The organism is Candidatus Williamhamiltonella endosymbiont of Tuberolachnus salignus (genome assembly GCF_964019775.1).
GTDB lineage: Bacteria > Pseudomonadota > Gammaproteobacteria > Enterobacterales > Enterobacteriaceae > Hamiltonella > Hamiltonella defendens.
On record NZ_OZ026471.1, the window covers coordinates 1,787,816 to 2,018,501 of the forward strand.

General features: G+C 40.1%; 219 protein-coding genes, 5 tRNA genes and 29 pseudogenes (2 of these 253 cut by a window edge). 112 read left to right on the forward strand and 141 right to left on the reverse strand.

The genetic code is table 11. From position 1 onward, the window contains the following. The 4 genes from recG to gmk form a co-directional block, all read right to left on the reverse strand. Positions 1-586 carry the start of an ATP-dependent DNA helicase RecG gene (recG, locus tag AACL23_RS08810; protein WP_193432627.1) on the reverse strand. 1,496 nt of this gene lie to the left of the window's left edge, so 586 of the gene's 2,082 nt are visible here — the first part of the coding sequence; the start codon lies at positions 584-586; its stop codon lies off the left edge, out of view. Positions 587-698: 112 nt separating this feature from the next. Further along, complete coding sequence (gene spoT / locus AACL23_RS08815; RefSeq protein WP_015873188.1) at positions 699-2,801, reverse strand: bifunctional GTP diphosphokinase/guanosine-3',5'-bis pyrophosphate 3'-pyrophosphohydrolase; 2,103 nt, start codon at positions 2,799-2,801, stop codon at positions 699-701. A gap of 8 nt (positions 2,802-2,809) precedes the next feature. Then, complete coding sequence (gene rpoZ, locus AACL23_RS08820; RefSeq protein ID WP_015873187.1) at positions 2,810-3,082, reverse strand: DNA-directed RNA polymerase subunit omega; 273 nt, start codon at positions 3,080-3,082, stop codon at positions 2,810-2,812. A gap of 86 nt (positions 3,083-3,168) precedes the next feature. Then, complete coding sequence (gmk, locus tag AACL23_RS08825; RefSeq protein WP_095034203.1) at positions 3,169-3,804, reverse strand: guanylate kinase; 636 nt, start codon at positions 3,802-3,804, stop codon at positions 3,169-3,171. A gap of 204 nt (positions 3,805-4,008) precedes the next feature. Here gmk and AACL23_RS08830 point away from each other — a divergent pair, with 204 nt between their 5' ends. Beyond that, on the forward strand, positions 4,009-4,677 hold the full coding sequence (locus AACL23_RS08830; RefSeq protein ID WP_015873185.1) for a riboflavin synthase: 669 nt from the start codon (positions 4,009-4,011) through the stop codon (positions 4,675-4,677). 26 nt (positions 4,678-4,703) lie between these two features. Here the strand turns inward: AACL23_RS08830 and AACL23_RS08835 are convergent, their stop codons facing one another. Next, the gene (locus AACL23_RS08835) at positions 4,704-10,598 is read right to left on the reverse strand and encodes a hypothetical protein (protein ID WP_339051246.1); all 5,895 of its coding nucleotides are present in this window, start codon (positions 10,596-10,598) and stop codon (positions 4,704-4,706) included. A gap of 515 nt (positions 10,599-11,113) precedes the next feature. On the opposite strand from AACL23_RS08835, the gene AACL23_RS08840 reads away from it, so the two are divergent. From AACL23_RS08840 to AACL23_RS08875, 8 genes are all read left to right on the forward strand, one after another. Continuing rightward, entirely contained in the window at positions 11,114-12,322 is a 1,209-nt protein-coding gene (locus AACL23_RS08840; protein WP_100096349.1) for a PrgH/EprH family type III secretion inner membrane ring protein, read from the forward strand. Between the two features lie 35 nt (positions 12,323-12,357). Continuing rightward, a complete protein-coding gene (locus tag AACL23_RS08845; RefSeq protein ID WP_158530923.1) occupies positions 12,358-12,693 on the forward strand; it encodes an EscF/YscF/HrpA family type III secretion system needle major subunit in 336 nt (111 codons plus the stop codon). A gap of 61 nt (positions 12,694-12,754) precedes the next feature. After that, positions 12,755-13,054, forward strand: coding sequence for a type III secretion system inner rod subunit SctI (gene sctI / locus AACL23_RS08850; protein WP_100096351.1), 300 nt, complete (start codon positions 12,755-12,757; stop codon positions 13,052-13,054). Beyond that, positions 13,051-13,803 carry an EscJ/YscJ/HrcJ family type III secretion inner membrane ring protein gene (locus AACL23_RS08855; protein WP_407079227.1) on the forward strand — a complete coding sequence of 251 codons (753 nt, stop codon included), beginning with the start codon at positions 13,051-13,053 and terminating at the stop codon, positions 13,801-13,803. Before sctI ends, AACL23_RS08855 begins: the two co-directional genes overlap by 4 nt. After that, positions 13,804-14,382, forward strand: a complete 579-nt coding sequence (locus tag AACL23_RS08860) for a type III secretion apparatus protein OrgA/MxiK (RefSeq protein ID WP_015873668.1) — start codon at positions 13,804-13,806, stop codon at positions 14,380-14,382. It abuts the gene before it with no gap. After that, on the forward strand, positions 14,339-15,052 hold the full coding sequence (locus AACL23_RS08865; protein WP_158530197.1) for an HrpE/YscL family type III secretion apparatus protein: 714 nt from the start codon (positions 14,339-14,341) through the stop codon (positions 15,050-15,052). Before AACL23_RS08860 ends, AACL23_RS08865 begins: the two co-directional genes overlap by 44 nt. Next, positions 15,049-15,516: a hypothetical protein gene (locus tag AACL23_RS08870; protein WP_100096353.1), complete on the forward strand. Its 468-nt coding sequence runs from the start codon at positions 15,049-15,051 to the stop codon at positions 15,514-15,516. The genes AACL23_RS08865 and AACL23_RS08870 overlap by 4 nt, the downstream gene beginning before the upstream one ends. Beyond that, on the forward strand, positions 15,509-15,802 hold the full coding sequence (locus AACL23_RS08875) for an acyl carrier protein (protein WP_015873664.1): 294 nt from the start codon (positions 15,509-15,511) through the stop codon (positions 15,800-15,802). Before AACL23_RS08870 ends, AACL23_RS08875 begins: the two co-directional genes overlap by 8 nt. Before the next feature lie 62 nt (positions 15,803-15,864). Here AACL23_RS08875 and putP read toward each other — a convergent pair whose 3' ends face one another. Then, positions 15,865-17,352, reverse strand: coding sequence for a sodium/proline symporter PutP (gene putP / locus AACL23_RS08880; protein WP_015873663.1), 1,488 nt, complete (start codon positions 17,350-17,352; stop codon positions 15,865-15,867). 215 nt (positions 17,353-17,567) lie between these two features. Between putP and putA the strand changes: the two genes are divergently transcribed. The 7 genes from putA (at position 17,568) to bioD (ending at position 29,659) form a co-directional block, all read left to right on the forward strand. Beyond that, on the forward strand, positions 17,568-21,392 hold the full coding sequence (putA, locus tag AACL23_RS08885) for a trifunctional transcriptional regulator/proline dehydrogenase/L-glutamate gamma-semialdehyde dehydrogenase (protein ID WP_339051253.1): 3,825 nt from the start codon (positions 17,568-17,570) through the stop codon (positions 21,390-21,392). 278 nt (positions 21,393-21,670) lie between these two features. Further along, positions 21,671-24,076, forward strand: a complete 2,406-nt coding sequence (locus AACL23_RS08890; RefSeq protein ID WP_339051254.1) for a ComEC family protein — start codon at positions 21,671-21,673, stop codon at positions 24,074-24,076. Between the two features lie 15 nt (positions 24,077-24,091). Then, on the forward strand, positions 24,092-25,846 hold the full coding sequence (gene msbA / locus AACL23_RS08895; protein WP_171967169.1) for a lipid A ABC transporter ATP-binding protein/permease MsbA: 1,755 nt from the start codon (positions 24,092-24,094) through the stop codon (positions 25,844-25,846). Positions 25,847-25,969: 123 nt separating this feature from the next. After that, positions 25,970-27,046, forward strand: a complete 1,077-nt coding sequence (gene bioB / locus AACL23_RS08900) for a biotin synthase BioB (protein WP_015873656.1) — start codon at positions 25,970-25,972, stop codon at positions 27,044-27,046. Beyond that, a complete protein-coding gene (locus AACL23_RS08905) occupies positions 27,047-28,201 on the forward strand; it encodes an 8-amino-7-oxononanoate synthase (RefSeq protein WP_100096356.1) in 1,155 nt (384 codons plus the stop codon). Next, positions 28,198-28,974, forward strand: a complete 777-nt coding sequence (gene bioC / locus AACL23_RS08910) for a malonyl-ACP O-methyltransferase BioC (RefSeq protein ID WP_100096357.1) — start codon at positions 28,198-28,200, stop codon at positions 28,972-28,974. The genes AACL23_RS08905 and bioC overlap by 4 nt, the downstream gene beginning before the upstream one ends. Further along, positions 28,952-29,659, forward strand: a complete 708-nt coding sequence (gene bioD / locus AACL23_RS08915) for a dethiobiotin synthase (protein ID WP_015873653.1) — start codon at positions 28,952-28,954, stop codon at positions 29,657-29,659. Before bioC ends, bioD begins: the two co-directional genes overlap by 23 nt. A 606-nt stretch (positions 29,660-30,265) precedes the next feature. Here bioD and yfbR read toward each other — a convergent pair. The 3 genes from yfbR to AACL23_RS08930 all read right to left on the reverse strand — a co-directional run bounded on the left by yfbR (position 30,266) and on the right by AACL23_RS08930 (position 32,109). Beyond that, the gene (gene yfbR, locus AACL23_RS08920) at positions 30,266-30,859 is read right to left on the reverse strand and encodes a 5'-deoxynucleotidase (protein ID WP_015873649.1); all 594 of its coding nucleotides are present in this window, start codon (positions 30,857-30,859) and stop codon (positions 30,266-30,268) included. Positions 30,860-31,153: 294 nt separating this feature from the next. Next, entirely contained in the window at positions 31,154-31,417 is a 264-nt protein-coding gene (locus AACL23_RS08925) for a hypothetical protein (RefSeq protein WP_234817481.1), read from the reverse strand. A 14-nt stretch (positions 31,418-31,431) separates the two neighbouring features. Beyond that, positions 31,432-32,109: a hypothetical protein gene (locus AACL23_RS08930; RefSeq protein WP_339051262.1), complete on the reverse strand. Its 678-nt coding sequence runs from the start codon at positions 32,107-32,109 to the stop codon at positions 31,432-31,434. A gap of 301 nt (positions 32,110-32,410) precedes the next feature. Between AACL23_RS08930 and AACL23_RS08935 the strand changes: the two genes are divergently transcribed. Both AACL23_RS08935 and AACL23_RS08940 read left to right on the forward strand, forming a co-directional pair. Continuing rightward, the gene (locus AACL23_RS08935) at positions 32,411-32,641 is read left to right on the forward strand and encodes a hypothetical protein (protein WP_015873643.1); all 231 of its coding nucleotides are present in this window, start codon (positions 32,411-32,413) and stop codon (positions 32,639-32,641) included. Further along, a complete protein-coding gene (locus tag AACL23_RS08940; RefSeq protein WP_100096358.1) occupies positions 32,616-32,981 on the forward strand; it encodes a hypothetical protein in 366 nt (121 codons plus the stop codon). The genes AACL23_RS08935 and AACL23_RS08940 overlap by 26 nt, the downstream gene beginning before the upstream one ends. A gap of 112 nt (positions 32,982-33,093) precedes the next feature. On the opposite strand, the gene AACL23_RS08945 is transcribed toward AACL23_RS08940, so the two are convergent. Both AACL23_RS08945 and AACL23_RS08950 read right to left on the reverse strand, forming a co-directional pair. After that, positions 33,094-33,285, reverse strand: coding sequence for a response regulator transcription factor (locus AACL23_RS08945; RefSeq protein ID WP_100096359.1), 192 nt, complete (start codon positions 33,283-33,285; stop codon positions 33,094-33,096). 70 nt (positions 33,286-33,355) lie between these two features. Continuing rightward, positions 33,356-33,559 carry a hypothetical protein gene (locus AACL23_RS08950; RefSeq protein ID WP_015873640.1) on the reverse strand — a complete coding sequence of 68 codons (204 nt, stop codon included), beginning with the start codon at positions 33,557-33,559 and terminating at the stop codon, positions 33,356-33,358. A 197-nt stretch (positions 33,560-33,756) separates the two neighbouring features. Between AACL23_RS08950 and AACL23_RS08955 the strand changes: the two genes are divergently transcribed. The 3 genes from AACL23_RS08955 to AACL23_RS08965 all read left to right on the forward strand — a co-directional run bounded on the left by AACL23_RS08955 (position 33,757) and on the right by AACL23_RS08965 (position 43,157). Continuing rightward, positions 33,757-39,636, forward strand: a complete 5,880-nt coding sequence (locus tag AACL23_RS08955; protein ID WP_339051266.1) for a YopT-type cysteine protease domain-containing protein — start codon at positions 33,757-33,759, stop codon at positions 39,634-39,636. A gap of 1,574 nt (positions 39,637-41,210) precedes the next feature. After that, positions 41,211-42,707 (forward strand): hypothetical protein, encoded by a 1,497-nt coding sequence (locus tag AACL23_RS08960; protein WP_339051268.1) that lies wholly within the window; start codon positions 41,211-41,213, stop codon positions 42,705-42,707. Between the two features lie 72 nt (positions 42,708-42,779). Beyond that, a complete protein-coding gene (locus AACL23_RS08965) occupies positions 42,780-43,157 on the forward strand; it encodes a hypothetical protein (protein WP_234817483.1) in 378 nt (125 codons plus the stop codon). Here AACL23_RS08965 and AACL23_RS08970 read toward each other — a convergent pair. Next, positions 43,152-43,358 (reverse strand): annotated as a pseudogene (locus AACL23_RS08970) (IS5/IS1182 family transposase); the annotation flags it as partial. The gene AACL23_RS08965 and the pseudogene AACL23_RS08970 overlap by 6 nt on opposite strands. Before the next feature lie 32 nt (positions 43,359-43,390). Here AACL23_RS08970 and AACL23_RS08975 point away from each other — a divergent pair. The 3 genes and pseudogenes from AACL23_RS08975 (at position 43,391) to AACL23_RS08985 (ending at position 44,862) form a co-directional block, all read left to right on the forward strand. After that, a pseudogene (locus tag AACL23_RS08975) lies at positions 43,391-43,667 on the forward strand (DNA-binding protein). Positions 43,668-44,233: 566 nt separating this feature from the next. Then, positions 44,234-44,476, forward strand: coding sequence for a type II toxin-antitoxin system Phd/YefM family antitoxin (locus tag AACL23_RS08980; RefSeq protein ID WP_015873635.1), 243 nt, complete (start codon positions 44,234-44,236; stop codon positions 44,474-44,476). Further along, complete coding sequence (locus AACL23_RS08985) at positions 44,476-44,862, forward strand: type II toxin-antitoxin system VapC family toxin (protein WP_339051270.1); 387 nt, start codon at positions 44,476-44,478, stop codon at positions 44,860-44,862. The genes AACL23_RS08980 and AACL23_RS08985 overlap by 1 nt, the downstream gene beginning before the upstream one ends. Before the next feature lie 229 nt (positions 44,863-45,091). Here AACL23_RS08985 and AACL23_RS08990 read toward each other — a convergent pair whose 3' ends face one another. The 6 genes and pseudogenes from AACL23_RS08990 to AACL23_RS09015 all read right to left on the reverse strand — a co-directional run bounded on the left by AACL23_RS08990 (position 45,092) and on the right by AACL23_RS09015 (position 47,913). Continuing rightward, complete coding sequence (locus tag AACL23_RS08990; protein ID WP_407078885.1) at positions 45,092-45,331, reverse strand: helix-turn-helix transcriptional regulator; 240 nt, start codon at positions 45,329-45,331, stop codon at positions 45,092-45,094. After that, on the reverse strand, positions 45,288-45,653 hold the full coding sequence (locus AACL23_RS08995) for a hypothetical protein (protein WP_100096365.1): 366 nt from the start codon (positions 45,651-45,653) through the stop codon (positions 45,288-45,290). Before AACL23_RS08995 ends, AACL23_RS08990 begins: the two co-directional genes overlap by 44 nt. 96 nt (positions 45,654-45,749) lie before the next feature. After that, positions 45,750-45,965: a hypothetical protein gene (locus AACL23_RS09000; RefSeq protein WP_339051273.1), complete on the reverse strand. Its 216-nt coding sequence runs from the start codon at positions 45,963-45,965 to the stop codon at positions 45,750-45,752. A gap of 33 nt (positions 45,966-45,998) precedes the next feature. After that, positions 45,999-46,430 carry a hypothetical protein gene (locus AACL23_RS09005; RefSeq protein ID WP_339051275.1) on the reverse strand — a complete coding sequence of 144 codons (432 nt, stop codon included), beginning with the start codon at positions 46,428-46,430 and terminating at the stop codon, positions 45,999-46,001. A gap of 646 nt (positions 46,431-47,076) precedes the next feature. Continuing rightward, positions 47,077-47,491, reverse strand: a pseudogene (locus AACL23_RS09010) (DDE-type integrase/transposase/recombinase); the annotation flags it as partial. Between the two features lie 179 nt (positions 47,492-47,670). Continuing rightward, complete coding sequence (locus AACL23_RS09015; protein WP_015873628.1) at positions 47,671-47,913, reverse strand: transposase; 243 nt, start codon at positions 47,911-47,913, stop codon at positions 47,671-47,673. Between the two features lie 408 nt (positions 47,914-48,321). Between AACL23_RS09015 and AACL23_RS09020 the strand changes: the two genes are divergently transcribed. From AACL23_RS09020 to AACL23_RS09040, 5 genes and pseudogenes are all read left to right on the forward strand, one after another. After that, positions 48,322-49,020: a helix-turn-helix transcriptional regulator gene (locus tag AACL23_RS09020; RefSeq protein WP_100096370.1), complete on the forward strand. Its 699-nt coding sequence runs from the start codon at positions 48,322-48,324 to the stop codon at positions 49,018-49,020. Between the two features lie 259 nt (positions 49,021-49,279). Continuing rightward, positions 49,280-49,386: pseudogene (locus AACL23_RS09025) on the forward strand (transposase); the annotation flags it as partial. Positions 49,387-49,792: 406 nt separating this feature from the next. Beyond that, entirely contained in the window at positions 49,793-50,050 is a 258-nt protein-coding gene (locus tag AACL23_RS09030; RefSeq protein ID WP_100096371.1) for a hypothetical protein, read from the forward strand. 238 nt (positions 50,051-50,288) lie between these two features. Continuing rightward, positions 50,289-53,654, forward strand: a complete 3,366-nt coding sequence (locus AACL23_RS09035) for a hypothetical protein (protein WP_339051279.1) — start codon at positions 50,289-50,291, stop codon at positions 53,652-53,654. Between the two features lie 66 nt (positions 53,655-53,720). Then, positions 53,721-60,497 carry a C80 family cysteine peptidase gene (locus AACL23_RS09040; protein WP_339051280.1) on the forward strand — a complete coding sequence of 2,259 codons (6,777 nt, stop codon included), beginning with the start codon at positions 53,721-53,723 and terminating at the stop codon, positions 60,495-60,497. Here the strand turns inward: AACL23_RS09040 and AACL23_RS10315 are convergent. Beyond that, on the reverse strand, positions 60,476-60,562 hold the full coding sequence (locus AACL23_RS10315; RefSeq protein WP_100097098.1) for a hypothetical protein: 87 nt from the start codon (positions 60,560-60,562) through the stop codon (positions 60,476-60,478). The two genes, AACL23_RS09040 and AACL23_RS10315, sit on opposite strands and share 22 nt — an antisense overlap. A 38-nt stretch (positions 60,563-60,600) precedes the next feature. On the opposite strand from AACL23_RS10315, the pseudogene AACL23_RS09045 reads away from it, so the two are divergent. Beyond that, positions 60,601-60,782 (forward strand): annotated as a pseudogene (locus AACL23_RS09045) (IS6 family transposase); the annotation flags it as partial. Positions 60,783-61,178: 396 nt separating this feature from the next. On the opposite strand, the gene AACL23_RS09050 reads toward AACL23_RS09045, so the two are convergent. Together AACL23_RS09050 and AACL23_RS09055 are read right to left on the reverse strand one after the other, a co-directional pair. After that, positions 61,179-61,892 carry a helix-turn-helix transcriptional regulator gene (locus AACL23_RS09050; RefSeq protein ID WP_100096373.1) on the reverse strand — a complete coding sequence of 238 codons (714 nt, stop codon included), beginning with the start codon at positions 61,890-61,892 and terminating at the stop codon, positions 61,179-61,181. 414 nt (positions 61,893-62,306) lie between these two features. After that, a complete protein-coding gene (locus AACL23_RS09055) occupies positions 62,307-63,596 on the reverse strand; it encodes a cytosine permease (RefSeq protein ID WP_100096374.1) in 1,290 nt (429 codons plus the stop codon). An 897-nt stretch (positions 63,597-64,493) separates the two neighbouring features. Here AACL23_RS09055 and AACL23_RS09060 point away from each other — a divergent pair. Continuing rightward, positions 64,494-70,385, forward strand: a complete 5,892-nt coding sequence (locus tag AACL23_RS09060) for a YopT-type cysteine protease domain-containing protein (RefSeq protein ID WP_339051284.1) — start codon at positions 64,494-64,496, stop codon at positions 70,383-70,385. A 164-nt stretch (positions 70,386-70,549) separates the two neighbouring features. On the opposite strand, the gene AACL23_RS09065 is transcribed toward AACL23_RS09060, so the two are convergent. Next, the gene (locus AACL23_RS09065; RefSeq protein WP_339051285.1) at positions 70,550-71,668 is read right to left on the reverse strand and encodes a JmjC domain-containing protein; all 1,119 of its coding nucleotides are present in this window, start codon (positions 71,666-71,668) and stop codon (positions 70,550-70,552) included. A 296-nt stretch (positions 71,669-71,964) separates the two neighbouring features. Then, positions 71,965-72,081, reverse strand: a complete 117-nt coding sequence (locus tag AACL23_RS09070; protein WP_234813614.1) for a helix-turn-helix transcriptional regulator — start codon at positions 72,079-72,081, stop codon at positions 71,965-71,967. A 112-nt stretch (positions 72,082-72,193) separates the two neighbouring features. Between AACL23_RS09070 and AACL23_RS09075 the strand changes: the two are divergent. The 3 genes and pseudogenes from AACL23_RS09075 to AACL23_RS09085 all read left to right on the forward strand — a co-directional run. Continuing rightward, positions 72,194-72,331 (forward strand): annotated as a pseudogene (locus AACL23_RS09075) (recombinase family protein); the annotation flags it as partial. A 2-nt stretch (positions 72,332-72,333) separates the two neighbouring features. Continuing rightward, positions 72,334-72,710, forward strand: a pseudogene (locus tag AACL23_RS09080) (helix-turn-helix transcriptional regulator); the annotation flags it as partial. Between the two features lie 479 nt (positions 72,711-73,189). Then, positions 73,190-73,765, forward strand: a complete 576-nt coding sequence (locus AACL23_RS09085; RefSeq protein ID WP_339051288.1) for a hypothetical protein — start codon at positions 73,190-73,192, stop codon at positions 73,763-73,765. Positions 73,766-74,325: 560 nt separating this feature from the next. Here AACL23_RS09085 and AACL23_RS09090 read toward each other — a convergent pair. The 3 genes from AACL23_RS09090 to dcm are packed head-to-tail and all read right to left on the reverse strand — an operon-like array spanning position 74,326 to position 77,299. Beyond that, complete coding sequence (locus AACL23_RS09090; protein ID WP_339051290.1) at positions 74,326-75,561, reverse strand: type II restriction endonuclease; 1,236 nt, start codon at positions 75,559-75,561, stop codon at positions 74,326-74,328. Continuing rightward, positions 75,558-76,004 carry a very short patch repair endonuclease gene (locus AACL23_RS09095; RefSeq protein WP_095033918.1) on the reverse strand — a complete coding sequence of 149 codons (447 nt, stop codon included), beginning with the start codon at positions 76,002-76,004 and terminating at the stop codon, positions 75,558-75,560. The genes AACL23_RS09090 and AACL23_RS09095 overlap by 4 nt, the downstream gene beginning before the upstream one ends. Next, on the reverse strand, positions 76,004-77,299 hold the full coding sequence (dcm, locus tag AACL23_RS09100) for a DNA (cytosine-5-)-methyltransferase (RefSeq protein WP_422389635.1): 1,296 nt from the start codon (positions 77,297-77,299) through the stop codon (positions 76,004-76,006). The genes AACL23_RS09095 and dcm overlap by 1 nt, the downstream gene beginning before the upstream one ends. Before the next feature lie 811 nt (positions 77,300-78,110). On the opposite strand from dcm, the gene AACL23_RS09105 reads away from it, so the two are divergent. Further along, positions 78,111-78,308 carry an Rpn family recombination-promoting nuclease/putative transposase gene (locus tag AACL23_RS09105; protein ID WP_339051294.1) on the forward strand — a complete coding sequence of 66 codons (198 nt, stop codon included), beginning with the start codon at positions 78,111-78,113 and terminating at the stop codon, positions 78,306-78,308. Beyond that, positions 78,295-78,447 (forward strand): hypothetical protein, encoded by a 153-nt coding sequence (locus tag AACL23_RS09110; protein ID WP_234817488.1) that lies wholly within the window; start codon positions 78,295-78,297, stop codon positions 78,445-78,447. Before AACL23_RS09105 ends, AACL23_RS09110 begins: the two co-directional genes overlap by 14 nt. Before the next feature lie 163 nt (positions 78,448-78,610). Here AACL23_RS09110 and AACL23_RS09115 read toward each other — a convergent pair. After that, positions 78,611-78,832: pseudogene (locus AACL23_RS09115) on the reverse strand (HU family DNA-binding protein); the annotation flags it as partial. On the opposite strand from AACL23_RS09115, the gene AACL23_RS09120 reads away from it, so the two are divergent. Beyond that, the gene (locus AACL23_RS09120; RefSeq protein ID WP_339051297.1) at positions 78,831-79,049 is read left to right on the forward strand and encodes a hypothetical protein; all 219 of its coding nucleotides are present in this window, start codon (positions 78,831-78,833) and stop codon (positions 79,047-79,049) included. The pseudogene AACL23_RS09115 and the gene AACL23_RS09120 sit on opposite strands and share 2 nt — an antisense overlap. A gap of 509 nt (positions 79,050-79,558) precedes the next feature. Beyond that, positions 79,559-80,164, forward strand: coding sequence for a nitroreductase family protein (locus AACL23_RS09130; protein ID WP_339051299.1), 606 nt, complete (start codon positions 79,559-79,561; stop codon positions 80,162-80,164). A 292-nt stretch (positions 80,165-80,456) separates the two neighbouring features. Here AACL23_RS09130 and AACL23_RS09135 read toward each other — a convergent pair whose 3' ends face one another. Further along, positions 80,457-87,614, reverse strand: a complete 7,158-nt coding sequence (locus tag AACL23_RS09135; protein ID WP_339051301.1) for a C80 family cysteine peptidase — start codon at positions 87,612-87,614, stop codon at positions 80,457-80,459. A 539-nt stretch (positions 87,615-88,153) separates the two neighbouring features. Between AACL23_RS09135 and AACL23_RS09140 the strand changes: the two are divergent. Further along, positions 88,154-88,781, forward strand: a pseudogene (locus AACL23_RS09140) (phage baseplate assembly protein); the annotation flags it as partial. Continuing rightward, positions 88,782-89,027 (forward strand): annotated as a pseudogene (locus tag AACL23_RS10320) (phage baseplate assembly protein domain-containing protein); the annotation flags it as partial. It lies immediately after the preceding pseudogene. 201 nt (positions 89,028-89,228) lie between these two features. On the opposite strand, the gene AACL23_RS09155 reads toward AACL23_RS10320, so the two are convergent. The 9 genes and pseudogenes from AACL23_RS09155 to mobA form a co-directional block, all read right to left on the reverse strand. After that, positions 89,229-89,672: a DDE-type integrase/transposase/recombinase gene (locus AACL23_RS09155; RefSeq protein WP_339051304.1), complete on the reverse strand. Its 444-nt coding sequence runs from the start codon at positions 89,670-89,672 to the stop codon at positions 89,229-89,231. 216 nt (positions 89,673-89,888) lie between these two features. After that, the gene (locus AACL23_RS09160; protein ID WP_339051306.1) at positions 89,889-90,188 is read right to left on the reverse strand and encodes a hypothetical protein; all 300 of its coding nucleotides are present in this window, start codon (positions 90,186-90,188) and stop codon (positions 89,889-89,891) included. A gap of 62 nt (positions 90,189-90,250) precedes the next feature. Further along, positions 90,251-90,587: pseudogene (locus AACL23_RS09165) on the reverse strand (IS982 family transposase); the annotation flags it as partial. Between the two features lie 244 nt (positions 90,588-90,831). Beyond that, positions 90,832-91,056 carry an Rpn family recombination-promoting nuclease/putative transposase gene (locus AACL23_RS09170; protein WP_234817492.1) on the reverse strand — a complete coding sequence of 75 codons (225 nt, stop codon included), beginning with the start codon at positions 91,054-91,056 and terminating at the stop codon, positions 90,832-90,834. Between the two features lie 4 nt (positions 91,057-91,060). Beyond that, positions 91,061-91,417 (reverse strand): HU family DNA-binding protein, encoded by a 357-nt coding sequence (locus AACL23_RS09175; RefSeq protein ID WP_339051309.1) that lies wholly within the window; start codon positions 91,415-91,417, stop codon positions 91,061-91,063. 130 nt (positions 91,418-91,547) lie between these two features. Next, positions 91,548-92,159, reverse strand: coding sequence for an LPD7 domain-containing protein (locus AACL23_RS09180; protein ID WP_339050533.1), 612 nt, complete (start codon positions 92,157-92,159; stop codon positions 91,548-91,550). After that, positions 92,149-93,135: a TraI/MobA(P) family conjugative relaxase gene (gene traI / locus AACL23_RS09185; protein ID WP_339051311.1), complete on the reverse strand. Its 987-nt coding sequence runs from the start codon at positions 93,133-93,135 to the stop codon at positions 92,149-92,151. Before traI ends, AACL23_RS09180 begins: the two co-directional genes overlap by 11 nt. 3 nt (positions 93,136-93,138) lie before the next feature. Then, positions 93,139-93,447, reverse strand: coding sequence for a hypothetical protein (locus AACL23_RS09190; RefSeq protein WP_048901552.1), 309 nt, complete (start codon positions 93,445-93,447; stop codon positions 93,139-93,141). After that, a complete protein-coding gene (gene mobA / locus AACL23_RS09195) occupies positions 93,448-93,756 on the reverse strand; it encodes a plasmid mobilization protein MobA (RefSeq protein ID WP_100096388.1) in 309 nt (102 codons plus the stop codon). It lies immediately after the preceding gene. A gap of 427 nt (positions 93,757-94,183) precedes the next feature. Between mobA and AACL23_RS09200 the strand changes: the two genes are divergently transcribed. After that, on the forward strand, positions 94,184-94,459 hold the full coding sequence (locus AACL23_RS09200; RefSeq protein ID WP_044612506.1) for a hypothetical protein: 276 nt from the start codon (positions 94,184-94,186) through the stop codon (positions 94,457-94,459). A 649-nt stretch (positions 94,460-95,108) separates the two neighbouring features. After that, complete coding sequence (locus AACL23_RS09205; protein WP_086934988.1) at positions 95,109-95,312, forward strand: AAA family ATPase; 204 nt, start codon at positions 95,109-95,111, stop codon at positions 95,310-95,312. Positions 95,313-95,360: 48 nt separating this feature from the next. Here AACL23_RS09205 and AACL23_RS09210 read toward each other — a convergent pair. The 3 genes and pseudogenes from AACL23_RS09210 to AACL23_RS09220 form a co-directional block, all read right to left on the reverse strand. Next, positions 95,361-95,531: pseudogene (locus AACL23_RS09210) on the reverse strand (ATP-binding protein); the annotation flags it as partial. A gap of 17 nt (positions 95,532-95,548) precedes the next feature. Further along, positions 95,549-95,959, reverse strand: a complete 411-nt coding sequence (locus AACL23_RS09215) for a helix-turn-helix domain-containing protein (RefSeq protein ID WP_015873528.1) — start codon at positions 95,957-95,959, stop codon at positions 95,549-95,551. Further along, positions 95,956-96,267 (reverse strand): type II toxin-antitoxin system HigB family toxin, encoded by a 312-nt coding sequence (locus tag AACL23_RS09220; RefSeq protein ID WP_100096389.1) that lies wholly within the window; start codon positions 96,265-96,267, stop codon positions 95,956-95,958. The genes AACL23_RS09215 and AACL23_RS09220 overlap by 4 nt, the downstream gene beginning before the upstream one ends. A gap of 229 nt (positions 96,268-96,496) precedes the next feature. Here AACL23_RS09220 and AACL23_RS09225 point away from each other — a divergent pair, with 229 nt between their 5' ends. Together AACL23_RS09225 and AACL23_RS09230 are read left to right on the forward strand one after the other, a co-directional pair. Beyond that, positions 96,497-97,132, forward strand: a complete 636-nt coding sequence (locus AACL23_RS09225; RefSeq protein ID WP_100103179.1) for an AAA family ATPase — start codon at positions 96,497-96,499, stop codon at positions 97,130-97,132. Next, the gene (locus AACL23_RS09230) at positions 97,126-97,383 is read left to right on the forward strand and encodes a hypothetical protein (protein WP_100096391.1); all 258 of its coding nucleotides are present in this window, start codon (positions 97,126-97,128) and stop codon (positions 97,381-97,383) included. Before AACL23_RS09225 ends, AACL23_RS09230 begins: the two co-directional genes overlap by 7 nt. Before the next feature lie 684 nt (positions 97,384-98,067). Here AACL23_RS09230 and AACL23_RS09235 read toward each other — a convergent pair. After that, entirely contained in the window at positions 98,068-98,688 is a 621-nt protein-coding gene (locus tag AACL23_RS09235; RefSeq protein WP_339051319.1) for a helix-turn-helix domain-containing protein, read from the reverse strand. Positions 98,689-99,248: 560 nt separating this feature from the next. Between AACL23_RS09235 and AACL23_RS09240 the strand changes: the two genes are divergently transcribed. The 3 genes from AACL23_RS09240 to queF (AACL23_RS09250) are packed head-to-tail and all read left to right on the forward strand — an operon-like array spanning position 99,249 to position 101,576. After that, entirely contained in the window at positions 99,249-99,872 is a 624-nt protein-coding gene (locus tag AACL23_RS09240; RefSeq protein WP_100096392.1) for a helix-turn-helix domain-containing protein, read from the forward strand. Continuing rightward, positions 99,862-100,731 carry a queuosine precursor transporter gene (locus tag AACL23_RS09245; RefSeq protein ID WP_100096393.1) on the forward strand — a complete coding sequence of 290 codons (870 nt, stop codon included), beginning with the start codon at positions 99,862-99,864 and terminating at the stop codon, positions 100,729-100,731. The genes AACL23_RS09240 and AACL23_RS09245 overlap by 11 nt, the downstream gene beginning before the upstream one ends. Positions 100,732-100,733: 2 nt before the next feature. Then, a complete protein-coding gene (gene queF, locus AACL23_RS09250; RefSeq protein ID WP_100096394.1) occupies positions 100,734-101,576 on the forward strand; it encodes an NADPH-dependent 7-cyano-7-deazaguanine reductase QueF in 843 nt (280 codons plus the stop codon). A gap of 25 nt (positions 101,577-101,601) precedes the next feature. Here queF (AACL23_RS09250) and AACL23_RS09255 read toward each other — a convergent pair. The 5 genes and pseudogenes from AACL23_RS09255 to AACL23_RS09280 all read right to left on the reverse strand — a co-directional run. Further along, positions 101,602-101,953: pseudogene (locus tag AACL23_RS09255) on the reverse strand (IS6 family transposase); the annotation flags it as partial. Positions 101,954-102,017: 64 nt separating this feature from the next. Next, complete coding sequence (locus AACL23_RS09260; RefSeq protein WP_100096395.1) at positions 102,018-102,575, reverse strand: recombinase family protein; 558 nt, start codon at positions 102,573-102,575, stop codon at positions 102,018-102,020. Between the two features lies 1 nt (position 102,576). After that, positions 102,577-102,951: a DUF5615 family PIN-like protein gene (locus AACL23_RS09265; RefSeq protein ID WP_100096396.1), complete on the reverse strand. Its 375-nt coding sequence runs from the start codon at positions 102,949-102,951 to the stop codon at positions 102,577-102,579. Then, positions 102,948-103,178 (reverse strand): DUF433 domain-containing protein, encoded by a 231-nt coding sequence (locus AACL23_RS09270; RefSeq protein WP_044612295.1) that lies wholly within the window; start codon positions 103,176-103,178, stop codon positions 102,948-102,950. Before AACL23_RS09270 ends, AACL23_RS09265 begins: the two co-directional genes overlap by 4 nt. 646 nt (positions 103,179-103,824) lie before the next feature. Further along, positions 103,825-104,581 (reverse strand): annotated as a pseudogene (locus tag AACL23_RS09280) (IS110 family transposase); the annotation flags it as partial. On the opposite strand from AACL23_RS09280, the pseudogene AACL23_RS09285 reads away from it, so the two are divergent. Next, positions 104,563-105,480 (forward strand): annotated as a pseudogene (locus tag AACL23_RS09285) (Tn3 family transposase); the annotation flags it as partial. The pseudogenes AACL23_RS09280 and AACL23_RS09285 overlap by 19 nt on opposite strands. A 352-nt stretch (positions 105,481-105,832) precedes the next feature. Here the strand turns inward: AACL23_RS09285 and AACL23_RS09290 are convergent. Beyond that, positions 105,833-106,003, reverse strand: coding sequence for a hypothetical protein (locus tag AACL23_RS09290; RefSeq protein WP_158530929.1), 171 nt, complete (start codon positions 106,001-106,003; stop codon positions 105,833-105,835). 75 nt (positions 106,004-106,078) lie between these two features. Here AACL23_RS09290 and AACL23_RS09295 point away from each other — a divergent pair, with 75 nt between their 5' ends. Then, a complete protein-coding gene (locus AACL23_RS09295) occupies positions 106,079-106,279 on the forward strand; it encodes a hypothetical protein (protein ID WP_044612297.1) in 201 nt (66 codons plus the stop codon). 27 nt (positions 106,280-106,306) lie between these two features. On the opposite strand, the gene AACL23_RS09300 is transcribed toward AACL23_RS09295, so the two are convergent. Then, entirely contained in the window at positions 106,307-106,582 is a 276-nt protein-coding gene (locus AACL23_RS09300; protein ID WP_100096397.1) for a hypothetical protein, read from the reverse strand. Between the two features lie 719 nt (positions 106,583-107,301). Here AACL23_RS09300 and AACL23_RS09305 point away from each other — a divergent pair. From AACL23_RS09305 to AACL23_RS09325, 6 genes and pseudogenes are all read left to right on the forward strand, one after another. Beyond that, complete coding sequence (locus tag AACL23_RS09305) at positions 107,302-107,601, forward strand: plasmid mobilization protein (RefSeq protein WP_095034147.1); 300 nt, start codon at positions 107,302-107,304, stop codon at positions 107,599-107,601. Positions 107,602-107,696: 95 nt separating this feature from the next. Continuing rightward, positions 107,697-108,035: pseudogene (locus tag AACL23_RS10325) on the forward strand (relaxase/mobilization nuclease domain-containing protein); the annotation flags it as partial. Positions 108,036-108,780: 745 nt separating this feature from the next. Then, positions 108,781-108,993 carry an MbeD/MobD family mobilization/exclusion protein gene (locus tag AACL23_RS10330; RefSeq protein WP_015873549.1) on the forward strand — a complete coding sequence of 71 codons (213 nt, stop codon included), beginning with the start codon at positions 108,781-108,783 and terminating at the stop codon, positions 108,991-108,993. A 115-nt stretch (positions 108,994-109,108) separates the two neighbouring features. Beyond that, on the forward strand, positions 109,109-109,540 hold the full coding sequence (locus tag AACL23_RS09315; RefSeq protein WP_015873550.1) for a DUF29 domain-containing protein: 432 nt from the start codon (positions 109,109-109,111) through the stop codon (positions 109,538-109,540). 49 nt (positions 109,541-109,589) lie between these two features. Then, positions 109,590-109,800, forward strand: a pseudogene (locus tag AACL23_RS09320) (DUF4160 domain-containing protein). Next, complete coding sequence (locus AACL23_RS09325) at positions 109,784-110,032, forward strand: DUF2442 domain-containing protein (RefSeq protein WP_100096401.1); 249 nt, start codon at positions 109,784-109,786, stop codon at positions 110,030-110,032. The pseudogene AACL23_RS09320 and the gene AACL23_RS09325 overlap by 17 nt, the downstream one beginning before the upstream one ends. Before the next feature lie 45 nt (positions 110,033-110,077). On the opposite strand, the gene AACL23_RS09330 is transcribed toward AACL23_RS09325, so the two are convergent. Together AACL23_RS09330 and AACL23_RS09335 are read right to left on the reverse strand one after the other, a co-directional pair. Next, positions 110,078-110,770, reverse strand: coding sequence for a helix-turn-helix transcriptional regulator (locus AACL23_RS09330; protein WP_100096402.1), 693 nt, complete (start codon positions 110,768-110,770; stop codon positions 110,078-110,080). A gap of 179 nt (positions 110,771-110,949) precedes the next feature. Continuing rightward, the gene (locus AACL23_RS09335) at positions 110,950-111,225 is read right to left on the reverse strand and encodes a helix-turn-helix transcriptional regulator (RefSeq protein WP_015873553.1); all 276 of its coding nucleotides are present in this window, start codon (positions 111,223-111,225) and stop codon (positions 110,950-110,952) included. A gap of 527 nt (positions 111,226-111,752) precedes the next feature. Here AACL23_RS09335 and relB point away from each other — a divergent pair. The 8 genes from relB to AACL23_RS09375 all read left to right on the forward strand — a co-directional run bounded on the left by relB (position 111,753) and on the right by AACL23_RS09375 (position 116,786). Then, on the forward strand, positions 111,753-111,977 hold the full coding sequence (gene relB / locus AACL23_RS09340) for a type II toxin-antitoxin system RelB family antitoxin (protein ID WP_015873554.1): 225 nt from the start codon (positions 111,753-111,755) through the stop codon (positions 111,975-111,977). Then, positions 111,961-112,227 (forward strand): type II toxin-antitoxin system RelE family toxin, encoded by a 267-nt coding sequence (locus tag AACL23_RS09345; RefSeq protein ID WP_095034143.1) that lies wholly within the window; start codon positions 111,961-111,963, stop codon positions 112,225-112,227. Before relB ends, AACL23_RS09345 begins: the two co-directional genes overlap by 17 nt. A gap of 139 nt (positions 112,228-112,366) precedes the next feature. Then, on the forward strand, positions 112,367-112,552 hold the full coding sequence (locus AACL23_RS09350) for a replication initiation protein (protein WP_095034142.1): 186 nt from the start codon (positions 112,367-112,369) through the stop codon (positions 112,550-112,552). A gap of 8 nt (positions 112,553-112,560) precedes the next feature. Beyond that, positions 112,561-112,962 (forward strand): primase C-terminal domain-containing protein, encoded by a 402-nt coding sequence (locus AACL23_RS09355; protein WP_100096403.1) that lies wholly within the window; start codon positions 112,561-112,563, stop codon positions 112,960-112,962. Between the two features lie 64 nt (positions 112,963-113,026). Continuing rightward, positions 113,027-113,194 carry a hypothetical protein gene (locus AACL23_RS09360; protein WP_320410312.1) on the forward strand — a complete coding sequence of 56 codons (168 nt, stop codon included), beginning with the start codon at positions 113,027-113,029 and terminating at the stop codon, positions 113,192-113,194. A 119-nt stretch (positions 113,195-113,313) separates the two neighbouring features. Then, entirely contained in the window at positions 113,314-113,565 is a 252-nt protein-coding gene (locus AACL23_RS09365) for a hypothetical protein (protein WP_339051334.1), read from the forward strand. Between the two features lie 48 nt (positions 113,566-113,613). Next, positions 113,614-115,653 carry an HsdM family class I SAM-dependent methyltransferase gene (locus AACL23_RS09370; protein WP_100096404.1) on the forward strand — a complete coding sequence of 680 codons (2,040 nt, stop codon included), beginning with the start codon at positions 113,614-113,616 and terminating at the stop codon, positions 115,651-115,653. Further along, a complete protein-coding gene (locus AACL23_RS09375) occupies positions 115,650-116,786 on the forward strand; it encodes a restriction endonuclease subunit S (protein WP_339051662.1) in 1,137 nt (378 codons plus the stop codon). Before AACL23_RS09370 ends, AACL23_RS09375 begins: the two co-directional genes overlap by 4 nt. 24 nt (positions 116,787-116,810) lie before the next feature. On the opposite strand, the gene AACL23_RS09380 is transcribed toward AACL23_RS09375, so the two are convergent. The 8 genes from AACL23_RS09380 to AACL23_RS09415 form a co-directional block, all read right to left on the reverse strand. Continuing rightward, on the reverse strand, positions 116,811-117,065 hold the full coding sequence (locus tag AACL23_RS09380) for a Txe/YoeB family addiction module toxin (protein WP_015873558.1): 255 nt from the start codon (positions 117,063-117,065) through the stop codon (positions 116,811-116,813). Continuing rightward, the gene (gene yefM / locus AACL23_RS09385; protein ID WP_015873559.1) at positions 117,062-117,313 is read right to left on the reverse strand and encodes a YoeB-YefM toxin-antitoxin system antitoxin YefM; all 252 of its coding nucleotides are present in this window, start codon (positions 117,311-117,313) and stop codon (positions 117,062-117,064) included. Before yefM ends, AACL23_RS09380 begins: the two co-directional genes overlap by 4 nt. A gap of 104 nt (positions 117,314-117,417) precedes the next feature. Then, positions 117,418-117,867 (reverse strand): helix-turn-helix domain-containing protein, encoded by a 450-nt coding sequence (locus tag AACL23_RS09390; protein WP_123875440.1) that lies wholly within the window; start codon positions 117,865-117,867, stop codon positions 117,418-117,420. A 7-nt stretch (positions 117,868-117,874) separates the two neighbouring features. Further along, positions 117,875-118,432 (reverse strand): PAS domain-containing protein, encoded by a 558-nt coding sequence (locus AACL23_RS09395; protein ID WP_339051338.1) that lies wholly within the window; start codon positions 118,430-118,432, stop codon positions 117,875-117,877. A 179-nt stretch (positions 118,433-118,611) separates the two neighbouring features. Beyond that, positions 118,612-118,887 carry a helix-turn-helix transcriptional regulator gene (locus tag AACL23_RS09400; protein ID WP_015873553.1) on the reverse strand — a complete coding sequence of 92 codons (276 nt, stop codon included), beginning with the start codon at positions 118,885-118,887 and terminating at the stop codon, positions 118,612-118,614. Between the two features lie 624 nt (positions 118,888-119,511). Next, positions 119,512-119,652, reverse strand: a complete 141-nt coding sequence (locus AACL23_RS09405) for a hypothetical protein (RefSeq protein WP_158530930.1) — start codon at positions 119,650-119,652, stop codon at positions 119,512-119,514. A gap of 531 nt (positions 119,653-120,183) precedes the next feature. Next, on the reverse strand, positions 120,184-120,423 hold the full coding sequence (locus AACL23_RS09410; RefSeq protein ID WP_015873568.1) for a plasmid partition protein ParG: 240 nt from the start codon (positions 120,421-120,423) through the stop codon (positions 120,184-120,186). Further along, on the reverse strand, positions 120,420-120,713 hold the full coding sequence (locus AACL23_RS09415) for a hypothetical protein (protein ID WP_339051341.1): 294 nt from the start codon (positions 120,711-120,713) through the stop codon (positions 120,420-120,422). Before AACL23_RS09415 ends, AACL23_RS09410 begins: the two co-directional genes overlap by 4 nt. A gap of 374 nt (positions 120,714-121,087) precedes the next feature. Between AACL23_RS09415 and AACL23_RS09420 the strand changes: the two are divergent. Beyond that, a pseudogene (locus AACL23_RS09420) lies at positions 121,088-121,222 on the forward strand (hypothetical protein); the annotation flags it as partial. Positions 121,223-121,600: 378 nt separating this feature from the next. On the opposite strand, the gene AACL23_RS09425 reads toward AACL23_RS09420, so the two are convergent. The 7 genes and pseudogenes from AACL23_RS09425 to AACL23_RS09455 form a co-directional block, all read right to left on the reverse strand. Next, positions 121,601-122,350 carry a YopT-type cysteine protease domain-containing protein gene (locus tag AACL23_RS09425; protein ID WP_339051343.1) on the reverse strand — a complete coding sequence of 250 codons (750 nt, stop codon included), beginning with the start codon at positions 122,348-122,350 and terminating at the stop codon, positions 121,601-121,603. Then, complete coding sequence (locus AACL23_RS09430; RefSeq protein WP_339051345.1) at positions 122,316-122,633, reverse strand: hypothetical protein; 318 nt, start codon at positions 122,631-122,633, stop codon at positions 122,316-122,318. The genes AACL23_RS09425 and AACL23_RS09430 overlap by 35 nt, the downstream gene beginning before the upstream one ends. A 416-nt stretch (positions 122,634-123,049) precedes the next feature. Then, positions 123,050-124,042 (reverse strand): annotated as a pseudogene (locus AACL23_RS09435) (IS3 family transposase). Positions 124,043-124,163: 121 nt separating this feature from the next. Beyond that, positions 124,164-124,304 carry a hypothetical protein gene (locus tag AACL23_RS09440; RefSeq protein WP_339051666.1) on the reverse strand — a complete coding sequence of 47 codons (141 nt, stop codon included), beginning with the start codon at positions 124,302-124,304 and terminating at the stop codon, positions 124,164-124,166. Then, the gene (locus AACL23_RS09445) at positions 124,304-124,600 is read right to left on the reverse strand and encodes a phage terminase small subunit P27 family (RefSeq protein WP_268802497.1); all 297 of its coding nucleotides are present in this window, start codon (positions 124,598-124,600) and stop codon (positions 124,304-124,306) included. The genes AACL23_RS09440 and AACL23_RS09445 overlap by 1 nt, the downstream gene beginning before the upstream one ends. Before the next feature lie 317 nt (positions 124,601-124,917). Beyond that, positions 124,918-125,277: an HNH endonuclease gene (locus AACL23_RS09450; protein WP_015873580.1), complete on the reverse strand. Its 360-nt coding sequence runs from the start codon at positions 125,275-125,277 to the stop codon at positions 124,918-124,920. Between the two features lie 11 nt (positions 125,278-125,288). Beyond that, entirely contained in the window at positions 125,289-125,405 is a 117-nt protein-coding gene (locus AACL23_RS09455) for a lysis system i-spanin subunit Rz (RefSeq protein WP_422389636.1), read from the reverse strand. A gap of 219 nt (positions 125,406-125,624) precedes the next feature. Here AACL23_RS09455 and AACL23_RS10335 point away from each other — a divergent pair, with 219 nt between their 5' ends. Together AACL23_RS10335 and AACL23_RS09460 are read left to right on the forward strand one after the other, a co-directional pair. Continuing rightward, positions 125,625-125,795, forward strand: coding sequence for a transposase (locus AACL23_RS10335; protein ID WP_422389637.1), 171 nt, complete (start codon positions 125,625-125,627; stop codon positions 125,793-125,795). A gap of 29 nt (positions 125,796-125,824) precedes the next feature. Further along, positions 125,825-126,525 (forward strand): annotated as a pseudogene (locus AACL23_RS09460) (IS3 family transposase); the annotation flags it as partial. A gap of 440 nt (positions 126,526-126,965) precedes the next feature. On the opposite strand, the gene AACL23_RS09465 reads toward AACL23_RS09460, so the two are convergent. The 3 genes from AACL23_RS09465 to AACL23_RS09475 are packed head-to-tail and all read right to left on the reverse strand — an operon-like array spanning position 126,966 to position 127,821. Continuing rightward, positions 126,966-127,148 (reverse strand): hypothetical protein, encoded by a 183-nt coding sequence (locus AACL23_RS09465; RefSeq protein WP_171770473.1) that lies wholly within the window; start codon positions 127,146-127,148, stop codon positions 126,966-126,968. Between the two features lie 60 nt (positions 127,149-127,208). Next, a complete protein-coding gene (locus AACL23_RS09470) occupies positions 127,209-127,595 on the reverse strand; it encodes a hypothetical protein (protein WP_339051348.1) in 387 nt (128 codons plus the stop codon). Then, the gene (locus AACL23_RS09475) at positions 127,588-127,821 is read right to left on the reverse strand and encodes a hypothetical protein (RefSeq protein ID WP_339051667.1); all 234 of its coding nucleotides are present in this window, start codon (positions 127,819-127,821) and stop codon (positions 127,588-127,590) included. Before AACL23_RS09475 ends, AACL23_RS09470 begins: the two co-directional genes overlap by 8 nt. On the opposite strand from AACL23_RS09475, the pseudogene AACL23_RS09480 reads away from it, so the two are divergent. The 3 genes and pseudogenes from AACL23_RS09480 to AACL23_RS09490 all read left to right on the forward strand — a co-directional run. Continuing rightward, positions 127,765-128,050, forward strand: a pseudogene (locus AACL23_RS09480) (IS481 family transposase); the annotation flags it as partial. The gene AACL23_RS09475 and the pseudogene AACL23_RS09480 sit on opposite strands and share 57 nt — an antisense overlap. A 398-nt stretch (positions 128,051-128,448) precedes the next feature. Further along, complete coding sequence (locus AACL23_RS09485) at positions 128,449-132,111, forward strand: hypothetical protein (RefSeq protein ID WP_339051350.1); 3,663 nt, start codon at positions 128,449-128,451, stop codon at positions 132,109-132,111. 194 nt (positions 132,112-132,305) lie between these two features. After that, entirely contained in the window at positions 132,306-132,503 is a 198-nt protein-coding gene (locus AACL23_RS09490) for a hypothetical protein (protein WP_339051352.1), read from the forward strand. Positions 132,504-132,613: 110 nt separating this feature from the next. Here the strand turns inward: AACL23_RS09490 and AACL23_RS09495 are convergent, their stop codons facing one another. Next, the gene (locus tag AACL23_RS09495; RefSeq protein ID WP_100096415.1) at positions 132,614-132,910 is read right to left on the reverse strand and encodes a type II toxin-antitoxin system RelE/ParE family toxin; all 297 of its coding nucleotides are present in this window, start codon (positions 132,908-132,910) and stop codon (positions 132,614-132,616) included. Between the two features lie 234 nt (positions 132,911-133,144). Here AACL23_RS09495 and AACL23_RS09500 point away from each other — a divergent pair, with 234 nt between their 5' ends. The 5 genes from AACL23_RS09500 to AACL23_RS09520 all read left to right on the forward strand — a co-directional run bounded on the left by AACL23_RS09500 (position 133,145) and on the right by AACL23_RS09520 (position 139,353). Then, positions 133,145-133,657, forward strand: a complete 513-nt coding sequence (locus AACL23_RS09500; protein WP_171967133.1) for a DNA-3-methyladenine glycosylase — start codon at positions 133,145-133,147, stop codon at positions 133,655-133,657. A gap of 395 nt (positions 133,658-134,052) precedes the next feature. Then, positions 134,053-135,159 carry a winged helix domain-containing protein gene (locus tag AACL23_RS09505; protein ID WP_339051356.1) on the forward strand — a complete coding sequence of 369 codons (1,107 nt, stop codon included), beginning with the start codon at positions 134,053-134,055 and terminating at the stop codon, positions 135,157-135,159. Between the two features lie 369 nt (positions 135,160-135,528). After that, the gene (locus tag AACL23_RS09510) at positions 135,529-136,239 is read left to right on the forward strand and encodes a helix-turn-helix transcriptional regulator (protein ID WP_339051358.1); all 711 of its coding nucleotides are present in this window, start codon (positions 135,529-135,531) and stop codon (positions 136,237-136,239) included. Between the two features lie 276 nt (positions 136,240-136,515). After that, the gene (locus tag AACL23_RS09515) at positions 136,516-136,812 is read left to right on the forward strand and encodes a type II toxin-antitoxin system RelB/DinJ family antitoxin (RefSeq protein ID WP_015873591.1); all 297 of its coding nucleotides are present in this window, start codon (positions 136,516-136,518) and stop codon (positions 136,810-136,812) included. A gap of 618 nt (positions 136,813-137,430) precedes the next feature. Next, positions 137,431-139,353 carry a hypothetical protein gene (locus AACL23_RS09520; RefSeq protein WP_339051360.1) on the forward strand — a complete coding sequence of 641 codons (1,923 nt, stop codon included), beginning with the start codon at positions 137,431-137,433 and terminating at the stop codon, positions 139,351-139,353. A gap of 401 nt (positions 139,354-139,754) precedes the next feature. Here the strand turns inward: AACL23_RS09520 and AACL23_RS09525 are convergent, their stop codons facing one another. Next, on the reverse strand, positions 139,755-140,000 hold the full coding sequence (locus tag AACL23_RS09525) for a hypothetical protein (RefSeq protein WP_171967136.1): 246 nt from the start codon (positions 139,998-140,000) through the stop codon (positions 139,755-139,757). Between the two features lie 458 nt (positions 140,001-140,458). Here AACL23_RS09525 and AACL23_RS09530 point away from each other — a divergent pair, with 458 nt between their 5' ends. Beyond that, positions 140,459-140,668, forward strand: a complete 210-nt coding sequence (locus AACL23_RS09530; protein ID WP_267892420.1) for a cupin domain-containing protein — start codon at positions 140,459-140,461, stop codon at positions 140,666-140,668. A gap of 8 nt (positions 140,669-140,676) precedes the next feature. Then, a complete protein-coding gene (locus tag AACL23_RS09535; RefSeq protein WP_339051369.1) occupies positions 140,677-141,054 on the forward strand; it encodes a JmjC domain-containing protein in 378 nt (125 codons plus the stop codon). Here AACL23_RS09535 and AACL23_RS09540 read toward each other — a convergent pair. The 10 genes and pseudogenes from AACL23_RS09540 to AACL23_RS09585 all read right to left on the reverse strand — a co-directional run. Further along, on the reverse strand, positions 141,039-141,212 hold the full coding sequence (locus tag AACL23_RS09540) for a hypothetical protein (protein ID WP_234817496.1): 174 nt from the start codon (positions 141,210-141,212) through the stop codon (positions 141,039-141,041). The genes AACL23_RS09535 and AACL23_RS09540 overlap by 16 nt on opposite strands. A 100-nt stretch (positions 141,213-141,312) precedes the next feature. Further along, positions 141,313-141,714 (reverse strand): hypothetical protein, encoded by a 402-nt coding sequence (locus AACL23_RS09545; RefSeq protein WP_234817497.1) that lies wholly within the window; start codon positions 141,712-141,714, stop codon positions 141,313-141,315. Positions 141,715-141,958: 244 nt separating this feature from the next. Further along, the gene (locus AACL23_RS09550) at positions 141,959-142,156 is read right to left on the reverse strand and encodes a transcriptional regulator (RefSeq protein ID WP_320409940.1); all 198 of its coding nucleotides are present in this window, start codon (positions 142,154-142,156) and stop codon (positions 141,959-141,961) included. Next, positions 142,153-142,578, reverse strand: a complete 426-nt coding sequence (locus AACL23_RS09555; protein ID WP_339051374.1) for a hypothetical protein — start codon at positions 142,576-142,578, stop codon at positions 142,153-142,155. Before AACL23_RS09555 ends, AACL23_RS09550 begins: the two co-directional genes overlap by 4 nt. 331 nt (positions 142,579-142,909) lie before the next feature. Beyond that, positions 142,910-143,059 carry a hypothetical protein gene (locus AACL23_RS09560; protein ID WP_320410225.1) on the reverse strand — a complete coding sequence of 50 codons (150 nt, stop codon included), beginning with the start codon at positions 143,057-143,059 and terminating at the stop codon, positions 142,910-142,912. Positions 143,060-143,061: 2 nt separating this feature from the next. Continuing rightward, positions 143,062-143,424, reverse strand: coding sequence for a hypothetical protein (locus tag AACL23_RS09565; protein WP_234817499.1), 363 nt, complete (start codon positions 143,422-143,424; stop codon positions 143,062-143,064). A gap of 106 nt (positions 143,425-143,530) precedes the next feature. Further along, positions 143,531-143,815: a NadS family protein gene (gene nadS, locus AACL23_RS09570; protein ID WP_015873599.1), complete on the reverse strand. Its 285-nt coding sequence runs from the start codon at positions 143,813-143,815 to the stop codon at positions 143,531-143,533. Between the two features lies 1 nt (position 143,816). Continuing rightward, positions 143,817-144,149 (reverse strand): type II toxin-antitoxin system RelE/ParE family toxin, encoded by a 333-nt coding sequence (locus AACL23_RS09575; protein ID WP_015873600.1) that lies wholly within the window; start codon positions 144,147-144,149, stop codon positions 143,817-143,819. A 147-nt stretch (positions 144,150-144,296) separates the two neighbouring features. Then, positions 144,297-144,428 (reverse strand): MbeD/MobD family mobilization/exclusion protein, encoded by a 132-nt coding sequence (locus AACL23_RS09580; RefSeq protein WP_148121474.1) that lies wholly within the window; start codon positions 144,426-144,428, stop codon positions 144,297-144,299. 94 nt (positions 144,429-144,522) lie between these two features. After that, positions 144,523-144,713, reverse strand: a pseudogene (locus AACL23_RS09585) (recombinase family protein); the annotation flags it as partial. A gap of 260 nt (positions 144,714-144,973) precedes the next feature. On the opposite strand from AACL23_RS09585, the gene AACL23_RS09590 reads away from it, so the two are divergent. Further along, complete coding sequence (locus AACL23_RS09590) at positions 144,974-145,393, forward strand: cupin domain-containing protein (RefSeq protein ID WP_234817500.1); 420 nt, start codon at positions 144,974-144,976, stop codon at positions 145,391-145,393. Here AACL23_RS09590 and trfA read toward each other — a convergent pair. The 3 genes and pseudogenes from trfA to AACL23_RS09605 form a co-directional block, all read right to left on the reverse strand. Continuing rightward, the gene (gene trfA, locus AACL23_RS09595; protein WP_339051383.1) at positions 145,313-146,098 is read right to left on the reverse strand and encodes a replication initiator protein A; all 786 of its coding nucleotides are present in this window, start codon (positions 146,096-146,098) and stop codon (positions 145,313-145,315) included. The genes AACL23_RS09590 and trfA overlap by 81 nt on opposite strands. A gap of 180 nt (positions 146,099-146,278) precedes the next feature. Next, positions 146,279-147,420 (reverse strand): annotated as a pseudogene (locus AACL23_RS09600) (Tn3 family transposase); the annotation flags it as partial. Between the two features lie 156 nt (positions 147,421-147,576). After that, positions 147,577-147,963, reverse strand: a pseudogene (locus AACL23_RS09605) (recombinase family protein); the annotation flags it as partial. Between the two features lie 881 nt (positions 147,964-148,844). Here AACL23_RS09605 and AACL23_RS09610 point away from each other — a divergent pair. After that, complete coding sequence (locus AACL23_RS09610) at positions 148,845-150,158, forward strand: anthrax toxin-like adenylyl cyclase domain-containing protein (RefSeq protein ID WP_339051385.1); 1,314 nt, start codon at positions 148,845-148,847, stop codon at positions 150,156-150,158. Positions 150,159-150,425: 267 nt separating this feature from the next. Here AACL23_RS09610 and AACL23_RS09615 read toward each other — a convergent pair whose 3' ends face one another. From AACL23_RS09615 to AACL23_RS09635, 5 genes are all read right to left on the reverse strand, one after another. Further along, positions 150,426-150,686, reverse strand: coding sequence for a hypothetical protein (locus AACL23_RS09615; protein ID WP_171967139.1), 261 nt, complete (start codon positions 150,684-150,686; stop codon positions 150,426-150,428). Further along, entirely contained in the window at positions 150,680-151,090 is a 411-nt protein-coding gene (locus AACL23_RS09620; protein WP_235661141.1) for a phosphonate ABC transporter ATPase, read from the reverse strand. Before AACL23_RS09620 ends, AACL23_RS09615 begins: the two co-directional genes overlap by 7 nt. 426 nt (positions 151,091-151,516) lie before the next feature. Further along, entirely contained in the window at positions 151,517-151,726 is a 210-nt protein-coding gene (locus AACL23_RS09625) for a hypothetical protein (protein ID WP_339051388.1), read from the reverse strand. Positions 151,727-151,755: 29 nt separating this feature from the next. Beyond that, positions 151,756-151,845 (reverse strand): hypothetical protein, encoded by a 90-nt coding sequence (locus tag AACL23_RS10340; protein ID WP_422389638.1) that lies wholly within the window; start codon positions 151,843-151,845, stop codon positions 151,756-151,758. A 143-nt stretch (positions 151,846-151,988) separates the two neighbouring features. Beyond that, positions 151,989-152,477, reverse strand: coding sequence for a transposase (locus AACL23_RS09635; RefSeq protein WP_339051392.1), 489 nt, complete (start codon positions 152,475-152,477; stop codon positions 151,989-151,991). Between the two features lie 211 nt (positions 152,478-152,688). Between AACL23_RS09635 and AACL23_RS09640 the strand changes: the two genes are divergently transcribed. The 6 genes from AACL23_RS09640 (at position 152,689) to repA (ending at position 157,875) form a co-directional block, all read left to right on the forward strand. Beyond that, positions 152,689-152,988 carry a hypothetical protein gene (locus AACL23_RS09640; protein ID WP_234817503.1) on the forward strand — a complete coding sequence of 100 codons (300 nt, stop codon included), beginning with the start codon at positions 152,689-152,691 and terminating at the stop codon, positions 152,986-152,988. A 216-nt stretch (positions 152,989-153,204) separates the two neighbouring features. Continuing rightward, on the forward strand, positions 153,205-153,633 hold the full coding sequence (locus AACL23_RS09645; protein ID WP_339051395.1) for a DDE-type integrase/transposase/recombinase: 429 nt from the start codon (positions 153,205-153,207) through the stop codon (positions 153,631-153,633). 467 nt (positions 153,634-154,100) lie between these two features. Beyond that, the gene (locus tag AACL23_RS09650; RefSeq protein WP_234817504.1) at positions 154,101-154,901 is read left to right on the forward strand and encodes an ABC transporter permease; all 801 of its coding nucleotides are present in this window, start codon (positions 154,101-154,103) and stop codon (positions 154,899-154,901) included. A gap of 68 nt (positions 154,902-154,969) precedes the next feature. Beyond that, a complete protein-coding gene (locus AACL23_RS09655) occupies positions 154,970-155,650 on the forward strand; it encodes an ABC transporter ATP-binding protein (protein ID WP_234817505.1) in 681 nt (226 codons plus the stop codon). Further along, positions 155,650-155,817, forward strand: a complete 168-nt coding sequence (locus tag AACL23_RS09660; protein ID WP_158530938.1) for a hypothetical protein — start codon at positions 155,650-155,652, stop codon at positions 155,815-155,817. Before AACL23_RS09655 ends, AACL23_RS09660 begins: the two co-directional genes overlap by 1 nt. 1,218 nt (positions 155,818-157,035) lie before the next feature. After that, positions 157,036-157,875 (forward strand): plasmid replication initiator RepA, encoded by an 840-nt coding sequence (repA, locus tag AACL23_RS09665; RefSeq protein WP_339051399.1) that lies wholly within the window; start codon positions 157,036-157,038, stop codon positions 157,873-157,875. A gap of 167 nt (positions 157,876-158,042) precedes the next feature. Here the strand turns inward: repA and AACL23_RS09670 are convergent, their stop codons facing one another. Together AACL23_RS09670 and AACL23_RS09675 are read right to left on the reverse strand one after the other, a co-directional pair. Further along, entirely contained in the window at positions 158,043-158,291 is a 249-nt protein-coding gene (locus AACL23_RS09670) for a hypothetical protein (protein ID WP_234811068.1), read from the reverse strand. A 27-nt stretch (positions 158,292-158,318) separates the two neighbouring features. After that, entirely contained in the window at positions 158,319-158,441 is a 123-nt protein-coding gene (locus AACL23_RS09675) for a hypothetical protein (RefSeq protein WP_267892421.1), read from the reverse strand. A gap of 469 nt (positions 158,442-158,910) precedes the next feature. On the opposite strand from AACL23_RS09675, the gene AACL23_RS09680 reads away from it, so the two are divergent. The 4 genes from AACL23_RS09680 (at position 158,911) to AACL23_RS09695 (ending at position 161,077) form a co-directional block, all read left to right on the forward strand. Next, a complete protein-coding gene (locus tag AACL23_RS09680) occupies positions 158,911-159,690 on the forward strand; it encodes a pentapeptide repeat-containing protein (protein ID WP_339051403.1) in 780 nt (259 codons plus the stop codon). 49 nt (positions 159,691-159,739) lie between these two features. Then, entirely contained in the window at positions 159,740-160,156 is a 417-nt protein-coding gene (locus AACL23_RS09685) for a hypothetical protein (RefSeq protein WP_339051405.1), read from the forward strand. A 408-nt stretch (positions 160,157-160,564) separates the two neighbouring features. After that, entirely contained in the window at positions 160,565-160,702 is a 138-nt protein-coding gene (locus AACL23_RS09690; RefSeq protein ID WP_158530939.1) for a hypothetical protein, read from the forward strand. A 102-nt stretch (positions 160,703-160,804) separates the two neighbouring features. Further along, positions 160,805-161,077: a hypothetical protein gene (locus tag AACL23_RS09695; RefSeq protein ID WP_339051408.1), complete on the forward strand. Its 273-nt coding sequence runs from the start codon at positions 160,805-160,807 to the stop codon at positions 161,075-161,077. Positions 161,078-161,101: 24 nt separating this feature from the next. Here AACL23_RS09695 and AACL23_RS09700 read toward each other — a convergent pair whose 3' ends face one another. Both AACL23_RS09700 and AACL23_RS09705 read right to left on the reverse strand, forming a co-directional pair. Continuing rightward, positions 161,102-161,287 carry a hypothetical protein gene (locus tag AACL23_RS09700; protein WP_339051410.1) on the reverse strand — a complete coding sequence of 62 codons (186 nt, stop codon included), beginning with the start codon at positions 161,285-161,287 and terminating at the stop codon, positions 161,102-161,104. A 183-nt stretch (positions 161,288-161,470) separates the two neighbouring features. Continuing rightward, the gene (locus AACL23_RS09705; protein ID WP_015873522.1) at positions 161,471-161,797 is read right to left on the reverse strand and encodes a heavy metal-binding domain-containing protein; all 327 of its coding nucleotides are present in this window, start codon (positions 161,795-161,797) and stop codon (positions 161,471-161,473) included. Between the two features lie 1,269 nt (positions 161,798-163,066). Here AACL23_RS09705 and bla point away from each other — a divergent pair. The 3 genes from bla (at position 163,067) to AACL23_RS09715 (ending at position 165,622) form a co-directional block, all read left to right on the forward strand. Further along, the gene (bla, locus tag AACL23_RS09710; protein WP_339051412.1) at positions 163,067-163,927 is read left to right on the forward strand and encodes a class A beta-lactamase; all 861 of its coding nucleotides are present in this window, start codon (positions 163,067-163,069) and stop codon (positions 163,925-163,927) included. A gap of 229 nt (positions 163,928-164,156) precedes the next feature. Beyond that, positions 164,157-164,438 (forward strand): IS630 transposase-related protein, encoded by a 282-nt coding sequence (locus AACL23_RS10345; RefSeq protein ID WP_100096431.1) that lies wholly within the window; start codon positions 164,157-164,159, stop codon positions 164,436-164,438. Positions 164,439-164,932: 494 nt separating this feature from the next. Next, positions 164,933-165,622, forward strand: a complete 690-nt coding sequence (locus AACL23_RS09715) for a VOC family protein (protein ID WP_100097106.1) — start codon at positions 164,933-164,935, stop codon at positions 165,620-165,622. A 202-nt stretch (positions 165,623-165,824) separates the two neighbouring features. Here the strand turns inward: AACL23_RS09715 and AACL23_RS09720 are convergent, their stop codons facing one another. Further along, a complete protein-coding gene (locus AACL23_RS09720; protein WP_234817508.1) occupies positions 165,825-166,166 on the reverse strand; it encodes a hypothetical protein in 342 nt (113 codons plus the stop codon). A 289-nt stretch (positions 166,167-166,455) separates the two neighbouring features. Continuing rightward, positions 166,456-166,662 carry a hypothetical protein gene (locus AACL23_RS09725; protein WP_044612386.1) on the reverse strand — a complete coding sequence of 69 codons (207 nt, stop codon included), beginning with the start codon at positions 166,660-166,662 and terminating at the stop codon, positions 166,456-166,458. A 215-nt stretch (positions 166,663-166,877) separates the two neighbouring features. Between AACL23_RS09725 and AACL23_RS09730 the strand changes: the two genes are divergently transcribed. Beyond that, positions 166,878-167,057: a hypothetical protein gene (locus AACL23_RS09730; protein WP_339051416.1), complete on the forward strand. Its 180-nt coding sequence runs from the start codon at positions 166,878-166,880 to the stop codon at positions 167,055-167,057. Beyond that, complete coding sequence (locus AACL23_RS09735; protein ID WP_339051418.1) at positions 167,054-167,764, forward strand: helix-turn-helix transcriptional regulator; 711 nt, start codon at positions 167,054-167,056, stop codon at positions 167,762-167,764. The genes AACL23_RS09730 and AACL23_RS09735 overlap by 4 nt, the downstream gene beginning before the upstream one ends. A 25-nt stretch (positions 167,765-167,789) precedes the next feature. Here the strand turns inward: AACL23_RS09735 and AACL23_RS09740 are convergent, their stop codons facing one another. Further along, positions 167,790-168,014, reverse strand: a complete 225-nt coding sequence (locus AACL23_RS09740; RefSeq protein ID WP_235661131.1) for a DUF378 domain-containing protein — start codon at positions 168,012-168,014, stop codon at positions 167,790-167,792. 391 nt (positions 168,015-168,405) lie between these two features. Between AACL23_RS09740 and AACL23_RS09745 the strand changes: the two genes are divergently transcribed. Then, a complete protein-coding gene (locus AACL23_RS09745; protein WP_234817510.1) occupies positions 168,406-169,434 on the forward strand; it encodes a 2-hydroxyacid dehydrogenase in 1,029 nt (342 codons plus the stop codon). Positions 169,435-169,842: 408 nt separating this feature from the next. Here AACL23_RS09745 and AACL23_RS09750 read toward each other — a convergent pair whose 3' ends face one another. Further along, positions 169,843-170,517 carry an SDR family NAD(P)-dependent oxidoreductase gene (locus tag AACL23_RS09750; RefSeq protein ID WP_100096432.1) on the reverse strand — a complete coding sequence of 225 codons (675 nt, stop codon included), beginning with the start codon at positions 170,515-170,517 and terminating at the stop codon, positions 169,843-169,845. 166 nt (positions 170,518-170,683) lie between these two features. On the opposite strand from AACL23_RS09750, the gene AACL23_RS09755 reads away from it, so the two are divergent. The 4 genes from AACL23_RS09755 to AACL23_RS09770 all read left to right on the forward strand — a co-directional run bounded on the left by AACL23_RS09755 (position 170,684) and on the right by AACL23_RS09770 (position 174,206). Next, a complete protein-coding gene (locus AACL23_RS09755) occupies positions 170,684-170,845 on the forward strand; it encodes a hypothetical protein (protein ID WP_158530940.1) in 162 nt (53 codons plus the stop codon). 251 nt (positions 170,846-171,096) lie between these two features. Then, positions 171,097-173,088 (forward strand): cytochrome o ubiquinol oxidase subunit I, encoded by a 1,992-nt coding sequence (gene cyoB / locus AACL23_RS09760; protein ID WP_100096433.1) that lies wholly within the window; start codon positions 171,097-171,099, stop codon positions 173,086-173,088. A gap of 381 nt (positions 173,089-173,469) precedes the next feature. After that, the gene (locus AACL23_RS09765; RefSeq protein WP_100096434.1) at positions 173,470-173,748 is read left to right on the forward strand and encodes a hypothetical protein; all 279 of its coding nucleotides are present in this window, start codon (positions 173,470-173,472) and stop codon (positions 173,746-173,748) included. 59 nt (positions 173,749-173,807) lie between these two features. Continuing rightward, complete coding sequence (locus tag AACL23_RS09770) at positions 173,808-174,206, forward strand: hypothetical protein (protein WP_193432638.1); 399 nt, start codon at positions 173,808-173,810, stop codon at positions 174,204-174,206. 496 nt (positions 174,207-174,702) lie between these two features. Here the strand turns inward: AACL23_RS09770 and tnpA are convergent. The 3 genes and pseudogenes from tnpA to AACL23_RS09785 form a co-directional block, all read right to left on the reverse strand. After that, a pseudogene (gene tnpA / locus AACL23_RS09775) lies at positions 174,703-174,979 on the reverse strand (IS200/IS605 family transposase); the annotation flags it as partial. 338 nt (positions 174,980-175,317) lie between these two features. Beyond that, a complete protein-coding gene (locus AACL23_RS09780; protein WP_339051426.1) occupies positions 175,318-175,554 on the reverse strand; it encodes a hypothetical protein in 237 nt (78 codons plus the stop codon). 68 nt (positions 175,555-175,622) lie between these two features. Continuing rightward, on the reverse strand, positions 175,623-175,937 hold the full coding sequence (locus AACL23_RS09785; RefSeq protein ID WP_339051428.1) for an HNH endonuclease signature motif containing protein: 315 nt from the start codon (positions 175,935-175,937) through the stop codon (positions 175,623-175,625). A gap of 819 nt (positions 175,938-176,756) precedes the next feature. Here AACL23_RS09785 and AACL23_RS09790 point away from each other — a divergent pair. After that, the gene (locus AACL23_RS09790) at positions 176,757-176,903 is read left to right on the forward strand and encodes a hypothetical protein (RefSeq protein WP_015873936.1); all 147 of its coding nucleotides are present in this window, start codon (positions 176,757-176,759) and stop codon (positions 176,901-176,903) included. Between the two features lie 130 nt (positions 176,904-177,033). On the opposite strand, the gene AACL23_RS09795 is transcribed toward AACL23_RS09790, so the two are convergent. Next, on the reverse strand, positions 177,034-177,702 hold the full coding sequence (locus AACL23_RS09795; protein ID WP_100096435.1) for a hypothetical protein: 669 nt from the start codon (positions 177,700-177,702) through the stop codon (positions 177,034-177,036). Positions 177,703-178,599: 897 nt separating this feature from the next. Between AACL23_RS09795 and AACL23_RS09800 the strand changes: the two are divergent. Then, positions 178,600-178,743: pseudogene (locus AACL23_RS09800) on the forward strand (glycosyltransferase); the annotation flags it as partial. 78 nt (positions 178,744-178,821) lie between these two features. After that, positions 178,822-180,240: a hypothetical protein gene (locus AACL23_RS09805; RefSeq protein WP_234817512.1), complete on the forward strand. Its 1,419-nt coding sequence runs from the start codon at positions 178,822-178,824 to the stop codon at positions 180,238-180,240. A 294-nt stretch (positions 180,241-180,534) separates the two neighbouring features. Here the strand turns inward: AACL23_RS09805 and dsbA are convergent, their stop codons facing one another. After that, a complete protein-coding gene (gene dsbA, locus AACL23_RS09810; RefSeq protein ID WP_100096438.1) occupies positions 180,535-181,158 on the reverse strand; it encodes a thiol:disulfide interchange protein DsbA in 624 nt (207 codons plus the stop codon). A gap of 38 nt (positions 181,159-181,196) precedes the next feature. Continuing rightward, entirely contained in the window at positions 181,197-181,964 is a 768-nt protein-coding gene (locus AACL23_RS09815; protein WP_339051432.1) for a UDP-2,3-diacylglucosamine diphosphatase, read from the reverse strand. 109 nt (positions 181,965-182,073) lie between these two features. Between AACL23_RS09815 and cysS the strand changes: the two genes are divergently transcribed. Further along, positions 182,074-183,459, forward strand: coding sequence for a cysteine--tRNA ligase (gene cysS / locus AACL23_RS09820; RefSeq protein ID WP_100096440.1), 1,386 nt, complete (start codon positions 182,074-182,076; stop codon positions 183,457-183,459). A gap of 21 nt (positions 183,460-183,480) precedes the next feature. Here cysS and sixA read toward each other — a convergent pair whose 3' ends face one another. Further along, positions 183,481-183,954, reverse strand: a complete 474-nt coding sequence (sixA, locus tag AACL23_RS09825) for a phosphohistidine phosphatase SixA (protein ID WP_100097109.1) — start codon at positions 183,952-183,954, stop codon at positions 183,481-183,483. A gap of 316 nt (positions 183,955-184,270) precedes the next feature. Between sixA and AACL23_RS09830 the strand changes: the two genes are divergently transcribed. The 5 genes from AACL23_RS09830 to AACL23_RS09850 all read left to right on the forward strand — a co-directional run bounded on the left by AACL23_RS09830 (position 184,271) and on the right by AACL23_RS09850 (position 188,923). Continuing rightward, positions 184,271-185,476 (forward strand): phosphoglycerate kinase, encoded by a 1,206-nt coding sequence (locus AACL23_RS09830; RefSeq protein ID WP_044612354.1) that lies wholly within the window; start codon positions 184,271-184,273, stop codon positions 185,474-185,476. Positions 185,477-185,538: 62 nt separating this feature from the next. Continuing rightward, positions 185,539-186,630, forward strand: coding sequence for a class II fructose-bisphosphate aldolase (gene fbaA, locus AACL23_RS09835; protein ID WP_100096441.1), 1,092 nt, complete (start codon positions 185,539-185,541; stop codon positions 186,628-186,630). After that, positions 186,631-187,848 carry a multifunctional CCA addition/repair protein gene (locus AACL23_RS09840; RefSeq protein ID WP_100096442.1) on the forward strand — a complete coding sequence of 406 codons (1,218 nt, stop codon included), beginning with the start codon at positions 186,631-186,633 and terminating at the stop codon, positions 187,846-187,848. 283 nt (positions 187,849-188,131) lie between these two features. Further along, complete coding sequence (gene ssb, locus AACL23_RS09845) at positions 188,132-188,677, forward strand: single-stranded DNA-binding protein (RefSeq protein ID WP_171967101.1); 546 nt, start codon at positions 188,132-188,134, stop codon at positions 188,675-188,677. A 93-nt stretch (positions 188,678-188,770) separates the two neighbouring features. Next, positions 188,771-188,923, forward strand: a complete 153-nt coding sequence (locus AACL23_RS09850; RefSeq protein WP_015873922.1) for a hypothetical protein — start codon at positions 188,771-188,773, stop codon at positions 188,921-188,923. Between the two features lie 292 nt (positions 188,924-189,215). Here AACL23_RS09850 and AACL23_RS09855 read toward each other — a convergent pair. From AACL23_RS09855 to dsbB, 14 genes and pseudogenes are all read right to left on the reverse strand, one after another. Next, positions 189,216-189,301, reverse strand: a tRNA-Leu gene (locus tag AACL23_RS09855). A gap of 9 nt (positions 189,302-189,310) precedes the next feature. Next, positions 189,311-189,384 (reverse strand) — tRNA-Cys (locus AACL23_RS09860). Between the two features lie 38 nt (positions 189,385-189,422). Continuing rightward, positions 189,423-189,498 (reverse strand) — tRNA-Gly (locus AACL23_RS09865). A 118-nt stretch (positions 189,499-189,616) separates the two neighbouring features. After that, the gene (gene pgsA, locus AACL23_RS09870) at positions 189,617-190,165 is read right to left on the reverse strand and encodes a CDP-diacylglycerol--glycerol-3-phosphate 3-phosphatidyltransferase (RefSeq protein WP_015873920.1); all 549 of its coding nucleotides are present in this window, start codon (positions 190,163-190,165) and stop codon (positions 189,617-189,619) included. 232 nt (positions 190,166-190,397) lie between these two features. Beyond that, entirely contained in the window at positions 190,398-192,221 is a 1,824-nt protein-coding gene (uvrC, locus tag AACL23_RS09875; RefSeq protein WP_100096443.1) for an excinuclease ABC subunit UvrC, read from the reverse strand. Continuing rightward, positions 192,222-192,878 (reverse strand): UvrY/SirA/GacA family response regulator transcription factor, encoded by a 657-nt coding sequence (gene uvrY, locus AACL23_RS09880; protein ID WP_015873918.1) that lies wholly within the window; start codon positions 192,876-192,878, stop codon positions 192,222-192,224. Between the two features lie 168 nt (positions 192,879-193,046). Next, positions 193,047-193,119, reverse strand: a tRNA-Lys gene (locus AACL23_RS09885). A gap of 63 nt (positions 193,120-193,182) precedes the next feature. Then, a complete protein-coding gene (locus tag AACL23_RS09890) occupies positions 193,183-193,353 on the reverse strand; it encodes a hypothetical protein (protein WP_157791422.1) in 171 nt (56 codons plus the stop codon). Positions 193,354-193,451: 98 nt separating this feature from the next. Beyond that, entirely contained in the window at positions 193,452-194,585 is a 1,134-nt protein-coding gene (locus AACL23_RS09895) for a hypothetical protein (protein WP_339051442.1), read from the reverse strand. 208 nt (positions 194,586-194,793) lie between these two features. Further along, positions 194,794-196,803 (reverse strand): transketolase, encoded by a 2,010-nt coding sequence (gene tkt / locus AACL23_RS09900; protein WP_339051444.1) that lies wholly within the window; start codon positions 196,801-196,803, stop codon positions 194,794-194,796. A 57-nt stretch (positions 196,804-196,860) separates the two neighbouring features. Beyond that, positions 196,861-198,588 (reverse strand): annotated as a pseudogene (gene speA, locus AACL23_RS09905) (biosynthetic arginine decarboxylase); the annotation flags it as partial. A gap of 12 nt (positions 198,589-198,600) precedes the next feature. Then, positions 198,601-199,365 (reverse strand): annotated as a pseudogene (gene queF / locus AACL23_RS09910) (NADPH-dependent 7-cyano-7-deazaguanine reductase QueF); the annotation flags it as partial. A gap of 195 nt (positions 199,366-199,560) precedes the next feature. Then, complete coding sequence (locus tag AACL23_RS10350) at positions 199,561-199,995, reverse strand: HU family DNA-binding protein (RefSeq protein WP_407079228.1); 435 nt, start codon at positions 199,993-199,995, stop codon at positions 199,561-199,563. A gap of 190 nt (positions 199,996-200,185) precedes the next feature. Beyond that, the gene (gene dsbB, locus AACL23_RS09920; RefSeq protein ID WP_100096447.1) at positions 200,186-200,710 is read right to left on the reverse strand and encodes a disulfide bond formation protein DsbB; all 525 of its coding nucleotides are present in this window, start codon (positions 200,708-200,710) and stop codon (positions 200,186-200,188) included. Between the two features lie 137 nt (positions 200,711-200,847). On the opposite strand from dsbB, the gene AACL23_RS09925 reads away from it, so the two are divergent. After that, positions 200,848-202,629 (forward strand): ATP-binding protein, encoded by a 1,782-nt coding sequence (locus AACL23_RS09925; protein WP_422389651.1) that lies wholly within the window; start codon positions 200,848-200,850, stop codon positions 202,627-202,629. Next, positions 202,626-203,756 carry a dTDP-4-amino-4,6-dideoxygalactose transaminase gene (rffA, locus tag AACL23_RS09930; protein WP_339051448.1) on the forward strand — a complete coding sequence of 377 codons (1,131 nt, stop codon included), beginning with the start codon at positions 202,626-202,628 and terminating at the stop codon, positions 203,754-203,756. The genes AACL23_RS09925 and rffA overlap by 4 nt, the downstream gene beginning before the upstream one ends. Positions 203,757-203,787: 31 nt before the next feature. On the opposite strand, the gene ubiG is transcribed toward rffA, so the two are convergent. After that, positions 203,788-204,519: a bifunctional 2-polyprenyl-6-hydroxyphenol methylase/3-demethylubiquinol 3-O-methyltransferase UbiG gene (gene ubiG / locus AACL23_RS09935; RefSeq protein ID WP_100096450.1), complete on the reverse strand. Its 732-nt coding sequence runs from the start codon at positions 204,517-204,519 to the stop codon at positions 203,788-203,790. A 130-nt stretch (positions 204,520-204,649) separates the two neighbouring features. Here ubiG and gyrA point away from each other — a divergent pair. Beyond that, positions 204,650-207,178: pseudogene (gene gyrA, locus AACL23_RS09940) on the forward strand (DNA topoisomerase (ATP-hydrolyzing) subunit A); the annotation flags it as partial. 2 nt (positions 207,179-207,180) lie between these two features. Here gyrA and AACL23_RS09945 read toward each other — a convergent pair. The 21 genes from AACL23_RS09945 to AACL23_RS10045 form a co-directional block, all read right to left on the reverse strand. Continuing rightward, entirely contained in the window at positions 207,181-207,393 is a 213-nt protein-coding gene (locus tag AACL23_RS09945) for a hypothetical protein (RefSeq protein WP_100096452.1), read from the reverse strand. Between the two features lie 166 nt (positions 207,394-207,559). Next, positions 207,560-207,636, reverse strand: a tRNA-Val gene (locus tag AACL23_RS09950). Positions 207,637-207,845: 209 nt separating this feature from the next. Further along, positions 207,846-209,012, reverse strand: a complete 1,167-nt coding sequence (locus tag AACL23_RS09955) for a hypothetical protein (protein WP_339051452.1) — start codon at positions 209,010-209,012, stop codon at positions 207,846-207,848. Positions 209,013-209,017: 5 nt separating this feature from the next. After that, positions 209,018-210,787 carry a hypothetical protein gene (locus tag AACL23_RS09960; protein WP_339051454.1) on the reverse strand — a complete coding sequence of 590 codons (1,770 nt, stop codon included), beginning with the start codon at positions 210,785-210,787 and terminating at the stop codon, positions 209,018-209,020. A gap of 85 nt (positions 210,788-210,872) precedes the next feature. After that, positions 210,873-212,147: a hypothetical protein gene (locus tag AACL23_RS09965; protein WP_339051456.1), complete on the reverse strand. Its 1,275-nt coding sequence runs from the start codon at positions 212,145-212,147 to the stop codon at positions 210,873-210,875. Positions 212,148-212,177: 30 nt separating this feature from the next. Then, positions 212,178-213,788, reverse strand: a complete 1,611-nt coding sequence (sctE, locus tag AACL23_RS09970; RefSeq protein WP_339051458.1) for a type III secretion system translocon subunit SctE — start codon at positions 213,786-213,788, stop codon at positions 212,178-212,180. A 1-nt stretch (position 213,789) separates the two neighbouring features. Then, the gene (gene sicA, locus AACL23_RS09975) at positions 213,790-214,308 is read right to left on the reverse strand and encodes a type III secretion system translocator chaperone SicA (protein WP_015873902.1); all 519 of its coding nucleotides are present in this window, start codon (positions 214,306-214,308) and stop codon (positions 213,790-213,792) included. Positions 214,309-214,412: 104 nt separating this feature from the next. Beyond that, the gene (locus AACL23_RS09980; RefSeq protein ID WP_100096456.1) at positions 214,413-215,462 is read right to left on the reverse strand and encodes an EscU/YscU/HrcU family type III secretion system export apparatus switch protein; all 1,050 of its coding nucleotides are present in this window, start codon (positions 215,460-215,462) and stop codon (positions 214,413-214,415) included. Positions 215,463-215,660: 198 nt separating this feature from the next. Beyond that, on the reverse strand, positions 215,661-216,425 hold the full coding sequence (gene sctT / locus AACL23_RS09985; RefSeq protein WP_015873900.1) for a type III secretion system export apparatus subunit SctT: 765 nt from the start codon (positions 216,423-216,425) through the stop codon (positions 215,661-215,663). 2 nt (positions 216,426-216,427) lie between these two features. Continuing rightward, entirely contained in the window at positions 216,428-216,688 is a 261-nt protein-coding gene (locus AACL23_RS09990) for an EscS/YscS/HrcS family type III secretion system export apparatus protein (protein WP_015873899.1), read from the reverse strand. A 16-nt stretch (positions 216,689-216,704) separates the two neighbouring features. Continuing rightward, positions 216,705-217,370: an EscR/YscR/HrcR family type III secretion system export apparatus protein gene (locus AACL23_RS09995; protein WP_100096457.1), complete on the reverse strand. Its 666-nt coding sequence runs from the start codon at positions 217,368-217,370 to the stop codon at positions 216,705-216,707. An 11-nt stretch (positions 217,371-217,381) separates the two neighbouring features. Next, positions 217,382-218,434, reverse strand: a complete 1,053-nt coding sequence (locus tag AACL23_RS10000) for a FliM/FliN family flagellar motor switch protein (RefSeq protein ID WP_171967090.1) — start codon at positions 218,432-218,434, stop codon at positions 217,382-217,384. Then, positions 218,431-219,519, reverse strand: a complete 1,089-nt coding sequence (locus tag AACL23_RS10005) for a type III secretion system needle length determinant, SpaN/EivJ family (RefSeq protein WP_339051465.1) — start codon at positions 219,517-219,519, stop codon at positions 218,431-218,433. Before AACL23_RS10005 ends, AACL23_RS10000 begins: the two co-directional genes overlap by 4 nt. Continuing rightward, complete coding sequence (locus AACL23_RS10010) at positions 219,504-219,959, reverse strand: type III needle complex assembly protein (protein WP_339051467.1); 456 nt, start codon at positions 219,957-219,959, stop codon at positions 219,504-219,506. Before AACL23_RS10010 ends, AACL23_RS10005 begins: the two co-directional genes overlap by 16 nt. Beyond that, on the reverse strand, positions 219,943-221,238 hold the full coding sequence (sctN, locus tag AACL23_RS10015) for a type III secretion system ATPase SctN (protein WP_095034095.1): 1,296 nt from the start codon (positions 221,236-221,238) through the stop codon (positions 219,943-219,945). Before sctN ends, AACL23_RS10010 begins: the two co-directional genes overlap by 17 nt. Then, positions 221,238-221,663, reverse strand: a complete 426-nt coding sequence (locus tag AACL23_RS10020) for a type III secretion chaperone (RefSeq protein ID WP_339051471.1) — start codon at positions 221,661-221,663, stop codon at positions 221,238-221,240. The genes sctN and AACL23_RS10020 overlap by 1 nt, the downstream gene beginning before the upstream one ends. Positions 221,664-221,685: 22 nt before the next feature. Further along, positions 221,686-223,740: an EscV/YscV/HrcV family type III secretion system export apparatus protein gene (locus tag AACL23_RS10025; RefSeq protein WP_339051473.1), complete on the reverse strand. Its 2,055-nt coding sequence runs from the start codon at positions 223,738-223,740 to the stop codon at positions 221,686-221,688. A gap of 17 nt (positions 223,741-223,757) precedes the next feature. Further along, on the reverse strand, positions 223,758-224,972 hold the full coding sequence (locus AACL23_RS10030; RefSeq protein ID WP_015873890.1) for a YopN/LcrE/InvE/MxiC type III secretion system gatekeeper: 1,215 nt from the start codon (positions 224,970-224,972) through the stop codon (positions 223,758-223,760). Beyond that, on the reverse strand, positions 224,969-226,630 hold the full coding sequence (gene sctC, locus AACL23_RS10035; protein ID WP_339051476.1) for a type III secretion system outer membrane ring subunit SctC: 1,662 nt from the start codon (positions 226,628-226,630) through the stop codon (positions 224,969-224,971). Before sctC ends, AACL23_RS10030 begins: the two co-directional genes overlap by 4 nt. Positions 226,631-226,648: 18 nt before the next feature. Further along, a complete protein-coding gene (locus tag AACL23_RS10040) occupies positions 226,649-227,419 on the reverse strand; it encodes a helix-turn-helix domain-containing protein (protein ID WP_015873888.1) in 771 nt (256 codons plus the stop codon). A 210-nt stretch (positions 227,420-227,629) separates the two neighbouring features. Continuing rightward, the gene (locus tag AACL23_RS10045) at positions 227,630-228,169 is read right to left on the reverse strand and encodes a hypothetical protein (protein ID WP_100096463.1); all 540 of its coding nucleotides are present in this window, start codon (positions 228,167-228,169) and stop codon (positions 227,630-227,632) included. A 347-nt stretch (positions 228,170-228,516) separates the two neighbouring features. Here AACL23_RS10045 and AACL23_RS10050 point away from each other — a divergent pair, with 347 nt between their 5' ends. Together AACL23_RS10050 and rnt are read left to right on the forward strand one after the other, a co-directional pair. After that, positions 228,517-229,344, forward strand: coding sequence for a winged helix-turn-helix domain-containing protein (locus AACL23_RS10050; RefSeq protein WP_100096465.1), 828 nt, complete (start codon positions 228,517-228,519; stop codon positions 229,342-229,344). A 216-nt stretch (positions 229,345-229,560) separates the two neighbouring features. Then, positions 229,561-230,226 carry a ribonuclease T gene (rnt, locus tag AACL23_RS10055; RefSeq protein ID WP_015873884.1) on the forward strand — a complete coding sequence of 222 codons (666 nt, stop codon included), beginning with the start codon at positions 229,561-229,563 and terminating at the stop codon, positions 230,224-230,226. 5 nt (positions 230,227-230,231) lie between these two features. Here rnt and grxD read toward each other — a convergent pair whose 3' ends face one another. Then, positions 230,232-230,585, reverse strand: coding sequence for a Grx4 family monothiol glutaredoxin (gene grxD / locus AACL23_RS10060; protein WP_095034099.1), 354 nt, complete (start codon positions 230,583-230,585; stop codon positions 230,232-230,234). Between the two features lie 64 nt (positions 230,586-230,649). Then, on the reverse strand, positions 230,650-230,686 hold the 3' portion of the coding sequence (gene mtnN, locus AACL23_RS10065; protein WP_095034100.1) for a 5'-methylthioadenosine/S-adenosylhomocysteine nucleosidase. The gene runs 677 nt beyond the window's last position; the window shows 37 of its 714 coding nt (coding positions 678-714); its start codon lies beyond the right edge, outside the window; its stop codon occupies positions 230,650-230,652.

Sequence of the window (230,686 nt, forward strand, 5' to 3'; positions counted from 1 at the left end):
CTGGCAAGCTGATTAATGAAGTCATCAATTGAGAAGGTAAAATCTCAGCAATAGGCGTGGCTTCAAGCAAGGCAAGCGCCTGACCCACTAATTTATTTAAAGTGCTTTGAGAAAGACCTTCTGTTGTGGAATAAATCGGCGTCAGTACAGTGCTCAGAAGCGTTTCATTATTCTTTCCTTGTATTTTGAATTTTGGATGAATCATTTCCAGTCCATAATACCCTTCTTTCACTTCTCCGTAGACCATCACATCTTTACCCACAGATAGCGCATTTTGGATGCCTTTATTAAAATGGAAAAAGCGCAGAATTAAGGCGCCTGTGCCATCCTCAATTTGACAAGTGAGTATCCGGCGCCGGCTTGAGTTCATCTCGGCCTGAATTATTCTTCCCTGAACAGCACCAAAAAGGCCATGCTCTAAATTTTCTATGGAATAGAGATGAGTACGATCTTCATAACGTAAAGGCAGGTGCAACAACAAGTCCTGTACATTGTATAAATTTATTCTGGAAAGCTTTGCCAGATGGTTACCACTAACACCAGAAAGGTCACTGAGGGGGATATGATGAAGCAGATCACCTTTCATTGAAGACTCCATTTTTTAATAGACCTATTCCAAAACCTAAGGACGGACTATGACTTCTTTCGTGCGTCTTGAATTTACACCTTCACTATCGCGTTTTATAAAAAGCCCAATATTAATTTCGGTTACGAATGACTTTAATCACATGTGGGATAATACGAATTTTACGCATAATACTGGCAAGGTGGCCGCGATCACGAGTCGTTAAACGAATAAAAGCACTGTAGATACGGCCATCTTTTTCTTCTGTATTTAAACTTTGAATATTAGATTTTGCAGCATTAATCGCCGCCGTTACATTGGCTAATAATCCTTGTTGATTAAACATCTCAACTCTAATCTCTACAATGAACTCTTGCACAATATTGAGATCCCACTCCACAGCCATAAATTTTTCGGGTTCTTTTTGATGACATCTAATATTGCGACAGGACTCATAATGAATCACAAATCCTTTGCCTGGGCTTATATGAGCGATGATGGGATCACCGGGAATAGGGCGACAACATTTTGCAAAGATGATCAATATTCCTTCTGCCCCTTTAATAGGGAGTTTGCGGCCGTGACTGACCGTTAAATTTGTGGGATTCCCTTCCAGATTTTTAGCAACCACCACACTCATGATATTGCCCACACCAATTTCCGCCAAGAGGCTTTCCACTGAAGTGAGTTTCATTCGTTCAAGCTCACGTTGAATATTTTTCTCTGGAATGTCAGACAATGTTTTTTCATTACTGAAAGAATGATTCAGTAAACGGCGACCGAAATTCACAGATTCATCTCTTTTGAAATTTTTCAAAAGCTGCCGAATTTTGGCTCGTGCCTTCGAGCTGACCACAAAATTAATCCAGGCGGCATTAGGTCTGGCACCAGGCGCAGTGATAATTTCAACCGTTTGACCATTCACAAGAGGCTGAGACAGTGGATAAGGAATGCGATCAACTCGCGCTCCAACACAGGCATGACCAATATCGGTGTGAACTTCATAAGCAAAATCAATCGAGGTTGCGCCTGCAGGCAGTTCTACAATACGCCCTTTGGGCGTGAAAACATAAATTTCGTCAGGGAATAAATCAGATTTCACACTCTCTATGAATTCAAACGAATTAGCAGCACTTTGCTGTAATTCCAGCAAGCTTTGCATCCAGCGTTGAGCACGAATTTGCGTTGTAGTGCCCAACTCACCTTGTTGTTTATAACTCCAATGTGCTGCTACCCCCATTTCAGCCATTTGATCCATATCTTCCGTACGAATCTGGATTTCTACAGGCACACCATGAGGGCCAATTAATGAAGTATGTAAAGACTGATAACCGTTTGCTTTTGGTATGGCGATGTAATCCTTTACTCTGGAGGGGCGAGGTTTGTAGAGGCAATGAATTTGACCTAATACCCTATAACAGGTATCTACTTCTTTCACTATGACGCGGAAGGCATAAATATCCATGATGGAATCAAATTGCTGCTCTTTGCGGCGCATTTTACAATATATGGAATAAAGGTGTTTTTCTCGGCCACTGACTTTGCAGGAAATACGGGCTTCACGGAGCCTGCCTTTAATTTCAGAGAAGATTTTTTGGATCATTTCCTTGCGATTACCGCGGGCCGTTTTGATAACCTCTTTAATCACACGATAACGGTTAGGATAAAGTACCTGAAACCCCAATTCTTCTAATTCTATTTTTAAATGATGGATCCCTAAACGATGAGCCAGTGGGCTATAAATTTCAAGGGTTTCAAGAGCAATTCGCCGACGTTTGGCAGGATGTAACGACCCTAAAGTACGCATGTTATGGGTGCGGTCAGCCAATTTAATCAAAATAACGCGAATATCGTCGACCATCGCCATGATCATTTTCCGAAAATTTTCGGCTTGAGCTTCTTTTTTATCGCGAAAGTTAAGTTTATCGAGTTTTGAAAGCCCTTCGACTAATTCAGCAACCGTCTTCCCGAATAACAGCTCCATATCTTCATAAGTGGCCGGCGTATCTTCAAGGACATCATGTAATAACGCTGCTATTAAAGTTTCATAATCTAATCGCATTTTTGCCAAAATACAGGAAACAGCGACCGGATGAGTAATATATGGCTCACCGCTGGATCGTACCTGACCGTCGTGAGCATCACGAGCAACAAGATAAGCTTGTCTAAGACGCTTGATCTGCTCCTCTGGCAAGTACTCTTTAATTAACAGGTAAAGGTTATCAAATAAATGCAAAATAGAGATTAATCAAAGTCTTGAGTTGAAGAAATGGTTTTCATTTGTACTTTTTTTTGTATCTGATCTTCGTGCTGATTATTTTCTTTTAGAATACTTTCTGTAATTAGACCCTGCTCAATCTCACGAAGGGCAATGACAGTGACTTTATCGTTTTCTTCAGGAACCAATGAATTTTCACGTCCCGATTGCAGCAGACGAGCTCGATGTACTGCCACTAAAATTAACTTAAAGCGATTACCCACTTTTTCTACTGCTGCTTGAACTGTGACACGTGCCATAATATTGCGCCTCATCAATGAAAAGGAATGAAAAAACATCATAAAACAATCATATTGAAACTGAAGTTAAGTCTAAAAATCATTTGCTAGACTTTATGGGGATGTTCTAAAAGAAGCTTGCTGATTAAATTATGATGGCGTTCTTGCTGTTTTTTGAGATGTAACCGTTCACCGTAAATGATATTTTTGATATCCAGCAAAGCCTGTTCAAAATCATCATTTACTATCAAATAATCATATTCTATAAAATGCGCCATTTCCATCACTGCTTGTGCCATACGCTGATCAATGAACTGTTGTGCATCTTGCTGGCGGCTTTGCAAACGATGCATCAATGCCTCTTTTGAAGGTGGCAAAATAAAAATACTGCGCGCTTTTGGCATTTTAGCTCTGATCTGTCGTGCTCCCTGCCAATCAATATCTAAAAAAACGTCACGTCCGTTTGATAAAATCGCTTCGATAAATGAACGAGATGTTCCATAGTAATACCCAAAAACTTGTGCGTATTCTAAAAAGGCATCTTCTTTAATGAGTTGGCGAAATTCTTTATCAGAAACAAAAAAATAATGCTCCCCATGTTTTTCAGTTGAGCGTTTAGCACGAGTGGTATATGAAATAGAAACCTTTATCTCGCACGAAGGTGATGTTTTTAAAAAAGCCTGAATAAGGCTCGATTTTCCAGCCCCACTCGGGGCAGAAATAATATAAAGAGTGCCTTCCATATCAATAAAGAGTTCATTAATTAAAATAGATGGTGATGCAAATTTTCAGAATCATTCAAAATGCGCATCAAAAATCAATGATGAGAATCTTTCAAAATAGTAGGTTGTGAAAAGGTCTCACCAAATATCAAGGATAATCATACATCAACTCAACCAGGGATGCAGTAAAATGCGCTTCTGTATTTTTGTAAAAAGGGGGTATTTATGTTTACTGGGATTATTCAAGACAAAGCGACCGTGGTCGATATCCAGGAGGGGCAAAATTTTCGGACTATCACGCTGACATATTCAGAAAAACTCTTGTATCAGCTGAAACCAGGAGCTTCTGTGGCACATGACGGATGTTGTTTAACCGTCACAAAAATAGATGGGGATCAGGTGAGCTTTGACCTCATGCAAGAAACCTTGCGTGTGACTACACTCAATCAGCTTAAAATAGGTTCGAATGTTAATGTGGAGAAAGCGGCACGATTAGGCGATGAAATAGGCGGGCATTTAATGTCAGGACATATTATTTGCACTGCCTGTATTGACGAAATCTGTGTGGCTGAAAACAATCGTCAAATATGGTTTCGAATCACAGATCCGGAGATCATGAAATATATTTTTTATAAAGGATTTATTGGTGTTGATGGTATCAGCCTCACAGTAGGGGAGATGCAAAAAAATCGCTTTTGTAACTATTTAATTCCAGAAACGTTAGCTCGTACCACCTTAGGGCTGAAAAAATCAGGCGATAGAGTAAATATTGAAATTGATCCACAGACTCAAGCAGTAGTAGATACGCTAACGAAAACCTTAGAAAAAATCGCCGTAGACACCCGAAGCATAGGCACGGGTATGCACGTTTCAGAAAATGTCATTTTCGTTTAGAATGAGGTTAATAAATTACCAGTCGACTAACGAGAGGCCAGAGTTTCAGATATTAATTGATTCCGAGATTGAGCGACGCCTTGTGTTAACGGAATGCTCTCGCTTTCATTAAAACCAGACATCAGCATGGTCATTAAATCAGTCGTCATATTTTTATCGTTCGGCGTTTGAATTCTTTCTGATGCTTGTTGCGTCAATTCTTTTTGCTGATCAGCTGAGGTTGTTTGTTTTAATTTTAAATCTGAACGTGTTTGTATTTTTTCTATTTTTTGAGCCGTATTGAGTTTTGCGCCTTTTTTGAGGGTGACAGAAAATGCCTGTTCAAATCCAGGCTTTGACGTTTTCAGTATTCTATCTTCCCCTTCTTCTATTGTATAAACTTCGTCAGTCAGAATGTCATATAAAACCAAAGTATCGTTACCTCCGTTGTCTTCAATCACGGTATGACCATCTTTATAGCTGATTAAATAAATATCATCGCCCAGCCCACCTGAAAGGAAATCATTTCCAATGCCACCGACAATAAAGTTATTGCCTTCATAAACAAATATTTTATCGTTTCCTGAATCGCCATAGAGCACTTTATTGCCTGTACCCGTTGCAATAATGCGGTCATTTCCCTGACCTCCATGAAGAGTATTGTGATGATGGCTATGGTCTATGATTACATCATCACCTGCCCCCGCATCGAATTTTTTTTCAATAAAAACATCGGCGCCTGTTAAAACAAGGAGATCGTCTTTTTCTGTTGCAACTAACCGAGTCTCATCTTGACCTAAATAAATTTTTCCTGCCTCATCGACCTTTAAATGATAGAATTGCTGTCGGCTATCCATAATATTGATATGTCGATAAGATTGACTTTTCATAAATCCCTTAAAACGTATTTTTAATGGTGAAGTCTGATCTGACGATGTGGGGCCTAATATGAGGTCATCCTCTAACTGAGTGAGGATGTTTATTTGTTCAATCGCGACAGGCAAGATAAGCAGATCATCCTCAGGCTCGGCGGTGTGGTCATAATTATTAATCGATATGATACGTTCATGCTCATAGGGGAGTTCGATGTGATAAATGTCTTTTCCTAGTCCTCCTTCTAATTCATCATCGCCTCTGCGGCTGACGAATAAATTATGTTCAGCATTCCCGATTAATTGATCATTTAAAGGGGTGTCTATCATCATCAATTTAACGGTTTCAGGGAGAATGACTTTTTTGTCACCCACAACAAGGTAATCTTGTTGAGTATTTTTTTGAAATGAGACCTGCGTTTTTTCTTTTGAAAAAGAGGGGATATCAGAGTGATGTTCAATATCATTGAATATATTATATCGTGCATTAAACTCGGGAGAAAAAGGAAAAACCCCCTCAGCATTTTTTTCTATGATCTTGGGCCAATTAGGGAGTAATAAAAAGCCATCTAAAGTAGAAAACAGATATTCGTTATTTAATACTAAATATTTTTTTTCAATATCTCCGTCTTCAAACGAATAAATATCATGTATGACGAATGTGGTTTCTGTCTGATTTTGATTACGAAGCGTTATTTTTAGGGAATAAATCTGATTTTCTTGTTCTAAAATAACGGAGGTGATGTCATTGACTTGATGATGTAAACTGACCAATGAAAAATCATCTTTGGTATCATAAATATGGGCGACAACATTGTTATCGGTGGAATTTTGTAAAAGAATATAATGATCGTTTCCTTCACCGCCATGAATATGGCCTTGTTCAAAAGTGAGCACGTCATTGCCTGAATAGCCCCAAATGTGATCGTTTCCGCCTCTGCCATTAAGATAATTGTTGGCGTCATTGCCTTTGATTTCATCATCGGTGCTAGCATTGCCATAGGCATGTTCAATGTTATTAATATTGGCCCCTAATTTTTTATTTTCTATGGATCCATAGTGAATTTTTCCCTGCATTAAATCAATAAAATAACCGGTTTTGCCGGGCAAAACAGATTCAGCAATGATGATATCGTCCCCCCCTAAACCATTAAAATAACTTGCTTGTGCCAATAAATCGGGCTTTGATAAATAAAAAATATCGGCTTTATCGCCGCCTGTATATTGTTTAGAACCGGCGCTGATTTTAAAAATATTTCTTTTTTGAAGATACCCCACCGCAATATCATCTCCCTCACCGAGATCAAATAAAGCCATCGACTCCTCTTGAGCAATGTCTGAGTCATCCGAAGAGATTTTTTTAACCGTGACATTATTGTCATCATCCTCATTCACGTTAATATGATCATTTACTGCTTTTAAATGAGAGGGCTCAGGATAACGATATTCACTGTCTTTCATCTCTATTTGTTTAAACTGCTGAGCATGATCAGCAATAAATTTTTCTGCTTCTTTAGGCTCCAGTTTATCTTTTTCTATATCTACTAGAGAAAACGTACGGCCAAACATAGGATTGACCCATTTTTTATAAGATAACAATTTATAAGGTTTCATTTCTATCTTAAAATCTTGTTGACTATAAAAATAAACATTAATTTTTTGAGGGGATAAATGTTTTAATGTTTTTTGAGCGTTGTCTTTTAATATTTGATTAAATTGTTGACGAGCCGCATGTTCACTTTTTTGTTTTAACTCTTTATTTTGTAATGCAATAGTGGGTCCTAACCCTACAAATAGACGCGCATAATTTTTCCAAAATTCTTCTGTATTGAGTTCGACATGATTTTGAATTTCTTCTAACCGACGGAAGGCAGAATATAATTGCGAGGTGGCCAGAATAGCGATTCCGCCTATGACCCCTGTCATGCCGCTCATCATAACGAGTTTTGCCGCGGTGGCGCCGCCTAAAAGCGCACTTTTGTATCCAATGATAGCGCTTGCACTGGTCCCCACACCCAGCCCGCCACTGAATAGTGATAGAGAAGCATTGACCATCAAGTCTTGTCGAACTTTTGGATCAGCAGTGTCAGATATTTTTTGAAAATTAAAATAAGCCTGATAAAAATCATAAAAAGAAATCGACAAACCTAAGCCCATGTTGATAAAAGGAAGAAACTGGATCCCCTTGTTGAGACCTATTTGTATAGAAGGAGAATAAAGTTGTAATTGATGCTTGGGTATTCCTGTCAAATTCATGTGTAGTTTATAAAAACCATATTGACTCAGATCTAAGTTGGCACTAAAAAAAAGAGAGGAATAAAGGGCTTTTTGTTGTATTTCTATTATTTTTCTTTCTTGATTAGTTAATGATTTATTTTTTAAAAGATTTTTAATCTTAATGATTTCATATATACCATGAAAGTAATTAGAGATTTGCATAAAAGTATCGATACGATTCATTTTTTTATAAATATTCAAAAAATTTTTTTTTAAATGAGAAGAAGACACCGGTTTGTCAGGAATAGATTGAATGAGATCGGTGGTCATTTTTTTATCTTCTTTTTCTCCTTCTAAAATAGCACTGATAGAAGGGGTTATTTTGATTTTTTCTTTTAAAAGTGTAATGGCTATTTCTACTTCATGCGCTTGGGTATTTTGATTTAACAAATAATCTTTTAATTTTCTTGCGTTAAAACGAAGACGTGATAATAATTTTTCTGGGGAAGAAAAATTCTCTACAGAAAGTCCTTGTTCACCAAACATGCCCCCCATTTTATAAATTAATGAAGGAGAGAAAGTCAGTTTATTTAAAATAATGTTGGGTAATTCAAAGATGCGTTCTTTATCAGAACGAAAATCAGAGATAAATGTCTCTATATTATTTAATTGATTAAAATCAGTTAACGCATCTTGATGTAATGTGGTGATATTAAAATAATAATGCCCGCGAAATTTTTCAAACCCATATAATTGACCTCGGGTTTGATGATTCAGCACTTTGGAATCAAGATAATCATTAAGAAATTGATCGAATTCGGTATTCTTTTCATCAGATGTCTTGATTTTGATATCTCCAATAATCGGGTCATACAATGTAATTGTATGACCTTGATCGTTTTGAGTGATATCTAAAACCAGGATATGTCCACGATTCGATTGAGTAGCACTTAAAAAATAACGCTTGGGTTTTTTAGGTAAAACGGAATAATGTGATGTGGTTATAAAAATGTTTTTCTGTTTTTGCTTTATGTTTTCTTTTAAAGATTCAAATAGATTCTGAAATTCTTTTAGTTTTTTATGATCAGAATGACTGATGGGGGAATCAGCTTGATCAATATTGATCATAAAATGCGTTGTTAAGAATTTTAAAAAATTGTTATAAGATTCTTTTCCTTTTGTTTTTAAATTTACCCAAATAATGCCTAGTGTGAGGCTGTTATAAGCCTGATTTTCAATATTTGGAATATAAAGGGATTGTGGATAAATATTGGTACGAATTCCGGCGGATTTGTATTTTTTTTTAGAGGAGAGCACGATTAAATCTTTTAAATTTTTTTCTTGTATTACCCGTAAATAATACGCCTTTTCTAAGGCTTCTTGATCGCTGAGTGTATTTAATTCATTTTCAATATTTCCCATAATTAATAATTGGTTGGCTTTTAACATCCAGTTTTTTCTTTTCAACGGATCAAAACAAATTTTGACAAACTCTTTATAATTAAAAACGTGATTTTTATCTTCAAAAAACCCTTTTAATAAAGTCAACATCCCTTTATCTTTCTCAATAAATTCATAATCCAGTTTTTTACTGGCAACATCATTAATAATTTTGATAACTTGTTTGACCCGCCCAATTCTATGCTGCGCAGGTTCTAAATTATCTAAAGGATTTTTTGAATATTCATTGATAATAAGATGTCCTTTTTTATCAATTCTGCGTAAGACAGATTCACGTATTTGATTAAAAGAATCATAAGGTAAGGTCACCAACAATTCATTGTTTTTATGATGAACTATTTTAATGGTGATTTGAGTTATTTTATTATCAGCATTTAAAGTGTAAGACACCAATTGACCTTTCACTTTTGGATGAAAATTCACTTGAATTTTTTTTTCAACTAAAGATTTGATAAAATAGCTTTCTTCCTGTGATTGTGCTTCTTTCCAAACTCCATCGTAACTTGAATTATCGTTTGGCACTAAACGCGTATATTGTATTTTAGTTTTCTCTCCTGCTTCTGGATCTTGAAATTGATATAATTTCTCCCCATTTGAGCGAGTCGTATTAAGAAGACAATTCGTAGTAAATTCACGCCAGGCGGTATATTGATTAAAAGAGTAAGCGCCAAGATTAGCGTCGAAAAAGGTCCAATATCTTTGACCATTTTGATGAATGACGGTGACAGCCATCGCATGGTTTTCTGTATAAAATAAAAAATATTGATTTTGAGAAGGGTTTTTTAAAAGATCAAAAAAACTCATCAATCTGGTTTCAGAGCTTGATTGAAAAGGCATGATATATCCAGAATTATTTTTTGTATCTACTTTTAAACTATTTCTTTCGATGGTCTCTGAGTATTCTTCATTAGCGGATGTAAATAAAGAAGAGACTATTGATTTTATCTGTTGAGAATGAGATTTTTTATAAAATAATAAATTTTCACCTGCAATTTCAGTGTTTTGACTACTATCTAATCTGAACATTTTTTCAAGTTCAGTTGAAAGGTATTGATGACGAAGTTGATTTTTTAAAATTTTTTCAATTTGATAGGCATCTTCATTTCCTTTTATTTTTAAATAATTTTTATCATCACTTTCTGTTAAGCTTTTTAACCAAAGCATATAACCTTTACCGCCTCCTGCAGAATGATGCTCTTCAATAATATAACGAACAGACAAAGCAAAACATAATCCGTCTTTATCATAATATGTCGACAAATGATTAATATTATTTATTCGATTTTTTGCTTTTATAAAAATATGGTGATGCTGGCTAAAATCAAATGAATATTCTGGAACGAAGTGAGTGCTGAAATCTGAATGAGGTGATGAGAATGAGTGGTTTGGCATATATTGAATCCTTTTAATATATTTTTATTAACTTGTTGATGTGAAAGTGAATTTCAGTTTTAAAAATGAATCATCAAATTTTTTTGAGATAATTTTGTCAGAATAATTTGTCCCATAAAGCAATATCAATAGATACTGCTTTGCCTATCATGATTCAATTGGTATTTTTGCATCGAAAGGAATCCTTGATTTTAAATAATAATACTTCGCGTGAGATCAACGTTTCATCGCCGCACATGCCTGTTTTTCCTTTTAATTTCTCTCGATATTTCATTTTTGATTACTTTATTGCCTTTATTTTTTTGTAAAGTTACTTAAAGTTATTTCATTTTTATGATGGATGAATATCGTTAAAAATTCTTAATAATATGTTTTTACTAATGTATTTTTTTATTATTTTGAATACTGATGAAAATAAAATAATTCATCATATTTTAATCATGATGGCCAATAAAAATATTGTTAATCTTTATCCGTAATATTGATTCTGAAAATTTAAACAGGCTTTTATAAAAATGATAGAGACACAGAATAATCAAGAAATCCAAGAGCCTCAAATGATTATCCGCCTTCTAAACGGAGTTCTAAAAGGATATGAATTTGAATTAGGCAAGGGTAAAACATTATTTGTGGTAGGTAAAGAAGAAGCCATTCTTAAAAAAGAAAATGAGGCGAAATTACCTGAAAATACGATTTTTATTCCTTTTGATGTAGAAGAATTTCAATTCGAAATAGAAGTTGATTCAAGCAATAAGATTTTATTACGAGAATTTATTCATCATGCAAGTAAAGAAAAAACGATTGATTTTAATCACATTGTTTCTGTAGAAACATTAAATTTTGCGATTAAAGCCATCAATACAGAATGGGACGAAGCCATTCTAACGGGTAAGAAAAAAGAAATGGCTGTATCGAAACAGTCTAAAAAATCATTCGTGAGACTTTTAATGACATTGTTGATATCCGGATTCGTCGTTGGGCTGATTTTTTTCATGCTGTCTCATTTCAAAACGACAGACGAAGAAAAAAAAGAAAAAGAGAAAACCAAAGAAATCAGTCAAATTTCTTATGTGCTTGGCGATTATCAAGGGAAATATGAAATATTGGGGGCTCATGATCATTGGATGTATGTTTTTGCAAAAAATGAAAAAGAAGCGACCTGGGCCAAACAATCTTTAACACGGGCGGATATTAAAAACCCCATTCGGGTGATCAATTTACAGGATGAAGAAAAACGAGTGGCCGCCTGGTTATCAGAAAATTGGTCTTGGGTGAAATATCACAGGGTAAAAATAGAAACACCTTTAGTGCCGGTGTTATTGATCAGTCAGGAACGCACCGTTTTAGATGCTCAAAAAAGTTTGAATTTAATGCAAAGTTTAAAAGAACAAATGCCTTATGCAAAAGAGATCAAAATCATTGATATCAGTGATCAAGAAGTGGCGTCTCAAGCAGAGGCAGGTATTCAAAAAATCTCGGTCCCTTATATCAGACAAGATCACGGTAACAGCGTCACCTTTGTGATTAAAGGGGCTTTAGAAGATGGCCATATACAACAGCTTCGCCGTTTTGTCATCAATTACAACAAAGCCTGGGGCCAACAATATGTGCAATTTTCTATTGAGTTAAAAGACGATTGGCTGAAAGGCAAATCATTGAAATATGGTCATCAGGGGAGTTATGTCAAGGTGTCTCCTGGTTACTGGTACTTCCCTAAACCTTGATAACCAAACAATAAATGAATAGTAAGGAAAATAATATGTCAGGCAATACAGTCACAATCGATTTAAGCAGAAACAGTGAAGATTTGAGGAACGATCCGGAAGTAATAAAGACTCTGAGTGCAATGACTGCAGACACACAAGGAGACACATATATAAAAGCACACACAGATGCCTTTGCTCAAAAAATTATAACTTCGGAAGCTCAATATAAAAAACACTTAGATGACTTGGAGAAAGCCCCTTCTAATCCCGTGGCTTTATCAAACGTGCAAAGAAGCCTGAGTGCGCTTCAAATGATGATCAATGCACAAACCAACGCCATCAAAAAATTCACTGACAATGCGATGGCGATTATTAATAACTTCCGTTAGTCAATAAACAATATTTTATTTAGATACTCCCTTTTTTATTTTAAATAAAGAGAAATGATGCATGCAAAATATAGCCCATATTAGAAAAATAGCGTCAGAGGCGCTGAGTGTCACAGAAAGCACACCAAGCGTGGTCTCTCTGGAAGATAGGCTCATCCACAACTATGCTGAATCGATGGTCGAATTGGCTGATCAAAAAATGGACCTCAAGAGCCGTTTAACGGATTTAAATAGATTGATGGATCCCAAACTGTCGATCAGAGATCAAGAAGATTTATCAAAACATAATATCGAGCTGAGTGCATTATCGACGCTGGTTAGAAAGGCAACCAGTGCGATTGAGACGGTGTTAAGAGCATGATGAAGAGAATACGTTTCGTGATTTGTTTTTGCTTTATAGGGCTTTTAGTCGGCTGTAAAGAGCAGAATTTGCTCAAAGGGCTAGATCAACAACAAGCCAATGAGGTTTCTGCATTATTATTGCGTCATAATATTCCCGCTCAAAAAACAGACCAACTCAAAGAGGGGTATAGCATCAGTGTGAACCCTGAGGATTTTGTCGCTGCGGTAGGTTTAATTAAAACCTATAATTTACCTTCTAAACCGAGAGTCGAAATTTCTCAAATGTTTCCTGGCGATTCTTTGATTTCCTCTCCTCGACAAGAGAAAGCCCGTTTATACTCGGGCATAGAACAGCGGCTTGAACAATCATTACAAAGCATGAGGGGCATTGTGACAGCCAGGGTTCATGTGAGCTATGACCTTGATTCAGGAGAAGGGGGTCGCAAAACGCCGGCCATACATCTATCTTCATTAGTGAATCACGATCAAGGGATGGATACCAGCTTGTTAATTGGGGATGTCAAACGTTTTTTGAAAAACAGTTTCAATGATTTGGATTATGAAAACATTTCAGTGATTCTGTCAGAACAAGCCCCAATGCAGCACCAGGCGCCCGTTCAAAAAGCAGCTCAAGTTAATTACAGCTTGATTTATATGATGATGGCGTTGCTTTTTTTGATAAGCAGTTTTTTATTATTTACAAAATTCTCCTTCTTAAGAGAAAAGATAGAAAATTTTGTCTCTAAAAGTAAGGGAAATAAAAAATAGATGTTGAAGATCACTGCATTGGATAAAGTGTTATTTGATCCGGTATCCTATTTTCATCACACCTGGTTTCATTTGCCTGCGAGATTTAATAGGCCTTCATCCAAATCGATATGGAATGATTTATTAATCGAACAATATGAATTAGAGGTGAAACGCCCGGTGATTAAAAATACCAGTGTGGCAGAAAAATGGTTAACTCATTGGTTCTACCTGCCTCAAATTGCTTTTATTATGGCTTGCCAGAGGCATCGCACTATTTTACTGAAAAAAGGCATGTTATTGCGTTTACCATTATGGGTTCAGCAATTTGCAAAACTTGAAATGGTCGAGGCATTGCCTTATCAATTTAACCAGAAGATGAATTTTTTGCAGTTATTGGCTTACGGTGCGAAAGAATTAAGTTTATGGGAGAAGGAATTGCCTGGAGCAATATCACAAAGAATGCCTTTTTTATTCCCTTTTTCTATGAACGCTGTTTTGGATTTTGATCGAAAAATATCCCCTAACTTATTATTTATCAATTTGGCCATTCAACATGTCAAAAAAAATCCCCAATCTCTCGCCTTTATCGGCGCGTGAAGGCGTATTACTGACTTATGCTCAGATCCAGCAGCATAAGCGCGCCAAAAATATTTTGAATGAAGCATATCGAAATGCAAAAAAAATCATTCGACAGGCAGAAGAAGATGCAGAAAAAATACAGAAACAAGCTTATATGGACGGCTATCAGCAAGGGGTTATGAGCGCTATTAAGCATATAGTAGGGTATATGAATAATACTAAAAATTTAATGCATCAATTAAATCTTGATTTAGAAGATCATGCTCGACAAATTTTCTCTACCGCTCTGGATCATCCTGATATTTTAATCGTTTTACTGGATGAATGGTTAAATACATTGCCTTCACAAAACGAAGGCTCCCAGTCTGTCTTGCATTTGATTTTTCCAGAAAAATCGAAAAAAAAACATGCGGATTTATTACATTTTTTGAATGAAAAATGGAATCATCCCATCAAAATTGAATATCACCCTGCTTCCCGATTCGTCATTAAATATCAAGATCAGATTGCGGAATTCATTCCTGAAGAATTTATGGAGCTGGCCGTCAAACGGTTATTGTTAACTCAGGATACGATGAAAGCGTGCCGTCAACTTTCGCAGGGCAGTTTGGAACAACTTTTTGACTATTTTAAAACCCACTTGCCTGAGCAAGGCACACAAAATGAGGCTGATGAGCTAAAACCATGACCACTCCCATAACCGGAAATTCAAGTCATCCCAAAGTGGATGTCTCTGATAAAGAAGAAAAACCTTATGTCATTTTGGATAACATGGTCAGAGAACTCAGAGAAGAGTTATCAAAGAATGTGACACCTGGAGAGACGCACTCAGCAAGGTATGGCGAATTTCTGCATATCTTTAAAAAATATGAAAAACGTCAGGCTAAGATTCATGAAACAAACAACATTAAGACAACCACAGATGAAAGAATCAATATGCTGGCAGAAAAATTTGAAAAAAATGTGGTTCCCGATGACACAATTGAAACAAGAAAAAAAGCCGCAGAAAGAGCATTGAAGTATGACGAAAATTTAGAAAAATTGATTATGAATACTTTTATTATGCCTTGGCAGCAACAGATGTTTAATGTAGGCAGCTCGGCGACTTTTGACAACGAAGAATGGGGCATCGGTGACAATCAATATGAATAGTTCGTTTCCTGATGGTGATACATTAAACAAAGAGCAAAACACGACTCATCAAATGAGGCGAGAAGCGAGGATTCGTGACATATTAATCGATTGCCTGGGTTGCAATGAGGAAGATATTACACCTGAAAAACACCTGGTGGATGATTTGTATGCGGATTCTGTGGCGCTCATCGATATGGTCATTATGATCAGTGAAAAATTTAAAATTGAAATGACAGAAAAAGACTTTATGCACATTAACACAGTCAAAGATCTTTATCGTTGGACTGAAAATCATTTCCAATAAATCGTCGGAGGAGTCAAATACCCCGAAACGCGATGAGAACATTTGCTGTGTCAATGGAATCATTACTCTGTCACTTTAAATTGTGTTTCTGATTTTTCAAAGCGATCCAGGATTTTTTGATGCGGTTTTTTGCCGTATAAACTGACGAAGTAGATCGTGATAGAAGAAAATAAAAAACCTGGAATAATTTCATATAAACCAAACCATGCGCCTTGCTTCCAGATGATAACGGTGGCCGCGCCCACCAGCATCCCTGTTAACGCCCCATTGCGTGTCATATTCTTCCAAAAGACAGAAATGAGTATTACCGGCCCAAACGCGGCTCCAAAACCAGCCCAGGCATAGCTGACTAAACTGAGAACGCGGTTGTCAGGATCAGATGCAAGGCTGACGGCCACTAAGGCAACCAGCAACACCATAGAACGCCCTACCCATATCAGTTCTTTTTGGCTGGCATTTTGACGGAAAAAAGGTTTATACAAATCTTCAGTTATCGCACTGGAGCACACTAATAATTGGCAGCTCAGGCTGCTCATGACGGCAGAAAGGACCGCGGATAATAAAATACCCGCTATCCAGGGATTAAAGAGTAATTTCGTTAATTCAATAAATACACGCTCTGAATTTTGTGATACGCCTATGGCATTTTCTGGATGCTGTGAAAAGTAAGCAATCCCAAACAAGCCCACTCCGATGGCACCCGTCAAACACAAGATCATCCACGTGATACTAATACGACGCGCTCTGTGAATCGTGTGATGGGAATCGGCGGCCATAAAGCGAGCCAGGATATGAGGTTGGCCAAAATATCCCAAGCCCCAACCAAGAAAAGAAATAATCCCAATACCATTGAGCCCCTCAAACATGTTCAAATTCGCGGCATTTTTCGCTTTTATCATGGCGATGGAAGCATCAAAGCCTCCAACTGATAACATCACCATGATGGGCGTCAAAATTAAAGCAAAAATCATTAACGTCGCCTGAACGCTATCCGTCCAACTGATGGCCAAAAAACCACCAATAAAAGTATAGGCAATCGTCGCGGCAGCACCTAACCACAGCGCAGTTGAATACGGCATCTCAAAGGTGGTTTCCAGAAGACGAGCACTGGCCACTATTCCTGATGCACAATAAATAGTAAAAAAAACCAAAATAACAAACGCGGATATCACTCGTAGAAGCTTGCTTTGATCATTAAATCGATTAGAAAAATAATTAGGTAGGGTGAGAGAATCTTTGTTGACCTCTGTGTGTACACGTAAACGTCCCGCTACGAATAACCAATTAAGATAAGCGCCAATAATTAAACCCACAGCAATCCAGCTACTTGAAATACCATAAAGAAAAATAGCCCCTGGCAAGCCCATTAATAACCAACCGCTCATGTCTGAAGCGCCTGCTGATAAAGCCGTCACCAAGCTTCCTAAACGACGCCCCCCTAAAATATAGTCATTAAAGCTATGAGTGGCTTTATATGCGATGAATCCAATAAAAATCATCCCAAAAATGTAAATCAAAAAAATGACTAGCATTGGCGTGCTTATTGTCATACAAAATCTCCATAATGTAATAAATAGTCCAGAGTGACATCTGGATGTCGTTGAGGCGGGTAGGTATGTTTGTAGGAATGCCTTTATATCATCCATTCTTACGATCAAGCCAGATGAATGACTTGGCAAGACGAAATAATATATATATATAAAATGTTTAAGATAGGATCTATATCATCGTTATTTCTTCAAAAAAATAAAAATGGGAATCACAAATGCATAAAAATATCAGCGATATCGAATCTACAGAGCCTATTCACGCGCCTTTTTCTTATTTTTACGATCCGCTTTACACACCATCCGATTTACAAACAGCCATGAATCTGGCTTATCGTCGTCCAGAATCTGACGCAATTCGTGAGTGGCTTGAAGATGCGCGATTGACGCCTGATTTGGCTCAAGCAACCCAAAATTTGGCCTATAGGCTTTGTAAAAATTTACGTGAAAACAAAAATGACCGTCTTTTTTCAGGCATCGTCCAAAATTTATTACAGGAATTTTCTTTATCGTCTCGAGAAGGCATCGCACTGATGTGTTTGGCAGAGGCCCTATTGCGGATCCCTGATAAAAAAACTCGCGATCTGCTGATCAGAGATAAAATCACTCAAGGGGAGTGGGAAGATCATTTGGGTCGTAGCCGTTCTATTTTTGTGAATGCAAGTGCTTGGGGTTTATTACTGAGCCGTCGTTTCGTCAGACAATATTCTGTCTCATCAGAGCTCACCCTTAAAAATGCGCTCAGTCGTGTGATTAAAAAAAGCGGGGAGCCTGTGATTCGTAAAGCATTAAATGTGTCCATCCGTTTGATGGGAGAACAGTTTGTCACGGGTGAAACCATCGAAAAAGCGCTGAAAAAATCCAAAAAATATGAAAATAAAGGATTTCTCTATTCGTATGACATGTTGGGGGAAGCCGCGCTCACAGAAGAAGATGCTAAGGCTTATTGGATGACCTATCACAACGCCATTGATGTCATAGGCGCCGCTTCTAAGCACAGGGGAGTTTATGAAAGTCCTGGAATATCTATAAAATTATCCGCTTTGCATCCTCGTTATACTCGTTCGCAATATAAGGTGCTGGTGGAGGAGCTTTATCCCCGTTTATTATCATTAGCACAAAAAGCACGGCGTTATAACATCGGTATTAATATTGATGCAGAAGAAACAGAACGATTGCCCATCTCGCTGAGTTTTTTGGAAAAATTATGTTTTGAGCCAGATTTAAAAGGTTGGAGTGGCATTGGTTTCGTGATCCAATCCTATCAAAAGCGTTGCCCCTTTGTGATTGATGCTCTGATTGATTTGGCAAAACGCAGCGAACATCGTTTGATGATTCGCTTGGTCAAAGGGGCATATTGGGATAGAGAAATAAAACATGCTCAGGTCGAGGGGCTAAGCGATTATCCTGTTTATACACGAAAACCTCATACCGATATTTCATATTTAGCCTGTGCTCGTAAGTTATTGGCTTTCCCTGAGCTTATTTACCCTCAGTTTGCCACTCATAATGCCTATACTTTGGCCTCCATTTATTATTTAGCTGGAGGGGAAAACTATGCGCCTGAACAATATGAATTTCAGTGTTTAAATGGCATGGGAGAACCCCTTTATCAACACGTGGTTGGGGCTGTGTCAGAAGGTGGACTCAATCGGCCTTGTCGTATTTATGCCCCAGTGGGGAGTCACAAAACATTATTGGCGTACCTGGTCCGCCGCTTATTGGAAAATGGTGCCAATACTTCTTTTGTGAATCGTATTGCGGATTTAAACATACCTTTAGAGCAGCTGATACAAGATCCCGTTGAATGGGTAGAAAAAAAAGCGGCTTCGGAAGGAACGTTAGGGTTGATGAACCCAATGATCCCTCTTCCTCGAGATCTATATCATGACACTTTTTGTGATAAAAAACGTGCCAATGCTTGTGGCGTCGATTTATCTGATGAACAGGTATTAGCCTCTATTTCTGAAGGATTATTCGCCAGTGCCAAAAAGGTGAAAAGCGCTTATCCGATAATAGGGTTAGAGCCAGGAAAAGGAGGGGTTGAAAAAAAAATCTTTAATCCAGCCAATACAGAGGATCTTGTCGGTTATGTCAGAGAAGCCACGTCAAGTGAAGCCATTCGGGCTTTACATTTTGCTTGTACTACACAAGCAGAATGGGCTGAAACTCCGCCTGCTGAACGAGCAGGCTTTTTGTTAAAAGCCGCAGATGCTATGGAAAGCGAAAAAGACAGCTTGCTTGAGTTGTTAATACGCGAAACGGGTAAAACCCTTGAAAACGCCATCAACGAAATTCGTGAAGCCGTTGATTTTTTACGTTATTACGCTGTGATTGTCGAGCAACATTTTTCCAATAAAACGGAAATCCCTTTGGGGCCTGTTGTCTGTATTAGCCCTTGGAATTTTCCGCTGGCCATTTTTACAGGGCAGGTAGCCGCCGCCCTGGCTTCAGGTAATTGTGTGTTAGCAAAGCCCGCAGAGCAAACGCCTCTGATCGCCACTGAAGTCGTTCGTATTCTTTTTGAAGCTGGGGTTCCTCGAAAAGCATTGCAATTATTACCAGGGGCGGGCGAATCTATCGGGAGCTTATTGGTGAAGGATCCGCGTGTGGCGGGCGTGATGTTCACAGGCTCGACCTCAGTGGCTCGTTTGATACAAAACCATCTTTCAGAACGTTTGAATAAAAAGAACCATCCCATTCCTTTTATTGCTGAAACAGGTGGATTAAATGCCATGATCGTGGATTCTTCGGCCTTAACGGAACAGGTGGTCACGGATGTGATGAAATCGGCTTTTGATAGTGCCGGTCAACGTTGTTCCGGCTTGCGTATTCTTTGCCTTCAAGAGGACATTGCTCATAAAACGTTACATATGTTGCGGGGAGCGATGGCCGCGTATCGTGTGGGAAACCCTGAGCATTTTTCCACCGATATAGGGCCTGTGATAGATGCCCAGGCAAAAGAGATGATTGAAGGTCATATTCAAGCGATGAAAGAAAAAGGGCGAACCGTTTATCAGGCCGCTCATTTGAATAAGTTAGATAAAAACACGGATTCGAAGGGGTATTTCATCAAGCCAACTTTAATTGAACTCGACACGTTTGACGAATTACAAAAAGAAATTTTTGGGCCTGTGCTCCACGTGGTTCGTTTTAAACGCACGGATCTCATTACTATGGTGGATAAAATCAATGCCACAGGTTATGGCTTAACATTAGGCATCCAAAGTCGTATTGATGAAACCATTTCTGAAATAACGGCCCGTGCAAAAGTAGGAAATATTTACGTGAATAGAAATATGGTCGGCGCTGTGGTAGGGGTACAACCTTTTGGGGGCGAAGGCCTTTCTGGGACGGGGCCTAAGGCTGGGGGCCCACTTTATCTATATCGGTTGTTGGCGTCTCGTTCCAATAAAGCCTTAAATCAGACTCTGCTTCAACAAACAAAGGAGCAAATATCGGATGTGGATCAAGATAAAACAAGGCTAAACGCTCAAGAGGCTTTTAAAGAATGGTTGCGAGAACAAGACAAATCAGAATTATTAGAGCTCGCTCAAGAGTATATGAAATATACAGTATCGGGTCAGGCTTTTCTTTTGTCTGGTCCTACTGGGGAATCTAACACTTATCAACTCTGTCCTCGTGAAAAAGTACTCTGTTTAGCAGATGACGAAAAAGATGCTTACATTCAGCTCACTGCTGTTTTAGTCGTTGGAAGCCAAGTGATCTGGCCGAAAAAAAATCTCCAAACTCAATTGTTTGCGAGGCTGCCGCCCTTGGTCCAACAGCGTATCAGCTTTGCTGACAATAACGACTGGTCCTCTGATAGCCTGTTTTTTGATGCGGTTATCTATCATGGAGATCACGAGACACTGACTGTTTTGTGTCAACAGTTGGCCAAAAGATCAGGCCCTATCGTTTCTGTTCAAGGCTTATATCAAGGAGACCCACAGATTCAATTAGAAAGGCTTGTCATTGAGCGTTCTTTGAGTATTAACACCACTGCAGCAGGAGGTAATACTTATTTAATGACGATGAGTTAAAAATTAAAAATAATAAAAAAAGAGAGCCCAAAAAAATCTGCTTATATGTAAACAACCTCATTCAAATTGCGATTTTTGCGATCAACATACCCATTTTTTTTATTTTTTGTAAAATTAAAAAATAAAATTCGATCTCGATCTCAATATTTTAATCATTAAGTAGAAATTATTTTTTAATCAGTAGATAGTCTTTTTGTTATAAAAAATTCTGTCATTAGAGCGGGGTTTTATTGAGTCTGATTAAAAAAATTTTATTAAAATTTAAATAAAACATATGGATGAATATTTATTTCATTAATCAAAATCAATGGAAGCCGCTCCAGGTTTTTGGATATACCATCATTAAAAAAGCGAGAGAGATTATTAATTTATCCATAGATAAAGCGGCCTTTGCCATTATTTTAGGTATTTGTCCTCTTATTTTTTTACCAAAATTACCTGAACAAAAATTATTGTTTTATTTTTTAATATTGTTTTTATTGCTGAATATAACAAAAAATTTAACCTGTCATTTTTTGGCTCTCGTGAGCATCAGTTTTTTGTGGGGATGTTTGCATGCCAAAACGTTATTAACACAGGTGGATTTTCTCACTCAAGGTCAGAAAAATATCGTTGCAATAGTTAAAAGCGTGCAATTGCAAAAACACCATCAAAAAAATGAAAAGCCAAGAGTTTTATTACGTATTCACAAATTAGAAGGGAAGTATTTATTTCCTCCGATTTTTGTATCTGTCATTTGGAATGACCACTTGCCGTCGTTTTGCTCAGGCCAAAAATGGCAACTTAAAGTTCGAATGCGCGCAATACACAGCACTCTTAATGAAGGGGGGTTCGATAGTCAACGTTGGGCTGTGGCCAATAAACAACCTTTATCCGGAAAATTAATCTCTGCTAAACCTATTGATCTGCAATGTGATATGCGACAAAAAATGATCAGCGGTGTGAAAAACAGTATCAATATTTATGATTACGTCCGTATTCTGATCGCATTGGCTTTTGGTGAGCGAAAATTACTGAATAAAAATGATTGGGAACAATTGAAAAAAACTGGCACCGCGCATCTTATCGCTATTTCGGGTATGCATATTGCCATGGCGGCTCTTTTTGGTGCTTTATTTGCACGAGCCTTACAGTTTTTCTTCCCTATAACCTGGATACGGCAAGGCTTCCCACTCATGATGTCATGGTGTTCAGCCTTATTTTATATGTGGCTCGCCGGGGCCAGTGCCCCCACATTAAGGGCGATGCTGGCATTAACATTGTGGCTACTGTTACGCGTCTTTAGAAAAAAATGTACGGCATGGCAAGTCTGGTTATGGACTGTGAGTTTGATTTTGATCATTGATCCTTTGGCCATTTTGTCAGATAGCTTTTGGTTATCTTGTTTTGCAGTAGCCGCTCTGATTTTTTGGTATCAGTGGGTCCCTTTAAGATTGTCTGAAAATCGTACCTGGTACCAATGGCTGCGGCAATTATTAATGAAATGGCTTCATTTACAATTAGGTATGATGTTACTGCTCCTGCCTATTCAAGTGGCATTATTTCACGGCATCAGCCTGTCTTCTTTGATAGCGAATTTATGGGCTGTCCCTATCATTTCGTTTATCACGATCCCTGCCATCTTATTAGCATTTTTAACTACCTTTATCCCTTTTATTGCTTCAATTTTTTGGTTTTTAGCGGATTTTTCTATCGGCCTTGTTTTTTCTCCTTTATTATTTTTATCTAAGGGCTGGTTATCCATCAGCAAAGCAGGGCAACTCATCAGTTACAGTGGTTGGTTGGCTGTCATTATTTGGCGTTTTCAATTTTGGAGGAGTCACCACATCATATCAGTTGTTATATTTTGTATTCTTTTATGGATATTTACTGAACGCTCTGAATATAAAAGATACAAATGGCGGGTAGATATGCTGGATGTTGGCCATGGTTTAGCGGTGGTGATTGAGCGTGGAGGAAAAGCCACCATATTTGATACTGGAGTGCGTTGGAAGACAGGCAGTATGGCATCTTCAGTGATATTGCCTTATTTTAACTGGCGTGGACTGGAACTTGAACATATTATTCTCAGTCACGATCATAATGACCATATAGGCGGCTTATATGAACTGTTAAAATTTTTCCCAAAAGCAAAGGTCACCGCCCCTTTTAATCCCTTAAAAAAATCAGATTTGATCACTTTTTCAGTTTGTAGCGAGGGCAATCAATGGGAATGGCAAGAGCTCAATTTTGAAGTATTTTGGCCTAAAAAACGCGAAAAAAACGCTAAGAATAACGATTCCTGTGTCATTCGGATTGACGATGGTCGACATAGTTTATTGCTCAGCGGTGATTTAGAAGCTAAGGGTGAATATCAACTCATTCAACAAGCGGGCCATAAATTGGCCTCTACTTTTTTACAAGTACCTCATCATGGTAGTAAAACGTCATCCACCTCACCTTTTTTAAGGGCAGTGAAGCCTACTTTCGCTTTCGCTTCGGTCTCTCGTTATAATCAGTGGCATTTACCAGCACAAAAAATAATCAAACGTTATCAAAAAAATCATATTTTATGGCGAGACACTTCTGTTTTTGGGCAATTGACCGTGTTTTTTTTTGATAAAACGTGGAAAATTCGGGGTTATCGCGAAGAATTCATGCCTCGTTGGTATCATCAACCACTTGGTGTTTTCAAACATCAATAAGCTTTGGATATTTTAATGATAACTGATCAAGATCTCTCTACGTGGCAAACCTTTCGTCGCCTTTGGCCAACCATAAATCCTTTTAAAATGGGTTTAATCGTTGCCGTTGTCGCATTAATTGTTAATGCGGGCTGTGATACTTTTATGTTGTCATTGCTAAAGCCTTTATTAGATGATGGGTTTGGTAAAACGAATAGTACAATAATGACTTGGATGCCATTGATGATTATTGCTTTAATGTTTATGCGTGGCACGACAAGCTTTATTTCAAATTATTGTATTTCCTGGGTATCAGGAAAAGTCGTCATGAATATCAGGCGCCGTTTATTTAGCCATATGATGGCCATGCCAGTCACATTTTTTGATCAGCAGTCTATTGGCACTTTATTGTCTAGGATTACTTATGATTCAGAACAGGTCGCCTCTTCTGCTTCCAGTGCTTTAATTACCCTGGTGAGAGAAGGGGCCTCTATTACTGGTCTATTTGTCATGATGTTTTATTACAGCTGGCAATTATCAGTGATCCTTATTGTTATTGCCCCTATTGTTTCAATCATCATACGAATAGTATCTAAACGTTTTAGAAACATCAGCAAAGATATGCAAAATACGATGGGTCAAGTCACTGCTACTGCAGAACAAATGCTTAAGGGGCACAAAGAAGTGTTGATCTTCGGTGGCCAAAAAACGGAAAGAGAGCGATTTAATCAGGTTAGCAATGATATGAGACAACAAGGCATGAAAATGGTTTCAGCTTCATCCATCTCTGATCCTATCATTCAGTTAATTGCTTCTTTTGCGTTGGCGTTCGTCTTATATGCAGCGAGTTTTCCTTCAATAATGGAAACCTTAACAGCGGGTACCATTACCGTGGTTTTTTCCTCCATGATAGCTTTAATGCGTCCTCTGAAATCTTTAACGAATGTGAATGCTCAATTCCAGAAAGGCATGGCCGCCTGTCAAACTCTATTTTCCATTTTGGATATGCAACAAGAGCAAGATTCAGGAACATTAGAAATCAAACGATCAAAAGGTGAAATTGAATTTCGTAATGTCACTTTTTATTATCCGGGGAAAAATACCCCGACCCTTATTGACATCAATCTACATCTTGAATCCGGGAAAATGGTGGCTTTAGTAGGTCGCTCTGGTTCAGGTAAATCCACTATTGCTAACCTATTAACTCGTTTTTACGATGTCAGTTCTGGTCATATTTTAGTAGACGGTTGTGATTTGCGTGATTATAAGCTGAGGTCTTTACGTAATCAGATTGCATTAGTGTCTCAAAATATTCATCTTTTTAATGATACGGTAGCAAATAATATTACTTACCCTTTTAATGAACACTACAGTGATGAAGAAATAGAAAAAGCTGCACGTGTATCTCATGCTATTGATTTTATTAAAAAAATGGATCGAGGACTCCATACTCTTATTGGAGAAAACGGGGTTATGTTGTCAGGAGGAGAGCGTCAGCGCATCGCGATCGCACGAGCGGTATTACGTGATTGCCCCATCTTGATTCTTGATGAAGCCACTTCAGCGCTAGATACAGAGTCAGAAGGAATTATTCAAGAAGCCTTGGAACAATTAAAAAAAAATCGGACTTCGTTAGTGATTGCTCATCGGTTATCAACGATTGAGAAGGCAGATGAAATTTTGGTGATAGAAAATGGTTGTATTATTGAACGAGGGCGACATTTTGAATTGCTGGCTCAAAAAGGCGCTTATGCTCAACTTAATCGCCTCCAGTTTGGGAATATTTCATGATCGAGTTGTTTTTTCTTTAACCAATCCTTTTTATTTTACAGGAGCCCACTTTCACGTCGCAAACTGGTCAGATGTCAATTAAACTGCTCAGACTTTTTCTATTATTTCTTTTGGAGAAGCCAGATGCCAAAACAGGTAACATGGACCTTGCAAAAAGCTCAGGCGTTTTTTGAGCAACCCCTGCTTGAGCTTTTATTCACTGCCCAGCAGATTCATCGTCAACATTTTGATCCCCAGCAGGTACAAATTAGCACTTTATTATCTATAAAAACCGGTGCCTGCCCTGAAGATTGTAAATATTGTCCGCAAAGTGCGCGTTATCGCACGGGTCTTAAAAGCGAAAAATTAATGCAGGTGGAACAGGTTCTGGCTTCAGCGCGTCAAGCTAAAGCCGCAGGGGCGACTCGTTTTTGTATGGGTGCGGCCTGGAAAAATCCTCATCCCAGGGATATGCCCTATCTAGAACAGATGGTGAAAGGGGTGAAAGCCATGGGGATGGAAACCTGTATGACACTTGGAACCTTGGACAAAACCCAGGCAGATCGCCTCGCGAACGCCGGTTTGGATTACTACAATCATAATTTAGATACTTCTCCTGAATTTTATTCGAGTGTGATCACAACCCGTACCTATCAAGAGCGTCTCGATACCTTGGATGAAGTCCGTCAAGCAGGGATTAAAGTGTGTTCTGGAGGGATTATTGGGATGGGAGAAAGCCCCAAAGACCGCGCCGGTTTGTTGGTACAGCTCGCAAATTTATCGCCTCCGCCTGAAAGTATCCCTATTAATATGCTGGTCAAGGTGAAGGGAACCCCTTTTGAGCATAAAGAAGATTTGGATGTGTTTGATTTTATACGGACCATCGCGGTTGCGCGTATTATGATGCCTGCTTCTTATGTTCGTCTCTCTGCAGGCAGAGAAAAAATGAACGAACAAACACAAGCCCTGTGTTTTATGGCCGGCGCCAATTCGATTTTTTATGGCAGTAAATTGCTGACCACGTCAAATCCATCGGAAGACAAGGATGTACAGTTGTTTCGTCAACTAGGATTAAATCCACAATGGACTCAAGTAAAAACCGCTCCGCCTGAAAAAATTTTCGTCAACACCCTCTCAGAAAACTCGTCTCTTTTTGCACAAAACCAGGAAGTTGAGCAAAAAGAAGATGCCTCTTCTTTTTTTTATAATGCAGCCATTTAAATGAGCTGGCTGAAAAAAATAGATCAGGCCTTACAAAAAAGGCGGTATCAGGGGCTTTATCGCACTCGGTTCGTTAATCAAACCGGTACAGGTCGGTGGTTACAGATCAACGATCGGCGCTATCTCAATTTTTCAAGCAATGATTATTTGGGGCTCAGCCAGAATAAAGAAGTGATCAAAGCTTGGCAAAAAGGAGCAGAACAGTATGGCGTCGGCAGTGGCGGATCGGGGCATATTACAGGATATACAAAGCCTCATGCTGTGTTTGAAGAAACTCTCTCAGACTGGCTGGGTTACCCGCGCGCACTGTTGTTTACTTCTGGCTATAGTGCCAATCAAGCTTTATTGGCTGCGCTGTTGGAGCCAGGCGATCGGGTTTTGGCGGATCGTTTGAGCCATGCTTCTTTACTGGAAGGAATGCTCTATTCCGCTACTCGATTTTTTCGCTTTGAGCATAATCAAATCGATTCATTACAAAAACACTTAAAAAAGCCTTGCTCTGGAGAGACCTTAGTGATCACCGAGGGTCTGTTTAGTATGGACGGAGATTCAGCGTCTCTGGGCCTCTTACATCAACACAGTAGCGCGGCGGGTGCCCTATTATTAGTAGACGATGCGCATGGTATAGGCGTAAAAGGCGTAGAAGGGAGAGGGAGTTGCTGGCAAGAGGGAGTCAAACCGGAACTGCTGGTGGTCACTTTTGGAAAAGCCTTTGGTTTAAGTGGTGCTGCGATTTTGTGCTCAGAAGATCTTGCACAGTACTTCTTACAATTTTCACGACATTTAATCTACAGTACGGCGATGCCGCCAGCTCAGGCTTACGCGTTGTCGGTGGCGTTAAAATGCGTGCGAGAAGGGAATCATTTGCGTCAACAGCTTCAAGCAAATATTGTGCGATTTCGCCAGGGAATGCAGGGTTTCAGGAATCTATTGAGCACTTGTAGCGATTCTGCCATTCAACCCATTTTTTTTAAACATCGACCATCAATACAAGAAGTGGCACTGAAATTACGTGATTATGGGCTATGGGTGCCTGCAATACGCCCTCCTACAGTGCCGAAGGGGACAGAAAGACTGCGTATTACGATCACTGCAGCACAGGAATTTGATGATATTGATCGGTTATTGGAAGGAGTTCACTTGGTTTTATTATGATCTCAAAAAATTTTTTCATTGAATCGGTTAATAAAACCGCTATTGCTTCAGCCTTCAGCCGAGCTGCTCATAGCTATGAGCAAGCCGCTTCATTGCAAAAAGAGGTGGGCTTTCGTTTGTTACAGATGACCGGAGATATTAAAAAGTCTTGGGTGCTTGATGCGGGTTGCGGTACAGGATATTTCAGTCAATTTTGGCGCCAAAAGGGAAACAGGGTATTGTCACTGGATTTGTCTCTTGAGATGTTGAAAAAAGCGAAGAAAAAATCAGCGGCACAGGCTTATTTATTAGCAGATATTGAACATCTGCCTATTTTAGATCAAAAAATAGATCTGTGTTTTAGTAATATGGCGATTCAATGGTGTGATGATTTAAAAGTAGTTTTAGCAGAATTTCATCGAGTGACTCGATCTGGGGGCGTGATTTTATTTTCAACTCTGGCCATGGGTTCCCTTAAAGAACTTGCTCAAGCCTGGCAAAAGGTGGATGAGGAACCACATATTAATCGTTTTTTATCCTTCGAGGAAATCCAGCAGATCTGTACTCCTTATCACTCTGAATTAAAAATGTGCTTATCTAAAGTGTGTTTTCCTGATCTGAGATCACTCATACAGTCTTTAAGAGGTGTTGGGGCGACTCATTTACATCGAGGGCGTAAAGTGGGCTTAAGCAGTCGTGCACGCATCCAAAAACTGAAAAACGCTTATCCTGTCAAGTTCGGAGAGTATCCGCTCAGTTATCAATTAGTGTATGGGATTATTTATCGTGATTAAGTCTTGGTTTATAACCGGGACAGATACACATGTGGGTAAAACCTTTGCCAGCTGCGCATTATTGCAAGCCGCGGCTCAACAAGGCCATCTTACCGCGGGATATAAACCAGTCGCTTCAGGAAGCCAAATGACGCCAGAGGGACTCAGAAATCAAGACGCGATATTTTTGCAAGCCTATAGCACTCAAAAATTTACGTATGAACAGGTCAACCCCATCACCTTTTTAGAGGCTACAGCTCCTCATATTGCCAGCCGATCAGAAAGAAAAAAAATCACCCTCTCTGACTTATCTCAGGGATTGAGGCAATTAGAACGTTCAGCCGATTGGATATGCATTGAAGGAGCGGGCGGTTGGTTCACGCCTCTATCGGACAGCATCACCTTTGCAGACTGGGTTCAAAAAGAAAAGTTAAAAGTGATCATGGTGGTGGCGTTAAAACTGGGCTGCCTTAATCACGCGCTCCTTACAGATCAGGCCATTCGTCAAGCGAATCTTCCATTAGCGGGCTGGATAGCCAACACACTTTCCCCCGCTATGGATCGCCAGGAAGAATATCTCTCAAGCTTGGAAAAAAGATTAGCATCGCCATTATTAGGTGTGATCCCTTACCTTCCTATTGATTTGAAGGATACAAAAAAAAATCATCTTGCTGATTATCTCAATATTTGTTTATTAAATGAATAATATTAAAACGTGATTTTAATGAATAAACCGGGTAGTCTTTATTAATCTAATAAGCAAGACAGTTAATATCACAAATATGAATAAAAAAATTCAAATTAATATGAAAAAATTTTAAAAAATAAAAAAATTTTTGTAAAAAAAATTAAGTATTTTTATCAGTTTTAATCACAGATAGAGGGAATAGAGTTATCCACCATTCCTGTGGATAACCTTGTGTATTATCCATAAATAAATGCTCAAAAGCCAAGCTAGAAAGGGTTTCTTTTTAGATTGATGTTATTCTGTCCTTATTAAAAAATATTTTTAATAACAATAAATTAATAAAAATCAAGCGATAATCTTTTTGAAAAAAAGTTTTACAAAATTATTTTCTTTTTTATAAAAATGTAGCGTTCAGGACAGTTTCTGATTTGTGTTAAAAGATCATAATCAGTGAGATTCAAGTTTCTCAATTTAAAAGAGGCAAATGATGGCGATCGAACCGCTCCTTGGCTATCAATCCTTAGCTGATCTTATAAAATGCATTTTTAAAAAACTCGATAAAACTTTTTTGGGTGATTTATAAATCAGATTTTTTAGAAGAGGTCAGTAGGTTTTCTAAGCAGTTTATTCAGAATTTTGCTCACTGATTTGATCCAGAGATAACGAAAAACTAGGAAGAAAGTGGTTCATAAAATAATCCATTTCAGGACTATTTATCATTTTGAGTTTTTTTTCTAGTCGTTTTTTTGCTTGAATAAACTCGTTGTTACCTGCTGATAATTCCTCTAAACATTTGATATAAGCGCATAAAGAATCGGCCTGTTTTATTAACATTTTTTCTTCTTCAGTTTGGTAGCTGTCATCTAATAAACTGTGAAAATCTTCTTGTAACTCAACGGGTAACATGTTGATCAATTGTTGTTGTGCGATTTTTTCTATTTTTTTATACGCATCAGAAATATCATCATTATAATATTTGATGGGTGTAGGAAGGTCACCCGTGATCACTTCACTGGCATCATGGTAGATCGCTAATAATGCAATACGTTCAACATTGAGATGGCCTTTGAATTGACGATTTTTGATGATAGCGATGGCATGAGCGACAAAAGCAACTTGTAAACTGTGTTCAGAAACATTTTCAGTACGTACATTACGCATTAATGGCCAACGATTAATGAGCTTTAACCTGGATAAATGTGCAAAAAAATGACTCATAGAAAATCTTTTCCATTTTATTCATGTTTTAATTGATAGGGAAACGCTGAAGAACTGAGAAATAAATTTGATATTAGGCGCGAACAGTGTGATTTCTAAAAATAATCTGATAATGAAGACTGAGTTTAGACAGAATTTTTCCCCTAATGGTAATCACATTCACCTGGGTTAAAAAGTCAGCGCGTCTTGTCCATTTCGTTTTCACTTCACTATTCACCTAAAAAATGATGGAGCATAGCATAGACTACTTTTGTCGGTTCTTCAGCGTTTTTATATTTAAAAATACGATTTCAATCACAATTGAGAGAACCAATCACTGGTTTCAATGATATTCGAATCGTTGCCAGAATTTTCGATAATTTTATTGACATTTGCTAATAAATTAACCTTCACTTGCTCAAATGTATTTTGATTAGGATATGTAACGTTTATCACTGTGTTTATCTTGTTGCCCTTTTTATCATTAATTTCAAATGTGACTGATTGAATTTTATCTTTATCGTCTGCTCTGAGAACATAATCAATCACCTTTGCTGTTACTGTTTTAAACGCAAACAAAGTCTGCTGTTCTTTTAGTGTTCGGAAAATGTTTCACCATCAGTTGCATAGTCTTTCAATTGATTGATTGCTTGATCAAAATTCGTTATACCCGGAAAGGTAATCGAGGTTTGTTTATTCTCCTTATCAGTAAGCTGAAATGTCACTGACTGGATTTGTTCAAACCCATTATCATCCTTGGTTAAAGTATAATCAGTGACCTTTCCAGTCATCTCTTTTTCTAATTTAAAGGAGATGTTTTGTTCTTTCAAGGCACGGAATAAGTAGCTTGATTCATTATGCCAAGCCACTTTCCAGCTATTGGCATCAATAATTTCTTTTTCGTCAAAGTCTCCTGCAAAAAAAACCTGAAACTTAACGAACTTAACGGGAGAGTCTCGGTTACATTGTTCAAACGTATATCCAAACATCGGCCAAACTTCATGTAAGTTATCCATAAAATCTCGAAAATCCTTGTAGGTGTTCACTGCCTTAGCACCTATGTCAGGATCATAGAATGACCAGATGCCGGGATCTTCTTTGTTTTTTTTATGGATGCTAATAACCATAGCGTGATTCGGTGACCCGAAATGAATAAAAGTGTTTTTATTGATTTGGCGTAGTCTATCCATAAAGGATTGATAGCTATCAATGCAAAAATCTTTTGTGGAATGGTTAATCTTGTGATTTGAAAAAAGCCCACTTTTATTCAACTGATCAATGTAGGCTTTTTTTGCCGCATCGCCTTCATCTCATCGACCCCTCGAAGGGGAAATAAAGTGGCCTTAAGCATCAGGGGGATTAAAGTAAGCACCGGCATCTGGCACCCCGGCGGATTTTCTTTTTTAGGGTTCTGAAAACTATCCCTTCTTTAATTTTACCTTCAAAACAATTCCATTCTCGTGTTTTTAATCTCGTCACAACAATATTTAAGTTATTTACTGATATTTTTATGATTTATTTTTTTGATTAAATGTAAAGATAGAACAAGCCACTCGCCTAATAGATGTCCGCTTGCTTTCTTGTAGTGGCGCTGATAGAGAAACAGAGACTTCTTTTGATAAAAAAGCATTATTAGCCAACTCAAAAACTTTAGATGGAAAAAGTCCACTTGGACAAAATATGGCAAATGTTTTTGCTCGAGAAGGCGTTAGTAATGTCAGGGTGCAGGCGTATCATGGTGTAGGGATTATGCGTTGTTCAAGGACACAATGCTTTGATGGCAGAATTTCAAAAGTCAATTGAAAGTAGTAAGCAACGTATTGAATCTTATAAAAGAAAAAGCGTTTTTAAATTTGAAATTCAAAACAATTTGAAGGCAAAAAACGACAATGATCAGCTTTTAAAAGAAAAAGCAGAAAGAAAAAGAGAGTCCTTAAAATTCAACTTAGATATGGAGCAACTGAAAGAGAAAAATAAGGCAGCAATAGCAAAATTAGAGAAACCAAAAAATAATATTCTTAAAAATCAGCGTATTGATGAAAAAATGATGCTGTACAAATTCGATGCCTGTCGCTATGGCTCAATATTTCATGACGACACTATGCAGGAACTGGCGTTTATGAAGAGAGTCTTATGTGGATAAAAAAATCGGGTTTACACTTCTCCCTAATTCCATTTTTATCTTCAACGAAGTTTTTATTAGAATGTGATTAACACGGCTGATTTTATATACATCCACAGAGAAACCCTCCGCATTACCAAAAAAATTGTACCCCTTGTCTCAACAAATTTTTCGGAACATAGTGATTGAGTCCATTTGTGTGACAATATTCTATCAATCCAGAGAGCGAAGTGATCCCTGTTTTTTCATAAATTCTTTGTAATCTATTCTCGATAGTTCTATGAGATAAGCACAACTTTGTCGCGATCTCTTTATTGGAGTTCAAGTCCCCTTATCGCTCAAGTCAGTCGTGATTTTTTGTTGACAGGGTTCAATTTTCGGCTGAAGGGATTGATCTACCCTTCAAAACGGTACCAGTTGTTGAATAAGTCCATTTTATCCTCCTCAATGAGATGTTCAATGGCGGCCATTAATGTTTCTTCTGTCGCAAAGCCTTGGCCAGTGGTGGAATTAAACCCCGCTATCTCAACGAAATCTCTTAATGCCTGATGCTGTTTCACTAGGTACATTCGTTGAGAGGGGCGCACGCCTTCAGACATTTCTTTTTCATCCCATTGACGAGCTTTTTCTGGGCTCAGATGAAACAGCTTAAATAAGCGAACGATGATGCGAAGTATAACGTCGATGAAGAACAGGGAGATTGATAGGTTTACATCATAAAATTAACCATTAATATTGCTTAAAGCGACATTCATTGATTTTTATTGACATTCACACATCACAAGGAAGTGACTTTATGCCTCAGAAGTATTCAACGACTTTCATTCCACCCTCTCATTTTTTTACATTTAATCAATACGATTATTTTGGCATCAAAACCAGAGACAGAATTGATCTGATCAAACAATTATCGCCCTATTATGAAAACAAGGGGTTATGTCTGGCCTTATCGATTCGCTATCTGATTGAAGAACGCCATCATCCTATGAGGGGCGGTAAAAATTATCTGTTTTGGTTAAAAAATCTGGTGAACAGTGAAACTGATACCGCCCTCACCACAAAAGACGTGGAAGATATTGATGCTGTTCAGAAAAAAATCCTCAATCACTATCGTCGTCAACATTTATCCACGGAACTTGAAAAGCTGGTCGCCCTCAACAGCAGCCAGGAGATGGAAATCGCCGCCAGAGAATTAAAAAAGGAGTTAAAAAGCCCTACAGATGCTACATCGTCTCAACGTAACAAAGATTTGAGAAATTATACTCAAGATTTGTTTATTCAAGCTCGTCAAGAGTACGCAGACAGTGTCGAGGCCAGTGGCTTAAAATTTGATATTCAGCAGACTAACATGATCACGCATTTGAGTTCACGTATCCACATTTCCTATTTACATTTTCTTCATCAACTCAAAGATCTGAATGAAAATAAATATTATTTACTCTGTATTGGCCAGCATGCCATGGCCGTCAGTTTTATTAAAAAGAACAATAAACATTACTGGACATTCTTTGATCCGAATATCGGCGCCTTCTCTTTTGAACATTATGAACAATGGCATTATTTTATGAGTCACACTCTTTTTTATAGTGTGATCCCAGGGACTGAAAAAAGAAGATATGATTTTTCTGATTTAAAGAATATCAAAAATGCAACTATTGTTTACACCCCGTTCGTTTCCAGAAACAATGATAATGATATTGACAAGACGCCCTGGAGAAAAATATTTGATGATGAAGAGCATTATTTAATACTTTCCCTGTTCAATTTATACAAACAGAATAAAAAATTCCGCTTGAGTGAGGGAATCGAAGCGCAGATTACAGGCTACATACAGGATAGAAAAAGAAAAAAAATCCATCAAATTGAACTCAGGATTTTTTATCAAAATACAGAAAAAAAGCTCATACTACCCTTTCATTCATGGAATGAAATACGTCAGTTGATGAATAAACGAATCGACAGCCGCGGTCAATTGATACTCAATGATGAGCTCATTCAGGGCCCCTTCACGGATGTGCAGATGATCAGTGATTTAACCCCTGCTGACACGCTGTCTGGCAGGGTCAGACAGGCCATCACCCTCATCAGTAAAATTGCTGAGGGGAGTTTGGCGTATGATTTTATTGCGCAGGATGAAGGGATATATCAATTATTCAAAGGATTTTTTCAAAATGACCAGAATGGTTTGGATAAATACGCTTTGATGTCAGTGATTTTTAATATTAAAGAAAATCAGCAATGGATGTCTCAAGCGAAAAAATTATTAATGATGGAGAGCCTTCACGGTAAATTCACGCAGGTCACCGATCAGCAGGCACTGGAAATCTGTTCTCAAGCCAACATCCTTAAAAACAAACACACCCTGGATTTGATTTCTTTATTGTTCAAGGAAAATCATCCCGATTTTTCTTTACGTGCCATTGCTCAAACGGTGTATATTTTTAATGGCTATCAAGATTCACATCGGGATGCCCATACCCTGGGCCTTTTATGGATGAAAAATCAAATGAGGGCTCAGGGAGAGGCCGACTTTTTTTCAAATGCCATCAGCACCCATACTTTCCTGAATCATCAAAAATCAGATATCCCGCTCAATCAGGAAGATGAGCATCGATTAAGCGCCTTCAACGAAAAATTTTCCTCCTTAAGACAGAAGATAGAAAAAAATGATCCCCATTTTTTTCAAACCAATGACGCTTTGACGGTCGAATTACCTCAAAAAAAGGGGTTTTACTGGATACTGTCTGATAAACACCTCCTGGGATTCACCATTAAAGAGGAGAAGCTCACGCTGTATGATCCGAATTTTGGGGAAATCATTCAACAAAAAAAAACCAGCCCTCATCGATTGACCCGGTTTCTGAAAGCGTATCTGGATTGTAAGGTCGATGGTCATCAAACCCGGGGAGAGCTGTATGGTTTTAGACAGTTCGAAGGGCATTACCGCTTCACCATCAAGGAAGCCCATCTCGATCGTCTGACCCCCTCAACAAAGACAGAGCTGGACCACTTCAATACCTTTATGGCCGGTTATACCGCTGAAAAAAAGTGGATTGAAAAATTGCCTGAAGTCACGATGGAAGGACTGTCTTTTGCGCCTGCCCTGATGGATAAAATGGGGGGAATGAAAAAAAACAGAACCCTGTCATCCCGTGATTTTAAACAGACGGAATTTTCTTTCTCTGAGCTTCAGTTTCATGCTCAAAAGCTCAAATCTTATTTCTCTGAAACAGAGATTTCCGATCCCCATTTTAAAACCGCGATAGACATATTGAGAAAAAAATCACAGCAGGCTTCTCAAGGGAATTTCTTAATGGGTGGGAATATGGAAGACAAAATGGACGCCACTGCTTTAAAAGCATTACTCGCAAGAGAGTCCTTTCAGTCTTCTTCCGACGGCGTCAAAAAGACGACCCTCCTGAAAACGTTATCCTCCCCTCATCATGCAAAAATCATGACCCGTCTCCATCATTCAATGCAATTTTATGCGTACTGGCTGGCGTTTCGTGAATGGATCACAGTCAGTGAACTTCTGCACAATCCCCATTTAACCGAAGAACAAAGAACCCATTTCAATGAACAACTGACCCTGCTCAAAGCCGCTTTAAGTGCGAATATATTCACGGATTTGGCCGGGCTGGGGTTACATCAATGGGGAACGCATTTAAATAAAATGAGTCAGCATCTGATGTCGTACTCTGCTATCAAAAAAATACAGTTTGACCTGGGGCGTCTCTTAACCCGATATGGCGCCCCTGTGTTACAAATGTTTAATGCCGGATTTGATATTTATGATGGGGTGAATGCATTGAAGGCGTTATCTGGCACGGCGGATCATGCTAGAAGACAGGATTTGATTGTGCAAGCCACGCTGTCTGGGGCGGGGGCACTGCTCTCTATTTCTGTGGGGATGATTTATATGATCGCCGTCGCGACGGCTTCCGCCAACGCGGCGACCCTGGCCGCCTTCGCCGGCCCTGTCGGCCTGGGGGCGGGGGTCGTTTTGCTGGCTGCCAGTCAGCTCTATAAGGGATTTCGTCAGCTGGAAGATCTTCAAAAACACATTGAATTGACCACCACAGAAAAGTGGCACAACCTGGGGCGGGCGCTTTTGGGACTGGATATCAGTGCCCCCATCAAGGAGAGATATGACCAGACCCTCATCCGCAGCCGGGTTCGTGCAGACTATGACGGGAAATTACGCAAACAGGCAGAGGCCCTGTTTGAGCAACCTGCCTGGTCCGATATCGCAGAGTTTTACTACAGTTCAGGGGACTTTACACTCACAAAACGCTTTTTTAAAAAAATTATTCGCGTCAAAAATCGTTTGCATGTCCCTATTCACAATCTGGGTTCATATGATGTCGTGACAACATTAGAAGAATATATTTATCCTGATGATGTAGAAAGTAGATTAAACGCATATTCTTCTGTTCAGAATATCCCCAAAAATGAACTTGAGAGTGTTGACAGTGAACATTATTATTTTGAAGCCTCTCCTCTACATGGGATAAACGACCTCATTGAGGCGACTTCTCACTCAGACAAGCCCGAGCCACCCTTACAAAACGCCTCACTTTTTAAGATTGAGCGAGAATGGAGTCAGGGGCCTCTGACCGCCTTGTTTCATTTGGGGGATGGCAATGACAGGGCCAGAGGGAGACTAGAGAGAAAAAATATTTTTAAAGGGGGCCAAGGGTCGAAGCATTATACGGGAGGTAATCAAGCCGACGTCTTTTATTTATTCACAGCCGCCCTACCTGGAAAACCGAGCTATTTTGACGGAAATGGCGGAGAAGATCTGATCATCGCGGAGCATGGCTTAAAAGACAGCGGTTATCTAGGATATGCGATTAATTTACGACAAAACGAAGTGCGGTATATCAACCTCAAAGAGAAAGAGCAGGGTCCCTTATTAGCCAACTTAAAAAGTATAGAGCATATCCATGGTCATAGAGAGACATCAGATTATTTAGTGGGGAATGAAAAAAACAATATTCTGAACGGATTGGGGGGCAGAGATGAAATCTGGGGGCATGGAGGAAACGACACCTTAATCCTGGAACAGGGCATCGCCTACGGAGGCGGTGGAATTGATCACACCATTATCTTAAAAAACACCCAACCTCATCCGGTGACAGTCAGGATTGACGACGAGGGAGAAGAGGCCCTCTCTTTGATCACTTTTCAGTACAGATATGAGGAAATCAAAGACGTTACACTTCATCTCAATGATGATGGACAATATGATCTGCAAATTCTTTTAAAAGCAAAAGATAAGGCAGAAACGACTGCCATCATAAAGAATGCGTATCAATGCGAGGGGGCAGAGAAAAACCAGTGGTTGTCAAGCAGTGCCTATATTTTCAATACATCGGATGGCATCTCCTTATTTGCCCAATTTCCTGAGTTGATTCAAAAAAATGCTCAAGGAGAGTTGCCCTTTATTCCCCGGTTCCAGGCCCAGTACACGACCCTGCTCGATGCCCCCCATCAAGACTATTTTAAAATGCAAGAGCCAGACAACATCAGGCTGAGCCTCAACAAAAGCCCTGACGGGGATTTTGTGAGTGTGGGTAAAGACACCCTTCGACTGAGCCTCAATACGCAGTTGGTCCTCAACGATACGCCTTTTGATGACATTTTAAATGGCGACAGGCAGGATAATGTGCTGATCAGCAGCAGAGGCAACGACAAGTTAAGGGGAGGAAAGGGGCAGGATATTTATCAGATTCAAATGAAAGACAGCGCTCAGACAGAGCGCACCGTCTCTATCGACAATAAGGATGATCAGGCGGAGCCTGAGGTCGATCTGCTGATGTTACCGTTCAAGATAGAGGACCTTAAGATCGAAACCAGCGGTCAGCATGTGATATTAAGCCCATCGAATGAGCCTCAAACAAACCTCAGGATAAAGCTGCTCGACTTTATTCGCGACAGGGCTTATCGACACCTCATGCTGATGGATGTTGAGCAGCAGTTATTTGACATCTCTCTGAATCAGGAGAAAACCCCGTATTTTTCTCATCCACAGAGCCAGGTGAATGCGACAGAAAACGCGGATTTTTTGCGGATTTATGGAGGAGATGTTCTGGCCGATAACACCCTGGATGCCAAGGGAGGCAATGACAGTATTTTCGACAACAGTGATCGTTTACATACCCTCAGAGGAGGGGAAGGTGACGACACCATTATTGCCCCGAAAGGCAATAAAAAGCTCTTTGGGGATGCTGGTCATGACCAGTTATTTTCAGGACAAGGGGATGATGAACTCAGCGGCGGAAAAGGAAACGATCATCTCTCCGGAGGGAAAGGAGATGACATTTATTTCATTCACCGTCACGACGATCGTACCTATATCGAAGACAATGGGGGAACCGATGAGATCGTCTTGATGGGGATGGCCCTGAAAGATCTCAGAGTGGTCAAAAAGGATGAAGATATGTATTTATTTTCAGCGCAAGAGGACGCCCGAACCCCTTTTTCTATCAAAATAAAAAAAGGGGCCAGTGCTTCTGAACACAAGATAGAACATTTATTTGTAAACGGACAAGTCGCTTTAATAGAAGAAATCGCTTCGTGGGATGCCAATGAAAAACAGGCATTAATCGATCAGCATAATCACGCTTTCCTGTTTCAAGGTGGGCCTTTCAGTGGATTAGGAGGCGTTTTTTAATCTCTACTTACTCAGAAAATAAAAAAATCCCTCTGAAAGAGGGCCTTTCAAAAATCATCGATAATCGGAATGGGTGCATATGCAGAGATGTCTTAAACGGTATCATCTCGCTATCATCAACGGTGCTGAATGAGCGTTGATGAACGATCATTTAAAGCATCACTTAAAGCTGAGTAGGTCTATATTTTTTATAAACAAGAGTGTAGCTATATGAACGTGAAACTGACTTTAACGGCTATTTTGTTTGCCTTGGCAAGCCAGGTTTGAGCGAGTCCTTCTAAAAATACAATCAATGCCTGTGAAAATTTGGAGACATTTGTTAATAAGCCGAATAATTTAAAAAACCTGAGATCCTCTAAAAAAATGGTCGATTTTTCGCTACATCAGAACTCCTTAGTGAGATGAAAAAGCGTCCAAATTGTCCAGTTGCATTTAAAGACATTGGCCTGATTGACTCGCTTTTTAACTTCAGTAATCGCCAGCTTTGCTACTTCTAATGTAATAGATATTGGTTAGTTGCTTTTGAGCGACCCTGCTGTTGATAGTCCACACCATGCAATTATCCACATGAGAAGACGTTCTTTTCTAGATCAGCCACTTCGATAACGCTCTTCAGTCGCTGTTTAAATATTTCGGGCACAGTAGCTAATCAGCAGAACCGGATTAGTGAAAATATTGGCATAGACGGTTAATCCGATTCTTAGTCATGACTAGCGCGCTCGGCTGACGTCAACAGCCATTGTTCTGCCGCATTTCCACCTGTTATGCCACTACTCTTTTAGTAGATGCGATTGTGTAGTGGTCAACTAAAATTGGCCATCCTACCTGAGTGTTCATGGAACAGCCGCTCTGATTCATTTGGCGTTAACCCACCGTTATACCAGTGGGGTCTTACATCGTAATGGGTAATGGAGCCTTAGGCCGACACCAATAGCGGATGAAACGGACATCAAGATCAAAGGTCAGTGTAAATATCTTTATCGGGCTGTTGACTCCTACTATTCGGGTTTTAAAAAAATTGAAATCATTTAAAAATAAACACTGTATTAATTGAAGTCTTATATTTTAAATTTTTAGATAAAATATACATCGCTTATATTAATTATTCTTAATAAGGTGTTTTGTTTATTTCAAAATTTTAAATTCATCCAAAAAAACAAAAGTGCTACACCTCTATTAATAAATAGTGACGATGACTTGTTCTTTTAAATTAATTTTGAATAAATTTTTTTATTAAAAGGCTAAACAACCTATCATAAATTTTACATTTGACGTTAATACGCCCGACTAAAAATCATGTGAATAAGCAAAAGAGTTCAATATATTTTTTCAACATAAAGACAGCAGAAAAATCGGTTTTTTAACGAAAAGAGATTTATCACAACACTGTAAAAAAAGTAATGTAACTAACTAAAATAAAACAACAAAAATTTTTTATTAAAAAATTTGAAGTTTATCATTTTATATAAAAACTTTTGAAAAGTTTTTTTTAATAAAAATTATTAATTAATATTAAAATTATTATCATAAAATTGATTGATTTCAATAAATACATTATTAATAAGGACTTCTTAATGAAAGAATGGGAGTTCTTATTAATGTTGAATAATATTATGAAATCGAATACTAACCAGTTTGAACTCAGCGAAAAAATTAACAGTGAGTTGTTTAATTCAGATCCTTTGTCTTATTTAAATTTTAATAAGATAATAGATGAGATTGCTATAAATAATATTAAGGATATTATTTATAGTAACGATATTCTTGATCAAGAAATTATAAAATCTGATGGGCAAGGAAGACCCTTAAAAATAAATATTAAATCGAATTCAATTATCGCTGAATCATTTAATCAAGAATCAATCATTAATATCAAAATAAATAAAAATGATGATTTATCATATAATAGTAAAATTAAAATTTTTGATAAAAAAGAACAGTTAAAAGAAATAATAAAAATTACAGAAAATTCAAAAAATTCATTTAAAATATATCATGAAACCTTTAACTCAAAAGGAATATTAATCAATAAAAAAGAAATTAAAAAAAATCATGATAACAGATTAGAAGAACGTAATCATATTTTTGAATATTCAGAAGAAAAATTAATTAAAAAAATTGTTACAGAAACATCTTATAATTCATCTAAACAAAAAATATCTTTTTTTAAAAAAACTAAAAATTTAAAGTCTGGACAGGCTGAAGAAATTAAAGAATATTACGATAATGATTTTTTATTAAAAAAATCCAAAATAAAATTTTTTGGTAATAAAAAAATTAAAGAAACTGAATTGGATTGTAACTTGACAAGCAATTCTTTAAAAGAGCCCCAAAAAACAGAAAAAAAATTTGATGACTTGGGTAGAATAATTAAAGAAGTGATAAGTTTTTACGATTCATCAACAGATAAGATGACGTCTCAAAAAACCATAAAAATAAAGTTTGATGATTTAGGAAGAGTCACTGAAGAAACTACAAAAATGGATAAAGTATTAGAAAATAAAATTAAAATTAAAACACAATGGGATTACGTGAATAGAGTAATAGAGATTAAAAAGGTTTACCGTCAATCAAAAGATATTACAAATATAAAAACAACGAAAAAATATTATGATAGAAGAGGTTTGTTAATCAGAGAAGAAGAGAAAGAAATCATTAAGGATCACCGTGATATAGAATCAAAAAAACTGATCAATGATTTAATTAAAGAATATGATCATGATTCATCAGTAACAAGACCAACTATAGCACAAGAAGACAACATTAAAAATGTTGAATCAACGCTAGTCAATGAAAATATTGAGCCTGCCGTAAACAGTTTTATAGATCGTTCCTCGGTATTAGGGTCATTCGTATTAAGTTCATTATGTAAAGAAATTAAAAATTTCTTTACTGCTCCCGCAGAACATGCTCAAGCGAATAGGATACCTCAAGCTCATGTTTTTGAAAAAGTGGATATGCTCCCGCAAAATATTGCGGGGTTTTCGCATGCTGAAAAAGTGACGCAGAGTTTAGAAAATAAAAAGGCAATCATGCCAATGGTAAATGATTTTACGTCTCCTGTTAATTAACCATAGGCATTTTTTTTGATGAAAATATTTTAGTGATTAAATATCGATCATTGGTTCTGTTGAATTAAGCGATTGCATACGGCGTTACAAACGCTGTATGACTATCCTATTCAAGGATTAGATGGAATTGAAAACAAAGAGTATTCATTTGATTTCAACCAAGGTTATGCCTTACTTCATAAGCTTAAGGATATCATCCCAGAAATAGCTGAAGTATTAATGACTAATAGTGATAAGGAAAACGCAAAAAATTTATTTAAAGGCCTCTGTTTTGGTTTATCTACACGTTATCTCATGGAAGAACGGATTCATGGACCAGGCGGTGGGAGGGATTATATGCCCATGCTTGAGTATATTGTGGATCAATATTCCAAAATAAATTTGATGATTTTTAACGCTTTCTGGCTAACTTGCGTGCAGTATCCCGGGGTCTACATAGTGTCGTCATGAAGTTTTGAGCCATAGAGCCAGGCATCGTATTTGCACGGCAGCGAGAAAAGAGGAGGTATTCTTTGCATCATAAAGAGTGGCAATCCCGCGCCCGCGCTTGAGGTGTAGAAAGGCATTCTCCATGAGGTGCCGATGTTTGTGCTTTATCATAGTGACGTTGAATTTGACGATTTTTTTAGGCGGGATGACGATTTTCATGCCAGTTCAGAAATGACGATGAGGCAATAGTTGAGATGTTGATAAAGGACATTAAATTTGCCAATGCCTATATTCATCAGCTTTTTTTTGTTTGAACTTGATGAAGAAGGAAGGCAATAAGCTTTTCTGATGGCTTTGTGTCATATTGTCGAAGCCCGTGGAGGTATGACCGTCATTGCAGATAAAGCAGACGTATATAGAAGAAAAACATTCTACAGAACGCTATTCGAAAGAGGAAACCTGATATTAAAAACAATGCGGCAGGTCCTACATGCCGCAGGATTCCATTTTTCAAACATGATTTCCTGTTAATTTCATTTTAAATAACTCTGATGTTCTTGAACACTGTATAGCACATACCGAAAAAAAATCTTTGCGGGTTAAAAAAATTCTCTTGGGAAAGCCAGCAAAAGAAACCGTCATTTTTTAATCATTCACAATTTACCAAGAAGGATCATTGTTCTTCCTGTTTTTCATAGCATCTTATCCCCCCTGTGCTCCAATTCTCCGAAAACCTATCCTAATACCCCTCAGCGAAAATCAATCCCTTGAATTAATGCTTGTTAAGGCTCCTTGGAATACAGGCCAAGAATGAATAACCTATTTTTATCCCCACAACCCCTTACCGAGACACATAAACTCAATGGGTTTAGTTGTGATGAACCTTCATTAGCCGATTGGCTGATGCTCGTATTAAAAAATTACTTTAAAAACAGAGTAAACGAGTTGTTCTTAATTTAATAACGAACCCTAAAAATGTCTAAAAAACATTTTTTTAACTCTATATGGCACTTTGATAATTATGCAAAAGATTGCTTGTTCTATTAGGGGGAGTGATATAGACTTAGTTTATTAAACTTGACTCATATAAGGCAGCCATGCAAACCTATAATATCCATGACGCTAAAACGCAGCTTTCCAGACTGGTCGAGATGGCCTCTAGAGGCGAGTCGTTCGTGATCGCTAAGGCAGGTAAGCCAATGGTGAAGGTGATCGCACTCGACACACCGGAACCGTCTCAAATGAAACGATTTGGTTTTATGGCTGGTCAGATCAAGGTGCCAGACGACTTTAACACGATGGGCGCGGACGAAATTCAAAACCTGTTCGAGAGCCAGTAGTGAAGCTGCTGCTGGATACCCATTTGCTGATTTGGGCGGCAGAGAGCATTGAGCGCTTACCGACAGGTGCTCGTCACCTGATGGCCAATCCGGAAAATGAATTGATTTTCAGCGTAGCAAGTATATGGGAAGTTGCCATCAAGTCCGGGCTGAACCGGCCCGATTTTCAGGTCGATGCGCGCATGCTGCGTCGTGGCCTGATCGACAACGGATACTGCGAACTGCCGATACTCAGCCAGCATGCGATTGCAATCGATGCCTTGCCTATGATTCACAAAGACCCGTTCGACAGACTTCTGATTGCTCAAGCAAGGGTCGAGGGAATTACATTGTTAACCGATGATGCCACCTTGGCAAAGTATCAAGGTTCGGCAAGGCTGGCTTGATGATCAGCTGGGGAGAATCAACCATTGAAGGTTAATGATTAATATATCAGGTTTCAGTTTGTAGCATTCCTGAATAGACTGCCATGGCGTTTTGTTACTCAATGCCGATTGAGGCAATTGTGGGTTCTAAAGACAGACATAAACGTCAATTTACGTTCAAATTCCCTTTTGTATGAAAAAACCACAGAGACCCAATCCAGATTTTACCAAAAAAATGCCACTCCTTGTCTCAGCAAATTTTTCGGAACATGGTTATATAGTTATTAAGTGCATTTGTGTGACAGTATTCTATCAATCCAGCCAGTGAATTGACCTTCATTTTTTCATACATCCTTTGCAATCTATTTTCGACAGTTCTATGGGAGAGAGATAACTTTGTCGCGATGTCTTTGGAGGACAGCTTCTGAAGGGCGTAAAATATGACATCAAGCTCTTTTTCTGTAAAAAGTGTCTGAGGAGCTTTGGCCAATAGCCATGAGGGCTATCGTTTTCGCGTACTTCAGGCGCTCCTTTAAATGTGTGTCATCTTTTTTCTCTGTTTTTTCGTACACTGAAGATATTTTTTCCGAAATTTTGTTTGAAATTTCATTCTTTTCTCTCGCGTCTTCTTTGTACATTGAATGTATCTTTTTATAATCTGAATCAGATATTGCTCCATAAGATTTAAGAGCAGCATCTGATGTTTGTCTGAAATCATTCGACTTGAATTTGTGAATTATTGCTGCGTTCTGTTCTTCTTCAGTCTTTTCGGGGTCTTTAGATATGTCAAGCGCTGAGTCAAGAATCTTCACAAATGTTAACGCTGGGTCTTTTGCTGATAGGTTTTTTGCCCTCTTATTTTTAAAGTGATCTGATAAAGGATTTTTATTAAGCTGTTCTCTCGCTGATTATACAGGCAGTTGATTTAACTGAGAATCTTTTTTTTGTTCAGTTAACTGATTTTTGTCAGGCTCTGTTATCTCTGGCTGTGCAGGCGTCTGACCTAATTGATCATGCTTTTTTTGTTCTTGTTCCAACTCATTTCTTTTAGCTTTGTTGTCCATTGTTATCCTGTTTTTACGAGCGGCATTATCAATCATCGTTATGCTCGCGTCAGCTTTCATTTGCCGGTCTTTATTGTTATCTGATATTTTATTCTACATAGCTCTTTGATTTTGAAACTCATGATATTTTTGGCTTTTCCTGCTATTACTCCATGTAGCTATTGCTTCATTATTCCATCCAATTTCGGTTAGAGCGGCTTTATCCGCTTTTCTTTCGGCCTTTTTGTCTTGCTCAACTTGCGACGGGCCTGATGCGCCTACCGTTTGCCCGAGGTCTTGATAATGTTCAATCAGTTTTTCACCAGACTTGACGTCTTCTTCAATGGCTGACTTTACATCAGAAAGCATGTTCTCTATACGTACTGTGATGCGCTGGTCATTGGAGACACCCCTTCTAAATGAGGCCAGAAGTTCATTCGCTTTTTTAATTTCTTTCTTGTTTTTGATGAAGAACCACCGACTCTTCTCGAAGGATTTCAAAAAATGCTTTGAAAAACTCTCATAGTTGTCGAATCCCAATTTCAATGACTGGAAAGGCGCATTGGCCGCTATGGTAAGAAATGAGAAAGTCTCAAAGTCCTTGTTGCCCATGTTTTGCTGAATCAGCGCTGTCGGAGATGTATCATATTTCTCAGCCTGCTCAATCCAGGCTTCATAACCTTGACTGGGAAGCTCGCCAGATTGAGCAAGTTGCGAAACAGTATAACAAGCCCTGTTAAATGGCGTGTAATAATCTCTGATGCAAAGTTTTTTAAAGTTCTTATTTTAAACATAATTGTTTTTTCGCTCTGGTAATTAAATAGAATCAATCTTTAATCGAATAAAGAGAATAACTTGATGGTATTTTTATATTAAAAAAATATAGGCCATGAAAAGATCAGGGAATAACCTGAATAGATTTTTTTAATGGGTAACATAAGGGACCGGAAAGTTGGGGTTGTCTCATAATTCGGAATTAAAGTACGTTAAGCGTAAGTAGAGGCAGGCACCCAGCGGTAGAGTGTTGGAATGGTCAACTTGAGTTTTTTAGCAACATTCTTGGCAGGAGTCCTACAGGGCTGTCCCATTAAAAATTTTGGTGCAAATAGTAAACAAAGTTGAATTTCCCTAGCCTACTTGGTTGTGTCGCATTAATGGGAAAAGATAAACCGAAAGGGGTGTGGCTTATTTTTTAGGCAGTCAGAAAATAAAATTGTTCTGCAGGGGATAATTTTTCCCCTTGTGGATGGATTAATTGTCCTTTACGTATCATCTCTTATCAGTTCAATCCCTGCGAACCCTGTCTGAGCTCGCCTAAAGGAAGAATCGCAGCATGGGTCGTGTTCGGCGTTTCATATTACGCTTCACTTGCTCAATTAAATTGTTTAGATATTTGCTTTGTCTGATTTTGATGGCTTCCTCTTGACTTTTCCCTTTGTTGATTTCCGTCAAAGTAGCAGTATTAGCCCCACTTTTATCAGTAGTGATGACTTTCGGATTACCCTGGCTTCGAAAAAAGCCTGTCGAAAAAAACGCAGAGCTGCTGCTTTATCCCTGTTAGCCGGCAGAAAGTCGATAGTCTGACCTGAGGAGTCAACAGCACGATGTTGACACAAGCGATCTCCGTTTTTATCGCCCGCCTTTTGAAAAGCCGCTTTCGGTTTGACCGCATATGCTTTTATGACCTACTCGTTAACCAAATTTATGTAACCTACTCTATCTGTCGAGACTTTGGGTCTTCATATTTCATCTGATATGGCACTGTTAACAAAGTAAATTAAAGACTTTAAAAAGCCATAGCGAAGAAATAAAAGAAGGTGATATCGAGTTTATTGAAGCGTAAAGCAAGCCTTTTGTGCTCTTTGATTTTGCCAAAAAAACGTTCAATAGCAGAGCGGGCAATCATCGACTCTTTTCCATTTTCACGAATTAGGTTTCTCACTTCACTCAAGTCATACCCCCTGTCTGCTATCACTTCTTTCACCTTTTCCCAGTTTCCTGCTGCCCATAGCTGAGGAAATGTCCTCATATCTGTCCTTTGGCCTTCGATAAACAAGCACTTCTAAGTAGCGTGCCTGAAAGGCCGACATCAATTTTAGGGCTCACGCCTTTTCATAGACCCCCAACGCAGTATTCACCGGCTCAATCAGCCCGGATACGGGACTCATCATCGTGGGTTGACTCGCGCTGCTGGACAACACGCACAGAAAAAGCACGACGCTTGTATTTTCATGTGCATATTCTTTGATAAATAAAATGAGGAGATGAAGATGTCCTTTCCGGCAGATAATTGAGGGTTTCTGGTTTGCATGTCTGACATGCATGAGGTAATGTGTTTGTCTGTGAATGATTCTTTATAATTGATTGTTAGTGTGTATGTTATACTCAGACTGTAAGCTGAGTAAATCTGATTTTAATTAACTTATGGAATCTGATAATGAATGATATTAAATCAAAAAACATTTCCTCTGTTAATAAAATCCCCCTGATTTCGTTAATGGAAAGGGCGAGTATCCCTTGGGGTATCAAGGACAAAGAATCTAGATTTGTCTATTTAAATCAAGCCGCGGTGGATTTTTGTAACATACCCAAAGGATTTGATTTTGAAGGTCGATTAGATAGTGAGCTTCCCGTGCCTTGGTATGAATTGGCACCTGAGTTACAAGCCCATGATAGAAAAGCCGAGCAAAGTAAAGAAGGCGCTGAAGTAATCGAGACTTCTTATTTTGGTAGAAATGCGGTTTTAGAACCTTGGCTCTGTTCAAAATTCCCTTTTTATAATGATGAGGGCGAAGTTTCTGGTACTATATTTTATGCTAAAAAATTTAGTTTTATTTCCATATCTGATTTCTTCAATCATCTAAAACCCTCTGTCGTGACGCTCACTCCTCCCGTAGATACTTTTACAGAAAAAGAACTGGATATCATATTTTACGCTTTTCAAAGGCTGTCCTCTAAAGAGATTGCGACAAAGTTGTCTCTCTCCCATAGAACTGTCGAGAACAGATTACAAAAAATTTATGAAAAAACAGGAGTCACTTCACCGACTGGATTGCTAGAATATTGTCATACAACTGGACTCAACAACTATATTCCCAAAAAGCGGCTAAGAGAAGGAGTGGAATTTTTTTGGTAAAATCTGGATTGAAATAATGCCCCTTTAGTAATTTTTGGGCAAATCATATATCTTCGGCAATCCCTGAAAGTTTTTGGCTCTCCTCCTGCTCATTGTGGGGAAAAGAGAATGAAATGCCAATTTCAAGTTTAGGGGAAGAAGCCAGGCACAGACCAGACTTAAAAAGAAGAAAAAAACAGGCACATTCCGTAAGTTAGTAAGGTATATTTTTGAAAATCAAAATATGCAACCCATTAAGCAATTTGAATTTGATCTAGCCTTATTGCACAAACGCTCATTGATGTTGAAATCATTTTTGATCAACTCAAAAATCTTTGTCAAATAGAACATTCTCGTCATCGTAAAATCCCTGATTTTATTGTCAATTGACTCTGCGGCAGAGTGGTTTATTGGTTAAAACCTTAGCCCTTGTGAGACCATGAACGCAGGTTATTCTCCATATCCTCTCTGTGCCAGAGTGCGTTAGGAACTCAGTTGTAAACTTGTCTCCTTCCTCAGTCATTAACGGGAGGGCGCGTAAATTCATTCTAGCTACTAGATCTCCTCCCTGGTCAAGAATATGTTTTGTTCCAGCTCGGTAGGTGAATCCTCTGTCAGCCATGATGATGGCACTTTTCTTTACATTAAACCTTCATCTCAAACTAACACATTCACGAACCTGAGCCCGCCAGCCCTCAAGTAAAAACAGTGTTATCTTTTTCCAGTACTTAAACGCTAAATCTTGAGTAGGTCTCATTTTTATCTGATAATCTCCGTTCACTTATGAGCAGGGATGATACATCAGTTTTGGTTAGCGATTATGGGAGAAATCTGCAAGCAGTTGAATGAACAAATTTTATTCATTCTAATTTTATTATTGATAATTCATATTCAATCACAGGCGAAGGACATGTTGAGCACATTGCCTTACCCTCAATTAAATCACTATAAGATGATGTCAAAATCATTGAAATATACGAAATTTTTAATGACCAATTTCATTGGTACTGCCGGAAGTGGAAGTTCCCTCCCTGTTAGACCTTCTGAGTAATCGCAAAATACAGCGTTATCTTAGAGACTAAATCAAAACATAATGGGGTCGTAGAAAGGTAAAAATCGTTAACGCGACCGAACCGTAAAAAAAACGCCCATATTAATCCTCAGTTTTATATAAATTATGAATCATGTAAATAATGTTAAATTTAGATAATAAATCCATTGAAGAAATAAATGAATATTTTAAAAAAATAATAAGTAAACCTAATCCCCCCTTAAAAGACCTAAGTTACTTGGTAACATTTTTTTCGCGTAACTCTAGAAATCAAACTTGTGAAAAAGCCGCTATAAGTATTGCGAATTATGTAAAGCAGGTCGATCTAGAAAAAATCCGACCCCCTGTGGTGGTGCTATGCGCCTTAGCCAATGCTTTTAGCAAATGGCCGCGTAAAAAACCTATGGAAGACGCAGTCCGAAAGATTGCCAAACAGATTCAGAACATTGCCAGGATTCAGGATAAAAACAGGAATTTATCTCAATTCAGGCCGCAAGAATTATCCAACCTGGCCAATGCTTTTGCCAAATGGCCTGACGAAGATATGAAACCCGCAGCTCTCGAGATTGCCAAAGAGATTCAGGATAAAGACAAGAATTTATCTCAATTCACACCGCAAGGATTGGGCAACCTGGCCAATGCTTTTAGCAAATGGGCTGGCGACGAAATGAAACCCGCAATCCTCGAGATTGCCAAACAGATTCAGACTATTGCCAAAATTCAGGATAAAAACAGGAATTTATCTCAATTCAAGCCGCAAGAATTAGCTAATTTAGCCAATGCTTTTGCCAAATGGCCTGACGAAAATATGAAACCCGCCACTCTCGAAATTGCCAAACAGATTCAGAATAAAAACAAGAATTTATCTGAATTCAATGAGCAAGATTTAGCCAACTTAGCCAATGCTTTTAGCAAATGGGCTGGCGACGAAATGAAACCCGCAGTCCTCGAGATTGCCAAACAGATTCAGAATCTTGCCAAGATTGAGGATAAAAATAAGACTTTATCTGAATTCACGCCGCAAGCATTAGCCAACCTGGCCAATGCTTTTGCCAAATGGCCTGACAAATATATGAAGCCCGCCGCGCTTAAGATTGCCGAACAGATTCAGAATAGCAAGAGTTTACCTCAATTGAGGCCGCAAGAATTATCCAACTTAGCCCATGCTTTTGCCAAATGGCCTGACGAAGATATGAAACCCGCAGTGCTCGAGATTGCCAAACAGATTCAGAATAGAGAGAGTTTATCTGAATTCACGCCGCAAGCATTAGCCAACTTGGCCAATGCTTTTGCAAAATGGGTTAGCGACGAAATGAAACCCGCAGTGCTTAAGATTGCCGAACAGATTCAGAATAAAAACAAGAATTTATCTAAATTCAATGAGCAAGAATTAGCCAGCTTAGCCCATGCTTTTGCCAAATGGCCTGATGAAAATATGAAACCCGCCGCCCTCAAGATTGCCAAACAGATTCAGAATAAAAACAAGAATTTATCTGAATTTAATGAGCAAAGCTTAGCCAACCTGGCTCATGCTTTTGCCAGATGGCCTGAGGAAGAATCTATGAAAATCTCAGTCCTCGAGATTGCCACAAAAATTCAAACGAGCGATTTATCCAAATTCACGCCCCAAAATTTAGCCAACTTAGCCAATGCCTTCAATAAATTTTTTCTGGAAACCAGTGCGGATCCGTTCTATGAGGGGTTAAACCGTATACAGCAATTTATCGTGAAATCGCTGCAATCCTGGTTAAATGAAATGGACTTTCTCTCGGCCACGATGTTGCTAAAAGCTTACTCAAACCATTCAGATTTATATGATCAGATTGCGGACCCACTGTTAAAAAGAATTGAAATTCTTATCAATGGGGATGATTCCAAAAAAAGGATAAAAGGCATCAATCTGGAAACTTTGGGTAACCTGTCGATGGGGTTATGGCCTCTTATCAAGCCCAGTTCTTCCCCCCTTAAAGACAGGGCATTAACAGTCCTCGAAAAGTTATTTCCTGACATTCAACGTAAACTGGGTTTTATGAGTAACCCACAACAGCAGTTTAATCAAGAAGAAGCCACTCAGAGTCGCTTCATGGCATTGACCTGTTATCAATTGCTCAAAGTGTATGATCAAGTAAAAGAAAAGACTTTGAAACCACAGCTCAAAGCGTCTATACAAAGCTGGCTTAAAAATGTATTGACTCAGCAGGCAGACAACATATTGATCCAGGATCTTTCAGCCTATAGCTGGAACTTGATAGCTGACCTGGAAAACAGATCCTTCTCAGGAAGCACTGACTCAACCCTGGATACATTTACGCAACGTCACGAACAAACCTTGAATACCAGGGAGCCGGCGCAATGGCAACAGCCGTATTCCCGGCTTTTTGAGGGTTTCGAGCATCCTCCAAGGGTCTCTGATGATAGAGGAAAATTGACTTTGATTAGCACGAATATTAAGGGGACAGAACAGGGACGTCGTGAGCTGCCCTATTCTCTTCTAGGCCGGTTTATCAATCAGCAGCAGGCTCAGGCTGAAATGATCGAAGTCGCCTTACCAGGAAATCTCAGTGGATATTTGTTGGACAAACTGATTTATCTTAAAAAGAAACCTTATCGCATTGATCTGTTCGGCGGTAATCGTATGAAACGCCCCTCCGATAAACTCGAAGATATTTTAAGCGGAAAAACTTCTGATCATTATGGCACGATCATCGGTGTTCCGGTGAGTGAAACCAGTACTGAAGCCACTTTTACCCAATTTATATCAAAGCTCTTCCCCAACAAAGAAAGCTTCTGGTATTTTCAAAGAATGTTAATGGCACAGCCTAAGAACGGTGATCAGGGCAATGCTCTGGAAGGAAGATTTAAGATTCAGGTCTTTGGAAACCGTGAGGCAGATACAGAACATCCCTTTGTATTAAAAAATTCAGACAATGCAGAGATAAAGCTACGTCTTCATGATGGTACGGGGTTTATTAAACAAAGTCTCGCGGAGAAGATGACCGGTCTCAAAGCAATAAAATACGCCCAAAAGACTAGTAACACAGGGGCAGAAGAACAGCACCAGGGCAAAGTTGTTCCGCCGACCGAGCTTAATTACCTGCCGACTCAAGCCCTGCAACATTATACGATGACGTTACCAGAAGAGGTCAAAGCAGAGATAATCACAAAATTAAGGGAAAAAATAAATTTTCTCGATAATCACAGTGGAGATCCCAATGAGACAGCTTTTAAGCTCTTATTGTATCGCTTACTGACCAGTGCGGGGATCAGCGGCCGTAGCCTCATCGCTATCCCTTCTTCCGACGACCAGGTCCATTCGACACGATTAAAAACACGGACGGATGGCACAATCATGGGGCGGGCTCCTTATGACCAGGCTAACCTGGTACCTGTTTCCCAGGAAAAGATCAGCGCAAAAAGCAACACGGCCCAGTTTTTGGATAAGAGCCAAATCATACAATACACACTTGTCGTTGAAAATAAGACACAAAGCACCTCAACAAGGACTTCCGCTCCTCCTATGTCTTTTGCTAAAGGGTTACTCGTGGTGGTTCCTGATGAGTTTTGGCCTGACGCATATAGTCAAAGTGATATCGCGATATCTTAGGCTGATATTAAGACTCACAGCAGCTGGAAAAGTAAAAAAGGAGACGAGTTCAGCCAGGACGGTCCGTTGAACGCCCGAGGCGCCTTAGTGGCATTAGATATCTTTGACGGACGCGATGCTGTGGCCATCCCTATCAAAGACCAGGAGTATATGAGTGGGGATTTTGACGGTGACCGAATATTTGTGATGGATGAAGGCTATCGCAAATTACGGGAAGCTATTCAAGAAAAATATGATCGGCATAAAAAAGATCCCACTCGTGCTGAAAAGCCCGCCAAAACGTACAACTCTGCCTTTGATGAAAACGGTCGCTATTTATTTGGGCGCTCAAAACAGATAGGAGCCACTAAAAAAAAGGTACTGGAACATTTTTCTGGACTACAAAACGCTTTTTTAGCACTGTCTGAAGACAAAAAACAGACTGTTGCAAAGGCCACATGGGATGCACTGAAGCAAAAACATCCCAAAGCCCTCTGTTTATCCCCAAAAAATCTTACCCCAAAAAAAGAGTGGCTATTACATTTTTTCAGTTTTGCTATCAAAGCGGGAACGGATGCTTATAAAACTTTAACAGATATCGATTTTTTTGCTGACTGTCTACCGGTTTTACAACGAACATTTTCCAAAAATAAAGTGTCGATGGCGGTGCCCTATACTAAATGGCTGGCACGTTTAATAGCGAAAAACTCTCTTGATGTCCAATCAATAAAACAAAGCTTAATCGACAATCCCACCCTTGCAGGGGAACTGATGAAGATTTCGCTTGAGGCGCTTAAACCCCGTATTGAGTCATATAAGAATAAAATCGCCGTCGATAGGCAAGTCGATCGCCTCTCCCACCACAGTAATCGCCAGAAGGCCAAGACACATTTATACGCCCCTGAAGTGCCTCTAAGAAGAAGGCTCGTTAAGCAATGGTCTCAACCGAATTTCCAACCCCATAGCCACAAAAATAGTGCGCCCTCTTCTCTTCGCCCAGATAACCCCAAAACCGCCATCCGTATGATTGTGCAACTCGAAGATGATGAGGTTGTTCGCGACTCTGCAAAAAATCTTTTCCTTAAACATTCCTCTCAATCTGTCTTATTTCAGAGGGACCAGGCGGGTACTCTTCGTTTGGTTCAGGGCGATACGAATGTGTTCAAAAGTGCCAGACAATACGGCTCACTGAAATTCTTTTATGTCGGGTATGGACGTTCTGTCCAAGGAGATTCACTGAACTCTCAGAGCTTAGCCGGGTGCTCTGCCTCTGAATTAGCGCAAATTCATCACAATATGTACCTGTACGTGAAGGAAAAAGCCCAGGTACCGTCCTCCTTTGAGCCCATTCCGGTTGAAGAAGTTGCCTTGATTGGCTGCCACTTGGCCAATACCGATGGCAGCGGCTATTTATACGATTTTGCCTCAAAACTCACTGTCATACCCTCAGCCGTTTTGCCTCAAAAAATCGTGGGATACAAGGACAAAATTCACATCACCGATCAGGAAGACCCGCAAGGGGTTGGGCATCGAGAACCTTTCTCAGCTGAGCAGGATAAAAGCTCTACGAGATTGGGTTTAACCCTAAATGACTCAAAGACAGACTATCTTCAGCCGTTGCAAACCAGAGTGACCACCCTATTGGCTCTCACCGACAATTTAGCTCATGGTAAAGTCTCGCTCTCTTCATTAACGCCAGACAACCTCACCCAAATAAACGCCTGTTTTCTGCGAGAAGGACAGACTTCTACACACCTGGTGCAAGAGGCTGTCGATGTCTTATCCAATCCCAAGACTTACCAACAGTGGCGCTCAAGATTAGCCGTATTGCAAGCGGAGCCAATTCCAGAGTCATTTGAAGCGCTGCCTATCCCTGATGTGGAGGCACGTTTTCAGGCACAGCACCCCGAAAAATTGTCTGAGTACCTCACTCAAATCGCAAAAGACTATCCCAAGGTGAAGATCCAGATCCGGACGAATGATTTCTCTGGCCAGACACGTCTCCCTCTTCATGGAGAGGCCGGCTTGAGAGGCGCTCTAGGCCTCAATCTTGCTTTTCTCACTGCCCATGACAAGAGCCCTCAATTGGGAAGAGATTTTATCGATGTCGTCGAGCTTCGTTACTTGATAGAGGAGCACCGAGCCGGCATACTCTCGCCCTCAGATCAACAGAGGTTACAGGAATTTCAGCGATTTTTTGCCATGGACTCCCTGGATCCCCTCAACCCTGCCGAGGTTAACGCCTTTCTCAAACCACTGAGGTCACGGTCTTTTGAGCCCAATCAACAGTATTTATTGCGGTGGGGACACCAGGTGCTCACCTTGACCACCCGGCAAACACAAGAGGGCTCTATCGTCACCCTCTACCATCCTCACTGGGGCCTCTTCACGTTCACTCATACGAGTCACTCCAGGAATATCGAGGCCGCTCAAACTTTCCTTGAAAAGACTTTTCATTCTCTAGACGCCCTGGATATCCGTCAAGTTGATCTGCCTCTCGCGAAAGCACATCTGACTCAATTAAATACCTTACCCGCCCGTTTGGAACGCCTGAAGACCCAGACACCTTATTTCTCTTTGTCTTCTCGACAACAGAGATGGTTCAACAGGAGTCAAAAGGGGATGAACTATTATAGTTATTTTATGATAATCAAAGATCTGCTTCGCTATTATCAAACAGACAGTTTTGACCATCTCTCAAAAGAAGACAAAGAGCAGTGGATTGCTCATCGCAATCAGAGCATCGCCACCTTGGTCAGCAATCTCGGGATTGATGGGTCACAGTATGGACTGAGCCGATTTCAGAAGGCGGTCATCCGTCAAGGGCTTGTCGCACAACAGACCTCAGGCGTCAATACCCTGTCCAGCAATCACCTCAGTCAACTCCGTTGGTCTGGGCGGGCATTTGTGTATCTCAGTTTTCTGTCTGCTGCCTGGGACATTTTTTTTACGTACGACTCGTTCTCAAAATTGAAGACCACCTCCGACCCGGGTGTTCGGCAGGATTTAATCGTCTCTGGGACGCTATCGGCTACCAGCGTGACCGTCACTATTGGCCTGGCTTTTGCAATGGCGCTCGGGGGAACGGCGGCCGCTGTTGCAGGACCGGTTGGCCTCGTTAGTGCCGCGTTCATGGCCGTCACGGCGCACATTTATTCGGCGGTTAAAGAAACCCAAGAGATCAAAAAATACTCTCCGACCATGTCCCCCTGGGAAGAATTTAAGACTGGGGTCAGGACGTTCTTAAATATTAAACAACCTGCACACTTACTGAATCCCATGAGATATATCGAGACAAAAGAGGCAGCCAAAGCGAATTTTCAGGCCCTGCAGAAAACCTCGATGCGGGCGTTCGCCAGAACTCAAAAAGGGGTGGGCACTGTTTATTACAGCGACAGACTGGTCACCCTAAAAGCCGGTCGTTATCTTGCCTTGAAAGGGATAGACCGATTCTTGTTTACCGTTCTTACCAGGGTAGTTTCAATAATTGGGGAGGGGAGCGTGATCGATACCTTCGAAGAAGAGATCACGCCCGAAAAAAAAATCGACGTGCTGCAAAAATATCAGAATAAAAAGTTATCAGATGGTTCACCACGTTATACGAATTTACATTTCGTGGAGACGCCCTATGAATTTTATACCCCAGAGGGGATCACAGATCGCGACGAGAGTAGCTTATCTGAGCTCAAACACGTTGAGTCTCAGAGCTATCAAGAAAAAGTCGGCGAACTTTGGTTAGAGTTTGAAGAAAGGGAACCCCCGATTTCTCTGACTGCATCAATCGAACCGATGAGAACCGATCATCATGTGAAAAAAGGAGATATGAATGGGGACGGTATTGAGGATATCATGATTTTTTCACCTAACGGCCTGTATGTTAGTGAAGGGAATCGACAAGGGTATTTCGAAAAACCCCGGCGAATAGACGACGTGCCGTCTTTATATTATGGGCCTGGTGGCGCAGTTCTTAATCTACCCTGTTTCGTCGGCAACATCGATGGTAATGGTCGCGCCGACATCATCATTGCACAGCCAGTGAACAACGAGACACTCCCGCTCGATATTTATAGTGCACAAGAAAACGGGACTTTTAGCAAAAACACCTTGAGTCTTTCCTTGTCAGCTTATCAAGCCGGTTATGGTAAAAAGCAGCTTTACTACAGACCGATATTGTATACCAGCCCTGGCCTTTTGCTGGATCTCGATGGTGATGGCCATCTGGATCTTCTGGTGCCTGTGAGTGCTTTTTCAGATCATCATGAGGTGCTGGTGTATTTTGGCAATGCCCAAGGCACATTCGACAGCCAGGGGGTTATCCTTGAGCCGTCATCAAAGACCACCCTCCAGTCCCTGGATCGAATGAAAGAGGGACAGTATGCCTATCAACTTAAGGGCGATTTTAATGGCGATGGTCAGGCAGATGCGCTCTTTGTGACCAAAAATGGCCGTTATTCGCTTATTTTTTCAGCAACGAATGCAATAATTCCTCCCTCCTCGTTTTTGACAGCGAAAACCAGAGCGGGTGAAAGAAAGTTCACTGTCTTTTTTGGGGAACCCCTTGCAGGGCTTGCAAAAGTGTATGGCTCGACATCCTCTCAATTGCAGGCAACTGATATGAACGATGATGGTCTGGATGATCTGATCTTCATTCAAGATGACGGCCATTTTGTTGTGTTTGAGACTCAACCTGATGGCTGCCTGGTGCAGCGTGAGACCTCACCTGAGATGAGAAAAAATGGCCAGTCTTTTTATCGCAATCGTTTAACGATCAAAAAAGAACAATCTATTTTAGGGGTTTTTTCTGGCTCGAAAAATGCTGTTTTAGACAAAAAACTCTTATCCGTTAATCAAAAAGGGGAAGTGTTTGCGCATCCTTTTTACACCGACGTCCCGCCAAATGAGTCAGTTTATATCACTTCAGGGGGAGGCAACGATACGATCACCGGCGTACCCGGTAAAAAAAATATCTTTGAAGTCGGCATCGGGAGGGTTCATTTGACAGGGGGTGTTTTATCAGATCGATTTTTATTAGTGACCTCATCGGTGCCTGACCAACCAGGGATGCTCGACGGAGGAGACAATCCCGAAGGACCCGACGAGTATACAGACACTCTGGAAACCCTGATCACACCTGAGGGAAAAAAAGGCTGGCTCATCAACCTGGGTGAGGAAGGCTATATTGCCCACATTGATACGCCTGATCAAAAGATAGCCCATCTTAATAGAATCGAGAATGCGTCTGGACACGCTCAAACCCATGATCAACTGATCGGAAACGCCAAAAATAATATATTAGACGGAAAGGGGGGCATTGATCATCTCATCGGTGATGATGGAAATGATGTTTTAATGTTACAGGCGGGTATCGCTGACGGAGGAAAAGGAACCGATCTTTACTTTATCTATCAGAGTGGCACCCACGCGCAAATTATCATCAAAGAGACGCTGATGGAATCGAGCATAATCTCCTTAAATTATAGGGCCGACCAGATACAGAGCGTCAAGATTGACGGCCAGCATATTGCGGTTAATCTGCTCAATGATAATGGGGTTGCCGTCACAACGCTTAAGTTAGAAAATGCTTACAACAAAGAGGGCTTGTTACAACATAATTATCTGATCAACAGCCGAGATGGGATAGTGATGTTCGGTTTCCCAGAATACGCCCCTGCGCCGATCAACCTGTCAACTCCAGTCTCCATCACGTTAGGGGCCCTCTATAACCCAGACCTGGACCGAAGTTTTCAAACGCGCACTCAGGGAAGAGTATCGCGCAACATCCGGGTCATTCAAGATGCCTCAAACAACAGGGTGACCGTAGGGGATCAAATTTCTCAATTACCTTCTTTTTTGAGTTTACATCCGCGCGATACCCGATTCCATGACGATCTGATTGGCGGCCGAAACTTATCTATACTCAGCAGTATGATGGGCAGTGATCACCTTAAGGGCCAGAAGGGCACTCATCTGTATCTTATCCAGCCTCATCCGGGCGACCAGGGCCAAGAAGTCGTGATCGAACATCTCTTTCAAGGGGAATATACGGTGGGATTACCCTTTGACTTTGGTTCCGCGGTCTTTGAAAAAGACGGGGACGATTTGATGATCTTTTCTGGGACAGAGCGTCATAAGAAAAAAACGATTAGACTCAAATCAGGGATGACTCCTGATCAAAACCAGACTCTCTTCATCCTCTCTGGCACAGACAGAAAAGAGGTTGAAATCCACCATAATGAGGTCAGGATCAAAGAAAACACCAAGACATCTGGTGAAAAGAATTTTCTCCAGATCTCACATCCCTCACAGGTGAGAGGGAAAGAAATAGAAACTGAAAATGGAAACTATATGATCCTGCATCAAATAGAAAAGAATATTCCATTGTTTGCTGGGCGGGAGGAAAACACGATCGCCACAAATCAAGGGGAGAAAGACATCTCGGGAGGACCAGGAAACGACCTGCTTTATGGTGACACTGGCAACGATCACTATTTGTTTGGTCGAGGAGATGAGGCAGATCAGATAATTCAGATAATCGACAGCGGGGGGAATGATACGTTGACATTATCTGGAGATATCACTCCTGAGCAGGTTTGGATAAAAAAGGAGGGAAAAAATCTGAAGATCAGTGTAGGTGACTCTGACTCAAAAGATAACGTGACTGTGGTAGTGCATTTTAACGAAGACAGGAAGGCAGCGCTAGAGACAATTGAATTGAAAGAAAAAAAATACAGCCTGGGATCGATGTTAGACGCCATGGCTTCATTAGAAGACAAAACCCCTAAAACATTGGTACAGATGTGTTCAAACTTTAGCGTTAGTTGTCTGTATGAGCAGATTATCGGTCATGCCTCACAAGTGTTATAATGGTGTTTCTCGATATAAGTTCGAATCCCCTTTTCATGGATTTCAAACGAGCTTGAATAACAAATCGTTTTTCTGGTGCTGTCGCATTAACTGCTGCTCACCCATGTCTCTGACGAGAAAAGCCTTCAAACGTTTTTATCCCCATCGGTGTGATAGATAGCACAGTGTGTCCTTGAACTCTGGCGTATACCCTGAGTTTTCGAAACCTGGAAGAAATGATGTCAGAACGGGGGTATTTTGGTTGACCATTGGACTCTGCATCGTTGGGTGCTGCGCATGGTCCCAAAATTCATAGGCGGTATTTTCTAAAAAAAAATCTATTAAAGGCATTGGCTAAAGTTGCTAAATCTTTCTGATTGAATTTAGACAAATCATTTTCTTAGAGTGTGCTTTTTCACATTTAATCGGGTTCTCGCCTTTAAGCAAGATAAATTCTGTCTTGAATCTCAGCGTCACCAGCTCCATAACCAAAGCACCTGGTGCTTTACTCTCTAATTCACTCTGAAATACGCCAGAATCCAACGGACACATGGGCTATCTATCACACCGATGGGGATAAAAACGTTTGAAGGCTTTTCTCGTCAGAGACATGGGGGAGCACCATAAGATAAAAATCATTCAGTGCTATCATATTGCCCTGCAAGTCGTTAATGCGACAGAGCCTTTAATATTTATTCCGCACTACCAAAAAAATTCTATCCCTTGTCTCAACAAATTTTTGGGAACATGGTGATTGAGTCCAGTTGTGTGACAATATTCTATCAACCCAGCCAGTGAGGTGACGCCCATTTTTTCATAAATTCTTTGTAATCTATTCTCGATAGCTCTATGAGATAAGCACAACTTTGTCGCGATCTCCTTAGAGGACAGCTTCTGAAAGGCGTAAAATATGATGTCAAGCTCTTTTTCTGTAAAAATGTCTACCGGGGGATTTAATGTCAGCACGGAGGGTTTCAAATGATTGAAAAAATCACTGATAGAGACAAAGCTAAATTTTTTAGTACAAAAAACAGTCCCTAAACTCTCTCCATTCTGATTATAAATGGGAAATTTTGGGATATAATAGGGTTCCAGCACTGCCTGACGAGTATAATATGAAGTGGTGATTGTTTCTGCTGTCTGATGGCTACTTTCCGCTTTTCTATCCTGGGCATAAATTTCTGGGGCAAATTCCGACCATGGGCATGGAAATTCCTCATCTAGACGCCCTTCAAAATCGAATCCTGCTGGAATATTGGCCATATCCAGTGCGGCCTCATTCAAATAAACATATCTTGACTGATTATCTTTTATCCCCCAAGGCATTTTTGAATGCTCCATCATCGCAATCATGGGGACTTTACCTAGAGAATCCACTGTTGATTTTTTTGATTCACTGTTTTGATGTTCGTTCATTCTCTTTTCTCCAGCTAAGAATTCAGTGAGTTAATTAAAACTGTCTATCTCAAGTAGAGCGGCAGTTGAAAAAAAACTGACTTTTTTTCTTAATTAAATTAGTGTATCGCGGTCATCGTCTGACAGACCCGTTTACAAAAGGGATTGACTAAAGTTTTCATCTAAACTTTTTTATTCATAATTTTCATCAATATTAATCCGATTAAACGTCTTATTTTATTATAGCAAAACGACAGCGATATATTAAATGACAAATATTTTGTTGACTGTCTGTCATGGAATTGTATTTCATGGCCCTATTTACAGTTTATTTTTAAATTTTTTTAAGGTTTTTAATGGCGATTGGCATATAAATAATTTTCAAAAAATAACTGGCATGCCAGAGCACAACCAGGGAATGTGATATGGCTTGACTTACTTCTTGCAGATTTTGTGAGTCAGCCAGTAGCAAAGGCTAGCAACCAACAATGAGTTGAGGGATGGAATCCCCCTTTCAACCGTTATGCCTACCAAAGCCCCCACAACGCAAGCAGCGATGGCATGCCACCCTATTAATGGCACTGATGCCCTACTTGGCAATGCCTGCGTTTGACGAGCCGCCTCAAGCACCGAACGACTGGTTCTCAGAATATAGTAATCCACTAACATCACCCCCGCAATAGGGGGAAAGACCACACCTAACATAATCAGAAAATCAGTAAACTTATCTAAAATTCCCATGATGGAGAGCATGGTACCTATGACACCTGATATCATCGTCAGCCAAATGCGAGAGCATTTTTTCCCGATAGCCCCTTCCAGGATATTGGCTAAAGCCAAAGACGCGGAATATAAGATGACATCGTTCACTTTAATCGCGGCGAGAATGACACAGAGCAAGCCAATCCACCCTGATGTTTGTATCATAATAGTCACGACGTCAGCCGTGCCAAGTGCATGGGCAGTCACCGCAGCAAGACCACAGACAATGATTTCTCCTACGATGATGGTAGTAAGGGTCATATAAAAAACATGCTGTTGATTTTGACAATACCTACTGATATCAGGGGTAATAATGGCCGCAGAAATGAATCCGCCTGTCACCGCTGTGACCGCAGCACTTAATGTCATAGGGGCGCCAGCAGATAAAGAGGAGGTCATGATGTCTATCATATGATATTTCTGTAACAAGGTGACAAAAATCCACACAATCACCAAGAAAAAGAGCGGAACGGCACATTTTGCGGTCCAACTTAACGCACGAAATCCAAACGCCACCAATACAGTGAGTACAGCCCCCGAGAGCGTCGCACAACCAACAAAACCAAGCCTCCCCCCTAGGGCATACTCCAGGCTTTTAGCGAAAACGGCATTTTGTACACCAAACCAACCTAATGAACTGATCACGATAGCCATTCCAAACAGCACGGAACCCATACGACCAAACCCACACCAACGTGCTAACAGACTGGTGGATAACCCTTCACGAACACCGGCTATTCCTAAACCTAAGCTAATAAACTGCAAGATGACGCTACCTAGAAATGTGGCCAGCATTGCTTGAGCAAATGTCATGGAATAACCTAACGTTGCCCCCAGCATGAATTGAGATAACGCGGTGATCATCCCTACCCGAACCAGGGTAACACTGAGAAGACTGTGACGCGCCTCTAATGGCACAGGAGCCGTCAGGTAATCCGTCTCAAAAAACGTTTTTTGCTTCATGATTATTATCCCTATTAAAAAAATCGGTTCTGTCGCATCAAGAATTTTTACATTTTTATAACCTCATTATATTGTTTAGTCTATTGGTCAGGCTAAATTTTTCTTAATGTTTTATTCTAAAGATTCAGGTTGCACTGATCACGATCAAAGAGGCAGTGCGGGAGAATATATTCCTGTTTAATGTTATTTAATTTTATTTATTGACACATTTGTATCATATTTTCTCTATCTGACAGGTCAACCGATTGATAAATCGAAATTTGACTGTTCCTTAGTTGACTCACTGATTTCAGCGTTCAATTTTTTGTGTCACTGGATCAACCTATTAAAAATCTACTCTCTGATTTTCAGAAGGTTCAGGGTAAAACAGCACTTTTCGCGCGGGGGTGACATGTCTGCGTCAATAGCTCTCTAGACATGAACAGATACCTCGGAGTTAAAAAATTCACGTACGACGGCAAGCCAATCCAGAAAACAGGCGGTGAGAAAAATATTGCCCAATTTTTGGCCGAATATTCATACGGCTATTGAGTTTGTTTTTCAACAATCAGGGAAGCCTTATCTTGTTTAGCTATATTTTTCTTTAATACGGCACAACCAGTTTGATTCTCTCAATAATTCTATGCGGGGAGATTTATTTACCTGAACGGTGAAAAGTCTAATTAATGTTTCATTAAGGTTTAAAGTCACATGGAAACAATCAAAAAAAGATCCCACACTTTTTGACGGGGATAAAAAATAAATCCTTCTTTCTTTTATTAAAAATTTTCTACTGTTCAATTAAAACAAACTAAAATTAATTATAATTGATGAATAATGAATCATTCCTAATTCATTAAAATAAATTCACATTAATTGACTTTAATTAACATTAAAAAATCACAAGGAAGTGAGCTTATGTCTCAGAAGTATTCAACGACTTTGGTTTCCCCCTCTCATTTTTTTACATTTAATCAATACGATTATTTTGGCATCAAAACCAGAGACAGAATTGATCTGATCAAACAGTTATCACCCTATTATGAAAACAAGGGGTTATGTCTGGCCTTATCGATTCGCTATCTGATTGAAGAACGCCATCATCCTATGAGGGGCGGTAAAAATTATCTGTTTTGGTTAAAAAATCTGGTGAACAGTGAAACTGATGCCGCCCTCACCACAAAAGACGTGGAAGATATTAATGCTGTTCAGAAAAAAATCCTCAATCACTATCGTCGTCAACATTTATCCACGGAACTTGAAAAGCTGGTCGCCCTCAACAGCAGCCAGGAGATGGAAATCGCCGCCAGAGAATTAAAAAAGGAGTTAAAAAGCCCTACAGATGCTACATCGTCTCAACGTAACAAAGATTTGAGAAATTATACTCAAGATTTGTTTATTCAAGCTCGTCAAGAGTACGCAGACAGTGTCGAGGCCAGTGGCTTAAAATTTGATATTCAGCAGACTAACATGATCACGCATTTAAGTTCACGTATCAAAATTTCCTATTTACATTTTCTTCATCAACTCAAAGATCTGAATGAAAATAAATATTATTTACTCTGTATTGGCCAGCATGCCATGGCCGTCAGTTTTATTAAAAAGAACAATAAACATTACTGGACATTCTTTGATCCGAATATCGGCGCCTTCTCTTTTGAACATTATGAACAATGGCATTATTTTATGAGTCACACTCTTTTTTATAGTGTGATCCCGGGGACTGAAAAAAGAAGATATGATTTTTCTGATTTAAAGAATATCAAAAATGCAACTATTGTTTACACCCCTTTTATTACTAAAAATAATCAAACTTATAATGAGCCTTATAATCCTGCCTGGAAAAACGTATTTGATGATGAAGAGCATTATTTAATACTTTCTTTGTTCAATTTACAGAAACAAAACAAAAAATTCCGGTTGAGTGAGGACATTGAAGCGCAGATTACAGGCTATATTCAAGATAAAAAAAGAAAAAAAATCCATCAAATTGAACTCAAAATTTTTTATCAAAATACAGAAAAAAAGCTCATACTACCCTTTCATTCATGGAATGAAATACGTCAGTTGATGAATAAACGAATCGACAGCCGCGGTCAATTGATACTCAATGATGAGCTCATTCAGGGCCCCTTCACGGATGTGCAGCTGATCAGTGATTTAACCCCTGCTGACACGCTGTCTGGCAGAGTCAGACAGGCCATCACCCTCATCAGTAAAATTGCTGAGGGGAGTTTGGCGTATGATTTTATTGCGCAGGATGAAGGGATATATCAATTATTCAAAGGATTTTTTCAAAATGACCAGAATGGTTTGGATAAATACGCTTTGATGTCAGTGATTTTCAATATCAGGGAAAATCAGCAATGGATGTCTCAAGCGAAAAAGTTATTAATGATGGAGAGCCTTCACGGTAAATTCACGCAGGTCACCGATCAGCAGGCACTGGAAATCTGTTCTCAAGCGAACATCCTTAAAAACAGACACACCCTGGATTTGATCTCTTTATTGTTCAAGGAAAATTATCCCGATTTTTCTTTACGTGCCATTGCTCAAACGGTGTATATTTTTAATGGCTATCAAGATTCACATCGGGATGCCCATGCCCATGCCCATGCCCATGCCCATGCCCATGCCCTGGGCCTTTTATGGATGAAAAATCAAATGAGGGCTCAGGGAGAGGCCGACTTTTTTTCAAATGCCATCAGCACCCATACTTTCCTGAATCATCAAAAATCAGATATCCCGCTCAATCAGGAAGATGAGCATCGATTAAGCGCCTTCAACGAAAAATTTTCCTCCTTAAGACAGAAGATAGAAAAAAATGATCCCCATTTTTTTCAAACCAATGACGCTTTGACGGTCAAATTACCTCAAAAAAAGGGGTTTTACTGGATACTGTCTGATAAACACCTCCTGGGATTCACCATTAAAGAGGAGAAGCTCACGCTGTATGATCCGAATTTTGGGGAAATCATTCAACAAAAAAAAACCAGCCCTCATCGATTGACCCGGTTTCTGAAAGCGTATCTGGATTGTAAGGTCGATGGTCATCAAACCCGGGGAGAGCTGTATGGTTTTAGACAGTTCGAAGGGCATTACCGCTTCACCATCAAGGAAGCCCATCTCGATCGTCTGACCCCCTCAACAAAGACAGAGCTGGACCACTTCAATACCTTTATGGCCGGTTATACCGCTGAAAAAAAGTGGATTGAAAAATTGCCTGAAGTCACGATGGAAGGACTGTCTTTTGCGCCTGCCCTGATGGATAAAATGGGGGGAATGAAAAAAAACAGAACCCTGTCATCCCGTGATTTTAAACAGACGGAATTTTCTTTCTCTGAGCTTCAGTTTCATGCTCAAAAGCTCAAATCTTATTTCTCTGAAACAGAGATTTCCGATCCCCATTTTAAAACCGCGATAGACATATTGAGAAAAAAATCACAGCAGGCTTCTCAAGGGAATTTCTTAATGGGTGGGAATATGGAAGACAAAATGGACGCCACTGCTTTAAAAGCATTACTCGCAAGAGAGTCCTTTCAGTCTTCTTCCGACGGCGTCAAAAAGACGACCCTCCTGAAAACGTTATCCTCCCCTCATCATGCAAAAATCATGACCCGTCTCCATCATTCAATGCAATTTTATGCGTACTGGCTGGCGTTTCGCGAATGGATCACAGTCAGTGAACTTCTGTACAATCCCCATTTAACCGAAGAACAGAGAACCCATTTCAACGGACAACTGACCCTGCTCAAAGCCGCTTTAAGTGCAAACCTGTTGACGGATCTGGCCGGGCTGGGGTTACATCAATGGGGAACGCATTTAAATAAAATGAGTCAGCATCTGATGTCGTACTCTGCTATCAAAAAAATACAGTTTGACCTCGGGCGTCTCTTAACCCGATATGGCGCCCCTGTGTTACAAATGTTTAATGCCGGATTTGATATTTATGATGGGGTGAATGCATTGAAGGCGTTATCTGGCACGGCGGATCATGCTAGAAGACAGGATTTGATTGTGCAAGCCACGCTGTCTGGGGCGGGGGCACTGCTCTCTATTTCTGTGGGGATGATTTATATGGTCGCCATCACGACGGCTTCCGCCACCGCGGCGACCCTGGCCGCCTTCGCCGGCCCTGTCGGCCTGGGGGCAGGGGTCGTCTTGCTGGCCGCCAGTCAGCTCTATAAGGGATTTCGTCAGCTGGAAGATCTTCAAAAACACATTGAATTGACCACCACAGAAAAGTGGCACAACCTGGGGCGGGCGCTTTTGGGACTGGATATCAGTGCCCCCATCAAGGAGAGATATGACCAGACCCTCACCCGCACCCGGGTTCGGGCAGACTATGACGGGAAATTACGCAAACAGGCAGAGGCCCTGTTTGATCAACCGGCCTGGTCGGATATCGCAGAGTACTACTACAGTGCAGGGGACTTTACACTCACAAAACGCTTTTTTAAAAAAATCCTCTGTGTAGAAAATGGTTTTAATGCCTCTGTCATGACGACATTAGAGGATAATATTTATCCTGATGATGTAGCAAGTAAATTAACCGACCATTCTGCTTCTGACGATGTACAAAAAAATCTCATCGAGATTGTGGACAGTGAACATTATTATTTTGAAGCCTCTCCTCTACATGGGGTAAACGACCTCATTGAGGCGACTTCTCACTCAGACAAGCCCGAGCCACCCTTACAAAACGCCTCACTTTTTAAGATTGAGCGAGAATGGAGTCAGGGGCCTCTGACCGCCTTGTTTCATTTGGGGGATGGCAATGACAGGGCCAGAGGGAGACTAGAGAGAAAAAATATTTTTAAAGGGGGCCAAGGGTCGAAGCATTATACGGGAGGTAATCAAGCCGACGTCTTTTATTTATTCATAGCCGCCCTACCTGGAAAACCGAGCTATTTTGACGGAAATGGCGGAGAAGATCTGATCATCGCGGAGCATGGCTTAAAAGACAGCGGTTATCTAGGATATGCGATTAATTTACGACAAAACGAAGTGCGGTATATCAACCTCAAAGAGAAAGAGCAGGGTCCCTTATTAGCCAACTTAAAAAGTATAGAGCATATCCATGGTCATAGAGAGACATCAGATTATTTAGTGGGGAATGAAAAAAACAATATTCTGAACGGATTGGGGGGCAGAGATGAAATCTGGGGGCATGGAGGAAACGACACCTTAATCCTGGAACAGGGCATCGCCTACGGAGGCGGTGGAATTGATCACACCATTATCTTAAAAAACACCCAACCTCATCCGGTGACAGTCAGGATTGACGACGAGGGAGAAGAGGCCCTCTCTTTGATCACTTTTCAGTACAGATATGAGGAAATCAAAGACGTTACACTTCATCTCAATGATGATGGACAATATGATCTGCAAATTCTTTTAAAAGCAAAAGATAAGGCAGAAACGACTGCCATCATAAAGAATGCGTATCAATGCGAGGGGGCAGAGAAAAACCAGTGGTTGTCAAGCAGTGCCTATATTTTCAATACATCGGATGGCATCTCCTTATTTGCCCAATTTCCTGAGTTGATTCAAAAAAATGCTCAAGGAGAGTTGCCCTTTATTCCCCGGTTCCAGGCCCAGTACACGACCCTGCTCGATGCCCCCCATCAAGACTATTTTAAAATGCAAGAGCCAGACAACATCAGGCTGAGCCTCAACAAAAGCCCTGACGGGGATTTTGTGAGTGTGGGTAAAGACACCCTTCGACTGAGCCTCAATACGCAGTTGGTCCTCAACGATACGCCTTTTGATGACATTTTAAATGGCGACAGGCAGGATAATGTGCTGATCAGCAGCAGAGGCAACGACAAGTTAAGGGGAGGAAAGGGGCAGGATATTTATCAGATTCAAATGAAAGACAGCGCTCAGACAGAGCGCACCGTCTCTATCGACAATAAGGATGATCAGGCGGAGCCTGAGGTCGATCTGCTGATGTTACCGTTCAAGATAGAGGACCTTAAGATCGAAACCAGCGGTCAGCATGTGATATTAAGCCCATCGAATGAGCCTCAAACAAACCTCAGGATAAAGCTGCTCGACTTTATTCGCGACAGGGCTTATCGACACCTCATGCTGATGGATGTTGAGCAGCAGTTATTTGACATTTCCCTGAATCAGGAGAATCGCCCTTATTTTTCTCATCCACAGAGCCAGGTGAATGCGACAGAAAACGCCGATTTTTTGCGGATTTATGGAGGAGATGTTCTGGCCGATAACACCCTGGATTCTAAAGGAGGCAATGACAGTATTTTCGACAACAGTGATCGTTTACATACCCTCAGAGGAGGGGAAGGTGACGACACCATTATTGCCCCGAAAGGCAATAAAAAGCTCTTTGGGGATGCCGGTCATGACCAGTTATTTTCAGGACAAGGGAATGATGAACTCAATGGCGGGCAAGGAAACGACCGTCTTTCAGGAGGGAAGGGAGATGACACTTATTTCATTCACCGTCAAGACGATCGCACCCATATCGAAGACAGTGGGGGAACCGATAAAATAGTGTTGACGGGAATGGCCCTGAACGATCTCAGAGTGGTCAAAAAGGATGAAGATATGTATTTATTTTCAGCGCAAGAGGACGCCCGAACCCCTTTTTCTATCAAAATAAAAAAAGGGGCCAGTTCTTCTGAACACAAGATAGAACATTTATTTGTAAACGGACAAGTCGCTTTAATAGAGGAAATCGCTTCGTGGGATGCCAATGAAAAACAGGCATTCATCGATCAGCATAATCACGCTTTCCTGTTTCAAGGTGGGCCTTTCAGTGGATTAGGAGGCGTTTTTTAATCTCTACTTACTCAGAAAATAAAAAAATCCCTCTGAAAGAGGGCCTTTCAAAGGGACAGCCATAGGGCTATAACATCAGGGAATTTTCATCACCATACCAAAGTATGAGAGTAAATGATACTTATATTTATGTGATTTTTGATGAAAATCATTCATCAATGGCATCAGTCTTTTTTTATGGATGAGAAATACCAATACCCTTGATTCATCAGCAAGGTTAACTGTGCCAAAAAATCGTCCTCGTTGATGAATTTTATGAGCATCTGGCCATCAATCATCCTGTGACGTGCCAGAATATTCCAGGCGTCGGCATGATCTGAGTCAAGCGACTCGCCGTTGACAAAATAGCGGTTGCCGATATGTAACATACGTAGCCCCATTAATCGGCGCAATGAATTTCCCTGTTTTAATAAGGTCTGAACCTGTGAAGGGGCGTATACCTCTGCCTCCGGTGCCTTCGGCAACTCATAGGCGGTTTGAGACATCTCCTGAGCAAACCAGGTTGCCAGATGTTCTCTCTTCTGGAACAGGAATTGGCTCATCATATCCTGGAGGGCGATGATGTCTTGTGGCCGAATTTCAGTCGGGTCGTCACGCAGGAGTAAATCGGGCGAGGGAGCATACTCAATGCCTCGATGGCTTTCATCTGAAAGCGACTCAGTCCATTTCCTTATCATGCGCAGGCTGTTGTCTGTCCAAAAATGAAGGCAGTAACTCAGGGCGGCTTCGGACGAAATGGCTTCATGGGCAGAGCCTTTGGGGATATACAGCATATCCCCGGAACTCAGCTCTTCATCCATCATTGCTTCAGAAAAGTCGTTCTGACCATCATCAACCGGCGATGACCCTCGATCTCCTACACGCCATCGGCTGCGTCCCATTCCTTGTATCACCAACACGTCAGACGGTTTAGTCTGAGGACCAATCCCACCGCCGGGGACTGAAAAAAACACCGTCAGCGCTTCTGTGACCCAATCGGGGAAAACACGAAACAGAGACAGAAATGCTTCAGCAGCTCTGTGCCAATGGTGAATGGCTTCCACCCGTAATGACCAGTTCCGTTGACCTAAGGACGCATATCCATTAAAGGCTTGATGCACTAATTGACATTTTCCGTGACGCCTTTGAATGAGTTGGCTCTCAAGGGCTTTTTCTATGACCAGTTTTTCCAGCTCTTCAGGCGAAACCGGATTGATAAAATGAGAAATCGCTTTTTTTAAAAATACAGGATGTTTTTGCCAATGGTGTTGTAAAAAATCTTCCCAGTTGATGATGAGATGCATGTACTACAATCTCCCTGTTGATAATAAAAATGAATGAAACACGCCTACCATCAAAGTTTTTTTGACGGCATCGTATTTCATTTAAAATAATGATATCAAATAAAATATTCATTCGCACTTATTATTATATTGATATTTTTTATTATTCTTACCGACAGAAAAAGAGGAGGGAGAGTCTGTTACAGTCAATTCAACAAGACGGAGACCCGCCGCTATTACAGACTCATATCGAGTAGCTGACTGGCCGGACTCAGGAGTTTCTGTGGAATATAGTGATCGTAACCTTTATGATGGCATTACTCCCCGAACTGAGACAAAGAGTTAACTCCTGCTTTACCATATATCGCCTGTAATTTATTTTCGACTGTACGGGGCGATAACCCCAGATGAAGAGCGATGAGCTTACGGCTCATATTTTGCAACACACAAAAGATGACCTCAAGTTCCTTTTCAGTAAACAGGTTTTCTGGCGGATAAAATAAAAAGTAGCCTAGCCTGTGACAATAACTGTTTTTTTAGTAATACATTCTCCACGATCTTGATGATTTGCGCCGCATTGAGTTCGTCAAAGAACATCTGCCCTTTACCGGAGAAGACTCCCCCATGGCCAATCTGATGTTATCTGTCATGGGGGCCTTGGCTGAATTTGAGTGTGCCTTGATTAATATGCCCCCAAATTTCGAATATATGATGATGGAGTAGTTTTAGGAACTTTTTTTATGCTGAAAAGTTCAGTTTCATCTCTATCAATGATTTTTTTAGTCATTTAAAGCCCTCCGTTCTTACATTGGATCCTCCTGTCGATACTTTTACAGAAAAAGAACTGGATATCATATTTTACGCTTTTCAAAAGCTTTCCCCCAAAGACATCGGGATAAAATTGTCTCTCTTCCATAGAACTGTCGAGAACAGATTACAAGGAATTTATGACAAAATTAAAGTCAATTCACTGGATGGATTGATAGAATACTGCCACACAACCGGACTCGATCACCATGTTCCGAAAAAGTGGTTAAGAGAGGGGGTGGGATTTTTTTGGTAATACTCGAGGGTTTCTTTGTGGACGTTTATAAAATAACCGATAGCGACGCCATTTATCTATAACAACGTCAGTTAGGCCTAAGCAAAGTCAATTTTTACTGTAGATTTCTACAAATCAGATGCAATTTGGTTTACAAGGTTTTAACCAATAAACCACTCTGCCGCAGAGTCAATTGACAATAAAATCAGGGATTTTACGATGAAGAGAATGTTCTATTTGACAAAGGTTTTTGAGTTATTCAAAAATGATTTCAATATCAATGAGCGTTTGTGCAATAAGGCTAGATCAAATTCAAAGTGCTTAATGGGGTGCATATTTTGATTTTCAAAAATATACCTTACTACCTTACGGGATTGACAATTTTTTTTCTTCTTTTTAAGTCTGGTCTGTGCCTGGCTTCTTCCCCTAAACTTGAAATTGGCATTTTATTCTCTCTGCCCCACAATGTGCAGGAGGAGAGCCAAAAACTTTCAGGGGAGGTGACACGCCGGTTAATCGCTCATTTTCCAGAAAATCCCCCAAAAAATATCCCTCATATTTCGCTGTTTCAATTAAAAATAGAGGAAAGCCGTTTGCCGGAATTGATTGAAAATCTTGGCGTTTTTCTCAAAAAAAATCCATTTTTGCCAACTCTGACAATGCGATCCTCTTTAACCGATACCCAGGAAAATATTTTTTGGACTGTTGAAAGAATCGATGATGAAACGAATCTGAATGACTTTCACAAAAGCATTGTAGAGATAGCAGCGGCATATCGTTCGAGTGAGCTCATGGAACAAGTGCGTATGCTTCGAAATCTTTCACTAGACCAACGCGAGAAAGTTAAAAATTATGGCATTTTTTGGGGCCTTCCAGGCAATCTTAATCCTCATATCACTCTTTTTTACGATTCAGGAGTAGACCGAAAAGATCAAAACAAGACATTCATTTCTATAAAAGATCTCATTGGAGAGATAGCGGTCACACCAGGGATTGTTTTTAAAGCTCAAAGTCTGGCTATTGGAAAGCTTGGGCGATCGGGTAACGTTGAGAAGATCCTGCACAAATTTGAGTGAATCACTAATTTGACCTAGTCACTTCGGTAAACCAGGACGCCCTAAACGAGCTAATTCAGGATGTGCTGAAAGCAGGGATATTTTATGGTTATGTCGCGCATTAAAGAATGCCTTTTCTTTGAAACAGGTTAAAATGTATACCGGTCTTTCTGAAGACAGTTTAAACAAATTTCTTCATTAGCCATCCACTTTAAAGAAACAAGATCCTATGCCTGTTAATTTTTTATATCGATAGTCGCCCAAAATGATGTGTCCTGAGCTGTAATACACTGACTGCCTTTATAAGCAATTTTCGCGCCTTCCATTGTTGGCTCTTACCATCTGGAAACGGGAAACGCCACTACAGGCTTTTCATGGGCCTTAAAATCGAAAAATAACATACCCCTTAAGTTGACCCGTTCGCCACAGCTTTGGCTGAGGCGTACCGCAGGAGCGGAGCGACAAGGAACGAACTGTACTGATCAACTAAATTTGGCCACTACAATCAGGGAAATTCCAAATCATGGATCGTCTCAGAAAACGGAAAAAATCGTACGCCAATCCGAGGTTCAGTTAAGTGCTCACGCATGCTGTCTGGCACGAACCAGTTCTGTGAAGCTGGCAACGTCCATCAACCATGTCTTCTGGGATGGCGTATAGGTCTGGTACAGACTTCGCGGCAGAACGAGCTGCAGTCGCTTTGCTGCCATTTCATCGGTCTGGTGCGTGGAGATTGCTGTTTCCAGAGTCAGCAGATGCTTGTCATTAATCCTGTCTGCTTCAGCAAGAACCTGCCGCCAGCGATCCTTGCAGGTCGATTTCACGCCAAGCATCGTCAGTTTCAGCGGGTCGAAAGCCGGGTTATGGTATTCGGTCACGCCAGGAAACAGAAAATCAGGCTTGGCCTTGTTCTCTGTTACGGCTGTTCGCGTATATCGGAGGCCGTTTTCCGCAAACAGCACTTCCAGATGGTTTTCCAGGGCAAGGCCGACACGACTTTTGCGCCGATTTTGCACAGACAGGGAGAAGGACAGGAAGCCATCAACATCAACCGCCGCGACGCTGGCCTTGCCGGAGAATCCCTGCGATAGCCGGTCGGCGATAAGGTAGCTCTCAAGCGTGCGGAAAAGTATTTCCTCGCGCTCCATCCACGTCATCAGAACAAGGTCTGGCTGATCCTGTGGGGAAAGGTCTTTGAGTGTAGAGCGCGCATAAGCCGAAAATTCGCGTGTAGTCGGAAAGCGTCCAGCGAAGCGGGAAAGCATATCATCAAGGTAGGTGTCCTCGGATGTTTGAACCTCAATTCCGATGTTTTCCAGAATGAACCGGGAGGGAAAATCGATGCGGAACTGTTCTGTTTTCAGCCAGGACTTTACCGAAAAGTCGCAGTGCGCCAGATCGGCAAGGCCAAATAGCCATTCAATCTGCCGCCCAATGCTTGAACCATTCTCGGCAATGATGACAAGCAGGCCGCCGTCCCGCTTTTTGGCGATAACAAGCAAATCACCTTCGTATGCGTTCAGGGATACATTTGTGGTAGGAAAGTACAGATGGTATTCCGGGGCGCGTGGTTTTCCCTTACGGCAGTTGTACAGCGTCAGAAACGCATCTTCCACGATGGGGTCGGGATCGTCGTCGGTGAGATAGAGGAAACGGGCGGGTATTCTCGTCTTCTCTTCAGGACTGCCAAGGAATACCCGCACATTCTTTGTGGCGTGGTATTCGTGCTGGTTTGAACGTGTCTCATCAGCCTCTACCGCGCTTAGCTTCTTGGCGGCGACCCCTTCAAAATACTCTGACAGATACCCTGGATTCATTGCCTCACCTCGATCAATGGGGCGACGCTACGAAGCCATTCTGAAAGACTCTGTGCTACGCCCTCAATATTTTTCCCAGCGCCGCGAAGGGCGCATTCCCATACGATGCCTACTCGCCAGCCATTTGCCAGCAGGGATTCTCTGACAAGGTTGTCCTTAGCCTGGTTTCGCCCGATCTTCTCGCGCCAAAAGTCCGGGCGTGTTCCGGGCCATTTGAACAGTGGGCAGTCGTGCCCATGCCAGAAGCATCCATGCACAAATACTATCGCATGGTAGCGAGGCAGAACTATGTCAGGCTTGCCCGGCAGATCGCGGACATGAAGGCGAAACCGGAAACCGTGAAGGTGCAGAAGGCGGCGGATCAGGATCTCCGGTTTTGTATTTCGCCCACGTATGCCTGACATCATCCGGCTACGTGTCGCGCTGTCTACTACGTCAACCATCAGGAAAACAGGGGCAATGCAAGTGAGGTGCCGTCTCGTTCATGCGCGATCTGCGCCCGCACGTGGGGCGTCATGATGCGGGCGACTTCCTGCATGACCGGCATGACGACGCTATTGCCGAACTGACGGTAAGCCTGTGTATCACTGACAGGTATCTGGAAAGCGTCAGGGAAGCCCATCAGGCGGGCGCATTCGCGTGGCGTCAGGCGTCTCGGCCGTTTGTTGCTGCCCTGCCATACCAGGATTTCTGACCCGTCCTTGTGATACCGGGCTGACAGTGTGCGTGTCACACTGTCGGGATAGGCCATACCAAAGCCGAACCCATTGCCGGCGGCGCGGTGCTTGTCTGCATAGGCCTGAAGGTAGGCCCACAGGTTGGGCGTCAACGTGTATCGGAGCGGCACGGCCCGCCTGTCGTGATCGAAAAAGCGCTCTCCATCCCAGGGGAGCACCGGCTCTGTGCCATCCGTCCTGTGCAGAATTGACGCAAGGCGCGGACCTTCTTCCGGTAGTTTCAGGTCATCCCATGAGAAGCCCGTTTTTTCGCGGAAACCGACGATGATGATTCGTTCGCGATGCTGCGGTGTGAAGTGCTGCCCGTCGATTACCCTGTAATGCACATCATAGCCCAGCTCGTCCCTGAGCGTTTGCAGGATGACGTTGAAGGTGTGGCCCTTGTTGTGTGAAAGCAGGTTCTTGACGTTTTCCAGCAGGAACGCCCTGGGGCGTCTGGTGGCGATGATACGGGCCACGTCAAAGAACAGGGTTCCCTGCGTGGTGCATTTGAAACCATGTGGGCGGCCCAGCGAATTCTTTTTGCTGACGCCCGCAATACTGAACGGCTGGCAGGGGAACCCGGCGAGCAGTACATCATGGTCCGGCACGTCCTCTGCCGGATATGGAACGATGTCACCCACAAACGGATGAGGGGCGCCGTAGTTCTGAATGTAGGTCTTTTTCGAGAACCTGTTCCATTCGCTGGTAAAAACGCATTCACCGCCCTGAGCATCGAAGCCCATACGGATGCCGCCAATGCCGGCGAACAGGTCAATGAAGCGGAAGCGGGGGCTCACTTTTTTTGTGCGGGCGGCGGGTTGTTGCAGCAGGTCGCGCAACACGGGTTCGAGCATTGACGGACAGGGCGTTTCGCCTTTTTCCCATCGCCTTACGGTCCTGGTGTCCTTGCCTGCATGTTCGGCTATTTCGCGTTGCGTGAACCTGCTGCGAGCCTGTTTCAGGAGTTCTGGTGGCTGGGCATGTGTCATATCTTGCTCTCTGGGAATTTTTGCGGACATTATGTCTTATAATATTCCCTTTTACCAGGATCTTGTGAAAGCTCTGTATCATTTTGAGTCATGCTTTAATCATGGCAGCAGCAGGGGCTTTAGTTGATGACAAATCAATATAAGAAATCAACAAAACATGGCATGACCCGTACGGCTCTCGGCGCCCAAAACAGGCTTGGCAGGGGTCTTAAAATCGAATGAAGCTGAGGGTGAGATAATCACTCCCAAGGATATTGTAACTGGCTGCATACCGTCAACCCATACCTATCAAGACTATCTGAATGCCTGGACACACTTTTGCTCCAGTCAGGCTGTAACCGACGCAGACCGCCACATTGCGCGCGAGTCAGTGTTTTCCTACTTCAGTGGTGAACCCCTGCAAAGCTCTGAAATAAAGAGTCTGGCCTAAAAGCTGAGCTCTACGATGCTTTATCAATGATGCTTCAGGAGGTTTGCCAAAACCTCAACTGAGCGCCCTGGCAGTCCTATCGGTATTGCCGGTCGTCAGCCAAGTAACTTTGAATCTCTTGTTCCATCCAGTCTTAACCTCAAAATTTTTCACATGTGAAAGTTCATTCTTGTTTTATTCGGCTAGTACAAAGTACTTTGCCCCGAAACAATCTATTATCCAACCCCTGCTGGCGCCCATTTTGGGCAATTATAGATTCAATATTGGACGGATTATAATTTGATTCTGTAGAACAGTATAGCCGTTTCACGTTACAGAGCGCATTAGCAATGCGTGACAAAAATCCTTGTCTCTGTCTGATTGATTCACCCTAAACTCATTTAATACCATTATTGTTTTGAAGATAAAGCCTTGTCGGAGCGTATTTATACCCAACCTTTCAGACTGGCGGATTTGACGACACTGAGCGATGGAGAAATTATGAAGCATAGCCGGATGGCGTTATTAGAACTGGTTCAACAACACATTCGCCGACGGGATATGAGCGAGTTACTCAATGAAATTGTGGCCGTCAGAAAAACACGATGGGACTCTGATGACGATGGCTGAAGCATTAAGACAAGAAGGTATTCAGCAAGGCCTTCAAAAAGGTAAACAAGAAGGTTATCAAGAAGCGACTCGACAACTCGCTCAACGACTTGTTGTCAATCGTGTAGAGTACTCAGTGGTTAAAATTCTACCGGGTTGACAGATGAAGAATTAAAAGCCCTTTCTCAAAAAAATCCTCAGAATGATTAGATGCCGACATTGATATAAAAATTCCGCCCCGGAGCGTAATGCTATACATCCAATTAATTTGGCCGCCGCGATCTGGATGTTCTCACCAGTTTGGGGGTTAGCCCTTATGGGGTTCGCCCAGTTCGCGCTGCGCGTTCCTTGACCTGAAAAGTACCAAATCCAGTGAGCGCCACCGCCCCACCCGCTTTAAGCTCTTCTGTCACCGAGTTGATCAAGGAATTAACCTCAGCTTCGGCCTTGGCCTTGCTGATTTCTGCATCTACTGCCACTTTCGTAATCAGTTCGTTTTTTTCATGTCGTCCCCTTAGTTCAAATGAATTTGAACAATATATCATGATGACTAACAGCCAGAGCCAGCACATGATCCAATTGCTGCCCGAATCAAAAGGTAAACCGAAGGCTCTTGTTGCAAGGAGCGGTTTTTCCTGTGCCGGGCCGTCCGACCAGAAAAGGGATTTTACCCTGATTGAGATCATTGCTTATCGCGTTTTCTACCCCTGGATTTCTGTTATCTATACCGGCAACAAATTTTTATATTGCTTGTTCTTTTGATTCTCTCATTTTCATACCTGCTTTGTTTCTTCGTTACTATTTGGCACCAGCAAAGCTACGGTGTGGTTAGCGCTTCCTGGACAACTCCCAAGGAAGGGAGAGTTCTTTTCGATTCAGGTAACGCCCAAAGGCCTCTCTTGTCGGCTTTTGCCTCTGCTTCCAGCCTGAACAGCTCAGGTGTTTTGGCTTACTTGACGGTACACCCAGGCACTACCAGTACGGATTATTTCGGCTTTGACCAATGACCATCTACTCTTTGGATAACCGAACAACGCCCGATTTTGGGCAGATACTTGACGTCGACATGTAGAAAAATTACTTCTGTGAACGCACCAAGTTTTAAAGCGGCAAAAGAATTTGAAAGAAACGGTTCAATAACCTATAACTTTAGAGTGATTTATCTAAAGTTAATAAATCCCTTAAAAAAATTACAGTTAAGAATGTAATTTAAATAAAGTAGCTTAGCTATATGATGCAAAATCAATTCGTATTTTAAATACAGGAATGTTATGAACACTCTCGACGCCATTATTCAACGCCGTGCGATTAAAAATTTTGATTCTAAATATGTGATGACTCTGGAAGAAAAAAAGTCCGTTTTGAGCATTGCTCTGCAAAATGCTCCAAGTGCCTTTAATTTACAACACTGGCGGCCATTATTGATAGAAGATCCTGCTCAACGAGTTGCTATCAGAAAAGTTGCATGGGATCAACCGCAAGTTACCGATGCTTCTATGCTGGTTGTCTTGTGTGGTGACTTATCCAGTTGGGAATCAAAGGTGAAAAATATTTGGGGTGAAGCAGATGAGCCCGTTCGAAATTTCATATTTCCAGCAATTGACAAATATTATCGTAATAAACCGCAGGTACAGCGTGACGAAATTATGCGTAGCAATGGCATTTTTGCCCAAACACTCATGTTAGCAGCCAAAGCGAAAGGGTATGACTCCTGCCCAATGGATGGTTTCGATTTTGATGCAGTGAGTCGTATTATTAACAAACCCGATCACTATGAGATATCACTGATGGTGGGAATTGGTAAAGGTATCAGTCAAGCGTACCCCCGCATAGGGAAGCTGTCCATTGATGAAACTACAAAGATTGATCGTTTTTAATCCGCTTTGTAGAATCCAAGTTCTGTCGCAAGAACTTCTTACCCAGGTATTCGAAACCTGGAAAAAATAACAGACTTCTTTCCAAACCGCAGAGAAGGTTGTGAATTCAAGGCACAAGACCACAGAAACCGGAGTGTATACAGACGGTTCTGTTGAATTAACTGCTTGCAGGCGAAGTATGATAGTGCTGAATTCTTTTTATCCACTGGCGCTCCTCACTGTCTCTGACGAGAAACGCCTTCAAATGTTGGTATTATCCGATAGCAGAATCCATAGAACCGACTGAAATTATTTATAAAGACAGCTTACTGGATGAGTAACCGAACACCGCCGGCCCAAATAAACCCATGTCCTGCGGCCCCAAAACGGTATTCACGACGGGCGGCTCATGGAATGCATTCATTGCCTGAGTTAACCCACTCACCGAGCGCCCATCTTGATCCAGCAAGTCGATGATGGTTTGTCTATTACCTGGATTAAAGAGAGCACCGCGTTTGAGCAGTTCACTCATATGATACTCTTTACTGCCTATCTGTAATTTTTCCAGTCGATACTTCTCTGAAGCAAAGTAGTCCTCGACCTTGATTTCACCCGCCTCTCTGCCTTCACGTGCAGCAATGAATAGGTAAAGATGGTCATTTTGTCTTTCTAGTTGAACATCCTGTTCAGTCACGCCGAGTAACACCAGGACATCATTGCCTCCGATTTCTTTGATAGTGTCATTGCCATGACCCACTGTGTACAGGTAAGTATCATCTCCCTCGCCTCCTTCGAGTCGGTCATTGCCTGTGTTACCTTGAAGGGTATCGTTGCCGATGCCACCATAGAGATGATCACTGCCGGCTCCACCGGCAAGAAAATCATCACCGGCTTCGCCATAGAATGTTTTGTTTCCTTTTCTGGCCTTATCCGTTCGATCTCTACCCACAAGCACATTATCATTACCTGTGCCAGCATAGACCTTGAGAGCAAGGTCACTCTCATCAATCACGCTATCATGACCCTCCAGGGAACGAAAAGTATTATCAGGCAATACCGCCGCATTAGATAATCTCACCACGTCATTGCCAGAAGTGGCCTGTTTTTCCAGGTTATCTTGTTGTTTACCCTTTTTGAATTCACGACTGGGCTTATCAAAGTAAGCCGTATAGATATGCGCCTTGCCGTCTTCTCCTTTCTCTAAAAGATAGCTATCGCCTACTTTATCGATGATAACAATATGTTGATAACGTTTATCCTTCATAAAACGACGAAGGCGCAGTTCAAGGATACCTAGGGCAATTTGGGGTGTCGCCGCACTTAACACCAGATCATGGTCATCTTTGACAGTCAGTGTATTCAATTGATCCATAGAAACAGACTTCAGAATAATAAAATCTGTATCCGGGCGGGCTGTCTTGTCCTCATTGTCAATGGTGATGGTTTTTTTGATCTGAGGTGTATGGTGAATCTGATAGCTATCAGAGCCCGCGCCGCCTTTTAGGAGGTCATTACCCAGCGTGCTGGATAATACGTTATCGGTGTCATCACCTTCTATTTTATCGTTATACCCAGTATCTCCTAAGCTCAATGTTAGCCATTTCGGTAGGACCGTTTTTTGACCACCCACCTTTATTTCACTGTGTCCTTCAGGATTTTTCTGTATGAATTCAATCACACCGTTTTCTGCGGCCGGGCTGCCAAGAAAGGCGCTTCTTTTCAGATCGTAGACAGGGAAATATTGCCCAGAAAGCAACGGAAGTTGCCAGGTATCTAAATTTTGATCTCTGTGTTTATCGGCTACCTTTAAGGTGTCTGGCCAGCTCATCACATCAATTTGTATACCATCACGGGTGGTTAGGCTATAACGATTATGGGATTGTAGTTGTGTGCCATCCCTGGAGAGCCTGTAAGTGTCTTCTAAATCAACTTGGGTGGTGGTTCCGTTGTCATTGGTGAGCAGAATACGTAAGGTGTAATTGTCTCTGTATTCCCATTTTGGGTTTACCCAAGCCTCATCTTTTTTGATCAATACAATGGATTGAATTTGTGTTACATCGTGTTGCAGTACAACGTGATTGTTTTCTGCAGTGACACTGCCGGTATCTATGATGTTTATCTCAGCCTTTCGGTCGTCAGTATTTTGTAAAACGGTAATGCTGTCTTCTCCTGCCCCCCCGTCAGCCATGCCATTTGATAATACGAGCATATCATTGCCTGCCATACCATAGAGTGCACTGCGACCCCTTTGAGAAATAAGCTGGTTATTATCCTCATCACCATAGATCCGGTTATGTCGCGAAGTATCCGCGATCACCCTATTAATCTTGATAACTCGGGCATCTGGCACAGGCAAAGAAGCGCCAGACTGTTTTTTTGAAAGATCAAAAATAACAGCAGAGTTTGAGTCCTGTTTTTGAGTATGATCTAAAGAGGCCACATATTGCGCCGACAGCACGGGGAGTGACCAGGTTTCTTTATTTTTACCCTCTACTTTGATGGTCTCAGGCCAGCTCGTCGTATCAAGCTGCACACCGTCATAGGTGGTTAAGCTATAGCGACTACATAACTGGAGTTGCGCGCCATCCTCAGAGAGCCGATAACTGTCTGCTAAATCAAGTTGGGTGCGGGTACCATTATCGTTATTCAGAAGGATACGCAGGGAATAATGGGATTGGGGTGAGCCTTTTTTAACCAGAGTGATGGACTGGATTTGCTTCACACCGTGTTTCAATATGACGTGGTTTCTTTCTTCTCTTGCTCCTGGGTCTGTGATGTAGATGATGACCTCTTTCTCGGTCTCATTTTGCAGGATGATGTAGTTGTCTTCTCCTTCCCCTCCGGCAGCATAGCCTTGCTCTAAGGTTAAGGTATCATTGCCCTCCAGACCAAAGAGAATACTTTCACCCCCTTGACCATTGAGCTGGTTGTCATGCGCATTACCTGTCATTGAGTCATTCAGTGTCGCGTGCCCTATAACGTGTTCAATACCGGTCATTGTGGCAACTTTCGGCATACGGGAAGCCCTCCCTCTTCCCTTGAAGTAAATATATCCCTCTACAAGGCTAACCAAATAACCGTCAACCTCTTCAGGTGTTGCTTGAATCACCAGAGTATCTTCGCCATCTTGACCATGAAACTCACTCCCGATGAAGTCGCCGGGGGTAGAATCTTGATGGCCATTGCCTAAGTAAAATACATCATATGAGTCCTGACCTATGTAGGTTTTTTTACCTTTTCCGCCGAAAAATGTATTACTCCTTCTTCTATACCCGGTGGCCTTGTCATTGCCGTCTCCGAGATTAAATATAACGCTGCCATCAGCTTCGGTATTATCCAGATTATCTAAGGACGTGGCGTTTTTTGTAGAGTCAGGGTCAGCAGGGTCAAAGACATCGTCTACTTCCTTAAATATCGGGGTGTAATAGTATTCATTGGTTTCGATGAATTTGAATTGGTGATAAGTTGCTTCCCAAGCCTTTCCATACTGCTTTCTCAATTTCTCTTTTAACTCATTTTTGCTTTTTTCCAGGTCTTCCTTCTTGATTTTACTAGAATTTAAAATAAAATCCTCTCCGATTTCAATTAGACTTACAAATGGCAATGATATACTTAATTTCAAATACTTCTCCGGTTTCAAATCAAAATCTTTCAGACTATAAACATAGCGATAAACATTCTTAAGCCCTTTGTCTGAAAGCATTTTCATCGCATTTTTTTCTAAAAATATATCGCACATCTCACGATATTCGCTACGCTGGCTGTTAGCCAATCTGTCTTGTATCTCTTTTGACGGGGGCAACATCCAAAATGCTCTCCAGCCTGTTTCCCATTTGTCGCCTACACTTAAATAAATCTGTTTCTCTATCTCTTCAACTTGACGTACCGCCGAATAGATTTGTCCCCCAGCCAGTAATACGCCCCCAATAACAAGCCCGATGGGCCCTGCCATGGCAGCGGCACTGCCGCCAACGATAAAAGCAGCAGTCATACCGATGCCAACGACAGCCCCTACCACTGACAGGCTTCCTGAGACAATCAGATCCTGGCGAATATCAGGGTCCGTTTCAGTATCGAGTTTCGAGAAAGATTGATAGGCACTGTGGACATCAAAACCGACACCCACCATACTTAACACGGCTCCCCCCACTTTGATCAAACGCATTTTTGACCCTATCTGACCCACAGATTTCATCGCATTGTTTTTGATAATAACGGACGCCATTTTACTCATCCCATATTGCCCAATATCAACGCCTGCATTCAGGCCAATAGAAATGACGGCAAAATCTCGCTCAGATTCAAGCACCTGCCTTTTTTCTGGCGTTAATCCCTCTTGCTTTAATGCGTTGTTATAAGAGTCGATAGCCCTATATCCAAAATAATAACCGAGTGCAGACATCCCCGGACCGGCATAATTAGCGCCTTTATTAATGCGGTGCATAAGATTTTTTGGCTGTAGCGAACGCATCAGTTTATTTTTTATGGTCACCGTTCCGTCAGGGTTAAATTCGGTGTGTTGATTCACCTTATCCAGCAAGATTAATGTCTTTTTCGCAATCTTCTGATCTTCTATTAATTCACGGGCTATTAAGGACGAGGAATTGCCATCTATCGCGCCCATTCTTTTCTTGATTAGCCGCAGCGCGGGTTCAACATCGGGATGGTCGAGATTATTTTTTGTTAAAAAGTCATACAATTGTTGAGGCCGAAAGCTGACTTCTTTTAACGAATCAGCATCAATACGATTGATCTTCTGCCCGACAGTAACGAGTCTGCCTTCAAAGGTGACCCCCATATCCAGTAGGGTTTTAAAGGGCAACGTGACATCATCGAAGAGAGTGACATGAGACGATAGTCTGTCGGTGGCCAGTTGATGATTCAGCGATGTTTGAAATTTATCGAGTTGGGGTATTTGCTTTCTAGCCTGTTCAATATTCACCTGATAGGCATTAAAAGCATATTTATTGCCCATTTTTTCAAAGCCGTAATGCTGGGCGCGGGTTCGCCCGTCCTTGTCTTTTCCCTGTAAATAATGATCCAGCAGGTGGTATAGTGCATCGCCTCCTTCGCTCGAAGTCCGGGTCAAATCAACATTCCCCACCTGAGAATCATACAGTGAATAAGTATAGCTTCCTGATGTATTCTGCTTAATACTCAATGCGATAGAGTGGTGATCGCCCTTTAATAAATACGCCCCTGGGGTAGGCGGCACATGAAACAGATCCTGCACAGGCGGAGTAAAAACAGCTTTATTATTAACCTCAATCTCGGGGCGGTTTTTTAGCTCTTTGAACTGGTTGTCCAAGTGGTGGGCGTAAGCGATTTCACTGCCAGAGGCGCGGCCATGGATGATTTTCTCCCGCAGTAAGGCATCGGCAGATAATCCGGAAGAAAAAATATCATATTTTTCTCCTGACTGTTTGGCGTCCAGAAACGCCAAAGACCAGGCATGGCTATCTTTGTGCATGTCGATCCCTTGCCTGAGAAAATAGGCTGGTGACATCAACTTCATGTCAACGGTTATCCCTGGATGCGCTTTTTGTGTGTTTTTGATGGCTTCATAAAATGCCAGTGCACGCTGTTTTTGCTGTTGGTGCACTTGCTGTTGTTGTTCCAGGCTGAGCTGTATGTCCTGGATACCTAAAGACGCCTGTTCGCTGTGGGTGAGCAGTTTTTGTAATCGTTGCCGGGTATCCTCATACCATGTTTGACGTCGCTCAGGGTGATGCGCGGTGAGCAGTACCCTCTGGATATCCAACTGGCCATCAGATAAGTGGAAAGCCTCACTCAGTAGACTGCGCTCAGCCATACCGAGCGATGGCACTGTTTGGGTTTCATCGGCTAATTGATTTAACAGTTGCATTATCCAGTCTAATTTAGTGGGCTCATCTGCCTTGATCTCAACACGTACTCCCTGTTGTTGATCTTTATGGTAAATGATTTTTCCATGACGGGCATCATGCACGTTGCTCTGGTTATCTACGATAAACCTATGGCCATTGTCTGCCACCCCCAGCTCGTCTGTGTAGGCCGTGACTGAAACAGTTTCCAGGTTCAATCCACGGATCAGCCCGTCGGCAAAATCATTTTGTTTGTTTGGCCCCGCTAACGAGCAGCCGGCTAAAACCACGCGGGATGGTTTGATCTCAACATTGTCATCATGTTTAAATTCATCGAAAAAGCGGTTTAAAGTGGTGGCTAATTCTGGATGTGTCTGGCCTGCAAAAGTGAGGTTATTTACCGCGGCTCCACCTTCTCGGCTATGAGCAACCACTTGTACACGCAGGTTCATTTTATCACGTAGCTGAGTCGTATCGCCATGTATGAGATGATAGTGACCATCACTATCGAGCTGAACTAACACCGAATCATGGTGTTTTCCAGCTAAATCAGCGGCAGCCTTAGCAACCATCGCATCGTTTTCCATCTGAATAATCAGATGGCCATCGTAGTTGGTTCTACCCCCATCTGTTTTTGTGGTCACCTCGGGTTTTTCCCAATCCTTCACATCGGTATTTTTAACCGCGTGATGGGTATCTGAGGCCGTCGTAGTCGCACCCGCCAGAGTGTTATGATGCACTACCAGGTCAGTATGAGTTTTTCTGACATTATTAGTAGAAAACTTTTTAGAAGGTCCTGCTTCAACCGTGTTAATTTTTTCAAAGTGATCTACAAAAAATTTTTTATTTAATGTATTTTTGTATAAAGATTTGCTCCAATATTTATCAACAAACCATTCTATAAAATCATTTTTTTTATTAAATTCAAATTCTCCAAAGTTAGGATCGAAATATATCACGGTATTTTTATTGATATAAGCAGAAACACTGTGTCCAAACATGCTACCGTGTAAAGCTATTTTTTTATATGTTCCATCTTTATTTTGGCTTGGTGTACTTACAATAGATTCGGCTAAATTTTTAATTGCTTCAGTAGTATTTTCAGGTCTTTGATACTTGTTTTTGGTTCCTTTATTTTTAAAAAAACCATCATCTTTATAAAATGTTTTATAATCCAGTCCTTGAGAATTTAACCAATTTTTGTGAGCTAGAAAAGATTCTTCATAATTATTAAAATCAACTTGTAATTTTTTAATTTCAAAAATTTTATTTTTATTTAATTTATTTTCATCACCAGTGATGATTTCTTTAAATAAATTTTTACCTTGAGCATGTAATGCTATCCAGTAACTGGTTAAAGCATCACATATACCCGCACTGGTCTGTTTATGCTTAATAATTTCTTTTAAAAAATCTGTTTGAACTTGAGAAAATGCAAAATTAACTTTGCCATGATACTTGGTCACTGACTTACGTACTTTTTTAACAGCAAATAATGCAAGCGCGGAATTAATTAAATAATTCTTCAATATTACAGGATTTAAAATACTGTCATTTTGATATATACTTATAGTGGATTTATCTATAAATAAATTATCTGTTTTTTTGCTGTTGTTAATATTAGGCATTTTTTCCCCTGGTTTAAAATTTATATTTTTATATTTTTATATTTTTATATTTTTATATTTTTATATTTTTATTAATAATAACGAAAAACAGGATTTTATAATCTATATTATTGAATGACACGTTTATATTACTTAATAATAATTTTTTATAATTAATAATCACTATTATTATCTTATTTATGCTGCGAAAATGACGGGTAAAAACGGTGTGTCGCATTAAGTGGTTTTAAGAGAACAGGTTCTGTCGCATTAAGAAAAATTGAGCCTGACCAATCACAACATACAGTGTTATCTTGTAGACTAAAAAACAATCGCCGGTTATTTAGACGGCATTCCCGCAGGTTGGTATCAAGATCATCGCATTCATAATCGTCAAAGACGATATACCCCTCTGTCGAAAAAACAAGCTCTCCCCGCACATTGTTCGATACGCTACTCCCCGTCACTCGGTTTTCTCGTAAATAACGATTAATCACATTATGGCTAATTCCCTCAAGTGGAAAGCGCCACTTCCATCCATCAATCAATACTATCAATCCCTCCAGGCCGATTACGGTAAAACCGTCCATGAGGTCCTTAACAAAGCCCTGGGGCTCCAGCAGGCGCTGGCATGGGATGATACCGAATGCCACCATGAGCACGGTGGGGAATAACCGGGCCACGACGGCGCTGGTCTAGGGTGAAAACATCCTGAGCTGTGACACCGAGCAGAGTATCCGGGACCGTTTTTCGGAGTATCAGGTGGCGGGACAACGCAGTGGTGACGATGCCGATTTTGGCGAAGCCACCTTAACAGCGCTGAGAGCCAGAGCGAAAGACAGCCAAATCACACGTTATCGCCCGTATCACCTTCAACAATCGGGGAATGCGACGGGTGCCAGTTGCCGGGAACGGGGTGAATTTGAGGTCAGACAACGAGCGGCGAGAAACGAAGAGACCACCTACAGAGTTCAAGGCTGGCGACAGGGGGATGGGAGTTTATGGCAGCCAAACCAGCGAGTCATGGTATTTGATCCGGTTCTTGGGTTTCACCATCGAGAGCGGGTGATTGGAGAAGTCGTGTATACACAGAATGAGGGTGGAACCCTGTGTGAACTCCGCGTGGCCCCCGAAGCGGACTGTATCCCCCCCCCTGAAGGAACAAAAAATAGAAGAGGATTTTTTTGAATGAAAAACGCCCTATCAACATTCCAGCGGGGATTATCCCGCCTGTGGTCTCGAGTGGTCGCTCAAAGTGTCAACAGCACCGCGGCTTGCCAGCGAGTGGATGTCTCCTTGATGGCAGGGGAAACCAAAGCAGGGATGGAATACCTGTAGCCTTATGGCTTCACCTCCACAGCGCATGCCGGCGCGGAAGGGGTGGCCCTCTTTCTCTCTGGAGACCGCTCGCATGGCGTTGTGATTAACGTAGCGGTGTTCTGGTCAAATAATTTCGGAGAAAACTCAAGAAGTTTTACACCCCTGAAAGTTTAAATGCTTTCATCAATGGTGTTTGGTGATCATTCACACTGTGCGGCCTGACTCGATTGTCATCATGAGTGAGGCAAGGCAGTAGTACATCAGTTTGTGCTTGTTGAACAGTGTTGTAGCCCTACTTTGGGCGCCATTCTGACTTTAAACGGCCAAAAAACGCGCCATGGGGGGATGATCCCAACAATTTCCCCGGCGGCTCATGCTCTGTTTTATCTGATACTGCCACAGATGTGGTCGATACGATAAGCGACTATAATGACTCCCCTGGTCTGAATGAAAGAGGACATTTTTCGGTCTTCCCCGTGATTCGCAATCTAACATGAGTGCCTGTTGAGTCAGTTGACTGTCGGGAGAAGTGGAAAAAGCCCCACCCAGGATTTTTCTTGCATATAAGTCGAGTACAACCGCGAGATAAAGCCAGCAAGTACCGGACCAAATGTCAGTAACATCGCCACACCCCACCTGATTGGGTGCCTTGACGGTAAACTCACGATTCAAGTGTTCAGGAGCATAAACGGCTTCTTTACCACTGCGTTGATAACGAGGCTGGCGTGGCTTGCTTTCAATGCCTGCCTCACGCATCATGCTCTCCTTCCTGCTTCAGCGCGGCCGATAACGTGCGGGACCCTGCCGCGCCCCGGCTATTTCTGTGTCATTCCATCAGCCGTATTTTCAGGCGTTCACGTTCAGGGGTGCCTTTTTTCTGCCGATGACATTGATAATAGTCAGTACTTCGATTGAGGCCAAAGACATCACATCATTCTGTTTTAGGGTAATCCTCACTTCAGTCATTAATCAGGCTTATCGATTGTAAAAGTCTGACATTAAGAGAGCTGAAGCCTTTTTGAGGATATCTTTCTCCCGTTCAACCTTGCGGAGTCTGGCTTCCAGCTCTTGAATCCGTTGTTGGTCTGCTGTCATTGTTTTACCCTGGGAAATAGTTTGTCCTCTTTTTTCGCTCATTGACCGCTTCACCCCATCACAGAGGGCGCTGATACTCACACCCATGGCTTCACTGCCTTGACGAAACGGGTAATTTTGTTCGATAACCAGATGGGCTACTTCGCGTTTCAATTCTGCTTTAAATGTTGGCTGAGACATTTTCTTGTACTTCCTTTGTTCAGTAACGCTTTCGGGATTAATTTACTGGCTGAATTCATTAAGACAGAACACCCTGAACAGTCTCCCTTCACTGTTTCAAAGAAGGCGTAAAGCGCTATTGCACAACGGGGAAGGAGTTCAATACAGCGTGAAGTAAGAAGGAAGCGTCGGAAATTCACGCCTAAGGTGCTGACACACATGATGAAGATAGAATGATTTGAACTGGCGATAACGAATTTGATGAAACAGTATCACTAGTGTCATCAGCTCTGCCAAAGAAAGAGAACTGGCACGGATACGCTTTTTGGCGCCATCCGTTAAGCGCTTTGCATTGAGGATTGGTTTAAATTTTTTGCAGAAATCATCCATTAAGCAGTAAAGTTCGGTAATATCTTGCATAAGTGCCTCGTTATTTCGTGATGAATAATGTCTGCAAACATCATTATCTTGAAGTACGAGGCACTTATCTATTCTTGATCAAAAATTTATAGAAAATAAACGTCAATTCCTTATCCCGAATTCAGGTTAGTTAGGCTTTCATTCTCGCTTAGCACAAAAAAATTACTCCTCTTGCACCCAGAAGGTAGCAATAAGGTTTCGGATCAACCTTACCCTGTTTCAAGGGACTTCTGTGGTGCAACTTTCACGTCGCACGTGCTCCAAGTAAACAATATAAATACCCGTCCTTTCCCGTCGGGGATTGCTTTAAACTTTTATCAAAAAAAGAACCCGACACCCTTTTCAACGAAGACAGGCAGACTTGACTCAAAACATCCTCCGGAAGATGCACTTCAAAAAAATTGCGGGCAAGGGCAATATCTCCCAAAAACTGCTTAAACAAAGCGTCGTGCGGCAGAAACATTTTCATGAAGTCATTTTTTCCTCGACGAGGAGGCTGAGGATTTTTTGGCGGCGATTTTTGATTTTTTAGCCACTTGAGTTTCTTTGGGCGATTGTAAATGAACGGAGTCTTTCAGCCTTTTCCCCGCAGAAAACACAGCGACTTCACGAGCCGGGGTTTTTATTTTTTCACCCGTTTTGGGATGACGAGACATCCGCTCTTTGCGATGGCGGACTTTAAAAGTCCCAAATCCGATGATTTGCACCGGCTCTTTTTTCCCCAATGCTTCGATAATACTCGAAAAAACAGCGTTGACCGCTTCTGCTGATTGAGCCTTCGTCAGGCCCGACTTGTCTCGGACCTGCTCAATTAACTCAGTTTTATTCATCCTTTATCCTTTCAAATTGTTATCAAATATACCGCCCGATAAATACGCTATCTCTGCCCATTTTTAACGAAATATCAACAAACAACAACCCATTTCCAACAAATGATAAAAATAAAAAGGGGCGATGCGCTCAGGGAGTCAAATTCGGAGAGTCAAACGAGATAGGAGCGGGTTTATCTTGAGGGCGAATTTCACAAACCCGTTTCTGCTGAAGGGAGTCTGTTAACGTCAAGGAAGTTTCCCCCATTTCATTCAAATCTCGAACCAACGAACACGCTTTCTCAACGTACTCCCGCGGACCCGAGAAAACCCGTTTCTCTCCACTTTTTTGCTCTGCCAAACGTAACCCCGCCACCATATTGTCCCCCTCGTTTTCAAACGGTCTGGCCATCTCAATGGTTTCCCCTCGGTCAATCATTTGGGTGACCCCTTCCTTTTTGTATAAAATCGCCCCGTCACGGTGGATATGATGGGTATAGCCTTTCAGCTCAACCGGCTCAATATCATCTGAAACGGCACATTCAATGACAGTCTCACTGAGATAAGCCGTGCGCTCATCCCGCGCCTGGTAAGCCCACCCTCTTAACTGGCTAATCGCCGCTTTATCTCCTTTTAACGCCTGCTGTTCCACCCAAACACGATAAGACAGTCGCCGATTTTCTGGAGAACGATACCAGTTCTCCCGCTCTTCCTTTAATTTTAAACGCAACTCGGCCATCGCTTTTTCTCGCTCAAAAGCCAATACATGCCAGGCCAGTTTTCTCATTAAATGAGAAAAAAGGATCGCGCACCGCAACACACACATGGGCTCTTCGGAAACGAAAGGTCATGGAAAGAGTTCTGAAACGATTTTTTGCGTCAAAAGAAGGGCATTTCGCTTCTTTTTTGTCAGTTTGATAACGCAATTTTAACTCTTCTCGGGCCTCAGCGCGTTCTAATCGGCGAGTCATTCGAGCTTGATGATCACGCAAATGAAGTCGATCATCATAATGTGAACTCACCATATAGTTTGTTAAGGTCACCTCCCCTTGTTCATTTTTAAATTCCATCACTCGGGGCGCATTTTCAAATTCGCCAATGCGAGGCACTAATTTCGAAAGAGTGAGTTGAGGATGTAAACTGCTGGCTTTTAAAGGAACATTGTTCGGACAATTTTTGTCATAAATCGCCAACCCAGAACCTTTCTTTTTTAATTCCAGATGGGCCCTTAAAAAAACAGCGTGCACCTCTTCCCATTCTTGAAGCGGCCCTTTTAAAATAGAAGTCAACTCTGTTCGGCACGTACGAACCACATACGAATAAAAACTTTCTTTATCTTCGTGATATTCAAACTGCGTCGCTGCTCTCGGAGCCGAGGGATATTGAGATTCAGCTCGAATAATCTGATGATTTTGATCTCTCTTCCAACACCCATTATCCGGTTTCCAATCATATTTAAGCTCTAATTTTCGGCAGGCTTTGTGCAAAATTTTAACGTCGTTATAGAGGTTCACTGCACGATAAGAAAGGGGATGAATACGGTTGGCCGCCACATGACAATGGAGGTTATCGGTGTCACGATGAATCGCAGTCACGTATTGATGGTCAGACATCCCCAAGGCTTTAAGACTATGCCGCGCGCTTTCAAAAATCTGTTCTACCGTCGGAGAGTCCGTCTCCGGCCAGGATAAAAAAAAGTGATAAACGGGATCTTTACAACGCGTATTTTTTAAAGCCACCGCTTACATTTCTACCGCCGCTGTGGCCACGCTCAGTGTATTCGTTTCGCATAAAACCTGATCAAAAAGAACCTGATGCCGACCATCAGGAAATCTCTCAGTGATAAGGCTTTTATCCGCATCTCCGTTGCGATGAATGTAACCCATTAAGCGTTCAAAAATGGCTTCTTTTGATTGAGATAAACGGGCTTTTTGGCTCTCTGGATCAATCACGTCATCATGATGATGGTCATCACGAGTCGTCGTATAGGCCAATAAAGTGAGAAAACTTGATTTTCCATCCCTCCGTTTTTTTGCCTTACCCACAATCATTTATTCTGCCCGCCCTAAGGTTAAAATAGCTTCCTGGATAGCCACGAAAACTTGTGCATATTCTTCGCTTAGAACCCCTTTCCCTTCATCAAAAAGACGTTGCTGTAGAGACCCTAATCGACTCAATTCCATCACTAATTCCGGATCAAAGTGAGTTTTTATTCTGCGATTTAACCCACAGCGAATGAGGTAAGTACTTAAATTCAAACCTGCCGATTGGGCTTTCTCTTTGAGATGCTCTTTTTCTTCTGGAAAGCAACGAATACTGGGAATAAGGGCCGTTCTTTTTCGTTTTTCACTTTGGCTCATCGCGTTATTTTCTATGGAGTAAATAAGAATTCTTTCTTAATTGGGGTGTCGGGGCGAAGCCCTGACCAAGAGTTTTGAAGGGCCGGTTGCTTGCAAGCGGTGCTTCAAAACATATTTTGTCCTTTTGTTAAATAGCAATTTTGATATTATGGCTTAATTTTTTTATAATGTCATGAAGGTAAAATATATCTTCTGTACAGGTGAAATTTTTGTCGTTATGATTGAGTTTAAATCAGTTTTATGTAAACATTTTAAATGTTAAATATTTATTTAATAGATAAAAATTTATTAAAAATAAAAAGATTTATAGCGAAGAAATTGAAATAATCAGGCGGGAAGTGAGTATGATTTGAGTGGTAAAAAATAAGCAATGAGTATGAAATAAAAAACCAGGTAAAATGTGTTTCTTTTTAACGGAAAAAACGAAATGACTTCTAAGAAATATTATACGGTCGAACAAGTTGAAAAAGCAAAAGAGATGCTAGAGGAATTACCTGACCTCAAAAAGATAAGACTAAATAAAGACGATGTCTTGGAAAATTTAAAGGCGCAAATAATCAAATTAGCTTTAAATAAAGGGTACGTTTCAGAAGATATTAAATCGGCTCTTGAAAGTGCAGGGATAAAAGTCGGATTGAAAGCTATCCAGAAAATTATTCTTGAGAAAAAATTAGAAAGAAAAAAGTCATTAAAAAATACTTAAAAATTAATACAGTTTTTAAAACTATTTATATTGATAATAATTTTTAAAAATAGAGTGAGTAAATTTTTTTTATGAAAGCTCTCTATTTTTTAAAAAATAGCCATTTTTAACTTGTAATTTTTTACAGATTATTAATCTTTTTAAAATCTCATGACTCGTCATTTTTTTTCTTCTTATAGATTTTAAATAAGTAGATATATTTTCTCAAATATCTTTCTTCAAATGGTGTACAGAACATAGCCAACACGTGCTTGCAAGAAAGAATCAACGGAAATTTTATTACTCAGTTTTTCTTATACCCTCACGAAGTGTCCGGTAGACTTTTGTCCGAGAAAAAAATCTCCGTCATATCTCTGATAAAATAATTTCTATTCCATTCATACCGAACAATTCTTTTTTTCAACCGCAATTTAGGCTTTTTGCCACTCTACTTTTTTTTCTCGTGCAATAGCCATGATGCTTTTGATGGAGACTTTTAATATTGAAGATTTCAAAAATTCGTGAGGATTCGATGCCTAGTAAAATTAACTTAACATTAAAATGACACCATAAATGTATTATTTTGGCACCAAAATTTAAATTCGACAGACCATAAAATTAGTACTATTTTTATGTCAAAAATAAACCATTTAAATACATAAAGGGTACTATGATTATACTCATTGGGAGTCAAAAAGGGGGATGCGGAAAATCCACTATATGCGTAAATATTTGTTCTGAGTTAGCTTGCCGAAAAAAGGATGTGGTGCTTGTTGATTCTGACCGTCAAGGAACCTCTTCTAATTGGCTTTCAGATAGAAACTCAATCTCAATGTCAATACCGATCGAATTCTGGCCCACCCTGCCAAAGTAAAGCTGACCCACCCCCTTTAAATGACTCGATAGCTGCTGCTTTAGTTTTTTTCTGGAGCTGACCGCTTTTGAGCTTATCTTTCAGTCGATAACTTTGGCCGCTGATTTGCGCGATATGGGCATGGTGAAGCAGCCGGTCGAGCATAGCCGCCGTCAGCGTTTCGTCATCACCAAACGTTCCGGACCACTGGGTAAACGGAAGGTTGCTGGTAATGAAAATTTAACGCGATACAAACGTTAAATAAATAATTCACAGCGCACGTTAAAACGTGCTGATAAAGCTCTAATATGAGCAATAGTTAATGAGCGTTTCCCATTTAATATTTGGCTAACTAACGACTTGGAACCTATTTCATTCTTCAAATCAGTTTGTTTTAAATGATATTGATCCATTAATACACGCAGAACAGCCACTCCAGTTGGCATAGCTTCAAGCGCTTTATTAAATTCATAAAACTGTTCGCTATTTTCTTCATATTCCGAAATTTTGATAGACAAAATATCAATTAAAGGATTCTCATCATCTTTATCAATCAGATAATTGACCAACTCAAGAGCCGCTTTATAATCTGACTGAGAATGACTTCCACCCAGTAGTGGAACGGCTTTTACCAGTTCTTTTGTTGCATGGATAGCTTCTGTGATCATTCTTTATTCCCCCTATAATATTTGTTTAATTTATCGTACTCCGAATGTGTCACGATATGTTTGACGTAAATTCGTTTATTCATAAAATTAATATAAACAATAAGCCTTAAATTATTTCCACCAATATCAATGACCCACCATTTTTCTCTATACTTAAATTTATCTAAACTGGGAAAAAGATTTTTTAGCTCATCCGGATTTTTAAAATTATTTTCTTTCAGAGATCGATACGTTGAGACTATTGCATAGGAGTCTCTCCCATACTTTCTATAGGCTACCTCAAAGGGTTCTTTTGATATTATGTGCATAGGCCACTAAAGTTTACATATTGTAAATATTATAATAAATTCTTTTATAATTTACAATATGTAAACGTAAACTTAAATTCAGTTCTTCTTTTAGGCTTTTTGATTATAAACAAGATTAAAATGACACCATAAATGTACTATTTTGGTCCCAAAATTTAAATTTGACAGCGCGTAAAATTGGTACTATTTTTATGTCAAAAATAAACCATTTAAATACATAAAGAGTACTATGATTATACTCATTGGGAGTCAAAAAGGGGGATGCGGAAAATCCACTATATGCGTAAATATTTGTTCTGAGTTAGCTTGCCGAAAAAAGGATGTGGTGCTTGTTGATTCTGACCGTCAAGGAACCGCTTCTAATTGGCTTACTGATAGAAACGTAATCTCAGCACTTCCAACAATTCATAGCCTTCAAAAATTCGATAACATTCGTGACACTCTGATAGACCTGAAAAAAAGATATGAATATGTGGTAGTCGATACCGCAGGCAGGGACAGTCGTGAATTACGGACAGGCATGACCTCTTCAGATATCATGATAGTCCCATTTCGTCCTTCACAACCCGACTTGGACACACTCCCTCGTTTGACCGAAATCATGACTGAGGCCAAGGACTTGAATCCTACATTAAGAGCCGTTGCCATACTGACGCTCGCCCCTACTAATCCAGTTATTAATGAAACAAATGAAGCCAAAGAATATTTAAAGGATTTTCCTGAATTAGAACTAATGAAAACTATTATAAGAGACAGAAAGGTTTATAGGGATGCGATGTCGGAAGGAAAGGGAGTGGTAGAAATGGATAATTTGAAAGCAAAAAAAGAAATTCAGTCTCTGGTAAAGGAGTTGTTGTTATGGTGAAACGTCGAACTCCAAATATACAACCACCTCAAATTGAAAAAAAAATAGAGGATTTTGCATCGGGAGCAGACAGACTCTCAACAGAAGTCGTTTCTTTTAACAGCGAAGCTCCTAGAGATTACAAAGCCATTAGAATTCCATTTAATCAGTACGAATATCAGTTATTAGAAAAATTATGTAAAAAAACAAATCGTTCGAAACTGAATATGATGCGTTATGCCCTTAGATTTTATGATGAAAATTTAAAATAGCACTATATTTTAACTAAAATTTTACTAAAAAGGCTCAAAAATGGTACTACTTTAATATCAAAAAATATAATTTTTAAGAATTCCAACGCTCTTTTTTGGAGTGGTGACCGGGTATAGCCCCTTCCAACTTTTTACATTTTATCTTCTGTACCAAAAACGAACGTTTTTAGTATTAACGGGTTAACTTACTGAGTGAGTATTTTTTTGATATGAATGTTTTTCAATAACCAGATCGACCCCTTCAGCCAGAAGGTCATTGATTTATGGACCTTCTGACAGAGCAGTCACGGCAAGAGCCTGATGCTGATCAGGCGTCAGGCGAGCTGTTAACTTACCTCTGAAATTTAAGCTATCCAGCCATATCCGAATGGAATTAACGGCACCCTTATCAGTAGTGGGTCTTGGGTGTAGCCTGAGAAAGATTTTTTTTCTTTTCAAAAGGATTGAGATCCTTGAGCCCTCTCTTTCGTGAATCTCCGCACCAAGAGCGATAAAAAGAAACTCAATATCACTCCATTTTATCGAACCGCTTACCGGTCGTGCGAACACATCTGACAGTATTTTTTTGTATCATTTTTTCACAAGTTGCCAATAAAAAATGGCACGAACGACACTGTATCTTCTTTTACTCTGATTCTGGGTAGTGATCTTGAATCTGCAATTAAAGGGGTCTGACGATTAAACTTAAACGCTAATGACGTGACGACCAGAAGGCAGTAATTCAGGAGGAAGGTATTGATTCATACCACTCGTGCAGAAATAGTCTGTAAATTGCTGCCCATTCTGGACACCCGCTTTTTCGTAAATAGACTGCAATTTATTTTCTATCGTCCGATATGAAAGATTGAGTTTCCTGGCCACTTCCTTTTTGCTTAACCGTTGAAGAGTAAAAAAGATAATCTCACATTCTCGTTGGTTAAACCTCTTATCTGTCTGTCGGAGCGTCATTTTATGAGGTGATTTAGCTTCAACATATTCCAGGGGGGATAAAAACAAAAAGGGCCGGGCATGAAAAAAGGCCCCGATGTACCCATTCTGTTCATCGAATAATGGAAAAAAATCAAAAAGCCAGGGCTGGGAGGGGTGTTTGTAAAAACAGGGTAGAGTACTGAGCAGAGATAACGGGCATTTTTTACGGCACACTGCCTCTTTTTGCGAGCGAAAAACATCCAGAACTTTGGAGCACTCATCCGTCAACGCGAAGAGTTCCGTCATGGCCACATTACTATAAACCTCGGATTCGGCATTGGTAAATCCACTCGGGATAGTGCAACTCAGGCAAAGTTGCTTCATTGCGTTGTTCATGCAACACCTTCCATTTTCAGGTTGAAACAAGAGCCAGTACACGGCTGACGTAGTTACGGAACCGTCACTCATCTTCCAAAAACCGTGAAACCTGCCAATGTCGAGCTCTCAATCATTTGGCAATGAGTGTGAGACAATGATCAATATAGTTAAAAAAAATAATAAAACAACTATTTTAAATTCAAAATGAATTTTAAAATGTATACTTTTAATATTTATCTTGTCCTGATTTTAAGGAACCTCTCTCATTAGCCATATCATTTAGTGTATTGTAGAATTTTTGTTAAAATAATCACTCACGTCTGTTGAGTCATTGAGGTAAAGCCATAACAGGGGCCAGTGGATTTAAAACTGCCAAATCGTGTTCCCGTTGCAGTCAGGCCTTCTTGCGTAAAGCAAAAATCCGTCATTCAAATTTCGACCTGAGTATCAGAGATGCTGATGCATTTAAAGGCAGTGGGATAGGGAGCAGTGAACATTTTCCTTTTGTTGTTCAGTTTCTAACGCTCTGCTGTTAATGACCCCTCAAAATAAAAGATTAAAAGGCGCTTCACTCAAAAATGAAAATGACAAACGCACAAAGAAAAATCAATATCATTAAAAATGTGGCTTATCTCATGCGCTCTAGAGGAGAAACAAAAGCCTCATTTTCTGAACGAAGTGGGATTACAAGAACAACGATTTATAAAATCCTGGAAGGAAAAGTCAACAAGGTTCAAGAGACAACGCTTCACAAAATCGCCAGTTTTTTTGGTGTTCCTTGTGATGAAATGGAGTGCTATGATTTGGAACAAATCCAAAGACAGAGTGAAACACTCTCTATTGACGGGAATAAAAATCCTTCCGCCGTCCCCATTATCCCTGAAAAAGATTTCATCAAAAATCTGAATAAAACTGTGGGGCAATTAGTCACAGAATATCCCCTGACCTATATTTTTGATGATACATCCAACGTGATTGCATTAAAAATTGAAAGTCCATTTTTTGATATTTTTTCACAGGGGGATATCTTAATCATCAAAAGATCTGCTCTCTCAGACAGTCAAAGTTTACATCTTTATGTGACACCTCAAAATCAATTGATCGTCAAAAATCGGGAGGCATTGATTGAAAAAAAATTAAAGTCAGAGAATTTAAAATTAATCGGTTTTATTCTTGAGGAGAGGTGTGAGAATGAGTTTTAACAATAAATTTAAATTACTTGGGTTTACCCGAAGCCCTGATTTGGCTGCAAAAATCATGGTGTTGTCAACAGGAAAAACCATCACAATGGGCGTGAACCAGTTAGCAAACAGTGAAATCGCCGATGATTTAAATAAAAATGAAATCAGGGCACTCTGCAGAAAAATCTATGGTGAAAAAAATGTCAAAACCGCCTATGAAATAGGCGACAGAAATGAAAGATCATGGAATGCTTATATGTTTATTTCCATGATGCTGACGATTGTTTTTATTTATTCCAATGTGACAGGAATCAAACCCGTAAAATTAGATGTTTTTAATCTTATTGTTCCCGCGGCCATTTTTATTTACCCTGTGACGTTCATTTTAGTCGATATACTCAATGAATTTTATGGATTAAGAATGGCGAGAAAGTCGATATTCATGGCTTTTTTCGTTAACGTTGTTTTCGTCTTTTTTTTATGGACAACCACCAAAATGCCGACTTTACCTATGTGGGCTCTCAGTGATTCATATAATTCTATGATGACGGGGATATTGTCTGTCTTGTTCGCCTCTTCTCTTTCCTACCTTATTTCTGAAAACATCAACTCCTACTTATTATGGAAAATAAAAATTTTAACCCATTCAAGATTTTTATTTATCAGGGTCATCACCAGTACGGTTTTTGCTGCTTTAATTGATAGTATTTTGTTCATCACCGTTGCATTTTATGGGTTGTTAGATCTGAATACCATCAAGATCATGATCATTTCTCAATTTTGTATTAAATTAATTTATGCTGTGTTGGGAACTTTCCCTATTTATGGTACTCGCTGGCTTTTCAATAATTACATTCACAAAAAAGAAATCAGGACATAAAAATGCAGGATAATGACGGTATTTATGCAAAACATCTGGGTGAAAAATCAGATTATATAGAAACCTATACGCCTTCTTTATTAGAGCCTGTCGCCAGAGCGTTAGGCAGAGAAAAAATAGGGCTGATCGACGACACGCTTCCTTTTGATGGATTTGACTTATGGACTGCCTTTGAGCTGTCCTGGTTAAATCAAAAAGGAAAACCGATGGTTGGCATGGCTGAATTTAAGGTACCGGCCCAATCAAAAAATTTAATTGAATCAAAATCATTAAAACTATATCTCAATAGTTTAAACCAATCCCATTTTGATTCCTCAAAATCACTTCAATCTGTTTTATCAAAAGATCTCTCTAACACCGCTATGGGAGCCGTTTCAGTAACTGTCTTTGAAGGAATGAAAAATGATGATTTACACATTCATCACCCTGAGGGAGTGAATATCGATGACATAGACATACAGGTCGATGATTACCGTTTTAATGAGGGGTATTTAAAGGACGCAACCCAGGAAACGGCCCCTTTTGTCAGTGAAACTTTGATGTCACATCTTTTAAAATCCAATTGCCTGGTCACCCATCAACCCGATTGGGGCAGTGTTTTTATCAAATATGAAGGAAATAAAATAGACAGAGAAAAGTTACTCAGATATATCATCTCATTTCGACGGCATCATGAATTCCATGAACAGTGCGTAGAAAGAATATTCCTGGATATCAAAAAATATTGTCGTCCTGAAAAATTAACCGTTTTTGCGAGATATACCCGTAGAGGGGGATTAGATATTAATCCTTTTAGAAGTAATTACGAATCTATCCCCAATATAAAAAGATTAATCAGACAATAAACGAACACAAAACGTCGCAACAATTGTATGACTCCTTTCCCATGTCCATAGGGGAAAGATAAAAGTCGAGAGTATAGCCCCTGCTGTCCAGAGCCCGGTAAAGACAAGCCCAGCCGCCATTCACCTTCACGTACGTTTCATCGATGGGCCACGGGCAGAGATCGGAAGGGTGAGTGACGCCAGCATCACCGCAGTCGCTTTTCTATTTCAGGGGCATAGCGTTGAACCCAACGGTAAATCGGGGTGGGAGCAACCTTGACCCCCCGCTCAGACAGCATTTCCTTTAGCTCGCGTTAGCTGATCCCCTGTTTGCAGTAACAGCGTACCGCCCACAGAATGACCTCAGGTTCAAAATGACGACCACGGAAAGGAGCCATCAGCTTCTCCTCCGGCAACAATATGTCATCAGTTTACCATCACTGCCTAGTTGCAACAGTGCCCTTAAAGGTAAGTTGATGCAGGGATCCAGCGATAAAGCGTGGGAACCGACACGCCAAGATTCTTGGCCACGTCACGAGGGGGGATGCCATTAGCCAGTAATTTTTTTGCAGATTCGATTTTGCTATCAGTCATCTGGCGCTTTCTCCCCCCTTTGCGTCCTAACTGCCTGGCGACTTCCAGTCCTGCGCGAGTTCGCTCAACGGTCAGCTCTCGCTCCATCTCTGCTAAACTGGCCATAACGTGAAAGAAGAACCGACCAGAAGCGGTTCCTGTGTCGATGGCATCAGTAAGGCTTTTAAAATGGATGTTTTGTTTGTGCAATTCACCGACTAAATCAACCAGATTTTTAACACTACGACCCAGCCTGTCCAGTTTCCATACAACGAGCGTGTCACCTTCACGTAGTATTTCTAGTACTTTGACAAGACCAGGTCTCTGAGCTCGGCTACCACTACTCTTATCTTCGAAGATTTTTTTGCAACCTGCTTTGGTTAACGCTTCAATCTGAAGAGCAAGATTTTGATCTTGGGTAGATACGCGAGCGTAGCCAATTAACATATTAGTGTTTTTGTTGCAATGGCAGTACACGCAGGCGTGTCCGGTTTGTGTCTACAGTGAGCAAGGCTCCTGCTTCTAGTTCTGAGGCCATCTGATTTAGAGCAGCGACAATCTGCTTACCAATGACATCAGGGCTGACATCGTTGGTACGGACTTGGATAACGCTAGGTTTTTCACCGTGGGTCACTGCAAGGATGGCACTAAAATCCAGATCGTGGGTGAGTACTATGTAATCATTCGTTCTGGCGTAGGCCATGATTTCTGAATCCGGTGCATTATTCGCCCCTAGCGTTGACCAGTGAACAGCGTCAATACCTGCAGTGGCCAACACGTTGCTCCAGCGTGGAGATAAGTTCATATCTATCAGTAATTTCATGCGTTTGCTAACATTACTTCACGTTCTTCAGACAACCATGCTGCATAGCGAAGCGCCTGCATAATATCTTCACGTTCGAGATAAGGGTAATCGGCGAGAATTTCATCAATATTATGTCCAGCGCCAATTTGGCCCACGACCATACCTACCGTCACACGCATGCCACGAATACAGGCTTTGCCGCCCATGACATTAGGCTCTTGGGTAATGCGATTGAGTTGTTCCACGCTCTTCTCCTTATTATCGAAACTCATTGTCATGTTAAGTATTTAAGAATACTATTTCAAGAACTATTTATGAGAAAGGTAACGTATTGATTTTACATACCACGAAAGGGATGTAATAAGACTTATCAAAAACCTCCGTTTATGAGTATCTTATGTCCACTACAAATTCAGAAGGCAATATGCCAGTAGATTTCTAACACTTGCTCAACCTCAGCTTAGGGAAGGGTGGATGTCAACAGAACGGCCCGCTTGGCGTACAAAGAGGCTCCGCCTGCTCGGCGTAGAAAGAAACATACTGGGGGATTTCAGGATTCCTATGACTTTGACCCGCGTTACTATGTTGGGAATGGGGATGAACAAGGGGTCGTTTGACGAAAGGGAAATTAAAGTACTATAAGGGCTTCCCCGATTAGTCAACCCCGGTTTTTTCTGTCTGGCTATCTATCACTGAAGTTAAAGGGATAAGACTGCGGTACTATAAACGGCCATGATGAATCATTATCGATTCGGACCCTGATGAAAGACGCTCGTAAGATTCTCGTTCGCTAAACGGATAATAATATCCAGTACTTTTACAGAAATGCCTCACGGGGGTCTAACCCTTTTACATCAACGCTGACAGTTCAGATAAGATATTTTTACTGAGTCAATTAAATGACTTATTGTAGAACCTGAAGTCATCACCATAAAACAGGGACGCCCAACATAAACGGGCATTTTTGGCTGCGATTGCCACAGCAGTACGCCAGTAACCTCGGCGGTTGATCAGCGAACTCACCCACTGACTGAAAGGATCTTGTTGCTTCTCCACACCAATCATGACAGAACGTGCTCCTTGGACAAGCAAGGTGCGTAAGTAGGCATCACCCGCTTTGGTGATTTTTCCCAGTCTGGATTTTCCCCCACTACTGTACTGTGACGGTGTTAAACCGGGCCAAGCTGCCAACTGACGCCCATTTTTAAAATCATGAGCAGTGCCAATTAGCAACCAGCGCACTCGCCGTTGTTGGACCCACCCCTTTGAGTTTCATCAGATTTTGGCTGCGGCTATCCTGCTTAGCGATTGTTGCCAGGATGCGATCATACTCAGCAATTTTCAACTCAATGGCATCAATATGTTCTAGCAGAGTATCGATGCAATGCCGGACCCATCCTGCTAGGTTTTCCCTGTGCTCTGCAACCAGGCGGCGTAACGATTCCGTACGTTGTGGTGCAATGAAACCAAATTCAGAGACTAATCCACGAAGACGGTTATAAGATGCAGTCCGCCCTTCAATAAATCCCTGTCGGGTACGGTGCAAGCATTGCATTGACTGTTGTTCTTCATCTTTAACAGGAACAAAACGCATATGTGGCCGACGAACCGCTTCACAAATCGCCAGCGCATCCGCCGCATCATTCCTTACCCAAAGATCGCATATCATTGCTGACAGTTATACTGGCAGATGCCATCAATCTGGGATTAGCAAAAATGGCAGAAGCCTGTCCGGGAGCTACCTTTAATAAACTTGACACGCTTCGAGCCTGGCACGTTCGTGATGAATCGTATTCTAAAGGATTGGCTGAACTGGTCAATTTCCAGCACCGGCTACCATTCGCCGCCCATTGGGGAGAGGGGAAAACCTCATCATCCGATGGGCAAAACTTCAAGGTTGGTGGTCGTGGCGGACAAACTGGCCAAGTCAATTTACGTTACGGGACTGATCCTGAGATTAACTTTTACACGCATATTTCAGATCAATACGCCCCCTATCACATCAAAGCCATCACCTCGACGATACGAGATGCAACACATGTGCTTGATGGTTTGCTGTATCACGAATCAGAGCTACGCATTGAGGAGCACTATACCGATACCAACGGTTTTACCGATCACATATTTGGGCTGTGCCCACCCCTTGGCTACCGTTTTGCACCACGGATACGTGATCTCAAAGACAAGAATCTGTATGTGCCTGATGAGCCAAAAAATTATCCAGCGCTATCGAATTTTTTAGGTGACAAAATCATTAACCAGAAAATCATTCGCTCGCAATGGTCTGAATATCTCCACCTGGCCACGTCCACCAAGCAGGGAACAGTGACAGCATCTCTCATGTTGAGCAAACTTGCCAGCTATCCACGCCAGAATGGCCTGGCACGTGCTCTGCGTGAAATAGGACGCATCGAGCGCACCATTTTTTCACTGGATTGGTTGCTTGACCCAGGCCTGCGGCAACGGGTGACGGCGGGATTAAATAAGGGAGAATCGAAAAATACGTTGGCACGTGCGGTATGCTTTAACCGCCTTGGTGAAATAAGGATGTCGCAAACGTCGTTTGCTCCGCTCAAAACAGACCTTAAACCCCAAAACACTGAGATAGCTTCCTCGCAAGCTCGGGAAACTCGCTGAACATTCCTTTTGTCTCCGACCATCAGGCTACTGAATCGCTGTCATGTCCGTAAAATTCAGTTCGCTTCGCTCACGGCTTTGGCAGGAAATGGGGTTAAATGGCGCTACAGGCGCTTTTCCCTGACTACAGCGATGTAAAAATTCCACCACTGAAACAAGAAAAACCCGTTGCGGGCTTCTCATGGCGTTTTATGGCTGTTCTGTTATGCAGAGCCGTCTGAGTTTTTCCTATTGAGCAGTTCCTGCCCCCTGATTTTCCAGTCTAACCACTTCGGATTGTCCCTGACAGTTCATTCAGGCTCGCCAGCGCACCCAGCGGGGCAGCTGCATCATCCACCGGTTTACCCCTCTTACCGTCAACCAGAACGGTGTTTTTGGTTCCGTTACTCCTCAAACCCCGATTTTGGCTATTCTTTCGAGTACGCCGCAGCATCTCCCTGCCCTCCCTTCAAGCCCGGTTAAACCGGGCTTTTTCATAGGCGACCGTTCCGTTTTCGCCAAAGCCTGAATGGCGTTCACCGTTTCAGCCGAGGCATCCGGCCGCCATCGCCCCGCCGCTCAAATCATCCGTGATCTGATGCGCCTTTACATCGCATACAGAGAAACCCCTAATGCACTTACCGCCGAGACGATTCTCAAGGGTAAGCAAGGTGAAGATGTGTTTCACGCTTCCAGCCCATCCGACTTGTTTAAGCAGTTGGGAATCTGATGCGTTTGGCGATCTATTCCGGTCAGTTCAAGCGCGACGTGAAGCTGGCCGAGAATTTGAGCATATGAAAATAGGCTCACGTAACACACTAAAAACCAATGATGCTGCAGGATTCTTGCCTTGAAGCGCTCTTAAATTTTTCTCTGCCTGTCGTGACATCATGTAATAACCACCAACAACCCTATTCTTAGTAGTAGAAGCTAGTAGTCTTTCTTCTTGCAACGTATCAACTGTATTGCTAAGCAAGGCACGGGTTTGGGTTAGTTCTTTTTGTAATTTTTTTACCTGTTCTTTGCTGTCCATTCGCTGACCTCAAATTTTATCCAACTGATACATCATGGCATAGCTCTATGCCAAATATGGCATCTATATCGACAAATATTGTTCTAAAACAAGACATATAAAAAATATATAAATCAATTACTTGTATTTTTTTATATAATTCTATTTCTATTTCTATTTCTATTAAAGGACTTTTAACCACTTTAACCATCGCAATACAACCAAGATTTTTTTAACTCTTTCTGACTTATCATTGTTATTTAATCGAACCTAAAACCAAGAATTTCTATTCACCATCAGAGTGACCCAGTTTCTCTGTAATTTCAGATGATATTCCGCTTCCTCGAACGGCCTCCGCTTCGCGAAGGCCGTTCTTGCGGCGAGCGTTACCTGCTTTTTTAAAACCAATTTTTAAAGTCTTTTAAAATCTTTTAAATTTTTGCGTCTTGACGCAAGTTTTGGTGCCCTAGGCTTTTAAGGGACGGAATTTTGTCAATGCGGGCGAAGCACCCGTTAGGGTTTGGCATTGACAAAATGGAGACCCGATTACCCTTTCAAAAGGGTATGGCCTCCCTTCGGGAAACCATACCCATGTTAAGCGGGGTTTGAATTTTGGGGGTCCAGGGGGCAGCGCCCTCTGGCAAGCCCCGATGTTGCTACGGCTCGCTTCGCTCCCCCCAGCAACATCGGGTAGCCTTGTTAAATTAGCTAAATCAAAAAATTTAAGTTAAATTTTATTCATGGAAAAGAAAAATAACATGTTACGTGTCAGGTTTTCTGATACGGAGTGGGAGCGGCTTCAGCAACTTTCAAAATCGGCAGAAATGTCGATGTCTGAACTTGTTCGCAATCATTTAAATAAAGTCAGAGTGAGGAATCGAACTGATGAGAAAAAGCGAGTAGCTATGCTTAATCGAATCAATGCCAACTTAAACATGATTGCGCGTTGGGTAAATACACACAAAGAGGCAGCATCAGCGATTGAAGTAGTATCCCACCTAATCGCCATCGAACAAGAAATAAGGGAAATAAGTGAATGATTGTAGGATTCTCTCGATACGGAAAAGGGGGCGGTAAAGCGCCGATTGATTATCTAACGGCCTAGGATCGCTTGGGACGGGAGAATGCGAAACCTGTGACGCTGAGAGGTGATGCAGAGCTAACTTGTCAGCTGATTGATTCGCTTGAATTTGAATATAAATACACCAGTGGAGTATTGTCATTTGCGCCAAATGAGCAAATAACATCAAAGCAGGAAGAAGAAATTATAAACAGATTTGAGCAGGTAGCTTTCGCAGGATTGCAGCCCGACCAATACAATATTTTATGGGTTAAACACACTCATGCAGGACATCATGAACTGCATTTTGTAACACCAAGAGTTGAGCTGAGCACTGGTAAAAGTTTAAATATTAGGCCTCCTGGAAAGCTTGTACAGAAACATTTTGATGACTTTCGTAGTGAAATAAACGCAAAGTATGGGCTTGCTGATCCAACTGATCCAAATCGCACCAGAAATATGAAGACGCCAGACCATACCCTTAAAATCGCCGCAGAAACTATCAGGAACGGCGATAAACCTTTAGGTGATGTTCACGTAATGATTGATACGATCATGTCTCAGAGAGCCATACAGGGACTCATAGGTTGTCATGAGGATCTGGTAACTCAAGTGAAAGAGTTGGGGTTTGAAATACCTCGTACTGGAAGTGATTACATCACCGTTTGTGAACCAGAAAGTGGCAAACGCTGGAGATTAAAGGGGGCACTGTATGCAAGAGACTACAGCGTTAGCCGAACGATTGAAAAATCAGATAGCGCAAGAGAACGAGACTATTCAAAACCTGACAAGGCAGCAGCTCAACGATTTACGCAACGCCTTGAAGGTCATATTACAGCAAGAGCTGAATACCATCAAAACCGATATCCGCAACCAGAACGAAAGTATGGGATGGAAAGTATTCAGAAGCCGAATACTCTGGCCGTTGATCATCGGATTGAGCCTCTCACTGGGTATCTTCAGCGGCAGTTGGCTAACCATGAGTTATTACGGAGAGCAGATAATTCAAATGCAGGGGTCAGCCAAGAAATTGGATCGAGAAGGCGCAAAGATTCAATTCAGTCAGTGTGGGGAGAATCGGACGCTATGCATTCGGATAAACAAGAAAAAAGGGGTATTCGGCAAGAAAAGCGATTGGATGATACCGGAGGGATATTAAGTGACGGAACTAGAAAATCACTTGTTGAATGGATTATTAAATCTGGAGCGGAAATTTACGAATCAACAGAAAGTCTTAAGCGAAGCGCAAAACGAGTTGCAGAAGATGTTAGCAATTACCTCAGCAGAGAACACCCAATTACAGAAGCAAGTAAACAACTTAAGTAATCAACTGATGGAATTGAGCAAGCTCTACAAAACGAACAGACGCTGAATTCAGCTATTCGTCACCAACAGGAACAGGCACGAGCTAAGAAGCACGCACCATACTATGGCATGAGTTTTTGACATTAAAAATTAATACGGCGTTTTGAAACAGCGAGGAAGATATGACAACCCATTATGACAGTGATTTTTACGGTTGGAGCCAAGAGCAAGCAGATTTGCTCCGTGCCCGGAATTTCAATGAGTTAGATACAGAAAATTTACTGGAGGAGATAGAAGCAATGGGGCGGAGTGAACAAAGAGGGCTTGAATCACGTCTCCAGGTGTTATTTATTCATCTTCTCAAGTTTCAGTATCAGTCAGAATGCCAGAGCAGGAGCTGGAAACTCACCATTGAAGAGCAGCGTCGGAAATCGATGAGAGTGCTTTCCAATAACCCAAGCCTCAAAAATAAGCTGACGTTAATCATTGAAGAAGCTTATGGCGATGCTGTGATTGGTGCCGAGCGCGAAACCAACATCAAGCGTGCAGTATTTCCTAAGTCTTGCCCGTGGACGTTTGACGAGATTATGGATAATAATTTTTACCCTGATTGACAGCCTCTTTCGTACCTTTGTTGGGATAGACCCAATTTAAAGCGTATCAATTTTTTTTTACTCCAATGAGGGTAATCCGCGTGAACCTGCACATACTTCATATCAGAAATGCAGAAAATGAAGCAAAATTTTGGTTAATTCCACGAGTTCAACTCGCCCGTAACGATGGCTTCAACGTCCGTGAATTAAAAGAGATTCATCTTGTCATAGAAAAACATAAAATATTATTAGAGGAGGCGTGGAATGAGTATTTTAGCTAAACAGGTTCGGTTTGATGATTCTTATCTCTGGGTTGAGCTCAATGATGCCCGCACATTGGGTGTCCCCTTGGTGTGGTTTCCTAAATTATTGAACGCTACGGAGCAGGATCGCCAACAATTTGAATTAAGTGCTCGAGGGATACATTGGGAAGGATTAAATGAAGATATTTCGATTGAAGGTTTGCTTAACGGACAAGGGGATTTAAGCCAACGCCCTCATCATGCGGCTTAAAAAATCACAAAGGCCCTTTTTTACAACATTATAGGGATGATTGAGTCAATCAATGATCTGAATACTTGATGCCAATAGATGTTGGGGAATAAACTGATTCAGTCCGCTATCTTGAATATATTTTCTGAATCCTTTCTGGTGATGACCCCCCATTTTTTCATGAATTCTCCGTAATGTATTATCCACTGTTCTATGAGATATTTTTAAATATTCCGCCACTTCTTTGCTACTTAACCCCTGATAACCATAAAAAATGATTTCAAGTTCGCGTTGAGTCAACATCGTATTGAGGAGTGAAGGGGTTAATGTTTTGGGTGATTTACCCTGGATATAGTCCAAGAGTGAGAAGAATTGACATTGTCTGGCTTCTGCGAGGGTGCCGATAAGCTGGCCTGTTTCATCAAAGAAGGGATGAATATCAAAAATGTAGGGTTGAAGATGGTTTTCTTTTCCAAAATTCGCCGTTATCAGTAAAGAGACAGCAGTTTCTTTTTGTATGACCCTCTCCTCTTGCTGATGAATCCCTTCAAAAAATTCTGATATGTCCGTTTTGATTTCAGATAACCGTTTCCCTTCAACAGGAACCCCTTTTGGGACATTCAATAGTTCAGCCATTGCGGGATTCATATAAAGATAACGAGAGACTTTATCGCGGATGTGGTGGGGATGAGGATGAGGGGTTAGGTGATAAATTATCTGATTTGAAATGTCTTTTGGGTTGAAATGCATCTGACTCATCCCCTCTTTTTTTTGAAAAAAGCGGTCATTAGAGTAGGCAGTATTAACAATATTTCGAGATCAATACAGACGGGAAAATCCCTAGTGGTCAGTTTTTTTTTAGGGTATGGAACAGTCATAAAAGTCCAGTAAATAGTAAAAACTGAACTTTTATGACCTCGAATGAGTGAATAAAGAGATTATTGATTTTCTACAGCACATCCAGACAATGCAAAGAACACCAAACGCACCTGAAATAGAGCCATCATCATGTTGATAGAGTGAACCTGACATCGTTTTTTAATGTGATCTAACATGACTTCTACCGCCTTGTAGCTGACCTCCCGCAACGCGGCAATTTCTTTTTTAGTTAATCCCAAAGAAAAAAGCATCGCCGTTTCAAGTTGCTCTGACGTGGTGAGCTCGGGAAAGACCTTTCGGAATTTTTTGATTTGCTTTAGGTTGAAAGTTTTCATAGAAATCCCTCACTAACAGACCTGCGGCCTATCCATAGAAGGCTATTTTCCTTGAACATTACGTTAAATGTTCTTCGTTCGTTGAGTGTAAATAGGACTTTTCCTGAAGGGGTATTGGAGTTTCTGGAGATAATACAATATGTATCGATAAATTTAGAGCGGAGTTTTATGGTAGCCATAGTTTCGGCCTCTTTCGTATAGTTAATTTTCAACCTTGCCCCCGAGATCAAACGGGGTGGCAAGACGTAACAGGATTGATCTACCGGCACGAAAGAAACCGGCGAGCTTTTCAGCTCCCCCGCTACGCCTCACCATAATTAGGCGTAACTTTGGTTTACAACAGACATAAAAAAACCGCATGTAGCGGCGGATGTCCGCTTTCGTACTCGGGAGATCAAACCCGATTGCCCATTAGGGCAACAACATCACTATACCGCTTAGAATATCGTATGTGCAAGTAAGGCTAGACATTTTTTGCTACATGCGTATGATTTGATATACATGTATATATTTGTGAGGTGAAAAATATGTTGGCGATACGTCTACCGGATGAGATCGAAAATAGGTTAGATAATTTAGCAAGAAGAACAGGGCGCACGAAGACATTTTATGCACGTGAAGCAATTCTTATGCATTTGGAGGATTTGGAAGATTACTACCTTGTTGCGAATACTGTGGCTCGTGTGCGAAAAGGCCAAGATACGGTTCATAGTTCAGAGGATGTAAGGAAATCTCTTGGTCTGGAAGATTAAATACGCTGATTCTGCACTGAAATCTCTAAAAAAAATGGATAGGCAGAATGCAAAAAGAATTGTGGATTATCTCGATAAGCGCATAGCAAGTAGTGATGATCCTAGAATATTTGGAAAATCTCTTAAGGGTGACTTAGGGGAGTTTTGGCGATACAGAATTGGCGATTATAGGGTGCTTTGTGAAATTTTTGACGAAGAATTAATTATTTTGGTTGCAACTATAGGCCACCGTAGAAAAGTATATGAGTAATCCTCAAATATGAGGTCTATCTTGGCAGAAGTTCATGAATATTTAGGGCTGTACGATTGGCGTGAAGCTAAATCACAGGAGAATATTATCACATGTTGAGTTCAAAAAAACAGATCTGCCATAAGGTAGGGCGCTTTGCCTGAAACTGCAGGCCGATCCCAGATATGGTGGTTTGATCTGTAAAAATCCGAATCATGCTGATTGGCAAGTGACTCAATGGCGAGCAGCGCCTTATACACTTGATGAGCTTGCCGATTATGTTGATTTAAGGGCCTCTCATGCCCCTCTAATCGATTTAAATTATGGACTGGGCCGGGTTGGGTAACATGTACAATTTTCGAAAAAACCCGTCAGTGGGCTTATAAGGCGATTAAACGGGGTTGGCCCGATTTGCCTCAATGGTTTGAAGCCTGTTTCGATAGAGCCCTCGCCTACAACTTACAATTTTCTTTCCCGCTGGGTGAAAACGAAGTGAAAGCCATTGCGAGAAGTATTTCTAAATGGACGTATCAACGCTTTAACGCTTCTGTATTTTCTCGGATTCAAGCCATACGTTGCGCGAAAGGGGGACGTATGGCTAATAACTGGTGTGAATCTGGAATGATTGACGGAAAGATTAGTAAAGGCGGTGGTAGACCCATCATCTCTAGCTCAATAGAGCAGTTGAAGCCTTGGGCTGCTCTTGGCATTCATCGTGCGACGTACTATCGGCGTAAAGCAAAAGGCTTACTATGAAAAAGTATGATGCGACTGAAACAAGCGAGCCATATCAGATAACAGCCCCTTCAGGAGAACGTTTATGAACGATGAGATTAAACAAATAGCTGCCCTTATTGGTCATCAGCAGGCGCAGGAAAAACGGGTTGCCGCGCTGATTGACGAATTTCAGAGAGAGTCTGCCCTGTTAAGCAGTCAGACAGCAGAGCTTGCGCAGGTTATCTCGGGGCTGGACAGTGCGTCAGGTTGAGCGTGAGTTAAAACAAGCCGCACTGGAGCAGCAGAAGCCTGCCGTGAATGCCCTGAATCAGGTGGTTAAAGCGGCTCAAGAGTCCGTGTACGCCATGCGCCGCGAGATGTCGCGCTATCGTGGAAGTCAGCGATTTATCCGTTATGACGATGCTTGCGGTCATGGGAGGATGCCTTTGGGGCATGGTTTACTTTATCGACAGCGGCTACGCGCGGATTGCCGCGATGCAGCGGATGGAAGCTGTCTGGGAGATGAAAGCTCCGCTTGCTGATATAAGTACCTGTAATAAGAAGCCGTGTGTACAGGTCATAGGAAACGAATTTACCAATAAAAAAGGGGAGCGTTTTTATCAGATTAAACCTGTAAAATAACCGAATTAATCTATTGATATTTTTATAAAACTTGGAATAAAAAGAAAAATGGCTAAATTACAATCTGTCGAACCCAACATTGCTGATCTCGCGAATGGATGGCTTAAATCTTACCATTTGGACTATAAATTAGAGCAAAACCCGTTAAATTCCGAGATAGATAAAGCGCTTAATGATTATTTTTCTAAAAATGGTGGGGTTGGTGGAAATAGACCTGATGTAAAACTCCTTTTAAAAGACAAACAAGGGAATACCTATCCCATTTTAATTGAGTATAAGGGCTATAAAGATAACTTGGTTAAATTTAATACTGACGGGATCGTTGATAATCAGACATCTAAAAACCAACCTAATTTTAAAAATATCAATCATTATGCGGTTAATGGTGCCGTACATTACGCCAATGCCTTACTTCATCATACGAGTTATACCGACATTATTGCGATCGGAATGACCGGTTTCATTGATGACACTGGCACGTTACAACACGATATTGGCGTTTACTATGTATCAAAAAGCAATTTAGGTGCGGGTCAGAAAGTTGCTGAGTATTCCGATTTTTCTTTTTTAGCAGAGCAAAACTTTGATTCCTTTATTGCGCGAGTTAATGCATTACAGTTATCTCCCGAAGAGCTAGATAATCTTAAGAATAAAAAAGAAAGAGAAATCGATGCTTGTTTAGTTAAGCTGAATAACGATATTTACCAAAATGAAAAAGGACTGGGTGAAAATGACCGCGTTTATTTAGTGGCTGCATCGATTATTGCTACGATAGGTATTCCTGATAAAGTAAAACCGTTAGAAAAAAGTGAATTAACATCATCATCCGAAGTGGGGTATACGGATGGTGATATTATTATTAATAAAATAAAGTCATTCTTACATTATAAAGAATTACCTGAGACGAAAAAGTCATTAATTATACGCACATTACAAAATACATTAATGACAGATAATATTAATAAAGTAATTAATGGTGAAAGTCAGCTTAAGCGGATTTTTACTAAAATTGTTGACGATTTAGGTATTTATTACAAGATTGGACTGACTACGGATTTTACGGGCAAGCTGTTTAATGAAATGTATAGCTGGTTAGGATTCACACAAGATAAACTCAACGATGTCGTTTTAACGCCCTCTTATGTCGCTACCTTATTAGTTAAACTTGCCCGAGTGAATAAAGATTCCTATGTCTGGGATTTCGCAACCGGCTCTGCTGGGTTATTAGTTGCGGCCATGAATGAAATGCTGATTGATGCAAAAAATAGCATTACCTCACCAGAAGCATTAAGAAGTAAAGAGATACGCATTAAAGCTGAACAACTTCTGGGGTTAGAGTTACTCTCCAGTGTCTATATGCTGGCTATCTTAAATATGATTTTAATGGGCGATGGTAGCTCTAATATTTTAAATAAAAACTCACTCACAGATTTTGATGGTAAATACGGTTTTGGTCAAACTGATAAACACTTTCCGGCAAATGCGTTTGTTTTGAATCCGCCTTATTCAGCTCAAGGCAATGGAATGATATTTGTTGAAAAAGCGCTTACTATGATGAATAGCGGATATGCAGCTATTATCATTCAAGGTTCAGCTGGCTCTGGTAAAGCTAAAGAGAACAATAAAAAAATCCTTAAAAGTAACACGCTAGTTGCCAGCATTAAAATGCCTATTGACCTGTTTATTGGAAAATCCAGTGTTCAAACCTATATCTATGTATTTAAAGTGGGTGAAGCTCATCATAGGGATGAAATGGTAAAATTTATCGACTTTACCCATGATGGCTATACTCGCACCAACCGAAAAAAAGCGAGCAAGAACCTTAAAGATACCGATCACGCCAAAGAACGCTATCAGGAAGTGATTGATTTAGTCCGTTTGGGTAAAAACAAGCTGAATATCCTGACCGAAAGCGAGTATTTTGAAAATACGATTGACCCTGATAATGGGGCAGACTGGAATCAGTCAATACCTGTTGATACTAGGCCAACGCTGGCAGACTTCAAAAAAACAGTAGCTGATTATCTTTCATGGGAAGTCTCTAACTTACTCAAAAATAAGGACGGGGATGACAGCTTGGGAAAATAACATCCCCACTTAACGATAAATTAAAAAATGTTAAGTGGGGAGGGTTTGTTATTGGCGATTTATTCGATATAGCGACGCCAAAAAAACGATTTGATGCTAATAAAGTGACTGTTTTTAAAGTCGGGAAGTGGCCGTATATTGTAAGGACACGGACTTGTAACGGTCAAAAAGGATTTATCAATGAAGATGAGCGCTACCTCAATGAAGGTAATACCATTTCCTTTGGTCAGGATACCGCTACAATGTTCTATCAAGAAACTCCATATTTTACAGGGGATAAAATTAAGGTTTTTAAACCAAAATATGAAAGATTTGGTAAAGAAAATGCCCAGTTTTTTATAGCTATCATGATTAAATCTTTTAGCTCTTTTTCGTGGGGAGCTTCTAGCTTTAGTGTTGATATTATAAAAAATCAAAGGCTAAATTTACCTATAATTAATGATGATGTAATAGATTTTGATTTTATTGAGGGCTTTATAGCGGAGCTGGAGGCGGAGCGTATAGCGGAGCTGGAGGCGTATTTAACAGCGGCTGGATTGAAAGATTATAATTTAACTATAGAAGAACAACAAGCTTTAGATAACTATAACGATTTGATATTTAATGAGTTTAATGTTGTTGATATATTCGATGTTAAAAATACTGGTTCTATTCTCTCTAGAGATATTAAACAGAATAGTGGTAGTACACCATATCTATGTGCCAGTAGTGAGAATAATGGAGTGAGTTCTTACATATCCTATGATAAAAGATATTTAGAAAATGGGGGTTGTATTTTTATTGGTGGTAAAACTTTTGTTGTTAGTTATCAAGAAAATGATTTTTACTCTAATGATAGTCATAATTTAATTTTAAGTCTTAAAGGTAAAAATGGAAAAACAAAATCAACTCAATTATATCTGGCTACCTGTGTACATAAAAGCTTAAATCACAAATATTCTTGGGGTGATAGTATTAGTAATAAAAAAATTCAGAAGGATACTATTTCCCTTCCATCAAAAAGTAATCATCCAGAATTTTCATCAATGGAAATCTTGATTTCTGCAATTCAAAAATTAGTGATTAAAGATGTTGCCCAATACGCAGATCAAAAAATAGCAACACATAAAAAAGTCGTTAAATCAGGGGGCTGAAATGATTTAACAGTAAACACAGTTTCAGTAGTGATAACGACATGACGCGATTAGCAAGGCATCATCACCCACGGCGTAAACCAGCCTATGCTCAGTGGTGATCCTTCGTGACCAGAATCCAGCGAGATTATGCTTCAGCGGCTCAGGTTTTCCCTTACCTTCAAAAGGTGTTCTGCTGGCATCTTTAATGAGTTCATTGATCTTTTTTACTGTTTTTTTGTCTGTTTCCTGCCAGTACAGATAGTCATCCCACGCCTCGGCAGACCATGTAAGCTTCACTCAATCATATCCCTTGTTACGCCGAACCCTTCTTTCAAGCTTTCTACTGAATCCATCAGTCTACGGGCATTTTTAGGCGATCTCATCAGGTAGGCTGTCTCTTCGAGAGAGTTATACTCATCGAGAGACATCAGTACGCATGATTCACCGTTCTGGCGAGTGATGAGTACAGGCGCTCTGTCTTCAATCGTCTGGATCATGGTTGTCGATAAATTCTGTCTTGCTTCACTGTAGCTTACTGCTCTCATATCGCACCTCGTTATTTACTGGAGTTTGTACAATTCATTGTACATAACATTTGGGCTATATGAAATGGCGATTCTGGTTTCAGCCGGCAAACGGACTGAAACCGCTATTTTTTCCAGAATTGCCATGATTTTTTCACCACCGGCTGTTCGACTGGTTCCTGTGTGGTTGGCAAATTGGACTCTATCAGTAACAGGGCTTGCTTGAGGTCTTCGTTGCGCTTGTCTTTTTCAGCGAGTAGTAGTTCTTTTTCACGCAGCAAGGCTTTGACTAATTCTACTTCAGCTTTTAACGCTTGGTTTTGATGCTGCAAAATCTGGTCAGATAACTGCACAGAATCACCTGCCAAATGCTGCACAGTACTGCCTGATTGTTCACTGCCAACTTGCTGACCAGTAAATGATCCAAAAACACGCAGAAGCTCTGATGTGTCTATCTTTGAAGTGCCATTGCTGTCTGTACACTTGGTCAGTTTTCCCTGCTTAATGTATGACTGCACTGTTGTGCGACTTTTTCCAGTCAGTCTGGCTGCCTCACATATTGATACTAGAGCCATAGATACCTCAGTTCCGTCCGTACTTAGCTAAAATATTTTCCAGTGTTGTTCTCTGTTTTTGAGTTAACCATGAGAATGAACCATTCAGATCGTACTTGCTTTGCATGTCACTCAAGAATTTCGCCTCAAAACTGGTGAGCTGAATTTTTGCAGTGAGTGAGTCCAAGAGTGAGAAGAATTGACATTGTCTGGCTTCTGCGAGGGTGCCGATAAGCTGGCCTGTTTTATCAAAGAAGGGATGAATATCAAAAATGTAGGGTTGAAGATGGTTTTCTTTTCCAAAATTCGCCGTTATCAGTAAAGAGACAGCAGTTTCTTTTTGTATGACCCTCTCCTCTTGCTGATGAATCCCTTCAAAAAATTCTGATATGTCCGTTTTGATTTCAGATAACCGTTTCCCTTCAACAGGAACCCCTTTTGGGACATTCAATAGTTCAGCCATTGCGGGATTCATATAAAGATAACGAGAGACTTTATCGCGGATGTGGTGGGGATGAGGATGAGGGGTTAGGTGATAAATTATCTGATTTGAAATGTCTTTTGGGTTGAAATGCATCTGACTCATCCCCTCTTTTTTTTGAAAAAAGCGGTCATTAGAGTAGGCAGTATTAACAATATTTCGAGATCAATACAGACGGGAAAATCCCTAGTGGTCAGTTTTTTTTTAGGGTATGGAACAGTCATAAAAGTCCAGTAAATAGTAAAAACTAAACTTTTATGACCTCGAATGAGTGAATAAAGAGATTATTGATTTTCTACAGCACATCCAGACAATGCAAAGAACACCAAACGCACCTGAAATAGAGCCATCATCATGTTGATAGAGTGAACCTGACATCGTTTTTTAATGTGATCTAACATGACTTCTACCGCCTTGTAGCTGACCTCCCGCAACGCGGCAATTTCTTTTTTAGTTAATCCCAAAGAAAAAAGCATCGCCGTTTCAAGTTGCTCTGACGTGGTGAGCTCGGGAAAGACCTTTCGGAATTTTTTGATTTGCTTTAGGTTGAAAGTTTTCATAGAAATCCCTCACTAACAGACCTGCGGCCTATCCATAGAAGGCTATTTTCCTTGAACATTACGTTAAATGTTCTTCGTTCGTTGAGTGTAAATAGGACTTTTCCTGAAGGGGTATTGGAGTTTCTGGAGATAATACAATATGTATCGATAAATTTAGAGCGGAGTTTTATGGTAGCCATAGTTTCGGCCTCTTTCGTATAGTTAATTTTCAACCTTGCCCCCGAGATCAAACGGGGTGGCAAGACGTAACAGGATTGATCTACCGGCACGAAAGAAACCGGCGAGCTTTTAGCTCCCTCATTACGCCACACCATAATGTGAACGTAACTTTGGTTTACGACGGACGTAAAAAAACCGCATGTAGCGGCGGATGTCCGCTTGGATACTCAGGCTATCAAACCTGATTGCCCTTTTTATAGGCAACGTATTCAATATAACGGCTGGGGTTTTTTATTTCAATGGGTTTATGGAAGGGGGCAAAAGGAAGGGCATATCAATCATTGATAATTCATTTAATTTTAATATCAACCCCCCTTCGTGTTTGTGTTTGTGTTTGTGTTTTTGACTGAATGCCCTAAAGGGCATTGGAAGGCGGTACTCGGTAGTGACAGGGGAACACAGTGGTTAAGCCGCCGAGACGTGAGCGTCAGCGAACTCCTGAAAGGTTATATCACACAGAGCCGTGCTTTTGCTCGCTGCCAGACGGGTTTTTACCTTTTCAATCAAAAAGAAAACATAGGTCAACTTATCCACAATTTTCTCCATGTTTTATTTCTTTTTTCTTTTTAAAAAAATTCACTGTGATTTTGCATTTATCTTTTAGGATGCATCCATCATCAAAATCGACTTGCATTTAAATGTGGACAAAGTGTTTTTAAACGAACTCAAACTCATTTTTAATGACCAGAGGTCATTCTTGAAGGGGATTTTTTGACCGAATGAGGGTAAATGGTAATCAATAGGCGGATGAAAGCGTCAGGAAGCCGACGCCAGACGCGCAGATAATTTTTTGAAGAGACAACACCCATCCTCCATAAAGCTCCCTGTAAAAATCGGCTTCATTGGCAAAAACATTATGAATAATTTTTCAAAGGCACTGTACTTTTAATGTGAATTATTTTCTTATAATGATAGATTTTTTGACCATATAAAATCTAGAAAAAATTTAATGTCAGACATATTATCATCGCCGAAAGTCTGTTATCTAAGGGGCATTAAAGCGAAAAATCGTATTCTTGAATACATTTCCAATTAAATAATCGGCGGGCTCTTCTTGCTTTATTAAAAAATAAAATTTTATAGCTCATTTTTTATATATTTATCGTTAAGTAAATCACGAACTTCATCTGCTATTTTTGTCCCCCTCAAGGCACAAGCGGATTTAACCGCTTTATGTAAACTTTCAGGAATATCGATAGTCAGTCTTTTCATTTTTTCTGGCACTTTTTTCGTTTCTTCAATAGCTCGAGTCTCAACCCATGAATCAATATCAGGTCTATCTGGTTTAACGCCAAAAATTATTTTTTTATTACTCATGATGGCAACTCCAAAATTTCATCGACCAAAGCAGATATTTCCTTTGCATCACTACTATGAGGTTCTAATTTAAAAACAGCTTTTCCAGCTGCCGCTGATTCAGCAAAAATAACCCTTTGAGTGACAGTTGAGTGAAGAACATCTGTTGAATAGGTCGCTAACGCATCACACACGTCACGCCCAATGGCCGTATTTGCGATTTTGCGATTAATAACAAATACGGATTTAATGTTTTCTTTATAAATTTTAGCTTCATTGATAAGAGCAATGACTTCCTGCGCAGCCCACACATCATATGGACTGGGCTGAACAGGTATAATAACTATAGGCGATATTTTAAGTGTGATTTTACAATCACTTAATTTTTATTATGACCTGTGATTTTGCTCAAAATCAGGACATTCAGTGCTTTTTTCAGTCTTTCATTTTCCAGTCACTTTCCTTTCTTAAACTTCCTTCCAGCCGGACGCCGTCATCATATAAGCAGTGAGGGCACGGCGGTCATTGAAAATGATATTTGACCCCGATGGTACCTCGGGTGTCGGCGTACTCTTTTTTCCCGATTTGTTGCGCCACATGGCCCCATAGATTTAAACGCGCACGGATTAATGTCCGTAAAAATTCCCAGAGAGCAAGATATGACACATGCCCAGCCGCCAGAACAATACCTGTCAGTGATACGCAGGCTTACCGTCAGTTCGGAAATAGCGTCGTCATGCCGGTCATGCAGGAAGTCGCCCGCATCATGACGCCCCACGTGCGGGCGCAGATGCATTGCCCCTGTTTTCCTGATGGTTGACGTAGTAGACCGCGCGACACGTAGCCGAAGGAAGTAAGTGCAAATACAAAAACGTATTTTGGAGAGAAATTAATTTATTTACAGATAATTCAAGACAGATTTACATAAATAAACGGTGTTTGAGGTTTTTTTAAATTGAAACTTATAAAATATTTTGAATTAAAAAATCTCAAAGTTTAAAAATGATTTAATAAAATAAATTATCCAAAACTGGATTTAAGAAACGTAAATGATATTTAAAAGTCTGGCCCCCTCACTGAGGTTTATTAAACATAACATAAAACTTTTATTTGAAATAATCTATCCGTTATTGAATTTTTTAAAACATAAAGAAGTTAATACTTTAAATTTTATTTATCAGGAGGTAAATTTAAGTTGTTACACCTTACCCCCTAGGTTATTTTTTTTATCTAGTATTGTTATTTTAAAATCATCACAAGCTGAATACCAATAATGATTTAAACAAAAATCAATGAACCAAGCTTTAAAGTCTTCTTCATGATAAAAAGTAAACAATCTATGGTTCGGGTCAGAAAAAATAACTTTTGTTTTGTTTTTTTGATTTTCAATCATAATAGATATGTCGTGAGCCGCATTTTTAGTTTCTGAAGCAATTCTTTCATAAATATTTTTTTTATTTTTATTAGAGATAATAGAATCTGCTACACGTAAAGCAAAAACGTGACGTTCTTCATCGTCTTTTTTAGCAATATCAATAAAATCGATAATTGAAAAATTATTTTTTTCTAATATTTGATCGTCGAATTTGAAATCGGGGTTTTTAAAAAAAATTTCGTCGCCTTCGGCCTGCAAGTGACAAATTTTGTTAACTTCTGAAATTTTGAGCTTTGATTTTTTATCATTTTTATTAACAACTCGCATGTCTCTATCTATTGTTTTTCCTTCAGATAAGGCGATTAGCTGTTTCGTTGAATAACCAGCACAAATACCTAATGCTGTTGAATCAGAAAGCTTAATAATAGATGCAAGCTTTCCTGTATTTTGATTATAGTGTTTAACGACTGTACCCCCATATTTTTTGACAGTTTCGTCGATTTCGTTTTGAGCTAAATTATCCTCAGTTCTGAGTTTTTTAGCTGTTTTGGGTGTCATTTTTTTCTGTATCATATCTACTCATCAATGCTTTTTGCACTTCTGAACTGCAATTTAACCCAGGCAAAATTGGTTCATCAAATTCAAATTTATCACCATATCGCTCTAATAAATAAAAGCGTTTTACATCGTTCAATTCTTTTTCATCTAAATCTCGAATTTTAATCCCAAAATTTGAATTGACGATTCCAGTAAAATGATCAAAATTTTTTGTATTTTTTTTATTTTCGGCCCTTGATTTATAAGTTAATAAACCAATCCCCGATATAAAGTTTGTAAAAGTATTTATATTATTCATAGTTCTCTTTTCATTTTTTGGTTAAGTCAAAAAAAATAACTTGATGATTTTTTACATTAAACAAATTTCATCCATAAAAACATCAGGGGATAACCTGAATATGGCTTTTAAAAGGGTCATATATAGAGCGGGGAGGTTTGAATAAGCTGGAGTAGGGGTTGTTTGATGTGTTATTTCTAATAAAAAATTTTTGGCGTGTTTTGAGCGTGTAGAGATAGGATAATTTTCAGCGGCCAAACAAATAAAAACAGCCCATTCATTCTCCTCTTGGGGCTTTTGGCCACTGTATTTCCCCCGCCTTGGGGGCAAGGGGCTTTCCAGGCGAAGCGGGGTATTCTACAAAGGCATCATCCTCAGGCCGCCCTGACAATGTAGTTGAAAGCCCATTAAGGGGTCGATGTTCGTGGGTGTAGTGGTCAAGTAAAACAGGCCAGTATCTTGTGTTTTTTCCAGTACAACCGCTGCGGTTCATTTGGCGTTCATCCCCCGTTGTATTGATGAGGCCGCGTTTGACTGTAGTAGCCAATGAGATCATCAACAAGATCCCGCCTGGCTTCTTGTTGAGTTGGATACCCTGCTTTAGCTATACGATAGCGCCAGAGTGGCTGCCTGAACGTCAGGCTCGTGTCATGGCAACCTTGAGCTGAATGAAACCTGACGCCGTTGGGGCGTCCTCTTGATTCATAAGCCATCCACAATGCCTTGCAGGTGAATTCACTGTCTGGGGAAGAAGAGAGGGCCCATCCTGTCGGTTGACGTGCAAACAGGTCTATCAGTACGGCTAGACAGGTCCAACGATTCCCTGCCCAGAGATAGGTCACATCTGATGAGGGGCAGCCACAGAAAACTGACGCGCTCACACGTCAGGAATAGCCTGATGTTCCTGTCTCGCCTTTTTATATTGATGAGTCGCTGGCTGATGGCTGACCCGTTCCAACTGACGCATGACTCTCGTTGCCCGATAGCGACTTGGCGGAATACCCCGTTCTGATACCATGGCAGACATCGTTCTTGCTCCTGACGTACCTGAGCTTGTCACTCTATCTGTTCAGGCTTGATTCTATTAACCCCCTTTACCCAATATTGATAACGGCTTCGATGTATCCCAAACACTTGACATCAGCGTGTCACTGCATGGCTCTTCTTAAGTTTCTCTACTCACGGGAAGTGTTCAGGAACTCTGACATTAAGAGAGATGAAGCCTTTTTTAACAGGCTGTTCTCTTCTTCTATTCGTCTCATTTTCTTTTCTCATTCGCGGCTCTTTTGCTGTTCTTGTGTCATAGGAGACCCCGAGGGGCTTTTCCCTTCTCATTCCCCTTTTCACTGATTCACCCAGGAACTCATGGCGCTTTTACTCACGCCCATGGCTTTTGCTCCTTCTATCCCCCTATATCCTTGTTTTGTCACTCATTGAGCCCCTTCTAGCTTAAATTCAGGGCTGTAGGGGAGTTTGTGTTTCTTATCCATTTTTACACCTGTATTGATAACTTAAGTCTATCACCTGGTTTTTATCAGGTGGCCAAATTAACTATGCCACTACACCCCTCTCTTCCCCGTTTTGCAGGTCATCGAGAAAGCGCTGACAGGCCAGTCGAACATAGTCCCCGGCCAGAATCTCACCCGACACAACACGCCCGGCATAGCGAATGCTGTCGGCGACCGTGGCCATTACTCTTCCCGCGCGCTTAAAAATTTGCTGAAAGGGTCGAGTGACCCGGGTTCGGGACTAGGGACTTTAGACCGACTGGCAGGGGTCATGCCGAATTCCGTGAGCATGGACCTTAACCGCTTCCAGGCATCGGCCATCATGGCCACCTGCGGATGAGGGCGGATCATGACATTGCCGTCCTGCGATTGGGTTTTGTAGAAATGACCTTCTTTGTCTATCCCGTCTCTGTGCTGTCGCCACTCCACATAAGCACCAATCAGCAGTTCCAGGGCCATCCCGTCCAGATGGGTCAGGATATCACTGAGTTAATTTAATTTTTTAAAATTAACGAAGATAATGTCTGTTTATTCAGATTGTTTTGTAGATATTCAAAAAACAATTATCCTTATCGGACTACAACCTATCAAGATGATAAGGCTTATTCATATCTCTTATTCTTGAGATAGTGATTCGTGAACATAAAAAAAATTTGCTACTATTTACGGACCACTTATAGGTATCAAAGCATTAAAGCATAAACTGCTTGTTAAAAATAAAATTGCCATAAATCGTCTGGATGCGCTCGCTCTGGATTTGCCCTGCATTTTCTTTATTTCGTTTCATCATATTATATTTAACGTTGATAGTTAAATCGCTCACGTGCTGTCTTTGCTTTATGACATTCGTGGCAAATGGCCTCCAGATTTCTCTCCTCATCGGTGCCGCCAAACGCTTTGGCCTGGATATGGTCCACGGCCTGGGCGCTTCGGATAACACCTTGCCGCCAGCACGGCTGGCACAAATAGTTATCTCTGGCCAGGATACGGGCTCTGAGCCGTTGCCACTGAGCCCCATAACCCCGCGCCTGTCGGCTTTGACCCTGCTGATGCTGTTGCCAGCCTTCGTGACGATGGGTTGTGCAATAGCCGGAACGCTCGGTCGTGGTATCAGGGCAACCGGGCTTACGGCAAGCTCGGGGGATGAGGGCCGGCATGGGAATAACCTTTATGGTTTATTCAAACAGACCTTCCGAACATAATCCTGCAAGCCGTTTATTTGCTGCGCGGCGATGTCGATTCTGTTTCGGAGGCGGAAATAATCCCGTTGAGCGGGGGTCAGCAAGTCGGGCGGGGTGTAGTGGCATAGTTAATTTGGCCACCTGATAAAAACCAGGTGATAAACTCACGTTATCAAAAAAGGGGGAATAATGAACAAAAAACACAAACTCCCCTACAGCCCTGAATTTAAGCTAGAAGGGGCTCAATGAGTGACAAAACAAGGATATAGGGGGATAGAAGGAGCAAAAGTATCATCGCCCTCCGTGATGGGGTGAGGCGGTCAATGAGCGAAAAAAGAGGACAAACTATTTCCCAGGGTAAAACAATGACAGCAGACCAACAACGGATTCAAGAGCGGGAAGCCAAACTCCGCAAGGTTGAACGGGAGAAAGATATCCTCAAAAAGGCTTCATCTCTCTTAATGTCAGAGTTCCTGAACACTTCCCGTGAGTAGAGAAACTTAAGAAGAGCCATGCAGTGACAAGCTCAGGTACGTCAGGAGCAAGAACGATGTCTGCCATGGTATCAGAACGGGGTATTCCGCCAAGTCGCTATCGGGCAACGAGAGTCATGCGTCAGTTGGAACGGGTCAGCCATCAGCCAGCGACTCATCAATATAAAAAGGCGAGACAGGAACATCAGGCTATTCCTGACGTGTGAGCGCGTCAGTTTTCTGTGGCTGCCCCTCATCAGATGTGACCTATCTCTGGGCAGGGAATCGTTGGACCTGTCTAGCCGTACTGATAGACCTGTTTGCACGTCAACCGACAGGATGGGCCCTCTCTTCTTCCCCAGACAGTGAATTCACCTGCAAGGCATTGTGGATGGCTTATGAATCAAGAGGACGCCCCAACGGCGTCAGGTTTCATTCAGCTCAAGGTTGCCATGACACGAGCCTGACGTTCAGGCAACCACTCTGGCGCTATCGTATGACCCAAAGTCTCAGCCGTAAAGGTCATTGTTGGGACAACTCTCCTATGGAACGCCTGTTCAGAAGCCTCAAAACAGAATGGGTACCCAAAGCAGGGTATCCAACTCAACAAGAAGCCAGGCGGGATCTTGTTGATGATCTCATTGGCTACTACAGTCAAACGCGGCCTCATCAATACAACGGGGGATGAACGCCAAATGAACCGCAGCGGTTGTACTGGAAAAAACACAAGATACTGGCCTGTTTTACTTGACCACTACAGTCTGGTGAATCAGATCGATGACGGTTTGGGTATGCGCTTCCTTTCCGGCCATCGGCTCATAGCGTAACGGGTAAAGCTGCAACGGCAAATCCTCGGCTTTCCACTGTGCGTAAGCCGGATGGTAGGCTTACGGCTCAATTGATTTCAGTAGATGCCTGTAGCACCATGTCACGATGTGATCGGCTGACTAAAGATAGCCGTTTTTTTTCTGGAAATAGCCCCCCAATGCTTTGGCAATATCATTCGCCAAAGAAGGTTTTTCTGCTATATATAGGTTCATGCTTTCTTCCTGTAAGGGATGTCAAAATCAATGTATTTTAGGGTATTACCGCCCCTGAAACGATAAAAACCATCACCAAAACAGGATTGAGATTCAGCATGATGTCCTTCCAGGTTGATTTCAATGAAAGAAGAGTGTAGAGCGGGGGGCGTTAATTCGACAGATCGATTCTGATATCACTGCTCAGGTGGTAATGGGCTGAGCTCAGTGCCACGCGGAGGTGATCGCCCTGGGCTATTGTTAAGCGATATTGTTTTTGTACGACGCCCACTTTAGGTGCAGATTGATAGAATAAAAAAATAGAAGCGGGTATAGTTAATTTAAATACCTTCATACTTAAATCAGTCATCTTTATTGTCGGGGGCAGTTGTAGCTTGATAGAAAAATCATAACCTTAACTTATAAACCAAAATTGATTATCTCCATAAAAAGCAGAAATCTTAACGTGAGGAGCCAACAATTCCAGGTTTTTCAGTTGTAAGTTCCTAAGCTTACGTTGAGGCCTAAAATAGGCTTGAATGAGTTCTACCGTCCAGAAAAACACTGAAAATATAAAGCGAAATGGGGCAGTAATGAAATTAAAAGTACGCTTCAAAAAGAGTGTTTTATCATTTTTTTTAAATAAAGGCTTATTTGGATTAGCTATAGTGTTAGGGGTCTCAGATGTATTAGTGACATTCACATGAGTTTCTGATGCTAGTTCTTCTGGTGTTTCTTCTATTATTGTTTCTGGTATTTTTGATTTGTTTAGTTTTTTTATATCTCCTCTTAGTTCAGACATTGTGTTTAATAGCTTTTTTCTTGTGGTTTTTTTCTATTTTTTCTACTGTTTTATTCAGCCCTGATATTGTTTTGTCTAATTCTGTTTCTTTTTCTGCTTTTGTCTGGGACGCGGATTCTGTTACTTTTTTAGGAATACCCTTGTTATTTTTTTTTACCGAGTTTGTTTGATGACCGCCGCTCAGTTTCTGAGAAACCTCATTGAGGCGGTTCCCTACCAGATTCATACGGTGTTAACGGCATCCAATTTTGCAATGGTAGGGCAACTCAATAACTCCTGTGGAACACATCTTTGACCGCATATGCAGAGAAAACACCATTGTACACCGCGATTAACGCCCATCCATTCGCCTTGGACAAACGGGCAAGTCTAGCGCATGAACAGAACCCTTAAGAAAGCCACGGTAAAAACGTTATCACTACGATTCACATGAACAACTCACTCAGCATATTCAATAGTTCTTTCTAGATTACATCTTGTTCAACCTCTAAAAACCCTCAAAGGCCTCACGCCCCATGAATTTATTTGTCAACAGTTGACTAGGTACCCTGAAAATTCACCATTAACTATAACCATCAAAATACGGGATCTTACACCTGATTTCTCATTCCGCATCGATGTTACCGTCTTTGCCAAAGACAAATGATCCCCTCCTCTTCTTAAGGTATTTATTTTGATAAAAAAGTGAGCGATTTTTGATATTTATTTTTACTTAAGGTAGATAAAATTACACAACAACAAACCACAATTAAATCAAAAATACACAAATCATGCCTCTAAAAATCGGAATATAAAAATACTTAGGGGCTTCATTTATTAATAAGTTTTTTTAAAAATATTAGGGAAATAAAAAATGTTCTCATGTACTAAACCAACGAAATTGATTACAGACAAGGTATTCTTAGAGGATACAGATAGACCAGATCGTTTAACAAAAAGTTTTTCTAATTTTTTGCAGGCACAAAATGTAGAAAAAACAATAAAAATAGATAGTAATGAATATAAAAAATATAAAAAATATAAAAAATATGGAAAAATGATTCTTAAAAACAATCAAGTGACTGATGTTAATAAAGATATATTTAAAGATGTTAATAAAAAAATTTTAGATAGTATCCAAAATACAGAAAATCCTGAAAAAAAGAAAGATTTGATTACAATAAACTCATTTTTAAATAAAAATTTTTTATTATCAATACTTTATGAAAATCTATCACCTGTAAAACACGGTGAAATTTTCAGATGCGCCAAAAAGAAACATGATGTTATAGAAAGTTTTCAAAGAAATTTTTGCTCAAATAATAATGACGCTGTAGTTATTGAGAAAGAATTTAAAAATTTTCTAGAAAAATTTGATTTTGCTTACAACAAGATGATATCTGTGACCTCAAAAGCAAAAAATATACAAGCAGATAAATATAAAATTGCTTTGGAAATGATTAGAATACCTTTCTATATTTTACAAGAATTACAAAAAAGAGGCGACAAAGTTATAATCACTCCGGATAATATAAGTACCTATGATCCTTCTTATTCAGAAGGTAAGGGTATTACTGTTGGTACAAAGAGTTCCGCATGTGCAAAAAAAATTATTGTTGCAATGGAAAAAAGTAAGACGGATAAAGAAAGTTGGGATGTTATAATAAGCCCTTCAAATGTTTTAATTCATGAAATGGGTCATGCAATCGATAGTCTTCTTGCCGGAAAACTTGGCTATACTAATACTAATCCAGAAGTTTTTTCTCTAAACAACGAGGAGTTTTTAAAAGCATACGCGGCTGATTTTTATAACAGAAAAATAGAAGACGGAGAAATGTATTTTTATCAGCATAATTTTGCAAGAGGAAAAGAAGAGGCATTTGCTGAAGCATTCTCTGTTGCACTTGATCCTAGAGGTAAAAGATTTGATTGGCCCAATACTATAAAATGTATTAAGGAGGAGATCATCAAAAAATACGAGAGTGCATCTAATAATAAAAATTATGTTGCTGATAATAGTATTACGATTGCAAACACTAGTCATGCCTCAACTTCATCATCCACAGAGAGGGCAACGACATCAGGTTATGGTGCCACAGCGGCCATCGGCAATAACGCTGGCACTTCTGCCCAACAAAACTCCTCCTCAGATACCCAAAACACAACCCCAGGCGCTGACAGCGGGGCGGAGACAGCAAATAACACGACTCAAAACACCGCGGCCATATCGAATGCCACAGCACATGCCGCGTTGGCTTCAACCTCATCAGAAAGGGGATATGATAATCCGTTTAAACCCCTTGCTGACAATGAACCCTCTCAACGGGTGAGCATAGAAGAAAAAAGCCAAAAAGAGAAAGCAGAAAAAGCCCTCAACAATAGAAAAGACAACGATACCAGGCAACGCCTCACCGAGAGCACGACGTTAAAACAGCGTATCGAGCCTCAAAAAATCATAACGAGTGCAGGAACAGAGTTGCCTGCAGAGTCCTTAGAGCCTCATCAGCCCGTCGCCAGGTTTGATGTCTCTGATACAGCACTGCTTGAACCCTGGTTAATGAGGTTAAAAAATAAAAATGCGGTTCAACGTTTGGAGGAATATTTTAAAATAACCCAAGAAATATTAGACACCTGTGGGCTGGAAGACTCTAAACGTCTTTTTGCCCACCCAAATCTGATCAAGGAAGCGGTTTGTTTTGCTGGACACTCTCTTAATGGGGGAATGTTCAAAGATGCATACTTATCTCCATTAAAAATCACTTACCTGAGCGCGGCCTCTCTCGCTCAAGAGGGTAAGCTTCCCAATGAATATTATTCGGTCTGGACTCATGATAAAGAGACATTTTCTCCAACACGTTTACTACTAAATATTTATGGCAAAGACTACGATTCCCCACCAAAGATTTCTGGGAAAAATGACTCTGAATCAAGTCCCAAAAGATTACAACCCCTGTTCAGCATACTTAAAAGTGCTCAATCACCGTCATTCAAACGATTGGGTGCAGATTTAAATCATTTTTTAAAAGATTTAAAGAAGGAAAAATCTTTAAATAAAGACCACATAAAAAACATCATGGAAAGTTTTGCCGCGTTCTCCGTTCAGCATAGTGCCCCCCCTGGATTTTTAGCAGCCAATGGAAAAGATGAAATGACTACAGTCAATTCCCTGGATGCATTGAAAAAATCAGTAAAAAACGTAATAGAAAATTTTGAAGCACTTAAGAGAGAAGATGAAACATTGGGAGAAGCACTTGAGGCACAACGCACGTCTGAGGCAGTCAATAACGCACAAACGCAACAAAAACAAGAAGCAAGACAGATTGCATCCGACAGAAGCCTTTCTGCGTTTTTTCAGGAAAATCAAAGAAAAGCAGTAGAATTTAAACAGAATAAAGAGCGAGAAGACAGGGAGACTCAATATAAAAAGACAGTAGAGTCTCAACAATCTGAAATAAAAAAGAGTATTCTCAGCAGAAAACTTGAATCAGACATGTTTGCGTATCATCTTCACAATGAAAATAAACTGGCATTAGAGCAACAGGCTTCTAAAAAGCGCGCAGAGGAGGCGAAAAAATTAAATGACGCTGCTAAAAAGCCCGCATTAGAAGGTCCAAACCTCTCAGGTGCACGAAGTGCGTCTGAAAACAACGGCGCATTAAATGGCTCTGGCAAAAATCAATCCGCATCGGCGTTAAATGAGCCATCTACTTCTCAAGGTCACTTAGAGAGTGTGGCCGAAAATGATTCAGCTCTAAATAAAGAGTTGTTGATTCAGACAATTTCTTCTCTTCCTGGGGCTGAGCAAATAGAGAGAAGAGATGGTGATAATATTATTCTTGACCTTAAAGTAGATTTACACATCTCTAATCAAACGAAAATTTTTAATCAAAAAAACGATAAAGATGGGACTGCAAGGCTCGAAGTGACGGTGAAACCGGAAAAAACAAAGACTGTGTATTCTGCTCATAATACAACCTCTATTGAGCCTGAAAATTCTGCGACTGGACCTCAGCTGGCGACACTTTATAGTCTTAATAAAAGCGATGCGGGTATTGGAATACATATTAAAGGTGCCGATGGCTCAGAAATGAAGACGGCCTGGCCTTGGAAAGCCTTTGATAATTTCAATTATACAAGCCCTCAAAAAAACATATTGATTACTACAGGAGCCATACCTAACGGAGATCAGCCTCAGGCCTTGCCTAATAGTTTCTCCGAAGCAAGTGTCAAAGGAAATATCTCATTCAATTCCGAAAATGACATAGAGAAATCACGCATCGAGAAAAAACAGCCACAATGGCCTGAAGCTCAAAAAAATCTTGCACAACTTTATCAAGAAAGCGAAAGGCACAGAGAAAAAGCAAAACAGGAGAAACGGTGGGCAGATGCAGAGAATCAACGTAAAAAGAACGAGGAGTCCAGAGTCTCTCATGAAAGGCGAGATTTTTTACACAAAGCAGCAGAGTCACGCATGGTGAAAAATAATCTAAGGGAAACGGAGTTGAAAAAATCCAGTAATAAAAATGGCGTTCTCTAAAAACACACGCGAGCCAAAAACGGTAAAAAACCATCCTGACCATGAAAAAAGGGCGCATCAGATGTAAAAGGTTGAATTTAATCTGACATTCGAAACTATCTTATCTTAACGTCAAGGAATATGAGAAATGAATCAACCTTTTACAAGTTTCTCCAGTATTTTTTCCAGCGGCTCGCGAATCAGGGGGTAACCAGTTGTCAGCAGTTGCAGGTCCACATTCCAGCGGTGACTTCGGGGTTAACCGTGACCGATTTTTTGTTCAGAACAATTGGGGCACTTCGCAGCCCAAAGCCTTTGCAAAAGCGCTCCAGCAAGCGAGTGAGGAACAACGCACACAGTATCAACATCGATGGCGACATCTGGCGCTGATACTGCCCCCAAAAAATTCATAGGGAAGGGGTTCTTTTCAGAACAGGGGCTTGAATCGGATACGACTCGGTGGGCTGAAATATATCAAGGTTTTCTTCGCCATGATTAATGGTCGCTGTTCAAAGTGGGGGATTTATTCACAAGATAAAATATCGACTAAATTTCGACCACAATAAGCGCCGCGTTCAATCCGAACAATATTACCCATAACACGGAAAAGTATGGCATACCGCCCGACATAAGCCATGCGGGCTTCCTCTCCAATATCTGGACGCAGTTGATAAATCAACGGGTTAAATTGAATGTCATAAAATTTTTTGCGGAGCTCCCGAATGAAGGTCACTGCGCGGCGGGGATTATTTTGGCTGATATAATCAGCGATATTCTCCAGATGACCTTCAATATAGCTGGAAATTTCCAATCGATTCACTTTTTTGCATCCGCTTTGTCAGCCATCACCTGATATTTATTTTCGAGACGATTCAATACATCGTCCATCGAGCTAGCAGGTGTTTTATCACTGATCGCTTCTTTCCAAAAAGGTAAGGCAGAATCTGCCAGAACTATAGCTCGTCAGCTTCTAGCTAACGGTGTTGATCGGGCGATTGTCAAAATGTCGACGGGGCTGTCTGATGCTGAGATGAATGCGCTGATGGATTAATTGATGTCGAGTGATAGTATTTTACCTCGCTCATTTTATGAGCGTGATACGCTTTGTGTAGCAAAGGATTTGCTGGGAAAGGTTTTAAAGTTGGCTGACTATTTCGGGGTTATCAACGAAGTGGAAGCCTATGTTGGGCAGGATGATCCGGCCTGTCATGCCGCGAGAGGCTACACGCCCCGAACAGCCGTCATGTTTGGTGCTGCCGGATTTTCGTATGTTTATCTTATTTACGGCATGTATCATTGCCTGAATATTGTGACCGAACGTGAAGGTTTTCCGGCGGCGGTTTTAATTCGAGGCATCGACTTATATAAACCCACAGTGATTTCTTTAGATGGGCCGGGTAAACTCTGCAAAAAATTAAATATCACGAAGAAGAATAACCAGATTGATTTAACCCAATCTCATGATTTTTGTGTTTACAACTCTACTATTCAACCTGAATATATTGTAACACCAAGAATCGGAATAAAAGTGGGCACTGATAAATTGTGGCGTTTTAAAAGCATATAATATTATCACCACCAAGACTTATAAAAGTGCCTGATAAAAAAATACTAACATGTCCAAGATCCCTCAAAATCAATGTTCAGTCATCATCTCGATTTTAGAAAAAACTCTATTGAAATTAAACTGTTATTCTAAATATTCCCTTGCAGGAAACTCCTCCGCCCACTTCTCTTACGTTGTCAACGCGACTCTACAATTGACTGATTTTTGATCTTCTGAAATGTCTGGTTTTGCTTAATCACGCCATTCCTGTTTTTCTGGCACGCTAACAACTAAAAATAAGAAAAGTCAATCGTTTTCTTCTCTAGTATCATCATTTTTAATGATATACTCTTCCTTCAATAAAGCCGGAAGGGATTTTATTCATTTTGATAATAAAAAAAGGGAGAATGTAGTACATGCATCTCATCATCAACTGGGAAGATTTTTTACACCACCACTGGCAAAAACATCCTGTCTTGTTAAAAAAAGCAATTTCTGATTTTATCAATCCGGTTTCGCCTGAAGAGCTGGAAAAACTGGTCATAGAAAAAACCCTCGATAGCCAACTCATTCAAAGGCGTCACGGAAAATGTCAATTAGTCCATAAACCCTTTAATGGGTATGCCTCATTAGGTCAACGAAACTGGTCATTAAGAGTGGAAGCGATAAACCATTGGCACAGAGCGGCTGAAGCATTTCTGTCTCTGTTTCGTGTTTTCCCCGATTGGGTCACAGAAGCGCTGACGGTGTTTTTTTCAGTCCCCGGAGGTGGGATTGGCTCTCAGACTAAACCGTCTGACGTGTTGGTGATACAAGGAATGGGACGCAGCCGATGGCGTGTAGGAGATCGAGGGTCATCGCCGGTTGATGATGGTCAGAACGACTTTTCTGAGTCCATCATGAATGAAGAGCTCAGTTCAGGGGATATGTTGTATATCCCCAAAGGTTTTCCCCATGAAGCCATTTCGTCCGAAGCCGACCTGAGTTACTGCCTTCAGTTTTGGACAGACAACAGCCTGCGTATGATAAGGAACTGGACTGAGTCCCTTTCAGATGAAAATCATAGAGGCATTGAGTATGCCCCCTCACCCGATTTACTCCTGCGTGACGACCCCACCGAAATTCTGCCTCAAGACATCACCGCCCTCCAAGAGATGATGAGCCAATTTTTACTCCAGAAGAGAGAACATCTGGAAAACTGGTTTGCTCAAGAGATGTCTCAAACTTCCTATGAGTTACCGAAGGCACCTGCGGCTAAGGTGTACTCCTCTTCACAAGTTCAGACTTTATTGCAACAGGGACATCCATTGCACCGGTTAATGGGGCTGCGTATGTTACACATCGGCAACCGCTATTTTGTCAACGGCGAGTCGCTTGACTCAGATCATGCGGACGCCTGGAACATTCTCGCACGACACAGAACAATTGATGGCCTCCTGCTCAGTCACGTCATACACGACCCCGATTTTATGGAGCAGCTAACCTTGCTGATCAATAAAGGGTATTGGTATTTTCAACCATAAATCAGGCTATCCCTTTACCTGGTCTTTGAAGGAGTTGACTTCCTTTTTGCATAGAGATGTCCAGGTCTACCTGACTCCTGAACAGTGGGTTTCACTACTGTTGGAACTGTGGATATCATCCAGTAAGGGGGATGTAGGGGTATTTGTATGAATGAATCCAGTCAAAGTATTTGCATTGTCTATATTTAATGCAATACTTTTATGGAATTCTCTGTCAGTGAATTGATCAGTGGGATTACCCAATGCAATGTTAATGAATTTAATTGAATTCTATTTTCAAAATAGTACTGACGTTTATCAATCGCTTTTATGGCTCCGTGATACACAGTTTAAATTGCGTCAGTTCTCAACTTGAAAAAGGAATATGACATGAAAGAACATCAAAAACCTGAATCAAAAAAATTAACGGTGGATTATTTAAGTAAAGCAATGATCTCTATGATGGAGCATTCAAATATACCTTGGGGGATAAAGGATAATCAGTCAAAATTTGTCTATTTAAATAAAGCTGCATTGGATATGGGGAACATTCCAGCAGGCTTTGATTTTGAAGGGCGTCGAGATGAGGAATTTCCATGCCCATGGGCAGAAATAGCAACAGAGATTTACGCCCATGATAGAAAAGCCGAGCAAAGTAAAGAGGGTGTTGAAGCGATTGAACATTCTTATTTTGGTAGAAATGCGGTTTTAGAACCCTGGCTGTGTTCAAAATTTCCTTTTTTTAATGATGAGGGTCAGGTTTCTGGTACTGTATGTTATGCAAAGAGATTTAGTTTTATTTCCATATGTGATTTCTTCAATAACCTAAAACCCTCTGTAGTGACTCTTACCCCTCCCGTAGACACTTTTACAGAAAGAGAGCTGAATATCATTTTCTACGCCTTTCATAAGCTGTCCTCCAAAGACATTGCTAAAAAGTTGTGTCTCTCCCATAGAGCTGTCGAGAATAGACTACAAAGAATTTATGAAAAAACAGGGGTCACTTCACGGGATGGATTGATAGAATATTGTCACACAACCGGATTTAATCACTATGTTCCGAAAAATTTGCTCAGAGAAGGAGTGGAGTTTTTTTGGTAATTCTGAGGGGGTCTGTCTCTATGGTATTTTCACACAAGGCCGCTCACTATCAACCTATTAGCCAATATTAAAAGCTCATTGAACCAGATAGAGTATTTTAACAAAAAATCAGGGTTTTACTTATTGGGTTAGCGTATCGAGTTGTTCATCTGACAATCCTGTATAGCGTTTAACATGATCGCGCCCTACCCCATCATCTCCAAAATCGTCAAACTAAACTATATGCTCAATCTCACGCTCTGTGAAATATGAGAGGAAGGCACTCCTTGTTTTTACGTGGACGAAAAAATCAAGGTTCAAGCCATCGAGACGCTCGCCGAAATTGGCCTGTCCGTTTCAGATCCCCTGCGCGTGTTTTTAATGCGCGTGGTCGCCGAAAAGCAAATGCCGTTCGCGCTCAAGGTAACGAAAGTGGAAACGCGTGACGCAATCGCGGAGGCCAACCAGATTGCTCTGACTCGCCGTGCAGGTTTTGGCACTTCTACTAAGCTGTTCGATGACCTCGAAAAAAAACTGCAGCAAGTAAGCGCGCTCTACTGCCGCAAGACGCAGACTATACAAAGTCGTTTCTGAAAGATCGGGAGCACTTATCGCGGGCTCGCCAGTACGACATGAACCGGCTCAAGGTTAACAATGTATGTTAGCAGGAATTGAACTGATACAGATCATAGACAAAGGGCAATTTAGCCATCGACAAGGGGAAAATTCTTCCCTGTAGAAAAATGTTATTTTTCGTCTGCTTAAAAAATAAACGACACTTCTTTCGTGTTTATCTTTTCCGATTAATGCAACAAAACCCATAAAAATCGGTTGTCTTTAGATTATGCAATTTTCTAAAGTCAGTTGATTACCTGATGTTTTCACGACCTCTATTTTGGTCAAATAACAAAATGAGCGGTTTTTGATGTTTTTTTATTTTTGTAAGGCTTGTATTCCTTTTAAGACTGACCCAAAACTGAATATCGCAGTGTTAACAAAATTATTTAAATGACTAAAACAAATAAAACGAAGATATTTTCTATTAAAAAATTGAATATCAATAAATTAAATTACTTTTTTAACAGTGCCATAATAACAAAAAAAGATTAAACATAAAATGATGCATTTTTTTATACTCAGTTTTTAAGTCCTTAATATAAAAACTTCAAAATTTTGATTTATTTATACAATTTTTTTAAAGGAAATTTATTCATGGCAATAGATACTACTATCATACCACTTGATTATAGAGGAAAATTTAATGGCAAATATGGTGAATCAGATAAATTTTTAGCGCTTGAAAAAACAGATAATGGGAGTCATGTATATCGATTATTTGAAAACGGCAGGTTTACGGAAAAAACTTTTAGCGCTTCATTGATTAACATAACTAATTCTTCTGAGCCTAAAAAAATAAAATTTGAGCTTAAAAACAAACAACAGGCATCAAATGGTTTGAGCAGAGAAGACCTCGATTCTGCGAACAAATATCTAAAAAAATACGTTTTTAACGAACAGGTTACTTCCCTTTCTAATGGATCAAAAAAACCTGTTAAATGTTCTTTTGGTTCTGCGGATTTAGAAGATGCATCAACACCTAATAATCGTACACTTTTATCTGAAACACAGCAGAAAGAAAATCTTCCCGCTAATTCAATTTCTTCAAACACGACTGTTGCTTCTGAAACCACAATCATATCTTCAGAAGATTCTCGTAATGGAGAACATGCTGCTCAAGCAGATCCAATATCTAGTAAAAGAATCGAGGTACTGACCCAAAAGCCTGAACCAGTAGTTCAACAACCTGCTACAAGGACAACTGAATCTTCATTAGAGCCTATTGAAAAAGTACTTTTGAGCAATTTACCTTCGAAAAGTATTCGCGAAAGAGATGTGATTATAATAAATCCGTGTACTGATGGCGGTGGTGATCAAGCTCTAGGAGAAAAAATAGCTAACATCGCGTTAGATCAAGGGTGCAGAGTTATCATATCTCCGCTAGATGTTTTACGCAAAAACACACATGAATGCAATCAAAAATATCAAAGTTACTCTTTTCGGAATGAGGAACCGCACAATATATCCCAATTTAGTAACCCACTATTCATTATCGCTCCTGTGGGGTTGGCCCTAAGAGAATGTCTAGAAACACACATAAAAGACATGTGCGAAAAGTTTAAATTCACACCAAAAGATGCCATCCTTATTGAAGAAATGGGCATGTTGGATAAATACAACAGTTTAAATGAACAGCAATCCATGCTAAAAAACATTGGGTTCACTGAAGTTACCGGAAATCGTCTGGGGTTTAGTGAAGGAGCTATTGGATATATACCCACAGATGAGAAAACTATTAATGAGATAAAAAATCGGTTTGAAGGTGAGTTGATTAAATTGCTTGACAGTTACAATATGTCTCTTTCACGTGACAGCAGCTACCATCTAGGATACATCAGTTCACCCTATTATGTCACTGCTACAAAGGTATTTATTGCTAACACGCTCTGCGAAACAATCAGGGATAAAAGGAGTGCAAATTTCATAATGAGTCTGCGTACTTTTAGACCTGATATAGATGATAAATCAGATAGCCTCATTGACGAAATAACCAAAATACTTAAATTTGATAATAATTATGATTATCTCTCTCTTTTTTCAAAAGCCACAATTATCGTTATAGACTCTGATAGTGGTGACGTGAAAACGAGAAAGGAACTTAAAGGTAATGGAACCAAAGAAGTGAAAATTATTTTAACAAATAAACTACCAAAAAATATCTATGATGATTTCATGCTATTAGCTGACACAGGAATGGCTACCGGAGACCAGTCACTTAGCGAGTACCTGACCTTAAAAAAAACTCTACCTTACTATGATACGCAGATATGGAAATACAACTTGATGAAATCAATACAAAAGCTTGGTGGTGGTGAATTAAAAAAATATCTTGAAGGAAAATTTGTTCTTGAAACAACACCAATGAAAAGAATATTTTCTTTGTATAGCCCCGCAGAAACCACTCTGAATCCAGAGCAGTCAATTAAAAAAAAGGAATTAGATAAAATAATATCATCTAATATCGCCACCCCACTTATTAGCGAGCAAATTCGGTCTAAAATGCATCAAAAAAAATAAATTCTGAAAAATGAGAAAACACAGACTGTAACCTTTTGCCATCAGACACAAAGTCGGGTTTTTCGCTCGGATTTACCATAGGCCTGCTACCCGTAACGTAACGATCAGAACGAGTTCGGATCGCCTGTGGCGGCATTTTGGTAAAACTGGCAATAAACTACCCGAAAAACTGCTCCGTTTGCACCTGGTAAATTTTAACTACCTGTATAAGCTTATGCAGCCAAGTCAATCGAGTTAGGTTTGGAACAGGTATATTTGCTGGATGCACTTTTACGTGTAAAAGATTGCCATGAGTATCGGTAACTATGTGCCTTTTGCTGCATCAGTTTTTTTGACACTTTGTGAATCAATCAGACTCTAAGAGGGGTGAGATTTTTTTCCAGAAGCCACGCTGCTTTTTTCTACCACATCATGTTTCCTTTTTTCCCAAATTCCTTTGTCTTTTGCTCTTCTAAAAAAGCTATAAACGGTTTGCCAGGGTGGCCAGCATTTTGGCAAATTTCTCCAGTACCGGTTTTACTGATAGCAAACCCCGCATTCACAACTGCCCTTTTTTCATATTTGCTCCGATTACCATCATTTCCATACTTAAAATTACCACTTATTATCTCCCGATGAGTATCCCTTAAATCACTCGTGTATCTCACTTTTTAACTGCTATGGCACTGTTAACAAAGTTAATGTTAAGATAATCTCTGTTTTTTTGAGGGTGATAAAAGATAAAAAACAGGCGCACTCCCATCAAAGAATATGATTTTATCAAACAAATTGAGTCAGATATTGTTAAATATGATAAGCGAACAGGTAGGCTATCCTAAGATAAGCCATTATCCATACAGAGAGAAGCTAATGATGGTGCAGAGGTCATTTGTACATCATATTATGGTCGAGAGGCTAAACTTGAACCCTATTATCCCCCCAAATTTCCAATATATGATGATGCTGGAGGAGTTTTAGGAACTTTTTTTATGCTAAAAAGTTCAGTTTTATCTCTATCTGTGATTTTTTTAATCATTTAAAATCCTCCGTTCTTACATTAAATTCTCCTGTAGAAAAAACGCTCGAAAGCCAACTCATTCAAAGGCGTCACGGGAGATGTCAATTCGTGTATAAACCCTTTAATCGGTATGCGTCCTTAGGCCAAAGCAACTGGTCACTAAAAGTGGAAGCGATGAACCATTGGCACAGACCCGTTGAAGAATTGATGTCCCTGTTTCGAATTTTTCCTGATTGGGTCAAAGAAGAGCTGAGGGTGTCTTTTTCACTCCCCGGGGGTGGGATTGGCCTCGGGCTAAACCGTCTGACGTGTTTATGATTCAAGGGATGGGCCGCCGCCGCTGGCGTGTAGGGAATCGCTGGTCATCGCCGGTTGATTGTGGTCAAAACGACTTTTCTGAAAAGATAATTGATGAAGAGCTGACATCTGGTGATATTTTGTATATCCCCAAGGGCTTTTCCCATGAATCGGTTTCGTCCGAAGCGGCCATGACTTACTGCCTTCACTTCTGGACAGACAACAGCTTTCTTATGATAAGGAATTGGACTGAGTCCCTTTCAGATGAACATCATCGAGGCATTGAGTATTCCCCTTCGCCCGATTTACTATTGCGTGAAGACCCCACTGAAATTCTGCCGCAAGATATCACTGCCCTCCAAGACATGATGAGCCAATTCTTATTCTATAGTCAATCAATCAGCTGAATACTTGATGCCAATAGGTGATGAGGAATAAACTGATTCAGTCCGATTTCTTCAATATATTTTTTGAATTTATCCTGATGATGAACCCCTGTTTTTTCATCAATCCCCCGTAATTTATTGTCAATCGTTCTATGAGAGAGATGTAAACATTTTGCCACTTATTTTTGACTTACACCCTGATAATAATAAAAACTTATCTGAAGTTCGCGTTGAGTCAATATTGTATTGGAGAGTGAAGGGGTTAATGTTTTGGGTGATTTACCCTGGATATAGTCTAAAGCTGAAAAGAATTGACATTGTCTGGCTTGGGCTCCCGATAAGTTCACCTTCTTGATTACAGAAAGGATGAATATCAACAATGTAGGGTTGAAGACGGTTTTTTTCCAAAATGACCTTTATCAGTAAAGAGACAGCAGTTTCTTTTTGTATGACCCTCTCCTCCTGTTTCTTGATACCTTCAAACAATTCCGATATGTCCGGTTTGATTTCAGATAACCCTTGCCCTTCAACAGGAACCCCTGTGGGGACATTCAATAGTTCAGCCATCGCGTGATTCATATAAAAATAACAAGAGGCTTTATCGCGGATGTGCTGGGGATGAGGATGAGGGTTCAGGTAATAAATTATCTGCGGACAAATTTTTTTTGGATTGGAATGCATCCCACTCTTCCCCCCTTTTTTTGAAAAGAGCCTTAATTAAGTGAAAAATCCCTGGTGTGAGCTGTCAATAATAAAGTTCAGCCGGGTTCTATATTTTTAGTGTGGTGATTTAGGGTATGAATATACTGAATATGAAGTAGGGTACAACCAGTCTAATTGTTTCGGGTTTGTCTTGTATAGGTTAAAACAGTTTGATGTAAGGCAAACAAGACTAACCGTATATGGAACAGAGAAATCAGATGGCTTAAGGAGAACATTTGAAGCTTCTTTTTAATCTCTTGAAGGTATCTCTGACCACCGGATAGGAAACGCCGCGTGTAGAAGCAATTTCTTTTTTTGTGAGACCTAAAGAAAACAACAGGGCGGTTTCAAATTGGGCAGAGGTCAGTTCAGGAAACACGTCATGTAAATCAGAAACACTCGTGAAGTCAAAAGTTCTCATAAGACCCCCTCCCTCATAGGCTGACGGCCGGCCCGAGGTTCTTTGTCACCACCGGGTAACGTACTCAACAGCGATAACGGCAATTTCTTATCGCGCATAACCTCTTCGTGCGCATGAAAAACATCCAGAACTTGAGAAGACTCCGCCGTCATCTCCAGAATATCCGTCATCGCGGCATTGGTATAAACCTGAGATTCCGCATCAGTAAAGCCACAGGGGATCGTGAAACTTTGGCAAAATTGCTTGATGGCACTATTCATGAGACCCCCCTCTATTTTCAGAAGGGATGCACGTTGGCGAGGCGTTAAGTTTTTAGAAATGCGGGCAAATTTAGCCAGGATGGCGGGTCGAGCGTTACAGATACGCTGACAAAAAATGGGATGCAGACTTTTAGGATAAGTGTTAAGTAGGGTAGTAGCCATGATAGCAACCTCCAAGGAATAGTTGAACTCGCTACCACTAGAGTTACTACGCTCAGGGTGGTAGCCCAGACGGGGGTAGTAAACCGGCTTCCTTGGATACCAGCCACCCTTACGGGTGCCCCACCTGAGCCACCATGATTTACAGGTATGCCTAGGCGTTTTTGCGACAATAAAAAAGACGCTGGGCGCGTCATCTGTCGCCAAGGAAAAACACGGGTTACTACGCCCGATTAACCATTGAGGGTTAACATCTCAATTATAGCGACTGGTCGGAAAAGCAGCAAGGAAATATTAATGGAGGTGGGTGTACTTTCAGGATTTTGTTCACAATTTATATTGTCTTTAAACGCCACAATTTATCAGTGCCCACTTTTATTATTCCGATTCTTGGTGTTGCCATAGATTCTGGCTGAATAGTGGAGTTGTAAACACAAAAATCATGAGACTGTGTTAAATCAATCTGGTTATTATTTTTTGTGATATTTAATTTTTTGCAGAGTTTACCCGGCCCATCAGCGCATTCATCTCAGCATCAGACAGACCCGTCGACATTTTGACAATCGCTCGATCAACCCCGTTAGCCAGAAGCTGACGAGCTATAGTTCTGGCAGATTCTGCCTTACCTTTTTGAATGCCTTCTTGTCTACCTTCTTGTCTTAAGGCTTGAGCCATTGTCATCAGTGTCCCCTCATATTTTTCTGATTTCTTCGCTATCTCAGTGATAAACTCCATCGGGTTTGTTGCATTCCCCTCTTGAATCAGATAATTCATCATCGTCATCACCTCATTATCCGTATATTCATTATACGATAAAATGGCCCCAATTTCATTGAGTAACTCGCTCATATCCCGTCGACGAATGTGCTTTTGATTTCCGGGGCTTCTTTTTTCTGTTGCCGTTAAAGTTACACGCGAACGGCCTCGCCTGTCGAATTTCTTCTGTCACATCAGCTTAATGCGCCGCCAGTTCATCAAAGAATTTCGGGTTAGCCTGAATGGTGGCCAGCACTTTTGCCGCCAGTCCGGTCGGGTTACGGCGTCCTGTTTCCCAGCTCTTGATGGTGGCCAGACTGGTTCCCAGTACTTTCGCCATTTCGCTTTGGGTAACATTCAGATTTTCCCTGATAGCCTTCACATCAGCCAGTGCGTAGCAGGTAACACGGGCAGGCTCTTTGGTTTCGTTTTTGATTTCAATGGCCTCTTCCAGAGAGGCTTTCAGCTCGTCAAAAAAACTCATTTTACACCTCGTCTTTCAGTCGCTGGGTCAGTTTCCTCAGTTCCGCTTTTTCTGCATCAGTGAGGCTGTCTTTGGTGCTTTTCGGGTAGGCCATCACCAGATAAATTACCTCGGATGTGGCAAGGAAGTAAATCACCCGCACACTGCCGCTTTTTCCCTGATTTCCCGTCGCCATCCTGATTTTTCGTAGGCCGCCCGTTTTCTGGATGAGATCCCCTTTATCCGGTGATTCGATAAGCTCTTTCTGAAGCTCTTTGAGTTCATCATCCGTGGCGATCTGTTTTATCTGACGGGTGAACATCGTTGTCTCGATAAACTCAATCGCATGACTCACGGCTGTCTCCTGTTAATTATTGATGTACATAGTACACCAATAATCAGCATACTGAAACCTCAGAAATACGTTTGTTCAAACCTTACATCGAAGGACCATAGTAGCGCGCCTACTGCTTTTCCTGCCGTAACTGCTGCTCATGCTGTTTCACGAGCGCATTAACCGGCTCAGATCGCTGCTCAAGCGTTCTACCTGCTCGTATAATCCGTTCACCTGATTGCTCAAGTTCTGACAGACCCTGTCGTTGTGTTCCAGCGCCTGTGAGGTAGTCTCGAGCATGCGTTGCAAACTGCTGTAAGTCCCCCGCATAGATTTATGTCTTTCTGATCTCAATCACCCGGTGTCTGGCGAGAAGCCGTACCACGGTCGAAGGTTAAACACGGAACAGGCGGTCTGTATCAGCGCCTTTTTTCTGCCTCGATGTGACGAGAGAGACAATTTTTTTTGCTGCGGGGGCGTTAATTTGGGGCGTCGTCCACCAACACGACCGTCCTGGCGTGCCGCTGCAAGTCCGTTCCGTGTCCGTTCACGAAGCATGGTGCGTTCAAATTCAGCAAAGGAGCCAACAATCTGCATCATCTTAGGAAACCTCTTCGACAACTTCTCTGATGTTGTCAACCCTACTTTAAAATTGACTGATTTTTGATCTTCTGAAATGTCTGGTTTTGCTTAATCACGCCATTCCTGTTTTTCTGGCACGCTAACAATAAGAAAAGTAAATCATTTTCTTCTCTAATATCATCATTTTTAATGATATACTCTTCCTTCAATAAAGCCGGAAGGTATTTTATTCATTTTGATCATCAACAGGGAGAATGTAGTAAATGTATCTCATCATCAACTGGGAAGAGTTTTTACAACACCACTGGCAGAAACAGCCTGTCTTTTTAAAAAAAGCGATATCTGATTTTATCAATCCGGTTTCGCCTGAAGAGCTAGAAAAACTGGTCATAGAAAAACCCCTCGAGAGCCAACTCATTCAAAGGCGTCACGGAAAATGTCAATTAGTGCATCAATCTTTTAATGGGTATGCCTCATTAGGTCAACGAAACTGGTCACTACGGGTGGAAGCGATTCATCATTGGCACAGAGCCGCTGAAGAATTCCTGTCTCTTTTTCGTGTTTTCCCCGATTGGGTCAAAGAAGCGCTGACAGTGTTTTTTTCAGTCCCCGGTGGTGGGATTTCCCCTCAGACTAAACCGTCTGACCTGTTGGTGATACAAGGCGGTGCTGCCCGTTTTTAAATGCAGTTTTTCAAGGGCTATCGTAAACTCTCCCTGATGACCACAATGCTTACGCGCTATTTCATAAAGTCGCCTGTCTATTGCTTTTCTGATACGGAAATAGTCGGGACTGATTTTCAGCATTTTCTTTTTATGCAATGCCTGATAAAGCGAATCAGGTAACGTTATCTCAATCATACCAATATCAAGATTACCTTTCTTTTCATCAAGAATTCGCCAACTATCAATAAGACCAAAGCCAATACTTTCCTGCTTTTCTTCTGAATAAAAAACATTGGTCTTAATTGTTGTTCCCTTTAACCTATCTAAAGCCCTTTCTAATTCTTGATAAGTTCTACCACTAATTGTTCTATTCGTGGTTACAAAAAAATCATAAGGCGTAAAACAAATTGTTCTACTTATTTCTTGATGATTATTAATCGCTTCCTGTAGTTTTGATATACTATAAATCCAGACATCTTTATCAAAAACAGTGGCTAATCCATCAGCCGTAGCCTTAACAATAACGGTTACATTCCCATTTTTGTATTTTCTAACCTTGGTATCTCCGCCTTTCAAGGCAAAAAAAGGGGGTTCCATGCTTGCCATCTCATCCCTGAAACTCGAAAGCTCGACCTCATCAGCAATAAAAAATTCTAACTCATCTTTACGGGGACGTAACGTTCTCAATTTGCTTACTCTCTGATTAATTGTATGATCTGCCATAGCCTTAATCCTATCTAGTGTCTAGGGTTGTTGGTCAGAGCCGGTCAGGTGTTAGCAGCACTTGATTGGCTCGTTTCTGTGATTTAAAAACCTAAATACTGTGATTTAAAAACCAACATGTCGAAAAACTTATTATATTTCATATACGAGGTCTGAGGCTCAGTGGAACGAAAACTCACGTTAAGCAATTTTTTCTTCCTCTGACGTTGCTTTTAATGGCCTCAGATGCCCTCTGGTCACCCGTTCTGCCAGCGTGAAGGAATAATGGCCGCGCATATTTGATATGTCCGTGGCAAAGCGCGGTGAGAGGAGTGCGATATCTTCATCATTCAGGGTTTCACCGTGTGCCCTGAGATGATCCAGTGCAGCCTGAATATAAATAGTGTTCCATAATACGACGGCGTTAGTAACAAGCCCCAGTGCTCCCAGTTGATCTTCCTGACCGTCGGTATATCGCTTTCTTATCTCACCTTTCTGTCCGTGGCAGATAGCTCTGGCAACGGCATGGCGGCTTTCTCCCCGGTTAAGTTGGGTCAGAATGCGCCTGCGGTAATCTTCATCATCAATATAATTAAGCAGATACAACGTTTTGTTAATGCGTCCCACTTCAATGATTGCCTGAGTCAGTCCGGAGGGGCGTTCACTTTTCAGTAATGAACGGACCAGCACGGAAGCCTGTAATTTGCCCAGCTTCAGGGAGCCTGCAGCCCGCATCATTTCGTCCCACTGAAGGACTATTTTTCGGGGATCTGATTGCCCTCTGGCAATATCATTCAGCACAGCATAATCGGCGTCATTGTCCAGGCGCCAGAAAACCGAAGCACCGGCATCAGCCAGACGCGGGGAAAACGGGTATCGGAGCAGCCAGAAAAGGCCAAAGACAAGATCGCTGGCCCCAGCGCGGGGTATCGGTCATAATTTCGCTGGGATTCAGCCCTGTCTCCTGTTCCAGAAGGCCTTCCAGCACAAAGATAGAGTCCCTCATTGTCCCTGGTATAACGATGCCATGAAAACCGGAATACTGATCGGACATAAATTTGTACCAGGTGATCCCTCTGTTATGGCCAAAGTATTTACGGTTGGGGTCCGGCATTGATTGTTCTGACCGGCGTAACAAAGCGCATTCCGTCTGCAGACGCCACTTCACCGCCACCACAGACCCGGGCCAGTGGCAGTGTTGCCTGAAAATCAACCAGTCTGGCATTCGCACTGGTGATAGTTTCAGCCCGCAGGTAGTTTGCTTTTATCCAGTTCAGCCTGTGTCGGGTCAGAGCTGGAACATTTGACCTTATTAGGGGTTCCAGGCCGATATTGCACGCCTCTCACCGCTTTGCCACAGACATATCAATATGCTCGGCCATTATTTCTTCACGCTGGCAGAACGGGTGATCAGAGGGCATCTGAGGCCATTAAAAGCAACGTCAGAGGAAGAAAAAATTGCTTAACGTGAGTTTTCGTTCCACTGAGCCTCAGACCCCAAGAAGTAGATCGCGCTTAAATTCAGCAACCGCTGAAATCACCTGCATCGTCATTTTTCCAGCGAGGCTCGTTAAATCAACGCCTCCCAACGCCAGGCAATGTACCCGAATGTCTGATGCGGCTAGTTGCTCCACCGTTTTCCTGATATCCATCGCGTTACGTCCAAGACGATCCAGTTTTGTGACAATCAGTACATCGCCATTTTCCATGCGATCAAGCAACCGGGTGAAACCGGGTCGTTCACTGGCAGTAACTGAGCCGCTGATATGTTCTTTTATCAGTCTCTGAGGTCTGACGTTAAAACCAGCGACTTCGATTTCCCGGCGCTGATTTTCGGTGGTTTGTTCCAGAGTGGAGACCCGGCAGTAGGCAAAAACTCGTGACATAATGAAATCTTCTGTACGAAAAAGACCCATATTAAGTTAAAATCCAAAATTTATGGACTCAATAAATGGCCAAAACCCACGGAATTGGGTAGCAAGACGCCATTCCAGTCTATGCAGGAATGGTACAAACTCAAACCTGAACTCTTCAAAAGCACACCATACTACCTTACGGGATGTGACATTTTTACTATGTCACTAAAAAGCATTTTGGAGAGAGGGAGGAATATATTTATTATAAATTTACATAAAAAATTATATTTATAAACTTTATTTTACGTTTATTTGAATTGGAATTTGTAAAATATTTTGAATTAAAAAATCTTAAAATTTAAAAATAAATTCAATAAAATAAATTATTATAAATTAAATTTAATAGACACAAATTAAATTTAAAAATCTGGGCTATTTCACTAAGGCCTGTTAGCTATAACAAAAAAATTTTTATTTAAAATAAACTATCAATTATTAAATTTTTTAAATTAAATAACTTTATACATAAATAAAAAATCAATACAAAGCCTAATGATTGGAGGTGAAAAATCGCTTCTTCACTTACAAATAGCAAAGAATATAAGTAAATTTTTTTAAAAAATTTATAGAACAAAAGGTTATTAATAAAGATCTTTTATTAAAATAACAATCAAAACAAATCTCTTTTTCAAAACCAAACATGTAATACATTGAATTGAATTTAAATATAAAAAAAGTAGTATTTAGTAAAAATAAAATTTAAATTAATCAAAAATCGATTTAAATAGAATTTAAAATTAATAAAAAATTAAATTTTTATCAATCAAATAGTGCCGTCTATTTTAACAGAATCACAAGAAATTTTGAATATATTATATTATATTATATTATATTAAATAAAGGGAAATTAAATGGGAATTAAAAATCTTATAAATCCTTCTACATATATAAAAAAAAACTCAACTTCAAATTTGAAGTTTTTTCAAACAATCAAAAAATGTCATAAGCAAAGTAATATTCAAAATTTGAGACGTGCGATAAATATCAATACTAATTCGTTATCAAAAAATGAAAAAAGTATAGGTGCTGATAACAATTTGTATTTTAAAAAGATTAAAAAGCTCTGTGAGAAAAAAGGCGTAGGCGTTTTACCAGAGCATCTCATTAGATTGCAAACTTTAGCTCAACAGAAAAATTGTATTATTGGCATTCGCCCTGTTGATCTGATGGCAACAGATCTGATAAGAGATGGTTATCCGACTAAGGGATTTAAGATCAAAGGCAAAAGTGCGAATTGGGGCCCCCAAACAGCTTTTATCTGTGTCAATCAAGAATTAAGTAAGCTGGCAGATCAGCCAGAGAAAGTGAGTAAATTTAATAAGGAGGTACAAAATTGTCTGTCTGGAGGAGATGCCCAGAAAGTACAGTTAAAGATAACAAAAAATCGGCTTGAGTTGCTTAAACAAAAAAATATTGTCTTCGATATAAAATATGAATCTAATGGCTTAGTTAAATTAAAGGCCAAAACTTCGAATAATAAGGTGCATAAATTTGTTCTGGATCCTTCTGATAAAGAGCCCGGAGTATATGAGGTCAAGTATAAAGGCAAACCGATTGAAGTACTCGCTCCAATAGGAGACAATAAAAAACCACTGACAGCTGATTATGATCTTTTTATGATTGCTCCTTCAGTAACGGATTTTGGTTTTCAGGATATTTTACCGGTGAAAGACGTCTCACATAGTATTTTTAGAAAAAGAGTCAAGCAATACATCAAAGACCTTTCAGAGCCTCTTAAAGAGCTGTATTCAGATCCTGATACATTTTATGCACCCGAAGACGAAGAGATTGGTAATGCCTCCTTACGTATCCGTGACATGATCAGTGATATTAATCAGCACCTGGTTGGTAACGGTGAAAAGGTTGTTCACCATAACAGCGACACAGGTAGCCCTGCGACTGATATGAAAGCAAACTTCCCTGCTGCTTTTGTTCTGCCTGAGACTCTAGGAAAGTTTGATAAAATCTGCGTAATAAAAAACGTTGATGAATTAAAAAATCTCGTACAGCACGCAAAAGATGCAGGATATTATGTGCCGTCAAACCCACTTTGGGAAAAAGATATTACAAGCATCCGTTCTTCATCTTTTAAAGCTGCAAAAAAGGTCTTAATAGGTCATTGCGCGAAGATAATTAAACCCAAATTAGGGTTGAAAGCAGATTGACTACTTTAAACATTTTTCATCAGTTAAATACGGCCACTCTGTCAACCTGAACACTTTTTTTACGCCGGGTTTGTCTCGTTACTTGAATGTTAGAACCAATCTCACATCCAAACAGGAACGCAGGGCCAAAAAACTGACGGGCGTCTATTCATCACATAACGAAAAAAGATTCATCTCTTCTCAATGACTCCCAGTGAATATTTTCAGATCATCTGAAAAAAACAGGATCTAAAAAAGCGAAATCCTTCAGTCAAAAATCTGATTAATTTAATAAAAACATTTATTCAGCGCCTCTCTAATGATGGCGCTGACATTCTTTGGTTTAATTCCTAAACGTTTGTTAAATAAGGCTTTATCTTCAATTTCTCGCAATAGACTCTGAGAAAGTGATATGGTAGTTCTCGCCATCTCATTTTCAGATCCCTGTCCTTTTTTTTCTTCTCCATAAGGTCTATCTGCAAGCCTATTAGCTAATAAATCTGCTTCTTCTGAGGTGAGTTCATTACGTTGTTTAGGTTTTTTCAGCATGATTTAAAAACCTCCTCAAGCAAACTCAATACTTCATATTTGGCATTCTCGTTAGAAGACTCTAATACAGATTTTCCTTCTGTCATGACATCCCTGTAAACTTTACGATAATGTGCCACGGAATTGAGAGGAACAAGCTCTTTGAATTCTTTTACAAAATCAAGAAATTCAGCCCGTTCTTTTTCACGTAAAACAGGATTATTGGTCGCCATGCTTTGATAACAATAGGCTTTAATTTCTGGGTTTAAATCACGAATACTTTGCAATTGTTGCTGTAATTCTATTAATGTATCTAAATCAAGTTGGGAACATTGATGAGGCGCAATGATTTGATGAGCCACTGTACTCCCCGTGATAAGCTCTCGACTATTTCTTCCTCCAGCAACATCGACGATGACATGCAAATCTCTTCTCCACGCAATGCTAATCCAACGGCGATATTTATTGCAGTTGTTTTTTTAGCGGCGCTACCTTTATTACAACCTAAAATAGTTATCAATCTAAATACTTAATACTTAATACTTATTTATTAAGTATTAAGTATTAAGTATTAAGTATGAAATAATAAGTATGAACTAATACAATTTTAGAGTGAAAAAAATATCATTGCACAGACATTGCTAATGAAAGAGGCAAGTCTATAGAGGCCGCGTCAGGTAGCGCCGGACGATTGCGGGGGTGGATGTCTATCTTCTATCGACGCCACAAGATGAATGTTCCTAACGCGAGCTCACTTCAGGTATCACCGTCCAGAACTGCGCCCACTTTCGATGAGTCTCTGGCCCAAGGGACGACGACACCCCTTCAGTGAGAGGAAAAGACGCCATGGCCTACCTCAGTCTCTCAATATGATCGCCTGTTAATTGATACCCCGCCACCTGTAGGGTGTCTACTTTCAGATCACGGGCCATGTCAGGATTGTAATAATCTCTTATCGTCACACTGTCACCAGAAAAGGGAGCATCAACCCCAATTTTTAAATCAGGACCCTCTTTTTGAAGCCATATCTTCTCTCGAGTGATCTCTTTTGAGTCCGTCAAATCCAGAATGTCATGGCCTCCCTCCTCAATCAGGGTATCGTGCCCGTCACCCAGAGCAAATCGGTAAACATCATCCCCCTGCCCCCCCTCAGATCATCGTTGCCCGTACCGCCTTGCAAGATATCTTCTCCCGCACCGCCTGACAGGATATAATGACTGCCGAACAGTTTATCATTCCCCTCCTGCCTTATGTCGCATAGTTATCTACACATCATGTAGGGTTAAGAACCGCCATCGCGAAATGAGCAAGTTCTTCAGGGGTCTATTCTGCTAATAAAGTCAAGGTATTGAGTAAGATGAATAGTCCTGCGAGCAGAGCTGGAGCGCTTTCTATTCGTCCTCGTTTTTGTTGCCGTCCGGATAATCGACAAATTAACTGACGGGCGGCTACATTGTCGTTGCCTTCAGAGCGTTGTCGTCTCCATACCAGTACACATGCCATACTGGCTATCAATAACCTGCGTAGCACAGCTCCAGCACTAAGCTGACGCCATTTTTCTACGTCATGTCCAGCCCCTTTGAGCAGCTTCAAAAAGGAGTCGATACTCCAGCGCCAGTAATACCAGCGAGCGACTTCTGCGCTGATGCTCTCTCGGCTTACGTTTGTGAGCCGCGTCCAGCGTCCGATAAAATTACCGTCAGTATCGGTAAGGCGAACCGCAACCAGTCTGAGCGTCAGAGCTACGTCTGGCTGTACTTTCACTCGCCGGCCCGTGTTCTTGTCTTTCCGCTTCGGTTTTGAGGCGGGCATCAATCCCGCCAATAGGTAAGTTCAGATCATGCTACAACCTAATAGCAGATATCCATAAAGATGTGTAGATACCTATGCCTTGGGGTCAAGGCGATGAAGGGCAACACGATAGGCTTTCCAGATAAGGGATGAACCAGAACTGTTCTGTCTTAATGAATTCAGCCAGTAAATTAATCCCGAAAGCGTTACTGAACAAAGGAAGTACAAGAAAATGTCTCAGCCAACATTTAAAGCAGAATTGAAACGCGAAGTAGCCCATCTGGTTATCGAACAAAATTACCCGTTTCGTCAAGGCAGTGAAGCCATGGGTGTGAGTATCAGCGCCCTCCGTGATGGGGTGAAGCGGTCAATGAGCGAAAAAAGAGGACAAACTATTTCCCAGGGTAAAACAATGACAGCAGACCAACAACGGATTCAAGAGCTGGAAGCCAGACTCCGCAAGGTTGAACGGGAGAAAGATATCCTCAAAAAGGCTTCAGCTCTCTTAATGTCAGACTTTTACAATCGATAAGCCTGATTAATGACTGAAGTGAGGATTACCCTAAAACAGAATGATGTGATGTCTTTGGCCTCAATCGAAGTACTGACTATTATCAATGTCATCGGCAGAAAAAAGGCACCCCTGAACGTGAACGCCTGAAAATACGGCTGATGGAATGACACAGAAATAGCCGGGGCGCGGCAGGGTCCCGCACGTTATCGGCCGCGCTGAAGCAGGAAGGAGAGCATGATGCGTGAGGCAGGCATTGAAAGCAAGCCACGCCAGCCTCGTTATCAACGCAGTGGTAAAGAAGCCGTTTATGCTCCTGAACACTTGAATCGTGAGTTTACCGTCAAGGCTCCCAATCAGGTGGGGTGTGGCGATGTTACTGACATTTGGTCCGGTACTTGCTGGCTTTATCTCGCGGTTGTACTCGACTTATATGCAAGAAAAATCCTGGGGGGGGGGGCTTTTTCCACTTCTCCCGACAGTCAACTGACTCAACAGGCACTCATGTTAGCTTGCGAATCACGGGGAAGACCGAAAAATGTCCTCTTTCATTCAGACCAGGGGAGTCATTATAGTCGCTTATCTTATCGACCACATCTGTGGCAGTATCAGATAAAACAGCCGGGGAAATTGTTGGGATCATCCCCCCATGGCGCGTTTTTTTAGCCAAAATACTTTAAAAAAATTTTTCACACGTACCTTACCGCTTAAATATTTCAATATTTGTATTTATGATTCTTTTTTATTTTAAAATAAAAAACTTTTTTTACAGATTTATTATTTAAAATTTAACGTAAAATTGACGCAAACTTACTTCATCGAAGCCTTATCATAATCTTAAAAGTAAACCGTACAGAAGACATTTTTATCATTCATCATGACATTACAGAAAAATCAAGACATAATGATTAAAAACGTTTATTAACAAAGAAGCGCATATTTTCCCTCACTGTAAATCCACTCGCCACTTCACTGTGCCAGAATCTCTGGGATCACGAGGTATCAATTTACCCAGTTATCCTGCACTTTTGAGAGAAGATGTCGAGTCTATTTTCAACCAAATACGTGCTTTTTATCATCTAAAGTAGCGAGCGAAATAAAGAAATGCATTTTAAAAACAGGTTGTATTAACTATGAACCGTTCCGTGATGTCTAATGATTATTGGGTGAAAATTTGGCGCTCTCGTTTTTTCTGGATCCATTTAGTATTTTCTGACCTGAGATCTCGTTGGCGCCGCTCCTTTTTTGGTATGGCATGGGCAATAATACAGCCTTTAGGCTTAACGTTGTTAATGTCTTTCGTTTTCAGCAAACTGTTCCATAGTGATATTGGTACTTATGCACCCTATATTTTTTCCGGAGTGATTATCTGGGATTATATCCTTACTAGCGTGACGGGAGGAGCTTTATCGTTTGTGCAAGCGGAAGCCTACATTAAGCAATGTAGGCACCCATTGGCAATCTACACTTTACGTACTGTTCTGGTGGGATTAATGATCCTTGCCTTCGCTATCATTGCACTCTTCGTTTGGGCCGCCGTGGTTTTTCCAGAGCATATAGGGTGGCACTGGTTGGCCGTTTTGAGTATTTTCCCTATCCTCGTATTAATTACTTGGCCATTTGCAACATTGCTGGCTTATATTGGTGCTCGTTTTCGGGATTTACCCCATGTGATGGGTCTTATCATGCAAGCTTTGTGGTTCATGTCGCCCGTTTATTTTCAAGCTAAGATGTTTCGAGGCGGGGGATTAGATTTATTGATCGACTTCAACCCTGTTTACCATATTTTACAAATTGTTCGTGCTCCTCTGCTAGAGGGGAAATGGCCTACTGCTGCCAACTATGGCTACGCTCTAATACCCGCCTGTGTGTTTGCTTTTTTGGCTTGGCTTGTCGGTAGAAAATTTGAAAAACGGGTCATTTTCTACTTATGAAACAGCCAACAATATGTTTACGAGACGTCAATTTGCATTATGCCGCATTGGTATTTAAGGAACGCTCCTTGAAATCGTTAGTGGTAAATTGCTTTAAAAAGAGAAAGCTCACCAATGATGTCAAAGATGTTCATGCACTTAAAAATATCAATGTAGACATTCGAGGAGGGGAGCGTATCGGGCTATTAGGGCATAATGGTGCCGGCAAAAGTACATTTTTACGGACTGTTGCCGGGCTATACCCGATTTCCAGTGGTGAACTGAAAGTAGAAGGTGAGGTGCGTTCTCTGTTTGATTTGAGTTTGGGATTTGAGCAAGATGCCACTGGGCGAGAAAATATATTGTACCGAGGTTTACTACTTGGGTTGTCGCCCAGCTTTATGCATGAACACGCCGAAAAAATAATTGAATTTGCTGATCTAGGCGAATTTATTGATTACCCGATAAAAACCTATTCTGCAGGTATGCAGGTACGCCTTGCTTTTTCTATTTCCACTTCGGTTGGGGGCAATATTTTGTTACTGGATGAAATAATTGGTGCGGGTGATGCAAAATTTATGTCTAAAGCTAAACAAAGAATTGCTCATCTGATCGACCAAGCAGATATTTTGGTTTTGGCCTCACATGACTTTCATACACTGAACAGTCTTTGTCAACGTGGTCTCGTTTTTTACCGTGGAGAAGTCGTTTTTGATGGTCAAATTTCCGATGCAGTAAATAATTACAAAAAAATAAATGGATTATCATAATGCTCACTCGCCAACCAGGTGTCATGTGGCTCATCAATCACACGACACTCCGAGCTTTTGAACTCGAACAGTTCAAACATTTTGGGGTTAAAGAAATTTTTCTCCCTAAAACCTTTCCCTACGATGAAGGAAATTTGTCTGCCAGCATTACTTATGCTTTATGCTGAGGATAAAAATCTAAGCATTAATCCGAAAGATCTATGGCACTGTTAACAAAGTAAATTAAGGACCTAAAGACAAGCGATGGTGAAGAAATAAAAGAAGGTGACATAAAGCTTATGAAAGCATAAATCACGCCTTTTGTGTTTTTTTGTTTATTTTGCATTTTGCCAAAAAAAACGCTCAATAGCAGAGCGGGGTTTTTTTTCCTTCTTCTCTTCAGGAAGGACAGGACAAACAGATCGAGCAGAGCAGCGAATAACGGTCCCTTATCGACTTTGACGAATCAGGTTTTTCATTTCACTCAAGTCAGATCCCTTGTCTGATATCACGTCTTTCAACTTGTTCCAGTTTTACTGCCCATATCTGAGGAAATACTCTATATTCGTCTTTAACCTTCCGATAAATAGGTACTTCTTAGCAGGGTGCCAAAGGCCAACATGAATTTTAGTGCTTATGCCTTTTACTCCTCTGCCTATCGATTGAGCGCCTTTTTTAAGACTGCCGGAACCGTGACGGTGTATTAACACCGTTGTACTGTCTATTCACGTATAGTCGATTGTGATTTTTTTCTGTAATCCGTAAAAGAGTCTCCAGAACAACCGATTGTCAACCCACCTTCTAAATCTCATGTCAATCGTATCTCAATCAGCATCACAATACGGCGCTTTACAGATAGGGCGTCCTAATCGCACGATCAAACCTTTTTCATTCACTAAAATGGTTTTTATCTATTTCGGTTCATATCCAGTCACTAGACAAAGTCAGTCACGAAAAAAGTAAAAGTCTAGATCAATTTTTTTTCGGCAATGACATTGTTTATCTGAAGTTCGATATTTACCGATACATAGACTCAAAGTAAAAAAATTCGACCTCACCAATATGAAGTGAATCAGCCTATCTCAATAGAGGCGGGGGGTTTTCTTAAAGACAATGGTTTTTTTGTGAATTGTTACTGAGCTTGATCTCTTTGTAGCGATCGTGATATTTTTGAAAGTAAGATTTTTTTAAAAAGAATTTTTTCGGTAGGGCGTCCCGGTAATGACGTCTGGGGTGTGGCGAAGGCCAAAAAAATTAAACCCCCTGTTCCCGTGAGTAACTTTGGCTGGTTAAAACAGGATTCAGGATTCAGGGGGCCGACATCTGGCTCAGCTGCCAATAAGGATTATAGCAAGTGTTCAATCTTAATCAAGACTTTTTTAATCCGGCCATAAGTGCAGGGTTGGGTGACTAGAAAAAGTTACGTTTTTAATGCCTGTCCCGTTTTTACCCCGCCTTCCAGTGAGAAGCAGCGTCCGGCCTTCATCCGTTATGCGATGCAGTGTGCGTCTGAGAAAGATGTGGCTCGGAGTGAATTGCTGTATATCTTGCAGGGGACTATCCCCACTCGTTCCCGTCGTCTTAATGAACATCGTGCGCGTGCCCTGAGGGCAATGGCGTTAGCGATGCTCTACCATTTTAATATTGCGTCCGGTTTAGTGATGGCGTCGGTGGAACAACTGTCCGATGAATGTGGTTTGTCGACGGTCTCAGACGCGGGCAATAAATCGATCACCCGAGCTTCCCGTTTACTCACCGATTTTCTCGAGCCCATGGGTTTTGTGGACTGCGAAAAGGTCTGGGATAGAATTATGGAAAGCTATATTCCCAAACTCATTACGCTCACCCCGTTATTCTTTTTATTATTTGATGTGTCGTCAGAAAAGTTAGAGAAAGCCCAACATCAGCAAATGGGCTGGATTAACAAAGGTCTGATGGAGAAAGGAGAAGAGTCCATTACCTTAGGGGAAGCGCGTCGTCGAGCCAAAGAGCAACACATTAAGCGCGCGTTTGAATATCGAAAATCCCGGCATGCCATGAATAAAAAACGCAAGCTCGCCCGACGTATGGCCAAACTGGACGAACAGACGGCAAAACAAGCCCTTCTTCAAAAAATCATTCAGCGCTATTCCCTGGTTGAACTCAATGAGATGGGACCTAAAGGGCTGAGAAATCAGGTCAACATGGAATATCACCATCTTCGAAAGATAGCCAGTACACCCCCGCCAGACATTCCTGTGCATTAAACTGAGTTAATCTTTCTTTTCTCCCTGAAGAAACCAGGAAATAGCTTTAAAAACTGTTTTCAATACGATTTTAAATTAGAGTCAATAAAGGCTTGCTCATATGTAAATCAAAATCAACTACTAAGTGGTATTTATAAAAATCCTTCTCATTTTGATGTCAGCCAAAGCTATGCTATGGCATGAGTGAGAACGGGATTCTGTGAAACGAAGATAAATGCACGCACCGTGAATATTAACCGGTGTAATTGATTTCCCTGTTGCAATAAAGTTTGAACCTGTGAAGGGGCGTAAACCTCTGCCAAAGGCGCCTTCGGTAACTCACAGGAAGTTTGGAACATCTCCTGAGCAAACCAGGTTTCCAGATGTTCTCTTTTTTGGAGTAAAAATTGGCTCATCATGCCTTGGAGAGCGGTCATATCTTGAGGCGGAATTTCGGTGGGTCGTCACGCAGGAGTAAATCGGGCGAGGGGCATACTCAATGCCTCGATGATTTTGATCTGTGACTCAGTCCAGTTCCTTATCATGCGTAGACTGTTGTCTGTCCAGAAATTCAGGCAGTAACTCATGGCGGCTCCATGGTGAAATTCCTTTGGGATGTACAAAACATCACCGGAACTCAACTCTTTATTTCTCGACTCTATATTAATGCAGGATTTTTAATGGGAGAGCCCTGAACTAAAGGTCTATTTGCGCAGGGCAGTTCGTTTGCGGGCTTGTTCAAGCAAGAGGATGTATTTGCTCAAATTGCTCACTGGTGATGTCACTGGAGTATATTTTTCTCATGCCCAGATATCAAGGTTCAATTTGTTTTAGTAAGGGACATTAAATGGTTCTGTCGCATTAAGCGTTTTTACATCTCTATAATCACATTATATTCTGGTTTGGTTAGAATAAATTTTTTTCAATGCGCCAGAATCGTAAAGTTTTCATCAAGGTAAGTGACATATGAAGTCATCTTTAGAAAATCAGAATAGTAGTAATCGATTTAAAAAAATTGAACGACTTTTAAAATATTATTTAAAATCTTGTAAAGAGATGAGTCTTAAATTCATTATTTTGCAAAAAACCTTACCTTATGACGCCAGCCTTGACGAGATAGAAAATTTAAAAAAACAAAAAGACAGTGCCTTAAAACAACTATTAAAACACGAATGGCATTGGGAAGTGCCCCTTAATTTACGTAAAGCCAACTTAGAGAATATGAACCTGCAAGGTATCAATCTCAGCTATACGGATTTGAGCGGTGTGAAGCTGTGTGGTGCTAACTTAACAAATTCGAATCTGATGTGTGCAAAGTTGTGTGATGCGGATTTGACGGGTGCGGATTTGTCGGGTTCCGATCTGAAAGGTTTGGATCTGATCGGAGCAAATCTGATAAATGTCGATCTGACGAATACGGATCTAAGATATTCCAACATGACGAGAGCAAAGCTGCATGGCGCCAAAATGCATCAAACGAATTTAAGCGAAGTGGATCTGACCGATGTGGACCTCAGATCGATTAAGATGGGTTGGATTAATCTGAGCGAAGCCAAATTAAAACAATGTTTGCTCCCTCTATTCATTGAAGCAGATCTGGGCAAAGTCAATGTAAACGAGATTAGGCTCGGTTATTCCAATCCCCCTGAAGCCCAAAATTCTCGGGGTATTTTAGTTCTGGGTATACCCCCTAAATGGAATGTTGATTTATTGAATCAGTACCTCAGTAATATGAATAATGAAAGGGGCAGTCTTCTGAAGACCATCGACAGTATTGATTGTAATAAAACAAAAGCAAGATTGGCTGGTGAATTAATTGAGTCGTTAATTAATTGAGTCGTTAAAGAATAACGACGTTTCGACAGTCGCTCTACCTTTATTGTCTATGTTAAATAAACCCCCTTATATTGAACATGATGAGATTGCGGATTGGCTAAATAAAGTCGAAAGAGAAAACAAAGGAGCGCTCGAAATATCTCAGCTAACTGAATTAGCCCCCCCCCATGATATTGAACATGATGAGATTGCGGATTATCAAAATGTGCTTTCGGGCTTGCTAGATACGATTTGGGGCTTAGAACATGGGTTTGATAAAGAGAGGCAAAGCTTGGCAAATGAGATTGCGAAACTGGCAAATGAGATTTCGGACTTGGAAAACGAGATCACGGACTGGCTAAATAAAGTCGCAAAAAAAAGCAAAGCAACACTTGAAATATATCAGCTGGCTCATTTGCTTTCATCAAAAAAGTTTTCCGTGCTAGCTAATCTCCTTTTATCAAATAGAAGACAGTTGTTTTGGTGATCTCTCACCAAGAGTTAATGCATATGCAAGGTCTGAGCAATGGCTCACTTAACAAAGTGAAATAGTTAAATTATTGAAATTAAAAAATACTTTTTCTAAAAATAAAATTAAAGCTTTTTCTGGGTGCAACTTTTTTAAGTTTGACTTTTTATCCTATTGATCATTAAAAATATTGTTCTCATGCTTTTACTTATGCCTCAACGATTTAATTTTAGTGATAATAATTATAAGTTATTATTATAATTTATTTTAATTTCTAGTAGTTCTGTCGCATTAAGGATTTTTAAATTGCTATAAACACACTATATTATGGTTTTTTTCTAAGAAAACACTTTATTTTGTGGTTGGTCATGGATGAATTTATATTAATGCGACAAAATCGGCCCACGTACCTCTCAAGAAACAAAAATGGCGAATAACCTCCATGGCGATATCCAAAAAACCGCCGAGAGCGTGTTAACGCCCAGCGTGGGGGATCAGCCTCAATCAAAAGTCAGGCATCGTGGTAGTCACGGATGTCCCAGAATTGGTCAACAGGATTGGTGATTACCTGAGAGATGAAAATGCGAAGCTGTCGAAACACGTCTTGCTTAAAGTAATGATGTACACCGTGCAACAGAAACCTTTTACCAGTTAGGCATTGACTGTGTGTGGGCTTATTTTCACGATCTTCATTTGACGAATGCGTTTCATGACGGATCGAATTTAGCCAATGGCGACTTTAAAATTTTGCAGACGGCCACGGGCAGGGCAGCACAATTGGCGGGTTCTCAATTTTTATTTCAGGCCTTGTCTGAGCAAGTGAAGGTTTCCGATGTCAAGACACTCTACTATTATATGACCACGAATTTAGCCACTACTGGTATGCAAATTGGAAAACAGACGACTTACTTTGCGAAAAACCTCTGTCAGAACAGATAACACCACCCTGGGTTCTGAACCTGTTCAATCACTTGAGTCAGGAGAAATTACCACAGGTACACACATTAACATCATGCCTAAAATTTTAGGGGTTAATGAAAAAATGATGCTGACCATGATGATGGATATCTCATCGCTCAATTCTTTCAGGTTTACAAGACTCAGGGTCGGATAATGTAAATGTTTCAAGGCCTTTCTAGTCAGAGACATAGGTGGGCACCACAGGATAAAAATTATTCAATATTATCACATTAGCCAAAAGCAGTTAATGCGACACAGCTACTAGACGCTAAACAGCCGGCAAACGTGAACATTGGTGCTAACTTCTTTTCTATCGTTCATTAAAATCCCATAATAAGATCTAAAAACAATTTTTGAGTTGATTATAAAGAATCACAAGCTGAAAATTTTTACAGCAGTACCATAAATCGATACCATAAGCATGCTGTTACTCGTACCGACAACTTCATAGTCAATATTAATACCGACGACAGCATTGGCACCAAGAGATTCTGCTGTGCTATTCATTTCGTTAAATGCAATTTTTCTTGCTTTTATTAGTTCTTTTTCGTAAGCGTTAGAACGGCCACCAACAAAGTCCCTAATACCAGCAAAAAGATCTTTAAAGATATTAGCTCCAAGAATAGCTTCACCAGTCACTATCCCTAAATATTCTCTTATATCATATCCCTGTAACGTAGGTGTTGTGGTATTTTTCATGGTTATTAATTCCATCATCTATTAATTGTGTATTTTCATCATTAAGCACTAACCTTTTAATGCCGCGCTATAGTACCTGCTAGTGCATAAATAGCAAACGCAGACAAAAAAACGGATAAAAAGCAGCTGTTTTTTGCTAGAACTGTTTGCAGGTTTTTTAGGCGTTCGAATTTATATTTAGGCCAACGCCAGCAATGAGTTTCAGGAAAATGATCCATATTATTTAAAATCCAAAATTTATGGACTAAATAAATGGCAAAAACCCACAGCAGTCAACGGCTCCGAACGAATTTGAACCTCCAGCAGTTCAAGCAATTTTTCTTGTCGCACCTGAGCAAGAGGTCGCCGTGGGTCGGGCCTGCATCAAAATTAAGCTGACATAAGATTTTTGGCTCTTTATGTGTTTTGGGGTCTTGAATTCACAAGTACTCCACAGGCTGGCTGAAGGGGGTTGAAAAAGACGTCTTATTCTCAGGGTTTTTACAAACAAAACTGGCAGGAAAAGCTTACCTTTGACCGTCGAAACCGACTTCATGCACGAAAATTTGAGTTTCATCATGCTCGCCTGTGGGAATATCAGATTCATTCACCGTGTTTGGCATGCCTAAAAGTCATAGGATCGACATAACAGGCTACCTAAGCTGTAACCGAACAACGCTGTGAAGATAAAAGCATATGAATATCTACTTTTCTATTAATCGAGCCATAAAGCTCTTGAAAATGTAATGAGAATAGAGTGTAGAGAAGCCCCTATTTTTTAAAGAGACTATTTGAATACTACCAAATCTCCTCGCGTATTTTTCAAATCTCCCAGATCCCCCTCATCAGATCCGCAACAAACTGCACAAACTGTAAGATATTTTGATGATCACGTTTTTTGTAGGGCTCAGAAGTGATGAAGACTGGTTGGGTATCGAAAATTTTGCTCACGTCAATAAAACTTATCTTACAAAAACAACTTAAAGCGTCAATCAAATTGATCAGTGTGATCTGAATTTTTGAATAATTAAATTTTTTTTGTTTGCCAAGCCTGACTGTTTGACAAAATTATGCAGCAACGGGTTTTCAAAAAAACATTAAAGACAACAATCTTTTCCCTATTTTAAGCAAAACTACAGGTCATAATAAAGACTAAGCGATTGTTAAATAACACTTAAAATGTGGCGTTTTGTTCCATTTTATTGTATTTTCTTGCCTATTTTAATCAAAAAAAATTATCTATTTGTTTTTAATGATTTATTTTTAATATTTTGTCTCCAAGGAAACAGTATGAAATCTTTTCGTTTAACCCTTATTTCCATTTTTGCTGCCTTTTCCCTGCCAGCTTTGGCACATCAGGCGACTATAGATAAAGTAAAAGAGTCTGAAAGACAGCTTAATGCGCGAGTGGGTTATGTAGAACTCGATCTCGCCAACGGTCAGATCCTAAATACTTATCGCCCTGAAGAACGTTTTCCGATGATGAGCACGTTTAAAGTTCTGCTGTGTGGCGCGGTATTATCACGTGTTGACGCCGGGCTAGAGCAGCTCGATCGTCGCATAAAGTACCGCCAGAGTGATTTGGTTAAGTACTCTCCTATGACTAAACAACATCTTGCAGACGGTATGACCGTAGCCGAACTATGCAGTGCCGCCATAACTGTGAGCGATAACACTGCGGCCAATCTGCTTCTATCTACGATTGGAGGACCTAAGGGACTTACTTCGTTTTTGCAAAAAACGGGTGACCAGGTTACCCGCCTCGATCGCTGGGAGACGGAGTTGAACCAAGCCCTGCCGGGCGACGAACGTGATACTACTACGCCTAAAATCATGGCACAGACGCTACACAACCTATTAACCGGTAAGATACTTTCCGCCAAATCACGACAGCAGTTACAGACCTGGATGGTGATGAACAAAGTTGGTGGCCCACTTTTGCGTTCGGTACTTCCTGCCAACTGGTTTATCGCCGATAAAACCGGCGCGGGTAATCACGGTTCTCGCGGTATCATAGCGGCGCTGGGAGCTGATGGAAAACCCTCGCGCATCGTTGTGATTTACTTAACGGAGACTCAGGCGACTATGGATGAGCGAAATAAGCAGATTGCAGAAATAGGGGCGTCATTGATTAAACACTGGTATAGCTAAAAGCTTTAATTTTAGTTACAATGTAAAAAACAATCAGAATAAATTTAATATGAGTTATTCACTTGATTTAAGTAAAAAAATCCTGAGTATTTGAGAGCAAGAGGGACTGAGTATCAGAGAAACCGCAAAGAGGTTTCATATGGGTACCGATATCCTGACTCGTTGGTTAAGACGAATAGAGCCAAAACCCTCTGCCCGCGTGGGCGTAAGATAGACTAAGAAGCCGTTCATCAAAGATGTTCAACAATACCCCGATGCTTATCAACGGGAACGCGCGGCTCGCTTTGGGCTGTGCCAGAAATCTATCTGTCAGGCATCGAAAAGATGGCGTCTGACCTATAAAAAAATGCGGGGTCATCCCAAGGCAGACGAAGAGGTACGGCACCTGTTTCAAGACAAAATAGCCTGTTATCAAAAGCAGGTCAAACCTCTGGTTTATTCGATGAAAGAGGCTTTGCCCGCGACATGTCCGCCTCTACGGATATTCTCAACGAGGTCAGCGCTGTTTTAGGTGACACGATTGGTAGGCTAAGATCCGTGAAAATGTCATTGGTACCTTAGTGGGGAGGGGATGCACCTTGATGACTGTCGGCCTCTTTAATTCCTCGATTAACAGTGATGTTTTTTATGCTCGGGTCACATACAGCTCCTCCTACCGACTCTTCCTAATCAGGGTATCATCGTGATGGATAACGCGTCTTTACATAAATAAGCGAAAAGACATTCAAAAAGCTATGAGCAAAGTAGGTATCTGATTGAATATTTATCTCCTTACTCCCCTGACCTCAATCCCATTGAGCACAAATGGGCTCAAGCTAACCGCAAAAGAAAAGAAGAGAACCTCAGTGTGACATCGATACCTTTTTTTGCTGAATATATTATGGATTATTATGTCGTTTCGCTATACCTTGCGAGGTTTGACACCCATACCATCTAAGTTCTATCAACGAGATCATTATTATGTTTAGATATGTTGCTTTTACATCATTGATTGTTAATGATTTTATGCGCGCTGAAAAATTTTATACCGATTTAGGCTTAATCAGAGAAGCAAATGGATATAGATATCACTTACCGGAAGGGGGTTGTATCTTAATGTCTAACAAGACACAAGAATTGCCTGAAAATGTTTTAGGTAGTTTAGCAATAGAAGTAGATAACCTTAAAGCAACGTTGCACGAACTTCAAAAAAAAGAGATTAAATGTATTTCTAGCATAGAAACCCCCGCATTTTATTTAGCTTTAATTAAAGATTCTGAAGACAATGATATTGTATTACATGAGTCAAAAACCATAAAAAAAGAGGTCATTACTTTCAATAAAGCAGGTCAATTAAAAAAAATAGCATATACCTCCTATCGTGTTAAAAATTTTGCGCGGGCGCGCGAATTTTATAGAAAACTCGGTTTTATAGAATACGCAGTTCATGAAGAATATGGCTATGCTGAATATAATTTTCCAGAGGGAGGATGTTTAGCTATTTCAACGAATCCTGTAATGACAGCTAATTACCCACATAGCACCGTTGTTTTTGAAGTTCAAAATTTAGATAAACTCATATCAAAATTCACTCATACTCAAGTTGTTAAATCCGTTTTTGATATGCACGTTTGTAGGATGTTTGTTATTAAAGACAGTGAAGGAAATGCAATTGCTTTGCACCAATTGAAAAATCCAAAGCATGATAATAAATAAACTAAAAACCATTTTTTAAAGTTATTTGAGTGGCTCAAAAACCTCTTTTTATATAGGTCGTAGCTATCCCATTTCAACGTCTGGGTTATAAAAACCGATTTCAATAAAATTGTCCCTATCTTTATACTTCTAATAAAGTAAAGGCTTTTTATACTACTATAAATTTTCACCTATTTATTTAGAAGCGAGCTATCTGCCAACCTCATTTCTGTAGTAAGTTATACTTAATTAACTTGAAAATGCAGAATTTAGGATCTGAAAATGTTCGTTCATTCGAACTGTTAAATTTGCAGCAATCGTAGGTAAATCGTTTTCTGTTCCTGTTGTGCTTGTAATATCGATACCATCCATCAGAATGTAGCCAACAAAGTGGCCTATGATAATCATCAAAACATTTCATTTGTAATAAAATCGATTTTTGCGCGAGGCTCTGATAACCCGCCATTTTTTGTTTTACCTTGTCATCCAATAAATGTAGCAAGGTTTTTTTTTGATTCGCCAGAGAAACCCCTTCTAATTGATGTTGCTTATCATCATATTTCACTTTATTTAAAGCATGATTGATAGAAGTATTTTTGTCTAAAAGGTCACTATCACATTAGTTAATTCTCTTTCTTTTATATCAGAAAACTCTTTTTCAGTATTTCCGTAGACAAACGTATCCTCATTTATAGCACATAGCATCTTGAATCAAAAAAGAAAAAGCCTATGTTCCGTTTTCTCTGGGTGTCACAAACGCTTTAAAGTTTCCTGATAAACAGGATGCGTCATTTGCTTGAGTGGATAAAAAGCCATCCCTTTTTTTACTGCTGATTCAGTGTGAGTTAAGTTCATCATTCATAATGGTGATGCGTTAACTCATGGACTTTTTCGAGAACTTGAGTTTTCCTGGTTCGACAAAAAAAGCCTTTAATGGTTTCCCATATGCCCATATCGGACGTGTTTTTTTTTAACAGATTTTTAATTGGGTGTTCAATATTTTTCTCGTGAAGCGCTTTCTGGTATAAGCCATTATTTTGACCTTGAATAGACAGTGACATGATATTTCTCCTTAACGCAGTGCTTGAAGGGGGACTTGTTTTTTAACTATAGCAAAAAAAGAGTAAAAAATACTTATTTATGATTTTTGATTAAAGAATTCATCCAATGAATCCTTCTTTTTTAATTTAAGCGTGGAATGGAAAGGATGACTGTTGCAGAACAACTCGAAGCTAAAGGGATCAGGCATTCAGAAAGGTAAAGCAAGAAGGCATTAATGAAGGTTTGCAGCAAGGCCTGGAACAAGGCCGAGAAAGAAGAGTCCCCCAGAGAAACCCCTAAACCCCTTCTTGCTGATGGGGTAGAGTCTGCTAATATTAAAGTTCATACAGTTCTATCAGATGAAGAACCCGGTACGATAACCCCATCAAATTCTTGGCTGGAGAAAAGAGAATGAACGAACATCAAAACCCTGAATCAAAAAAATTAACGAGGGATTTTCTTGGAAAAATATCGATGGTAGCCATGATGGAGCATTCAAAGATGCCTTGGGGGATAAGAGATAATCAATCTAGAATGGTTTATATTAATCAAGCGTCGATGGATTTTTTAAATATTCCGCGGGGTTTTGATTTTGAAGGTCGCTCAGACGAAGAATTCCCTTGCCCCTGGTCTGAATTGGCAGATGAGTTTAGGGCGCATGACAGGAAAGCAGAAGCTAATGAGGGTGCAGAGGTCATTTGCACATCATATTATGGTCGAGAGGCCAAACTTGAACCCTATTATGCCCCGAAATTTCCAATATATGATGATGAAGGACGGGTTTTAGGGACTTTTTTTTATGCTAAAAAGTTCAGTTTCATCTCTATCAATGATTTTTTTAGTCATTTAAAGCCCTCCGTTCTTACATTGGATCCTCCTGTCGATATTTTTACAGAAAAAGAACTGGATATCATATTTTACGCTTTTCAAAAGCTTTCCCTCAAAGACATCGGGATAAAATTGTCTCTCTTCCATAGAACTGTCGAGAACAGATTACAAGGAATTTATGACAAAATTAAAGTCAATTCACTGGAGGGGTTGATAGAATACTGCCACGCAACCGGACTGGATCGGCATGTTCCGAAAAAGTGGCTAAGAGAGGGGGTGGAATTTTTTTGGTAAAATCCTCATTGGAAAAACGTTTATTTTAGTGATTTTTTGACAACTCCTGTATCTTCGGCAACAGGGTAAAACAATAGAGCGCACATATGCCGACAATGACATAAATGATGCGTGAAAACACAGATTCATGCCCAAAGAGAGCCGCAACAATATCAAAACGAAAGAGTCCCACCAGAAGCCAGTTAATGCCCCCTATAATCAGTAAAATCAAGGGCGCTGTTTTTAATGCTTTCATAAAAAAATTGTCCATCGTATCAATCCTCACTGTAGATAAAAGTGTCATGCTGGCTTTTTGATGCGCTATGAAATAGAGACACAAATCATCGGTACTTAACCATTAAAAAACACCAATTTCAACTTTCAACGAGTAAAAAATGTTAAATTCAAACGACAATACACACTCTACGCTTAATTTCACTTAATAAAAAATATTATGTCACTTTTATTTCAAATAAGAGTTTTTAACCCTGAACGGGTTGCGGGTTTTTTAAATGCCGAATTTGTCATTTAAGCCCATGACAGCAATGATGTGCATGAAAATGACCCATGTGAGTCAACATCCAAATGGATGACTCAATCAATTAAGAGTTTAATCAGTAGATTCGTGACACTCTGGATTCAAGCAACAAAGATGGGACTCTATGATGAAAAACGATCAACCGTTAAAACAATGTCAGATGATAATATTCAGTGCACAAAACCATGATCGACAATTTTTTGATAAAATTAACCGGCAGCAGTTTACAACTCAGGGTTTCATACTGAGTTATTACAAAGCCTCTTTAACGAAAACGTCAGTCAATTTAGCTCAGGGAAGCGACGCTGTCTGCATTTTCGTCAATGATCAACTGGATGGATCGATATTAAAGCAACTGTCGGAATTAGGTGTTCGTGCAGTCTTGCTCCGCTGTGCGGGTTTCGATAATATCGATTTACAGGCGGCTAAAAAATTGGGCCTGTTTGTCGCCCGTGTCCCAGAATATTCACCGGGATCTGTGGCAGAGCATACAATCGCCCTCATCATGACATTGACGAGGCATATCCATCGTACTGACCGTCGAGTGCGTGAAGGCAATTTCGCCCTTGACGGTTTGCTGGGTAAAACGGTGCAGGGTAAAACCGTGGGCATTATCGGTACTGGGAAAATTGGTCTCATGACGGCGCGTATTCTAAAAGGTTTTGGCTGCCATCTGCTGGGGTATGATACTACCCAAACTTCTTCATTCCGAGAGATAGGTCATTATGTCGAACTTGATACGCTGCTCAGTCAGGCCGACATTGTTTCCCTGCACTGTCCGTTAATAAAGTCTACACATCATCTCATCAACGAAAAAACACTCGCTCATATGAAACGAGGCGCGATGCTGGTGAACACATCCCGGGGAGAGATAGTCGATACCTCTGCTATCATCACGGCTTTGAAATCACAGCAGCTCGGGGGATTCGCTATTGATGTCTATGAACGAGAAGCCCCTTTATTCTTCCGGGATCATTCGTCGGAAATCATCGACGATGAGGTGTTTCAGTGTTTAATATCTTTTCCCAATGTCATCATGACGGGTCATCAAGGTTTTTTTACCGAAGAAGCGTTGAGTGAGATAGTCACGGTGACATTACAAAATTTACAGTGCTTTGCTGAGTCTCGTCTTTGCCAAAATGTACTTGAATAGTTTGTCTTGGCAAAACTTAGGAGGACACTTTATGTGGAAGCCTTATCGCTCCCTTTGTGCGTTATTGGCCTCCCTGCGGCGTTGTTGGGTGACTCATCGAAAGAGCTGTCTTTATTATGGTACTGTTAATAAATTGTTTTTAATGAACAGATTAAAATTAATCTTATTTTTAAGATTTTAAAAACGGGATAATTTAAAATAAACAGGTCCCCTTTTTTTACTGAAAAAATAGTTTGAACGAGCTCATTGATCCCAAAAGTAAAAAAGAAGTTATTTTTATCTGACTTTAAAGAACCGAGCAGTTTTTATATAAAATATTATCATGCCATTATTGAGCCATAAAACTGCCGAAAATTCATCACGACAGCCGCCCCAATGAGTCACCGAACATCGCCCCAGAGATAATCACTAAAACTCGATACGTTCACCCTGCCAATCAAATAGATCCCCGCTCATGGCGGGCGTCGTTTTTTGAATCTGAATCAATAAGTCACCGGCGGCTTTTTCAGGTGAAAATAATTTTTCAGGGTTAACCTTCTTTTTAAAGGGTTCGCTTAAGGGTGTCTCAACGGTACCAGGATGATAGCCACAAATGGCGGTTTTAGGAAAACGCCAAGACCATTCAATACTGATATTTTTAATGAACATATTGAGCGCGCACTTGCTGGCGCGATAGCTATACCAACCCCCCAAGTGATTATCTGAAAGGCTGGACACTCGCGCAGAGAGGATGATAAAAATGAATTCATTGTGTTTGCTGAGTTTTTTTGACAGGCACTGAGCCATCCAGATGACCGGCAACGCATTCACACGCAAGCTTTCATAAAACCAGTCGGCTTTAAAAGCCGCTAAGGATTTTTCAGGGGTATGCTGAGAATCATGGAGCATGCCAATGGTATTGACGATAACCGAAGGTAACTGATTGACTGAATCAAAAAACCGCTTCACTTCTTCTTTTTGCGTCATATCATACTCAGGTCGTGAAATCAGCTTAACCTCCATCTTCGCTTGTCGCCCTTTTTTGGCCAGCGCAGAGCCCATTTTACCCGCGCCAATCACCCACATGCCTTGTTCAAAATGCATAGTCACACTCTCATAGTGAAATCATTCAAAGATGATGATATTGAATAATAAATAAATCATTGATTTTAATCATATTTAATCTGTAGTCACAATAAAAGGATTCACTCTAGACTATTTTTATGAGTTCTGCAGTGTTTCCATATATCATAACCATGATTTAAGAAAAATGATTCAAAATGAGAATGAAAAAGATATAATTTCTGGGCAAATTAAATGGGGAACCGCTTTTTTTGCCATTGAGGGTGTGGGACATGATAGTGAAGAGATGGATAAAGTTTTTGAGCATTTTATCTGTCTTTATTTCCTTGATCATACCGAGTGCCTGTGATGCTATTTTGATTGCGCCGAAAGGAATGAGAGGGGTTGAAAAAACTTTAGGAGACCTCAAAAAAATGTTCATATTGACCTTCCTGGGTGTGGTGTTAATTGCCAAGGCTACTTATTGCCTAAAACTGGACTCATTCCAAAAAAACTGGATTTCTGGTTTGGACGACCCCTATCAGGATTGACCCCATGCCCTCTGATTCGGTGATGAATTTCTTAAACCCATGAGGCTCTGCCTCAGTGGAGGATTAAAAAATGCTCGGGAAACTCACTTTTGACGCGATCCCTGTCCATGAACCTATCATCATGGTGACCCTGGCCGTCATTATGGTGTTGGGTCTGTCGCTGTTGTCGGCGATAACGTATTTTGGTCAATGGACTTTTTTATGGCGGGAATGGCTGACTTCTGTCGATCATAAAAAAATCGGCATCATGTATATTGTCGTCGCCCTGGTCATGTTATTACGGGGATTTGCTGATGCCATTCTGATGCGTAGCCAGCAGGCACTCTCTTCTGCAGGCGAAGCAGGTTTTCTGACCGCCCATCATTATGATCAGATTTTTACTGCTCATGGCGTGATCATGATTTTTTTTGTGGCGATGCCTTTAGTGATTGGTTTAATGAATTTGGTGGTGCCCTTACAGATCGGCGCCCGAGACATGGCTTTCCCCTTCCTCAATTCTCTAAGTTTTTGGCTTTTTGTGGCGGGAGTGGTTTTAATTAACCTGTCTTTAGGCATCGGCGAGTTTGCTCAAACAGGCTGGCTGGCTTATCCGCCTTTATCCGGTAAAGAATACAGCCCTGACGTGGGGGTAGACTATTGGATATGGAGCTTGCAGATTTCTGGGATGGGGACTTTGCTTACGGGCATTAATCTTTTTACGACCATCCTGAAAATGCGAGCACCTGGCATGTCAATGATGAAAATGCCTGTCTTTACCTGGACTTCATTCTGCTCAAACATCTTGATCATTATTGCCTTCCCTATTTTAACTGTCACCATCGCCTTACTGACACTAGATCGCTACCTGGGCACCCATTTCTTTACAAATGAACTGGGCGGTAACATGATGATGTACATCAATTTAGTCTGGGCCTGGGGTCACCCTGAAGTGTATATCCTCGTGCTGCCTGTGTTTGGTATTTTTTCTGAAGTCACGGCCACCTTTTCAAGGAAACGGTTATTCGGGTATACCTCCCTGGTGTGGGCAACGATTGTCATTACTTTTTTAGCCTTTATTGTTTGGCTCCACCATTTTTTTACCATGGGCTCTGGGGCGAATGTCAACGCCTTCTTCGGGATTGCGACCATGATTATTTCTATCCCTACCGGGGTGAAAATTTTCAATTGGCTCTTTACTATGTACCAAGGACGTATTCATTTTAACTCAGCGATGTTATGGACCCTGGGTTTTATCGTCACTTTTTCTGTGGGCGGAATGACTGGGGTATTACTGGCGGTGCCGGCAGCGAATTTTGTGTTGCACAATAGCCTCTTTTTGATTGCGCACTTTCATAATGTGATTATTGGAGGCGTGGTATTTGGCTGTTTTGCCGGCCTCACGTATTGGTTTCCCAAGGCGTTTGGATTTACCTTAAATGAAAAATGGGGCATCAGGGCATTTTGGTTTTGGCTGATCGGTTTCTTCGTCGCCTTTATGCCCCTATACGTGTTGGGCTTGATGGGGATGACCCGTCGTCTGAGCCAAAATATTAATCCCCAATTTCATCCTCTGTTGATGGTAGCCGCAGGAGGTGCTGTTCTGATTGCCTTTGGTATTCTCTGCCAGTTGATCCAAATTGTCGTCAGTATCCGTGATCGTGAAAAAAATCGGGATTTAACAGGAGATCCGTGGGGAGGACGTACCCTGGAATGGGCGACCTCCTCTCCTGCGGCTTTTTACAATTTTGCGGTGGTGCCAGAAATCAAAAGTCGTGATGCGTTTTTTGACATGAAAGAGAAGGGAGAAGCTTATCCACGTCCAGAAAAATATGCAGAAATACATATGCCTAAAAATAGTGCAACAGGGATCATTATTGCCGCTTTTAGTGTCATTTTTGGTTTTGCCATGATTTGGCATATCTGGTGGCTGGCGATAGTGGGGGTGATAGGGATGGGCGCCACCTGGATTGCAAAAAGTTTCGACCAAGATGTGGATTATTACGTGCCCATTTCAGACATTGAGCGTATTGAAAATGAACATAATGAATATCTGAGTAAAGCGGGTCTGAATCAGGTCAACTGAATCTCTTGTTACCAATAACGTCAGCCAAATTTTGGGGGTCATCAGGGTGAATTTTTTTAATACGATAGAACTATGGTAGTTGACTGATCCGTGCCAGATGCTCAACTCACTGGTTTAAAGTCGAAAGGGGTCAATTTTTGTCGATCGCTCACCAGCGCTGTCAAAATACCCACCACGTCCGGTCCTCACCTAGGGTAATGAGTTATTTTAATAGATGCTTAAACTTGAATGTTTAAAAATCCGGCACAAAGTCAATGATGTTGCATTTAAGTACAAATCTGTAGCTGTAGATTAAGGTCATTCAGCCGGCTTTGACTGAACTTTAGGACTGCGCCGCATCGGTTATGGATGTAACACAGTATCCCACGAGGAGAATGCCCCATGCCCCATTCACAAAACACATCCGAATCGACATTAGCCATCTCTGGAAAAGACCCACAGACAAGTATCAGTCGAGATATTTCAACAGACACCCATGACGACAATGAGAGTAAAAGATTACCCCTTAAAAAGAGGAGGAAGTTAAAGAATCTCGCGGACGAAGAAACCCCTTCACTGAGCAGAGAGCGGGTGAGCTCACCAGCAGAAACAGAGAAGGGCCGCGCATTAACCCATAAAGAAATTGAAAAGGAGGGCGAGTCCTCTTTACGCTTACATTAGCCGCCCTCAACTTCGCCAGAGGCGGATTTAGCCGCCTCTATGATTTTTCGCCCAAGCCGGTGCCACAGACCCTGCCCAGCAGGGGGATATCGTCTCCATCACAGTCTTATCCTTCCTGGCGTCCCAAGGGCGCTGCCCGGCAACATCCAAAAATAGAACACCTGAACCTATGGCTAAAGATGACGGAGCTTGATCGCCAGAGAATGAAACCCATCCATTTTTCAGATCAACATCGTCTGGAGACCATCAGCACCGGAAAACTGCTCTCCGTTTATCGCATGCGGACAAATTCGCTGGAAAGGGAAAAAAGCCAATATGGAGATTGGCGAAACATCTGTCATCATCACGCGAACCGCAAAACCGAAGCGGAAAGACAAGAACACGGGCCGGCGAGTGAAAGTACAGCCAGGCGTAGCTCTAACGCTCAGACTGGTTGCGGTTCGCCTTACCGATACTGACGGTAATTTTATCGGACGCTGGACGCGGCTCACAAACGTAAGCCGAGAGAGCATCAGCGCAGAAGTCGCTCGCTGGTATTACTGGCGCTGGAGTATCGACTCCTTTTTGAAGCTGCTCAAAGGGGCTGGACATGACGTAGAAAAATGGCGTCAGCTTAGTGCTGGAGCTCTGCTACGCAGGTTATTGATAGCCAGTATGGCATGTTGTACTGGTATGGAGACGACAACGCTCTGAAGACGACGACAATGTAGCCGCCCGTCAGTTAATTTGTCGATTATCCGGACGACAACAAAAACGAGGACGAATAGAAAGCGCTCCAGCTCTGCTCGCAGGACTATCCATCTTACTCAATACCTTGACTTTATTAGCAGAATAGACCCCTGAAGAACTTGCTCATTTCGCGATGGCGGTTCTTAACCCTCCATGATCTGTAGATAACTATGCGACATAAGGCAGGAGGGGAATTTGGACGGGCTTGAAAAGCCCGAAGAACCATCAGCCACGCTGATGTTGAATATATTGTTTTACCACTTCCAGCGGCGCGCCTCCGCACGAACCAGCAAAATATGAGCTAGAAAGTACCGGCTTGCCGTAAGCACCGCGTAAATCGAGAAACTCATTCCGAAGACGGCGGGATGTAACAGCTTTCAATGAGTTAACCAATACTGACAACGGTTGGCGGGTACTCAATCAACAGGTGCACATGATCGGACTCCCCGTGACTTTCTTTCAACTCAGCGCCAAAATCACGGCATACTTCACCTGCATACTGAAGCGGGTATGGTTAATTTAAATACGGGTATGCTTAAATCAGTAATTTTTATTGTCGGGTGCAATCATAGGCTGGTTTTGAATCAATCATGAGTTTTTAAAGAGGGGAAAGGGTTATCTAAGGGGGTTTATTGCTTCTGGCTTGATTTTATGACTCTTATTAGTCAGAGGGTCAATACTAAAGCTCTTTTTGACCAAGTACACTGGCATCTCTTCTATCTGAAAAAAAGACAAATAAAAATACTTTTGATAGGTACAAACTAAAAAAACAGAAAAAACGTTCAGTTAGGGTGAATCTTGAAACAGGCTTTTCATTTCAGTCTCACTCAGACCCGTTATTTATCTCACAGATTGGCTCTCCATCCCGTTCTCCAGCAAATGACGCACTATCTTTAGCGAAGCCTGTTTTTCCCTTTCTTCTATTCCTTTTTTCATGCTTTTTTGAATTCCTATCTCTTCAATTTGTTGAGCCATCGTCATCAAGTACGCCCCATGTTTTTCTGATTGTTTCGCTATCTCAGTGATAAACTGCATCGGGTTTGTCGCATTTCCCTCTTGAATCAGATAGTTCATCATCGTGATGACTTGTTTTTCCGTATACTCATTATACGATAAAATGGCCCCAATTTAATTGAGTAACTCGCTCATATCCCGTCGTCGGATATGCTCGGGTAGCAACGTGACATCTCTGTCACGCCGCCCCCTAAGAACGGTACGTGCAAGTTTCCCCGCATACCGCTCAAGCCTTTAATAAGTTGCGATACTATACGATCGTAACCAGCAGCCCTACTATGTTTTTGTCGATGGCAATTGGGATGTAAGAGTTCAAGATTACTCAGTTCATTTCCGCCTCCTTTCACTCTTTCGACTTTATGGTGTATGTTCCAGCCAGTTTCTTGAGTAATTAATTGGTTGCAGCACAAACAGCGTTTATCTTGTCTTCTCCATAATGCTCTCACTTTCTTACTTTCCTACGGCTTCTTGTTTCCAGGTATTTTCTAGCCTTTTTTCGAAATATATTTCCCATTCTTTATCGAATGCGCAGGCTTCACTTCTGATTGCCCATGTATCCGCACAAAAATCACAGATAGCCTACCTCATGCCTTTTGGTTCAGGCCTGTCAGCATCTTTAGCCTGTTACTGATAACGGTCTTTATTAACAGTTCACATCTGTTAACCATACCGATAAACCCAGCAACTCATCCGCATGATGCTTACAGTTAATAACTATTCCCTCACGGTTTCGTTATCGCAATAACGAAAAGACAAAATTTAAAAAAATCATTTAAAATCAAATATATAAACAATTTTTTGATTAAAATATAGGCAGAAAAAGACAATTAAAGTGGGATAAAAGCCGACATTTTTAATGTGATTTAACAATCACTTAAATTTTATTATGACTTGTTGTTTTATTCAAAAAGTAGAAAATTTTGTTGTCTTTCAGTGTCTTTTTTTAATATCAGATACCGTTTTGATTAGGTTTTAGCAAGGGCTAATTTTTTTATCAAAAGGGATGCCAGATTTGAGCACAACAAAGAAAAAATAAAAAATCATATTGAGGACTCTCCAGATTTAAAGAAAAATAAAGTCTTGCTGGAAGCCGTCCCTGTATTGAAGGAAAAATCCTGAGCACCAATTTGTTGGCGTATTTAGTTAATGTGTCAAAATTGAGCCACAGCAAAGAAGGGATGGCCTCTGCGGGACTAAAACAAGGCGGAAACTGAGGAGAGCTGTGTCTATGACCGCTTTGACCGCCCTTTTTCTGCAATCTGATAGTGAAATCTGATTGGCAACGAGTGTTATCTCACCATAAAAACGGAAAAACAGGAATTCGTACGGCTATGTGGAAATGGCTACAACTGGCCTATGGTGCGTTGAAATCCAGCATTCCATTTGATGCAAAAATAGCACTTGCGTCATGATGCCCCAAGACGGAACCTGAACTTTTCAAATAGTAAATCACATTATCAATGTGACAAATAAGCATATGCATCAAGGCCATTCAGCCCGCCAACCGCTATGACGACGAAAGTGCGCATGATCGAAACCAATTTATTTTTTTGTTACCTTTGAGTTTACTGGCGCTATATCAATATAAAAATCAGTTATAACCATAGACGTATTACGGTATGTAGTTTCTTTATCCACGCGCCTAACCGCTGTTGCATGCAAACCAAAATTATCCATTATTCGTTTTGTCGACTTTCCATTCGGAGTTTTTTCAAAAAAAATATTATACAGTTCCTCTCCGTGTTTGCCTTCTGTCAAGCTTAGAGTTTCTGTATTGATCACATCTTTTCTTTTAATTTTCTGAGGAAGCTCTCCATAAAAACCCTTCTCTTTGGCAACAACCTCATATTGATATGCTGTAATTTCATTGGCAAAAACTGGGGATTTTTTACCACGAAAATTGTATATGAATGTCCACTTATTTGCTTTATATTTATTATGAAAACTATCGTTAGACGATACATTACTTTTACTACTACTTTTAGTCATAATCTTGTGATTTTTTAGTGGTGGTGTTGTATTAAAATTGTCTTCTATACACTGCCTCTTTTCCAGAGAAATTTCATACATTGGACGACTAGGAAGCTCTTCAGATGAATGACTTAATTTCAGCAGAGAATCTTTAATATTATTAGATATATTATTTGATTGATGAACTGATTCAGTTGTGGATGTGGGGGGAGAAAAACGAGAAGTAGAATCTGTAAACATTTTTTTATTTTCCTATGTTGTTTAAAAAAATTAATTGGTAATTCAGTCCCTCAATATTTTTTATATTCAAATTTTTAGAGGGATTATTCATGTATTTTGGTTTTAATGTGATTGGTTGTGATGTAATTTTATCTCTCTTTAATACAGATAAATATCAAAAACCGCTTATTTTTTATTTGACAAAAATAAAGGTCATAAAAATATTAGATAATAACGTGAATAACTGTCTGAAAAGGACAAAAATACGGGGGACGGGTTTAAATAGACCGGGAATTGAGCTTGACTGATAGGTCATTTCACTCAATTTAATGAAAAACAAAGAGTAGGTTTTTATTAAAGGGAAAAGAAGAAACAAAATTAAAAGCGTACTTTCCAGCAGAATGCTATACTCAGGGCCGTCCAGAATATGGCGACTATTTTTATGGACATATACATTATTAACACCGCATTTTCCGATAAACGTAACGTTTTTTCCGCAATGGCGGATAAGTCAGTAAATAAAAAGGTATTTAGTAAAAGTGTACTTGGAAGTTGAATCAATTTATTTACAAAAAATTGAATAAAAAATGACACAGGTAAACTTTTTTTGACGTTTGTTTTAATTAAAATATTTAATAAATTTTAAATTTAATAAATGACTTTTTAAAATAAATTTAATCATTGCAAAAGACGTAAAGTCTGGTTTAAAACTGATTCAAGATTATCAAGACCTCGGGAAAACGGTAGACGCATCAGGCCCGTCCCAAGTTGAGCAAGACAAAAAGGCCGAAAGAAAAGCGGAGAAAGCCAGCTAAAAGCTATTATCATGACCTCTGTCGGTGTACGAATTGGAATTCGGCGATCTGGAAGACGCGCTGAGTGACATCATTGTCGATCATCCGGCCTGCCGAGTTAACAGTGATTCGTTTTCTCGACGGCGTTCAGCTCATTGGTATCGGGGTTCTGGGTAAATATATCGGCAAGATTTATATGGAAAGTAAAAAAAGGCCACGATACATCATAGAAAGTATTACAAAATCGGTTTTTGATAAAATGTTTTAAAAAATAATAGATTTAAAATCTAATTTTAAGTATTTGTATGCAAAATATTTAAATAAAGCCAACCTAAGGAATTTTTTTATGACTCATGATAATAAAATCACCTCTAACAATAATATTACTCGTTGTTCCAGTGAACGTACTGAGCCTCAAAAATCATTGTTTATCAGATATTTTATATCAATTAAAAATATATTTATTTCTTTATTTTCAAAGAAGGATGCTCAACCTGTTAAGAAAGATTCAACAGAATATATTCGTATGCTTTTCGACAATGCTGTTGAAGAGGGAAGAGTGCCAGGTCTTAACAAACTCCCTGATGATTTCGTTAATGATGCACAAAAACATAGCCAGAATATCAAGAATATAGTTGAAGATTGCAACATTTCTGATCAAAAAAATGTGTCCTTAGCAGTGAGTCAGTTATTCCTGGAGAAGAGAATTATAAAGCAGGACGAGCAGGAAAAAAATAGCTATTGGAGTATGCTTCAATACGTACAAGAAAATATGAAAAAGTTGAATGAAAATACAAAAGGAGGGATGCCACTTACCAAGCTTTCTCTTGATTTCCTTGTTAAATGTTACCAGCAAAAAATTAATGAAAATATTCAATCAGTTTGGGCGCTCTTTAAAGAAGAGCCTCCTAAACCTGAAGAAGATCTTGGAAATCACATTAAAAACTTAAACATCGTCGTGGAAGCTTGTCAAAAAATCGACATTTCAAATATAAAGACATTATCAACCATTTTTCAACTCTGTAAAAAACAAAAGGGAAACCTAAAAAGTAATGAAAAATTACTTCTTACAAAAGAGGAAGTCATAGAAGTCATATTTAATTCTTCTAATTCTCAAAAATTGGGTAATGTAATTGAACACAAATTTTCTGAGGAAACACTCAATGAGGTTATAAAATATGGAACTGAAATGGCAACTCAAGGTACAAAGACTCACCAACAAGAATTTTCCAAAAAAGCAGATGAAGATTCATTAAATGAATTATCATGTTCATTAGGTTTAAGCAAGCAAAGCATTAAGGATTATCCGCGTTTAACGGTTATTGTTGCTGGAGAAAAAATTTTTTCTGAAAATAAAGGTGATAAACAATTAAAAGAATGCGCTACCCAGTTTCAAACACATACATTGTCGATTAATTCTTCTTTTGATTTTCCAGGATTTATGAGTTGCTTTATAAATCAATCCATATTTCGACCAGGATTGAGAGAAACACAGTCAAAAGGAAAGCAGGTTTTAAATCAAGACTGTTTTTTTAAGGGTGGCTCCAGCTTTTTTGAAATTAAAAAGATGGATGAAAATAATAATTCAACAATAGCAACAATAAAAGCCAGATGTGCAGGATCTATCGTGAGTCTTGCAAGCCCAGAAGAAGCTGGATTACCGGTAGAGATAACATTCAAACTTGATGTCATAGAAAATGAGAGTAAATTTCAAATAAACCAGCAAACAGCACAAGGGGAATGCGTATTTATTGATTTAAAGTAAAAAACATTGGATACAGAATGAAAAAGTCAGTGATTTTCATACAACGAGAAAACTATAGAAAACTACACTTAAACCTCCGTTTAAGGAACCTTCGAGGTAGCAAAAATATGCCACCTCTTTTGATAGAACTGTGAATAACTTTGTGAATAAAAAAATTGGAAATTTATTTTTAAATTAAGAAATTTTTAAACATATTATTAAATTGATATTAATCATATAGTTATTTTTAATTTTTTAATCACTTAACTAAATTGAACATTTTTTCTTGACTGTGGATATAAATGATGAATCCTGCTACTTTTTTAATAAAAAACCAACGAGTTCAGCATATTCTTTGGCATAAGCTTCCTTCGAGCTGGTATCAATATTCTCATTTTTAATCATATATTTTCCTTTCACAAAGACGGCAGGCACCCCTTGTAATTTTAAATCAGATACTGTCCGTTCTTGTTTATCCACTAAAGCGCTGACGGGGATACTGTTCCATGCACCATCATATTCTTCCTGAGTGACGCCAGCCTGTATAAAAATTTGACGAATATCCTCTTGAGTTGACAGTGTTTTTGTTTCCTGTGCTGCTTTAAAAAATAAGGGGAGCACCTTTTTTTCGGCATTTAATTTCACCGCAACGGCCCAAGCTCGAGTTAACTCCTTCCCAAGCGGACCTAAAAACGAAACATGATATCGAGCCAACTTCACACCTTTAGGTAAATTTTTTTCTAACGTATCAGAAATATGATACTGCTGGTCAAAAACGTAACAATGGGGGCAATTAATTGAAAAAAATTCTAATACATCAGGCACATTGTTTTTAGCAGGGGTATCCAAAACGATATATTGATTCCCTGCTTGAAATTGTGCTGCACAGACGCAGAATGTCATTAGAAAACTTATCAGTAACACATAAATTTTTGTCATAGAATAAAAATCTCCATATCTAATAATAAAGTTAACGCTCAGATTTTTTCGAAATCAGACACCCGAAATGGAAAAAAAATGAGCTCAATCGCATCAAAGGTGACCTTTATCATGGATCCTTCATTGTGCCAAGCACTCAACACGGCACGCCGCGCGATTTTTTTTGATGATAATAAAGGCGTTACGATCATCTCAATGTTGTGAATAGCAGGTCTGTGAGTATGGCCGTGGATAATCCAATCGACATCATGACAGGCCATCAGATCGAGCACCGATTGAGGATCAACATCCATGATTTCTTCCCCTTTTTTTTTATTTTGCTCTCCACTTTGGAGCCGCAATTTTTTCGCAATGTAAAAACGAAAAGAAAGTGGAAAGCATAGAAAAAGCCTCTGAATAAAACGATGGCGGGTTATTTTACGAAAAATCTGGTACTCAGTATCTTTCGTACAAAGTGTGTCACCGTGCAATATGCATATATTGTAGTCATAAAGTTGAATAACCTTGCATTCTGGAAGTAAGATCATACCGCTTTCGTCAGCAAAAGCCTGGCCTATCAAAAAATCGCGATTGCCGTGAATAAAATAACAGGGGATCCCTTTTTTTTTCAAAGCAAACAATTCAGCCGCGACTTCCCGGTAAAAAGGATGGGGATCATCATCGCCTATCCATTTGTCAAATAGATCACCTAAAATATAGAGGCTTTCAGCTTGAGTGGCTTCTGTTTGCAAAAATCTGAAAAAATTTTTTGTGATTTCTGGATACTCAACGCTGAGATGAATATCACCAATAAAAAGCGTGCTCATTTTAAGCCCTCAAGAGAATAAAAAAGCATGATATTATGAATATATTATTCAAAAAAATGATGTAAAAATTAAAAACACCCATCAAAAATAAAAAAAACGGGATCTTTGTATGTTAAAAATTTTTAATACATTCAATCGAAAAAAAGAACTATTTACACCTATTCACCCAAATACAGTGGGTATGTATGTGTGCGGTGTCACCATATATGATCTCTGTCATATTGGGCACGCCCGCACTTTTGTCGTTTTTGATGTTGTGGCTCGTTATTTACGTTATTTGGGATACTCTCTGACTTATGTTCGTAATATCACGGATATCGATGATAAAATTATTCAAAGAGCGTCTCAGAATCATCAAAGTTGTGAAGCATTAACAGCACAGATGTTAAAAGAAATGTATCGGGATTTTGATGAACTAAACCTATTAAGACCTGATTTAGAGCCGCGGGCGACGGAGCATATTACAGAAATGATTACATTGACCCAACAGTTACTGGATCAAAAATATGCTTATGTGGCTGCTAATGGAGATGTCCTCTTTTCAGTCGAAAAAAATCCTGATTATGGCTTATTGTCCCGTCAAAATTTAGAACAATTACAGGCAGGCGCTCGAGTAGAGGTCATGGAAAGCAAACATCATCCAATGGATTTTGTTTTGTGGAAAATGTCTAAACCCAATGAGCCTCATTGGCCCTCGCCCTGGGGAGAAGGACGTCCAGGTTGGCATATAGAATGTTCTGCAATGAATGCCAAAGCGTTAGGGCCACATTTTGATATTCATGGTGGCGGCGCAGATTTAATGTTTCCCCATCACGAAAATGAAATGGCGCAATCTATCTGTGCTCATAAAGCCCCCTATGTGAATTATTGGATGCATTCTGGCATGATCATGATCAATAAAGAAAAAATGTCAAAATCCCTTAATAATTTTTGCACCATTCGGGATCTGTTGCAGCGTTATGATCCAGAAACCCTTCGTTATTTTTTGTTGTCTGCACATTATCGTAGCCCGCTCAATTACACTGAAGAAAACCTTAAGCAAGCTCGTATTGCGCTGATACGTTTATATACCGCCTTGCGGGACACGAATCAGAAAGCCTTTCCAGAAGGGGGGGAGTCCTTCGAGAAACGCTTTGTTTCAGCCATGAATGATGATTTCAATACACCTGAAGCCTATGCCGTATTATTTGACACTGCACGTGAAATCAATAAATTAAAAAAAGAACACCCAAAGGCAGCGGATGGCTTGGCGGCTCAATTAAGGAAGATGGGTAAAGTCTTGGGTTTGCTCAAGAGCGGCAGCCTGTTGTCTCTTCTCAATCCTGAAAAAGATGACCGGCATCAAAGCGCCGAAATTGCCGATTTAATCGAGAAACGCAACCTGGCTCGTGCTCATAAAAACTGGGAGGAAGCAGACAATGCCCGAACTCGATTATTTGAAATGGGCGTTGTGGTTGAAGATACTGAAAATGGCACGAACTGGCGAAGAAGATAACTCGTTTGATAATGAGAAAACTCATTTCGCTTGAGCAGGGGTGATGTGCCAATTTAAAGAGGTTTCATTTTTATCAATATCTAAATCAAGATGCGTCATGGCTGCCGTATGAAATACAGGGGGGGATTGTTTGGGGCAAAATTCTGATACCAAATAATCGACCAGAGGCAGATGGGATATAAGCAATACCGATGAATATCCTTTTTTTGCTAATGTTTTAAGGTAATGAGAGATCCATTCAGGATCTCCTCCAGGCGTCAGCTCGGACATCATTTTTTGATTTTTAGGTAAAACTAAAATTTCACGTAACACTTCCAATGTTTGTTGGGCTCGTAAATACGGGCTCACTAAAACCTGGTCAAAATTAATGGATTTTTTATTTAACCAATAAGCCATTCGGCGAGCTTGCTCTCTACCAAATAGGCTTAGAAACCTTTGTGCATCTGTTTTTGCATTAAACTCTGCGTCCCCGTGACGCATAATAAAAATTTTCATATTGACTACCGTTTTTTGAAGTGTCATATAAATAGAGACAACGCAGATATTTTTTCTGTGTATTATGAGATAGTAAGTATGCACCTTTTGGTTCAATTTTTTACTCCAGTAAAAACCTGATATCTTTGCGATTTAAGCGAAATAAATTAATTATATTAAAATTAATATTTTACTCATTTATTTATAATTTTTTAAAATAAAATATCATCATGTTTGAGTGAGATATGAATGATAAAGTACCCAGTCTTCATTTTATCAAATTCACAACCCTTGCTAAGGTTTTTCAAGAAGTCTATTGATACAAGAGAAAATTTTCATGCCTTTTATTAAAATGTCTGATGTAGATTTGGCGGGTCAGCGCCTTCTAATTCGCTCTGACCTCAATGTTCCGCTTAAAAACGGAGAAGTGATTTCTGATGCGCGGATCCGTGCATCATTGCCCACGATTACAGCGGCACTTAAACAAGGAGCAAAAGTCATGGTGGCCTCGCATTTAGGTCGCCCAACTGAAGGGCAATACGACGCCGCTTTTTCTTTATTGCCTGTCGTCAATTACCTCAAAAACCACCTCTATTCTGAATGCCCCTTTCCCATCCGTTTTGTTAAAGACTATCTTCATGGTATCGATGTAGTGCCTGGTGAATTAGTGGTTCTCGAAAATGTGCGATTTAACAAGGGGGAATTAAAAAACGATGTTCAGCTCTCTCAACAGTATGCTGCTCTGTGTGATGTCTATGTGATGGATGCCTTTGGTACCGCGCATCGTGCACAGGCCTCGACCGAAGGTGTCGGTCAATACGCCCCTATTTCATGCGCGGGCCCCTTATTATCGAACGAACTACAGGCATTAAATCAAGCGTTAAGTCATCCGGCACGACCTATGGTCGCCGTTGTAGGCGGCTCTAAGGTGTCAACCAAACTGACCGCTTTGGAAGCCTTATCTAAAGTGGCCGATCAATTGATTGTTGGAGGGGGTATTTCCAATACTTTTTTGGCCGCACTTGGCCATAATATCGGTCAATCGCTTCACGAGGCAGATTTGATTCCTGAAGCCAAAAAACTCCTGGAAACCTGTGATATTCCTATCCCTACCGATGTCCGTGTGGCCACTGAATTTTCTGAAACCGCTCAGGCCACTCTAAAGCCCGTTGATCAAGTCAATTCCGATGAAAAAATTTTGGATATTGGTGATGTTTCTGCGACACATTTAGTGAGGATTTTAAAAAACGCAAAAACCATTTTATGGAATGGTCCAGTGGGCGTGTTTGAATTTCCTAATTTTCGCAAAGGTACTGAAACATTGGCACGAGCGATTGCTGACAGCGAGGCTTTTTCTATCGCTGGAGGTGGGGATACACTCGCGGCAATCGATCTCTTTTCTATTGCTGATCGCATTTCTTATATCTCTACAGGAGGCGGGGCTTTTTTAGAATTTGTTGAAGGCAAAGCATTGCCCGCAGTAGCGATGTTAGAAAAGCGTTATCAGGTAGACATGAATGCTTACAATAAAAAAGAATCATAACACTAAACTCTATTTTTCTTTTGGGTTTGCCTATTTTTATTCACTCAATTTTAGGACATAAAATGTCAACACTATTTCATGTGATAAAACCCGGCGTTGTGACGGGAGATGACGTACAAAAAATCTTTTCTATCGCAAAAAAACATCAATTTGCGCTGCCTGCAGTGAACTGTGTGGGGACAGATTCCATCAACGCCGTATTAGAAGCGGCATCCAAAGCCAAAGCCCCTGTCATTATTCAATTTTCTCATGGCGGAGCCGCGTTTATTGCAGGTAAAGGCATTACTTCCTCAGAAACTCAAGGGCCAGCGATACTGGGTGCAATTTCTGGCGCTTATCATGTCCACCAAATGGCAGAACATTACGGTATTCCAGTTATTTTGCACACAGATCATTGTGCAAAAAAATTGCTTCCATGGTTGGATGGCTTATTAGATGCTGGAGAAAAACATTTTGACAAAACAGGCATACCTTTATTTTCATCCCATATGATCGATCTGTCGGAAGAATCTTTAAAAGACAATATCGATACTTGCAGCCAATATCTCAAGCGTATGGAGAAATTAGGAATGACTCTAGAGATTGAATTGGGTTGTACTGGTGGTGAAGAAGACGGCGTTGATAATAGCCATCTTGATAATTCATCGCTCTACACTCAGCCAGAAGACGTGGCTTATGCTTATGAAAAATTGCATCAGATCAGCCCTCGTTTCACAATTGCCGCCGCATTTGGTAATGTCCACGGAGTCTATAAACCCGGTAATGTTCAACTGACGCCGACAATATTGCGCGATTCTCAACAGTATGTTTCCAAAAAATTTAGTTTGCCTCCTAACAGCTTAAATTTTGTATTTCATGGGGGATCAGGTTCGAGCGCTAAAGAAATTAAAGAAGCGCTTGGTTACGGCGTAATCAAAATGAATATCGACACAGACACGCAATGGGCGACCTGGGAGGGGGTGTTACAGTATTATAAAAAAAATGAACTTTATTTGCAGCATCAGCTCGGCAACCCTGAAGGGGCTGATCGGCCAAATAAAAAGTATTATGATCCCAGAGTATGGCTGCGCTCAGCTCAGCTCAGTATGATAGAGCGTCTAAAGCAAGCATTTGCAGATCTTAATGCGGTTGACTCCCTGTCATCAACATCATAAATGAATGTTTATCTGGTTGGAGGTGCGGTTCGCAACAGGTTGCTAAAATTACCCGTCACAGAGCGAGATTGGGTCGTTGTCGGTGCTACGCCTGAAGAAATGCTTCTTTTGGGATATAAAAAAGTGGGAAAAAATTTTCCTGTTTTTCTTCACCCCGAGACAAAAGAAGAATATGCGTTGGCTCGAACAGAGCGCAAAATGGCAGAGGGCCATACCGGTTTTGCCTGTTATGCCTCACCCGACGTAACTCTGGAAGAAGATTTACTGCGCCGTGATCTGACTATCAATGCAATTGCCTGTAATGATAAAGGCGATTTGATAGATCCCTATCAAGGCGAAAAAGACCTGAATCAGCTTATATTGCGACATGTTTCAGAGGCTTTTATTGAAGATCCTCTTCGGGTGTTGAGAGTGGCTCGGTTTGCCGCTCAGTTTGCTCATTTGGGTTTTAGCATTGATTCAGTGACTTTGGATTTGATGACAAAGATATCTCAAAGCGGCGAGTTGCTGACGCTATCACCAGAAAGAGTTTGGAAAGAAACAGAAAAAGCTTTGCTCAGTCCCAGTCCTCACATTTATTTTCAAGTATTGAAGCATTGTTCAGCCATATTGGTGCTTTTCCCTGAAATAGACACACTTTGTTCCCCTCTACGCTGCCCTCTTTCACATGGATTATCGACTCTTTCGATTGCCGCTAAGCTCACCGATCAAAAGGAAGTCCGCTTTGCCGCACTTTGTCATATTTTAGGGAAAAAACTCACTGAGTATGATGTTTTAGGTACGCACGATTGCGCTGTTTTAAAACGGGTTCCTTTATGTGATCTGAATAAAATAGAGCAACTCTGTGAACGCTTAAAATTACCGAATCTGTTCAGGGAACTGCTCAAACACACACTCAAATATCGCGGTCTGGTTAGGATCATAAACAGACTCTCTTTTCCCCTTTTATTAAACTTTTTTGATGAGCTCGATCTTTGGCGAAAACCCTATCGTTTAGAACAACTGATCCTCATCAGTAAAGCGGATGAAAGTACCGAAGGAGGAGTCGAAGGCAAGCATGACTATCAAGCGCAGTATGTAAGAGAAGCGTTTAATATCGCGCGGGCGGTTTCAGTCAAAAAAATTCTTGAAGGCGGTTTTCGGAAAGAGGCCATACAAAAGGAGTTAACACGTCGCCGTAACCAAGCATTAGATCAATGGCAAAAACAGAAAACATGATAACCACCACTACAAATCAATTGGTATTTTATTGGCCTGCCCCGGATTTTTTGGAAATACTTTACCTGCGATTGCTGCAAATTTAACAAGTCGTATTAACGACTATTTTCAGATACTTAATCCTCAATCTTCAGCTTAATGGTTAATTAGGTATAGGTATGTACTCAGATGATTTCACGCATTTGCAATGTGCTTCGCAAATTTGACAAAAACATATTTTAAACTTTAGCAATATTAAAGTTATTATTTTATACTAGAGCCCATATTTCATGGGGAGAATTTTATGGCGAGTAGAGGTATCAATAAGGTGATTTTAGTGGGGTATCTAGGCCAAGATCCAGAGGTTCGCCGTATGCCAAGTGGTAACCCTGTTACTAACATTACTATCGCAACTTCTGAAAGTTGGCGTGATAAGCAGACAGAAGAGCAAAAGGAAAAAACAGAATGGCACAGGGTCGTGATATTCGGAAAATTAGCAGAAGTAGCTGAAAAATATTTGCGCAAAGGGTCGCAAGTTTATATTGAAGGCGCTTTACAAACTCGTAAATGGACCGATCAAAATGGCCAAGATCGTTATACGACAGAAGTGATCGTAGGTGTCACCGGCAGCATGCAAATGCTTGGAAATCGCCAAAATGCGATCGTCCCTGCTTCCAATATCTCTATTGGCAATACCGCTTCGGAGTGGGAATCACAACAGTCGCAAATGCAAAGTGGCCATTTATTAAATAGCACTAAAACAGTAACTAAAGAACGATCGACTGCTTTTTCATCACCAGTTCATTCAGTACCTTCAGGAGAAGATTTTGATGACGATATTCCATTCTAATAGGCGATTTTTTTAAAACTACGGCTACGGTTTTGGAGCCTTTCAGGTAAGATACTTAGAAGTGCTTGCTTATGTGAGGACCAAAAGACGGATGTGCTGGTTAAGCCATGGGCAGTAGAAAACTGGATAAAGGTGAAGGAAGTGATATCAGACAAGGGCTATGAATTGAGTGAAGTGAGAAACCTGATTCGTCAAAATGGAAAAGAGCCTATGATTCGCCGCTCTGCTATTGAACGTTTTTTTTGAAAAATAAAAAAACATAAAAGGCTTCTTTACGCTTTGATACGCTTGATGTTACCTTATTTTCTTTCTTTCTTTCTTTCTTTCTTTCTTTCTTTCTTTCTTCGCCATGGCTTGCCTTAAGCGCTTTGATTGACTTTCATTAACAGTGCCATAAAACCAGTACTTTCAGGTTAGATGAGTATATGATTGATGTGTTGAAATCCGGTATTCACTTTGATGAAAAAATGACAATTGCATCACGAGCGCCAAGACGGTGTCTCAATAAGCGGATATTAATAATAATATGAATAAATAGTGGTACCCGAGGCGGGACTTGAACCCGCACAGCCATAAGCCAAGGGATTTTAAGTCCCTCGTGTCTACCGATTCCACCACCCGGGCTTGTAAATCTGGAGGCGCGTTCCGGAGTCGAACCGGACTATACGGATTTGCAGTCCGCTACATAACCGCTTTGTTAACGCGCCGGAGTCATTTCATAAAAATGACATTCATTTATTTAATTTGGAGCGGGAAACGAGACTCGAACTCGCGACCCCGACCTTGGCAAGGTCGTGCTCTACCAACTGAGCTATTCCCGCAATAAGGTCATATTTTCTTGCTCTTTAAACTGCGATGCATTCTACTTACCTAACGTGATGAGTCAATAAAAATTATTTAATTAAGACAGCATATTGAGCTTTTTTAAGTGATTATTGATCACCCATTCAAAAAATTTTTCCAAACGGCATTAAAATATCGAAACATCGACGAAAAACTCAGCACGGTCGCTACGTACAATAAAATCATGCTGATCATTTCAACATTGTATCCCGGAGACCAAAGTAATCCTATCAATGAAATCATTTGTACTGTTGTCTTTAGTTTGGCCAGTTTCGACACCACAATGCTATTATGCTTCCCCAATTCAGCCATCCATTCACGTAATGCAGAAACGATAATTTCACGGGATATCATCGTGGCAGCAGGTAATGTTACCCACCACACATGATAACGTTCGCTGATCAGTATTAATGCAATCGCGACGATGATTTTATCTGCCACAGGATCAAGAAAAGCCCCAAATCGAGTGGTTTGCTTCCATCGAGAAGCTAAAAATCCATCAAACCAATCTGTCGCTGCTGCTAATACGAATATCATTGCACAGGTAAGAGGAGCCCATGAAAAAGGCAAATAAAACGCCACAATGAAAAAAGGAATGAAGGCAAGACGTAATATGGTGAGCCAAGTGGGTATATTTATTTGCATAATGTGGCAATCTTTGTCAGGGAGCGGTGATGAGGCTGACTTGCAAAACCTGTTACAGACTATGACTTCTGAGTTCCTCGTTTTTTATAAACCAGTGGGTTTGCCGTCTTTATTCTATCTATATAGATTCATTCTATATAGATTCGGTGGCTTTGCTCGGAGAGTCTTGCTAACAATCCTTGCCACTGTTTTACAACAGGCCTAAGTATCAAAAATAGTTTGCAATATCAGCTCACTGTTTCAGTGCATTATAAATTTTTTGAGCCAATATTCGAGAGATATTTGGAATTTTAGCGATCTCTTCAACACTGGCATTCAGTAAAGGTTTTAGTCCACCCATATATTTTAATAACATTTGTCTGCGGCGAGGACCAACGCCCTCAATCATTTCTAACATGCTGGTATTTTTTATTTTAGCGTGACGTCGCCGATGCCCTGTGATCGCATGGGTATGTGACTCGTCACGAATATGCTGAATTAAATGTAGTGCCAATGAATCAGAAGGTAAAGACATCCCCTTCCCTGTAACACAAAAAAATAATGTTTCCAATCCAGGCTTACGTTCACTGCCTTTTGCAACAGCAACCAGCTTCGGTTTGTCTTTGTTCCAGCACACCTTTAATGCAGAGAACATATCTATCGCCTTTGCTAATTGCCCTTTACCGCCATCAATAAAAATAATATCGGGGATTTGTTCGTCTTTTAATGATTTACTATAACGGCGTTGTAGCACCTGTGACATGGCAGCATAATCGTCTCCCGGGGGGAGACCCACTATGTTATAACGTCTATATTCTGATTTCACAGGGCCCTGTTCGTTAAAAACAACACAAGAAGCAACCGTTTGTTCTCCCATATGATGACTAATATCAAAGCATTCCATACGTTTTATCGGTGTGAGATTCAAGACAATTTCTAACGCTTTGAGTCTGCTGTGAAAGGTGGATTTTTGGGATAAACGGGTGCTTAAGGCACTAACAGCATTAGTAGAGGCCAGTTTTAAGTAACGGGCTCGATCTCCTCTAGGACAATTTTGTATTTGAATTTTTTGACCTGCTCGTTCTGTTAATAAAGAAGAAAGCGCAGTTTTTTCAGGTAAAGAGAAATTGAGTAAAATTTCCTTCGGGAGCGTTCTCATTTCACTACCTGCTAAATAAAATTGTCCAACAAAAGTTTCGACCACCTCACCCAATTTTGTGCCTCCAGGTACCTTAGGAAAATAGCTGCGACTACCTAATACCTTGCCATAACGAATAAATAAAACATGGACACAAGCTAAGCCAGCCTCAAAAGCCACTGCTATGACATCGAGATCTTGATTATCCCCAGAAACAAATTGCTTTTCGGTGACCTGCCGAACGGATTGAATTTGATCACGAATGCGAGCGGCTTTTTCAAAATCCAGTGATCGACTGGCCTCTTCCATCTGAGATACCAATTTGTTTAATACTTGTTGATCTTTTCCAGAGAGAAACAAACGGACATAATTCACCTGCTGTTGATATTCTTCGTCACTGGTTAATCCTTTAACGCAAGGACCAGAACATCGCTTAATTTGATACTGTAAACAGGGGCGTGAGCGATTTCGGTATACCGTGTTTTCACATTGTCGTACGGGAAAAAGTTTTTGTAATAAGGTTAAGGTTTTTCTGACTGCATAAGAATTTGGGAAGGGCCCAAAATAATCTCCTTTTTGATGTCTCGCTCCACGATGGATGGTGAGACGGGGATGATTTTCTGCACTCAGAAAAATAAGAGGATAAGACTTATCGTCGCGCAAAAGCACATTGTACCTTGGCTGATAACGCTTGATATAATTGTGTTCTAGTAATAGTGCTTCTGTTTCAGAGTGTGTGACTGTAACATCAATTTTAAAAATATGTTTTACTAAAGCTTCTGTCTTATGGCTGCTGACCTGTTTTCGAAAATAGCTGGTGAGACGTTTCTTCAGATCTTTCGCTTTACCGACATAAATAACAGCCCCAGTCGTATCGTACATACGATATACACCAGGCTGATGTGTGACTGTTTTTAAAAATTCTTCGGCATAAAACATTCATTCACTGTTAGAAAGAGTCGAAGTATTAAATAAACCGTGCTTTATCGCCAAATGAGTTAAAGCAACATCGCCACTGATATTGAGTTTATTAAAGAGGCGATAGCGATAACTATTGATTGTTTTTGGGCTTAAGTGCAGTTGTTGGGATATTTCATTCACTTTTTGCCCTTTTGTTATCATGAGCATAATTTGTAATTCACGATCAGAAAGACAACAAAATGGGGTAGAGGGAGGCGGCTCAATGTGGCTTAAAGCAATTTTTTGGGCGATATCAGACGCAATATAACGTTGCCCTGAGTGAACCGCTCTGATGGCGCTAATGACTTCTTTAGGTGCGGCTCCTTTGCTTAAATAGCCACTTGCACCCGCTTTCATGACTTTCGCTGGCAATGGATTTTCTGTATGTATCGTCAGCATAATGACTTTAACGCCAGGAGAAAATCTCAAAATTTTCCTAATCGCTTCGAGTCCACCTATACCAGGCATACTCATATCCATTAAAACAACATCAATTGGATTGCTGCGACACCACTTTACTGCGTTTTCACCACATTCTGCTTCACCGGCAACTTTGATACCTCTAATATCTTCTAGAATGCGTCGTATCCCTGCCCGCACGAGTTCGTGGTCATCAACAAGAAAAACGCTAATCAAGCAAAATTCTCCAAAAATTAAAAAAGTGGCTTAACTTTTTTTTTACATAAAAATGGTCAACTGTTTTTATACAAGAAAATATTCGTTAATTAAGCATTAAAAAAGGGAAATATGAAATATATAGAATGGAAAATGTGTTGAAAATACGTCATTAAAAGAACAATCTTATGGGTCGTGCAGGGATCGAACCTGCGACCAATTGATTAAGAGTCAACTGCTCTACCGACTGAGCTAACGACCCATAGTCGTGAATTATTGTCTTTTTTACCCATACTGTCAAACATTTAATCAGGGTATTTAGGGATTATTTTATAATAATAACCAATAGGTTAAATGCATATTTTTGTGTATTCATCGCGAGCTTAACGATAACCATAACAAAGATTTTCATGCTGGGAGCAAGGCCGATAATATGCAGCATAGCTAACGATACCGCACTGGCCTCGAGGTCAGCACGAATGTGACATTTTTTCAAAAATATCATTCCTCTTATTCTATTATTACTCAAGATACGTCAGAGGCTTTTGACGATACTTCGTCAGCTTTTGCTTGCTCTATATACAGCTTTATTTTTTAGATCCGCTCTAATTCTTCACGTGCCGCATGATGTTCTAACAGCAACTTATTATATTCAGCTTTCAACATAATATTCTCCTTCATTTTCTTTTCTGCAAAGTTGCATGCTTCATCAAGAGATGATTTTGTATCATTAAGCTCTGATTTTGTACTATCAAGGTCGCTTTGCAAGCATTTAATTCGTTCATGTAAATCGATAGTATTTTGATCATCATTTTGATTCTCCTGATGAGATTGAGTTAAAATGACTGAATCAAACGTTGCTGTGTAACCTGAGCTTTTAATAGAGTTCTCTAATTGAGCAAGCCGACTCTGTAAAGCGTTTTTTTCTTCTTCTAAGGCTTTATTTTTTATTTCTAAGGCTGTGTTTTTTTCTTTCAAAGATGTAATCATCTTATTTTTTGATTTATCACTCTTGATGAGTAAAGTATTATGACGTTGCAAATTCTCTTCTGATATATGGTAACCGATAATCTTACTTTTTAAGTTATTTAATTCTCCATCTTTTTCATCTTTTTGTTTTATAAGAGATCGGATAATTTGACCTTGCTCACCAGTGAAGTTGCTTAAATTGGAATAATTCAATTTGAGGTGTTTAACTTCTTTTTTTAATTCTAATTTTTCTGCATCTATTATTTTGGCGTCTGGTTTTTCTTTAAATATTTTTTTCTTTAACGGAATTATTTGATTCTCTGGCTCCAAGTTTACTAATTTTTTATCCCGTATTATATCTAAAAACTCCCGTGAGCAAATATTTAAAATTTCTGAATCTTTGCAGATATTTGTAATTTCTTCTTTAATATTTTTTTGCCCTTTAATAACTGAAGATATATTTTTTTTCACAGCATTAGAACTATTTTCTATTTTGAATTCGTATTTTTTTGGTGCCGTTTCTTCACAGCCAAATTCATATTGATTTTTATTGTCTGATATTTTTACTATTTGATTTTTTTGAATGACAATAAATTTATTTTCTTTTAAAAGCTTTTTTATGTCTGATACAGACTGAGTATGTGGAATACTCTTAATACCACAATTGCGGGCTTGTTTTAAAAATCCTTGTATTTTCTGCATTTCGTTATCATTATCAAAAAACACGATAGAGGCATTTGTTGCTGGTTCAGTTATCATATTATTTTACCTATTAAAAAGTCAGTTAGATTTGATCAATAAATAAAATTTATTGATCTCAATTTTGTTTTTGTCTATCTCATGAACCTTTATTAAAAGGTAATATTAAAATATTAACAATACATTTTTCGTTTAATGACTGATTTTCAGGTAATCACCTGAGGTATTAAATCAAGATCTCGTTCGAAATAAAAATGAAGATAACCCGTTATTGTAAAAGCGCTTTTGCTTTGGCAACCACATGATCAATCGTGAAACCAAATGCTTTAAACAAACACTCGGCGGGTGCCGATTCGCCAAAACTGCTCATGCCAATGACGTCGCCTTTCAGGCCTACATATTTGTACCAAAAATCGGCAATACCCGCTTCTATGGCTAATCGAGCAGACACTTTGCCAGGTAAAACCTCATCGCGATACTTTGCAGTCTGTTGATCAAACAGATCAGTGGAAGGTATAGAAACCACTCGCACTTTATGACCCATTTCAGTTAATCGTTCAGCTGCCGAGATGGCTAAACTCACTTCAGATCCTGTCGCCATCAAAATTAATTCAGGCTGACCTTCAGCATCTTTGAGGATGTATCCCCCTTTTTTGATGCTGTCTAATTGTTTTTGTGTTCTTGATTGTTGTTGTAAATTTTGGCGAGAAAAAATCAGCACACTGGGGCCTTCTGTCCGTTGGACGCTCAATTGCCATGCGACGGCGGATTCCACCTGATCGCAAGGGCGCCATACACTTAAATTGGGTGTGACACGTAAGCTGGCCATTTGCTCCACCGGTTGATGAGTCGGGCCGTCTTCTCCTAATCCAATAGAATCATGGGTGTAAACGAAAATACAGCGAATTTTCATCAAAGCCGCCATACGCACTGCGTTTCGTGCATATTCAACAAACATCAAAAAGGTCGCGCCATAAGGAATAAAGCCACTATGAAGGGCGATGCCGTTCATGATGGCCGACATGCCAAATTCTCTGACACCGTAATGAATGTAATTGCCCATGGGATCTGTTTTGATGGATTTGGAACCAGACCAAAGGGTTAAATTACTGGGCGCTAAATCGGCAGATCCTCCCATCAATTCTGGTAATATTTGGCCAAAAGCCTCTAAAGTGTTTTGGGAAGCTTTACGGCTCGCAATGTTCGCCGGATTCGCTTGTAAATTTTGAATAAATTGATGGGATTGAGGCTCAAAATCAGCCGGTAATGCACCCTGGATGCGGCGCTTAAATTCTAAGGCCAGCTCGGGGTACGCTTTGGCATAATCTGAAAACAATTGGTCCCAACGCGCTTGTTGAGCTTGGCCTTTTTCTTTTGCATCCCAAGCCTGATATATCTCCCTGGGGATCTCAAAAGGAGGATATGGCCACCCAAGCTCTGCTCGCACGGCCTCAACCTCAGCGGCACCTAAAGGCGCGCCGTGCACATCATGACTGCCGGCTTTGTTTGGCGAACCATAACCAATGGTGGTTTTACAAATCAATAACGAGGGTTTGTCTGAAACAGAACGGGCTTTTTCAATAGCCGATTTAATCGACTCAGGATGATGGCCATCTATTGTGTCAATGACATGCCAACCATAAGCCATGAAACGCTCGGCCGTATTATCCGTAAACCATCCGCTCACATGACCATCAATAGAAATATCGTTGTCATCGTAAAAGACAATCAATTTCCCTAATTGTAACGTGCCCGCTAATGAACAGACCTCATGAGAAATCCCTTCCATCATGCATCCATCTCCCATAAAAGCATAGGTATGATGATCCACTATAGGGTATCCATGACGATTAAACTGGGCACCCAGGGTTCGCTCTGCAATCGCCAAACCCACGGCATTGGCAATCCCTTGCCCTAAGGGGCCTGTGGTGGTTTCTACCCCAGGCGTATAGCCATATTCTGGGTGCCCTGGTGTTTTAGAATGTAGTTGTCTGAAATTTTTTATTTCTTCTATCGAAAGATCGTAGCCTGTGAGATGCAGCAGGCTATAAAGCAACATGGAAGCATGCCCGTTCGATAAAACAAAGCGATCTCTGTCACACCAATCAGAGTGTCGTGGATTGTGTTTTAAATAATCACACCATAACACCTGGGCGATATCTGCCATACCCATCGGGGCACCTGGATGCCCTGATCCTGCTTTTTGTACCGCATCTATACTGAGCGCGCGAATGGCATTAGCGCATTCTTTTCTAGAGAGGGTTTGATGAAAAATCATATTTTGCTCCAGAGAGTATTAAAAAGTGCGTAAATATTTGTTTTTGCTGATCGTTTTTTAGTCGTGTTCAAGATAGGTATACCCGTACAAGCTTGCTTCAAATTCTTCCAAAAATGCCATTTGTAACTGAGCATTTAAATCCGTTTTTTTGATTTTTTGAGCAAAGTACGCGAGCAATGCCTTCGGATCTAATTTTACGTATTTCAACATATCAGAAACCGTATTCCCTGGATTATCTATCTTCACTGAAATTTTTTCTTGTTCATCAAGGCTGACTTCTACTACGGCTGTGTCGCCAAATAAATTATGCATATTTCCAAGGATTTCTTGATAGGCGCCTACCATAAAAAATCCTAATATAGGGGGATTTTCAGCATCGTAGGGTGGTATAGGCAAGGTGTTCGCTACACCATCGCCATCCACATAATGCTCAATAATGCCATCAGAATCGCAGGTAATATCCAGCAAAACCGCTCGACGCTCAGGGCGTTGATTTAATCCTTCCAATGGTAATATCGGAAACAATTGATTAATGCCCCAAGCATCTGGCAATGACTGAAATAATGAAAAATTAACGTACAATTTATCCGCCATGCGCTCCTGTAAATTATCAATCATGGTCCTGTGTGCCCGATCACTCGGATCGAGCTCTTTTTGAATGTGATGGCAAATCTGCAGATACAGTTGTTCTGCCCAAGCGCGTTGCTTTAAATCTAATATGCCATGCGTATATTGCGTATGCACATCCTGTAAATCCCTTTGACTGTCATGTAAACATTCTCTTAATGAGTGTCTATGATCTGGTTTTTGCATTTCTTGCCAGGTGTACCATAGACTTTCTAATGCACGGGGCGAATGTTTTTCAGGGGCTTGAGGAGGGCTAAACTCATTACGTTCAACGCCGATCACGTTTGATATCAATACGGTATGATGCGCTGTGAGTGCTCGACTAGATTCACTGATTACGGTGGGATGAGGCAAATGGTTTTCATTACAGATTTCTCCAATCCCCCAGATCACATTGTTGGCATATTCTTTGAGCCCATAATTGACCGAACAATCCGATTGTGATCGCGTGCCTTCATAATCCACACCTAGACCGCCCCCCACATCAAAGCAGCTGATTTTGACGCCCAATTTGTGTAATTCGACATAAAATCGAGCCGATTCTCTGACACCAGTGGCAATGTCGTGAATATTGGATAATTGCGAGCCCAGATGAAAATGCAAAAGCTGCAAGCCAGATAAACAATCCGCAGATTTTAATATTTCGACCAGCTGTAATACCTGCGTCGCCGATAAACCAAATTTAGACTTTTCTCCGCCACTGGCCTGCCATTTTCCTGAACCTTCTGAAGCCAAACGAGCACGTACACCGAGACGAGGGACGACGTTTAAGCGCTTTGCTTCCTCTAATACCATTTTAATTTCTGACATTTTTTCGATAACGAGATACACCTTATAGCCCAGCTTTTCGCCCATTAATGCCAAACGAATATATTCTCTATCTTTATAGCCGTTACAGACAATGAGGGAGCGCGTACCACCGGCATAAGCCAGTACAGCGACCATTTCTGCTTTAGAACCCGCCTCTAAACCTAAAGATTCGCCCGATTTCAACAAAGATTCAATCACACGCCGGTGCTGATTCACCTTAATCGGATAAACCAAACAATAATCTCCTTGATATCCAAAAGAATCGCGTGCGCTTTTGAACGCCTTATTAATGGCATGTAAACGGTGCTGTAAAATTTGCGGGAAAAAAAACAAGGCCGGCAAAGGTTGAGGGTTTTTTCCTTGAGTATATCTCGCAAAAACAGTTAATTTTTCAGGACGACAATATTTTTTGATATCCAGGAATATTCTTTCTACGCACTGTTCATGGAATTCATGATGCTGTCGAAATGAAATGATATATCTGAGTAACTTTTCTCTGTCTATTTTATTTCCTTCATATTTGATAAAAACACTGCCCCAATCGGGTTGATGGGTGACCAGGCAATTGGATTTTAAAAGATGTGACATCAATGTTTCACTGACAAAAGGGACCGTTTCATGGGTTGCGTCTTTTAAATACCCCTCATTAAAACGGTAATCATGGACCTCTATGTCTATGTCATCGATATTCACCGCTTTAGGATGATGAATGTGTAAATCATCATTTTTCATTCCTTCAGAGACAGTGACGGAAACGGCTCCCACAGCGGCGTTAGAGAGGTCTTTTGATAAAACAGATTGAAGTGATTTTGAGGAATCAAAATGGGATTGGTTTAAACTATTGAGATACAGTTTTAATGATTTTGATTCAATTAATTTTTTTGATTGGGCCGGTACCTTAAATTCAGCCATGCCAACCATCGGTTTTCCTTTTTGATTTAACCAGGACAGCTCAAAGGCAGTCCATAAGTCAAATCCATCAAAAGGAAGCGTGTCGTCCATCAGCCCTATTTTTTCTCTGCCTAATACTCTGGGGATAGGCTCTAATAAAGAAGGTGTATAAGTATCTATATAGTCTGATTTTTTGCCAAGATACTTTGAATAAACATCTTCATTATCATGCATTTTTGCGTCCTTAAAAATTGAGGAGTGGCGGGAGAAATCAGGAAAAACTTCACATCTCAATGACGAGGTGACCGACTTGGTGGGAGGTCGTTCGATGAACCAATCAGGTCAGTGTTTTCAGTGCAGACGTAAAAAAACCTCGCCCTTAAGAAGGACGAGGACGATATTAAGATAGTGAGACAACAGGTAGTGGTGTCATTTAGCGGCAACTTTTTGCTTCTTTTTGACTGGTGCTGCTAATTTTGTTTTTCCCCCCACATCCTCTGACCCTTTAAGTTCGTCTTTTAAGGCTTTTGCAAAGTTCAAAGAAGGGACATAGCATGCAGGAAGTTCTATTGTTGCACCAGTTTGAGGGTTACGCGCATTACGCGCATCACGATGTTTGACGTTAAAGGTACCAAAACCCACGAGTTGCACTGACTCGTGTTTTTTCAAAGATTCAGTAATTCGATCTAAAATGATATTTAAAACCGTATTGGCTTTAATTTTTGTTATACCAGCATTTTCTGCTATTTCATCAATCAGTTGAGCCTTATTCATAAATTGATCCCTATCTCTTTTTATCATTTGTAAAACATCAATCACGACGGATATGCCAGTTGCAATCGCACTTTTACTACCGTCAGCCATTTTTTCAGGCACTAATGTAGAACAGATAGCAGTACCTGTGAAGTCTCAATTACAACAAAGAAAAAATTAAATGTGGTTTTGGCGAGTAATACAGAATTTGACATTCTCGAACTCTAATAACACAGCATAAAATAAAGCATAGAAATCCATTTTTTCCAATGATTTTAAAGTAATTAATTTTTATTCATTACTAAGATAGATGATGTCTTCTTGGTTTCACAAATTGACTGATCAAAATAATGCCCCCAATGAACAGATAAATAGCAAAAATACCGATCAGGCATTGTGCCATGTCAAGTGACATCAACTGCCATTGTTGGCTAGCGCAATGACTGTAAGGCGCAAATAAAAAAGGCAACCATTTATCTAAAGAAAGCCATGAAGGAAAATCCATCAGTAAAACACAAGAATGAAAAGGACTGGGATCTGATTGGATTTTAACCTGTTCCCAAGCGAACTGAAGACCTTTCGCGGCACTGTATATCCATAGCAATATACCAAGATGCCTTAACAAAGATTTAGGATAAATAGCAGCAAGTAACGATGCTCCGATCAGCCCCAAAAAAGCGCATCGTTGATAAATACATAAGACACAAGGGGAAATCAGCAGAATATATTGAAAATAAAGTGCTATCAGTAAAAAGCAAAAACCCGTCAAAGCAATAAAAAACCAAATACAACGTCTTTCAGAATAACATTTAAGTAATTGCAACATATTTTTATATTTCCATCATATCTAGATTTCGTTTCCATGTGTAAAATGATCTCAGGTGATCATAAATAAAAAGGTAATAGATATTTATGAAGCAATTTAAAATGTTAACAAACCGATGTGTTCATTTAATCTTAAATATGGGAGACTTCAATTTTTCAATTTTATCATCATTTTTATTGATAATCACAGCCACATTAATCGAAATTATTACAGTTTTTACACTAGATAAAAAAATGAATGAGTTTAATTTATTACGCCTCATTTTTTTTATTTCTTTTATTGTAGTAGTGACACTGTATTTTCTCTCCAGGGTCATCAAAAAAGTGGAGCAATCCCGTCAAAGTTTATCTCGTTTGATTGATCAATTTGAAATAATGCGCTCACGGGATTTTTTTCATCAAGATGCTTTAAAAAAAATCAATAGAGATCAAGACAGGTTTATCTCCACCATCAGTCATGAGTTACTCACGCCTCTGAGTGGGATTGTGGGGCTCAGTCATATTTTACTGGATACAGAATTAAACCCTGATCGAACACAATATCTGAGAACGATTTATATCAATGCGTTCACTTTAATTCATATTTTTAACGATATTATGAATATCAATAAAATAGAGCGGGCCGCAATGGTGCTCGATGAGCAAGAAATCTCTCTTACTGATTTTTGTGTGGAATTAGAACATATTTCTAATTTATTGGCCTATTCGAAGGGGCTAGAATTTAAAATAAAACTGTCGCCTGATCTACCCAAAAAAGTCATTATCGATGGTACGCGGTTACGTCAAATACTCTGGAACTTAATTGGTAATGCCGCCAAATTTTCTGATCAGGGCAAAATTATTGTTAAAGTCTCTTATGAATCAGAAAACCGATTAATATTTTGTGTTAAAGACCCTGGTATTGGCATTTCTATTGAAGAACAAGATAAAATTTTTACTCTGTATTATCAAATTAAAAACACTCCAGGCAAAACAGCAAACAAAGGGGCTGGTATCGGCTTGGCTGTATCAAAACAGTTCGCCCAAAAAATGGGAGGAGACATTACCGTAAAGAGCATGAAGGGTCAGGGATCTTGTTTTACTTTGTCCGTAAAAGCGCCATTATGTTTAGAAAACACAGCCGTTGTGAAGAATGAGGATATCAATTTGCCTCTGCTTCATGTTCTTTTGGTTGAAGATGTTGATATCAATATTACCGTCGCTTGCGCTGTTTTTAAAAAATTAAAGATCAGTTTTGAAGTGGCCATGAGTGGCAGTGAAGCGCTGTCAATCTTTAGTCCTGAACGTTTTGATCTGGTTTTTTTGGATATTCATCTGCCAGATATGACTGGTTTTGAGATTGCTCAGCAGATTCGATCAGATCATCATCAAAAGTCACTGCCCCCTTTGATTGCCTTTACGGCTAATATCTTAAAAAAAGAAAAAGAGTATTTAGAGAAAGGCATGAATGATGTACTCTCTAAACCGCTTTCTACGCAAAGTCTTATTCAAATAATCAGAAAATATTTTTCCGATTTTTCCCGACCTCATCCAGAGAGAAAACAGCAGTATCGAGATATCGAGGATAAAGGATCTGTTCTCAATCTAACCTTGCTAAAACACTACATAGAACTGTTAGGATTTCCGACCATGAAAAAAAATGTGGCGCTGTTTGAAAAAACGCTTCCTCATTATTTGGCCACATTAGAGGATCATGCAAAAACAAAGAATCAGCAGGGTATTTTAGAAGAGGCACATAAAATTGAAAGCGCCTGCGGCTCTGTTGGACTGTCTTACTTACAGCAATGTTGCCACGAAATACAAACTACATCTCAATGTAATAAAGTACAACATGGCGTCGATGATCTAAAACAGCACTGGAAGAGCCACATAAAAATGTTGCGTGAATGGATTGAGCAAAATGGAGAGAGGATGCAATGATTCCATTTAACAAACCCGCCATAGTGGGAACCGAGATTGCTTACATGCAACAAGCCATGCAATCGGGAAAACTCAGTGGTGACAACCGCTTTACCCACCGATGTCAAGAGTGGATCGAAGCACGTTTTAAATGCGAAAAAACACTTCTGACGCCATCTTGCACCGCTTCTCTTGAAATGGCGGCATTACTGTTAAATATCAAACCCGATGACGAAGTGATCATGCCAAGCTTTACTTTTGTTTCTACCGCGAATGCATTTGTTTTACGGGGCGCAAAAATAGTGTTTGTTGATATTCGTGCCGATACCATGAACATAGATGAAACAAAAATTGAAGCGGCGATCACTCAAAAAACACGGGCCATTGTTCCTGTACATTACGCCGGTGTCTCTTGTGAAATGGACTTTATCCTTGATTTGGCCAAAAAATACCATTTATATGTGGTGGAAGATGCTGCACAAGGTGTGATGTCGACCTATAAAGGAAAAGCCCTGGGAACCTTAGGAGATATCGGTTGTTTTAGCTTCCATGAAACCAAAAATTACACAGCGGGTGGAGAAGGGGGGGCGATCCTCATTAATGACAAGAGCCTGATTGAAAACGCTGAAATCATTCGTGAAAAAGGCACTGATAGAAGCCGCTTTTTCCGAGGTCAGGTGGATAAATACACTTGGCGTTCATTGGGGTCGAGCTATTTAATGTCCGATTTACAGGCAGCGTATCTTTGGGGGCAACTAGAGGCCGCAGATCAGATCAACGCTCGTCGGTGGGTATTGTGGAAAAATTATTATTCCGCTTTAGAACGGTTCGCTTTGTCTTGCCAGATAGGCCTCCCCTATATCTCTACAGACAGCATACAAAATGCTCATATGTTTTATATTAAATTACGTGATAAAGAAGATCGGGAACATTTTACTCATCATATGAAAAAGAATGATATTTTCATCACTTCTCATTACGTTCCATTGCATATCAGCCCCGCGGGGAAAAAATTTGGGCGCTTCGTTGGGGAAGATACAAACACCCTCCAAGAAAGTGATCGTTTGGTTCGCCTACCTCTTTTTTACAATCTTTCTGATGAAATACAAAAAAAAGTGATAGAAAGCGCTGTCAGTTTTTTTGCTTAAATCATTTTTTTAATCACCACTGGTGATGAGATCAGTCCATCTCTTTTTGAGCGTACAACATATAATTCACATCCACATTCGGGCCAAGCTTAAAACGGTCCAGTATCGGATTATAATGCAAGCCTATCATATGTTTTTCCTGCAAAGAGGCCGCTTCTAACCAGTCAATCAACTCTGATGGCCGAATAAATTTTTTTGCATCATGCGTTCCTTTAGGTAACATTTTTAAAATATATTCTGCCGCCACGACTGCCAACAACCAGGCTTTGGTATTCCGGTTAATGGTCGAAAAAAAAACATGACCAGAAGGTTTGACTAACGTCGCGCAGGCCCGCACAACAGACGCAGGATCTGGCACATGCTCGAGCATTTCCATACAGGTCACCACATCATAATCTTGAGCATGATCTTCTGCATAAGATTCCACTGTTTGACACACAAAATGGATCTCAAGCCCACTTTCCATGGAGTGCCTCCGAGCAACCTGTAGAGATTGAACATCCATATCCAATCCTGTCACCTGAGCTCCTTCTCGTGCCAAACTTTCTGCTAAAATCCCCCCGCCACAACCGACATCAAGCACTTTTTTTTCAAAAATCCCTTTTGTATGCTGCAAAATATAATCCAAACGTAAAGGATTAATACGGTGCAATGGCTTAAATTCTCCCGAGGTATCCCACCAGCGGGAAGCCAGAGCCGAAAATTTGGCGATTTCCTGTTCATCTACGTTGTGTGGTTTATTCCATTTGTCGATTTTTGGCATGATTAAAAATGGCTCCTTTTTTGTGAGAGATTGAATATATCATATCCGGCTAAGATTCAGATTGTGATAGTATTAAATCATTTTAGATCCCCTCCATCATCAAAAAGAATATCAAAGGAATAGCACTTTAATGAGCCAGCTTGCCAAAGAAATTATCCCAATCAACATTGAACAAGAACTTACAGATTCCTATTTAGAATATGCTATGTCGGTTATTATTGGGCGAGCTTTACCCGATGTTCGAGATGGTTTCAAACCCGTTCATCGCCGTGTGTTATATGCCATGAAAGTATTGGGGAATGATTGGAACAAAGCCTATAAAAAATCGGCCAGGGTCGTCGGGGATGTGATTGGTAAATATCATCCTCATGGTGACACCGCAGTATATGATGCCATTGTTCGTATGGCCCAACCTTTTTCTTTAAGATACATGCTGGTGGATGGTCAGGGCAATTTTGGCTCAGTTGACGGAGATTCTCCCGCTGCCATGCGTTATACCGAAATTCGCATGTCAAAAATAGCGCACGAAATACTGGCCGATCTTGACAAAGACACAGTGAATTTTGTGCCCAATTACGATGAAACAGAGCAAATTCCAGAGGTGATGCCAACCAAAATACCGAATTTGTTGATCAATGGATCCTCGGGTATTGCCGTTGGGATGGCAACCAATATCCCTCCTCATAATATTTCTGAAGTCATAGCAGCCTGCCTTGCTTACATTGATGATGAAAATATCAGTGTTGAACATTTGATGAAACATATGCCAGGCCCTGATTTCCCTACCGCCGGTATTATTTACGGGAGTAAAGGCATAGAACAGGCCTATGGTACAGGGCGAGGCCGAATTTATATTCGAGCTAAAGCAAACATAGAAGTGGACGAAAAATCCGGGCGGCAAAGCATTATTGTCGATGAAATTCCTTATCAGGTGAATAAAACAAAATTGATTGAAAAAATCGCAGAACTGGTCAAAGAAAAACGCTTGGAAGGGATCAGTTGCTTGCGTGACGAATCTGATAAAGAGGGGATGCGGATCCTCATTGAATTAAAACGCGATGCCATCGCTGAGGTGATACTCAATCAGCTATATTCACTGACACAATTACAGGTTTCTTTTGGCATCAATATGGTGGCTTTGGATCACGGGCAACCCAAAGTCATGACCCTAAAAGACATTTTGAGGGCTTTTATACGACATCGGCGAGAAGTGGTGACACGCCGTACGCTCTTTGAATTACGTAAAGCTCGTGATCGGGCTCATATTTTGGAAGCATTAGCCGTGGCCTTAGCCAATATTGATGTCATTATTCAGTTAATTCGCAATGCTGGGAACCCCACTCACGCCAAAACAGGATTGCTGGCGCAGGCTTGGCCATTAGGTCATGTGACGAGCATGTTAGATTGTGTTGGAGATGAAAAAGATATCGCTCGTCCAGAATGGTTAGAAGCCAAATTTGGGATTCATAACGGGGAATATCATTTTACTGAGCAGCAAGCCCAAGCGATATTGGATCTGCGTTTACAAAAATTAACGGGTCTGGAACACGACAATCTACTCAATGAATATAAAGAACTGTTAAACGCCATTCACGAATTACAAAAAATCCTTTCTGATCCCGATCGTTTATTGGAAGTCATTCGAGAAGAATTTTTGTCCATCAAAGCCCAATATCATGATCCACGTCGTACTGAAATCAAAATTAACACCGCGGATATTCATCTTGAAGATTTGATTCCTCAAGAAGATGTGGTGGTGACACTTTCTCATCAAGGATATATAAAATATCAACCTCTGAGCGATTACGAAGCCCAGCACAGGGGAGGGAAAGGGAAATCGGCGGCTCGAACCAAGGACGAGGACTTTATTGAGCGCCTGCTGGTAGCCAATACGCACGACAACATTTTATGTTTTTCAAGCCGTGGGCGCCTTTATTGGCTGAAGGTATATCAATTACCTGAAGCAAGTCGTGGAGCACGAGGCAGGCCCATAGTGAATCTATTGCCATTAAATCCCGATGAACGCATTACGGCCATTTTGCCCGTTAAAAATTATGAAACAGGGCAATATGTCTTCATGGCAACCGCCTGTGGCGTGGTCAAAAAAATCGCTTTATTGGAATTTAGTCGCCCTCGCAGCACTGGCATCTACACACTCAATTTAGATGACGGGGATGAACTGATAGGCGTCGACCTCACGGATGGCACTAATGAAGTGATGTTATTTTCCTCTAAAGGAAAAGTCATTCGTTTTTCAGAAGATGATGTCCGCGCCATGGGCCGAACCGCAAGAGGGGTTGGGGGAATACGTTTGGCTCAAGAAGATCGCGTTGTGTCACTGATCATTCCTCGTGGAGACGGAGATATCTTAACCGTGACAGCGAATGGTTATGGTAAAAAAACCTCCAAAGAAGAATATCCCACAAGGTCTCGAAACGGTATGGGCGTGATTTCTATCAAAGTGAATGGACGCAATGGCAATGTAGTGGGGGCGATTCAAGTAGATGAAAACGATCACCTAATGATGATTACTGATGCAGGCACTTTAGTTCGTACTCGTGCATCTGAAATGAATTCAATCAGCCGGAACACGAAAGGGGTGACCTTAATCCGTACTCAAAATAATGAAAAAGTAGTCGGTTTACAACGTTTGGTAGAAGACTAACAGATCACAAACCCCCACTTTTTGCAGAGCCGCTGAAATTGATTATCAAGAATAAGCTGTGTTGAAATGATTGTTACATCATCTATTTCTATTGGGTTGGATGATTCTTGAGAAGGCTCAGTAGAGGGTGATGTTACAATGTTCTTCGCCTGTGATGTCATATTGACCATCAATAAAAAAAATAAAAAAAACAAATAAGATTTTGTCATTCAGGGGCTTTCCTTGTCTAAAATATTAACTGTAAAATTTTTACTCTATACAATCAACCTATTGAATACACGACCTGATGGGCTGTATTTCGTTCAAACAATAGGTGTTGGTGTTGATCTGTGAAAGAAGATAAAGAAAAAAATGAAGAGAAAAAAAGAGACCACCTGGTGCGTCCGAGTGGACTCGAACCACCGACCCCCACCATGTCAAGGTGGTGCTCTAACCAACTGAGCTACGGACGCACATATCAACATTTCTTATTGGTTTTTAACGCGAGCGAATACTAACGAGCTGCTGTGCAACTGGCAAGAAAAAAATGGTATTTTTAATTAAAATGTCATTTTTTAAAACCGATACTCTGACAATAAAAGAAATGGTCTATCTCGATCCTTGGCAATGGGCTAAATTCATTCTTAAATTCTCTCAAAAGCGATTTTTATTCACCGGATGATCACTTATTTTTGAAAAAACGATATATTGCATTTATGAACGAATTTTTTATCCAACTACTGGTGCTAAAATTCCAGATATCAAAAAGGTTAGGATGATTGCGATACTGAACGTTTTTTGTCAGTGGCTGTAAATCTTCATCTTCTATTGCTTTCAAGGTCTCTGGTGTGGATTGGACTGCTTTGCCTTCTATGGAATTAGAGCTGTTCGTTTCATCTTTTTTTTCTATCAGATACTTTGGATTGACTGTACTACTAGCGCGGCCAGGTGTATTTTCGATAGACTCTAGATTATCATTTGATCGCTTATTAACTTCTCGTAAAGATGACTTCGCTGACTGACTATGGGTCATTTTTGCTGGTCGATGAGGTATTTCTTTAGAATGAGGTGTCGCGTTTTTACCGCCTTTAAGTTTATAACAGTAGGGTAAATCCTGTGATAATGCCTTATAAATATCTTGACAATTAATTAAATCGGCTGCACCCATGGCGTATACTTGATCAACATGATTTTTTAGTAATCTAAATTCATGCTTATTTAAATCAACATGCTTTTTCATCTCATCTGAATTCAAATAAGTATTTTTTTCCATAAAAATATCCAGGATACTTTTATCTTCGTGCTGATTATGCTTAGCTAAATCATCAACTATTTCTCTTATCGTTCCCTGCAAAGACTGAGTCAGTTTTTTGTTTTTTCTTAAAATATCTAAAGAATTCTGTTGGTCGCTAGATTTTTCAAATGCGGTTTTTAATTTTAAAAAATCAGATTGTAAGTCTTTTGTCCATTTTCCCAGTTTTTGACCATCACTTTTGCCTTCTACAGATTCTAGTATCATAGCCGCGTAATTCACAATGTTGCTAAAATATTCGACTTTCTTTTCATTGCCTTCACATTGAGGTAATTGATATCGACATTGAGGTAATTGATACCTGGCGACGCGTTTTTTTTCGTTTTCTTTTATATTTTTTTCTATCGCGCCCCTTATTTCTTTAATACCAGTCGTCATTTGATCATCTGTTGCTATTTTTGAACCAGGCATCGGATGATCTATAGAGCTGACCTTTCTTAAATTTTCTTCTAAGGCGGTTTTATACTTATTATTGTTTTGACCCAACGTATTTTTGGTCACCATCTGATTTGTTTTGTGCGTTTTTATAAAAGGCATTTTATTCACCAATTTCTTACAATTCCTATCAAAGCGTCTGCTATCATCTGACATGCATTAGCTAATACTTTATATAAATTTTCGGCCATCGAATGGGCTTGACTCAATTTTTGCGCGGATTGTCTCGTGTCTCCTAAAGCATTGTCCGTCATCGTGGTGCCAGTCGTTTTGAATGGGCCAAATTTTTGAATATCTATTTCGTAGAATTTATATCGTGGCTGCGCTTGCCTCAATGCATCCTCTGCTTTCTTCAACTCATTCTTTTGACTTTCTATTGCTTTTTTCACCATTGATACTTTTTTTTCATAGTTTCCTTTTACTGTATCAGGGTTTTTCTTATAAATTTCCAGCCAGTGAAGAAGGTTTTCATAACCCTGCTTCACCTTTTTTATATTTTCTCTTAATGGTCTTAAACGCTCCTCCTCTTCCTCAGCTGTTTCGGATGGTGTCAGATCAAGTTCTGGAAACGTGTCTTTTACCGACTTAATCAGAGTATCTACATCAGTGGGATTCGCAACGATAATGTAGCCTGTTTCATACTCTCCTTTGGCTCCTTTATTTTTATTCCATATATTCACTTGAACAAGAGACTTTTCAGGTGATAATCCAAGGTCATTACACAAATTTGTCATCTGCTCTTTACTTGTTAACTTATCATTCACTTCTCGTGCCACTGTGGGATATAAAACCTTTTTTTGGCCCTGCTTAGTATTGTCTTTTCGATCGTAATATTGCCAAATTTGAATAGGCGCATTATGATTATTTGCGTCATCAACATTGACATAATCCTTCTCTTTTGGATCCCAAAACGATATATCAGCTCCTTCTGTAAACCCATAGCGCTTTTTCAATTCCTCTAATGCCTTGAGATAGGCCCCTGCTTTAAATTTTATTTTTTCGCCAGACTTATCCGTATTGTCTATCCATTGTTCCATACGATTTATTTCGCTCAATTCTTTTGAATAGTCTTTTTGGGCGTTCGACACACGTCCATGTACATCCACATAACTATCTTTAACATTGTTCATAACACCAGTTACTTTCGTATACACTCTTTCTAGCAGGCCACCTCCATCGCTGCTCGGCGGTGCTGGCAGGCTCGGTGGCGCTGGTGGCACATGAATCGGTTCTCCTGGCAGGCTCGGTGGGGCTGGTGGTACATGAATCGATTCTTCTCCTGGCAGGCTCGGTGGCGCTGGTGGTACATGAATCGGTTCTCCTGGCAGGCTCGGTGGGGCTGGCGGCGCATCAAGCTCATTTGTACTGCCGCTGTCATTTTTTAACTGTTTATTCACTGGGTCTAAAATAAGAGAAGATGTTTCAGGAAAAAGGTTAGCAATCTGTTGTTCACAAAACTCTTTTTCGTTCGCTTCCAGACCTGTTGAATCTAAAATAAAGCGTTTCAGCACTTCTACTGATCCACCCTCGGAGATGAAGGTTTTTTTAAATATCTCTTGAAAAAGTGTTTGCTGTTCAGCACTCGAGGCTTTTGATAACGCTATCATTGCACGAAGATGTGTTGCGCCTATGTGCTGATTTAATTCTGTTGTTTGTTCATTCTGATAACATTTGAATTCTGATAAAAAATTCTTTAAAGATTCTTTATAAATTTCAACAGTACTATCATTATTATGATGGTTTTCAGATTCCAGAGAAGGGAAGCCTGAAAAATTTTTCTCTTGTTTATCGAATTGATTTTCTGGAATTTTGTCATTTGGTTCGGTTTTTATATATTCATTTGAAGACATCCAGATTCCGGAAGTAGCAGTAGCCATAAAATGTTGAATCCTATTATTTTAGTTGAGCACTTTTTTGTATTATTAGGGATGAGATGAATCACCCCCTGCTGTTATTCTTCTTTTACACCGCTTTTGAGGACTGTATCTGGCTACCTATAGTATTTGATGCTATATCTGCAGTTCCATTGATGCCTTTATTGATATTTGTCAGGCCGTCATGAGCATCCTGTAATCCTCTCTCTGCAAGATTTTTTTCATATTCACTGAGCTTTTGTTGCACCATCGCTTCTTCTCCCAGGGATTGCTTGGTGATGGTTCTGATGACTTCACCAACCTGACCGGCCATTTGAAACCCACTACTAGAGATGCTTTCATACACTTTTGCTTTCTTTATCTCTTCATGCTTTTTATTGTATGCTTTGTTAATTGCCTCCAGGTGTTCATTTTTCTTCTTTTCATGACTTTCCTTAACCTCTGGATTGCGTGAATTGTTAGCGTGTTGCTTGTTAGCCTTCGCAAGTGGTCTATGTGTGCTTTCTATTTCTTTATATTTTGTTTTTGCTTGATGAGTCTTTGCCAAACTTCTTAAACTTACAACTGCTGAAACCGCTGACACGGTCATGGTAGAAATAAGTCCATATATGGCCGCCGTCTTTTCAGCCGTCATTTGCTCTTTCATCCCCAAAATTTCTGTATCTAATGCTTTTTTAGATAGTTCACCCATTTTCGTCATGATAGCTATTTCACTGCTTTGCATATCACGTAATAAACCTTTGAGTTCACCAATCATTGAAATTAGCTTAGCCAAACTTCCTCTATTTTCAGGTGAAAATATATCAGGCCTGCTGATCTCCAATTTAAGCGCACTTATTATTTTTTCATATTTTTGAGAAAGCTTTTTATGTTCAGATCTTGCTGCTAAAATTGACGGATCTTTTAATGCTGATTCGACTATATCATTGATTTTATTGTGCATCTCTTCCGAGATTTCATCGCTTATATCTGAGTCTGAATCAGACTCAGACTCTAATGTTGATTCATGTTCAGATATGATTGCTTCAACTTCTTCCATAGATACATGTTGATGGTTCTGCAATTTTGTAACTAAATTTTCCAGTTTTTTAATTGCTTTTGAATAGGAGTGATTAATATTTTTGATACCTGTTTCTATATTTTTTTTAAACGCAGCTTCTGCTCCCTCTTTTTCTAACTCATGAGCTTGTTTTGCTTTTTTTAAAACAACAGCCTTTGTATTTTTCTTTACAGCATCTTCCGCAAGCGTGTCAGAACAGTCTTCAACACCAGAAGCGGATGGTTGCTGTTCTTGAGGATTTAACTCTTCTGGGGAGGTACTGCTGGGATTGGTTTTATTACCGTCATTTGGTGTAACATTCATATGTATTTTCCTTTTTATTATAAGTAATATTTAGCCTTTTATGGCTCTTACAAAAACTTGCATACTCGAAAGTGCTCTCAAGATCGCTTGACTGAGATCTTCTTTTAAATGAACTACTGCGTCAGAAATGCTTTCCATAGGCGATTCAATACTTTGTCTTAGCTCATTAATACGCTTTCTCTCAAATTGTAACCTTTTGATCTCAGCCTGAGCATCCACGGACTTTCCCTTATACTCGTTCGAGATAATCTCTCCCGTGCCGTTTATTGCATGACCGGTTGGATATAAAATTGCACGCAGAGCCTGCATTACATAATTACTGTACTTCATCATTAACTGAGTTGTTTTTGAGGCCATTTTTCCAATAAATTTTGAAATAAATTTAGGGACGATTTTAGAAATTAATTGAGAAACCGATTTCAAAGCCAAGCCTGCTGAAACTAACACAAGCGCAACAACCAAAATAATTGCAGTCAAGATGGCGGCTATTAAATTAGCCGTGTTTTTATCAAGACCATCTTTTTCAAGTCTAGATGCAATACCATCAGCTATAGCTTTCATGACGGGCTCCATGGCCATGGCGGTTAATGATTTTTTTCCAGAAAGTTCCAGGCTTTTGTCTGCAGCTAATAAACCTAGAGCAAGTGCCGCTATGACTAAACTGGCTCCCCCTGTAAAAACGGCAGCGATACTGCTGAGAACAGTAATCGCAGTGACTACATGTCCAATCACCTTAGCAATACACCCCATGGTTTTTTTCATTTCATTGGCTTTTTCCATTGCCTCTTTATTTTTTTTTATTTGCTCCTTCATTTGTGTAATATTGTTTTGGAATTCAGCTTCCATCACTTTTTTAGTATTTTGTATGTCAATGCTAGAGCTCTCACTCATCAGATTTATTACTTCAGCCATTAATTGCGTTAAAGATAAAACATTGTCTTGCATGCGTTTCATTTGATCGTGAGTCAGATCATACTTTTTAAGTAAAGTATTTGTTTTTTCATTTAGGTCTTTAATTTTTAGACTGATTTGTTGTAATTTTTTCTCCTTCTCTTCTTTATCTGTGATTTTTGATACTTTTTGCAGTTCTTCCTTGAGTTCTTCTCTGCTAGTGACTAAACCTTGAATTTCTTTTGAGTTGTTTTCTACGGCTTTGCTGTTTTCTTGCAATAACTTTAAATTCTCTTTTAACTTAAGAATATCCGCATCCCCCAAAATATTAGCGACCTCTCCAAGTAGCTCGTACAATCCCCCATAGGAAGATTCCGCTCCGCTAACAGGCGCTCTCATAATCGGGATATCTGTGAACTCAGGATTTTTTTCAAGATCGGTTTTTTCAGCAGATTCGACGAGCTGTAATTCTAATAATGCCTGATTTGCTTGAGCTAAAAACGTTTTAGGATCAAAAAGCTCTAACTCATTCGCTTTATGTTGTGCGGCTTCCTTCATAGGATGTTCCGCACGCTTTTTCGCGGCTTTTTGTGAGCCGCGTCGTCCTATAAAACCTTTTCTATCATCAACAGCACTTTCAGCCTCATGATCATCTTCCTGAGCGTCAAATTCCTCTTCAAATTGGTTAGGATCGGCATAATCAGGTGACGGAATGAAAGGATTGTATGAACCTGCGACATTGTTCAGCATGTTATGCCTCCTGTGTGGCTGTTTTTTTAGATTTTATTTTTTGCATGGTGTCTAAATACGCTTTTGCTTTTTTTCGTATGAATTGATCTTCTATTTTTTCATACACTAATTCAAAACAGAGTTTGGCTTGTCTGGGTTTGCCCATGAATAATTGACACTGGCCACTCAAAAAGACAATTTTGTAATCAGAGGTTTTATTTAATGCAAACGCGATAGCGTATAAATCGATGGCTTTTTTGAATTGTTTTTTTAATTGATAGACGGCCGCGAGCCCGACGAAATAATCAGAATTATAAAGGTCATACATGCACAAAAACCGAAAGAATGTTTCTGCTTCATCCAGTTTTCCTTTTTGATAAAAATCGTAAGCGTAAGCATATAATCCCTCCATCATTTCTTCAGGAATATTATGAATATCTTTTAAAGACGCTGAATTTATAATGGCATCAGACAGCATTTCTGCTGTTTCATCATCTATTTCTAATATTTTTTTTTGATTAATATCTCGTATTACACTCATATTTCCCCCAGTTTTTAAAATGCTTAAAAAAATTGCATTATTGATACATCATTTTTTATAAAAATATTTTTATTGGTTTATTTAAAGTAATTTATAAAGTGCATTTAAAGTAATTTATAATACCCTTCGCTTTCTACATCATATAACCAGAACAATAATTTTAAGAGTTCATCTAATTCATCCATACGAACAAAAGAATAGCGATTATTGTTTTTATATATTGCTCTGGCTAATGAAATATTTTGAATAACAGGGACCCCGACTTTTTTTGCATAAGCCCTGACTGCCAATGCTTTTTGATTCGTTTCTAAAACTGAAATAAAAGGCATCATGACAGTATCTGGATTGACATAAATGCCTACTGCAATATGTGTTGGGTTGGCAATAATACATTGTGAATTTTTAATATCCGATTTAATTTGTTCCGAAAGTATTTCCATATGTAATTCACGACGCCTTCCTTTTATTTCTGGGTTTCCGTCTTGTTCTTTCATTTCACGTTTCACTTCCTGTTTATCCATTTTCAGATCTTTGATGTGCAAGAAGTATTCCGCCAAGGCATCTAAAATTAAAATAATCACGATGCATCCCAGGCAGGTCCATAATATGCTTTGTAAAAGCTGGCCCCAAACCATCGCGATTTCATAAGGGCTGCTGCCATGTAATTGTTGAAATAAAACGCCTCTTTTTGTATTCCAAACCACCAGGACTGCAACAAAAAAAGTACCCAAATATAAAACAGATTTAACGGCATCTTTGGCTGTGCGTAAGCTGAATATTTTTTTAAATCCTTTAGTCGGATTTAGTGCGCCTAAATTCAGTTTGATGGCTTTAGTCGCTAGTAAAAATCCAGTTTGTAATAAACTCGGTAAGGCGGAGCAAAATATACAGAGCAATAAAATAGGTAAAAAAATTTTAAATCCAATCGATAAAACAGAAATCGTATAACGATGAATATCGTATTCAAAATTAAAAGAAATAATTTCTTTATAAAGAAACATTAATTCACTAAAAGAAGCAAAAGAAATTAAATATTGCACGCCCGCTAACATTAAACAGGCAATAATAAAATCTTTAGTTTTAAAAGATTGCCCTTTTTTTGCAGAATCTTTTAATTTTTTTTGGGTCGGTTTTTCTGTTTTATTAGATGACATAATAGATTAATTCATTTCATTTAAATAACTTAATGTTATTTTTTATCATTAAAATAAAAATGAATATACGATTCATTTTTTTATATTTTTATATTTTTATATTTTTATATTTTTATATTTTTAATACGAATTGAATTCTATATTAAATTATTTATTTAAATGTCATGAAATGTAATTTTAAAGTAAATTTTTTAAATTTTATTTAAACCAAATAGGGAGTAACTCTGAATAGAAAGACAGGGAATTTATTTGATCTGGAATAAAAGCAGAAAAATACAGGATGATCACTAAAAATGCGATTAAACTTTTTACGGTTAGCGCAATAGAAAACGCATTTAATTGTGGCGCAAAGCGGGATAATAATCCTAATATCGCTTCTGTCATTAATAATACGGCGATCACAGGGCTGGCCAAGATTAACGATTTTGACATCAATTTAGTGAGAATGGCAAAAATAGGAGAAAAAGCAAAAGTACAGTCTCTGAGAGGGGAACATATTTGATAGCTTTGATGATAGCTTTCTAAAAATAAAGTCATGCCGCCACCTTGTAAAAAAACCGCCGCGGCAAACAAATTAAAAAAATTAGACAGTTCTGAAGTATCAACACCGCTGATAGGATCGATGCTACTACTGATGGTCGCTCCTCTTTGGTTATCAATAATAGCTCCTACCGCATGTAAAATCCAAAAAGGCCAGGAAATAAGGAAAGCCAAAAGTACACCAATCAGCAGCTCTTTACTGACTAAGCCCAGGTATAAAAAAGTTTCAAAAGGAGGTAATACCTTTTCCTGATAAGGCCATAATGAAAAAGCCACCAGCATGGTAATCGGCAGTCTTAGAGAACCGGTTAATACGTTGTTGCTAAAAAAAGGCAAGAGAAAGAAGGCAGGCATTAATCGAGCAGAAGCAAAAAGAACGACGATTAATTCATTTAAAAAATGATTAGTGAAGTCTATCATCATTTTTATGGCCGTCGCAATGCGATACCAATCACTTCACGTGCATAAGCCAAGAGGGTGTCTCCATACCAACCTGCTAATAAAAAAAGACATAAAGAGACACTTAATAGTTTGATTCCAAACGGCAAGGTTTGTTCCTGTAGCTGTGTGACAGTTTGAATCAGGCCAATGATCAGCCCTACTGCTGTTGCCACAGCAACAGGAATCGCGCTTAACGTTAAAATTAAATAAAGTGCTTTGTTACCTGCAAATACCAAATCATTCATATTTTACTCTGTCTGTTCAAGAGCTGGCTCCAGCTAAATCCATATATTGTAAAATCATTCCCTTAGAAATCAGGGTCCAGCCATCTAATACAACAAATAAGACCAGTTTGATCGGCACAGAAATGGTGACAGGGCTCATCATCATCATCCCCAACGCCAGTAGAATGCTGGATATCAATAAATCAACCACCACAAAGGGCAAATAAATGTAAAAACCAATTTTAAATGCGCTTTTGATTTCGCTTAACGCGTATGCAGGCAAAAGAGCGAAGATAGAGGGTTTTTCCTCTTCGGCACCAACAAAATCTTCTTCCTTTCTGTCAGAGGCGGCTTTTTCAAAAAATTGGGTTAACTCTGGATCTGCATATTTGACAAGATAAGAACGATAGCCATCGAGACCATTTTCAACGAATTCGATCACCGAGGAAAGGTTTCTGACATCGAATTGTGCATTTTTATGGCCTTCATAGATGTTTTTGACAATAGGCATCATCACAAAACTGGCTAACAGCAAAGCGACACCATTGAGGGTCATATTTGACGGGATCTGCTGCAATCCGAGGGCATTTCTGACCATCACAAACACAATCGAAAATTTGATATAGCAAGTGCCTGATGCGATGACGAAGGGTAATAATGTTGAAAATGCAAGAATTGAAATGAGTGAAATGTCATTGTCCATCTTAGGTTTTCCTATGTTTTACTTTGGTAAAGCTGAGTTAATTCGACACCCAATGCTCCATTTTCCATCCCAAGTAATTTGCCACGAGCAATCCGTACATTGTTGGCCCTGATTTCAATTCTTTCCTCTATAGAGGGTTCAAGCGGAATCACTTCACCTTCATAGATTTTTTCTAATTTCTCTACTGTGACTTTATTTTTTTGCAAGATAAAGGTGAGTGTCACTGGAACCTGAGCACAAAGAGATGAAGATTTTTTTTGATCTTTTGGATGATGTTCATTCACTTTATTTTCATTTTCGGCGTCATCGCCATCATCGTTTTCTTGATCTTTTTGATGTTCCTCATCTTCGTGTTCATTCTGTTCCTCATATTCATCCTCATATTCATCCTCTTCATCTTCATATTCATCTTCTTCTAGATTTTTATCATATTCTTCATCTCTTTTTTCAATCATGATCTGTCCTTCATTTTTTTGATAACGACCAATGCCAATACCGGCAGTACTGACTCTATCTGTTAACTGTGAAATTAATAATATATCCCCCACTGATATTTTTTTTAACAAACCCAAACTTAATTGGCTGACGCCGATTTCAAATGTTAAAAGGATGGGTAAAATCGACAGGTTTAATTTTTTAGGCAACGATGGACGGGGGATCTCCATTTCAGGCAATTTTGTGATCCAAAGTGCCCCTTGAGAAGTTTCCAGACACAATAAAGGTTTTTCAAATATACTGTGATCAGGTAGGGCCTGTAGTCGTAATTTTTTATAAGATAATGATTGTGGAGGCAGATCGACAGGGCGCTCTGTTGCTGAAAACAGTCGTTTTAACTGCAGGTTGTCATACATTTGGTTTGATAATCCTGACATTTCAGGTGCAACATGAGAAAACCATTCTCCCAGATTCATCACCCCTTGCCAGCTTTCATCAGCAGTAAAAAACAGTAATTCTGAAAAGGCATCAGGGGACGAAATGCTCACGGGAACCCCTTCTGCGCGCCAGAAAGTTTCAAGTCGACGCTCTTTTATCTCCGATAATAAAGGTAATTTTAAGCAATTCACGTGCTTTCCTCATCCATTTGTTCTTCTTGTTTTGCTTGATGTTGATGATCCTTTGGCTGTTCGTTTTGATCATCTAGCAAAACCCAGCGTCCATGGTTGGCTTCTTCCCAGTGATCTTTTAAATGCTGCCCTACTTCAGGGCTGGAGGGTGTCAACAAAAATTGCCTTGGTTCATCATTGATTTTAGGCGACATCACAATATTGACTGATTTTTCTCCTGCCCCTTTCCAGCTTTTAAAATGATAATTGTTTCCAGTATCAGCCTCTTTGAGATTGGTGATATCCTGAACAAATGGAAGTTCCTGTTTTTTAGAAGCCAACTCAGGCGTGTTTTTGCCCACCAAAGGTTGCTGTTCTTTAAATGTTTGATGCAAGTGCATACCCGTAGGGGTAGACTCCATTTTTTCTCTTATTTCCTTCTTTTCACCTACTTTAAAAGATAAAAAATCAGATGTTTTGTCTTCTGGTAAAACATCGTCTTTCACTTTATCTTTATGATGATGATAAGGATGTAATACCGGCTCTGTATTCAATGTGTCAGATTTTTTAAGCCCTTTCTGGTTCTTGGTTTCAGGTGAAATGGGGGCCACTTTCCCCCCTTTTATTAGGTTTGTTGGTGACTGTTTTTCTGCATAACTTGCTGCCATCAAATGTTTTTTTCTAAGACAATTGCTTTCCAAACTTCCTGCTTGAATGTCATCGGATGCTTTAGATTCAGCCTGAGGTTTTCTAATCTGTTCTAATTCATGACTAGACATGGGCTTGTAGACCTGAATGACCATGTTGGCTTCTTTAGGAAGAGTGTCATCTTCTTTTTCAGATGTATCGTATTCTTCGGTGCTCATATCATCAAATTCGTCATTGATTTCTGATGATTTCTGAGATGTATGATTCACCTCTTTTTGCTGATCAGAGCATTGACCTTCCAGTCCTTTTTTTAAGAGCGTTTTTAACTTTTCTGATAAAAAAGAATCTAATTGCAGATCTTTATCTTGTTTCGGTACTGGCAGGGCTTTTATTTCATTTTCCGGCATTTCTTGTTGCAAATTATTTTGCAAAAAACCGATGTCTATTTTTTCTTGCATGTGATGATCTCCTCCATTTCTGTTTCTTCTTGTTTTAATTGAGCCATGCGGCGTAATTTTTTTTGCACTTTTTGCCAATGGTGATATTTATCTGATTTACGTAGCCAATATTGGCGCTCTTGCATTACTTTTTCTTTTTCTTTTTGGTATTCCATCTTTTTTTCTTGTATTGGGACTTCCTTTAAATTCAACTCTGTTAATTTACGCCGAACAATCGCTAAACGTCTTTGAATAGCGTAAAGACCCGTTTTGTTCATTTTCCCTTCTGGCTTTTGTAAATAAAGAAGGGTTTTTAAATGCTTTCGTTTTAATTCAATCTCTTCAAGTTTTTTATCTAACTTCTGTTCTTTTTGCTTGATTTGAAACACAGCAATGTCGCATCTTCTTTGATGCATTTCACAACGATTTAATAAAACAACGATGTTATTGAGTAAGCTCATTCATGGCCTGCAAGGTTTGCTCAAATGATGAGTGTTCGTTCATACTCTGTTGTAACCATTTTAATAATGCCGGCCGTTTTTTGATGGCTCGGTCATTTTCCGCGTTTTCTCCCTGGCGGTATTCACCCAGTTCAACAAACATTTGCAGCTCTTGAATTTTAGCTAAAATATTTCTGAATTCACCGGCCATGCTCAGGTGATTGGTATCGCAAATCTGGCTTGAAACACGGCTGATGCTGTGTAATACATCAATGGCTGGATAATGATTTTTGATGGCCAGTTTTTTGCTTAAATAGATATGACCATCCAGGATAGAACGAATTTCTTCCGCTATCGGATCAGGCTCATCATCGCTTTCGAGCAAAATAGTGTAAAAAGCAGTAATACTGCCATTTTTGGTATTACTTGGCCGTTCCAATATCGAAGGCAGTGAATCAAAAACAGAGGCAGGATATCCTCGCCGTGCGGGTGCCTCTCCTGCTGCCAACGCCACATCACGTAGCGCACGGGCATAACGTGTAATCGAATCAAGAAAAAGTACGACTTTTTTACCTTGATCACGAAAATACTCCGCAATGGTCGTGGCCAGTAATGCCGCGTTACAACGATCCAATGAAGAAAAATCTGAAGTGGCATAAACCACAATACATTTTTGCGCGCGCCCTGACTTGGATAAAACTTCAGTAAATTCAGTGACTTCACGTCCCCGTTCACCCACAAGCCCTATCACAAAAACATCTGCATCTGCCTGTTCAATCAGCATATGCATCAATGAAGTTTTACCACAGCCTGCAGCCGCAAAAATCCCCATTCTTTGACCTACACCGCAGGTGATTAACCCATCTATTGCTTTCACCCCTGTAATAAAAGGATCACGAATAGATAGTCGATGTAAATAAGAAGGGGGTGGAGAATCAATAGCACGAATTGAAGGATTATGCATTATCTCTGTAGGCTCGCTTAAATGAGCCACTATTTTCCCCGAAGGATCTACAACACTACCCAACAGGGAATCATCTATTGTGACTAATAAAGCTGCCCCTGTTGGTATAATCACCACATCTCTTGATAGACCCCGTGCATTCCCTATTAAACTCAGAACACTTCTGTCATTATAAAAACCCAAAACCTGAGCTCGACAAATGACCTCTGATTCAGAGCAATCAGACCTGATGTCACAAATTTCCCCTATCTTTACGCCGAACAACCGTGCTTCAATAATAGGGCCTGACAGGCGAAGTGGATGCGCTTTATAACGCAATAATCTGAGTTTGTGCATTATCGAAGCATCTCAGAATAGGTTTCTATTTCTTCAAAAAAACCGGTTAATACGGTTGAAAATTTTTCATGATCATGTAGATAATCGGGATCTACTTTAACTTTTAAATGAATAGCGTCTTCGTCGTTATCCAACTCAAGTTTCTTGGTGGCCGAAAAATCACATTCCGCCTCTAATTTTTCTTTTATCAAACTCGCCGATCTTTCCAACAGGGTCTCACGCTCTGGCTCTGTTAAAAGAGGCATTAAGCTAGACCATACCCAAATTTCATCTTCATCATCACGAGAGATAAAAATACTGGGCTTTTCATCAAACTCTAACTGAATGGTGGAATGCGCATCAAAATTTTGTAATAAGTTTTCATTACAACCGCATGAAATAAGCGCTTTACGCACTAAATCAGCCAGATCAATATTATTATTCATTATTTATTTTTCCTCTTTTAATTTAAATGGTTTTAAGAACATTTACAGAGACCGTTTCAGAGATTTCTCCAAATGACATCACTTCTAAATCTCGAAAACGAGACTCTATAAATTTTTTAACAAAACGTCGGGTGTCAACCGATGATAAAAGGACTAAATCTTTATGATCAATCAATAAATTTTCTAAATTAACAGAAAATAAATCCATTAATTGATCAGATACCGCAGGCTCTAAATTAAGAAAAGTCCCCCCTGATGTGTTTCTTATTCCTTGACGTATCATATCTTCCACTTCTGATGATAAAACGATCGACCTGAGTTCATTATTGACAGAAAATTTATGACAGATGTATCGAGATAGTCCACCACGAACATGTTCGACTAACGAGATGACATCTTTTTCACGAGGCATCCATAAAGCTAAAGATTCCATAATCAGCCGCATATTACGAACCGAAATACGTTCAGAGAGTAAACGCTGTAGTACTTCGGTAATCCTTTGTATTGTGGCGTGCCTCATAATTTCTTTCATTAAATCAGGATATTTATTTTCCAGTTTATCCAACATGTCTTTCGTTTCCTGGATACCAAAATACTCGCTTACATGACGAGACAGTAAAGCTGCCATGCTGTGATATAGTTCATCTATTGGTGAACGTAATTGATACCCCATATTCTCCAATGTTTCTTTATGTTCAGGTTTCACCCAGACAGTACCGTTATCGAGCACAGTCTCTATCTCTAGTTGCATAAGCTCATCTGAGCTGTTGACGATTCTCAATAAATTAAGCTGAAGTACAAATTCTTCTGCTCGAATTTCATTGATCAAGAAAACAGCTCGATTTTTTGATACGGTAGTCGATGCCCTTAACAAGATGTTAGGGAGACGAATACCATAATCAATAAAGAATTGGCTACGTAAATGCTCTACTAATTTTTGATTTTCTAATTTTTCTAAATCAGAAGAAGACACCAGCATAATAAAAGGTACGGTTTCGGATGAAACTTTATCTAAATTACCAATCAGCCCCAAAGAACTGTCAATAGAATGTGTCTCATTAAATACGCTATCTTCTTCTTTACTATCAGCTTTTTCTAAAGCCTCTGTGCCTTTCTTTTTTTCAAAGAAATGTTTGTATATAAAAAATCCACTTAAAACACCGGCTAAAATGACAAAAACAAATAGAGGAAAGCCGGGTAAAAACCCAATGGTCAATGCTAATCCTGCCGTAACCATCAACGCAAATGGGTTTGATACTAATTGACTCATCATGGTACGACCCATGTTGTCACCGTCCCCATTTACTCGGGTCACGATAAAACCGGCACTGATTGCAATCAATAATGAAGGGATTTGGGCAACCAAGCCGTCTCCTATGGTCAACATGGTATAAGTAGAAAGCGCCGATGACATACTCATACCATGCTGACTGACACCCACACTTATCCCCCCGATAAAGTTGATAAAAATAACGATAATACCTGCAATCGCATCTCCTTTAATAAATTTCATCGCACCGTCAAAGGAACCATACAGCTGGCTTTCTTTTTCTAAAACAGATCGCCGTTCTTTGGCAGCATCGGAATCAATGACGCCCGCTTTCAAATCCGCATCGATACTCATCTGTTTACCAGGCATAGCATCAAGAGAAAAACGGGCGGCGACTTCAGCAACACGTTCTGCCCCTTTTGTAATGACGATAAATTGCACAATGGTGACGATCCCAAAAATAACAAAACCGACCACTAAATTATCGCCGATGACAAATAACCCGAATGTGCGCACGATTTCTCCAGCATCCGCGTCATTTAATATCAATCGGCTGGTACTAATCGACAAAGCGAGCCGAAATAGAGTGGTAATCAACAAAACCGCAGGGAAAGTAGAAAAACTTAGAATTCGGTCAATGTAGAAAGATCCCATAAATACCAATAAGGAAATCACGATATTGAGCCCGATTAAAAAATCAACAAGATAAGTTGGTAGAGGGATGATCAGCATCGCAATAATCATGATGACTAAAGCGAGGATCAATAACTCTGGTCGGTTCCGTACATTTTCTAAAAATTTATTCATCTCTATTTTTTATCCACTCAATTCGTATTGTCATCTGAATAAAAATCAAATGATTTTTTGTTCTTTTTATTTTTATATTTCTTTCTCTTTATTTTTTCGTTTCTTCTGGCTTCAATCATTTCACGTCGATAAGCAACCGCTGCTAGTTGCTCGAATCTCTCAAGCATAGATTCTCTCTCTTCTAAGCCGACAAATAATTCGATAGGTAATTTTTTGCAAGCTCGATAAATCACTTGTAATAACTGTGAGCGCTTGGCGTGCTCACGCATTAAAATTCTTTCGCCCAGAACTTCACTTAAAAAGTCATCTAAATATTCGGGCTGCTGAAGCACACACAGCATAAACAACAACCAGGCTTTTTCAGATTCGTTAAAAGATTTGACCAGAGGACTTTTTAAAATTGATTTGATAAAGATAATGTCACTTGAACGTAATAGTTTTAATTGCCCTAATTTGCCGAGTAAATGACCAAATTCAAGCATAGAACAACTAGGATCTTGAGAATCGATGTCAGCAAGCAAAGCGCCTTCCATAAAATCAACTACAGCCCCTCGTTTTTGATAACCATAAATTGATATCCAATCCTGGTAATTTTCTAGCTCTGTTTTTTCATTTTCTAGAAAATTTCGATAACTTTCACGTACCAGAGCGGGGTCAAGAGATAAATATCTTCCAAACAAACGGGCTTTTAATGCGACATTAATACCCGCTTTCAATCGACGTGGATCAGCCGTTTCTTCAAGATGTGCGAGCAAACTCATCAGACGTTTTCTGAGCTTTGGATTTAATTTGCGACGTTTTAATATCTCACGCAATACCAACACAAGATCACTATCGTCAGGGAAAAATTTCCGAGCGTGGGTTAATAAATTCTGAATACCAGCGCCTTGTGAAGACTCTACTGATTTTATTAATTGATTCACTTTTGGTACAACGTCTTCTTCTAGAACCCGTTCGAAGCTTTCTGACATCAAACCTGATTTCTTTTCTAAATCTCGTCTATTACGCAATTGTGCCAGCAAGACTGACATTTCATCTGAAAAGTAAGCAAATTTTTGTACCTGCGCTCCTACAGAAAGATCTTCAATAATTTCACCTGTTTTATGTAGTGAATCCATTTGAGCGTTATATTTGTTTTTATTCTCCTCCATTGAGTCTTTGGTGCGTCTCTCCCTGGCGATACCTTTGGTATAAAGGTTTCTAGCAGGTAAAACACTTTGAGTGATGTTCATGATTGACTATCCAAATAATTTTTTACCCAATCCTGCAATGGGATATCAGATGAACTTTTAATGATGTCACTTGCAAGATCACTGGCATCTCGATTAAGTGGGGCATTAATTTCACGAGGCTGGATAAGAAATACCCGAACTATGCTTGATATAGATTTATTTTCGTAGCTGAATAATTTACCGATAAGAGGTAAGCTGCCCAAACCGGGAATTTTTGTGTTTTCGGAGGTATTCGCATCACGCGTATAACCTCCTACAAGCAAACTTTTCCCTTTAGGCACGCGTGCAATCGTACTGATATTGGTCCGCCCAACTTTAGGTAATGAAGTTTTTGTCTCATGATCAGATTGTGAAACTTCATTACCATCTTCAATATTGATCATCATCTCTATTTGATTGTTTTCTGTAAATCGTGGCAAAACACTGACCAGGGTTCCGTATGTCACATTTTCTAATTTCACATTTTTTTCACCAAGCAATTCGCTATAAAAAGTTCTATTATTATCAAAAACAGCCGGGATATTTTCTTGTGTTAAAACCATAGGGCGAGAAACGACATTCGCTTTCTTTTGACGACTCAATGCCATCACAGAGGCAATAAATTGCCCGCCTTCCAAGGTGCTTGTCCCTGCATTTAATCTGACTCCCAATTGATTTTTAAAATTCATTCCGCCCTTCCAGTCGACACCCATTTGATCCAATGTATTTTTATCGAGATCAATAATCCAGACAGAAAGCTCTATATGACGCTTAGGTTGATCTAGCTCAGACACTAATGTTTTAACAAACGCAATTTGTTCAGAAGACCCTTTTACCAACAAACTGTTGTTATTAGGGTTTGATACAATTTGCACATTGTTGTTAGGGATGCTCTTTATTAAAGGCCCCTGTAATTTGATCTGTTCTATGTTAGAAGTTGAACTCCCGCTTGCTGAAGCAGAAGCTAAACTCTTTATGTTGGAAGGTGCCTCTGTGGCGTTCGGCGTCATTAGCTCTAATGTTGACCGCGGGTTAGATGACAATAAATGACTAATGATTCTCGCAATACCTGGTATCACGATAGTTTGATTGCGATATTGATATTGTCTATCTTCTACAAAGGTATTTTTTAACTTAATCAGAGCGACTTTCTCTGGACCCGCTCCTGATTGGGCTTGACTATCTAAAAACTGAGTCGTTTTCGTCACTAATTCAATATAAATCGGAGGTCCTGAAACATAAAATAAACCATTGATTTCATCACTGCGTAAAGGATAGCGTTTATCATAAAGATGAGATTGCACTAAAAAATTTTTGACAGCAGAAAAAGAGGCATTATTTAAGCTAATAAAGGCATTACTTATTTCTGTTCCATCATAAATATAAATAGAATGACCATCGTAATACCAAATCAAATTTAATTCATTTGATAAGTATTCAATGAGTTCTTGTGGATTATTTAAATCAAAATTACCTCCAATCTGTTTACGCGCCGCCAATTTACTCAAAATAATCGGTTTATTGATACGGGATGACAGGGCGTCAAAAACACCTTTTACACTTTCTTTTTTTGCAATATATCCTTTAGTCTGATCTTTAGGAACTTCCTCAGCCCATGCAGAACCAGACAAGCCTACAAACAACAGTAAAACATAATGATAAATGAATATTTTTTTCATAAGGCAATTTTACTTAAGTTAGTTGGTGGTATTAGTGATGGTTTGCAATAATTTTTTCGGTGAAACTCCCAGAGCTTCTTTGACTTCACTAGAAAAATGCGAAAGAGAAGCATAACCATGCTCAAAAGCGACCTCAGTCAAATTTTGATTTTTTAATACCAAATCTAGTATTGCTTTTACCATACGCCAATCTCGTAATGCTACTTTTGTTGTATTTCCTAAAGCGATACGACAGATACGACGAAAATGTGCAAGAGACAATCCATACCGTTGGCAAAGATTTTTTAATCTATTGTTGCCATTAAATTCATTCAAAAGAAAATAAACGACCCAGTACCATTCTGTATTTCTTAATAAGTTAAGAAATTGATCTGTGCCTGATTTTGGATTTAAAGTTTCACCCAACAACCAATATTCTATTTCACGACGAGAGTGGAGTATCGAACTATCAGGCACTTCTACTACGGCAAAAGCTTCGTCAGATTTAGAGATATGCTGTGCGCTTTTTTTAACTAAGGACTTATCTATAAAGGCTTGTAATTTTGCCATCATCATGACATTGATCCTTTTGTATCTTAATGAGCCGCTTTGAATTTGAAGACACGAGGGATTTATGGCAACAAAACCGCGCCAGCCAGATTTAAAAACCATCTCAGAATTGTTGCCAGAGGCGGTTTGTATCTGTATTTTGCATTCCATTTTTCCTATTTGAACAAACCAAATAACCATTTTTGTGATTTGTTTTTTATGTCGCTCATTTAAAACATTTTGTATGTTTTTGATTTTCATACATCACCCTTATCGCTTTATCTTAGAGCTGGATTATGTTTGAAAAAATTTGAATAATCTTGATGTAAATATGATGAAAGATAGCGAAGCATCGAAAAATTGAAATTAATTCTATTAAATAGATTGTATAATAATTTGAATTATTTAGAGAAATGAAAAAATATTCTAATATAATTGCTCATCAAGCATATTTGTCATTAATAAAAAAGTTTACATACGACAATGTAAATACCCTTTAAGCGCGTTTTCCCAATTTTTTGTAGAATCAATATCGATATCAAACACCTGATTTGCGTTCATATAATTTTGAATATACATGGGCATTCCTATTTTTTTTACTTGGGAACAAATTTTTGTCAGGCTCAATTCATTTGTCAGAATGCGATTTAAATGTGCCTCAAAAATATTTTTTTGTTCTTGATCCAGTAATTGCATTGCGTTTTTGAGAAGCCGATTATGAAAATGAGCGTTAACTCCTTGAGACATTCTATAAAAATCGAAATAAGAATAAGTTCCCGCAAGAGAAAATAACATAACAGCATGATTATATTGATGATATTCAATACATCGGATCATATTTTGATATAAAAGAATTGGATTGGATTGAGGAGTTACTTTGATATCCTTTCCACATACACTGATGGTCCATTTTTTTGATAGATCAGTTTCATTGGTCTTTAAATTAAGAAGGGCACATCCCGATAGAAAAAAAATCAGTATAAAAACATATAAATATCTCAATATCATCATTTTTATCCAATACAAGATAACAAAAGATCAAACTCAATTTTTAATCTTTCTTCAATCACAAAAATCAAAAAAATCAAAAAACACCGATAGCACAAAAATGTGTTTAAAAAAATTTTTAATTCAATTTGAGCGTTTTTTGAAAATTTTGACAGCTTTACATATGATTTACGTTTTTTTACTAAACAAAGATTATCATCTTCAACGTTAATTAAGTTTCTAAAAGTGTTATTTTTTAATAATAGCATAAATATCACTAATATCTATTTGTAAAAAAATATCAAAATTTATTTTTATTTTAAATATTAGTATCTTTAAGTTAGGTCATTCAAATTAAGAGTTAATAGAAAATGAACAACATATTATCTCATTCAGAAAAGTATATTTTTGGTGAATTTACTTTAACTGCAGACGCGTTGCTTTCTTATAAAAATAATATAGTTAAAGTTCCACCTAAAGAGTTTTCTATTTTAATGTTATTACTCGATTCAGCTGGAGTATTAATATCTAAAGATGATTTTTTAGAAAAAGTATGGCCTAACGAATTTGTTAGTGAAGAATCATTAACGCGTTGCATTTATGTATTACGTCGTCTTCTTCATGAAAACAAAAATAACCGTTATATAGATACTGTTTACGGAAAAGGTTATCGATTTATTCAACCCGTCACTCAGTCAGAACGCTTCGCTGAATCTCAATGTAGTTTGGCTGTACTTCCTTTTAAATTACCTCAACACTTTGATTCATTAATGATCCATGATTTTTTAATACAGAGTTTGTCAAAATACACTTATTCCGGTTTGAACGTTTTGCCTTCCACTTTAATTAACAGTTGCAAAGATTACGATGGTATCATGTGTTTTCTTGAAAAAATGAAACCTAATTATTATCTTTCTGCTCATACCATCAATGATGGTGACATTTCTTCACTACGTATTGAATTAATTAGAACGCATGATCACTCTATTGTACATAGAGAAAAATTTGATCTCTGTGACAATGTTCATCTGACTTGTTTAAATTTACAAGGTGTTATACACAAATTGTTAGCTCGTCATATTCCTTCTTTAAATAAAAAAAGCAGTTCTGTCCCTGTTATGAAAGAATTTGATACCACTTTTGCTTATTTAAACGCACATCACAAATTTTACTCTCATAAATTGTATAATATTAAATAAACTTTATGACAGTTTCTACTGAGTTTGAAAAAATTCACACTACTTCTACTTTTTAGAGAAATATCTCTGAATATTATTTTGTAAGCCCAAAAATGGCACGCTGGGTATTTATGTAATAGTTTGAATTTATGTAATATTTCGAACAGTTTATCCTAACGTAAAGAAGTGTTAAAGTTGACATTCAAAATAAAATTTCATACACGCCATAACCATAATATGTCAGAAGATAACACATTGAACATAAATAAAAATGATATTAATACTTTAAATCATCGTTTCCGTGGATATTACCCTGTTGTTATTGATGTAGAAACCGCGGGGTTTAATACTAAGACTGATGCATTACTTGAAATTGCTGCTGTGACTCTTTTTATGGATAAAGAGGGATGGTTGCATATCGAACAATCGATGCATTTTCATGTTGAACCTTTTTCTGGAGCTAATTTCGAACCTGAAGCATTGGCTTTTAATGGGATTGATCCCCATAGTCCGCTCAGAGATGCGAAGAGCGAATTTGAGGTATTGAAAAAAATTTTCAAATGGGTTCAAAAAGGAATGAAAGAGCAATATTGTAAACGTGCCATTATAGTTGCGCATAATGCGGGCTTTGATCATGCATTTGTCATGAACGCCGCGAAGCGGACAGGATTAAAACAAAATCCTTTTCACCCTTTTTCTACATTCGATACGGCTGCATTAAGCGGTTTAGCGCTTGGCCAAACGGTTCTGGCTAAAGCTTGTTTAACGGCAGGACTCAATTTTGATATGAGCCGAGCACATTCTGCTCTTTATGACACACAACAAACCGCTCGCTTGTTTTGTGAACTTGTCAATCGTTGGAAGCGCTTAGGTGGTTGGCCACCATCGCCACTGCATTCTTAGCTGTTTTATTTAGATTCTTTATCTCCAGTTATAGGAGATAACTTTTCTTGATATTGGAATTGCAATAATTCCTTTAATTCACCTTTTTGATGCATCTCTGTTAAAATGTCGCATCCTCCTACTAATTCACCATTAACCCATAGTTGTGGAAAAGTAGGCCAATTTGCATATTTTGGTAATTCAACGCGAATGTCAGGGTGCTGTAAAATATCGACATAAGCAAAACGCTCACCACAAGCAGATAAAATATTGACAGCCTGTGCAGAAAAACCACAGCTAGGCATTTTAGGTGATCCCTTCATATATAAAAGAATCAGGTTATTTTTTATTTGAAACTGAATTTTTTCAACAGTCGTCATATTTAACTTCCTTATGTATCTTTATATTTATAAAACTACTTACAAAAATTTTTAATGAGGCCATTTAATTAATGCTGCAATAAGTTTCAGCCAAAATAGGT

Coding starts and splice junctions, on each gene's coding strand:
- AACL23_RS09405 (WP_158530930.1), bottom strand. CDS start 119,652: ATGGAGAAAATTGTGGATAAGTTGACCTATGTTTTCTTTTTGATTGAA.
- AACL23_RS09705 (WP_015873522.1), bottom strand. CDS start 161,797: ATGAAAAATACCACAACACCTACGTTACAGGGATATGATATAAGAGAA.
- AACL23_RS09650 (WP_234817504.1), top strand. CDS start 154,101: ATGAACCGTTCCGTGATGTCTAATGATTATTGGGTGAAAATTTGGCGC.
- AACL23_RS09805 (WP_234817512.1), top strand. CDS start 178,822: ATGACTCATGATAATAAAATCACCTCTAACAATAATATTACTCGTTGT.
- AACL23_RS09610 (WP_339051385.1), top strand. CDS start 148,845: ATGGGAATTAAAAATCTTATAAATCCTTCTACATATATAAAAAAAAAC.
- AACL23_RS10030 (WP_015873890.1), bottom strand. CDS start 224,972: ATGAACATCACTCAAAGTGTTTTACCTGCTAGAAACCTTTATACCAAA.
- AACL23_RS09675 (WP_267892421.1), bottom strand. CDS start 158,441: ATGAGTTACTGCCTGAATTTCTGGACAGACAACAGTCTACGCATGATA.
- rffA (WP_339051448.1), top strand. CDS start 202,626: ATGATTCCATTTAACAAACCCGCCATAGTGGGAACCGAGATTGCTTAC.
- AACL23_RS09725 (WP_044612386.1), bottom strand. CDS start 166,662: ATGTCACTGTCTATTCAAGGTCAAAATAATGGCTTATACCAGAAAGCG.
- AACL23_RS09295 (WP_044612297.1), top strand. CDS start 106,079: ATGGCGTTCACCGTTTCAGCCGAGGCATCCGGCCGCCATCGCCCCGCC.
- AACL23_RS09680 (WP_339051403.1), top strand. CDS start 158,911: ATGAGTCTTAAATTCATTATTTTGCAAAAAACCTTACCTTATGACGCC.
- AACL23_RS08830 (WP_015873185.1), top strand. CDS start 4,009: ATGTTTACTGGGATTATTCAAGACAAAGCGACCGTGGTCGATATCCAG.
- queF (WP_100096394.1), top strand. CDS start 100,734: ATGCAGGATAATGACGGTATTTATGCAAAACATCTGGGTGAAAAATCA.
- relB (WP_015873554.1), top strand. CDS start 111,753: ATGTTGGCGATACGTCTACCGGATGAGATCGAAAATAGGTTAGATAAT.
- sctT (WP_015873900.1), bottom strand. CDS start 216,425: ATGATGATAGACTTCACTAATCATTTTTTAAATGAATTAATCGTCGTT.
- AACL23_RS09565 (WP_234817499.1), bottom strand. CDS start 143,424: ATGAGCGAGTTACTCAATGAAATTGGGGCCATTTTATCGTATAATGAA.
- AACL23_RS09960 (WP_339051454.1), bottom strand. CDS start 210,787: ATGGCTACTGCTACTTCCGGAATCTGGATGTCTTCAAATGAATATATA.
- AACL23_RS10350 (WP_407079228.1), bottom strand. CDS start 199,995: ATGGCTGACGGTAGTAAAAGTGCGATTGCAACTGGCATATCCGTCGTG.
- sctI (WP_100096351.1), top strand. CDS start 12,755: ATGCAAAATATAGCCCATATTAGAAAAATAGCGTCAGAGGCGCTGAGT.
- AACL23_RS09965 (WP_339051456.1), bottom strand. CDS start 212,147: ATGAATGTTACACCAAATGACGGTAATAAAACCAATCCCAGCAGTACC.
- sctE (WP_339051458.1), bottom strand. CDS start 213,788: ATGCTGAACAATGTCGCAGGTTCATACAATCCTTTCATTCCGTCACCT.
- AACL23_RS09535 (WP_339051369.1), top strand. CDS start 140,677: ATGGGCCGCCGCCGCTGGCGTGTAGGGAATCGCTGGTCATCGCCGGTT.
- AACL23_RS09450 (WP_015873580.1), bottom strand. CDS start 125,277: ATGCCGGCCCTCATCCCCCGAGCTTGCCGTAAGCCCGGTTGCCCTGAT.
- nadS (WP_015873599.1), bottom strand. CDS start 143,815: ATGAGTTTTTTTGACGAGCTGAAAGCCTCTCTGGAAGAGGCCATTGAA.
- AACL23_RS09590 (WP_234817500.1), top strand. CDS start 144,974: ATGTATCTCATCATCAACTGGGAAGAGTTTTTACAACACCACTGGCAG.
- AACL23_RS09990 (WP_015873899.1), bottom strand. CDS start 216,688: ATGAATGATTTGGTATTTGCAGGTAACAAAGCACTTTATTTAATTTTA.
- AACL23_RS09740 (WP_235661131.1), bottom strand. CDS start 168,014: ATGGACAATTTTTTTATGAAAGCATTAAAAACAGCGCCCTTGATTTTA.
- AACL23_RS09400 (WP_015873553.1), bottom strand. CDS start 118,887: ATGAAAACTTTCAACCTAAAGCAAATCAAAAAATTCCGAAAGGTCTTT.
- AACL23_RS09635 (WP_339051392.1), bottom strand. CDS start 152,477: ATGCCCGCCTCAAAACCGAAGCGGAAAGACAAGAACACGGGCCGGCGA.
- AACL23_RS09980 (WP_100096456.1), bottom strand. CDS start 215,462: ATGTCATCTAATAAAACAGAAAAACCGACCCAAAAAAAATTAAAAGAT.
- AACL23_RS10005 (WP_339051465.1), bottom strand. CDS start 219,519: ATGCAAGAAAAAATAGACATCGGTTTTTTGCAAAATAATTTGCAACAA.
- AACL23_RS09190 (WP_048901552.1), bottom strand. CDS start 93,447: ATGATTGTGGGTAAGGCAAAAAAACGGAGGGATGGAAAATCAAGTTTT.
- yfbR (WP_015873649.1), bottom strand. CDS start 30,859: ATGAGTCATTTTTTTGCACATTTATCCAGGTTAAAGCTCATTAATCGT.
- AACL23_RS09925 (WP_422389651.1), top strand. CDS start 200,848: ATGGGAGACTTCAATTTTTCAATTTTATCATCATTTTTATTGATAATC.
- AACL23_RS09205 (WP_086934988.1), top strand. CDS start 95,109: ATGATTATACTCATTGGGAGTCAAAAAGGGGGATGCGGAAAATCCACT.
- AACL23_RS09260 (WP_100096395.1), bottom strand. CDS start 102,575: ATGTTAATTGGCTACGCTCGCGTATCTACCCAAGATCAAAATCTTGCT.
- AACL23_RS08835 (WP_339051246.1), bottom strand. CDS start 10,598: ATGCCAAACCACTCATTCTCATCACCTCATTCAGATTTCAGCACTCAC.
- AACL23_RS08940 (WP_100096358.1), top strand. CDS start 32,616: ATGGCAGAATTTCAAAAGTCAATTGAAAGTAGTAAGCAACGTATTGAA.
- AACL23_RS09000 (WP_339051273.1), bottom strand. CDS start 45,965: ATGAAAGCTGACGCGAGCATAACGATGATTGATAATGCCGCTCGTAAA.
- rnt (WP_015873884.1), top strand. CDS start 229,561: ATGTCAGAAGATAACACATTGAACATAAATAAAAATGATATTAATACT.
- AACL23_RS10050 (WP_100096465.1), top strand. CDS start 228,517: ATGAACAACATATTATCTCATTCAGAAAAGTATATTTTTGGTGAATTT.
- AACL23_RS09955 (WP_339051452.1), bottom strand. CDS start 209,012: ATGCCTTTTATAAAAACGCACAAAACAAATCAGATGGTGACCAAAAAT.
- AACL23_RS09750 (WP_100096432.1), bottom strand. CDS start 170,517: ATGCATTTTGAACAAGGCATGTGGGTGATTGGCGCGGGTAAAATGGGC.
- AACL23_RS09780 (WP_339051426.1), bottom strand. CDS start 175,554: ATGATGAACTATCTGATTCAAGAGGGAAATGCGACAAACCCGATGCAG.
- putA (WP_339051253.1), top strand. CDS start 17,568: ATGCATAAAAATATCAGCGATATCGAATCTACAGAGCCTATTCACGCG.
- AACL23_RS09895 (WP_339051442.1), bottom strand. CDS start 194,585: ATGATAACTGAACCAGCAACAAATGCCTCTATCGTGTTTTTTGATAAT.
- AACL23_RS09715 (WP_100097106.1), top strand. CDS start 164,933: ATGCGCGCTGAAAAATTTTATACCGATTTAGGCTTAATCAGAGAAGCA.
- AACL23_RS09470 (WP_339051348.1), bottom strand. CDS start 127,595: ATGTCTGAACTAAGAGGAGATATAAAAAAACTAAACAAATCAAAAATA.
- AACL23_RS09315 (WP_015873550.1), top strand. CDS start 109,109: ATGACAACCCATTATGACAGTGATTTTTACGGTTGGAGCCAAGAGCAA.
- AACL23_RS09465 (WP_171770473.1), bottom strand. CDS start 127,148: ATGAAGGTATTTAAATTAACTATACCCGCTTCTATTTTTTTATTCTAT.
- AACL23_RS09410 (WP_015873568.1), bottom strand. CDS start 120,423: ATGAGTAATAAAAAAATAATTTTTGGCGTTAAACCAGATAGACCTGAT.
- AACL23_RS09830 (WP_044612354.1), top strand. CDS start 184,271: ATGCCTTTTATTAAAATGTCTGATGTAGATTTGGCGGGTCAGCGCCTT.
- uvrC (WP_100096443.1), bottom strand. CDS start 192,221: ATGTTTTATGCCGAAGAATTTTTAAAAACAGTCACACATCAGCCTGGT.
- AACL23_RS08845 (WP_158530923.1), top strand. CDS start 12,358: ATGTCAGGCAATACAGTCACAATCGATTTAAGCAGAAACAGTGAAGAT.
- AACL23_RS09220 (WP_100096389.1), bottom strand. CDS start 96,267: ATGCACATAATATCAAAAGAACCCTTTGAGGTAGCCTATAGAAAGTAT.
- bioD (WP_015873653.1), top strand. CDS start 28,952: ATGGGATTATTTATCGTGATTAAGTCTTGGTTTATAACCGGGACAGAT.
- ssb (WP_171967101.1), top strand. CDS start 188,132: ATGGCGAGTAGAGGTATCAATAAGGTGATTTTAGTGGGGTATCTAGGC.
- AACL23_RS09430 (WP_339051345.1), bottom strand. CDS start 122,633: ATGAATAATATAAATACTTTTACAAACTTTATATCGGGGATTGGTTTA.
- AACL23_RS09645 (WP_339051395.1), top strand. CDS start 153,205: ATGATGCGTGAGGCAGGCATTGAAAGCAAGCCACGCCAGCCTCGTTAT.
- AACL23_RS08860 (WP_015873668.1), top strand. CDS start 13,804: ATGTTGAAGATCACTGCATTGGATAAAGTGTTATTTGATCCGGTATCC.
- AACL23_RS09370 (WP_100096404.1), top strand. CDS start 113,614: ATGGCTAAATTACAATCTGTCGAACCCAACATTGCTGATCTCGCGAAT.
- AACL23_RS09230 (WP_100096391.1), top strand. CDS start 97,126: ATGGTGAAACGTCGAACTCCAAATATACAACCACCTCAAATTGAAAAA.
- AACL23_RS08840 (WP_100096349.1), top strand. CDS start 11,114: ATGATAGAGACACAGAATAATCAAGAAATCCAAGAGCCTCAAATGATT.
- AACL23_RS09615 (WP_171967139.1), bottom strand. CDS start 150,686: ATGCTGAAAAAACCTAAACAACGTAATGAACTCACCTCAGAAGAAGCA.
- AACL23_RS09160 (WP_339051306.1), bottom strand. CDS start 90,188: ATGTCTCAGCCAACATTTAAAGCAGAATTGAAACGCGAAGTAGCCCAT.
- AACL23_RS09020 (WP_100096370.1), top strand. CDS start 48,322: ATGAATGATATTAAATCAAAAAACATTTCCTCTGTTAATAAAATCCCC.
- AACL23_RS09330 (WP_100096402.1), bottom strand. CDS start 110,770: ATGAGTCAGATGCATTTCAACCCAAAAGACATTTCAAATCAGATAATT.
- AACL23_RS10040 (WP_015873888.1), bottom strand. CDS start 227,419: ATGAAAATCAAAAACATACAAAATGTTTTAAATGAGCGACATAAAAAA.
- AACL23_RS10045 (WP_100096463.1), bottom strand. CDS start 228,169: ATGATGATATTGAGATATTTATATGTTTTTATACTGATTTTTTTTCTA.
- AACL23_RS09325 (WP_100096401.1), top strand. CDS start 109,784: ATGAGTATTTTAGCTAAACAGGTTCGGTTTGATGATTCTTATCTCTGG.
- dsbA (WP_100096438.1), bottom strand. CDS start 181,158: ATGACAAAAATTTATGTGTTACTGATAAGTTTTCTAATGACATTCTGC.
- AACL23_RS09050 (WP_100096373.1), bottom strand. CDS start 61,892: ATGAACGAACATCAAAACAGTGAATCAAAAAAATCAACAGTGGATTCT.
- AACL23_RS09235 (WP_339051319.1), bottom strand. CDS start 98,688: ATGAACAACGCAATGAAGCAACTTTGCCTGAGTTGCACTATCCCGAGT.
- AACL23_RS09485 (WP_339051350.1), top strand. CDS start 128,449: ATGTTCTCATGTACTAAACCAACGAAATTGATTACAGACAAGGTATTC.
- grxD (WP_095034099.1), bottom strand. CDS start 230,585: ATGACGACTGTTGAAAAAATTCAGTTTCAAATAAAAAATAACCTGATT.
- AACL23_RS09660 (WP_158530938.1), top strand. CDS start 155,650: ATGCTCACTCGCCAACCAGGTGTCATGTGGCTCATCAATCACACGACA.
- AACL23_RS09265 (WP_100096396.1), bottom strand. CDS start 102,951: ATGAAATTACTGATAGATATGAACTTATCTCCACGCTGGAGCAACGTG.
- cyoB (WP_100096433.1), top strand. CDS start 171,097: ATGCTCGGGAAACTCACTTTTGACGCGATCCCTGTCCATGAACCTATC.
- AACL23_RS10025 (WP_339051473.1), bottom strand. CDS start 223,740: ATGAATAAATTTTTAGAAAATGTACGGAACCGACCAGAGTTATTGATC.
- AACL23_RS09240 (WP_100096392.1), top strand. CDS start 99,249: ATGAAAATGACAAACGCACAAAGAAAAATCAATATCATTAAAAATGTG.
- AACL23_RS08950 (WP_015873640.1), bottom strand. CDS start 33,559: ATGTCTGAAGGCGTGCGCCCCTCTCAACGAATGTACCTAGTGAAACAG.
- AACL23_RS09335 (WP_015873553.1), bottom strand. CDS start 111,225: ATGAAAACTTTCAACCTAAAGCAAATCAAAAAATTCCGAAAGGTCTTT.
- AACL23_RS09110 (WP_234817488.1), top strand. CDS start 78,295: ATGACGATGGCTGAAGCATTAAGACAAGAAGGTATTCAGCAAGGCCTT.
- putP (WP_015873663.1), bottom strand. CDS start 17,352: ATGACAATAAGCACGCCAATGCTAGTCATTTTTTTGATTTACATTTTT.
- AACL23_RS09070 (WP_234813614.1), bottom strand. CDS start 72,081: ATGAGCCGTAAGCTCATCGCTCTTCATCTGGGGTTATCGCCCCGTACA.
- AACL23_RS09170 (WP_234817492.1), bottom strand. CDS start 91,056: ATGAAAATGTTTCTGCCGCACGACGCTTTGTTTAAGCAGTTTTTGGGA.
- AACL23_RS09500 (WP_171967133.1), top strand. CDS start 133,145: ATGTCGAGTGATAGTATTTTACCTCGCTCATTTTATGAGCGTGATACG.
- AACL23_RS09215 (WP_015873528.1), bottom strand. CDS start 95,959: ATGATCACAGAAGCTATCCATGCAACAAAAGAACTGGTAAAAGCCGTT.
- AACL23_RS09795 (WP_100096435.1), bottom strand. CDS start 177,702: ATGTTTACAGATTCTACTTCTCGTTTTTCTCCCCCCACATCCACAACT.
- bioC (WP_100096357.1), top strand. CDS start 28,198: ATGATCTCAAAAAATTTTTTCATTGAATCGGTTAATAAAACCGCTATT.
- AACL23_RS09055 (WP_100096374.1), bottom strand. CDS start 63,596: ATGAAGCAAAAAACGTTTTTTGAGACGGATTACCTGACGGCTCCTGTG.
- AACL23_RS09510 (WP_339051358.1), top strand. CDS start 135,529: ATGAAAGAACATCAAAAACCTGAATCAAAAAAATTAACGGTGGATTAT.
- AACL23_RS09945 (WP_100096452.1), bottom strand. CDS start 207,393: ATGACAAAATCTTATTTGTTTTTTTTATTTTTTTTATTGATGGTCAAT.
- cysS (WP_100096440.1), top strand. CDS start 182,074: ATGTTAAAAATTTTTAATACATTCAATCGAAAAAAAGAACTATTTACA.
- AACL23_RS10335 (WP_422389637.1), top strand. CDS start 125,625: ATGAGCGAAAAAAGAGGACAAACTATTTCCCAGGGTAAAACAATGACA.
- AACL23_RS09700 (WP_339051410.1), bottom strand. CDS start 161,287: ATGTCTCTGACTAGAAAGGCCTTGAAACATTTACATTATCCGACCCTG.
- AACL23_RS09060 (WP_339051284.1), top strand. CDS start 64,494: ATGTCTCAGAAGTATTCAACGACTTTGGTTTCCCCCTCTCATTTTTTT.
- AACL23_RS09390 (WP_123875440.1), bottom strand. CDS start 117,867: ATGGCTCTAGTATCAATATGTGAGGCAGCCAGACTGACTGGAAAAAGT.
- AACL23_RS09065 (WP_339051285.1), bottom strand. CDS start 71,668: ATGCATCTCATCATCAACTGGGAAGATTTTTTACAACACCATTGGCAA.
- AACL23_RS09995 (WP_100096457.1), bottom strand. CDS start 217,370: ATGGACAATGACATTTCACTCATTTCAATTCTTGCATTTTCAACATTA.
- AACL23_RS08890 (WP_339051254.1), top strand. CDS start 21,671: ATGAATATTTATTTCATTAATCAAAATCAATGGAAGCCGCTCCAGGTT.
- sctN (WP_095034095.1), bottom strand. CDS start 221,238: ATGCACAAACTCAGATTATTGCGTTATAAAGCGCATCCACTTCGCCTG.
- AACL23_RS08855 (WP_407079227.1), top strand. CDS start 13,051: ATGATGAAGAGAATACGTTTCGTGATTTGTTTTTGCTTTATAGGGCTT.
- AACL23_RS09840 (WP_100096442.1), top strand. CDS start 186,631: ATGAATGTTTATCTGGTTGGAGGTGCGGTTCGCAACAGGTTGCTAAAA.
- AACL23_RS09245 (WP_100096393.1), top strand. CDS start 99,862: ATGAGTTTTAACAATAAATTTAAATTACTTGGGTTTACCCGAAGCCCT.
- AACL23_RS09550 (WP_320409940.1), bottom strand. CDS start 142,156: ATGAGAACTTTTGACTTCACGAGTGTTTCTGATTTACATGACGTGTTT.
- AACL23_RS08905 (WP_100096356.1), top strand. CDS start 27,047: ATGAGCTGGCTGAAAAAAATAGATCAGGCCTTACAAAAAAGGCGGTAT.
- AACL23_RS09505 (WP_339051356.1), top strand. CDS start 134,053: ATGCATCTCATCATCAACTGGGAAGATTTTTTACACCACCACTGGCAA.
- AACL23_RS09300 (WP_100096397.1), bottom strand. CDS start 106,582: ATGGACAGCAAAGAACAGGTAAAAAAATTACAAAAAGAACTAACCCAA.
- AACL23_RS09135 (WP_339051301.1), bottom strand. CDS start 87,614: ATGCCTAATATTAACAACAGCAAAAAAACAGATAATTTATTTATAGAT.
- sicA (WP_015873902.1), bottom strand. CDS start 214,308: ATGAGTGTAATACGAGATATTAATCAAAAAAAAATATTAGAAATAGAT.
- AACL23_RS08980 (WP_015873635.1), top strand. CDS start 44,234: ATGCAAACCTATAATATCCATGACGCTAAAACGCAGCTTTCCAGACTG.
- AACL23_RS09290 (WP_158530929.1), bottom strand. CDS start 106,003: ATGCTGCGGCGTACTCGAAAGAATAGCCAAAATCGGGGTTTGAGGAGT.
- ubiG (WP_100096450.1), bottom strand. CDS start 204,519: ATGCCAAAAATCGACAAATGGAATAAACCACACAACGTAGATGAACAG.
- AACL23_RS09360 (WP_320410312.1), top strand. CDS start 113,027: ATGAACGATGAGATTAAACAAATAGCTGCCCTTATTGGTCATCAGCAG.
- AACL23_RS10020 (WP_339051471.1), bottom strand. CDS start 221,663: ATGAATAATAATATTGATCTGGCTGATTTAGTGCGTAAAGCGCTTATT.
- AACL23_RS08960 (WP_339051268.1), top strand. CDS start 41,211: ATGAAAGAATGGGAGTTCTTATTAATGTTGAATAATATTATGAAATCG.
- AACL23_RS09440 (WP_339051666.1), bottom strand. CDS start 124,304: ATGGCCACGGTCGCCGACAGCATTCGCTATGCCGGGCGTGTTGTGTCG.
- AACL23_RS09815 (WP_339051432.1), bottom strand. CDS start 181,964: ATGAGCACGCTTTTTATTGGTGATATTCATCTCAGCGTTGAGTATCCA.
- AACL23_RS08865 (WP_158530197.1), top strand. CDS start 14,339: ATGTCAAAAAAAATCCCCAATCTCTCGCCTTTATCGGCGCGTGAAGGC.
- AACL23_RS09685 (WP_339051405.1), top strand. CDS start 159,740: ATGTTAAATAAACCCCCTTATATTGAACATGATGAGATTGCGGATTGG.
- yefM (WP_015873559.1), bottom strand. CDS start 117,313: ATGAGAGCAGTAAGCTACAGTGAAGCAAGACAGAATTTATCGACAACC.
- AACL23_RS09095 (WP_095033918.1), bottom strand. CDS start 76,004: ATGGTTGACGTAGTAGACAGCGCGACACGTAGCCGGATGATGTCAGGC.
- AACL23_RS09670 (WP_234811068.1), bottom strand. CDS start 158,291: ATGACCGCTCTCCAAGGCATGATGAGCCAATTTTTACTCCAAAAAAGA.
- AACL23_RS09200 (WP_044612506.1), top strand. CDS start 94,184: ATGACTTCTAAGAAATATTATACGGTCGAACAAGTTGAAAAAGCAAAA.
- AACL23_RS08875 (WP_015873664.1), top strand. CDS start 15,509: ATGAATAGTTCGTTTCCTGATGGTGATACATTAAACAAAGAGCAAAAC.
- tkt (WP_339051444.1), bottom strand. CDS start 196,803: ATGATTTTTCATCAAACCCTCTCTAGAAAAGAATGCGCTAATGCCATT.
- fbaA (WP_100096441.1), top strand. CDS start 185,539: ATGTCAACACTATTTCATGTGATAAAACCCGGCGTTGTGACGGGAGAT.
- sctC (WP_339051476.1), bottom strand. CDS start 226,630: ATGAAAAAAATATTCATTTATCATTATGTTTTACTGTTGTTTGTAGGC.
- AACL23_RS09765 (WP_100096434.1), top strand. CDS start 173,470: ATGCCCCATTCACAAAACACATCCGAATCGACATTAGCCATCTCTGGA.
- AACL23_RS09305 (WP_095034147.1), top strand. CDS start 107,302: ATGGAAAAGAAAAATAACATGTTACGTGTCAGGTTTTCTGATACGGAG.
- AACL23_RS09030 (WP_100096371.1), top strand. CDS start 49,793: ATGATACATCAGTTTTGGTTAGCGATTATGGGAGAAATCTGCAAGCAG.
- AACL23_RS09475 (WP_339051667.1), bottom strand. CDS start 127,821: ATGAATCTGGTAGGGAACCGCCTCAATGAGGTTTCTCAGAAACTGAGC.
- AACL23_RS09755 (WP_158530940.1), top strand. CDS start 170,684: ATGATTCAAAATGAGAATGAAAAAGATATAATTTCTGGGCAAATTAAA.
- mobA (WP_100096388.1), bottom strand. CDS start 93,756: ATGAGCCAAAGTGAAAAACGAAAAAGAACGGCCCTTATTCCCAGTATT.
- msbA (WP_171967169.1), top strand. CDS start 24,092: ATGATAACTGATCAAGATCTCTCTACGTGGCAAACCTTTCGTCGCCTT.
- AACL23_RS09425 (WP_339051343.1), bottom strand. CDS start 122,350: ATGATACAGAAAAAAATGACACCCAAAACAGCTAAAAAACTCAGAACT.
- AACL23_RS08870 (WP_100096353.1), top strand. CDS start 15,049: ATGACCACTCCCATAACCGGAAATTCAAGTCATCCCAAAGTGGATGTC.
- AACL23_RS09520 (WP_339051360.1), top strand. CDS start 137,431: ATGGCAATAGATACTACTATCATACCACTTGATTATAGAGGAAAATTT.
- sixA (WP_100097109.1), bottom strand. CDS start 183,954: ATGAAAATTTTTATTATGCGTCACGGGGACGCAGAGTTTAATGCAAAA.
- dcm (WP_422389635.1), bottom strand. CDS start 77,299: ATGTCCGCAAAAATTCCCAGAGAGCAAGATATGACACATGCCCAGCCA.
- AACL23_RS09120 (WP_339051297.1), top strand. CDS start 78,831: ATGATGACTAACAGCCAGAGCCAGCACATGATCCAATTGCTGCCCGAA.
- AACL23_RS09090 (WP_339051290.1), bottom strand. CDS start 75,561: ATGAATCCAGGGTATCTGTCAGAGTATTTTGAAGGGGTCGCCGCCAAG.
- AACL23_RS09745 (WP_234817510.1), top strand. CDS start 168,406: ATGATGAAAAACGATCAACCGTTAAAACAATGTCAGATGATAATATTC.
- AACL23_RS10010 (WP_339051467.1), bottom strand. CDS start 219,959: ATGAGCTTACTCAATAACATCGTTGTTTTATTAAATCGTTGTGAAATG.
- bioB (WP_015873656.1), top strand. CDS start 25,970: ATGCCAAAACAGGTAACATGGACCTTGCAAAAAGCTCAGGCGTTTTTT.
- AACL23_RS08955 (WP_339051266.1), top strand. CDS start 33,757: ATGCCTCAGAAGTATTCAACGACTTTCATTCCACCCTCTCATTTTTTT.
- rpoZ (WP_015873187.1), bottom strand. CDS start 3,082: ATGGCACGTGTCACAGTTCAAGCAGCAGTAGAAAAAGTGGGTAATCGC.
- dsbB (WP_100096447.1), bottom strand. CDS start 200,710: ATGTTGCAATTACTTAAATGTTATTCTGAAAGACGTTGTATTTGGTTT.
- AACL23_RS09690 (WP_158530939.1), top strand. CDS start 160,565: ATGGCGAATAACCTCCATGGCGATATCCAAAAAACCGCCGAGAGCGTG.
- gmk (WP_095034203.1), bottom strand. CDS start 3,804: ATGGAAGGCACTCTTTATATTATTTCTGCCCCGAGTGGGGCTGGAAAA.
- AACL23_RS09555 (WP_339051374.1), bottom strand. CDS start 142,578: ATGGCTACTACCCTACTTAACACTTATCCTAAAAGTCTGCATCCCATT.
- AACL23_RS09225 (WP_100103179.1), top strand. CDS start 96,497: ATGATTATACTCATTGGGAGTCAAAAAGGGGGATGCGGAAAATCCACT.
- AACL23_RS09580 (WP_148121474.1), bottom strand. CDS start 144,428: ATGCTCGAGACTACCTCACAGGCGCTGGAACACAACGACAGGGTCTGT.
- AACL23_RS09175 (WP_339051309.1), bottom strand. CDS start 91,417: ATGAATAAAACTGAGTTAATTGAGCAGGTCCGAGACAAGTCGGGCCTG.
- AACL23_RS09735 (WP_339051418.1), top strand. CDS start 167,054: ATGAACGAACATCAAAACCCTGAATCAAAAAAATTAACGAGGGATTTT.
- AACL23_RS09155 (WP_339051304.1), bottom strand. CDS start 89,672: ATGATGCGTGAGGCAGGCATTGAAAGCAAGCCACGCCAGCCTCGTTAT.
- pgsA (WP_015873920.1), bottom strand. CDS start 190,165: ATGCAAATAAATATACCCACTTGGCTCACCATATTACGTCTTGCCTTC.
- AACL23_RS09640 (WP_234817503.1), top strand. CDS start 152,689: ATGTCTCAGCCAACATTTAAAGCAGAATTGAAACGCGAAGTAGCCCAT.
- trfA (WP_339051383.1), bottom strand. CDS start 146,098: ATGGCAGATCATACAATTAATCAGAGAGTAAGCAAATTGAGAACGTTA.
- bla (WP_339051412.1), top strand. CDS start 163,067: ATGAAATCTTTTCGTTTAACCCTTATTTCCATTTTTGCTGCCTTTTCC.
- AACL23_RS09730 (WP_339051416.1), top strand. CDS start 166,878: ATGAAGGTTTGCAGCAAGGCCTGGAACAAGGCCGAGAAAGAAGAGTCC.
- AACL23_RS09130 (WP_339051299.1), top strand. CDS start 79,559: ATGAACACTCTCGACGCCATTATTCAACGCCGTGCGATTAAAAATTTT.
- AACL23_RS09015 (WP_015873628.1), bottom strand. CDS start 47,913: ATGAGGACATTTCCTCAGCTATGGGCAGCAGGAAACTGGGAAAAGGTG.
- AACL23_RS09395 (WP_339051338.1), bottom strand. CDS start 118,432: ATGAGTCAGATGCATTTCAACCCAAAAGACATTTCAAATCAGATAATT.
- AACL23_RS09545 (WP_234817497.1), bottom strand. CDS start 141,714: ATGCATTCCAATCCAAAAAAAATTTGTCCGCAGATAATTTATTACCTG.